The 224,431-nt window shown below is 69.0% G+C and carries 222 protein-coding genes and 2 pseudogenes (1 of these 224 cut by a window edge); 90 read left to right on the forward strand and 134 right to left on the reverse strand.

Going from position 1 to position 224,431, the window contains the following annotated elements; all coding sequences use genetic code 11:
• Positions 1–121: 121 nt before the first annotated feature.
• Positions 122–364, reverse strand: a complete 243-nt coding sequence (locus AVL48_RS16835) for a DUF3039 domain-containing protein (protein WP_005164469.1) — start codon at positions 362–364, stop codon at positions 122–124.
• Positions 365–422: 58 nt separating this feature from the next.
• On the opposite strand from AVL48_RS16835, the gene AVL48_RS16840 reads away from it, so the two are divergent.
• The 4 genes from AVL48_RS16840 to AVL48_RS16855 are packed head-to-tail and all read left to right on the forward strand — an operon-like array spanning position 423 to position 3,669.
• Positions 423–1,229, forward strand: coding sequence for a sporulation protein (locus tag AVL48_RS16840; RefSeq protein ID WP_061987209.1), 807 nt, complete (start codon positions 423–425; stop codon positions 1,227–1,229).
• Complete coding sequence (locus tag AVL48_RS16845; protein WP_061987211.1) at positions 1,229–1,873, forward strand: HD domain-containing protein; 645 nt, start codon at positions 1,229–1,231, stop codon at positions 1,871–1,873. Before AVL48_RS16840 ends, AVL48_RS16845 begins: the two co-directional genes overlap by 1 nt.
• Before the next feature lie 9 nt (positions 1,874–1,882).
• Positions 1,883–2,800: a pseudouridine-5'-phosphate glycosidase gene (locus AVL48_RS16850; RefSeq protein ID WP_061987213.1), complete on the forward strand. Its 918-nt coding sequence runs from the start codon at positions 1,883–1,885 to the stop codon at positions 2,798–2,800.
• Positions 2,797–3,669: a carbohydrate kinase family protein gene (locus AVL48_RS16855; protein ID WP_061987215.1), complete on the forward strand. Its 873-nt coding sequence runs from the start codon at positions 2,797–2,799 to the stop codon at positions 3,667–3,669. Before AVL48_RS16850 ends, AVL48_RS16855 begins: the two co-directional genes overlap by 4 nt.
• 276 nt (positions 3,670–3,945) lie before the next feature.
• On the opposite strand, the gene AVL48_RS16860 is transcribed toward AVL48_RS16855, so the two are convergent.
• Positions 3,946–4,299 (reverse strand): DUF3099 domain-containing protein, encoded by a 354-nt coding sequence (locus tag AVL48_RS16860; RefSeq protein ID WP_061987217.1) that lies wholly within the window; start codon positions 4,297–4,299, stop codon positions 3,946–3,948.
• Positions 4,300–4,316: 17 nt separating this feature from the next.
• The gene (locus AVL48_RS16865) at positions 4,317–5,582 is read right to left on the reverse strand and encodes an amidohydrolase (protein WP_061987219.1); all 1,266 of its coding nucleotides are present in this window, start codon (positions 5,580–5,582) and stop codon (positions 4,317–4,319) included.
• Between the two features lie 27 nt (positions 5,583–5,609).
• Here AVL48_RS16865 and AVL48_RS16870 point away from each other — a divergent pair, with 27 nt between their 5' ends.
• The 4 genes and pseudogenes from AVL48_RS16870 (at position 5,610) to AVL48_RS16885 (ending at position 10,793) form a co-directional block, all read left to right on the forward strand.
• Positions 5,610–7,106 (forward strand): DUF7782 domain-containing protein, encoded by a 1,497-nt coding sequence (locus tag AVL48_RS16870; RefSeq protein ID WP_061987220.1) that lies wholly within the window; start codon positions 5,610–5,612, stop codon positions 7,104–7,106.
• A pseudogene (dtd, locus tag AVL48_RS16875) lies at positions 7,106–7,550 on the forward strand (D-aminoacyl-tRNA deacylase). The gene AVL48_RS16870 and the pseudogene dtd overlap by 1 nt, the downstream one beginning before the upstream one ends.
• Before the next feature lie 244 nt (positions 7,551–7,794).
• Entirely contained in the window at positions 7,795–8,826 is a 1,032-nt protein-coding gene (locus AVL48_RS16880) for a sigma-70 family RNA polymerase sigma factor (protein WP_074038062.1), read from the forward strand.
• A gap of 308 nt (positions 8,827–9,134) precedes the next feature.
• Positions 9,135–10,793, forward strand: coding sequence for a fumarate hydratase (locus tag AVL48_RS16885; protein ID WP_061987224.1), 1,659 nt, complete (start codon positions 9,135–9,137; stop codon positions 10,791–10,793).
• Positions 10,794–10,902: 109 nt separating this feature from the next.
• Here AVL48_RS16885 and AVL48_RS16890 read toward each other — a convergent pair whose 3' ends face one another.
• The 9 genes from AVL48_RS16890 to AVL48_RS16930 all read right to left on the reverse strand — a co-directional run bounded on the left by AVL48_RS16890 (position 10,903) and on the right by AVL48_RS16930 (position 18,439).
• Positions 10,903–11,403 carry a hypothetical protein gene (locus tag AVL48_RS16890; RefSeq protein ID WP_061987377.1) on the reverse strand — a complete coding sequence of 167 codons (501 nt, stop codon included), beginning with the start codon at positions 11,401–11,403 and terminating at the stop codon, positions 10,903–10,905.
• 43 nt (positions 11,404–11,446) lie between these two features.
• On the reverse strand, positions 11,447–11,926 hold the full coding sequence (locus AVL48_RS16895; RefSeq protein WP_061987226.1) for a hypothetical protein: 480 nt from the start codon (positions 11,924–11,926) through the stop codon (positions 11,447–11,449).
• Between the two features lie 51 nt (positions 11,927–11,977).
• Positions 11,978–12,775, reverse strand: coding sequence for an ABC transporter permease (locus AVL48_RS16900; RefSeq protein WP_061987228.1), 798 nt, complete (start codon positions 12,773–12,775; stop codon positions 11,978–11,980).
• The gene (locus tag AVL48_RS16905; RefSeq protein WP_061987230.1) at positions 12,753–13,607 is read right to left on the reverse strand and encodes a 2-aminoethylphosphonate ABC transporter permease subunit; all 855 of its coding nucleotides are present in this window, start codon (positions 13,605–13,607) and stop codon (positions 12,753–12,755) included. The genes AVL48_RS16900 and AVL48_RS16905 overlap by 23 nt, the downstream gene beginning before the upstream one ends.
• Positions 13,604–14,665: an ABC transporter ATP-binding protein gene (locus tag AVL48_RS16910; protein ID WP_061987231.1), complete on the reverse strand. Its 1,062-nt coding sequence runs from the start codon at positions 14,663–14,665 to the stop codon at positions 13,604–13,606. Before AVL48_RS16910 ends, AVL48_RS16905 begins: the two co-directional genes overlap by 4 nt.
• Positions 14,662–15,681, reverse strand: coding sequence for a 2-aminoethylphosphonate ABC transporter substrate-binding protein (locus tag AVL48_RS16915; protein WP_061987233.1), 1,020 nt, complete (start codon positions 15,679–15,681; stop codon positions 14,662–14,664). The genes AVL48_RS16910 and AVL48_RS16915 overlap by 4 nt, the downstream gene beginning before the upstream one ends.
• Positions 15,682–15,697: 16 nt before the next feature.
• Positions 15,698–16,372 carry a phosphonatase-like hydrolase gene (locus AVL48_RS16920; protein WP_061987235.1) on the reverse strand — a complete coding sequence of 225 codons (675 nt, stop codon included), beginning with the start codon at positions 16,370–16,372 and terminating at the stop codon, positions 15,698–15,700.
• Positions 16,366–17,478, reverse strand: coding sequence for a TIGR03364 family FAD-dependent oxidoreductase (locus tag AVL48_RS16925; protein WP_061987237.1), 1,113 nt, complete (start codon positions 17,476–17,478; stop codon positions 16,366–16,368). The genes AVL48_RS16920 and AVL48_RS16925 overlap by 7 nt, the downstream gene beginning before the upstream one ends.
• Positions 17,479–17,662: 184 nt before the next feature.
• Positions 17,663–18,439: a GntR family transcriptional regulator gene (locus AVL48_RS16930; RefSeq protein ID WP_061987238.1), complete on the reverse strand. Its 777-nt coding sequence runs from the start codon at positions 18,437–18,439 to the stop codon at positions 17,663–17,665.
• A 72-nt stretch (positions 18,440–18,511) separates the two neighbouring features.
• Between AVL48_RS16930 and AVL48_RS16935 the strand changes: the two genes are divergently transcribed.
• Both AVL48_RS16935 and AVL48_RS16940 read left to right on the forward strand, forming a co-directional pair.
• Positions 18,512–19,765: an APC family permease gene (locus AVL48_RS16935; RefSeq protein ID WP_061987240.1), complete on the forward strand. Its 1,254-nt coding sequence runs from the start codon at positions 18,512–18,514 to the stop codon at positions 19,763–19,765.
• A 124-nt stretch (positions 19,766–19,889) separates the two neighbouring features.
• A complete protein-coding gene (locus tag AVL48_RS16940; RefSeq protein ID WP_082857669.1) occupies positions 19,890–20,696 on the forward strand; it encodes a S1 family peptidase in 807 nt (268 codons plus the stop codon).
• Between the two features lie 83 nt (positions 20,697–20,779).
• Here AVL48_RS16940 and AVL48_RS16945 read toward each other — a convergent pair whose 3' ends face one another.
• A complete protein-coding gene (locus AVL48_RS16945; RefSeq protein ID WP_061987242.1) occupies positions 20,780–21,886 on the reverse strand; it encodes an NAD(P)H-dependent flavin oxidoreductase in 1,107 nt (368 codons plus the stop codon).
• Between the two features lie 13 nt (positions 21,887–21,899).
• Positions 21,900–23,516 carry an acyl-CoA synthetase gene (locus tag AVL48_RS16950; protein ID WP_177242336.1) on the reverse strand — a complete coding sequence of 539 codons (1,617 nt, stop codon included), beginning with the start codon at positions 23,514–23,516 and terminating at the stop codon, positions 21,900–21,902.
• Positions 23,517–23,577: 61 nt separating this feature from the next.
• Here AVL48_RS16950 and AVL48_RS16955 point away from each other — a divergent pair, with 61 nt between their 5' ends.
• On the forward strand, positions 23,578–24,366 hold the full coding sequence (locus tag AVL48_RS16955; RefSeq protein WP_061987246.1) for a crotonase/enoyl-CoA hydratase family protein: 789 nt from the start codon (positions 23,578–23,580) through the stop codon (positions 24,364–24,366).
• Between the two features lie 71 nt (positions 24,367–24,437).
• Here AVL48_RS16955 and AVL48_RS16960 read toward each other — a convergent pair whose 3' ends face one another.
• Positions 24,438–25,997 carry an acyl-CoA synthetase gene (locus AVL48_RS16960; RefSeq protein WP_061987248.1) on the reverse strand — a complete coding sequence of 520 codons (1,560 nt, stop codon included), beginning with the start codon at positions 25,995–25,997 and terminating at the stop codon, positions 24,438–24,440.
• Positions 25,998–26,095: 98 nt separating this feature from the next.
• On the opposite strand from AVL48_RS16960, the gene AVL48_RS16965 reads away from it, so the two are divergent.
• From AVL48_RS16965 to AVL48_RS16975, 3 genes are read left to right on the forward strand one after another with little or no spacing between them, the layout of a single operon-like run.
• Positions 26,096–27,079, forward strand: a complete 984-nt coding sequence (locus AVL48_RS16965; RefSeq protein WP_061987250.1) for a Zn-ribbon domain-containing OB-fold protein — start codon at positions 26,096–26,098, stop codon at positions 27,077–27,079.
• A gap of 8 nt (positions 27,080–27,087) precedes the next feature.
• Positions 27,088–28,143: a thiolase domain-containing protein gene (locus AVL48_RS16970; protein WP_061987252.1), complete on the forward strand. Its 1,056-nt coding sequence runs from the start codon at positions 27,088–27,090 to the stop codon at positions 28,141–28,143.
• On the forward strand, positions 28,140–29,300 hold the full coding sequence (locus AVL48_RS16975; RefSeq protein WP_061987254.1) for a thiolase domain-containing protein: 1,161 nt from the start codon (positions 28,140–28,142) through the stop codon (positions 29,298–29,300). The genes AVL48_RS16970 and AVL48_RS16975 overlap by 4 nt, the downstream gene beginning before the upstream one ends.
• A 132-nt stretch (positions 29,301–29,432) precedes the next feature.
• Here the strand turns inward: AVL48_RS16975 and AVL48_RS16980 are convergent, their stop codons facing one another.
• The 3 genes and pseudogenes from AVL48_RS16980 to AVL48_RS16990 all read right to left on the reverse strand — a co-directional run bounded on the left by AVL48_RS16980 (position 29,433) and on the right by AVL48_RS16990 (position 32,393).
• Positions 29,433–30,455 (reverse strand): YhjD/YihY/BrkB family envelope integrity protein, encoded by a 1,023-nt coding sequence (locus AVL48_RS16980; RefSeq protein WP_061987256.1) that lies wholly within the window; start codon positions 30,453–30,455, stop codon positions 29,433–29,435.
• A 47-nt stretch (positions 30,456–30,502) separates the two neighbouring features.
• Positions 30,503–31,086, reverse strand: a pseudogene (locus AVL48_RS16985) (transglutaminase-like domain-containing protein); the annotation flags it as partial.
• Between the two features lie 80 nt (positions 31,087–31,166).
• Entirely contained in the window at positions 31,167–32,393 is a 1,227-nt protein-coding gene (locus tag AVL48_RS16990) for a cytochrome P450 (RefSeq protein WP_061987258.1), read from the reverse strand.
• 242 nt (positions 32,394–32,635) lie between these two features.
• On the opposite strand from AVL48_RS16990, the gene AVL48_RS16995 reads away from it, so the two are divergent.
• Positions 32,636–33,799: a steroid 3-ketoacyl-CoA thiolase gene (locus AVL48_RS16995; RefSeq protein WP_061987381.1), complete on the forward strand. Its 1,164-nt coding sequence runs from the start codon at positions 32,636–32,638 to the stop codon at positions 33,797–33,799.
• Here AVL48_RS16995 and AVL48_RS17000 read toward each other — a convergent pair.
• Both AVL48_RS17000 and AVL48_RS17005 read right to left on the reverse strand, forming a co-directional pair.
• Positions 33,796–34,290 carry a pyridoxamine 5'-phosphate oxidase family protein gene (locus AVL48_RS17000; protein WP_061987260.1) on the reverse strand — a complete coding sequence of 165 codons (495 nt, stop codon included), beginning with the start codon at positions 34,288–34,290 and terminating at the stop codon, positions 33,796–33,798. The genes AVL48_RS16995 and AVL48_RS17000 overlap by 4 nt on opposite strands.
• A 40-nt stretch (positions 34,291–34,330) precedes the next feature.
• Complete coding sequence (locus AVL48_RS17005) at positions 34,331–35,176, reverse strand: SCO6745 family protein (RefSeq protein ID WP_061987262.1); 846 nt, start codon at positions 35,174–35,176, stop codon at positions 34,331–34,333.
• A 66-nt stretch (positions 35,177–35,242) separates the two neighbouring features.
• On the opposite strand from AVL48_RS17005, the gene AVL48_RS17010 reads away from it, so the two are divergent.
• On the forward strand, positions 35,243–36,106 hold the full coding sequence (locus AVL48_RS17010; RefSeq protein WP_061987382.1) for a GNAT family N-acetyltransferase: 864 nt from the start codon (positions 35,243–35,245) through the stop codon (positions 36,104–36,106).
• 215 nt (positions 36,107–36,321) lie between these two features.
• Here AVL48_RS17010 and AVL48_RS17015 read toward each other — a convergent pair whose 3' ends face one another.
• Complete coding sequence (locus AVL48_RS17015) at positions 36,322–37,227, reverse strand: SDR family oxidoreductase (RefSeq protein ID WP_061987264.1); 906 nt, start codon at positions 37,225–37,227, stop codon at positions 36,322–36,324.
• Positions 37,224–38,018: an SDR family oxidoreductase gene (locus AVL48_RS17020; RefSeq protein ID WP_061987265.1), complete on the reverse strand. Its 795-nt coding sequence runs from the start codon at positions 38,016–38,018 to the stop codon at positions 37,224–37,226. Before AVL48_RS17020 ends, AVL48_RS17015 begins: the two co-directional genes overlap by 4 nt.
• A gap of 89 nt (positions 38,019–38,107) precedes the next feature.
• Between AVL48_RS17020 and AVL48_RS17025 the strand changes: the two genes are divergently transcribed.
• Genes AVL48_RS17025 through AVL48_RS17045 form a run of 5 tightly spaced genes read left to right on the forward strand, consistent with a single transcriptional unit; the run spans position 38,108 to position 42,305 of the window.
• Positions 38,108–38,857: an enoyl-CoA hydratase family protein gene (locus AVL48_RS17025; protein ID WP_061987267.1), complete on the forward strand. Its 750-nt coding sequence runs from the start codon at positions 38,108–38,110 to the stop codon at positions 38,855–38,857.
• Positions 38,857–39,717: a CoA transferase subunit A gene (locus AVL48_RS17030; protein ID WP_061987269.1), complete on the forward strand. Its 861-nt coding sequence runs from the start codon at positions 38,857–38,859 to the stop codon at positions 39,715–39,717. The genes AVL48_RS17025 and AVL48_RS17030 overlap by 1 nt, the downstream gene beginning before the upstream one ends.
• A complete protein-coding gene (locus AVL48_RS17035) occupies positions 39,714–40,439 on the forward strand; it encodes a CoA-transferase subunit beta (protein ID WP_061987271.1) in 726 nt (241 codons plus the stop codon). The genes AVL48_RS17030 and AVL48_RS17035 overlap by 4 nt, the downstream gene beginning before the upstream one ends.
• A complete protein-coding gene (locus AVL48_RS17040; protein WP_061987273.1) occupies positions 40,436–41,482 on the forward strand; it encodes an NAD(P)H-dependent flavin oxidoreductase in 1,047 nt (348 codons plus the stop codon). Before AVL48_RS17035 ends, AVL48_RS17040 begins: the two co-directional genes overlap by 4 nt.
• Positions 41,483–41,513: 31 nt before the next feature.
• Positions 41,514–42,305, forward strand: coding sequence for an alpha/beta fold hydrolase (locus AVL48_RS17045; protein WP_061987275.1), 792 nt, complete (start codon positions 41,514–41,516; stop codon positions 42,303–42,305).
• A 207-nt stretch (positions 42,306–42,512) separates the two neighbouring features.
• Here AVL48_RS17045 and AVL48_RS17050 read toward each other — a convergent pair whose 3' ends face one another.
• Positions 42,513–42,989 (reverse strand): DUF2000 domain-containing protein, encoded by a 477-nt coding sequence (locus tag AVL48_RS17050; protein WP_061987277.1) that lies wholly within the window; start codon positions 42,987–42,989, stop codon positions 42,513–42,515.
• A gap of 103 nt (positions 42,990–43,092) precedes the next feature.
• On the opposite strand from AVL48_RS17050, the gene AVL48_RS17055 reads away from it, so the two are divergent.
• Positions 43,093–43,560, forward strand: a complete 468-nt coding sequence (locus AVL48_RS17055) for an Lrp/AsnC family transcriptional regulator (protein WP_061987279.1) — start codon at positions 43,093–43,095, stop codon at positions 43,558–43,560.
• 9 nt (positions 43,561–43,569) lie between these two features.
• Here the strand turns inward: AVL48_RS17055 and AVL48_RS17060 are convergent, their stop codons facing one another.
• The 4 genes from AVL48_RS17060 to AVL48_RS17075 all read right to left on the reverse strand — a co-directional run bounded on the left by AVL48_RS17060 (position 43,570) and on the right by AVL48_RS17075 (position 47,126).
• The gene (locus AVL48_RS17060) at positions 43,570–44,127 is read right to left on the reverse strand and encodes a sugar O-acetyltransferase (RefSeq protein ID WP_061987281.1); all 558 of its coding nucleotides are present in this window, start codon (positions 44,125–44,127) and stop codon (positions 43,570–43,572) included.
• A 455-nt stretch (positions 44,128–44,582) separates the two neighbouring features.
• Positions 44,583–45,626, reverse strand: a complete 1,044-nt coding sequence (locus AVL48_RS17065; RefSeq protein WP_061987283.1) for a DUF1996 domain-containing protein — start codon at positions 45,624–45,626, stop codon at positions 44,583–44,585.
• A 205-nt stretch (positions 45,627–45,831) separates the two neighbouring features.
• Positions 45,832–46,578, reverse strand: coding sequence for an anti-sigma factor family protein (locus AVL48_RS17070; protein ID WP_061987284.1), 747 nt, complete (start codon positions 46,576–46,578; stop codon positions 45,832–45,834).
• Positions 46,575–47,126 carry a sigma-70 family RNA polymerase sigma factor gene (locus AVL48_RS17075; RefSeq protein ID WP_034317190.1) on the reverse strand — a complete coding sequence of 184 codons (552 nt, stop codon included), beginning with the start codon at positions 47,124–47,126 and terminating at the stop codon, positions 46,575–46,577. Before AVL48_RS17075 ends, AVL48_RS17070 begins: the two co-directional genes overlap by 4 nt.
• 257 nt (positions 47,127–47,383) lie before the next feature.
• On the opposite strand from AVL48_RS17075, the gene AVL48_RS17080 reads away from it, so the two are divergent.
• Genes AVL48_RS17080 through AVL48_RS17100 form a run of 5 tightly spaced genes read left to right on the forward strand, consistent with a single transcriptional unit; the run spans position 47,384 to position 50,885 of the window.
• Positions 47,384–47,944 carry a hypothetical protein gene (locus AVL48_RS17080; RefSeq protein ID WP_061987286.1) on the forward strand — a complete coding sequence of 187 codons (561 nt, stop codon included), beginning with the start codon at positions 47,384–47,386 and terminating at the stop codon, positions 47,942–47,944.
• Entirely contained in the window at positions 47,928–48,695 is a 768-nt protein-coding gene (locus tag AVL48_RS17085; protein WP_061987288.1) for a DUF4142 domain-containing protein, read from the forward strand. The genes AVL48_RS17080 and AVL48_RS17085 overlap by 17 nt, the downstream gene beginning before the upstream one ends.
• Positions 48,688–49,293: a ferric reductase-like transmembrane domain-containing protein gene (locus AVL48_RS17090; RefSeq protein ID WP_061987290.1), complete on the forward strand. Its 606-nt coding sequence runs from the start codon at positions 48,688–48,690 to the stop codon at positions 49,291–49,293. Before AVL48_RS17085 ends, AVL48_RS17090 begins: the two co-directional genes overlap by 8 nt.
• Positions 49,294–49,324: 31 nt before the next feature.
• Entirely contained in the window at positions 49,325–49,561 is a 237-nt protein-coding gene (locus AVL48_RS17095) for a ferredoxin (protein ID WP_005164337.1), read from the forward strand.
• Entirely contained in the window at positions 49,554–50,885 is a 1,332-nt protein-coding gene (locus AVL48_RS17100; protein WP_061987292.1) for an NAD(P)/FAD-dependent oxidoreductase, read from the forward strand. The genes AVL48_RS17095 and AVL48_RS17100 overlap by 8 nt, the downstream gene beginning before the upstream one ends.
• A 425-nt stretch (positions 50,886–51,310) precedes the next feature.
• Here AVL48_RS17100 and AVL48_RS17105 read toward each other — a convergent pair whose 3' ends face one another.
• On the reverse strand, positions 51,311–51,760 hold the full coding sequence (locus AVL48_RS17105; RefSeq protein ID WP_061987294.1) for a winged helix-turn-helix transcriptional regulator: 450 nt from the start codon (positions 51,758–51,760) through the stop codon (positions 51,311–51,313).
• A gap of 79 nt (positions 51,761–51,839) precedes the next feature.
• On the opposite strand from AVL48_RS17105, the gene AVL48_RS17110 reads away from it, so the two are divergent.
• Positions 51,840–52,985: an MFS transporter gene (locus AVL48_RS17110; RefSeq protein WP_061987296.1), complete on the forward strand. Its 1,146-nt coding sequence runs from the start codon at positions 51,840–51,842 to the stop codon at positions 52,983–52,985.
• Here the strand turns inward: AVL48_RS17110 and AVL48_RS17115 are convergent.
• The 4 genes from AVL48_RS17115 to AVL48_RS17130 are packed head-to-tail and all read right to left on the reverse strand — an operon-like array spanning position 52,969 to position 56,647.
• Positions 52,969–54,147, reverse strand: coding sequence for an acetyl-CoA C-acetyltransferase (locus AVL48_RS17115; protein WP_061987383.1), 1,179 nt, complete (start codon positions 54,145–54,147; stop codon positions 52,969–52,971). The two genes, AVL48_RS17110 and AVL48_RS17115, sit on opposite strands and share 17 nt — an antisense overlap.
• Positions 54,113–54,757, reverse strand: a complete 645-nt coding sequence (locus tag AVL48_RS17120; protein WP_061987298.1) for a TetR/AcrR family transcriptional regulator — start codon at positions 54,755–54,757, stop codon at positions 54,113–54,115. The genes AVL48_RS17115 and AVL48_RS17120 overlap by 35 nt, the downstream gene beginning before the upstream one ends.
• Before the next feature lie 7 nt (positions 54,758–54,764).
• Entirely contained in the window at positions 54,765–55,532 is a 768-nt protein-coding gene (locus AVL48_RS17125) for an SDR family oxidoreductase (protein ID WP_061987300.1), read from the reverse strand.
• On the reverse strand, positions 55,529–56,647 hold the full coding sequence (locus AVL48_RS17130) for an acyl-CoA dehydrogenase family protein (RefSeq protein ID WP_061987301.1): 1,119 nt from the start codon (positions 56,645–56,647) through the stop codon (positions 55,529–55,531). Before AVL48_RS17130 ends, AVL48_RS17125 begins: the two co-directional genes overlap by 4 nt.
• Positions 56,648–56,719: 72 nt before the next feature.
• On the opposite strand from AVL48_RS17130, the gene AVL48_RS17135 reads away from it, so the two are divergent.
• Genes AVL48_RS17135 through AVL48_RS17160 form a run of 6 tightly spaced genes read left to right on the forward strand, consistent with a single transcriptional unit; the run spans position 56,720 to position 62,485 of the window.
• On the forward strand, positions 56,720–58,210 hold the full coding sequence (locus tag AVL48_RS17135) for a FadD3 family acyl-CoA ligase (protein ID WP_061987304.1): 1,491 nt from the start codon (positions 56,720–56,722) through the stop codon (positions 58,208–58,210).
• The gene (locus AVL48_RS17140; protein ID WP_061987306.1) at positions 58,207–59,046 is read left to right on the forward strand and encodes an enoyl-CoA hydratase; all 840 of its coding nucleotides are present in this window, start codon (positions 58,207–58,209) and stop codon (positions 59,044–59,046) included. The genes AVL48_RS17135 and AVL48_RS17140 overlap by 4 nt, the downstream gene beginning before the upstream one ends.
• Complete coding sequence (locus AVL48_RS17145) at positions 59,046–60,179, forward strand: acyl-CoA dehydrogenase family protein (protein WP_061987308.1); 1,134 nt, start codon at positions 59,046–59,048, stop codon at positions 60,177–60,179. Before AVL48_RS17140 ends, AVL48_RS17145 begins: the two co-directional genes overlap by 1 nt.
• Positions 60,176–61,105 carry an acyl-CoA dehydrogenase family protein gene (locus AVL48_RS17150; RefSeq protein WP_061987310.1) on the forward strand — a complete coding sequence of 310 codons (930 nt, stop codon included), beginning with the start codon at positions 60,176–60,178 and terminating at the stop codon, positions 61,103–61,105. The genes AVL48_RS17145 and AVL48_RS17150 overlap by 4 nt, the downstream gene beginning before the upstream one ends.
• Positions 61,102–62,073 (forward strand): acyl-CoA dehydrogenase family protein, encoded by a 972-nt coding sequence (locus AVL48_RS17155; protein ID WP_061987312.1) that lies wholly within the window; start codon positions 61,102–61,104, stop codon positions 62,071–62,073. Before AVL48_RS17150 ends, AVL48_RS17155 begins: the two co-directional genes overlap by 4 nt.
• A gap of 4 nt (positions 62,074–62,077) precedes the next feature.
• Entirely contained in the window at positions 62,078–62,485 is a 408-nt protein-coding gene (locus AVL48_RS17160; RefSeq protein WP_143104859.1) for an HIT family protein, read from the forward strand.
• On the opposite strand, the gene AVL48_RS17165 is transcribed toward AVL48_RS17160, so the two are convergent.
• Complete coding sequence (locus AVL48_RS17165; RefSeq protein ID WP_061987314.1) at positions 62,476–63,384, reverse strand: RNA polymerase subunit sigma-70; 909 nt, start codon at positions 63,382–63,384, stop codon at positions 62,476–62,478. The two genes, AVL48_RS17160 and AVL48_RS17165, sit on opposite strands and share 10 nt — an antisense overlap.
• Before the next feature lie 94 nt (positions 63,385–63,478).
• Between AVL48_RS17165 and AVL48_RS17170 the strand changes: the two genes are divergently transcribed.
• A complete protein-coding gene (locus AVL48_RS17170) occupies positions 63,479–63,847 on the forward strand; it encodes a nuclear transport factor 2 family protein (protein ID WP_061987317.1) in 369 nt (122 codons plus the stop codon).
• Between the two features lie 10 nt (positions 63,848–63,857).
• Here the strand turns inward: AVL48_RS17170 and AVL48_RS17175 are convergent, their stop codons facing one another.
• Positions 63,858–64,814: a hypothetical protein gene (locus tag AVL48_RS17175; RefSeq protein ID WP_244162297.1), complete on the reverse strand. Its 957-nt coding sequence runs from the start codon at positions 64,812–64,814 to the stop codon at positions 63,858–63,860.
• A gap of 223 nt (positions 64,815–65,037) precedes the next feature.
• Here AVL48_RS17175 and AVL48_RS17180 point away from each other — a divergent pair, with 223 nt between their 5' ends.
• Entirely contained in the window at positions 65,038–66,069 is a 1,032-nt protein-coding gene (locus AVL48_RS17180; RefSeq protein WP_061987320.1) for a fatty acid desaturase family protein, read from the forward strand.
• On the opposite strand, the gene hsaB is transcribed toward AVL48_RS17180, so the two are convergent.
• Genes hsaB through AVL48_RS17205 form a run of 5 tightly spaced genes read right to left on the reverse strand, consistent with a single transcriptional unit; the run spans position 66,035 to position 71,168 of the window.
• Positions 66,035–66,589: a 3-hydroxy-9,10-secoandrosta-1,3,5(10)-triene-9,17-dione monooxygenase reductase subunit gene (gene hsaB / locus AVL48_RS17185; protein ID WP_082857671.1), complete on the reverse strand. Its 555-nt coding sequence runs from the start codon at positions 66,587–66,589 to the stop codon at positions 66,035–66,037. The two genes, AVL48_RS17180 and hsaB, sit on opposite strands and share 35 nt — an antisense overlap.
• Entirely contained in the window at positions 66,586–67,503 is a 918-nt protein-coding gene (gene hsaC / locus AVL48_RS17190) for an iron-dependent extradiol dioxygenase HsaC (protein ID WP_061987322.1), read from the reverse strand. Before hsaC ends, hsaB begins: the two co-directional genes overlap by 4 nt.
• Entirely contained in the window at positions 67,503–68,351 is an 849-nt protein-coding gene (gene hsaD, locus AVL48_RS17195) for a 4,5:9,10-diseco-3-hydroxy-5,9,17-trioxoandrosta-1(10),2-diene-4-oate hydrolase (protein WP_061987324.1), read from the reverse strand. Before hsaD ends, hsaC begins: the two co-directional genes overlap by 1 nt.
• Entirely contained in the window at positions 68,351–69,526 is a 1,176-nt protein-coding gene (hsaA, locus tag AVL48_RS17200) for a 3-hydroxy-9,10-secoandrosta-1,3,5(10)-triene-9,17-dione monooxygenase oxygenase subunit (RefSeq protein WP_061987326.1), read from the reverse strand. The genes hsaD and hsaA overlap by 1 nt, the downstream gene beginning before the upstream one ends.
• 43 nt (positions 69,527–69,569) lie before the next feature.
• A complete protein-coding gene (locus tag AVL48_RS17205) occupies positions 69,570–71,168 on the reverse strand; it encodes an FAD-binding protein (RefSeq protein WP_061987328.1) in 1,599 nt (532 codons plus the stop codon).
• A gap of 99 nt (positions 71,169–71,267) precedes the next feature.
• Between AVL48_RS17205 and kstD the strand changes: the two genes are divergently transcribed.
• The 7 genes from kstD (at position 71,268) to AVL48_RS17240 (ending at position 77,689) form a co-directional block, all read left to right on the forward strand.
• Complete coding sequence (kstD, locus tag AVL48_RS17210; protein WP_061987335.1) at positions 71,268–72,938, forward strand: 3-oxosteroid 1-dehydrogenase; 1,671 nt, start codon at positions 71,268–71,270, stop codon at positions 72,936–72,938.
• Positions 72,935–74,074, forward strand: a complete 1,140-nt coding sequence (locus tag AVL48_RS17215; RefSeq protein ID WP_061987337.1) for a 3-ketosteroid-9-alpha-monooxygenase, oxygenase component — start codon at positions 72,935–72,937, stop codon at positions 74,072–74,074. Before kstD ends, AVL48_RS17215 begins: the two co-directional genes overlap by 4 nt.
• Positions 74,071–74,331 (forward strand): hypothetical protein, encoded by a 261-nt coding sequence (locus tag AVL48_RS17220; protein WP_061987339.1) that lies wholly within the window; start codon positions 74,071–74,073, stop codon positions 74,329–74,331. The genes AVL48_RS17215 and AVL48_RS17220 overlap by 4 nt, the downstream gene beginning before the upstream one ends.
• Positions 74,328–75,353 (forward strand): ferredoxin--NADP reductase, encoded by a 1,026-nt coding sequence (locus tag AVL48_RS17225; protein ID WP_061987341.1) that lies wholly within the window; start codon positions 74,328–74,330, stop codon positions 75,351–75,353. Before AVL48_RS17220 ends, AVL48_RS17225 begins: the two co-directional genes overlap by 4 nt.
• Before the next feature lie 114 nt (positions 75,354–75,467).
• Positions 75,468–76,331: a MaoC/PaaZ C-terminal domain-containing protein gene (locus AVL48_RS17230; RefSeq protein WP_061987343.1), complete on the forward strand. Its 864-nt coding sequence runs from the start codon at positions 75,468–75,470 to the stop codon at positions 76,329–76,331.
• 52 nt (positions 76,332–76,383) lie between these two features.
• Positions 76,384–77,133, forward strand: a complete 750-nt coding sequence (locus tag AVL48_RS17235) for a class I SAM-dependent methyltransferase (protein WP_061987345.1) — start codon at positions 76,384–76,386, stop codon at positions 77,131–77,133.
• 100 nt (positions 77,134–77,233) lie between these two features.
• Positions 77,234–77,689 carry a riboflavin kinase gene (locus AVL48_RS17240; protein WP_061987346.1) on the forward strand — a complete coding sequence of 152 codons (456 nt, stop codon included), beginning with the start codon at positions 77,234–77,236 and terminating at the stop codon, positions 77,687–77,689.
• A 25-nt stretch (positions 77,690–77,714) separates the two neighbouring features.
• Here AVL48_RS17240 and AVL48_RS17245 read toward each other — a convergent pair whose 3' ends face one another.
• From AVL48_RS17245 to AVL48_RS17275, 7 genes are all read right to left on the reverse strand, one after another.
• Positions 77,715–78,278: a DUF5134 domain-containing protein gene (locus tag AVL48_RS17245; RefSeq protein WP_061987348.1), complete on the reverse strand. Its 564-nt coding sequence runs from the start codon at positions 78,276–78,278 to the stop codon at positions 77,715–77,717.
• A 73-nt stretch (positions 78,279–78,351) separates the two neighbouring features.
• The gene (locus tag AVL48_RS17250) at positions 78,352–79,521 is read right to left on the reverse strand and encodes a lipid-transfer protein (RefSeq protein ID WP_061987350.1); all 1,170 of its coding nucleotides are present in this window, start codon (positions 79,519–79,521) and stop codon (positions 78,352–78,354) included.
• Complete coding sequence (locus AVL48_RS17255; protein WP_061987352.1) at positions 79,518–79,916, reverse strand: MaoC family dehydratase; 399 nt, start codon at positions 79,914–79,916, stop codon at positions 79,518–79,520. Before AVL48_RS17255 ends, AVL48_RS17250 begins: the two co-directional genes overlap by 4 nt.
• A complete protein-coding gene (locus AVL48_RS17260; RefSeq protein ID WP_061987354.1) occupies positions 79,913–80,827 on the reverse strand; it encodes a bifunctional MaoC family dehydratase N-terminal/OB-fold nucleic acid binding domain-containing protein in 915 nt (304 codons plus the stop codon). Before AVL48_RS17260 ends, AVL48_RS17255 begins: the two co-directional genes overlap by 4 nt.
• Positions 80,824–81,996: an acyl-CoA dehydrogenase family protein gene (locus AVL48_RS17265; protein ID WP_061987356.1), complete on the reverse strand. Its 1,173-nt coding sequence runs from the start codon at positions 81,994–81,996 to the stop codon at positions 80,824–80,826. Before AVL48_RS17265 ends, AVL48_RS17260 begins: the two co-directional genes overlap by 4 nt.
• Positions 81,997–82,000: 4 nt before the next feature.
• Positions 82,001–83,065: an acyl-CoA dehydrogenase family protein gene (locus AVL48_RS17270; RefSeq protein ID WP_061987357.1), complete on the reverse strand. Its 1,065-nt coding sequence runs from the start codon at positions 83,063–83,065 to the stop codon at positions 82,001–82,003.
• 153 nt (positions 83,066–83,218) lie between these two features.
• A complete protein-coding gene (locus AVL48_RS17275; protein ID WP_061987359.1) occupies positions 83,219–84,619 on the reverse strand; it encodes a WS/DGAT/MGAT family O-acyltransferase in 1,401 nt (466 codons plus the stop codon).
• Positions 84,620–84,685: 66 nt separating this feature from the next.
• Between AVL48_RS17275 and AVL48_RS17280 the strand changes: the two genes are divergently transcribed.
• On the forward strand, positions 84,686–85,930 hold the full coding sequence (locus tag AVL48_RS17280) for an alpha/beta hydrolase (RefSeq protein ID WP_061987361.1): 1,245 nt from the start codon (positions 84,686–84,688) through the stop codon (positions 85,928–85,930).
• 155 nt (positions 85,931–86,085) lie between these two features.
• Here AVL48_RS17280 and AVL48_RS17285 read toward each other — a convergent pair whose 3' ends face one another.
• From AVL48_RS17285 to AVL48_RS17295, 3 genes are all read right to left on the reverse strand, one after another.
• Entirely contained in the window at positions 86,086–87,267 is a 1,182-nt protein-coding gene (locus tag AVL48_RS17285; protein WP_061987363.1) for an SWIM zinc finger family protein, read from the reverse strand.
• Positions 87,267–90,032 (reverse strand): DEAD/DEAH box helicase, encoded by a 2,766-nt coding sequence (locus tag AVL48_RS17290; RefSeq protein ID WP_082857672.1) that lies wholly within the window; start codon positions 90,030–90,032, stop codon positions 87,267–87,269. The genes AVL48_RS17285 and AVL48_RS17290 overlap by 1 nt, the downstream gene beginning before the upstream one ends.
• Before the next feature lie 115 nt (positions 90,033–90,147).
• Positions 90,148–92,223: an acyl-CoA dehydrogenase family protein gene (locus AVL48_RS17295; RefSeq protein WP_061987365.1), complete on the reverse strand. Its 2,076-nt coding sequence runs from the start codon at positions 92,221–92,223 to the stop codon at positions 90,148–90,150.
• A gap of 170 nt (positions 92,224–92,393) precedes the next feature.
• On the opposite strand from AVL48_RS17295, the gene kstR reads away from it, so the two are divergent.
• Positions 92,394–93,041, forward strand: coding sequence for a cholesterol catabolism transcriptional regulator KstR (gene kstR, locus AVL48_RS17300; protein WP_061987392.1), 648 nt, complete (start codon positions 92,394–92,396; stop codon positions 93,039–93,041).
• A 349-nt stretch (positions 93,042–93,390) separates the two neighbouring features.
• Here kstR and AVL48_RS17305 read toward each other — a convergent pair whose 3' ends face one another.
• The 3 genes from AVL48_RS17305 to icmF are packed head-to-tail and all read right to left on the reverse strand — an operon-like array spanning position 93,391 to position 98,502.
• On the reverse strand, positions 93,391–94,380 hold the full coding sequence (locus AVL48_RS17305; protein ID WP_061990238.1) for a TIGR03557 family F420-dependent LLM class oxidoreductase: 990 nt from the start codon (positions 94,378–94,380) through the stop codon (positions 93,391–93,393).
• The gene (locus tag AVL48_RS17310) at positions 94,377–95,222 is read right to left on the reverse strand and encodes an LLM class F420-dependent oxidoreductase (protein ID WP_061990240.1); all 846 of its coding nucleotides are present in this window, start codon (positions 95,220–95,222) and stop codon (positions 94,377–94,379) included. Before AVL48_RS17310 ends, AVL48_RS17305 begins: the two co-directional genes overlap by 4 nt.
• A gap of 43 nt (positions 95,223–95,265) precedes the next feature.
• The gene (icmF, locus tag AVL48_RS17315) at positions 95,266–98,502 is read right to left on the reverse strand and encodes a fused isobutyryl-CoA mutase/GTPase IcmF (protein WP_061990242.1); all 3,237 of its coding nucleotides are present in this window, start codon (positions 98,500–98,502) and stop codon (positions 95,266–95,268) included.
• A 135-nt stretch (positions 98,503–98,637) separates the two neighbouring features.
• Between icmF and AVL48_RS17320 the strand changes: the two genes are divergently transcribed.
• From AVL48_RS17320 to AVL48_RS17330, 3 genes are all read left to right on the forward strand, one after another.
• Positions 98,638–98,976 carry an ArsR/SmtB family transcription factor gene (locus AVL48_RS17320; protein ID WP_061990244.1) on the forward strand — a complete coding sequence of 113 codons (339 nt, stop codon included), beginning with the start codon at positions 98,638–98,640 and terminating at the stop codon, positions 98,974–98,976.
• Between the two features lie 13 nt (positions 98,977–98,989).
• On the forward strand, positions 98,990–99,640 hold the full coding sequence (locus tag AVL48_RS17325; protein WP_061990246.1) for a DUF899 domain-containing protein: 651 nt from the start codon (positions 98,990–98,992) through the stop codon (positions 99,638–99,640).
• 116 nt (positions 99,641–99,756) lie between these two features.
• Positions 99,757–100,311, forward strand: a complete 555-nt coding sequence (locus tag AVL48_RS17330; RefSeq protein WP_061990248.1) for a dihydrofolate reductase family protein — start codon at positions 99,757–99,759, stop codon at positions 100,309–100,311.
• Between the two features lie 47 nt (positions 100,312–100,358).
• On the opposite strand, the gene AVL48_RS17335 is transcribed toward AVL48_RS17330, so the two are convergent.
• The 4 genes from AVL48_RS17335 to AVL48_RS17350 are packed head-to-tail and all read right to left on the reverse strand — an operon-like array spanning position 100,359 to position 105,573.
• Positions 100,359–100,922: a GTP-binding protein gene (locus AVL48_RS17335; RefSeq protein ID WP_007033694.1), complete on the reverse strand. Its 564-nt coding sequence runs from the start codon at positions 100,920–100,922 to the stop codon at positions 100,359–100,361.
• Positions 100,923–100,950: 28 nt separating this feature from the next.
• The gene (locus AVL48_RS40090; protein WP_244162298.1) at positions 100,951–101,697 is read right to left on the reverse strand and encodes a DUF742 domain-containing protein; all 747 of its coding nucleotides are present in this window, start codon (positions 101,695–101,697) and stop codon (positions 100,951–100,953) included.
• A gap of 7 nt (positions 101,698–101,704) precedes the next feature.
• Positions 101,705–102,157: a roadblock/LC7 domain-containing protein gene (locus AVL48_RS17345; protein ID WP_005166055.1), complete on the reverse strand. Its 453-nt coding sequence runs from the start codon at positions 102,155–102,157 to the stop codon at positions 101,705–101,707.
• The gene (locus tag AVL48_RS17350) at positions 102,154–105,573 is read right to left on the reverse strand and encodes a sensor histidine kinase (protein WP_061990252.1); all 3,420 of its coding nucleotides are present in this window, start codon (positions 105,571–105,573) and stop codon (positions 102,154–102,156) included. Before AVL48_RS17350 ends, AVL48_RS17345 begins: the two co-directional genes overlap by 4 nt.
• Positions 105,574–106,545: 972 nt before the next feature.
• Between AVL48_RS17350 and AVL48_RS17355 the strand changes: the two genes are divergently transcribed.
• Together AVL48_RS17355 and AVL48_RS17360 are read left to right on the forward strand one after the other, a co-directional pair.
• On the forward strand, positions 106,546–106,968 hold the full coding sequence (locus tag AVL48_RS17355) for a DUF485 domain-containing protein (RefSeq protein WP_061990254.1): 423 nt from the start codon (positions 106,546–106,548) through the stop codon (positions 106,966–106,968).
• Positions 106,965–108,539, forward strand: a complete 1,575-nt coding sequence (locus tag AVL48_RS17360) for a solute symporter family protein (RefSeq protein ID WP_061990256.1) — start codon at positions 106,965–106,967, stop codon at positions 108,537–108,539. Before AVL48_RS17355 ends, AVL48_RS17360 begins: the two co-directional genes overlap by 4 nt.
• Here AVL48_RS17360 and AVL48_RS17365 read toward each other — a convergent pair.
• Positions 108,520–109,107 (reverse strand): TetR/AcrR family transcriptional regulator, encoded by a 588-nt coding sequence (locus AVL48_RS17365; RefSeq protein ID WP_061990262.1) that lies wholly within the window; start codon positions 109,105–109,107, stop codon positions 108,520–108,522. The two genes, AVL48_RS17360 and AVL48_RS17365, sit on opposite strands and share 20 nt — an antisense overlap.
• Before the next feature lie 137 nt (positions 109,108–109,244).
• Here AVL48_RS17365 and AVL48_RS17370 point away from each other — a divergent pair, with 137 nt between their 5' ends.
• Entirely contained in the window at positions 109,245–110,666 is a 1,422-nt protein-coding gene (locus AVL48_RS17370) for an MFS transporter (protein WP_061990263.1), read from the forward strand.
• Here AVL48_RS17370 and AVL48_RS17375 read toward each other — a convergent pair.
• The 5 genes from AVL48_RS17375 to AVL48_RS39560 form a co-directional block, all read right to left on the reverse strand.
• A complete protein-coding gene (locus AVL48_RS17375; RefSeq protein ID WP_061990258.1) occupies positions 110,663–111,016 on the reverse strand; it encodes a DUF3817 domain-containing protein in 354 nt (117 codons plus the stop codon). The genes AVL48_RS17370 and AVL48_RS17375 overlap by 4 nt on opposite strands.
• A gap of 23 nt (positions 111,017–111,039) precedes the next feature.
• Positions 111,040–111,417 (reverse strand): hypothetical protein, encoded by a 378-nt coding sequence (locus AVL48_RS17380; RefSeq protein ID WP_061990260.1) that lies wholly within the window; start codon positions 111,415–111,417, stop codon positions 111,040–111,042.
• 230 nt (positions 111,418–111,647) lie between these two features.
• Complete coding sequence (locus AVL48_RS17385) at positions 111,648–112,532, reverse strand: lytic transglycosylase domain-containing protein (RefSeq protein WP_061984225.1); 885 nt, start codon at positions 112,530–112,532, stop codon at positions 111,648–111,650.
• Between the two features lie 131 nt (positions 112,533–112,663).
• A complete protein-coding gene (locus tag AVL48_RS17390; RefSeq protein WP_061984223.1) occupies positions 112,664–113,146 on the reverse strand; it encodes a hypothetical protein in 483 nt (160 codons plus the stop codon).
• Between the two features lie 352 nt (positions 113,147–113,498).
• The gene (locus AVL48_RS39560) at positions 113,499–113,654 is read right to left on the reverse strand and encodes a hypothetical protein (protein ID WP_162182762.1); all 156 of its coding nucleotides are present in this window, start codon (positions 113,652–113,654) and stop codon (positions 113,499–113,501) included.
• Between the two features lie 133 nt (positions 113,655–113,787).
• Here AVL48_RS39560 and AVL48_RS17395 point away from each other — a divergent pair, with 133 nt between their 5' ends.
• Together AVL48_RS17395 and AVL48_RS17400 are read left to right on the forward strand one after the other, a co-directional pair.
• Complete coding sequence (locus tag AVL48_RS17395; RefSeq protein ID WP_061984221.1) at positions 113,788–114,573, forward strand: crotonase/enoyl-CoA hydratase family protein; 786 nt, start codon at positions 113,788–113,790, stop codon at positions 114,571–114,573.
• 10 nt (positions 114,574–114,583) lie between these two features.
• A complete protein-coding gene (locus AVL48_RS17400) occupies positions 114,584–115,120 on the forward strand; it encodes a GNAT family N-acetyltransferase (RefSeq protein WP_061984219.1) in 537 nt (178 codons plus the stop codon).
• On the opposite strand, the gene AVL48_RS17405 is transcribed toward AVL48_RS17400, so the two are convergent.
• Entirely contained in the window at positions 115,117–116,265 is a 1,149-nt protein-coding gene (locus tag AVL48_RS17405) for a CaiB/BaiF CoA transferase family protein (protein ID WP_061984218.1), read from the reverse strand. The genes AVL48_RS17400 and AVL48_RS17405 overlap by 4 nt on opposite strands.
• A 28-nt stretch (positions 116,266–116,293) precedes the next feature.
• Positions 116,294–117,445 (reverse strand): acyl-CoA dehydrogenase family protein, encoded by a 1,152-nt coding sequence (locus tag AVL48_RS17410; protein ID WP_061984216.1) that lies wholly within the window; start codon positions 117,443–117,445, stop codon positions 116,294–116,296.
• A gap of 106 nt (positions 117,446–117,551) precedes the next feature.
• Here AVL48_RS17410 and AVL48_RS17415 point away from each other — a divergent pair, with 106 nt between their 5' ends.
• The 4 genes from AVL48_RS17415 to AVL48_RS17430 all read left to right on the forward strand — a co-directional run bounded on the left by AVL48_RS17415 (position 117,552) and on the right by AVL48_RS17430 (position 121,784).
• Positions 117,552–118,166 carry a TetR/AcrR family transcriptional regulator gene (locus AVL48_RS17415; protein ID WP_061984214.1) on the forward strand — a complete coding sequence of 205 codons (615 nt, stop codon included), beginning with the start codon at positions 117,552–117,554 and terminating at the stop codon, positions 118,164–118,166.
• 9 nt (positions 118,167–118,175) lie between these two features.
• Positions 118,176–119,126 carry a hypothetical protein gene (locus AVL48_RS17420; protein ID WP_061984212.1) on the forward strand — a complete coding sequence of 317 codons (951 nt, stop codon included), beginning with the start codon at positions 118,176–118,178 and terminating at the stop codon, positions 119,124–119,126.
• 103 nt (positions 119,127–119,229) lie between these two features.
• Positions 119,230–120,054: a hypothetical protein gene (locus AVL48_RS17425; RefSeq protein ID WP_061984210.1), complete on the forward strand. Its 825-nt coding sequence runs from the start codon at positions 119,230–119,232 to the stop codon at positions 120,052–120,054.
• Between the two features lie 116 nt (positions 120,055–120,170).
• Positions 120,171–121,784 (forward strand): succinic semialdehyde dehydrogenase, encoded by a 1,614-nt coding sequence (locus AVL48_RS17430; protein WP_061984208.1) that lies wholly within the window; start codon positions 120,171–120,173, stop codon positions 121,782–121,784.
• A gap of 70 nt (positions 121,785–121,854) precedes the next feature.
• Here AVL48_RS17430 and AVL48_RS17435 read toward each other — a convergent pair whose 3' ends face one another.
• The 7 genes from AVL48_RS17435 to AVL48_RS17465 all read right to left on the reverse strand — a co-directional run bounded on the left by AVL48_RS17435 (position 121,855) and on the right by AVL48_RS17465 (position 130,138).
• Positions 121,855–124,878 carry a helix-turn-helix transcriptional regulator gene (locus tag AVL48_RS17435; protein WP_061984206.1) on the reverse strand — a complete coding sequence of 1,008 codons (3,024 nt, stop codon included), beginning with the start codon at positions 124,876–124,878 and terminating at the stop codon, positions 121,855–121,857.
• A gap of 63 nt (positions 124,879–124,941) precedes the next feature.
• Positions 124,942–125,154, reverse strand: a complete 213-nt coding sequence (locus AVL48_RS17440; RefSeq protein WP_061984204.1) for a hypothetical protein — start codon at positions 125,152–125,154, stop codon at positions 124,942–124,944.
• Positions 125,155–125,317: 163 nt separating this feature from the next.
• Positions 125,318–125,527: a DUF397 domain-containing protein gene (locus AVL48_RS17445; RefSeq protein WP_061984202.1), complete on the reverse strand. Its 210-nt coding sequence runs from the start codon at positions 125,525–125,527 to the stop codon at positions 125,318–125,320.
• Between the two features lie 12 nt (positions 125,528–125,539).
• On the reverse strand, positions 125,540–126,457 hold the full coding sequence (locus AVL48_RS17450; protein ID WP_061984201.1) for a helix-turn-helix domain-containing protein: 918 nt from the start codon (positions 126,455–126,457) through the stop codon (positions 125,540–125,542).
• A 423-nt stretch (positions 126,458–126,880) separates the two neighbouring features.
• The gene (tesB, locus tag AVL48_RS17455) at positions 126,881–127,780 is read right to left on the reverse strand and encodes an acyl-CoA thioesterase II (RefSeq protein ID WP_061984199.1); all 900 of its coding nucleotides are present in this window, start codon (positions 127,778–127,780) and stop codon (positions 126,881–126,883) included.
• Between the two features lie 157 nt (positions 127,781–127,937).
• Positions 127,938–129,362, reverse strand: coding sequence for a pyruvate kinase (gene pyk / locus AVL48_RS17460; protein ID WP_061984197.1), 1,425 nt, complete (start codon positions 129,360–129,362; stop codon positions 127,938–127,940).
• Between the two features lie 110 nt (positions 129,363–129,472).
• On the reverse strand, positions 129,473–130,138 hold the full coding sequence (locus tag AVL48_RS17465; protein WP_061984195.1) for a DUF2461 domain-containing protein: 666 nt from the start codon (positions 130,136–130,138) through the stop codon (positions 129,473–129,475).
• Positions 130,139–130,256: 118 nt separating this feature from the next.
• On the opposite strand from AVL48_RS17465, the gene AVL48_RS17470 reads away from it, so the two are divergent.
• A complete protein-coding gene (locus AVL48_RS17470; RefSeq protein WP_037304077.1) occupies positions 130,257–130,565 on the forward strand; it encodes an ArsR/SmtB family transcription factor in 309 nt (102 codons plus the stop codon).
• Here the strand turns inward: AVL48_RS17470 and AVL48_RS17475 are convergent.
• Positions 130,559–130,900, reverse strand: a complete 342-nt coding sequence (locus AVL48_RS17475; RefSeq protein WP_061984260.1) for a winged helix-turn-helix transcriptional regulator — start codon at positions 130,898–130,900, stop codon at positions 130,559–130,561. The genes AVL48_RS17470 and AVL48_RS17475 overlap by 7 nt on opposite strands.
• Positions 130,901–131,004: 104 nt before the next feature.
• On the opposite strand from AVL48_RS17475, the gene AVL48_RS17480 reads away from it, so the two are divergent.
• A complete protein-coding gene (locus tag AVL48_RS17480) occupies positions 131,005–131,475 on the forward strand; it encodes a group II truncated hemoglobin (RefSeq protein WP_074038064.1) in 471 nt (156 codons plus the stop codon).
• Between the two features lie 151 nt (positions 131,476–131,626).
• On the opposite strand, the gene AVL48_RS17485 is transcribed toward AVL48_RS17480, so the two are convergent.
• Positions 131,627–133,162: an amidohydrolase family protein gene (locus AVL48_RS17485; protein WP_061984193.1), complete on the reverse strand. Its 1,536-nt coding sequence runs from the start codon at positions 133,160–133,162 to the stop codon at positions 131,627–131,629.
• 133 nt (positions 133,163–133,295) lie between these two features.
• The gene (locus AVL48_RS17490; RefSeq protein WP_061984191.1) at positions 133,296–134,321 is read right to left on the reverse strand and encodes a 6-phosphofructokinase; all 1,026 of its coding nucleotides are present in this window, start codon (positions 134,319–134,321) and stop codon (positions 133,296–133,298) included.
• Between the two features lie 283 nt (positions 134,322–134,604).
• On the opposite strand from AVL48_RS17490, the gene AVL48_RS17495 reads away from it, so the two are divergent.
• Entirely contained in the window at positions 134,605–135,681 is a 1,077-nt protein-coding gene (locus AVL48_RS17495) for a 3-deoxy-7-phosphoheptulonate synthase (RefSeq protein ID WP_061984189.1), read from the forward strand.
• Between the two features lie 117 nt (positions 135,682–135,798).
• Here AVL48_RS17495 and AVL48_RS17500 read toward each other — a convergent pair whose 3' ends face one another.
• Together AVL48_RS17500 and AVL48_RS17505 are read right to left on the reverse strand one after the other, a co-directional pair.
• Positions 135,799–136,284: a polyadenylate-specific 3'-exoribonuclease AS gene (locus tag AVL48_RS17500; RefSeq protein WP_061984256.1), complete on the reverse strand. Its 486-nt coding sequence runs from the start codon at positions 136,282–136,284 to the stop codon at positions 135,799–135,801.
• Between the two features lie 20 nt (positions 136,285–136,304).
• Complete coding sequence (locus AVL48_RS17505; protein WP_061984187.1) at positions 136,305–137,066, reverse strand: lysophospholipid acyltransferase family protein; 762 nt, start codon at positions 137,064–137,066, stop codon at positions 136,305–136,307.
• A 214-nt stretch (positions 137,067–137,280) separates the two neighbouring features.
• Here AVL48_RS17505 and AVL48_RS17510 point away from each other — a divergent pair, with 214 nt between their 5' ends.
• From AVL48_RS17510 to AVL48_RS17520, 3 genes are read left to right on the forward strand one after another with little or no spacing between them, the layout of a single operon-like run.
• The gene (locus AVL48_RS17510; RefSeq protein ID WP_061984186.1) at positions 137,281–138,051 is read left to right on the forward strand and encodes an alpha/beta hydrolase; all 771 of its coding nucleotides are present in this window, start codon (positions 137,281–137,283) and stop codon (positions 138,049–138,051) included.
• A complete protein-coding gene (locus AVL48_RS17515) occupies positions 138,048–138,551 on the forward strand; it encodes a hypothetical protein (protein WP_061984184.1) in 504 nt (167 codons plus the stop codon). Before AVL48_RS17510 ends, AVL48_RS17515 begins: the two co-directional genes overlap by 4 nt.
• A gap of 20 nt (positions 138,552–138,571) precedes the next feature.
• On the forward strand, positions 138,572–139,714 hold the full coding sequence (locus AVL48_RS17520; RefSeq protein ID WP_061984182.1) for a glutamate--cysteine ligase: 1,143 nt from the start codon (positions 138,572–138,574) through the stop codon (positions 139,712–139,714).
• Here the strand turns inward: AVL48_RS17520 and AVL48_RS17525 are convergent.
• From AVL48_RS17525 to AVL48_RS17555, 7 genes are read right to left on the reverse strand one after another with little or no spacing between them, the layout of a single operon-like run.
• Positions 139,711–140,574, reverse strand: a complete 864-nt coding sequence (locus AVL48_RS17525) for an NUDIX hydrolase (RefSeq protein ID WP_061984180.1) — start codon at positions 140,572–140,574, stop codon at positions 139,711–139,713. The genes AVL48_RS17520 and AVL48_RS17525 overlap by 4 nt on opposite strands.
• Before the next feature lie 4 nt (positions 140,575–140,578).
• Complete coding sequence (locus AVL48_RS17530; protein WP_061984254.1) at positions 140,579–141,538, reverse strand: ROK family protein; 960 nt, start codon at positions 141,536–141,538, stop codon at positions 140,579–140,581.
• Between the two features lie 15 nt (positions 141,539–141,553).
• A complete protein-coding gene (locus AVL48_RS17535; RefSeq protein WP_061984178.1) occupies positions 141,554–141,970 on the reverse strand; it encodes a hypothetical protein in 417 nt (138 codons plus the stop codon).
• Positions 141,967–143,109, reverse strand: coding sequence for an ArsA family ATPase (locus AVL48_RS17540; RefSeq protein ID WP_061984176.1), 1,143 nt, complete (start codon positions 143,107–143,109; stop codon positions 141,967–141,969). Before AVL48_RS17540 ends, AVL48_RS17535 begins: the two co-directional genes overlap by 4 nt.
• A 14-nt stretch (positions 143,110–143,123) precedes the next feature.
• Positions 143,124–143,564, reverse strand: a complete 441-nt coding sequence (locus AVL48_RS17545) for an SRPBCC family protein (protein ID WP_061984174.1) — start codon at positions 143,562–143,564, stop codon at positions 143,124–143,126.
• A gap of 27 nt (positions 143,565–143,591) precedes the next feature.
• Positions 143,592–144,380: a metallophosphoesterase family protein gene (locus AVL48_RS17550; RefSeq protein ID WP_061984172.1), complete on the reverse strand. Its 789-nt coding sequence runs from the start codon at positions 144,378–144,380 to the stop codon at positions 143,592–143,594.
• 22 nt (positions 144,381–144,402) lie between these two features.
• Positions 144,403–144,813: a hypothetical protein gene (locus AVL48_RS17555; RefSeq protein ID WP_061984170.1), complete on the reverse strand. Its 411-nt coding sequence runs from the start codon at positions 144,811–144,813 to the stop codon at positions 144,403–144,405.
• Positions 144,814–144,938: 125 nt separating this feature from the next.
• Here AVL48_RS17555 and AVL48_RS17560 point away from each other — a divergent pair, with 125 nt between their 5' ends.
• The gene (locus tag AVL48_RS17560) at positions 144,939–146,738 is read left to right on the forward strand and encodes an AMP-dependent synthetase/ligase (protein ID WP_061984168.1); all 1,800 of its coding nucleotides are present in this window, start codon (positions 144,939–144,941) and stop codon (positions 146,736–146,738) included.
• A gap of 206 nt (positions 146,739–146,944) precedes the next feature.
• On the opposite strand, the gene AVL48_RS17565 is transcribed toward AVL48_RS17560, so the two are convergent.
• From AVL48_RS17565 to AVL48_RS17580, 4 genes are all read right to left on the reverse strand, one after another.
• Positions 146,945–147,217, reverse strand: coding sequence for a hypothetical protein (locus AVL48_RS17565; RefSeq protein WP_061984167.1), 273 nt, complete (start codon positions 147,215–147,217; stop codon positions 146,945–146,947).
• Positions 147,218–147,311: 94 nt separating this feature from the next.
• Complete coding sequence (locus tag AVL48_RS17570) at positions 147,312–148,409, reverse strand: FAD-dependent oxidoreductase (protein WP_061984166.1); 1,098 nt, start codon at positions 148,407–148,409, stop codon at positions 147,312–147,314.
• Between the two features lie 64 nt (positions 148,410–148,473).
• A complete protein-coding gene (locus tag AVL48_RS17575) occupies positions 148,474–149,418 on the reverse strand; it encodes a ferritin-like domain-containing protein (protein WP_061984165.1) in 945 nt (314 codons plus the stop codon).
• A gap of 87 nt (positions 149,419–149,505) precedes the next feature.
• Positions 149,506–150,750, reverse strand: coding sequence for an aspartate aminotransferase type Ic (locus AVL48_RS17580; protein WP_061984163.1), 1,245 nt, complete (start codon positions 150,748–150,750; stop codon positions 149,506–149,508).
• Positions 150,751–150,927: 177 nt separating this feature from the next.
• On the opposite strand from AVL48_RS17580, the gene AVL48_RS17585 reads away from it, so the two are divergent.
• A complete protein-coding gene (locus tag AVL48_RS17585) occupies positions 150,928–151,446 on the forward strand; it encodes a hypothetical protein (RefSeq protein ID WP_061984161.1) in 519 nt (172 codons plus the stop codon).
• Here the strand turns inward: AVL48_RS17585 and AVL48_RS17590 are convergent, their stop codons facing one another.
• From AVL48_RS17590 to AVL48_RS17650, 13 genes are all read right to left on the reverse strand, one after another.
• The gene (locus AVL48_RS17590; RefSeq protein WP_061984159.1) at positions 151,447–151,941 is read right to left on the reverse strand and encodes a hypothetical protein; all 495 of its coding nucleotides are present in this window, start codon (positions 151,939–151,941) and stop codon (positions 151,447–151,449) included. It lies immediately after the preceding gene.
• Positions 151,938–152,426, reverse strand: a complete 489-nt coding sequence (locus AVL48_RS17595) for a hypothetical protein (protein WP_061984157.1) — start codon at positions 152,424–152,426, stop codon at positions 151,938–151,940. The genes AVL48_RS17590 and AVL48_RS17595 overlap by 4 nt, the downstream gene beginning before the upstream one ends.
• Positions 152,426–153,661, reverse strand: coding sequence for an MCE family protein (locus tag AVL48_RS17600; protein ID WP_061984155.1), 1,236 nt, complete (start codon positions 153,659–153,661; stop codon positions 152,426–152,428). Before AVL48_RS17600 ends, AVL48_RS17595 begins: the two co-directional genes overlap by 1 nt.
• The gene (locus AVL48_RS17605; RefSeq protein ID WP_061984153.1) at positions 153,658–154,872 is read right to left on the reverse strand and encodes an MCE family protein; all 1,215 of its coding nucleotides are present in this window, start codon (positions 154,870–154,872) and stop codon (positions 153,658–153,660) included. Before AVL48_RS17605 ends, AVL48_RS17600 begins: the two co-directional genes overlap by 4 nt.
• On the reverse strand, positions 154,869–156,059 hold the full coding sequence (locus AVL48_RS17610) for an MCE family protein (RefSeq protein ID WP_061984152.1): 1,191 nt from the start codon (positions 156,057–156,059) through the stop codon (positions 154,869–154,871). Before AVL48_RS17610 ends, AVL48_RS17605 begins: the two co-directional genes overlap by 4 nt.
• A complete protein-coding gene (locus AVL48_RS17615) occupies positions 156,056–157,087 on the reverse strand; it encodes an MCE family protein (protein ID WP_061984252.1) in 1,032 nt (343 codons plus the stop codon). The genes AVL48_RS17610 and AVL48_RS17615 overlap by 4 nt, the downstream gene beginning before the upstream one ends.
• Positions 157,084–158,121, reverse strand: coding sequence for an MCE family protein (locus AVL48_RS17620; RefSeq protein WP_061984150.1), 1,038 nt, complete (start codon positions 158,119–158,121; stop codon positions 157,084–157,086). The genes AVL48_RS17615 and AVL48_RS17620 overlap by 4 nt, the downstream gene beginning before the upstream one ends.
• Before the next feature lie 154 nt (positions 158,122–158,275).
• Complete coding sequence (locus AVL48_RS17625) at positions 158,276–159,592, reverse strand: MCE family protein (RefSeq protein ID WP_061984148.1); 1,317 nt, start codon at positions 159,590–159,592, stop codon at positions 158,276–158,278.
• On the reverse strand, positions 159,589–160,437 hold the full coding sequence (locus AVL48_RS17630) for an MlaE family ABC transporter permease (protein ID WP_061984146.1): 849 nt from the start codon (positions 160,435–160,437) through the stop codon (positions 159,589–159,591). The genes AVL48_RS17625 and AVL48_RS17630 overlap by 4 nt, the downstream gene beginning before the upstream one ends.
• A 1-nt stretch (position 160,438) precedes the next feature.
• Entirely contained in the window at positions 160,439–161,224 is a 786-nt protein-coding gene (locus AVL48_RS17635) for an MlaE family ABC transporter permease (RefSeq protein ID WP_143104862.1), read from the reverse strand.
• 91 nt (positions 161,225–161,315) lie between these two features.
• On the reverse strand, positions 161,316–162,077 hold the full coding sequence (locus AVL48_RS17640) for a glucose 1-dehydrogenase (protein ID WP_061984143.1): 762 nt from the start codon (positions 162,075–162,077) through the stop codon (positions 161,316–161,318).
• An 18-nt stretch (positions 162,078–162,095) separates the two neighbouring features.
• Complete coding sequence (locus tag AVL48_RS17645; RefSeq protein ID WP_061984142.1) at positions 162,096–162,980, reverse strand: 3-oxoacyl-ACP reductase; 885 nt, start codon at positions 162,978–162,980, stop codon at positions 162,096–162,098.
• Positions 162,981–163,054: 74 nt separating this feature from the next.
• Positions 163,055–163,246 (reverse strand): ferredoxin, encoded by a 192-nt coding sequence (locus AVL48_RS17650; protein ID WP_061984140.1) that lies wholly within the window; start codon positions 163,244–163,246, stop codon positions 163,055–163,057.
• Positions 163,247–163,349: 103 nt separating this feature from the next.
• Between AVL48_RS17650 and AVL48_RS17655 the strand changes: the two genes are divergently transcribed.
• From AVL48_RS17655 to AVL48_RS17665, 3 genes are read left to right on the forward strand one after another with little or no spacing between them, the layout of a single operon-like run.
• The gene (locus AVL48_RS17655) at positions 163,350–164,531 is read left to right on the forward strand and encodes an acyl-CoA dehydrogenase family protein (RefSeq protein WP_061984137.1); all 1,182 of its coding nucleotides are present in this window, start codon (positions 163,350–163,352) and stop codon (positions 164,529–164,531) included.
• A gap of 9 nt (positions 164,532–164,540) precedes the next feature.
• Positions 164,541–165,614, forward strand: coding sequence for an acyl-CoA dehydrogenase family protein (locus tag AVL48_RS17660; RefSeq protein ID WP_061984136.1), 1,074 nt, complete (start codon positions 164,541–164,543; stop codon positions 165,612–165,614).
• Positions 165,611–167,122, forward strand: coding sequence for a long-chain-fatty-acid--CoA ligase (locus AVL48_RS17665; protein WP_061984134.1), 1,512 nt, complete (start codon positions 165,611–165,613; stop codon positions 167,120–167,122). Before AVL48_RS17660 ends, AVL48_RS17665 begins: the two co-directional genes overlap by 4 nt.
• Positions 167,123–167,282: 160 nt before the next feature.
• Here the strand turns inward: AVL48_RS17665 and AVL48_RS17670 are convergent, their stop codons facing one another.
• On the reverse strand, positions 167,283–167,888 hold the full coding sequence (locus AVL48_RS17670) for a TetR/AcrR family transcriptional regulator (RefSeq protein WP_061984132.1): 606 nt from the start codon (positions 167,886–167,888) through the stop codon (positions 167,283–167,285).
• A 65-nt stretch (positions 167,889–167,953) separates the two neighbouring features.
• On the opposite strand from AVL48_RS17670, the gene AVL48_RS17675 reads away from it, so the two are divergent.
• Positions 167,954–168,379 (forward strand): SgcJ/EcaC family oxidoreductase, encoded by a 426-nt coding sequence (locus AVL48_RS17675; RefSeq protein WP_061984130.1) that lies wholly within the window; start codon positions 167,954–167,956, stop codon positions 168,377–168,379.
• 280 nt (positions 168,380–168,659) lie between these two features.
• On the opposite strand, the gene AVL48_RS17680 is transcribed toward AVL48_RS17675, so the two are convergent.
• The 3 genes from AVL48_RS17680 to AVL48_RS17690 are packed head-to-tail and all read right to left on the reverse strand — an operon-like array spanning position 168,660 to position 173,433.
• Positions 168,660–171,353: a bifunctional acetate--CoA ligase family protein/GNAT family N-acetyltransferase gene (locus AVL48_RS17680; RefSeq protein WP_061984128.1), complete on the reverse strand. Its 2,694-nt coding sequence runs from the start codon at positions 171,351–171,353 to the stop codon at positions 168,660–168,662.
• 2 nt (positions 171,354–171,355) lie between these two features.
• Positions 171,356–172,528 carry an acetoin utilization protein AcuC gene (locus tag AVL48_RS17685; RefSeq protein WP_061984126.1) on the reverse strand — a complete coding sequence of 391 codons (1,173 nt, stop codon included), beginning with the start codon at positions 172,526–172,528 and terminating at the stop codon, positions 171,356–171,358.
• Between the two features lie 56 nt (positions 172,529–172,584).
• Positions 172,585–173,433: a sulfurtransferase gene (locus AVL48_RS17690; RefSeq protein WP_061984124.1), complete on the reverse strand. Its 849-nt coding sequence runs from the start codon at positions 173,431–173,433 to the stop codon at positions 172,585–172,587.
• 108 nt (positions 173,434–173,541) lie between these two features.
• On the opposite strand from AVL48_RS17690, the gene AVL48_RS17695 reads away from it, so the two are divergent.
• The 3 genes from AVL48_RS17695 to galE all read left to right on the forward strand — a co-directional run bounded on the left by AVL48_RS17695 (position 173,542) and on the right by galE (position 176,513).
• Positions 173,542–174,261 carry an iron-dependent transcriptional repressor DtxR gene (locus AVL48_RS17695; RefSeq protein WP_082857673.1) on the forward strand — a complete coding sequence of 240 codons (720 nt, stop codon included), beginning with the start codon at positions 173,542–173,544 and terminating at the stop codon, positions 174,259–174,261.
• Complete coding sequence (galK, locus tag AVL48_RS17700) at positions 174,258–175,439, forward strand: galactokinase (protein ID WP_061984122.1); 1,182 nt, start codon at positions 174,258–174,260, stop codon at positions 175,437–175,439. The genes AVL48_RS17695 and galK overlap by 4 nt, the downstream gene beginning before the upstream one ends.
• Positions 175,440–175,553: 114 nt before the next feature.
• Entirely contained in the window at positions 175,554–176,513 is a 960-nt protein-coding gene (gene galE, locus AVL48_RS17705) for a UDP-glucose 4-epimerase GalE (RefSeq protein ID WP_143104877.1), read from the forward strand.
• On the opposite strand, the gene AVL48_RS17710 is transcribed toward galE, so the two are convergent.
• The 3 genes from AVL48_RS17710 to AVL48_RS17720 all read right to left on the reverse strand — a co-directional run bounded on the left by AVL48_RS17710 (position 176,482) and on the right by AVL48_RS17720 (position 180,636).
• Complete coding sequence (locus AVL48_RS17710) at positions 176,482–177,549, reverse strand: DUF4192 domain-containing protein (protein WP_061984120.1); 1,068 nt, start codon at positions 177,547–177,549, stop codon at positions 176,482–176,484. The genes galE and AVL48_RS17710 overlap by 32 nt on opposite strands.
• Positions 177,550–177,699: 150 nt before the next feature.
• The gene (locus AVL48_RS17715) at positions 177,700–178,554 is read right to left on the reverse strand and encodes a M23 family metallopeptidase (RefSeq protein ID WP_061984246.1); all 855 of its coding nucleotides are present in this window, start codon (positions 178,552–178,554) and stop codon (positions 177,700–177,702) included.
• Between the two features lie 270 nt (positions 178,555–178,824).
• Positions 178,825–180,636, reverse strand: coding sequence for a Xaa-Pro dipeptidyl-peptidase (locus tag AVL48_RS17720; RefSeq protein ID WP_061984118.1), 1,812 nt, complete (start codon positions 180,634–180,636; stop codon positions 178,825–178,827).
• A gap of 87 nt (positions 180,637–180,723) precedes the next feature.
• Between AVL48_RS17720 and AVL48_RS17725 the strand changes: the two genes are divergently transcribed.
• Entirely contained in the window at positions 180,724–182,289 is a 1,566-nt protein-coding gene (locus tag AVL48_RS17725; protein ID WP_061984116.1) for a DUF4139 domain-containing protein, read from the forward strand.
• A 78-nt stretch (positions 182,290–182,367) separates the two neighbouring features.
• On the opposite strand, the gene AVL48_RS17730 is transcribed toward AVL48_RS17725, so the two are convergent.
• The 3 genes from AVL48_RS17730 to AVL48_RS17740 all read right to left on the reverse strand — a co-directional run bounded on the left by AVL48_RS17730 (position 182,368) and on the right by AVL48_RS17740 (position 184,258).
• The gene (locus tag AVL48_RS17730; protein ID WP_061984114.1) at positions 182,368–182,799 is read right to left on the reverse strand and encodes a CBS domain-containing protein; all 432 of its coding nucleotides are present in this window, start codon (positions 182,797–182,799) and stop codon (positions 182,368–182,370) included.
• 77 nt (positions 182,800–182,876) lie between these two features.
• Entirely contained in the window at positions 182,877–183,329 is a 453-nt protein-coding gene (locus tag AVL48_RS17735) for a hypothetical protein (protein WP_061984112.1), read from the reverse strand.
• Positions 183,326–184,258 carry a neutral zinc metallopeptidase gene (locus tag AVL48_RS17740; RefSeq protein WP_061984110.1) on the reverse strand — a complete coding sequence of 311 codons (933 nt, stop codon included), beginning with the start codon at positions 184,256–184,258 and terminating at the stop codon, positions 183,326–183,328. The genes AVL48_RS17735 and AVL48_RS17740 overlap by 4 nt, the downstream gene beginning before the upstream one ends.
• An 85-nt stretch (positions 184,259–184,343) precedes the next feature.
• Here AVL48_RS17740 and AVL48_RS17745 point away from each other — a divergent pair, with 85 nt between their 5' ends.
• Positions 184,344–186,350 carry a prolyl oligopeptidase family serine peptidase gene (locus AVL48_RS17745; RefSeq protein ID WP_061984108.1) on the forward strand — a complete coding sequence of 669 codons (2,007 nt, stop codon included), beginning with the start codon at positions 184,344–184,346 and terminating at the stop codon, positions 186,348–186,350.
• Positions 186,351–186,397: 47 nt separating this feature from the next.
• Here the strand turns inward: AVL48_RS17745 and AVL48_RS17750 are convergent, their stop codons facing one another.
• The gene (locus AVL48_RS17750) at positions 186,398–186,712 is read right to left on the reverse strand and encodes a DMT family transporter (RefSeq protein ID WP_061984107.1); all 315 of its coding nucleotides are present in this window, start codon (positions 186,710–186,712) and stop codon (positions 186,398–186,400) included.
• The gene (locus tag AVL48_RS17755) at positions 186,712–187,359 is read right to left on the reverse strand and encodes an FMN-dependent NADH-azoreductase (RefSeq protein ID WP_061984106.1); all 648 of its coding nucleotides are present in this window, start codon (positions 187,357–187,359) and stop codon (positions 186,712–186,714) included. The genes AVL48_RS17750 and AVL48_RS17755 overlap by 1 nt, the downstream gene beginning before the upstream one ends.
• A gap of 92 nt (positions 187,360–187,451) precedes the next feature.
• On the opposite strand from AVL48_RS17755, the gene AVL48_RS17760 reads away from it, so the two are divergent.
• Positions 187,452–188,039, forward strand: coding sequence for a TetR/AcrR family transcriptional regulator (locus AVL48_RS17760; RefSeq protein WP_061984105.1), 588 nt, complete (start codon positions 187,452–187,454; stop codon positions 188,037–188,039).
• Here the strand turns inward: AVL48_RS17760 and AVL48_RS17765 are convergent, their stop codons facing one another.
• Positions 188,040–188,438: an SRPBCC domain-containing protein gene (locus tag AVL48_RS17765; RefSeq protein WP_061984104.1), complete on the reverse strand. Its 399-nt coding sequence runs from the start codon at positions 188,436–188,438 to the stop codon at positions 188,040–188,042.
• A 55-nt stretch (positions 188,439–188,493) separates the two neighbouring features.
• On the opposite strand from AVL48_RS17765, the gene AVL48_RS17770 reads away from it, so the two are divergent.
• The 3 genes from AVL48_RS17770 to AVL48_RS17780 are packed head-to-tail and all read left to right on the forward strand — an operon-like array spanning position 188,494 to position 190,551.
• Positions 188,494–189,093 (forward strand): CGNR zinc finger domain-containing protein, encoded by a 600-nt coding sequence (locus tag AVL48_RS17770; protein WP_061984103.1) that lies wholly within the window; start codon positions 188,494–188,496, stop codon positions 189,091–189,093.
• Positions 189,094–189,111: 18 nt separating this feature from the next.
• Positions 189,112–190,161: a DUF2293 domain-containing protein gene (locus tag AVL48_RS17775; RefSeq protein WP_061984102.1), complete on the forward strand. Its 1,050-nt coding sequence runs from the start codon at positions 189,112–189,114 to the stop codon at positions 190,159–190,161.
• 39 nt (positions 190,162–190,200) lie between these two features.
• Positions 190,201–190,551, forward strand: coding sequence for a DoxX family protein (locus tag AVL48_RS17780; RefSeq protein WP_061984101.1), 351 nt, complete (start codon positions 190,201–190,203; stop codon positions 190,549–190,551).
• A 169-nt stretch (positions 190,552–190,720) separates the two neighbouring features.
• Here the strand turns inward: AVL48_RS17780 and AVL48_RS40095 are convergent, their stop codons facing one another.
• The 4 genes from AVL48_RS40095 to AVL48_RS40105 form a co-directional block, all read right to left on the reverse strand.
• The gene (locus AVL48_RS40095; protein ID WP_244162299.1) at positions 190,721–190,876 is read right to left on the reverse strand and encodes a hypothetical protein; all 156 of its coding nucleotides are present in this window, start codon (positions 190,874–190,876) and stop codon (positions 190,721–190,723) included.
• A 303-nt stretch (positions 190,877–191,179) separates the two neighbouring features.
• On the reverse strand, positions 191,180–195,295 hold the full coding sequence (locus AVL48_RS40100) for a vitamin B12-dependent ribonucleotide reductase (RefSeq protein ID WP_061984100.1): 4,116 nt from the start codon (positions 195,293–195,295) through the stop codon (positions 191,180–191,182).
• A gap of 33 nt (positions 195,296–195,328) precedes the next feature.
• On the reverse strand, positions 195,329–195,817 hold the full coding sequence (nrdR, locus tag AVL48_RS17795; protein WP_037304189.1) for a transcriptional regulator NrdR: 489 nt from the start codon (positions 195,815–195,817) through the stop codon (positions 195,329–195,331).
• A 301-nt stretch (positions 195,818–196,118) separates the two neighbouring features.
• Complete coding sequence (locus tag AVL48_RS40105) at positions 196,119–196,613, reverse strand: LysM peptidoglycan-binding domain-containing protein (protein WP_063816558.1); 495 nt, start codon at positions 196,611–196,613, stop codon at positions 196,119–196,121.
• A gap of 330 nt (positions 196,614–196,943) precedes the next feature.
• Here AVL48_RS40105 and lexA point away from each other — a divergent pair, with 330 nt between their 5' ends.
• The gene (gene lexA, locus AVL48_RS17805) at positions 196,944–197,660 is read left to right on the forward strand and encodes a transcriptional repressor LexA (protein WP_061984099.1); all 717 of its coding nucleotides are present in this window, start codon (positions 196,944–196,946) and stop codon (positions 197,658–197,660) included.
• Between the two features lie 85 nt (positions 197,661–197,745).
• Here the strand turns inward: lexA and AVL48_RS17810 are convergent, their stop codons facing one another.
• From AVL48_RS17810 to AVL48_RS17820, 3 genes are all read right to left on the reverse strand, one after another.
• Complete coding sequence (locus tag AVL48_RS17810; RefSeq protein WP_061984097.1) at positions 197,746–198,753, reverse strand: SdiA-regulated/phytase-like domain-containing protein; 1,008 nt, start codon at positions 198,751–198,753, stop codon at positions 197,746–197,748.
• A 208-nt stretch (positions 198,754–198,961) separates the two neighbouring features.
• Positions 198,962–200,395, reverse strand: coding sequence for a GTPase HflX (gene hflX / locus AVL48_RS17815; RefSeq protein WP_061984095.1), 1,434 nt, complete (start codon positions 200,393–200,395; stop codon positions 198,962–198,964).
• A 43-nt stretch (positions 200,396–200,438) separates the two neighbouring features.
• Positions 200,439–200,936, reverse strand: coding sequence for an ArsR/SmtB family transcription factor (locus tag AVL48_RS17820; RefSeq protein WP_061984093.1), 498 nt, complete (start codon positions 200,934–200,936; stop codon positions 200,439–200,441).
• 62 nt (positions 200,937–200,998) lie between these two features.
• Between AVL48_RS17820 and AVL48_RS17825 the strand changes: the two genes are divergently transcribed.
• Complete coding sequence (locus AVL48_RS17825; RefSeq protein ID WP_061984241.1) at positions 200,999–202,249, forward strand: MFS transporter; 1,251 nt, start codon at positions 200,999–201,001, stop codon at positions 202,247–202,249.
• Here the strand turns inward: AVL48_RS17825 and dapF are convergent.
• The 3 genes from dapF to AVL48_RS17840 are packed head-to-tail and all read right to left on the reverse strand — an operon-like array spanning position 202,246 to position 204,672.
• Positions 202,246–203,073, reverse strand: a complete 828-nt coding sequence (dapF, locus tag AVL48_RS17830; RefSeq protein ID WP_074038066.1) for a diaminopimelate epimerase — start codon at positions 203,071–203,073, stop codon at positions 202,246–202,248. The genes AVL48_RS17825 and dapF overlap by 4 nt on opposite strands.
• Positions 203,074–203,083: 10 nt before the next feature.
• On the reverse strand, positions 203,084–203,986 hold the full coding sequence (gene miaA, locus AVL48_RS17835; protein ID WP_177242337.1) for a tRNA (adenosine(37)-N6)-dimethylallyltransferase MiaA: 903 nt from the start codon (positions 203,984–203,986) through the stop codon (positions 203,084–203,086).
• Positions 203,983–204,672, reverse strand: coding sequence for a class III extradiol dioxygenase subunit B-like domain-containing protein (locus AVL48_RS17840; protein ID WP_061984091.1), 690 nt, complete (start codon positions 204,670–204,672; stop codon positions 203,983–203,985). Before AVL48_RS17840 ends, miaA begins: the two co-directional genes overlap by 4 nt.
• 234 nt (positions 204,673–204,906) lie before the next feature.
• On the opposite strand from AVL48_RS17840, the gene AVL48_RS17845 reads away from it, so the two are divergent.
• A complete protein-coding gene (locus AVL48_RS17845) occupies positions 204,907–206,220 on the forward strand; it encodes a DUF349 domain-containing protein (RefSeq protein WP_061984089.1) in 1,314 nt (437 codons plus the stop codon).
• 59 nt (positions 206,221–206,279) lie between these two features.
• Positions 206,280–206,723, forward strand: coding sequence for a hypothetical protein (locus AVL48_RS17850; RefSeq protein ID WP_061984087.1), 444 nt, complete (start codon positions 206,280–206,282; stop codon positions 206,721–206,723).
• Here AVL48_RS17850 and AVL48_RS17855 read toward each other — a convergent pair.
• Both AVL48_RS17855 and miaB read right to left on the reverse strand, forming a co-directional pair.
• Positions 206,720–207,193 (reverse strand): Rv2732c family membrane protein, encoded by a 474-nt coding sequence (locus AVL48_RS17855; RefSeq protein WP_061984085.1) that lies wholly within the window; start codon positions 207,191–207,193, stop codon positions 206,720–206,722. The two genes, AVL48_RS17850 and AVL48_RS17855, sit on opposite strands and share 4 nt — an antisense overlap.
• The gene (miaB, locus tag AVL48_RS17860) at positions 207,190–208,704 is read right to left on the reverse strand and encodes a tRNA (N6-isopentenyl adenosine(37)-C2)-methylthiotransferase MiaB (RefSeq protein ID WP_177242341.1); all 1,515 of its coding nucleotides are present in this window, start codon (positions 208,702–208,704) and stop codon (positions 207,190–207,192) included. The genes AVL48_RS17855 and miaB overlap by 4 nt, the downstream gene beginning before the upstream one ends.
• A 16-nt stretch (positions 208,705–208,720) precedes the next feature.
• Between miaB and AVL48_RS17865 the strand changes: the two genes are divergently transcribed.
• A complete protein-coding gene (locus tag AVL48_RS17865; RefSeq protein ID WP_143104863.1) occupies positions 208,721–209,626 on the forward strand; it encodes a TAXI family TRAP transporter solute-binding subunit in 906 nt (301 codons plus the stop codon).
• Here the strand turns inward: AVL48_RS17865 and AVL48_RS17870 are convergent.
• Together AVL48_RS17870 and AVL48_RS17875 are read right to left on the reverse strand one after the other, a co-directional pair.
• Complete coding sequence (locus AVL48_RS17870) at positions 209,616–211,028, reverse strand: sensor histidine kinase (RefSeq protein ID WP_061984080.1); 1,413 nt, start codon at positions 211,026–211,028, stop codon at positions 209,616–209,618. The two genes, AVL48_RS17865 and AVL48_RS17870, sit on opposite strands and share 11 nt — an antisense overlap.
• A gap of 4 nt (positions 211,029–211,032) precedes the next feature.
• A complete protein-coding gene (locus AVL48_RS17875; RefSeq protein WP_061984078.1) occupies positions 211,033–211,719 on the reverse strand; it encodes a response regulator transcription factor in 687 nt (228 codons plus the stop codon).
• 393 nt (positions 211,720–212,112) lie between these two features.
• Here AVL48_RS17875 and AVL48_RS17880 point away from each other — a divergent pair, with 393 nt between their 5' ends.
• From AVL48_RS17880 to AVL48_RS17900, 5 genes are all read left to right on the forward strand, one after another.
• Positions 212,113–212,841 carry an amino acid ABC transporter ATP-binding protein gene (locus AVL48_RS17880; protein WP_177242342.1) on the forward strand — a complete coding sequence of 243 codons (729 nt, stop codon included), beginning with the start codon at positions 212,113–212,115 and terminating at the stop codon, positions 212,839–212,841.
• Positions 212,842–213,073: 232 nt separating this feature from the next.
• The gene (locus tag AVL48_RS17885; RefSeq protein WP_061984074.1) at positions 213,074–213,931 is read left to right on the forward strand and encodes a glutamate ABC transporter substrate-binding protein; all 858 of its coding nucleotides are present in this window, start codon (positions 213,074–213,076) and stop codon (positions 213,929–213,931) included.
• A gap of 84 nt (positions 213,932–214,015) precedes the next feature.
• Entirely contained in the window at positions 214,016–214,711 is a 696-nt protein-coding gene (locus AVL48_RS17890; RefSeq protein ID WP_208616207.1) for an amino acid ABC transporter permease, read from the forward strand.
• Positions 214,708–215,613: an amino acid ABC transporter permease gene (locus tag AVL48_RS17895; protein WP_061984072.1), complete on the forward strand. Its 906-nt coding sequence runs from the start codon at positions 214,708–214,710 to the stop codon at positions 215,611–215,613. Before AVL48_RS17890 ends, AVL48_RS17895 begins: the two co-directional genes overlap by 4 nt.
• A gap of 124 nt (positions 215,614–215,737) precedes the next feature.
• Positions 215,738–216,181: a class I SAM-dependent methyltransferase gene (locus tag AVL48_RS17900; RefSeq protein WP_061984070.1), complete on the forward strand. Its 444-nt coding sequence runs from the start codon at positions 215,738–215,740 to the stop codon at positions 216,179–216,181.
• A gap of 471 nt (positions 216,182–216,652) precedes the next feature.
• Here the strand turns inward: AVL48_RS17900 and AVL48_RS17905 are convergent, their stop codons facing one another.
• The 4 genes from AVL48_RS17905 to AVL48_RS17920 are packed head-to-tail and all read right to left on the reverse strand — an operon-like array spanning position 216,653 to position 220,484.
• The gene (locus tag AVL48_RS17905; RefSeq protein WP_061984068.1) at positions 216,653–217,405 is read right to left on the reverse strand and encodes a succinate dehydrogenase/fumarate reductase iron-sulfur subunit; all 753 of its coding nucleotides are present in this window, start codon (positions 217,403–217,405) and stop codon (positions 216,653–216,655) included.
• Positions 217,402–219,318, reverse strand: coding sequence for a fumarate reductase/succinate dehydrogenase flavoprotein subunit (locus tag AVL48_RS17910; RefSeq protein WP_061984065.1), 1,917 nt, complete (start codon positions 219,316–219,318; stop codon positions 217,402–217,404). The genes AVL48_RS17905 and AVL48_RS17910 overlap by 4 nt, the downstream gene beginning before the upstream one ends.
• Before the next feature lie 51 nt (positions 219,319–219,369).
• Entirely contained in the window at positions 219,370–220,200 is an 831-nt protein-coding gene (locus AVL48_RS17915) for a hypothetical protein (RefSeq protein WP_061984063.1), read from the reverse strand.
• Entirely contained in the window at positions 220,197–220,484 is a 288-nt protein-coding gene (locus tag AVL48_RS17920; RefSeq protein ID WP_061984061.1) for a hypothetical protein, read from the reverse strand. The genes AVL48_RS17915 and AVL48_RS17920 overlap by 4 nt, the downstream gene beginning before the upstream one ends.
• 263 nt (positions 220,485–220,747) lie before the next feature.
• On the opposite strand from AVL48_RS17920, the gene edd reads away from it, so the two are divergent.
• Entirely contained in the window at positions 220,748–222,637 is a 1,890-nt protein-coding gene (gene edd / locus AVL48_RS17925; protein ID WP_061984059.1) for a phosphogluconate dehydratase, read from the forward strand.
• Positions 222,634–223,254, forward strand: coding sequence for a bifunctional 4-hydroxy-2-oxoglutarate aldolase/2-dehydro-3-deoxy-phosphogluconate aldolase (gene eda / locus AVL48_RS17930; protein WP_061984057.1), 621 nt, complete (start codon positions 222,634–222,636; stop codon positions 223,252–223,254). The genes edd and eda overlap by 4 nt, the downstream gene beginning before the upstream one ends.
• A gap of 54 nt (positions 223,255–223,308) precedes the next feature.
• Here eda and AVL48_RS17935 read toward each other — a convergent pair whose 3' ends face one another.
• From AVL48_RS17935 to AVL48_RS17945, 3 genes are all read right to left on the reverse strand, one after another.
• Positions 223,309–223,746 (reverse strand): GNAT family N-acetyltransferase, encoded by a 438-nt coding sequence (locus AVL48_RS17935; RefSeq protein ID WP_061984055.1) that lies wholly within the window; start codon positions 223,744–223,746, stop codon positions 223,309–223,311.
• A gap of 99 nt (positions 223,747–223,845) precedes the next feature.
• Complete coding sequence (locus tag AVL48_RS17940) at positions 223,846–224,289, reverse strand: iron chaperone (RefSeq protein WP_061984053.1); 444 nt, start codon at positions 224,287–224,289, stop codon at positions 223,846–223,848.
• A 50-nt stretch (positions 224,290–224,339) separates the two neighbouring features.
• Positions 224,340–224,431 carry the end of a VOC family protein gene (locus tag AVL48_RS17945; RefSeq protein ID WP_061984052.1) on the reverse strand. It continues 535 nt past the right edge of the window, so the window shows 92 of its 627 coding nt (coding positions 536–627); its start codon lies off the right edge, out of view; it ends in the stop codon at positions 224,340–224,342.

The raw sequence follows: 224,431 nt of genomic DNA on the forward strand, positions 1-224,431 counted from the left end.
AGGCTCCGTCCCGGCGGGTTTTCGCTGGCGGTACTGAATTACCAGCGAAAACCGGGCCGGGCAGCCACCATGTGAAGGATTTTCAGATTTTGTCCGGTTTCGGACACTGGAAGGTCAGCCGTCAGTCGCCCGGCTTGAGACCGTCGTAGATCTTCTTGCAGTCCGGGCAGACCGGCGAACCGGGCTTCGCCGACTTCGTCACCGGGAAGACCTCACCGCAGAGCGCCACCACGTGCGTTCCCATGACCGCGCTCTCGGCGATCTTGTTCTTGCGCACGTAGTGGAACATCTTCGGCGCGTCGTCGTCGGTGCCGTCGGTGCCCTCGGGACGGGTATCCGGCTTCGGAAGGGTCTGTGTGCTCACCCCTCCATAATGCCCCAAATCCTCCTGCGCACACCGGGGACCTGGCAGGATCTCGCCCATGTTCCAGAAGGTGCTCGCGACATTCGGCTCGGGCGGAGCGAAGATCGACGCCCGGCTGCTCGACCGCACGGTCTCCCCCGGCCGCCACCTGCGCGGCGAGGTCCTGCTGCTCGGCGGGGAAGTCGATCAAGAGATCAACGGTCTCGCGGTGAAGCTGCTCGCCCGCGTCCAGATCCCGGGCGAGCGCGCCCCCGGCGTCGAGGACCTCGAGTTCGGCACCCAGCAGCTGGCCGGTCGCGAGCGCGTCGCGGCCGGGCAGCAGGTCCGCATCCCGTTCGAGGTGGCCCTCCCCTGGGAGACGCCGATCTCCAGCGTCTTCGGCAAGCCGCTGCCCGGGATGGCCGTCGGCCTGCAGACCAGCCTCGACATCGCGAACTCCGTCACCGACCCGGTCGACGTCGACGGCGCCGCGATCGAACCGCTGCCCGCGCAGAAGCGGATCCTGGACGCCTTCAGCCGGATCGGGTTCGTCTTCCGCGAAGCGGTGCTGGAACGCGGCCGGATCGACGGCGCGACCCAGCAGCTGCCCTTCTTCCAGGAGATCCGGTTCACCCCTTCGCCGCGATTCGCGCCCGTCTTCACCTCGGTGGCGGTGACCTTCCTGTCCTCGGCCGCGGAGACGCAGGTCGTACTGGAAGTGACCAAGTGCGTCCGGGTGTCCAAGAGCGGCGGGTTCGGCGGGCGAGGACAGGAGTTCCTCGGCCTGTTCAAGGTCGACCACACCGCGCTGGACCGGGTCAAGTGGGAGCCACAGCTGGAAGGCTGGCTGCACGAGGTGGCCAAAGCGCGCGGGATCTTCGACTGATGGGCTGGACCACCGCGGTCACCCGGCTCGGCGGCGACCACCAGATCGCCGCAGTCGCGTGGAACGACCTCGAGACCCGCTACGCCGAGCCGCACCGCCGCTATCACGATCTCCGGCACGCCACCGCCGTCGCCCACGACAGCGGCGCGCTTGCCGTCGCCTTCGGACTGAGCGCCCGCGAACGCGCTCTGGTCGCCATCGCGGCGTGGACGCACGACGTCGTCTACGACGCCCGTCCCGGCGAGGACGAGCAGGCCAGCGCGGCCTGGACCCGGGCCGAACTCACCAACGCGGGTGTCCCCGAAGCCGACATCGCGCGTGCCGAAGGCCTGATCCTCGCCACCATCGACCACTCCGCCCCCGAGGACGACCTCCTCGCCACAGCGCTGCTCGACGCCGATCTCGCGGTCCTCGGGGCGTCGCCCGAGGTCTACGAGGAGTACGCGAGCGGCGTCCGGGCGGAATACTCGATCTACTCCGACGAGGACTGGCGCGCCGGCCGCACGACCGTGCTGGAGAACCTGCTGGCCAGGCCGCGGCTGTACCGCAGTGACATCGCGCGGGCACGCTGGGAGGGCAAGGCCCGCGAGAACCTCGCCACCGAACTGACCCGCTGGCGTGACACGGACCCACATCACCGATGATGTTCGCTCGTGACTCCGCAACTGTCCCTTCACGAAGAGGTCGCCTCCGCCCTCGCCGACGGTGATCCCGTCGTCGCGCTGGAGAGCACCATCCTCTCCCACGGTCTCCCGCCCGGCCGCAACCTCGACGTCGCCAAGCGGCTGGAGCGGGTCGTGCGGGACGGCGGCGCCGTGCCCGCGACGATCGCCGTGCTCGACGGCGTCCCGCTGATCGGGCTCACCGGCGAACACCTGGAGCGGGTCTGCGCGCCCGGCGCGGACCTGGACAAGCTCTCGTTGCGCGACATCGGCCCGGCCGTCGGCCTCGGCCGCTCCGGGGCGACGACGGTCGCGAGCACCGCGGCGCTGGCGGCCGCCGCCGGGATCGGCATGTTCGCCACCGGCGGGCTGGGCGGCGTGCACATGGGCGCGGCGCAGAGCTGGGACGTCTCGGCCGACCTCGGCGTGCTCGCGAAGGTGCCGACCACGGTCGTGTGCTCCGGGGTGAAGTCGGTACTCGACATCGCCGCGACCCTCGAAGTGCTGGAGACCAACTCGGTACCCGTCCTGGGCTACCGCACCGGCGAGTTCCCCGCGTTCTACCTCCGCTCGTCCGGCTTCGAGGTGCCGTGGCGGGTCGACGACGCCGCGCAGGCCGCGGCCGTCATCGCCGCGCATCGGGCGCACGCGAATTCCGGGGTACTGCTGGCGAACCCGATCCCCGAAGCGTCCGAAATGGACAAAGAACTGCATGACCGGCTGCTCGCCGAAGGATTGGAACTCCTGCGCTCGCGAGGGGTGCACGGCAGCGACGTGACGCCGGTGCTGCTGGAGCACTTCCACACCGCCAGCGGCGGGGTGAGCCTCGACGCGAACGAGGCACTGGTGCTGTCCAACGCGGAACTGGCCACCGCGGTGGCCGTCGCGCTCGCCGGGAACGCGGCATGAGCGGCATCGTGGTCGTCGGCGACGTCGGCCTGGACGTGGTCGCGCGCCACGAGGGCCCCATCCCGCACGGCGGCGACATCCGCGCGAAGGTCCACTTCACCAGCGGCGGCGCGGGCGCGAACACCGCGCTCTGGCTGCGCGCCGAGGACGCGGAGACCACACTGATCGCGCGGATCGGCGACGATTCCGGCGGCCGCATGGTCAAGGGCGAACTGGAGGCGGCGGGCGTCCGCTGCTCCTTCGCGGTGGATCCCGAGGAACCGACGTTCTGCGTCGTGGTGCTCGTCGACGGCGCCGGTGAGCGGAGCATGCTCGCCGACCGCGGCGCGAACGCGCGGTTCAGCCCCGAAGACATCACCGAGGAGGCGCTCACCGGGGCGAGCCACCTGCACCTCTCCGGTTACGTCCTGCTGTACCCGACGTCACGGCCCGCGGCGCTCGCCTCGCTGGCCGCGGCGAAGAAAGCCGGGCTGACGACGTCGGTCGACCCGCAGGCGGCGACGCTGATCACCGATCCGGCGCAGTTCCTCGAAGACGTGCGCGGCGTCGACCTGCTGATGCCGAACACGAGCGAACTGGTCGCGCTGACCGGGTCCAGTGATCCGGCGGCGGCGAAGGACCTGCTGGGCTACGTCGGCGAGGTCGTGGTCACCGCCGGTCTCGACGGCGCCAGCTGGGTCGACGCGGGCGGCAACATCACTTCGGTGCCTTCACAGCCCGCCGACTGCGTCGATTCCACCGGCGCGGGCGACGCCTTCGACGCGGGAGTGCTCGCGGCGTGGCTGCGCGGCGAGTCGACGGTGGAGGTCCTTCGGGCCGGTACGCGGCTGGGTGCGCAGGCGGTGGCGAAGGTCGGTCCGCAGCCGTAGCGGGTCCTGCCGTGTTATGAACGGGACTTTCATCGCCAATTTTGGGAGGAAAGTCCCGTTCATAACACGCAGGGACGCGTTAAAGGTGGCGTGGCCGAGGCGCCTCGCCGGGGACGGTCAGCGTCTCAAGCGTGGCGCTCGTGCCCCGCCCGAAGCTGAGGTGAGAACACCACCCCCTGCGGGACCGAGTGGAGAGAGCGCTATGAAAGGCCCCTTCATGGCAAATTTTGCAATGAAGGGGCCTTTCATCTCACGCGACAGCGCGCGTGAACCGAGTCAGCCGCCGTCGATGACGCGATGCGTCCCGCCCTCGATGCGGGTCGGTTCGGCCTGATACCGGTTCACCGACTCGCTCTTGCGCGGCGGCCGGTCGTTGGCCACCAGGACGGCGATCCACGGCAGCGGGATCGAGATCGCGATCAACGCCAGGGCCAGCCACCAGGTCTGGTAGAAGATCCCGGCGAGGATCAGGCACGGGATGCGGCACGACATCATGATGATGTACTTCCGCTTCCGTTTGGCCAGTTGGTCTTCGTAGGACGGGGCGGCTTCGGTGATCAGCACCGGAGCGGGTTCCCTCGGTTCGGGACCGTGGGCGGGCGCGTTCACAGCACCACCTCCGGCCTCCATGCTCCCACTCGCCGGGCTCATCCGACACCCGGGTGGGTGAGCCGATGCCAGGCCGCGACCACGAGAGCTTCGACGCCCGCCGAAAGCGTCGGGTGCGGAATCGGCGCGAACAGCGGCGAGTGGTTCGACGGGACGTCCTGCTCGAACCGCCCGGCGGCCATCGCGGTCAGCACCTGTTGCTCGTCCATCCCGCCGACCAGCCAGAACACCGACGGTACCCCGGCGGCGCGGCCGAACTCGCTGAAGTCCTCACTGCCGGTGACCAGCGGCGCCGGCATGACCCGGCCCTCGCCGAAGTGGTCGCGGAAGGCGGCGGTGAGTTCGTCGGTGGCCGTCTCGTCGTTCTCGGTGACCGGGAACGCGCCGATGCGTTCGATCTCGGGCGGCTTCGGCGCGCCCGCGGTGGCCGCCTCGCCGTGCACGATCCGTTCGACCGCCGCGATCACCTTCTCCCGCACGGCCTGGTCGAACGACCGGATGTTGACCTCGAGCACGGCGTGGTCGGCGATGATGTTGTGCGCGGTGCCGACGTGCAGCGAACCGACGGTCACCACCGCCGACTCGGTCGCCGAGATCTCCCGCGAAACGATGGTCTGCAACTTGAGCACCACGGACGCGGCGAGCACCGCGGGATCCACCGTCGTCTCGGGGCGGGAGCCGTGCCCGCCCCGGCCGTGCAGGGTGACGCGCAGCGCGTCGGTGGCCGCCATGAGCACACCGGGCCTGGTCAGCACCCAGCCCGCCGGACCGGGGACGACGTGCTGGCCGAGTACGACGTCGGGCTTGCCCGCGGGCCCGAAGACCCCGTCGCGGACCATTCCGGCGGCGCCGTCCCCGGCTTCTTCACCCGGCTGGAAGACGACCATCAGCGTGCCGGACCAGTGCTCACGTCCGGCCGCCAGCAGCGAGGCGGCGCCGGAGAGCCAGGTGGCGTGCATGTCGTGACCGCAGGCGTGCATGACCGGGACATCGCGGCCGTCGGCGTCGACCCCGCGCGCGGTGCTCGCGTACGGCAGGCCGGTCTTCTCCTCGACCGGCAACGCGTCGATGTCGGCACGCAGCATCACCTTCGGACCGGGGCCGTTGCGCAGCACGCCCAGGACGCCGGTGCGGCCGATGCCGGTGTGCACCTCGTAGCCGTCGGCCTCCAGGCGCCGGGCCAGTTCGGCGGCCGTGCGGGTTTCGGCGAACGACAGCTCCGGATACCGGTGGAGGTCGGTGTACAGGTCTTCCCAGCCGGGCAGCGCCGCCTGCAGCGGCGCCAGGACACTCTCAAGGCTCACGACCCAATCCTGGCAGTATTACCCACCGTGAGCACACGAGCGGCCCTCCCCGACCTGTCCGACGACGTCTGCGCGAGACTGCGGGACGCCTTCCACCGGACGGGTTACGACACCGACGGCGTCGTGGAGGCCCTCGGCTCCGCGCACGCCGCCCTCGGCCGCGGCGAGCCCGAACTCGCCTACCGCGCGACCCGCGACGCCGGGGAACTCGGCACGCTGATCCGGCTGTTCCTCCTGGGCTCGACCGAGCCGGAGAAGGACGTCGAGGCCGCGTTCGCGCCACTGGCCCTGGATGACGCGGTCGCCGCGACCCTGCTCGTCCCCGCCGCCGACGGCTACCGGGCCGGACTCGACGTCCGCCCGCACGGTGACGACGAAGGCTCCTGGTGGGTCGTTTCAGACCTCGACGCCGACGTGCTCGGCCAGACCGTGCCCGAGGACCACGTGCTCGGGGTCGGGCACGCCTCGCTCAGCCTGATCCGCGCCACCAGCCGCCGCGAAGTCGGCAGCCTGCTCGACCTCGGCACCGGCAACGGTGTCCAGGCGCTGCACGCCACGCGCCACGCGAAGAAGGTCACCGCCACCGACGTCTCGGCCCGCGCGCTGGCGCTCGCCGCGGCCACCTTCCGGCTCAACGAACTGGACGTCGAACTCGTACCGGGTGAGTGGTTCGCGCCGGTCGCGCGCCGCCGGTTCGACCAGATCGTCTGCAATCCGCCATTCGTGGTCGGCCCGCCGAGGGTCGACTACACCTACCGCGACTCCGGTCTCGCCGGCGACGACGCCAGCGCGCTCGTAGTGCGGCAGCTGCCCGGCTTCCTCAACGACGGCGGCACCGGCCAGCTCCTCGCGTCCTGGCTGCACGTGGCGGGCGAGGATTGGGGCGATCGGGTGACCCGCTGGCTTCCCGCCGAGACCGACGCGTGGTTCGTCCAGCGGGACATCGCGGATCCGGGCCTGTACGTCGGCACGTGGCTGCGTGACGCGGGTATCGACCCCCGCTCCCCCGAGGGCCGCGCGAAATCCGGCGCGTGGCTCGATTGGTTCGCCGAAAACGACGTCCAGGGCATCGGCTTCGGCTTCGTCACCCTTCGCCGCGCCGCGGGCCGGACGCCGACCATCGTGTGCGAAGACCTCCGACAGGCCTACGACGACCCGCTGGGCGCCGAGGCGGGGAACTGGCTGGACCGGGTGGAATGGCTGCGCGCCAACGGGGACTCGCTCCTCGATGTCCGGTTCCGCGTTCCGGAGAGCGTCCTGCTGGAGAGCGTCGCCGAGCCGGGTGAGGAGGGCTGGGCCACGACCGTCCAGCGGCTGCACCGCACCGACGGGCCCGGGTGGTCGCACGAGGTCGACGAACTGGCGACCCGGCTGCTCGCCGGCTGCCAGGGCGCGCTCCCGCTGGAAGACCTGATCGTGCTCCTGGCGGCCGCTCAGGGTCTCGAACCGGAGGAACTGGCCGCCGCCGCGCTGCCCGTCGTCCGCGAACTGGTCCGGCACGGCATGCTCCTCCCGGCCGTCTGATGCGGGCGGTGGTGGCGAGGGTCACGGAAGCGAGCGTGACCGTCGGCGACGACGTGACCGGCGCCATCGCGGAGCCGGGTTTGCTGGTGCTGCTGGGAATCCACGTCGACGACGACGTGACGAAGGCGGTGACGATGGCTCGCAAACTGCACGAAGCTCGCATACTTCGCGACGAGGAGTCCTGTGCCACCACTGGCGCTCCCCTGCTCGTCGTGAGCCAGTTCACTCTTTATGGCGACACCCGGAAAGGCCGCCGTCCGTCGTGGACGGGGATNNCCGTCGTGGACGGCGGCCGCCCGGCCCGAAGCCGCCGAGCCGCTCGTGGAAGCCGTGGTCGCCGCTTTGCGCGAACGCGGGGCACGGGTCGAAACGGGCAGGTTCGGTGCCATGATGGCGGTCCGGAGCGTGAACGACGGTCCGTTCACGGTTCTCTTAGAGGTCTAGACCACGTTTGTTCCTCCCGCGCGGGCATTCTCAGGAAAAGCTCAGGGTTGGTGGAGCAACGCCCCAGGTCAGCCGCCCGTCTCCTCTGTAGCGGCCGGGAACGTTTTCGGACCTCCCGGCGTTGAGCCAAGTGTCCAGCCAAGCTGGGACGGCGAGGAGTAGCGGGTTTCCACAGGGCTTGCTACGCCGAGACGGATCCGGTGGACACATCGCAGCACGTTCAGCCCGTGACCGGGGAGGCAGAATGTCAGTCCAGACTCTCGAACGCGAAGCGCGCGGGATTCGCGAGCGCCGTATCCCGGCGCAATCCACCCAGGAGCCGGTGACAGCGGGGGTGCTCACCGACGCCGACCTCGACGCCCAGAGCCCGGCCGCGGACCTGGTTCGCGTGTACCTCAACGGAATCGGCAAGACGGCACTGCTGTCCGCGGCCGACGAGGTCGAGCTGGCGAAGCGCATCGAAGCCGGGGTGTTCGCCCAGCACGTGATCGACACCGCCGAAAACCTCACGCCGAAGCGGCGCTCCGAGATGGCCGCCCTCGTGCGTGACGGCCACGTCGCGAAGAACCACCTGCTGGAGGCCAACCTCCGCCTCGTGGTCTCGCTCGCGAAGCGCTACACCGGCCGGGGGATGCCGCTGCTCGACCTGATCCAGGAGGGGAACCTGGGTCTGATCCGCGCGGTGGAGAAGTTCGACTACTCCAAGGGGTTCAAGTTCTCGACCTACGCCACCTGGTGGATCCGCCAGGCCATCACCAGGGGGATGGCCGACCAGGGACGCACCATCCGGCTGCCGGTTCACCTGGTGGAACAGGTGAACAAGCTGGCCCGCATCAAGCGTGACCTGCACCAGCAGCTGGGCCGCGACGCCACGCACGAGGAGCTGGCCGCGGAATCGGGCATTCCGGCGCACAAGATCTCCGATCTGCTCGACCACTCGCGTGACCCGGTGAGCCTCGACATGCCGGTCGGCACCGAGGAGGACGCCCCGCTCGGCGACTTCATCGAGGACTCCGAGGCGACCGACGCCGAGAGCGCCGTGATCTCCGGTCTGCTCCAGGACGACCTGCGCCGCGTGCTCGCGACGCTGGACGACCGGGAGTCCCAGGTGATCCGCCTGCGTTACGGCCTCGACGACGGCCAGCCGCGCACCCTCGACCAGATCGGCAAGCACTTCGGGCTCTCCCGTGAGCGCGTTCGCCAGATCGAGCGAGAGGTCATGTCGAAGCTTCGCCAGGGCGAGCGGGCCGACCGCTTGCGCGCATACGCTTCGTAATCCCCACTGCGCCTTTAGACGCTCGAAAAGCGACACCCGTTCGGCAGCGTTGACTTATGACCTGCGTCACGAGACCGTCGAGCAGGTAATAAGTCTTCGCGGTCGGGTGTTCGCGCCCGGATCGCTTTCCCCGGGAGGTCGGGTCCGTCGGGGTGGGCCCGGCCTCCCGAACCACTTTGTGCGGCCCCGCGACAAATTGCGGTCCGCGAATTGCATTCCGGTCGCCTTCGGCTGGACGTGACGCCGGTCACCCGAGGCCCGCCTAGTACCGTGGGCGGGTTCCCGATGCCGGCAAAGGAGCCCGCGCAGTGGCGCCCACCACGTTCCAGCACACTGAAGTCCTTCCGCTCGCGAAGGACACCCACACCGAGTACCGGCTGCTCAGCACCGAAGGTGTCGAGGTCGTCGAGGCGGCGGGCCGGAAGTTCCTCAAGGTCGAGCCCGATGCGCTGACCAAGCTCGCCAAGACCGCGATCACCGACATCCAGCACCTGCTGCGCTCGTCGCACCTGGCGCAGCTGCGCGCGATCGTCGACGATCCCGAAGCCAGTGGCAACGACCGGTTCGTCGCGATGGACCTGCTGCGCAACGCGGCGATCTCCGCCGGCGGCGTCCTCCCGATGTGCCAGGACACCGGCACCGCCATCGTGATCGGCAAGCGCGGCGAAGGCGTGCTCACCGGCGCCGACGACGAACGCGCGTTGTCGCGAGGCATTTTCGACGCCTATCAGGAGTTGAATCTGCGCTATTCGCAGATGGCGCCGGTGAATTTCTGGGACGAGCGCAATACGGGTACCAACTTGCCCGCGCAGATCGAGCTCTATCACAAAGACGGCCAAGGCGACCCGAGCTATGAATTCCTGTTCATGGCCAAGGGCGGCGGCAGCGCGAACAAGACGTTCCTCTATCAGGAAACGAAAGCGGTCCTGAACCCGAAGCGGCTCGCGAAGTTCCTCGACGAGAAACTGCGCAGCCTCGGCACCGCGGCCTGCCCGCCGTACCACCTCGCGATCGTCGTCGGCGGTACGTCGGCGGAGTTCAACCTGAAGGTCGCGAAGCTGGCCTCGGCCCGCTACCTCGACGACCTGCCCACCGAGGGTTCCGAGCTGGGTCACGGTTTCCGCGACGTCGACCTCGAACAGCAGGTGCTGGAGATGACGCGCCAGTTCGGCATCGGCGCGCAGTTCGGCGGCAAGTACTTCTGCCACGACGTCCGCGTGATCCGCCTGCCCCGTCACGGCGCGTCCTGCCCGGTCGGCGTCGCCGTCTCGTGCTCGGCCGACCGCCAGGCCAAGGCGAAGATCACCGCCGACGGCGTGTTCCTGGAGCAGCTCGAACGCGACCCGGCGCGGTTCCTGCCCGACGTCACCGAGGACGATCTGTCCGACGAGGTGGTGACCGTCGACCTCAACCGCCCGATGGCCGAGATCCGCGCCCAGCTCTCGCAACTGCCGGTGAAGACCCGCCTGTCGCTGACCGGCCCGCTCGTCGTCGCCCGCGACATCGCGCACGCGAAGATCGCCGAGCGGCTCGACGCGGGCGAAGAGATGCCGCAGTACCTTCGCGACCACCCCGTGTACTACGCGGGCCCGGCGAAGACGCCGGAGGGCTACGCTTCGGGCTCCTTCGGGCCGACCACCGCGGGCCGCATGGACTCCTACGTCGAGCAGTTCCAGGCGGCGGGCGGTTCCCTGGTGATGCTGGCCAAGGGCAACCGGTCCAAGAAGGTGACCGCCGCGTGCCAGGAGCACGGCGGGTTCTACCTCGGTTCGATCGGCGGCCCGGCCGCGCGGCTCGCGCAGGACTGCATCAAGAAGGTCGAGGTCCTCGAGTACGCCGAGCTGGGGATGGAAGCGGTCTGGAAGATCGAGGTCGAGGACTTCCCCGCGTTCATCGTCATCGACGACAAGGGCAACGACTTCTTCGAGGCCACTTCGGAACCGGTGCTGCAGATCAGCTTCCGGTGACTGGTCCGGTCACCGCTCCGCCGGTGAGATGAAGGGGCCTTTCATTGCAAATTTTGCGATGAAAGGCCCCTTCATTGCACGCCTGCACGCCGGGGACACACGAGGCGCGTTACCGCATCTGCTTCAGCACAACGGTCCGCTCCCCCAGCGGCGCCGCCAGCGTCACCGAGATCACCGGGAACCGGATGTCCATCGTGCACATCTGGCCGGTCTGGCCCTTCAGTTCGGTCAGGTTGATGGTGACCCGGGTCCCGTCCTGCTGCGCGGCCTCCGCGGTCGCGTGCCCGCAGCCGCCTTCCTGGCCGCGGATGTTCAAGATCGTCCCGCCGTTGCTGGTGTGGACCTCACGCGGGTAGTCCGCGGGGAGCGCCGACGCGTCGAGTTGCTTGTCCGGCACGCGGGTGCTGCCTTCCGGCACCTCCTGCCGCGGCGCGTTCGGAACGCCGGACTGGCTCCCGGGCGCGGGCGCCGGGGACGAGGACGGCGGCACGGTACTCAGGTTGCCGCTGCCCTGGCCGCTCCCCGGTTCCACCGCCGGGTTCTGCGCCCCGCAGGCGGATACCGCAACGACGATCAGGCCCAGGCCGATGACATTCGTTAAGTACCTCATGTGCTGAGGACGGAACGAAGCCGTCATGGGGTTGCACACGATCTCAACTCCCTTCCAGGACGACAGTCCGCGAACCGATGGGCTCGGCCGGCCGCACCGGCAGGACGACGTAGCGGATGACCTGCGGGCACATCCGTCCCGGATCGCCGTGGTCGATCTTGATCTTGACCACGACCCGTCGCGCGTTCTGTTCGGCCAGGTTCGCCGTCGCCTCGTCGCAGCCGCTGATTTCGACGTGCACGTTCAAGGTCGTGCCGGTTCCCGCGCTGACTTGAGCGGGCACCTTGGCTTCGACCTGCGACGGCGGCAGCATCGCGTCTGAGGGCGGCGGGCCGGCGGTCGGCCGTGACATCGGTGGTTTCGCGACCGGCGGGCTCGCCGGGAGTGAGGTGGGCAGAGCCGAAGGTGTGGTGACGACCGGCGGAGTACTCGTGTTCGCCGGTGCTCCCGGGCCGCCCGCGCCGCAGGCCGCCGTCGCGGCGAGCACGAGCCCCGCGCCTAGCGTCTTCGCTGCGTTCTTCATGGCTTCAAGACGGAGCGAGCGTCCGATCGGGTTGCATCACCGCTCTGTCCTTCAACGCTGGGCGGCACGTCCGCGAACCAGCCCGAGAAGCACCACCCCGGCGAGGGTGACGGCCAGCAGCAGCACCGTGCTCGCCGAGGCCAGGAACACCTGCCCCCGGTCCGTGAGCGCGAAAATGCTCGCGGGCAGCGTGCGCCAGTCCGGTGGGTACAGCATCATCGTCGCGCCCAGTTCACCCATCGACATCGCCAGCGCGAGACTCGCCGACGCCGAGATCGACGGCAGCAGCACCGGCAGGCGGACCCGGAGCAGCACCCGCACCGGCCCCGCCCCGAGGCTCGCCGCCGCCTGCGCCAGCAGCGGGTCCATCCGTGCGATGGCGGCGGAGACGGTGCTGAAGGAGAACGGCAGCAGGATCATCACGTGCCCGAGCAGCACGATCCAGCGCGTCCCGTTGAAGGCCAGCGGCGGACGGCTGAACGCCACCAGCAACGCCAGTCCCAGCACCACCGAAGGCACCGCGATCGGCAGGTGGAACAGCGCATCGACGGCTTTGCGGACCCGAGGACCGGCCGACCGCGCGGCGAGCGCGGCCCAGGTCCCCAGCAGCACCGAGACCAGCGAGGCGATGACACCGGTCTGGATGCTCACCGAAAGACTCGCGAACGTCTCCCCGGACAACGCCTGCGCGAAGTGCGAACCGGTGAGCGCGCCCGGTAGCAGGCCGGTCCAGTTGCCGGCGACCGACGCGAGCGCGATCATCAGCAGTGGCGCCAGCACGATCGCGGTGAACAGCACCGCGAACACCGTCCACAGCAGTATCCGGCTACGCCTCGTCCACAGCAGCACGACGGCCTCCCTTCGTCAGACGCCGGTAAGTTCCGTACAGGGCAAGGGAGAACACGACGTTGACCACCGCGATGACACAGGCCTGCGGGAAGTCGAACGTGACGATTCCCTTGCCGTAGACCAGCATCGGCAGTGTCGTGACGTCCTTGGCGCCGAGGAACAGCACGATGCCGAACTCGTTCATCGCCAGCAGCATGGTCAGGCAGGCGCCAGAAGCCAGTGACGGGAGGGCTTCCGGCAGGATCACCTGACGCAGCACGCGTCCGGGTTTCGCGCCGAGACTGGCCGCGACCTCCATCTGCGCCGAGGGGACCTGGCCGAACGCGGCGAGCGCCGGCCGCATCACGAACGGCGTGTAGAAGGTGATCTCCGCCAGCAGGATCCCGAACGGCGAGTACAGGAAACCGCCGGCGCCGAGGATTCCCGCACTGCCGTAGATGAAGGTGAAGGCGAGCGCGATGAGGAACGACGGGAACGCGAGCACGGTGTCCACCAGCCGCGAGAGCGCCCGGGCGCCGGGGAACGGGACGAACGCGATCACCAGCGCGAGGAACGTCCCGAGCACCACGCACCCCGCGGTGGCACCGAGAGCGAGCGCGACGGTCTTCCAGGCGGCGTCCCGCAATTCCGCCGAACCCAGGACGTCCAACCACACCGAGAAACCGAACTCGCCGGTCTTCGATTCCAGCGACTGCAGGACGACGAGCACGAGCGGGTAGCCGAAGAACCCGAGCAGGACGAGCACCGGGGGCAGCAGGAGCCAGCCGCGTGCCGCCGGTTTCTCCCGCCGCCGCGCCGGTGCCGACGTGGCGGCCAGTGCGAGGCCGGTCATCCGATGCCCACCAGCGGGCAGCCGTCCGGAATGGACACTCCGACCCGCTCACCCACGCCCGGCAGCCCCTCGACGTCCGGCACTTCGGCCCGTACCTCGCCGCCGTCGTGCGCGAGTTCGAGGTCGAGCCGGAACCCCGTGCCGCGCCACTGGACGCCGCGCAGGATCGCGGGCAACGCGCCAGGGGCGTCGGCCGCGGTGATCCCGACGCGGTGCGGCCGGACGCCGAGCGCGACCGGCTGCCCCGCCCGGAGCGCACCGGACGGATCCGCCACCAGTTCGCGGCCGCCGAGCCGGACGCGGGTGCTGTCGGGTTGGATCGGCTCCACCGGGATGAGGTTGGACGCGCCGAGGAAACTCGCGGTGAACTCCGTCGACGGGCGCTGGTACAGCTCCCGGCTCGGGCCGAGTTCGACCAGCTTCGAGTCGCGCATGACCGCGATCCGGTCGGCCAGCGCCAGCGCCTCGCCCTGGTCGTGGGTGACGTAGATCAGCGTGGTGTCGGGCAGTTCGGCACGCAGCCGCAGCAGTTCCGCGACCATGTCCTCACGCAGTGCCGCGTCCAAAGCGGACAGTGGCTCGTCGAGGAGCAGCACGCGCGGCCGGATGGCCAGGGCCCGCGCGAGCGCGACGCGTTGCTGCTGCCCGCCCGAAAGCTCGCGAGGGTAGCGGCGGGCGTACTTGCCCATCCCGACCAGTTCCAGCGCTTCGGCGACCCGCCTCTCGGTCTCGGCGCGGGGAGTCTTGCGCGCCTTGAGCCCGAAAGCGACGTTCGCCTCGACGCGCATGTGCGGGAACAGCGCGTAGCTCTGGACGACCACGCCGAGACCACGCCGATGCGGTGGCAGGTCCGTGACGTCCTCGCCGTCGAGCAGGACCCGGCCGGTGCTCGGCACGACGAAACCCGCGAGGGCCTTCAAGGCCGTCGACTTGCCGGAGCCGGACGGCCCGAGCATCGCCAGCGTCTCCCCTCTCGCCACCGTGAGGTCCAGTGGTGAGAGAGCCGTCGTCTGGCCGAAGCGGACGGACACCCCGCGGAACTCGACCGCCGCGGTCATCGGCCGACGGCCTTCTTGTAGGCGGCGAGGTCGGCGTCGAGCTTCGCGAGCACGGCGTCCCAATCCGGCTGCCAGATCTCGACGCCGTCGAGCGCCGCCTTCACCTTGTCCGCCCGCGGCCCGGACGGCGTGACGTCGGTCCGCGCCGGGGCGCCGAAAGCGTCCACGGCCTTGCCCTGCACCTCGGGCGAGAGCAGGAAGTCCAGGAACTTCTTGGCGTTCTCGGCGTGCGGCGCGTTGGTCACGAGACCCGCGTAGTACGGGAGCGCGAACGTGGACCGCTTGCCGTGGGAGTCGGCCGGGAAGAAGACCTCGAAATCACCGCTCTTCTCGATCGAGGCGAGGTTCATCTGGACGTCGCCGTTGGCCACCAGGATCTCGGCCTTGGCGACCTTCGGCTGCAGTTTCCCGGTGGAGGACGACGGGCCGACGTTGTTGGCTTCGAGGTTCGTGAGGTACTCGAGCGCGCCCTGTTCGCCGAGGACGTGCTGGAGTTGCAGCAGTACCGCGGTGCCGTCGCCCGCCTCACCGGGAGTCGAGTACTGGAGTTTGCCCTTGAACGCGGGCGCCAGCAGGTCGTCCCAGGTCTTGGGCGAGACCTGCGGGTTGCGGATGAAGCTGAGGTAGTTGTTCATGATGGCGAAGTAGCGGCCCTGACCGTCCTTCTGCCCGGCGGGCACCTGGTCGGCCCCGGACGGCGCCGTGGCGGCGAGCAGCCCCTGCGACGCGGCGCGCTGGATGAACGGCGGGAGGGTGACCAGGATGTCGGCCTGGGTGTTGGCCTTCTCCTTCTCCACCCGCGAGGCGACTTCGCCCGATCCGGCGGTCACCGCCTGCACGGTGATGCCGGTCTTCGCCTTGAACTCCTCGATACGCTGGGCGTACCAGTCTTCAAGACCGTCCACTGTGTACAGTGTGACGGTCTGGTCGCCGGACGCGCCGCCGGCGGTGCCACCACAGGCGGCCAGGGTGAGCGCGAGCAGCCCGGCGAGGGCGGTGGCCGCGAGTTTCTTCATGTCGTCAAAGCTCCTTTTAGGACAGCAGGGCGGTGAGGTCGCGGACGGATTCGAGGACGTGGGTGGCACCGGCGGCTTCCAGTTCCGGCTTCGTCGCCGATCCGGTGAGCACGCCGGCGACGAGCGAAGCGCCCGAGGAGAGGCCGGTCTGGATGTCCGAGGGTGTGTCGCCGGCGACGGCGATCCGGCGGACGTCGCCGATTTCGAGCCCTAACGCGGCGGTGAGGACGAGATCGGGGAACGGACGGCCACGCACGCCGTCTCCCGGCGCCAAGACCGCGTCGGCGAGGCCCTGCCAGCCCAGCGCGTCCAGGATCGCGTTCTGGGTGGCGGGCGCGAAGCCGGTGGTGAGGGCGACCTTCACGCCCCGGGCTTGCAGCTCCTGGATCGTCTCCTCGGCGCCCGGGATCGGCTCGCAGTGGCCGTCGGCGACGAGCTTTCCGTAGGCGGCCTGGAATTCGGTGTTCGCGCGCTGGGCGAGATCCTCGTTCCCGTCGAGCAGGGTACGAAAGACGACGATCTTGGACTGGCCCATGGTTTCGACGACGTAGTCGAGCATCCCCGGATAGCGTGTGTCCTCTTCGGACACTCCGGCGGCGGCGATCGCCTCGGTGAAGGCGCGGATCACCAGGCCGTCGTCGGCGACGGTGGTGCCCGCCATGTCCAGGACGACGAGTTCGGTGGTCACCACGACAGCTCCTCGGCGGTGTCTTCGGCGATGGCGGGGGAACAGGTCATGCCCCGGCCACCGGGGCCGGTGACGAGCCAGGCGTTGTCCGCGACCCGGGCGCGGTGGACGATCCGGGCGGTGTCGACGGTCTGGGCGTAGACCCCGGCCCAGCGGCGGGCGATGCGCGGGAGCGGCCGTCCGAGCAGTGCCCCGGCGACCTCGGCCAGGTGGTCGTACGGGTCTTCGGTGGTGTCGAAGGAGAACGGCTCGTCGTACTCGTGGGTGTCGCCGATGGTCAGCGAGCCGTCGAGGCGCTGCACCATGAGCAGCTGCATGGCGTTCGCCGTGGCGACGGCACCCTGCGGCTGGCGAGCGTTGAGGTCGTCGAGCGCATCACCGCGGTATGCGGGGTAGTAGCGGAAGCTGTCCGCGTCGGCGACGGTGGTGGTGAGCGTTTCACCCAGAGGTTCGGTCTGGGCCATCTGCAACCGCACGCGGCGGATCGGGGTCGGCCCGGCGAGTTCCTTCACCAGGCCGCCTGTCCAGGCGCCGGTGCACAGGACGACGACGTCGCCTTCGTGACTCTCGCCGGTGTCGTCGACGACGCCCCGGGGGGTCAGGTCGCGGACCTCCCGGCCGGGCACCCAGGTGTAGCGGCCGGATTTCGCCAGTTCGGCGCGCAGCGCGGGCTGGGCGACGCGTGGTTCGACGGCGGCGTCGCGGTCGCACCAGAGCGCGCCGAGGAAGTCCCCGCGCAGGGCCGGGTTCAGCGCGCGGGTCTCGGCCGCGTCGAGCAGCTTGAAGCCGCGCTCCTCCGTGCCCGCGGCCGCCGCGCGGGCGACGGCGAGTTCGGCCTCCGTGCGGACGACGGTGAGCGAGCCGTTCGGCCGGAAGCCGATCCCCGGCACGCGTTCGCCGATGCGTTCCCACAGCACCCGCGCCCTGGCCGCGGTCTCCAGCTCGGGGCCGGTGGCGCGGCCGCCGACCCAGACCAGCCCGAAGTTGCGCACGGACGCGCCCCGGGCTTCGGGCTCGCGTTCGATCTGGACGACGTCGTGGCCGCGTTCGACGGCCTGCCAGGCGTGCTGAGTGCCGAGCACTCCGCCGCCGATGATGAGGATTCGCACGCCGCAGACGCTCGTCCGCGCGCACCAACGCCTCGTGACGGTGGTTCTAACCCTAGGTGAAGTACCTCCGAAACTTGGACCAGACCTGTTATCTTTGCGTTACATTATCTCCCGTTTCGTCCTCTACATGCGGTCGTTGAAAGTGCAAGTACCGCGTCCAGAGGACTAAACGCGTGAAGGAGGGTTACTCCACGCGGCCGAGACGGGTCTCGAAGGACAGCCGGTCGCCACGGAACAGCGACCGGACGCGTTCGAACGGGATGCCGTCGGTGCCCCACGAGGTCCGGTGCATCAGCAGCATCGGCAGTGCCGGATTCGTCCCGATCAACAGCGCCTCCCGCGGGGTGGCGAGCACGGTCTCCACTCGCTCCTCGGCGCCTTCGAAGACCACACCGAGCCTTTCCCGTAAACACGCGTAGAGCGACTGTGTGGGATCGAACACATCCATGAGCGTGGGGAATCGCGCGGAGGTGAGGTAGGTCGATTCCAGCCCGACCCGCTCATCATCGGCCAGCAGTACCCGTTCGATGTGGATCACGTCGTCGTCGGGATCGATTTCCAGTTCCGAAGCCAGCGACGGACCGGCTTCCCGGCGTTCCAAAGAGATCAGATTCCGGCCCGGCTCGATGCCCTGCCTCCTGAGTCCTTCGGTGTAACTCACCAAAGCGAGCGGCTGCACGAGCTTGGGGCCCGCGACATAGGTGCCGCTACCCTGCCGCCTGCTGAGACGGCCTTCGAGCACGAGTTCCCCGACGGCCTGGCGGACGGTCGCCCGGGAAACCTCGAAACGCTCGGACAGTTCCCTTTCGGTGGGAAGTACCGCACCCTGCCCCAATTCGGAGATCACGTCGAGCAGATCGACTTTAACCGCGTAATAACGTGGAATGCGGCCGTGTTCGGGAATACCGTCCCGGACCGGGCCGTCGGCAGACGGATGGACTCTTGGTGAACGTGTTCTCACTGTCGAGATCTTAGGCCGTATTCACCTGGGCTGTACTGACCCGAACGAAGTGTTCATGCCACGCTCACACTCGTGGACGAACAGAACTCCCTCGCCCGGCGGCTCGGCACCCGCGACGCCGTGTTCATCGGCCTCGGTTCCATGATCGGGGCGGGGGTTTTCGTCGCTTTCGCCCCCGCCGCGCGGGCCGCGGGGGCCTGGCTCCCCGCCGGGCTGGCCCTCGCCGCCGTGGTCGCCTACTGCAACGCGACGTCCTCGGCACGGTTGGCCGCGCTCTATCCGGCGTCCGGCGGCACCTACGTCTACGGACGCGAACGGCTCGGCGAATTCTGGGGCCAGCTGGCCGGCTGGGGGTTCGTGGTCGGCAAGACCGCCAGTTGCGCGGCGATGGCGCTGACCGTCGTCACCTACGCCGCCCCCGGGCTCGGCCAGCCGTGGCGGGGCCTGTCCGCGGTCGGTGTGGTGGCGGCACTGACCGGGCTCAACTACCGCGGCGTCCAGCGCTCGGCGTTCGCGACCAGGCTGATCGTGTCCATCACGCTGACGATCCTCACGCTGGCGGTGGCGGCGATGCTCTTCGGCGGCACCATGCGGGCGGGGGCTTCCGGCCCGTCGGTCGTGCCCGGCGTCGGCGGCGTACTGGAGGCGGCCGGTCTGCTGTTCTTCGCGTTCGCCGGCTACGCGCGGATCGCGACGCTGGGTGAGGAGGTCCGCGATCCGGCGCGCACCATCCCCCGCGCCGTGCCGATCGCGCTCGGCCTGGCGCTGGTCGTCTACGCCGTGCTCGGCTTCGTCCTGCTGTACCAGCTCGGGCCGGACCTGCTGGGCCGCAGCCCGGACCCGATCGCGGAGGGCGTCGAGCGGTCGTCCTGGTCGTGGCTGACCCCCGCGGTGCGGGTGGGCGCGGTGCTCGCCGCGGTGGGTTCGCTGCTCGCGCTCGTGCTGGGTGTTTCGCGCACCACGCTGGCCATGGCGCGCGACGGGCATCTTCCCCGCTACCTGACCGCGGTCCATCCCCGCTTCGGCGTCCCGCACCGGGCCGAACTCACCGTCGGCGTCGTCGTCGCCCTGCTCGCGAGCACCGTCGACCTCCGCGGCGCCATCGGCTTCTCGTCGTTCGCGGTGCTGGCGTACTACGCCGTCGCGAACGCCAGCGCGCTGACACTGCGGCCGGGATCGCGGGTGATCGCCGTGGTGGGCCTGCTCGGCTGCGTGGTGCTCGCGTTCAGCCTTCCGGCGGTTTCGGTGCTCGCCGGTTCCGGAGTACTGGCGTTAGGCGCTCTGGGCTACGCCATTCGTCGGCGCTTCGCGACGAACGTCCGTTAATCACCATCATCGGTCGAAAGATCCGAAGAAAGTCGGTTGTCCCGCCCTCCGTCCGCCTGCTGTAGTCAGTTGGCCGCAGTCAGTCTCCCTGCCTCCACTGTGGACAGCCGGAAGGAATGAACCCTTGGACATCAAGCGTCGGTTCAGCCTGCTCAAAAAGACCCTGATCGCCGTCGCGGCGGCCGGAACCCTGGCGGGTCTCGCCACGGCTCCGCAAGCCGCGGCCGCGCAGCCGCCGTCCACCGACGTGGTCGGTGGAACCCGAGCCGCCCAGGGTGAATTCCCTTGGATGGTAAGGCTTTCCATGGGCTGCGGTGGTGCGCTCTACACCCAGCAGATCGTGCTGACCGCCGCGCACTGCGTGTCGCGGACCGGCGCCAACACGGGCATCACCGCCACCCTCGGTGTCGTCGACCTGCAGAGCACCGCGGCCAAGAAGGTCAAGTCGACCTACGTGTACCGGTCGCCGACCTACCCCACCTCCACCGGTGGTGACTGGGCGCTGATCAAGCTCGCCAGCCCGGTCACCGGCATCCCGACCCTGCCGATCGCCACTTCGACGGCCTACAACAGCGGCACGTTCACCGTGGCGGGCTGGGGTGCGGCGACCGAGGGCGGGGCGCAGCAGCGCTACCTGCTCAAGGCCACCGTGCCGTTCGTTTCCGACGCGACCTGCAAGGCGCAGGGCGGCAGCTACGCCGGCCTGATCGACAGCGCCGAGATCTGCGCGGGCAACATCAACTCGGGCGGCGTCGACACCTGCCAGGGTGACTCGGGCGGCCCGATGTTCCGCCGCGACAGCGCCGGTGCCTGGATCCAGGTCGGCATCGTCAGCTGGGGCGAAGGCTGCGCGCGGGCGCACGCTCCCGGCGTCTACACCGAGGTGAGCACCTTCGCGACCGCGATCAAGAACGCGGCCGCCGGGCTCTAGCTTCACCGCACGGCATGCCAGGAAAGGTCCTTTCCTTGCGAATTTCGCAAGGAAAGGACCTTTCCTGGCGTTCGGGGGCGACTTCAGCGGGTCTTGTCCAAACGCGACAGTGCTTCTTCGTAACCCGAAACGAGTTCCGCGATCACGTCGGCGACCGGCCGCACCCGGTCCATCCGCCCGACGATCTGCCCCACCGGCATCGAGACCACGGTCGGATCCGCCGCGTGATGAATCCGGTTGTGCGCGTGGGAGACCAGCAGGTTCTGCAGCGGCATCGGCAGCGGTTCTGGCGCGCCGGGCGCGGCCCACGCCTCGGTCCACCGCGTCTTGAGCAGCCGCGCCGGTTTGCCGGTGTAGATCCGCGTCCGGACGGTGTCGGACGAACCCGCCGCGACCAGAGCCCGTTGCATGGCCCCGGATTCTCCCATGGTCTGCAGGTATTCCTCGGTGGCGAGCCAGAACGACCCCATCCACACCCCGGACGCGCCCAGCGCGAGCGCCGCCGCGACCTGCCGTCCCGAGCCGATCCCGCCCGCGGCGAGCACCGGCACCCGGTCACCGACGGCGTCGACGACCTCGGGCAGCAGGACCATCGACGCGATCTCGCCGGTGTGCCCGCCCGCCTCATAACCTTGCGCCACAACGAGATCGACACCGTTCTCGACGTGCCGGACAGCGTGTTCGGCCTTGCCTGCCAATGCCGCGACCGGCACGCCTTTCGCGTGACACTGGTCGATGACGTCGACCGGCGGTGAACCCAGCGCGTTGGCGATCAACCGGATGGGATGTTTCAGCGCGACCTCGACATGCGACCGGGCGACCGAATGCAGCCAGCCCAGCACGCCGGCGCGTTCGTCGGTGTCGTCCGGCAGCGGCGGGACGGCCAGGTCACGCAGAGTCCGCTCCACGAAATCGCGATGCCCTTGGGGGATGTGCTTCGCGAGATCGATCGACGTCCCTTCCGCCGGGATCTTGGCGGGCATGACGATGTCGACACCGTAGGGTTTGCCGCCGGTGTTCTCGTCCATCCAGGACAGGACGGCGTCGAGTTCGGCCGCGTCGTTGAACCGCACACAGCCCAGCACGCCCAGCCCACCCGCCCGGCTGATCGCCGCGGCGACGTGTTCGGACGGGGTGAACCCGACGATCGGCAGGTCGATCTCGAGCCGGTCGCACAGAGACGTCCGCATGTGGCTCCTTTACTCACGCCGGTTGGATGGTCACGGGCTCGTGCTCGCCGGCGTAGCGCTGCGCCCAGGGATAGTCCGGTTTCCCACTGGGAGAGCGCCCGATCTCCTCGGCGAGCCAGAGGGTGCGTGGCACCTTGTACCCGGCGACCTCGGTCCGCACATGCGCTTCGAGCGCGACGACGTCCAGGTCTTTGCCTGGCCTCGGCTGGATCACCGCGGCCACGCGCTGGCCGAGCCGGTCGTCGGGGATGCCGATGACGAGCGCGTCGAACACGTCAGGATGCGACTTCAGGGCACCCTCGACTTCTTCCGGGTAGACCTTCTCGCCGCCGGTGTTCACGCACTGCGATCCCCTGCCGAGCAGGGTCACCGTGCCGTCTTCCTCGTAGCGCGCGTAATCACCGGGTACGACGTACCGCTTGCCGTCGACCTCGATGAAGATCTTCTCGGTCTTCACGGGATCCTTGTAGTAGCCGAGGGGGACGTGCCCGCGGCGCGCGATCAGCCCGATCGCGCCGGGCTTCGGGTCGACAAGACCGCCGTCGTCGTCCACCAGGATCGCGTCCTTGCCGAAGCTGACCCGGGGACCGGCGGAATGGTCGGAGTCCTTGCTGACCATGCCGATGCCGGTGAAGCCGCTTTCGGAGGATCCGATCGCGTCGGTGATCACCACGTTCGGGAGCATCGCCAGGAATTCCTGCTTCACCGACTGGGAGAACAGGGCGGCGTGGCTCGACACCGCGACGATCGACGACGCGTCGTAGTCACCCTCGCGGTAGGCCTCGATCAGCGGTCGCGCCATCGCGTCGCCGACGATGGTGAGTACCTGAACCTTGTTGTCCTGCACGGCTTTCCAGATCTCGTGCGCGTCGAACCGCGGCACGAACACGACCGGGCTGCCGGTGAACAGCGCGCCGAACGCGGCCCACTGCGCGGCGCCGTGGATCAGCGGCGCGGCGGGCAGCCGGACCAGGCTGCCCGACTTTCCCTGTTCGGCGAGCGTCCATTCGTCCGGGACGTACTCGCCGGTGACGAAGTTGATGCCGCCACCGAGCGCGCGCCAGATGTCCTCGTGACGCCACAGGACACCCTTGGGATATCCGGTGGTTCCGCCGGTGTAGAGAATGTAGATGTCGTCGGCGCTGCGCTCGGGGAAGTCACGCTCGGGTGAGCCTTCGGCGAGCGCGGCCTCGTAGTCCACGCCGCCGTAGGACGAGTAGTCCCCGTCGCTTCCGTCGTCGACAACGACAACGTGTTTCAGTTCAGGGGTTTCCGGCAGCACGGCGGCGACCTTGTCCGAGTAACCGCGCTCGTGGACCAGCGCCACGAGGTCGGCGTTGTCGAACAGGTACCGCAGTTCGCCGTGGACGTAGCGGTAGTTGACGTTGATCGCGATCGCGCGCAGCTTGTACGCGGCGATCATCGATTCCAGTGCTTCGATGGAGTTCCGGGAATAGACACCGATGTGGGATCCGGGTCCCACGCCGTGTGCGGCGAGATGGTGCGCCAGCCGGTTGGCGCGCTCTTCCAGTTCGGCGAAGGTGACCCGCCGATCGCCGCAGACGACCGCGATGCGCTCCGGCACGGCGTCGACGGCGTGCTCGAGTAGATCCGCGATATTGAGTGCCACTCCCTCAAAGTAGAACATGTTATCGTTCTGGGCAATGGTGGCGATTTCAGTGGAGGCTCCGGTGGGCGAACCGCACGCGCTGGTGGAAAAGATCGAACACACCCTCGTGGTCACGATGAACCGGCCGGAGGCCCGCAACGCGCTCAGCGGCGAGATGCTCGGGATCATGGTCGAGGCGTGGAACCGCGTCGACACCGACGACGACATCCGGTGCTGCGTGCTCACCGGCGCGGGCGGCGCGTTCTGCGCGGGCGCGGATCTGAAGTCGATGTCGAAGAACTCGCCGTCCGACTCGTTCGAGAAGGGCACGTTCGATCCCAGCCGGATCGAAGGCCTGCTCAAGGGGCGACGGCTGACGAAACCGTTGATCGCGGCCGTCGAGGGCCCGGCGATCGCCGGCGGCACGGAGATCCTGCAGGGCACGGACCTGCGCGTCGCGGGCGAGAGCGCGAAGTTCGGGGTGTCGGAAGCACGGTGGAGCCTGTTCCCCATGGGCGGTTCGGCCGTCCGGCTCCCCCGCCAGATCCCGTACACCGTCGCCGCCGACCTGCTGCTGACTGGACGGCACATCACCGCGGCCGAGGCGCTGAAGATCGGCCTGATCGGCTACGTCGTCCCCGACGGCACGGCGCTGGACAAGGCGATGGAGCTGGCCGGGCTGATCTCCGCGAACGGACCGCTCGCGGTCCGCGCGATCCTCAAGACCCTGCGCGACACCGAGGGCATGCACGAGGAAGAGGCCTTCAAGCTCGACGCCCAGTACGGCATCGAGGTTTTCGCGAGCGAAGACGCGAAGGAAGGCCCCCGCGCCTTCGCCGAGAAGCGCAAGCCCGTCTTCCGGGGCCGCTGACCCCCACGCGTTTCGTCCTCTAAATGCGGTAGTTGCCCACGCAACTACCGCGTTTAGAGGACGAAACGCGGTCAGGGGAGGGCGTGGCCCGCCCAGTAGGGGTCGCGGAGCTTGCGCTTGTAGAGCTTCCCGTTCGGGTCACGCGGGAGTTCGGGCAGGTAGTCGACCGAACGCGGGAGCTTGAACCTCGCCAGCCGGGACGCCGCGTACTCGAGGATCTCGGCGGTCAGCTCGTCGGAGGGCTCGACACCGCCCGCGGGCTGGACGACGGCCTTGATCGCCTCGCCCCACTCCTCGTGCGGGACCCCGAACACCGCGACGTCGGCGATCTTCGGATGCATCACCAGTTCGCCCTCGATCTCCGCCGGGTAGATGTTCACCCCGCCCGAGATGATCAGATCCGCCTTGCGGTCGTGCAGGAAGAGGTAGCCGTCCTCGTCGAGATGCCCGACGTCGCCGAGGGTGAACAGATCGCCGACCCGCGCCTTGGCCGTCTTGGCCCGGTCCTTGTGGTACTCGAACTTCGAGTCCCCCATCTTCATGTAGACGGTGCCGGTCTCACCGGCGGGCAGCTCCTTGCCCTCGTCGTCGAGGATCTTGATCGTCGAACCCGGCCACGGCAGCCCCACCGAACCCGGTTTCTCGAGCCACTCCTCCCCCGAGATCGCCGTGCCGCCGCCCTCGGTGGCCGCGTAGTACTCGGTGACGACCGGCCCCCACCAGTCGAGCATCCGACGTTTGACCTCCAGCGGACAGGGCGCGGCACCGTGGATCATCACGCGCAGCGAACTCAGGTCGTAGGCCGCGCGGACGTCGTCCGGCAACGCGAGCAACCGCCGGAACTGCGTCGGGACCATATGGCTGTGCGTGACCCGGTGCCGCTCGATCAGCCGCAGCATCTCCTCGGCGTCCCAGCGGTCCATCAGCACCGCGGTATGCCCCAGCTGCAGCGAGATGGCGACGAAGTTGAGCACCGCCGTGTGATAGAGCGGCGACCCGCACAGATGCACGTGCCCGTCGTGCGGCACCAGCCCGAAGATCCCGAAGAACCACGTCGAAGCGCCGGGGACTTCGTCGGGATCGGCGCCGCTCAGCGGGCGCCGGACACCCTTGGGCCGCCCCGTGGTCCCCGACGTGTAGAGCATCGGCGAGCCGGCCGTGCGCCGCTCCGGACGCCCGTCCCCCTCACCCGAACCGAGTTCCTCGATCCGCCGGAAACCCGCGACGTCGCCCACCGCGAAACGCGCCCGTTCCGGGATCCCGGCCTCGTCGGCGGCCGCGATCGCGACGTCGGCGAACCGTTCGTGCGCGAGGAACGCCTTGGCGCCGCTGTCGGAGAGGATGTAGGCGACCTCCGGCCCGACCAGATGCCAGTTGACCACCACGATGTACAACCCGGACTGGATGGCGGCGAAATAGGCCGCCACGAGTTCGTCCCCGTTGGGCTGCAGGACGACGACCACGTCCCCGGCCCCGAGCCCGAGGGCCTGCAGGCCCCGGGCGTACGCGTTCGCTTTCGCGGCGAGGTCCCCGTAGCCGATCGAGCGGCCGTCCGGATCGACGAGCGCGACCCGCTCCGGCTCCCGCGCGGCGATGTTCCAGACCCCAAGTGTCCCCGTGGCTGTCGACATAGGGGCAAATCTAGAACGCGTTCCACTCAAGGGCAAGCGTCAAGGGCGCCCAGGTGACGGAGCTTGCCGCAAAATCGAGAACGTGTTTCACTCAGAATGTGAGTGCACCAGAACTCCCGCTGTCGGCCCCGCTCAACGTGGGCTTCGACTACACCCGTTCGGTCGGGCCGGTACTCGGCCGGTTCGTCGACGCCCTGCGCGAGCGCCGGGTCGAAGGCGTCCGCGGCAGTGACGGCCGCGTCCACGTGCCGCCACTGGAATACGACCCCGTGACCGCCGAGGCGCTGTCCGAGTTCGTTCCGGTCGCCGCCGAAGGCGAGATCGTGTCTTGGTCGTGGATCGCCGAACCGCTCGACGGCCAGCCCCTGTCGCGGCCGTTCGCGTGGGCCCTGATCAGGCTCGACGGCGCCGACACCGCGCTCCTGCACGCGGTCGACGCGGGCTCTCCGTCGAACGTCCACACTGGACAGCGTGTGCGGATCCGCTGGGCGGACGAGACGGTCGGCCACATCCGGGACATCGCCTACTTCGTCCCCGCCGACGGTCCCGACACCGATCCCACCGAGGCGCCGCCCCCGGTCGCGAAACGCGAGGAGGGCGCGCCGGTCAGCGTGGTGATCACGCCGATCCACCTGCGCTACCGGCATTCCGCGTCGCCGGAGGAGAGCCGTTACCTGCGCGGACTCGCCGAAGGAAAGCTGATCGGCCAGCGCTGCCCGTCGTGCGGCAAGGTCTACCTCCCGCCGCGCGGCGCCTGCCCGACCGACGGCGTCCCGACCACCGACGAGGTCGAACTCCCGGACACCGGCATCGTCACCACGTTCTGCATTGTGAACGTCCCGTTCCTCGGCCAGCGGATCAAACCGCCGTATGTCGCGGCGTACATCCTGCTCGACGGCGCGGACATCGCGTTCCTGCACCTGGTCCTCGGCTGCGACGCGGCCGACGTCCGGATGGGCATGCGCGTGCGCGCCGTCTGGAAACCGGCCGACGAGTGGTGGACGTCGCTGGAGAACATCGACCACTTCGAGCCGACCGGCGAGCCGGACGCGCCCTACGATTCCTTCGCCCACCATCTGTGAGGACCGCTGTGCCAGATGTAGCAGTAGTGGGCTTCGCGCAGGCCCCCAACGTCCGTAACACCCCGGGCACCACCAACGGCGTGGAAATGCTGGTGCCGATCTTCGCCGAGGTCTTCGAGCGCACCGGTCTGTCCAAAGAGGACATCGGGTTCTGGTGCTCGGGTTCCTCGGACTACCTCGCCGGCCGCGCGTTCTCGTTCATCGCCGCGGTCGACGCGATCGGTGCCTTTCCGCCGATCCACGAGTCCCACGTCGAGATGGACGCCGCCTGGGCGCTCTACGAGGCGTGGCTGAAGATCCGCATGGGCGAGGTCGAAACGGCGCTCGTCTACGGCTTCGGCAAGTCTTCGGCAGGCCAGCTGCGGCGGGTACTGGCGCTGCAGATGGACCCCTACGTCGTCGCGCCGCTGTGGCCGGACTCGGTGAGTGTCGCCGGGATTCAGGCCAGGCTGGGCCTTGAAGCGGGACTGTGGTCGGAAAAGGATCTCGCCGAGGTCGCCGCGCGCAGCCGTGCCGACGCCGTCGCCAACCCGGCCGCGCAGTTCTCCGGCCCGGTCGAGGTCTCCGAACTCCTCGACACCCCGTACTTCGCTGATCCCTTGCGGGCCCACGACATCGCACCGGTCACCGACGGTGCCGCCGTCATCGTGCTCGCCTCGGCGGAGCGGGCGGCGGACCTCGTCGACAGCCCCGCGGTGATCACCGGGATCGAGCACCGGGTCGACTCCCCCTCGCTCGGGGTGCGGGATCTCACCCGGTCACCGTCCACGGTGGCCGCCGGAAGGGCGCTCGACCTCGACGGCGTCGAAGTCGCCGAACTGCACGCGCCGTTCACGCATCAGGAGCTGATCCTGCGCGAGGCGCTGGGCCTGGACGAACAGGTGCGGATCAATCCCTCGGGCGGGGTGCTGACCGGCAATCCGATGTTCTCGGCGGGCTTGGCGCGGATCGGCGAGGCGGCGAACCGCATCCTCGACGGCAGCGCGCGCAAGACACTCGCCCACGCGACCAGCGGCCCCGTCCTGCAGCAAAATCTGGTCGCGACCTTGGAGGTCCTCTCGTGAAGCACCTCGCGGCCGTGCTGGGCACCGGCCAAACCCACCACAAGGCCAAGCGCACCGACGTGTCCATGCCCGGTCTGCTCCGGGAGGCGATCGACCGGGCGATGATCGATGCGCAGACCGGCTGGGACGACATCGACGCCGTCGTCCTCGGCAAGGCGCCGGATCTGTTCGAGGGCGTGATGATGCCCGAACTGTTCCTCGCCGACGCGCTCGGCGCGACCGGGAAACCCTTGCTGCGCGTGCACACCGCCGGTTCGGTCGGCGGGTCGACCGCGCTCGTGGCCGCGTCGCTGGTGCAGGCGGGGGTGCACCAGCGCGTGCTGACGGTGGCCTTCGAGAAGCAGTCCGAGTCGAACGCGATGTGGGGCCTGTCGATCCTCCCGCCGTTCCAGATGCCGGTGGGTGCCGGGGCGGGCGGCTATTTCGCGCCGCACGTGCGCTCGTACATCCGGCGGTCCGGCGCGCCCGACCACGTCGGGGCGATCGTCGCGGCCAAGGACCGGCGCAACGGGGCTTTGAACCCCTACGCGCATCTGCGGCAGCCCGACATCACGGTGGAATCGGTGCAGGCGTCACAGATGCTGTGGGATCCGATCCGCTATGACGAAACGTGCCCGTCCTCGGACGGCGCCTGCGCGATGGTGCTCGGTGACGAGGCCGCCGGTGACGCCGTTCCCGGTGGCGCGGCGTGGATCCACGCGACCGCGATGCGCACCGAACCCACGACGTTCGCCGGCCGCGACCAGGTCAACCCGCAAGCGGGGCGCGACGCCGCCGCCGCGTTGTGGAAGGCCGCCGGGATCACCGATCCACTGTCCGAAGTGGACGCCGCGGAGATCTACGTGCCGTTTTCGTGGTTCGAGCCGATGTGGCTGGAGAACCTGGGCTTCACCGACGAGGGCGAAGGCTGGAAGCTCACCGAGGCGGGCGAGACCGCGCTCGGCGGGCGGCTGCCGGTCAACCCGTCCGGTGGCGTGCTGTCGTCGAACCCGATCGGCGCGTCGGGGATGCTCCGGTTCTCCGAAGCGGCCAAGCAGGTAATGGGACGCGCCGGGGACTACCAGGTCGACGGCGCGCGCGTCGCGCTCGGGCACGCGTACGGCGGCGGATCGCAGTTCTTCTCGATGTGGGTGGTGGGGTCGGCGAAGCCGAGCTGACGGACGGACCCACTGAGATGAAGGACGCTTTCCTCGCAAATTTTGCTATGAAAGCGTCCTTCATAGCGCCGGTCGCAATGAAAGCGTCCTTCATGGCGCTCGTTGCAATGAAGGACGCTTTCATTGCGGGTGTCAGGTGCGGCGGCGGGGCCGGAGGCGTTGCGCGGCCAAGGTCGCGACCACGCCGGTCACCGCGCCCACCAGTGCCGGTTTGAGACCGTGCCGATCGGGCGGCGCGACCACGGGCCGGACCACCACGGGCGGCGGCGGGCGGACCGGCTCCGGCGGCGCGTCGCGCGCGGTCGCGGTCCAGGCCGTGACGAACACCAGCATCCGGGCCACCAGTGAGATGAAGAAGATGAGACCGATGATCGAGCCGAACGCGACGCCGGTCGGCGAGTTGCCGATCAAGCGCAGATAGATCCCACCGGCCAGTTTCAGCAGTTCGAAGCCCAGCGCCAGCGCGACCGCGCCGCGCATCGCGCTGCGGACCCCGACCGGTTTCCTCGGCAGCCGCGTGAGCACCCAGAGGAACACGAGCCAGTTGGCCAGCAACGCCAGCGGGATCGAGATCGCCGAAAGCACGTTGTGCCCCCAGGCGGTGTCGTCCACCCCGGCCAGGCCCAGCAGGTACCGGCCGAGCGCGGACCCCGAGATGGTGATCGCGAAGGAGACCAGCAGCGCCGTCGCGAGGCCGAGCAGCGCGAGGAGGTCCGCGGCGATCGTGCGCAGCAGCGGAAGATCCGAGCGGTTCTGTCCCCACAGCGCGGTGAGCGCGTCCCGCAGGGCGTTCATCCAGTTCCAACCGGAGTACAGGCCGACGATCAGACCGATGACACCGACGCTGGTGCGCTGTTCCACGAACCCGGTGAGCAGGTCCCCCGCCTTGTCACCGAGACCGCCGGGCAGGGTGCCGGTGATGGCGTTCAGCATCGTCTCGATCAGCTGCGGCTGGCTGGCCAGCACGAAACCCGCCACCGACACCGCGACCATGAGAATGGGCACCAGCGAGAACAGGCTGAAGTACGTGATCGAGGCGACGTAGTGGTAACCGCCGTACTCGATGTACCGGTTCACCGCCCGCGCCACGTGGTCCAGCCAGCGGTAGCGGGCACGCAGCCGCTTCCATTTCGTCGGTGCTTGCTTCTCCCTCACACGGACTGTCTACCCCAGCGAGGTCACAGCTCGTGGGCAACACGCGATCAAGCGAGCGCGATCAGCTCCGAGCCGTCGTCTTCCGGCAGGGTAGGACCCGCGGTCGCCAGGACGGTGCTGCCGAGAAAGTCCAGCTCACAGCCGAGGGTGGAGAGGAACGCGGTGTCGGCGGCGTCGCGTCCGGTCGCGATGCGGCTCATGCTCTGCCTCGGTGCGAGACCGGTGGCGTCGAACACGTACCAGCGGCCGTCGATCGCGGCCTCGAACACGGCGTGGAAGTCCATTGGGGACAGTCCGGGCGCGTAGACCGCGACGAACCTGGCCGGGATGTCGATCACCCGGCACAGCGAGATGCAGACGTGCGCGTAGTCGCGGCAAACCCCTTCCCCGGCGAGGTAGGTGTCGACGGCGTCGTCGGTCGGCGAGCCGGAACCGACCACATAGGACAGGTGCTCGCCCACATGCCGGACGATCGCCTCGACCTGGGTTCGCGCGTCGGGCGGACGAGGTCGTCCATGGCGATGGGTTCGCCCTCGACCGGCCCGTAGGCGCGCTCGGCCCGGTATCGCACGCCGTGCTCACCGGGCGGCAGCTCGACGACCTGCGCCCGGGTCCCGTGTTCGAACGCCACCTGGCGCGGCGGCGCCGGATAGGCGAACCTGCACGTGGGGACCCCTGGCGTCCATGGTGCCCTACGAAGTCTCCGCCGGCTCAGCCGTAGCGCACCTGGTAGTGCTTGATCCCGTTGAGCCAGCTCGACCGGAGCCGGTCGGGCGGGGCGGCTTCGCTGATGTTCGGCATGACGTCGGCGATGGCGTTGAAGATCAGGTCGATCTCCAGCCGGGCGAGGTTCGCGCCGATGCAGTAGTGCGAGCCCGTGCCGCCGAAACCGACGTGCGGGTTGTCCTCGCGGAGGATGTCGAACTTCTCCGGCTCGTCGAAGTGATCGGGGTCGAAGTTCGCCGAGCTGTAGAACATCCCGACCCGGTCGCCCTTGCGGATCCGCTGCCCGCCGAGTTCGGTGTCGCGGGTCGCGGTGCGCTGGAAGGCGACCACCGGGGTGGCCCAGCGGACGATCTCGTCCGGCGCGGTCTTCGGCCGCTCCTTCTTGTACAGCTCCCACTGGCCGGGGTGGTCGAGGAACGCCTTCATCCCGTGGGTGATCGCGTTGCGCGTCGTCTCGTTGCCCGCGACGGCGAGCAGGATGACGAAGAAGCCGAATTCGTCCGAGGCCAGCGATTCGCCGTCGACGTCGGCCTGCACCAGCTTCGTGACGATGTCGTCCATCGGGCACTTGCGGCGTTCTTCGGCCATGTTCCAGGCGTAGCCGACGATCTCCGCGGACGCGGCGAGCGGTTCGACCTCGTACTCGGGATCGTCGTAGGCGACCATCTGGTTGGACCAGTCGAAGACCTTGAGGCGGTCTTCCTGCGGGATGCCGATCAGTTCGGCGATGGCCTGCAACGGAAGTTCGCAGGCGACGTCGGTGACGAAGTCCCCGGAGCCCTTTTTCTTGGCCTCGCTGACGATCCGCTCCGCACGGTCGCGCAGGGTGTCCTCGAGTTTCGCGATCGACCTCGGCGTGAAGCCCTTCGAGACGATCCGGCGGAGCTTCGTGTGCTGCGGCGCGTCCATGTTGAGCAGGACGAGCCGGTTGGCTTCGAGACTGTCCTCGGTCATGTTCTCGTCGAAGCGGATGATCGCGGTCTTCTCCCGGGAGGAGAACAGCTCGCTGTCCCTCGACACCGCCTTGACGTCGTCCAGCCTGCTGACCACCCAGTAGCCGTCGTCGCGGAAACCCGCGGTGTTGTGCGGCTGCGGGTTCCACCAGACCGGTGCCGTGCGGCGGAGTTCGGCGAACTCCGCCAGAGGCAGTCTGGTGGCGTACAGATCCGGATCGGTGAAATCGAAACCGGCGGGGATCAGGGGAGCGGCCACGGGCTACCTCCTACGCGGTTCGCCAATGAAACACGTTCTAGCCCGATTGAAGCATAGGGCGTTTACCAAGTGAAGAGTTTTTAGTGAAACCCGTTAACTTGGCCTAATGCGATCATGGATGCCCAGCAAGCGGCGGGACCGACGACCAGTGATCAAAATCCCGCCGACCCTGGGGTGACTTGCTCAAATTGAGAACGTGTTCTACTTTTTCCGTAGTGAACGGTGTTCTCCAGGAGGCGAACGTGGGTAGTCCGGTGATCGTCGAGGCGGTCCGCACCCCTGTCGGCAAGCGCAGGGGCCATCTGTCGGGGCTGCACGCGGCCGAGATCCTGGGCGCGGCTCAGCGCGCCTTGCTCGACCGGGCGGGACTGGATCCCGTGCTCGTCGAACAGGCGATCGGCGGCGCCGTGACCCAGGCCGGTGAACAGGCGGGCAACGTCACGCGGACGGCGTGGCTGCACGCCGGGCTCCCCGAGACGACGGGCGCGACCACCATCGACGCCCAATGCGGCTCGGCGCAGCAGGCGACGCATCTGATCGCCGGGCTCATCGCGGCCGGGGCGATCGACGTCGGCGTCTCGTGCGGCGTCGAAGCGATGAGCCGGGTACCGCTGGGCGCGAACCGTGGCGAGGGCATCGGCACGCCACGGCCGGACTCGTGGTCGATCGACATGCCGAACCAGTACGGCGCCGCCGAGCGGATCGCGCGACGGCGTGGGATCACCCGGCACGACGTCGACCGATTCGGCACCGCCTCCCAGACCAAGGCCGCCGCCGCGTGGGCGGCCGGGCACTTCGACCGCGAGGTCGTCGCGGTGAAGGCACCGGTGCTCGGCGAGGACGGCGCGCCGACCGGCGAGACCCGGCTGGTGAACCGCGACCAGGGCTTGCGCGAGACGACCGTCGAAGGCCTCGCGAAGCTCAAACCGGTCCTCGAAGGCGGCGTGCACACGGCCGGGACGTCGTCGCAGATCTCCGACGGCGCGGCCGCGCTCCTCCTGATGGACTCGGGCCGGGCCAAGGCACTGGGCCTGCAGCCGCGAGCGCGCATCGTCTCCCAGGCGCTGGTCGGCGCGGAGCCGTACTACCACCTCGACGGTCCCGTGCAGGCGACCGAACGGGTACTGGCCAAGGCGGGGATGGTGATCGGCGACCTCGACCTGTTCGAGGTCAACGAGGCCTTCGCTTCAGTTGTGTTGTCGTGGCAACGGGTGCACCGGGCGGGCGAGGACAAGGTCAACGTGAACGGTGGCGCGATCGCGCTCGGGCATCCCGTCGGCAGTACCGGCGCGCGGCTGCTGACCACGGCACTGCACGAACTGGAACGCCGGGACGCGAGCACCGCGCTGGTGACGATGTGTGCCGGTGGCGCGCTTTCCACCGGCACCATCATCGAGCGGATCTAGCCTTTCCCGCCCGGCGCGACCTCGACCACCGGACCGTTGTCCGGCCTCGCGAGCCGTTTGCTCCCCTGGCCCTCCTTCCAGAAATCGAAAAAGATGGTGTTGCCCTCGACCCAGGTCAGCACCGCTTCGGTGAGGTCGAGCCGGAAGACGTGGGCCTCCCCGTCGTCGCCCTGCAGGCGGGCGACCTCCGCCGGATCGGTGATCTCGACGGCCTTTCCCGACACCTTCGCGTCCGCGCCGCCCTCGTCGATCGCCGAGGCGGCGTGGATCGCGAACCTGCCGTCACGCTGCAGATCTTTCGCCTTCACCGCGTTGATCATCGAACCGATCAACAGGTCCTGGTCACGGAAATCGACCTCACTGCCGCTGACGCGGGGCGAACCGTCCCGCCGGACGGTCGCCAGCACGTGTGACTTCGCCGCGGTGAACCGTTCCCGGATCTTCGCCGCCAGCTCGGGTGCCTCTTCACTGAACTGTTGCCACGTAGCCATGCCGGACAGCGTCCCACCGGGGTCCGACAGTTTCGAGCGGTCAGGGCCGCGGTGCCCCCATCGGATTCGGCGACGGGATGGCTCCGGCGTCGAACACCTGGCGGCTCAACGGGACGGCGAGCCGCAGGACCTCGGCGGCACCGTCCTCGCCGAGAGCGTCGATCGGGCCGGTGGCGAGCCGGTCGGTCTCGTCCTCGATTCGTTGGCGCAGCGCGTTTCCGGCGTCGGTGAGGTGCGAATCGCCGTCGAGGAGGCCGCGTTCGGTCAACCGTGCGACGCTCTCGTCCCACTCGTCGTCGGACCAGCCGCGGTTGATCTGGATGACCTCGCGGGTCACCGCCCCGCTGCCGATGTGGGTCAGTGTCGTGTCGAGCCCGCGCAATCCGGCGGCGACCGCGGAAAGGACGTGACCGTCCCCGCGATGCTCGCGCAGCACCGTCGCCGCGAGCCAGACCCTCCCGGCGGGACCGTCCGGGCGGGCGACCGAGGACCACGCGGCGGCGAGCGGCCTGGCCGCGTGATCGCAGCCGGTGACGGCCTGTTCGAGTAGCTCGGCGAGTTCGTCGAGGGCCGCGTCGGCGGGCAGGATGCGGGTCAAGGCCGCCTCGACGGCGTCCATCCGGCTCCGCAGCACGACCGACGGCTCGGCGAATTTCCAGGCGTCGGGCAGGGATCGCGCGACCATCCGCGGCGCGAACCCGAACAGCATCGCCGTCACGGGTGGTTCCGTCAGCGGTCCGAGCGGCGCGACCCGTCCGGCGAAATAGCCCATCCACCAGCTCGGCAGACCGACGGCCTTGGCCGCGGCCGCCGTTTCCGGGGCGAAGTAGACGACGGCGTGCAGCGGCTCGACCGCTTCCCAGAGACGGCGCTGAAGTGAGGTCACTCCCCCATCTTGGCCACAGGGAAAACCGGATGCGAGCGATCGGCGCGATGGTGTGTGATCACCGGCATGGCGATCATGATGGAGGTACCGGGAGCCGACGGGCTGGGCGAGGCCGTGGACGCCCTGCGGCGCTGGCAGCAGGACGGGTCGCCGTGGCAGCTGCATCCCGGGGATCTGGGCTGGTTCTGGCGGTCCGGCGCGGAGGCGACGGCCGCGGCGCTCCGGATCTGGCGCCGCGACGGCCGGATTCTCGCCGTCGGGCTCCTGGACGGAGCCGACCTCCTGCGGCTCACGACCGCGCCGGACGTTCGTCAGGACGAGGAACTGGCGCGACGGCTGACCGAAGACGTGATCACTCCGGAGCGCGGCGTACTGCCTGCCGGCAAAGTGGCCATCGAGGCGCCGAAGGACGCGCTGCTTCAAGACCTTTTGCCGGAGCACGGCTGGCGCCTCGACGAGCCGTGGACGCCACTCCGCCTCGATCTCACGGAACCGGTGCAGGACCCCGGCGTGCGGATCGAGGTGATCGGAGCGGAACAGGGCCACGTGCACGCCGCTGTCCTGCGGGCGTCGTTCGACAAGTCGGCTTTCACCACGGAACGCTGGCACGCGGTTGCCTCCGGATTGCCGTACGCCGACGCCCGGTCTCTGGTCGCGTACGACGACCGAGGCGACGCGGTGGCGGCTGTGACGGTGTGGTCGGCGGGCGAGGGGAAGCCCGGGATACTCGAGCCGATGGGTGTCCACCGGGACCATCGCGGACACGGCTATGGCCGGGCGATCACGATCGCCGCGGCGGCAGCGCTCCGGGAACTCGGTTCGTCGAGCGCGGCCGTCAACACGCCGAGCTCCAATGTCGCCGCCGTCGCCACCTATAGGTCGGCGGGGTTCGAGGCGCTTGCCGAGAACCGGGACCTCGCGCGAGGATGAGGCGAAGGTAGCGGGTCGGGTCGCGCGGTCGTGAGTGGCGATTCGGGTTCTTGGTGGGTAAGCCACAGATGGCGTGCCCTCCCGCGGGCCCGGACTGGCTACCGGAAGCCGGGGGTGCCGTGTCTCAGCGGAGAGAACTTGACGGCAACCAGGTAGCGAAGGCCCCCTTCGCCTCCTCGATGACCCGGCCGCTCACGACCACCTGTACCGAAGACCTACGCGCCGTAGACAGGCTCCGGAACCGGAGCCTCCGCCACCAGCTCCGCCACGACGGGCCCGAGTTCGGCGGGTGACCACCGGGATCCCTTGTCCCGCACCGTGCCATGCCGCCAACCCTGCGCGATCGAGACGCGTCCGCCGTCGACCTCGAACACCCGTCCGGTCACCCCGGACGACTCTTCGCTGCCGAGCCACACCACCAGCGGTGACACGTTTTCCGGTGCCATGGCGTCGAATCCGGCCTCCGGCGCCGCCATGTCAGCGGCGAACGCCTCTTCGGTCATCCTGGTCCGGGCGGCCGGGGCGATCGCGTTCACGGTGACGCCGTAGCGCGCGAATTCCGTGGCCGCGACCAGCGTGAGGCCCAGGATCCCGGATTTCGCGGCCGAGTAGTTGCCCTGTCCGACGCTGCCGAGCAAGCCCGCGCCGGAACTGGTGTTGATCACCCGCGCCGCCCGCGTACGGCCGGCTTTCGCCTCCGCGCGCCAATACTCGGCGGCGTGCCGTGTCGGCGCGAAATGCCCTTTCAGGTGAACACGGATGACCGCGTCCCACTCGTCCTCGCTCAGATTGACCAGCATCCGGTCGCGCAGGAAACCCGCGTTGTTGACCAAGACGTCCAGCCCGCCGAAGGTTTCGACGGCGGTCCGCACCAGGGCGGCGGCACCGTCCCAGGACGCGACGTCGTCGGTGTTCGCGACCGCCTTGCCGCCGAGCGCCTCGATCTCGTCGACGACGTTCTGCGCGGGCCCGGCCGAACCGCCGCTGCCGTCGATGCCGGCCCCGAGATCATTCACCACCACCCGCGCGCCCTCGGCGGCGAACGCGAGCGCGTGTGCCCGGCCGATGCCCCGACCCGCCCCGGTCACCACCACGATCCGGCCGTCGGCGATCCTGCTCACACCGGCTCCTTTCCTTCGGTTCGAGCATGGGAAGCGGCCAAGAAGGCGGGCACCTCTCCCCCGCCGTGCACGGCCAAGCAGGCGCCGCTGACATAAGAGGCCAGCGGGGAAGCCAGAAATACCGCGCAGGACCCGATCTCGTCCGGTTCGGCCAACCGTCCTAACGGGACGGTCTCGCTCACCGCCGCGATCCCGGCTTCGTCGCCGTAATGCAGATGGGTGTGCTCGGTCCGGACCATGCCAACGTCGAGCGCGTTGACCCGCACCTTCGGCGCCCACTCCACGGCCAGCGTCGCGGTCAGGTTGTCCAAACCGGCTTTCGCCGCACCGTAGGAGGCCGTCCCCGGTGACGGTCGCGTCCCGCTGACACTGCTGATGTTCACGATGACGCCGCCGCGCTCCTGACCTTGCATGATCGTGTTCGCCGCGCGGGCGACGGTCAGCGGCGCCAGCAGGTTGAGCCCGATCACCTTCTCGTGGAACCGCGGCGACGCGTCCGCCACCTGGGCGTACGGCGCGCCACCCGCGTTGTTGACCACGACGTCGAGCCTGCCGTGCCGCCGGAGGATCTCCTCGAAGAGCGCGTCGACCTCCTTGGGATCGCGGACGTCGCAGGAGATGAACGTCGACGCCCCGTCCTCGGTGCGGACCGGTCGCTCGGGTTCGGTGCGGGCGCAGGTGACGACTTCGGCTCCGGCACGGAGAAAAGTCCTGGTGACACCGGCGCCGACGCCGCGCACCCCACCGGTCACCAGCACCACGGCGCCGTCGAGCCGGAGTTCGAGTGCCATGCCGGGCCTCCTTCACGTCGCTGTACCCGGGCCGGACGCCCTGCTAACGTACCAAGCAAGTGCTAGGTTTGGTAGCGGAAGGGTGCACGATGAGCGTCTCCACCCATTCACCGGAGCCCGGCATCGCCGTGGTCACGGTCGACGCGCCCCCGGTGAACGCGCTGAGTGTGAAGGGGTGGTTCGCCCTCGCTTCCGCCCTCACCGACGCCGGGCGCGATCCCGCGACGCATGTCGTGGTGCTGCGCGCGGAAGGCCGCGGGTTCAACGCCGGCGTCGACATCAAGGAGATCCAGCGCGATCCGGGTTACGGCGCGCTGATCGGCGCGAACGAAGGCTGCGCGGCGGCGTTCTCCGCCGTCTACGACTGCGCGGTCCCGGTGATCGCGGCGGTGCAGGGTTTCTGTCTCGGCGGCGGGGTCGGTCTGGCCGGCAACGCGGACATCGTGGTCGCGAGCGAGGACGCGACCTTCGGGCTCCCCGAGGTCGATCGCGGCGCGCTGGGCGCGGCGACCCATCTCGCGCGGCTGGTCCCCCAGCACCTGATGCGGGCCTTGTACTACACGGCTTCGACGATCACCGCGGCGCAATTGCACCACCACGGTTCGGTCTACGCGGTGGTGCCGCGCGAAGAACTCGACGAGACCGCGCTCGGGGTGGCGCGGCAGATCGCGGCGAAGGACACTCGCGTGATCCGCGCGGCGAAGCAGGCCATCAACGGCATCGACGTCCAGCCCGTGCACCGCAGTTATCGGTTCGAGCAGGGATTCACCTTCGAACTCAACCTGGCCGGCGTCTCCGACGGCGCGCGCCAGGAGTTCTTGGACAGCAAGGGGAAGTGATGGCCGACAAGCGGATGACGCCGGACGAGATCGTCGCCGAACTCACCGACGGGATGACGATCGGGATCGGCGGCTGGGGGTCCCGGCGCAAGCCCATGGCGCTGGTGCGCGCGATCCTGCGCTCGCCGGTCAAGGATCTCACCGTGGTTTCCTACGGCGGTCCGGACGTCGGGCTGCTGGCCTCGGCGGGTAAGATCGGACACCTGGTCTTCGGGTTCGTCACGCTCGACTCGATCCCGTACGACCCATGGTTCTCCCGCGCCAGGGAATCAGGGACGATCGCCGTCACCGAATACGACGAAGGCGTCCTCGGCACCGGCCTTTCCGCCGCGGCGCAACGGCTTCCCTTCCTGCCGACGCGTGCCGGACTCGGCTCCGGCGTCATGGACCTGAACCCGTCCTTGCGCACGGTGCGCTCCCCTTATGACGACGCCGAAGAACTGCTCGCCGTGCCCGCGCTCAAGCTCGACGCGGCCTTCGTCCACCTCAACCGCGCCGACGCCCGGGGCAACGCACAGTATCTCGGACCGGATCCCTACTTCGACGAACTGTTCGCACTGGCCGCCGACAAGTGTTACGTGTCAACGGAAAAGATCGTGGACACGGCCGAGCTCACCGAAGCGGGACCGGTACAAAGCCTGCTGTTGAGCCGGATGCTCGTCACCGGCGTCGCCGAGACACCGAACGGCGCGCATTTCACCACCGCCGTCCCGGACTACGGACGGGACGAACGTTTCCAGCGCCACTACGCCGAGGCGGCCAAGGATCCCGACGCCTGGCGGGTCTTCGTCGACAGGTTCCTTTCCGGGGACGAAGCGCACTACCAGAAGGCCGTCGCCGGATTCGGGGCGTCCGCATGAGTGACATCACCCGCGCCGAGGTCGCCGTCGTGGCCTGCGCCGAATTGTTCCGCGGTGACGGTGAGATCGTGGTGAGCCCCATGGGTTTCGTCCCGTCACTGGGCGCCCGGCTCGCCAGGCTGACCTTCGAACCGGACATCCTGCTGTCCGACGGCGAGGCGTATCTGATGACGTCCGAAGCCGTCGTCGAAGGCTGGCAACCGTTCCGCAAGGTGCTCGACACCGTGGTACCGCGCGGAAAACGCCATGTGGTGATGGGCGCCAACCAGATCGACCGCGAGGGCAACCAGAACATCTCGGCGATCGGCGATCATTCCCGGCCGAAGAAACAACTTCTCGGCGTACGCGGCGGACCGGGCAACACCGCCAATCACCGCACGAGCTACTGGGTTCCGCGCCACAGCAAGCGTGTCTTCGTCGACCAGGTCGACGTCGTGTCCGGCGTCGGGTACGCCAGGGCCCGCGCGGCCGGGCTGCGGCATCACGACGTCCACCGTGTCGTCACCGACCTCGGAGTCCTGGACTTCGGCGGCGAAGACCACGCGCCGCGGCTGCTCTCCGTGCACCCGGGGGTCTCCGTGGACGAGGTCGTCGCCGCGACGTCGTTCCCGCTGAGCACCGACGACGTCACCGAATCCCGGCTCCCGACCGAGTCCGAGCTGCTGCTGATCCGGCACAGTCTGGATCCGAAGTCGGTGCGGGACAAGGAAGTCCCGTCGTGAAGACCGCGCTGACCGAACTGGCCGGGATCCGGCATCCGATCGTGCAGACCGGCATGGGCTGGGTCGCCGGGCCGCGGCTCGTCTCCGCGACGGCGGAGGCGGGCGGCCTGGGCATCCTCGCGTCCGCGACGATGACCTACGACGAACTGGCCGCCGCGATCAAGGAGGTCAAGAGCCGCACGTCGCGGCCGTTCGGCGTCAATCTCCGCGCGGACGCCGAAGACGCCGCACGCCGGGTCGACCTGCTCATCACCGAGGAAGTTCGCGTCGCCTCCTTCGCGCTGGCGCCGAAGAAGGGCATGATCGCGCGGCTGAAGGACAACGGCGTCCTCGTCGTCCCGTCGGTCGGCGCGGCGCGGCACGCGGAGAAGGTCGCGGGCTGGGGCGCGGACGCCGTCATCGTGCAGGGTGGTGAAGGCGGCGGGCACACCGGCGGCGTGGCGACGACCCTGCTGCTGCCGTCGGTGCTGGACGCCGTGGACATCCCCGTGGTCGCGGCCGGCGGATTCTTCGACGGCCGCGGGCTCGCCGCCGCGCTCGCCTACGGGGCGGCCGGGGTCGCCATGGGCACCCGGTTCCTCCTCACGAAGGAAAGCACCGTCCCCGAGGAGATCAAACAGGCTTATCTCACCCGTGATCTCAACGGCACCGTCGTCACCCGCAAGGTGGACGGGATGCCGCATCGCGTCCTCCGGACGGAGCTGGTCGACGCGCTCGAATCCGCCGGGCCGGTGCGCGGGCTGGCCAGGGCCGTCCGCAACGCCGCGAAGTTCCGGAAGCTGAGCGGGCTGTCGTGGCGCTCGCTGGCCACCGAAGGGCTGCGGATGAAACGCGGTGGCGACCGGACCTGGTCGCAGGTGCTGATGGCCGCCAACACGCCGATGCTGCTGCGCGCCGGACTGGTCGAGGGCGACCGGAGCGCCGGGGTGCTGGCGTCCGGGCAGGTCGTCGGCCTGCTCGACGACCTGCCCGCCGTCGGCGAGCTGATCGAGACCATCGTGGCCGACGCGACGGGCATCCTGCGGCGGCTGGGCTCCGGGTAACGGGGCGAGCGCGCTGTGCTTGACTTCGGCCATGATCTCGGAGAGTCGTTGTCCGGTCGAGGACGGTGAGCTGTACGTCCGCAGTACCGGCGAAGGGCCGCTTCTGCTCCTGATCGCCGGTGGGCTCGGTTCGGCGGACACCTTCCGGGCGATGACGAAGCTGCTCGCCGAGGACTACACGGTCGTCACCTACGACCGGCGCGGTCACTTCCGGAGCACCGACACCAGCACCGGCCCGGTCAGCGTCCCGAAGCAGGCCGATGACGCCTACGCCGTCCTCCAGCATGTCGGTGGCGGGCCCGCGCTGGTGTTCGGGACCAGCGCGGGCGCGCTCATCGGCCTCGACCTCGTCGCCCGCCACCCGGAGGCGGTGAGCGTGCTGGTCGCCCACGAGCCCCCCGCCGTCCAGCTGCTGCCGGACGCGCTCGGCTGGCTCGACGAGGCCAACGCGCAGGTCCGGCTCGCGCAGGCGGGCGACCTGATGGGGGCGTTCAAACGGTTCACCGACGGTATCGCCGGCGCCGCGCTGCCCGAACTGCGCGCGATCCGGCTGCCGAACGAGGAGGACTGGAAGCGGCTGTTCGGCCGCGAGCTGTCCGAGATCCTCGACTACCTGCCGGATCTGCGGACGTTGCGCAGGGTCGAGACCGAGATCTTCCCGGTCACGGGCGTCGGCAGCCGAGGGCACTACCACTACCAGCCCGCGAAGATCCTCGCGCTGGAACTGGGACTGCCGTTCACCGAGATGCCCGGGGCCCATCTCGCACCGCAACGGAACCCCGCCCAGTTCACCGAAGCGCTGCGCGACCTCCTCGAAGGCTGAGCAGGCGTGCCCGTGAGTCTTGCGGGACCCTTCTCCGCCGGCTGTTGAGTACATGAAGGACCCCTTCCTGGCGCTAGGCGCAGTGAAGGGGGGCCTTCATGTACTGAGGGAAGGAGCCTTCACGCGCCGCCGGGCTGGCTGGTGGTGCGGCTGTGACAGCGGTGACCTCCGTCCGGCACGCAAGTAGAGGACTAAACGGGCACCTGGTCACGGCATCAGCGGCAGCTTCCCGACGAGCTTGTCGATCCGGTTCCGCGGCCCGACGATCCCGATCGCGCAGAAGTCCATCTCCTCGGTCGGGATCTCCTTCATCGTCGCGAGGAAATCGGCGTAGACGCGGATCTGCTGCGCGATCGCGGGCATGTCGGAGACGTGGCACCCCGGCGAGGCCGCGGCCTTCGCCCGGATGGCCCGCAGTCGCGCGGCGTCGGCCACCAGGATCGAGCAGCCGGTCCACGGCAGCCCCGAATACCGCGTTCCGTCCGCGTCGAACGCGTCTTCTCCGAGGAGCCCCGTCACGATCTTCGCGGTGGCGACGGCCGTGCAGACGGCCGCGTTCACCGCACGCCCCGGCGGCAACTCGCTGTTGACCACGACCACCCACTTCAACCGGGCCGATCGAGTGGACGTGGTGGGATCGATCTCCTCGGGGGCGAACCCGATGGCCGTACCGTACTCGGACATTCAGCTGATCTCCTGCTCACATCAACGGACGAACAGGGCCAAGCTAGGTGGGTATACGACTAGAGTCCACCGTGTTCGTACTTAATACGGCAGGAGGTGTCCCATGGCGCGGTTGGACGAACTTGATCAGGCGATTCTGGCGGAATTGCAGTCGGACGCACGGAAGACGAACCGCGAAGTGGCCGCGGCGGTGGGGGTCTCGCCGACCACCGCGCTGGACCGGACCCGCGGCCTGCGTGAACGCGGCGTCATCCGCGGCGCGCTGCTGGACGTGGATCTCCCGTCGATCGGCCGCGGGGTGCAGGCGCTCATCGCCGTCCGGGTGCGGCCGCCGTCGCGGCGGAACATCGAAGCGTTCCGGAACTGGGTCAACACCCTCCCCGACATCGTCGGGCTCTACGTGACGACCGGGACCGAGGACTTCATCCTGCACGTCGCCGTCCCCGACAACGAAAGCCTCTACGCCTTCGTCATCGACAAACTGACCGAACGGGCCGAAGTGGCCGACGTGCGCACGTCGATGGTGTTCGAGCACATCAGGCGCACGCGCATCACGCCCGCCATCCGGTGAACCGGCCGCTCAAAGCTCGCGGATGACCCGCGCCGGGTTGCCCGCGGCGAACACCTTCGACGGCAGATCGCGCGTGACGACGCTGCCCGCGCCCACCACGGTGTCGTCTCCGATGGTGACCCCGGCGCACACGATGACGCCACCGCCGAACCAGACGTTGTCACCGATGGTGATCGGGGCGGACGACTCCCAGCGAGCTCGTCGCAGTTCGTGGTCTTCCATGGGATGCAGCGCGGTCAGCAGCTGACAACGCGGGCCGATCGAGCAGTCTGAGCCGATCTTGATCGGGGCGCAGTCGAGCAGAATGGCGTCGTAGTTGAGGAAACTGTTGGCGCCGATCTCGATCAGGTAGCCGTAGTCACATTGGAATCGCGGCATGATCCAGGATCCCTCGCCGAGTTTTCCCAGCAGCTCGCGCAGGATCGTGTCCCGCTCACCGGTCTCCTCGGCACCCGTGCCGTTGAACCGGTCGACGAGCGCCTGCGCGCGCCTGCGGTCCGCGACCAGTTCCGGATCGTTGTCCCGGTACAACTCGCCGCGCAGCATGCGGTCCTTCTGCTCACCCATGGCCGCCAACCTACCGAAAAAAGCCCTGAGGGTGAGCTTCCCTCGGGAAGCCCACCGTCAGGGCCGGTAAACGCTTGCGGAGCGTTCTTCAGTTGTGTCGATCGGTTTCCGAGTAAGGCCGGCCCGGCGGGTGGGTGAGGTGTAAGGGGGGACCCGCCGGGCCGGAGTATCTTCCTCCTGTTCGCCGGTTCTCGCTTCCGTTGAACCGCCCCGGCCGTCGGAGTGAGCCGAGGACGCCTGAGTCCCGATCAATTCGGGAAGTCTCCGCTGGAGTTGTGGACTTCGCGCGCTGTTCTGAATTGAACGATAAACCCGATCAGCCGCCATTGTCGCCTGTTCCAGCGAAAGAATATTACGTGACGCCGGTCACTATGAAGTTTCTGTCATGCGCATTCACGTTGGCACACAAGGACATGAGCGTGCCAATAGGCACACTGTAAACAGTCGTCAGCGATTCATTCGCGACACTTGCGGCCCCCGTTGACGCAATCGACGAGGCGATCCATGATCTGCTCCGACATCACGTTCGCGAAATCGTCGTGATCGGAGAAGGGGTTGTGGTCCTCCTCGGGAAAGGAGTCCACTTTGTACTGTCCGGCTATCTGGATCGCCCGCGGGATCTTGTAGGTCAGCGAGACGGTGAGCTCCGGGACGGCGGTCAGACCGTTCGCGCATTCGCCGTTCTCGTTCGGGTACTTGATGTGGTCCCGGTGGTTCTCACTGTCGATGTCGTTGCCGTCGAGACAGCTCGGGAAGGTGTGCACCCGCTTGACGTCACTGCCCTCGGGGCAGATCGGGTACTGCTTGACAAGCCTGTCCTCGGAGCCGGTGCAGGTCCAGCTCTTCCGCGCGTTGACGGGGCCGTTCGCGGTGGCTTTCGCGTCACCGTAAAGGATTCGGAGGAACTTCGGCATCTCCTTCACCTTTTCCCGGGCGTTGCCCTTGAAGGTGATGTCGACGGTCGCGGGACGCTGGATCTCGCCGTCGTTGCCGGCGAGTTCGTTGTCCGCGTCCGGCTCCTCCAGCGCGGCCTGGTTCTGCTCGCCCTCCTCTTCGGTGTCGATCCGTACCACCGGCCAGAAGTACGCCGACTCGTCACCGTTTTCACAGGTGGTGCCGGCACCCAGGAGACTCTCGTTGTCCGAATCCGCGTTGGTGGAAAGGTTCCCGACGTAGTCGTGCAGATGCTGGGCTCCGTTCCGGATTCCCGGTTGCGCGATGAAGTTGTCGGGATTGAAGTGCCCGTTCTCGTTCTTGCCGCAGTCGACGGTGAACGAGCCCGTGGACGCGTTCCGCCCCGGCTCCGGCTTGTCGACGTTCGGCCGCACCTTGGTGATGTCCACGAAGAGCGACTTGTCCACCTCGTCCGCGGCGGCGCTGTCGGAGTCGCCGGTCGTGGTGGACACCACCAGCCCACCGACCGCGATCGACAGGCCCAGCAACGCGGTCGCGATCTTGGTCCTGCGGGCGATACGATGGCGCCCTTGATTTCGTGTCATTGACTTGCTCACCTCATTCGTTTCCAGGCACCCTAAAAAGCATGGGAGCCCAGTCATGAGCCACGCATTTGTCGAATACGCCGATTACCGAATTCGCGGCGGACCCGCTGTCCGCCCGCCGATCCAGATCCGGCTACTGAGAAATACGGCTCCACCCGGAGGACGGTTCAAAACGCGATCTCGCCGTTATCGTTCCGTTATAAAGCTATCGGCGCACGATGGCCAGGACGGTGCCGTCCTGCTTGTGGACTTCGAAGCGTTCGATGTCGGCCTTCTGCAACGCCGTCGAACCGGTGACGACGAGGGGGTCCGGGGAACCGGGAACGCCGTATCCCTTGGACGGCACGCTCCAGTTGTTGACGACGTAGGCGTCTCCGCCGTGGGAGTAGGCGAAAAGCTGGCACGTCATCGGCCCGGTGAGGCCGCGCAGTTCGAGTTCGACCGCGCTGCCCCATTCCTTCTCCTGGACCGTGACCTCGGCGGCGACCGCGTTGCCCGCCTCGGACCAGCCGAAGGGGGCGGCGCCGCCGTCCGGACCGGTCTCCCGCGGCGGCGTCGAGGTCGGCACCGAAGTGACAACGCTGGGCGCGGCCTGCGTGATGACCGGTTCACGGTCGGTGACCGAAAGGACGGTGAGCGGTCCGCCGACGATCAGCACGAGAGCGGCGGCGGCCGTGGCGAGCCGGATGATCTTGCGACGGCGGCCCGCCTTGGCGGCGTCCGCGAGCAGCATCCGCAACACCCGCGGCCCGGGGCCCTTCACGGGTGGGTCCGGCCAGCTCTTCTTCACCATGTCCAGGATGTCGGGCAGGTGGTACATCTCCACCAGCTCGACCTGGCACTCGGGGCACTCCAGCAGATGCGCCTCGAACCTGGCGTGGTCCTCTTCGCCGAGGACGCCCAGCACGTAGGCGGCGATATCCGTGTGCGGCGCTCCGGACACCTCGCTCACCCCCGCTCCTGCAGCGCCCTGCGCAACGCGCGCACGGCATGGTGGATCCGCGATTTCACCGTACCCGGCGGAACCCCCAGCGTCGCCGCGACCTCGTTCACGGTGCGGTCACGCAGATAGGTCTGCTGGACGGCTTCTCGTTGCTCCGGGGAAAGATTGCGCAGGGCCTCGTAAACGATCATGGCCGCGAGCGTCTTCTCCGACTCGTCCGGTACGCCGATCGAATCCGACTCCAGTTCCTCCACCTCTTGAGGGCGGGCGCTCCGGCTCCGCCAGCCGTCGATGACGATGCGCCTGGCCACGGTGAACAGCCAGGCGCGCAGCATTTCCGGCTGCCGGTCCAGTTTGCCGGCATTGCGCCACGCCTTGATGAGCGTCTCCTGGACCACGTCCTCGGCCCACTGGCGATCGTGGCCGGTCAGCTTCAGCACGAACGCCATCAGGCTCGAGCCGAACTCCTGGTACAACGCCCTGATGAGGTCGTCATGCCCGTTCGAAGCGGGTTCATGATCGACTATTGGCTGCAGTATCCGAGAGTGGCGTCCCACGCGGCACATCTTTGTGTGCCCGAGGGCGATAAGTCCAGCACCAAAACCGGTCCGCCCCGGTTCTGGCACGGTGGAAAGTTTTTTGAACCGTTCTCCACTCGTGACCGTATCCCCTACCGAAGACCCCGACCCGGCGCTGTCCCCCGCACCGCCGATACCACCGTGGATCCCCACTGTCCACAGTGGAGTTCAACGCGCCTCCACACCATCGCCCCGCGGCGATGGCGTTCTCCTCTGGCCCCGACAGGAGGATTTCCGTGAACCCCGTGTCACGCTCGGTCATACCTCTGACCCTCACGTTGGCCGCGATCGCGTCGATCGCGGCCTGCACCACCGGTACCGCGGGACCGAACGGCACTCCGGGCGCGGCCCCCGCCGCCGGCGCGGCGGAAATCCCGGGAATGCCCGACCCCTCGGCCGAACCAGCCCCCGGTCTCACGGCGGCGAAACTGTTCGACCTCGGCCCGATGGTCACCGACACCAATGGCTTCACCCTTTACCGCTACGACAAGGACACGGTGAACCCGCCCCGATCGAATTGCACCGGCACCTGCGCGCGGACCTGGATTCCCGCCAAGGCGGGCGGCGATCTCGTGGTGACCGGGATCGATCGCACCCTGGTCGGCACCGTGGCCAGGGACGACGGGACCGATCAGGTCACGCTGGCGGGCTGGCCGCTCTATCGCTATGCCAAGGACGCGATGCCCGGCAACACCGACGGGCAAGGCGCCGACGACGCGTGGTTCCCCGTCAAGCCCGACGGCACGAAAGTGCTGCTCACCGCGGACAACTGGCAGGCCGATGACCTCGGCATCTGACCTCTCCCGGTTTTCCCGTCTGCTGCTGGTCCTGCTGACGATCACCTCGGTGACCCTGCTCGGCCCCGTCGACGACGCGCACGCCCAAGAGCTCACCGCCGCGGACAAGAACCTGATCGTGAACGTCAAATTGGCCGGGCTGTGGGAAATGCCGGCCGGGATGTGGGCGCAGGAACGCGGAAAGAGCCGGCGGACCCGCGAAGTCGGCCGGGCGCTGATGATCGATCACGGCAGGCTCGACACCGCGACGCACGCGATCGCCGACCGCTTCGGCATCGCCCTGCCGCGCGAGCCTTCGGATCAGCAGTCGGCGTGGCTCGGCGAGATGAAGGCCGCCCGCGACGACAGCGAGTTCGACCGGATCTTCGCCAACCGGCTCCGCTACGCGCACGGTGTGCTTTTCCCCATCATCGCGCAGATCAGGGCCGGTACCCGCAACGACGTCGTCCGCGACTACGCCACCACGGCCAACCAGGCGGTGCTGCGGCACATGACCCTGCTGGAGAGCACCGGCGTGGTCGACCAGTCGCTGATGCCGGAAGCGCCGGTACCGCAGTCGAACACGGCCAACGCCGCCATGGACGTCGGTTTCGGAGAGTTCGCCCTCGGCCTGGTGCTCGCGGTGGCGCTCGGCGGCGGGCTCTTCTTCGCCATCCGGACCCTGCGCAGCAAGAACACCCGGACCCGCGAACGCGCGGCCGCAACCGAACCAGAACCGGTTCCCAGTGCCCCAGGAGAGATCAATGGTTGACCAGTGGTCCGAGGTGGTGATCGTCCTGACCCAGAAAACGGACACCGACCCCGGCATCAAGGGCATGGCACAGACCTCCGCCCGGATCTCGTACGGCTTCATGTGTCTCACCCTGTGCTGGGGCGTGTTCACCGCGACCGGCTGGATCAAGTCGCTGACCGGGCGCAAAGCGCTGCGCAACTCGCATATGGTGCTCGGGATCCTGACCCTGTCGTTCGGTGTCGTGCACGCGATGTCGTTCCTGTTCCTGCCCGACGGTTTCACCCTGGCGCAGATCTCGATTCCGCTCCTGCCGGGCACGCTGGCGCGGCACGAACTCGGCGTCGTCGGGCTCGAGGTCATGATCGCCGTGGCGCTGACCGGCGGGATCAGCCGCTTCAGTTCCTACCGGCGCTTTCTGTGGATCCACCGGCTCGCCTATCCGGCGGTCGCGATCACGGCGCTGCATTCGTTCTTCGGTGCCATGGCCAACGGACATCTCGGCCTGCTGTGGTTCGGCGGGATCACGCTGCTGGTCCCCGCAGTACTGCTGACCGCGCTGCGGTTCACGCCCACCCGGTACCTCGAACGACTGGGCCTGGTCGAGGAACTGGTCTAGCGGCCGCGAAAAGACTTGGAGAAACGAAAAAATGATCTTCGGAAGCGTACGGCGCGGCACTCGCGTCAGCGTCGACAACGAGCGGTGCGAGATCTTCGGCTTCTGCGAGATGGAAGCGCCCGCCACGTTCAAGATCGGACCGGACGGCAAGCTCCGCATCCGCCGGATGGTCGACCGGGACGGTCTGGATCAGGCCATTTCCGCCGCCCGGCTCTGCCCCAAACAGGCCATCAGAGTCAAGGGAGAAGGGGCGTACGACGATGAGTGACGGAGATCGGATCGTCATCGTCGGCGCGGGCGTCGCCGGCTTCCGCTCCGCGGAACGCCTGCGAGAACTCGGTTTCGACGGCGAGATCGTGCTGGTCGGTGATGAGCCGCGGAAGCCGTACCACCGGCCGATGGTTTCGAAGGAACTCATCACCGGCGGGGTGAAACCGGTGGCGGCGAGTCTGGAGCCCTACCTCGACCTGGATGTCCACTGGCGACTCGGCACCCGTGCGACCTGGCTCGACACCAAGGAACGCACGGTGTACCTGCCTGGCGGGGAATCCCTTTGGTACGACGGCCTGATCCTCGCGACCGGGGTCTATCCCCGGCATCTTCCCGGCTCACCGCGCCACGACCCCCGCGTCCGGGTGCTGCGCACGGTGGAGGACTCCCTCGCCGTCCGGCGGGCCTTGGGGAACAGCAACAAATCCGTCGTGGTGATCGGCAGCGGCCTGATCGGGAACGAGTTCGCCGCTTCGATGCGGTACATGGGCCGCGACGTCACCCTCATCGGCCACGCGAAGGCGCCGTTGCACCGCTTCGGGGAGCGGATCGCGAACGCGCTGACGAAGGAGCATCAGCACCATCGCGCCAAACTGGCGATGAACACCGAGGTGCGGAACTGGATCAGTACCAAGGAGACGGTCGGGCTGCACCTGACCAACAACCAGTTCCTGGTCGCCAGTTGCGTGGTGCTGTCGATCGGCAGCGTGCCCGCCGTCGATTGGATGCGCGGCTCGGGACTGACCATCGACGACGGTGTCCTGTGCGAATCCACGCTGTTCGCCGTCGGGGCGGAAGACGTCGTGGTCGCCGGTGACATCGCGAAATGGCCGAACCTGCGGATCGACGAGACCCCGCGCCGGGTCGAGCACTGGATGAACGGCGTCGAATCCGGGCGGGCGGCGGCGGAAAGCCTGATGCTGGGCCGGGGCAACGCGCGGCCGTACACCCCGCTCCCCCGCGCCTGGTCGTCGCTGTACGACGCGCGGCTGCAAACCGTCGGGATGCCATCGCTCGGCAAGGACACGATCGAACTTTCCGACGGGGTCACCGGTTTCGTCCGCGACGGCAGGCTCATCGGCGCGGCGGGCTGGGACCGGCCGAAGGCGATGATCCACTGGACCGCCGAACTCGACCGGCGGCTGCCGGTGCCCGAGCCGGTGTTCCCCACGCCCGCTCCCGCGGAGCCGTCGTTCGCCGGAGCGGCGAGCATCGGCGAGGACATCCTGGCCCCGTTCGAGCGGGACTTCCTGTCGGAGACGCCGACCGCGGCCGTTCCCGCGCAGGAAGAGATGCCCTGGGCTCGCGTTCCCGCCGGGTGACCCGGGTACGCGAGGAGGACCGGGGCCGCGCGCGGCGGCCGCGGTCCCACCAGGTGGCGGTGGGTCGCTGGGCCTCCGCGCCCACCGCCACCCCTTGGGGACGCCGGGAAAACCGGGACCGATGGTGATTCGGGCACCGTCGGGTCTCGCATTCCGGCTCTCCGCAGCAGGCGGGGCCCTTCCAGGCTTTGACTCACCTGTGAGGGCCCCTTCTGTTCTTGTTGGTGGTAATAACGGTTCTTCTGAGAGATAAGGCAAACGTGGCATCCCCCTACAGGGCATGGGCAGAGACGTTGAGTGTCCCTATTTCCACACACCGGTCAGAATCGGTCACCGCTCGGCCGTCATCCGGGACACCATTCGAGTCGCGATAGGGCACGGAACACGCCACATTTGTCTTTCCCCTCGATAAACGTCAACACCATTCACGAGGGCACTTTCAGGACCACCGTGTCTTCCGGCCCGACGACGCGTCCGTCGGAGGCGTGGACCTCGAGCGCCCGCAGCGGACGCCGTCCGTCGCGGTCCACCAATTCCGAACGAGGTTCGTCCGCGGCGAAGAAATGCGCCTCGCCCCACTGTCGCAACGCGACGATCACCGGGAACAGGTCCCGTCCTTTCGCCGTCAGGACGTATTCGCGGTAGGTGCTCCCGTCCGAAGCCGGGACCACGTCGAGCACGCCGTGCGCGACGAGCGCGCGAAGCCGGGCGGACAGGATGTTCTTCGCGACGCCCAAACCGCGCTGGAACTCACCGAACCGGCGGACGCCGTCGAAGGCGTCGCGCACGATCAGCAGTGACCACCAGTCGCCGATCGTGTCGACCGAACGCGCCACCGGGCACGAAGCTTCGTCGAACGTCGTCCTCTTCACCATGGTTGCATCTTACAACCGGAGTGCCCTACCGTCCCAGTGGTATCAAGTTGAAACCACTTTGAACCCGCTTGGAGGGTCTGTGCACCGCGGAGTCGTCCTGCTGTTCGCCGTGGCCGCCGGGACGGCCGTCGCCACGATCTACTTCGCCCAGCCACTGCTGGTCACCATGGGCGCCGAGCTCGGTATCGCCGCGTCGACGGTGGGGGCCATCGTCACGCTCACCCAGCTCGGCTACGGCCTCGGCCTGTTCCTCCTGGTCCCGCTCGGGGACCTGCTCGACCGCCGTCGGCTCGTCGTCGGGCAGCTGACGGCGCTGGCCGTCGCCGAACTGGTCGCCGCGACCGCCTCGAACGGCGCGGTCCTGCTCGCCGGGATGGCGGCGATCGGGGTGCTCGCGGTCGTCACGCAGATCCTCGTCGCGTTCGCCGCGTCACTGGCCGCTCCCGCCGGACGCGGGCGCGTGGTCGGGCTCGTGACGACCGGCGTGGTGCTCGGGATCCTGCTCGCGCGCACGGTGTCGGGCGCGCTGGCCGACGTCGCGGGCTGGCGCGCCGTGTACCTCTCCTCCGCCGGTGTGACAGTGCTGATCGCGATCGTGCTGTACCGCGTGCTGCCTGCCTCGGTCCCCGCCCGAGAGCGGCTGCGTTACGGGCGGCTGCTGCGTTCCACGGTGTCCCTCTTCGTCCGGGAGCCGGTCTTCCGCCTGCGCGGGACACTCGCGCTGCTGATCTTCGCCGCGTTCGGCACCCTGTGGAGTTCCGTCGCCTTACCGCTCACCGAAGACGGCTACTCGCATACCGTCATCGGCGCTTTCGGGCTGGCAGGCGCGGCGGGCGCGCTGGCGGCGGCGCCGGCCGGACGGCTCGCGGACCGCGGCCGGGCCCAGTGGACGACCGGGACGGCGCTGGGCCTCCTTCTGATGTCGTGGGTGCCGCTGGGTTTCACGCGCGGATCGCTCTGGGCACTGGCGGCGGGCGCGATCCTGCTCGATTTCGCCGTCCAGGCCGTGCACGTCACGAGCCAGACGTTGATCTACCCGCTCCGGCCGGACGCCGGCAGCAGGCTGATCGGCGGCTACATGATCTTCTACTCGGTCGGCAGCGGCCTGGGCGCCATCGGCTCCACGATCGTCTACGCCTTCGCGGGCTGGACCGGCGTTTGCCTGCTGGGCGCGGGTTTCAGCGCGTTGGCGCTCGGCGTGTGGGGTATCAGAGCCGCTCGATGATCGTGACGTTCGCCGTCCCGCCGCCTTCGCACATCGTCTGCAGCCCGTATCGCCCGCCGCGCCGTTCGAGTTCGTGCAGCAGGGTCGCGAACAGTTTCGTCCCGGTCGCCCCGATGGGATGACCGAGGGCGATACCGCCGCCGTTGACGTTGACGCGTTCGGGATCGGCGCCCATCTCCTCGATCCACGCCAGAACCACGCTCGCGAACGCCTCGTTGACCTCGAACAGGTCGATGTCGTCGATACTCAGCCCGGTTTTCCGCAGCGCGTGCGCGGTCGCCGGGATCGGCCCGGTCAGCATCCACACCGGATCGGCCGCCCGCACCGAAAGATGGTGGATCCGCGCGCGGGGCGTGAGACCGTGCTCCTCGACGAACTTCTCCGACGCGATGAGGGTCGCGCTGGCACCGTCCGAGATCTGACTGGCCACGGCCGCCGTGATGCGCGAACCCTCGCTCAGCGGTTTCAGCCCGGCCATCCGTTCCAGACTGGTGTCGCGCCTGGGCCCCTCGTCCAGGCCGGCACCGGCGAACGGCGCGATCTCGGCGGCGAAGCGGCCTTCGTCGATGGCCGCGATCGCCCGCTGATGACTGCGGAAGGCGTACTCCTCCATCGCCTCGCGGGTCAGATCCCAGTGCTCGGCGATCATGTCGGCGCTGCGGAACTGCGAGACCTCGACGCTGCCGTACCGTTCCTGCCAGCCCTTCGAACCGGAGAAGGGATCGTCGAAGCCGTACTCCCGTCCGGCCAGCATCGCCGCGCTGATCGGGATCGCGCTCATGTTCTGCACGCCGCCCGCGAGGACGAGGTCCATCGTGCCGGACAGCACCGCCTGCGCCGCGAAGTGCACGGCCTGCTGGCTCGAACCGCATTGGCGGTCGATCGTCACGCCCGGCACATGATGGCCGAAGCCCGCCGCGAGCCACGCGGTCCGCGCGATGTTCCCGGACTGCGGCCCGAGCGTGTCACAGCAGCCGAGGATGACGTCGTCGACCAGATCGGCCTCGACCCCCGCTCGCTCGACGACGGCCTGGATGACGTGGGCGCCGAGATCGGCGGAATGGACGGCACTGAGCGATCCCCCGCGCCTGCCGACCGGGGTCCGGACCGCGTCCAGCACATATGCCTCAGCCCGAGATACGTTTTCCCGCCGAGGGCTCATCGACACGGCCACGGCGCCTCCTTGTCTTCGTCGCGATTCCGTCCAGCAGGATCCCGAGGTATTGCCGCGCGACGTCGTCCGCGCCGAGCGTGCCGCCGGGGTTGTACCAGCGCACCGCCACCCAGACGGTGTCGCGGATGAACCGGTAGGTGAGTTCGACGTCGAGGTCCTCGCGGAAGGCGCCCGCAGCGATGCCGTCGGTGAGGATCCCGTTCCACAGTTCGCGGAATTCGGTGTTGCGATCGGCGAGGTAGCCGAATCGCGGCAACTGCATCAGGTGTTTCGCTTCGGCCTGGTAGATCGCCACCTCGGCGGGCCGGCGGTGAATGGATTCGAACGACGCCACGACAACGGCTTCGAGGGTTTCCCTCGGTCCCTTTCCTTCCGCGACGATCTCGGCGTAGGCGCCGAAGAGTTCGTCGAGGAAGCCGGTGAGGATCTCGTCGGCCATCGACTCCTTCGAGTCGAAATGGTGGTAGAGGCTGCCCGAAAGGATTCCGGCCGCGTCCGCGATGTCCCGCACGGTGGTGGAGACATAACCGCGCTCCGCGAACAGCTTCGCCGCGAGGGCGAGCAGTTCGGCGCGGCGGGACCCTGGACTGGACTTCATCGCTACCTCACGCATGCTGGGAACTGACGGACACGACCTCGCCGGTGAGGTACGACGAGTACTCACTGGCTAGGAACACCATCACATTCGCCACTTCCCAGGGTTCCGCCGCCCTCCCCGAGACCTCGCGCGCGGTGAGTTCGGTGAGCAGCTCCTCGCTGGTCACCTTGGCGAGGAACGGATGCATCGCCAGGCTCGGCGCGACGGCGTTGACCCGGATGCCGTGTTCGGCGACGTCGACGGCCGCGCACCGGGTGAGCGCCATGACGCCCGCCTTCGCCGCCGCGTAATGCGCCTGCCCCGCCTGCGCGCGCCAGCCGATCACCGAAGCGTTGTTGACGATCACCCCGCCGCCGCCTTGGGCGATGAACCGGTTCACCGCGGCTCTCGTCGCGCGGAACGTGCCGTTGAGGGTCACGTCGATGACCCGTGCCCATTCGTCGTCGGCCATGTCCACTATGGAATTGGTGCCGCCGAGACCGGCGTTGTTGATCAGCACGTCGATCCGGCCGTAACGCTCGGCGGCGCCGTCGAGGAGCGCCTGGATCTGCTCCTCCTGTGTCACATCGCAAGCGATCGCGTGGACGTCGCCGAGTTCGGCCGCCTTTTCCGCGAGCCGCCGTTCGTGCCAGTCGCTGAGCACGACGCGGGCGCCTTCCTCCAGCGCGCGTTTCGCCACCGCGGACCCGATCCCGGTCCCGGCCGCCGCGGTCACCACGACCACCTTGTTCCGCAGGAGGTTCGCCCCTTCGGGATACTTCGGAAGCGGAATCAAGGTCGTACCTCCCGGGGAAGCCCGAGCACCCGCTCGGCGATGACGTTGCGCTGGATTTCGTTGGAGCCGCCGTAGATGGTGTCGGCGCGGGTGAAGAGGAAAAGCCGCTGCCACGCGTCGAGGCCGTCTTCGGCCAGCACGCCCCGGGCGCCGCGGACGAGCATCGCCAGCTCACCGAGTTCCCGGTGCCAATTCGCCCAGACCAGTTTGGACACTTCGGCCACCCCCGGTGACGAGTCGCCGAGGGTGCGGATCGCGTGCGCCCGCATGACCTCCAGGCCGACCCAGGCGCGGTCGATCCGCTCGGCGATGGCCGGGTCGTCCGGTGCGATCCTGGTGAGTTCTTCGAGTTCCCGGCGGAATCCGACCTGCTGCCCGAGCGTCGCCACCCCGCGTTCGAAGGCGAGCGTGCCCATCGCCACCCGCCAGCCGTCGCCCGGCTCCCCGACGACGAGATCCTTGGCGGTGCGGGCACCGTCGAAGAAGACCTCGTTGAACTCCGACGTTCCGGTGAGCTGCTTGATCGGGCGGACCTCGACGCCGGGCTGCCGCATCGGAACGAGCAAATAGGACAGTCCTTTATGGCGTTTCGAGCCCGGTTCGGTGCGGGCGAGGACGAAACACCAGTCGGCCACCTGAGCTAGCGACGTCCATACTTTTTGGCCGCGCAGCACCCATTCGTCGCCATCGAGGGTCGCGGTGGTCGACACCGCGGCGAGGTCGGAACCGGCACCGGGCTCGGAATAGCCCTGGCACCACAGTTCCTCCACGGCCACGATCGACGGCAGGAACCGGCTTCGCTGCTCCGGCGTGCCGAACGTGATCAAGGTCGGGCCCAGCAGTTCCTGCGCCAGATGACTCACCCGCGCCGGCGCCCCCGCTTGCGCGTACTCCTCGTGGAAGACGACCTGTTGTTCGAGCGTCGCGCCCTGCCCGCCGTACTCGACCGGCCAGCCGACGCAGGTCCACCCCGCCGCCGCGAGCCGCCGTTCCCACTCCACGCGTTCGTCGAAGGCCTCGTGCTCCCGCCCCGGACCGCCCAAGCCGCGCAAGTCCGGCGGCAGGTTCTCCGCCAGCCAGGTGCGCACACGGTCGCGAAAGCCGTCCTGGGTCACGCACGCCTCCTCTAGCCAAACCAGAGCCTGCTGCGTAGGCTACCCTACCAAGCACTTGCTAGGGAGACTTCAATGGTCGAAGGAACCATCCCGGCGGCGCTCGACCGGGCCGCGGACCGCTTCGCCGGACTGGAAGCCCTCGTCGACGGCGAAGTCCGGCTCACCTATGCCGAACTCGCGCGCCGCGTGCGGCAGGCCGCCCGGTTCTTCGAGGGCCACGAACGGGTCGCGCTGTGCTCCCCGAACACCTGGCACTGGGTCGTCGCCGGACTTGGCGCGCTGTACGCCGGCGCGACGCTCGTCCCGGTCAACACCCGGTTCACCGCGCGCGAGACCCTGGACATCCTTGACCGCGCACGCGTTTCCGCGCTCGCGATCACCGGCGCCTTCCTCGGCACGGACAGACTGGCGGACCTCGGCCCGGCCCGCCCCGGGACCGTGCTGCGCATTCCCGTCGAAGGCGTCGAAGACCCGGTCGACGGCGTCACGGAATGGGACGCGCTGGCCGATCTTGACGGCGATTTCGTCAGTCCGGCGCGACCAGGCGACATCAGCGACATCCTGTTCACCTCGGGGACCACCGGCCGCAGCAAGGGCGCGATGAGCAGCCATCGACAGGCACTGAGCGTCGCCGAGGCCTGGGCGGAATGCGGCGGCCTGACCGAGAACGACCGCTATCTCGTGCTCAACCCGTTCTTCCACACCTTCGGATACAAGGCGGGCATCCTGGCCGCGGTACTGCGCGGCGCGGCCATCCTGCCGCAGCGCACCTTCGACGTCCGGGAGACCCTGCGGCTCATCGAAACCGAGCGCGTCAGCGTGCTTCCCGGCGCGCCGACGATCTACCAGGTGCTGCTGGACGCGCCCGAACGCGCGGACCACGACCTGTCCAGCCTGCGGCTCGCCGTCACCGGCGCCGCCCCGGTGCCGGTCCCGCTCGTCGAGCGGATGCGGTCGGAGCTGGGGTTCGACGCCGTGCTCACCGCCTACGGGCTGACGGAAGCCGTCGTCGCGACCATGTCCCGTCCCGAGGACGACGCGGAACTGGTGTCGAACTTCTCCGGCCGGGCGACGGCCGGGTTCGAGGTCAAACTCGGTGAGAACGACGAAGTCCTGCTGCGCGGGCCGAACGTGATGCTCGGCTATCTCGACGATCCCGGGGCCACCGCGAAAGCCGTCGACGCCGAAGGCTGGCTGCACACCGGTGACGTCGGGGTGCTGAACGAACGCGGCTACCTGAAGATCGTCGACCGGATCAAGGACATGTACGTCTGTGGCGGATTCAACGTCTACCCGGCCGAGGTCGAGCAGGTGCTCGGCCGGCTGGAGGGTGTCGCGGAAGCGGCCGTCATCGGCGTGCCCGACGAGCGGCTCGGCGAGGTCGGCAAGGCGTTCGTCAGGCTGCGACCCGGCGCCGACCTGTCCACAGAGGACATCTTGACGTACTGCGAGCGTGAATTGGCCAACTACAAGCTTCCTCGCTTTGTCGACGTCGTGGCCGAGCTACCGCGCACTCTGTCGGGGAAGGTCCTGAAACGCGTTTTGCGGGAGGAGAACGGATGACCGTCGAGTACGAGCGGCGTGGGCCGGTGGCCGTCGTCACGATGAACCGGCCGGAGTACCGGAACGCGCAGAACTCGGCGATGACCTACGCGCTCGACGCGGCGTTCACCCGCGCCGTGGACGATCCCGAGGTCAAGGTGATCGTGCTGGCCGGGGCCGGTGAGCATTTCTCCGCCGGGCACGACATCGGGACCCCGGAACGCGACGTGGACGTCTCCTTCGAGCGCAAGGCCGTGCTGTGGTGGGACCATGTCGGTGCGGAGGGCGGTGACCAGCGATTCGCTCGTGAGTCGGAGGTCTACCTCGGCATGTGCCGCCGGTGGCGCGAGATCCCGAAACCGACCATCGCGAGTGTGCAGGGCGCGTGCATCGCGGGCGCGCTCATGCTGGCGTGGGTGTGCGACCTGATCGTCGCCTCCGACGACGCGTTCTTCGCCGATCCCGTGGTCCGGATGGGAATTCCCGGCGTGGAGTACTTCGCGCATCCCTGGGTCCTCGGTCCACGTGCGGCCAAGGAGGTGCTGTTCACCGGCGAACGGTTCACGGCACAGCAGGCCAAGGAATGGGGCATGCTGAACCGGGTCGTCGCACGGGCCGAGCTCGAAACCGAGACGATGGCGCTGGCGGAGAAGATCGCCGTGATGCCGCGGATGGGTCTCGCACTCGCCAAGAAGGCCGTCAACCAGGCCGAGGACCTGATGGGACTCCGGTCCGGAATGGACTCCGCCTTCGGCTTGCATCACTTCGCGCACGCGCACAACGCCGAAGTGTCCGGCGGTGATTCCTTGGGCGGGCAGGACGCGCGCTCGATGCGGGACGCGAACAGGACCTCGTGATGGATCTCGATCTCGACGAACGCACGCTCGCCTTCCGGGACGAAGCCCGCGCCTGGCTGGCCTCGAACGTTCCCGTCGAACCGCTGAAGTCGTTCGACACCGCCGAGGGTTTCGCACAGCACCGAGAGTGGGAGGCGAAACTGGCCGACGCCCGATGGTCGGTCGTCTCGTGGCCGCGCGAGTTCGGCGGGCGGGGCGCGAGCCTTCTGGAGTGGGTGCTGTTCGAGGAGGAGTACTACGCGGCGGGAGCACCGCTGCGGGTCAACCAGAACGGCATCTTCATGCTCGCGCCCACCCTGTTCTCCCATGGCACGGAAGAGCAGCAACGCCGCGTCCTGCCGAAAATGGCTCGCTCGGAGCAGGTCTGGGCGCAGGCCTGGTCGGAACCCGAGGCGGGCAGCGACATCGCCGCGCTGCGGAGCACCGCGACCCGCTGCGACGGCGGCTGGCGGGTCAGCGGGCAGAAGACGTGGAGTTCACGGGCGACGTACGCCGACCGGGCCTTCGGCCTCTTCCGCAGTGATCCGGATTCGGTACGGCACAAGGGACTCACCTATCTGATGGTGGATCTGCGGTCCGACGGGGTCACCGTCCGGCCGATCCCCCAGCTGGACGGCGAGCCGGGGTTCGCGGAGATCTTCTTCGACGACGTCTTCGTCCCCGACGAGGATGTGATCGGCGGACCGGGCGAGGGCTGGCGGGTCGCGATGACGACGGCGAACAACGAACGCGGCCTGTCCCTGCGCAGTCCCGGCCGGTTCCTCGCCGCGGCCGACCGCCTGGTCTCGCTCTGGCGCGATACCGGACGCCCGGCGCACACCGCCGACCGGGTCGCCGACGCGTGGATCGGCGCGCGGGCCTACCAGCTGTACACCCTCGGCACGGTCACTCGCCTATCGGACGGCGCCGAACTCGGGCCCGAGTCGAGTGTCAACAAGCTGTTCTGGTCACATCTCGACGTCGCCCTGCACGAGACCGCGCTCGACATCCTGGGCCCCGAGGCCGAACTCCGCGGCCGGTGGAGCGACGGATGGCTGTTCTCGCTGGCGGGCCCGATCTACGGCGGGACCGACCAGATCCAGCGGTCCATCGTCGCCGAACGGCTGCTCGGCCTGCCGAAGGGGACTCGATGAGGTTCGCGCTCTCCGGAGAGCAAGAGCAGTTCTCCCACAGCTTGCACGACCTTCTGTCGAGTTTGGACACCGACATGGCCAACCGGTCTTGGGCGGCGGGCGATCCGGGGCGGGGCCTCAAGATCTGGCGGCGGCTGGCGGAACTCGGCGTGACCGCGTTGGCGGTCCCCGAAAAGTACGACGGGCTCGGCGCCACCCCGGTCGATCTGGCCGTCGCCTTCGAACGGCTGGGTTACCACTGCGTTCCCGGCCCATGGACCGACACCGTGGCCGTGCTGCCGTCCTTGCTGGACGACGAACTGCTGACCTCGGTCGCGTCCGGCGAGACGCTGGCGTCGGTGGCGTTCGCGCCGCAGGTGCCGTACGCCTTGGACTCCGACGTCGCCGACGCGCGTCTCGCGGTCGAGAACGGCAGGCTGCGGGCGTTCACTCCAGGCCCTCTCCTGTCCTCTGTAGATGGTTCACGGCGGCTGTTCGCGCCGAAGGCCGGTGATGATCTCGGCACGGCACTCGACGTGGATCGCGCGTTCGCGCTGGGCTGCCTGGCCACGGCCGCGCACCTCCTGGGCGCGGGACGGTGGCTGCTCGACACGTCCGTGGCGTATGCCGCGCGACGTAGACAATACGGGCGGGAGATCGGCGGATACCAGGCGATCAAGCATCTGCTCGCCGACGTCGCGACCGCGCTCACGCTGGCCGAGCCGCTGCTGTTCGGCGCCGCCGTCACCCTGGACCCGCGTGACGTCTCCGCGGCCAAGGTGGCCTGCGGCGACGCGGCGCACCTCGCCGCCCGGACCGGACTGCAGGTGCACGGCGCGATCGGCTACACCGCCGAACACGCACTCGGGCTGCGGCTGACCCGCGTCCGCGCGCTGGCCGGTGCCTGGGGCACGCCGCGATTCCATCGGGAACGGGTGCTGTCATGACCTTCACCGCCGAGCAGGACGCGCTGCGGGACAGCGTCCGGAAACTGCTGGACCGGGAAGCGGAACCCTGGCCGGAATTGTGCGAACAGATCGGTGTTGCGGCGCTGGCCGTTCCCGAACGGTTCGGCGGCCTCGGTGCCGGGACGACGGAAATGCAGGTGGTCGCCGAAGAACTGGGCCGGGTTCTCGCCGACGTCCCGTTCCTCGGCTCGGCCGTCCTCGCCGTGCACGCGGTCCTGGCCACCGGCGACTCCGAGGCCTGTGAACGGCTGCTCCCCCGGTTCGCCGAAGGTGTCGTCGGCGCGGTCGCCTGGGCCGATGCCGATGGCCGATGGTCCGTCCCTGCCTGCCACGTCACCGAGTCCACTGTGGATGGTGAGGCGCATTACGTCCTCAACGGCGACGAGGCCGAGATCATGCTGGTCATGGCCGACGGTTCACTGTACGAGGTCTCCGATTTCCGCGCCGTGCGGACCCCGGCGATGGACGAGACCCGGCGACTGGCCCGCGTGGCCTTCGACCACTCCCCTGCCCGGCTGCTCGGCCCGGTCGATCTCACCGCACTGCGCGATGTCGCGTGCGCTGTCCTCGCCGCCGAGCAGGCCGGGGCGGCGGCGCGGGCGTTCGAGCTGACGGTGGAGTACAGCAGGCAACGGCACCAGTTCGGCAGGCCGATCGGCGGATTCCAGGCTTTGAAGCATCGCATGGCGGACCTGCACGTCTTGGTGGAGACCGCGCGTTCGGCGGCCTACGCGGCTCCGGAGTCGAGCAGACTGGCCGCGGTGGCGAAGGTGCATTGCTCGGAGGCGCTGGCGACGGTGGCGGGCGAGATGATCCAGCTGCACGGCGGGATCGCGATCACCTGGGAGCATCCGGCGCACCGCTATTTCAAGCGGGCGCACGGGGCGACGTGGCTTTTCGGATCACCCGGTGAGCATCTCGGGCGGGTGCGGCCGCCGTTATCGTGAGCCGGTGGAGTGCGCGATCTGTGCCAAGCACCGTGGCGAAGGCCCGCTGGTGGGGCCCATCGTCTGGGCGGACGACACGGTCATCGTGTCGCATCGCCCTGGCGGGTTCCCCGGGTATCTGTTCGTGGAGACCCGGCGGCACGTGGCCGCGTTCGACGAGCTCACGCCGGACGAGGTCTCGGCGGTTTCGCGAGCGGCTTGGTGCGCGGCGCGCGGGCTGCGGGCGGAGCTGACTCCCGAGCACGTGTTCTCCGCCATCGCGGGACGCAGCGTCGCGCATTTCCATCAGCACGTTTTCGCGCGGCCTCGGGGAACACCCGCGGAGGTCGACTGGTTGGACGGTCCTTCATGGACAGGCGCACCGGTCGTGGACATCGACGCGCTTTGCGGTCGCCTGGCGGCCTACTTCTGATCCAGGAACCGGGTGATGCCCCGAATCCGTTCCCCGTCCAGAGTAAGCACCATCAGCCCCGCCGGTTCCTCATCGTGACGGCACTGGAACGCGGGCTGGTTGTTCGCCCGCGTCGGCGTCATGGTGAAAGCCTCGACGGGAATGGCCATGGTGACGCGCAGGAAACCGGCGATCGCGTCGCGACCGTGGTACTCGTGCGGCGCGGGCGGCATGGCGAGCCAGACGTCGTCGGTCAGCAGGCGGAGGACGCCGTCGAGGTCCCCCTCGGTGAACGCGTCGGCGAACCGCCTGGTCAGCGCGCGCTCCTGCGCCGACGGACGGTGCGCCGCGCGGGCTCGATGCTTGTCGAGTGAGGCGCGGGCCCGTTGAAGCATGCCCTTGATCGCGGTCTCGGTGGTACCCAGCATGCTCGCGACCTCGCCGGCCGGGAAGCAAAGGACGTCCCGCAGCACGAGCGTGGCGGCCTGCCTCGGCGGGAGGAGCTGGAGGCCGGTGATGAACGCGAGCTCGACGGCCTCCCGGGTGCTGTAGCGCGCTTCGGGGCCGGGCTCGCTGTCCTTGAGGAGCTCGTCCGGGTAGGCCTCCAGCCAGGTGACCTCGCCGCGACGGCTCGGCTCCGGCGGGTCGAACGGCGGCACCGGCTCGGGTGGACGACGGCGGCCCGTGTCACGCAGGACGTTCAAGCAACGGTTGGTGGCGATGCGGTACAGCCAGGTACGGAGCGAGGAGCGCCCTTCGAAGGTGTCGAGGCCGCGCCAGGCGGCGAGCAGCGTCTCCTGGACGGCGTCCTCGGCGTCGGTGAGCGAACCGAGGATACGGTAACAGTGCAGGTGCAGCTCGTGACGATAAGTGCTGGTGAGCTCGCGAAACGCGTGCTCGTCCGGTGCCGTGGTGCCCACGGGCCGATCTTGTCACGACCTTTTTCGCGGCGCACCGTTCCGTTTCAGGCGGCGGTGGTGTCCAACCTCGTGAAAGTCGACGAAAGGAACCGTCATGACCAGCCCAGCTTTGGACGTCGCGCTCTCCTACCACCAGGCCTGGACCGGCAAGAACTTCGAAAAGGCGATGACCTACGTGGCCGACGACATCGTCTGCCACGCACCGTCCGGACGCCTTGAAGGCGCGGAGGCGTTTCGCGGGTTCATGGGGCCGTTCACCCAGATCCTGACCGGGTCGAGCCTGCTCGCGGCGTTCGGGGACGAGACGACCGCGTTGCTGATGTACGACACGGCGACCATCCCGGTGGCCAGCGCGCCTGGCGCCGAGATGCTGACCGTGCGGGAGGGAAAGATCGTGGAGCTGCGGATCATTTTCGACCGGACTCCGTTCGATGCGGCCCGTGCGGCGGCCGCCGGAGCCTGAGCCATGCCCCTTAAGCGACCCGCTTGAGCAGGACATTCGGCCGCGGGCGGGCTTGGGCCGTGCGAAACGCGGCCTGTAGCTCGTCTGCCACCTTGCCGGGCTCAGTACGCAGCCGGGAGGGGAGTGTCTGCAGCACGACGATCCCGGCTGCCACATACCGGGCGTTGCGGGCGACGGTGGCGCGGTAGTCGTCGAAGCTCGTGTGGTAGCGGTACGAATCGATCTCCCACGCCAGGGCGAGTTCGTCGCACCAGAAGTCCGGCGTGGCGATGTAGCGGCCGTGGACGTCGTAGATCGGGACATTCCACCGGCCTGCTGGGAGACCGGATCTTCGCCAGAGGCGCCAGGCGTCGGCCTCGGCGACCGATTTGGCTCCGGCGAGGAGCGGGGTGAGCGCTCGTCTCGGCATGGCGGTTCCGGTCGTGCGGCCTCGGTCGAGTTCGTCGGCGAGCATTTCCGGAGTGCAGAATCGGCGTTGGACGGCTTCGGCCATCATCGTCTGGACCTCGTCTTCGCTGGTGAGCCGTCGTGCGGAGTCGATGACGGCGCGGGGTACCGGCGCCACCGGGAGACCACCTCGAAGATGCGGTCGCGGCAGGCGGGTGGTGCGCTCGACGTGCACGAATCCCACGTCGGTGATGTCGCGGCTCGCGGGAATGAGGACATGCACCTCCTCTTCACCGGGGAGTTTTTCGAGGCCATGTCGGCGAAGTGCGTACGTCCCGGTCAGTACCGCGTCCGTCCGGCCGTGGAGCAAGGCCGCGCGGCCGCGCTGCTCGTCGGTGGGGACACCGTTGCCCAACAACACGATTCCGGGCAGCAGCGCTCGCCATGGACCGCCCGGAGCACACCGCCGGGAAATGGTCCTGCGGGGCACACCGATCTCTTCGAGGTCGGCCGCGCGGACCACTTCCAGTCGATCGGGGCAGGTGATCAAGGGGTCAGTCGCCCAAGTTCCTCTTCGCACCCGGCCACCATGCGCCAGACCACCGACAACTATCGGTCCTTCGCCTGCACGAATGTCCCTGTCATGTCGAGAAGTGATCGTCCATGAAGGAATTGGGACGCTGGACGTCCCAATTCCTTCATGGACATCCCTCCGACCGAACCCGAGGGTAGGGCCAGCCCCCGCCCCCACCCACCTGCTTACCGCATTCACCCCGCCGCCGCCCCCGACCAGACTCACCAGGGTGACCGCAAACCTCCGCACGGGCAGCGACTTCGCCCGCCTCTCCCGGCGCATCAGCGCAGCGGGCCTGCTCGACCGCCGCCCCGGCTACTACGTCTTCCGCATCGGCCTGGTCGCCACCCTCTTCGTCTCCGGCTGGGTCGCGTTCTTCGCGATCGGCGACTCCTGGTGGCAACTGGCGATCGCCGCGTTCCAAGCGGTGATGTTCGGCCAGATCGCGCTGCTGTCGCACGATCTCGCGCACCGCCAGGTGTTCCGGACCCGCCGCCCGAGTGAGATCGCCGGCCGGATCGCGGGCAACCTCGGAGTCGGCATGAGTTACGGCTGGTGGATGGACAAGCACACCCGCCACCACGCCAACCCGAATCACGAGGATCTCGATCCCGACGTCGATCCGGACATCCTCGTGTGGTCGAAGGATCAGGCGAGGGCCAGCAAGGGTGTCCCGCGATTCATCGGCCGCTATCAGGCGTTCCTGTTCTTCCCGCTGCTCACGCTCGAAGGTCTCAACCTGCACTTCTCGGGTCTGCGCGCGGTCGCGAAGCCGGGCCTCCGGGCGCGCCGACTGGAAGCGGCGTTGCTGCTGGCGCATTTCGCGCTCTACTTCAGCGCGCTGCTCGTCGTGCTCTCCCCCGGCAAGGCGCTGGTCTTCTTCATCGTCCACAAAGCACTGTGGGGTGTCTACATGGGATCGATTTTCGCGCCGAACCACAAGGGGATGCCGATCCTGTCCGGTGACACCGAGCTCGACTTCCTCCGCAAGCAGGTCCTCACGTCACGCAACGTCCGCGGCGGCCGGGTCGTCGACGTCGCGCTCGGCGGGCTCAACTACCAGATCGAGCACCATCTCTTCCCTAGTATGCCGTCACCGGCCCTGCGCCGCGCCCGGCCCATCGTCCAGCGGTACTGCGAAGAGATCGGGGTTCCGTACCACGAGACGGGGCTCACCGAGTCCTACAAACTCGCGTTGCGCAGCCTGCACGACGCGGGCGAGCCGATCAGAGCCAATCGTCGGGACGCGGCCAGGGCATGAGTGCCGCGAGGTCGTCGGTCACCGGCTCGGTCACCGTGTACCGGCCGCGATGGAACAGCAGCGGCCGGGCATCGGAGGGTTCTCCGAGCGCGGTGACCCGGCCGACGACGACATAGTGGTCACCCGCCTCGTGCACGGCTTCGAGCGCGCAGTCGATCCAGGTCAGCGCCCCGGTCAGCAGAGGGGAGCCGGATGGGGCGGGGGTCCAGTCGATCGAGGCGAACTTGTCCGCGCCCCGCGCGCCGAACACCGCGCTGACGTCCTGCTGATCCTCGGAAAGGACGTTGACCGCGAACCGGCCGGACTCGGCGAGCACCGCCCAGGTCCGGGAAGTCTTGGCGGGACAGAACAGTACCAGCGGCGGGTCGAGCGACAACGCCGCGAACGACTGGCACGCGAACCCCACCGGCGCCTTGCCGTCGTGTCCGGTCACCACGGCGACGCCGGTGCAGAAATGCCCCAGCACCATCCGGAACCGGGCAGCGTCGATCTCCGCTCCGACGTCCGTCACCGGGGTCACGACTGCCCTGACACTCGACGTGCGCCGACGGAAAAGTCGTGTCCCCACAGGGAAACCGCCGTGCTCTCTCGGGCGATCCAGCTCTCGTCGTCCACTTGCCTTCCCTCGCAGCCGTATTCGACGTCGAATCCGCCGGGGGTCTTCATGTAGAACGAGAGCATCAGATCGTTGACGTGCCGCCCCAGGGTGGCCGACATCGGCACCTTGCGGCGGATGGCCCGGTCGAGGCAGAGCCCGACGTCGTCGGTGTTCTCCACTTCGACCATCAGGTGCACGATGCCGCTCGGGGTCGGCATCGGGAGGAACGCGAGACTGTGGTGACGCGGGTTGCAGCCGAAGAACCGCAGCCACGCGGGCGCGCCGTCGGCGGGCCTGCCGACCATCTGCGGTGGCAGCTTCATCGAGTCCCGCAGGCGGAAGCCGAGAACATCACGGTAGAAGCGCAGCGACGCCTCATCGTCGTTCGTGGACAGGACGACGTGCCCGAGCCCTTGCTCACCGGTGACGAACCTGTGGCCATACGGGCTCACCACGCGCCGATGCTGCAGCGCGACCCCGTGGAAGACTTCGAGTGTGTTGCCCGACGGGTCCTCAAAGGACACCAGGCCGTCGACCCGCCGATCGGCGAGCTGATCCGGCGTTCCTTCCTTGTACGGCACCGAGTGCGCGTCGAGCGAGGCCCGGATCTCGTCGAGTTCGCCGGCGTTGGCGACCTCCCAGCCCGCCTGCGCGAGCCGGTCACGTTCCCCGGGGAAGATCACCAGCCGCGCCGGGAAATCGTCCATGCGCAGGTAGAGCGCCTCGGAATTCGTGCCGGAGCCCTCCACCATGCCGAGGACCTTCAGCCCGTATTCGCGCCACGCGGCCATGTCGGTGGCTTCGATGCGAAGGTAGGCGAGCGAACGGATACCCATCAGGAGGCTCCCAGGAAGTCGAGTGCCAGCCGGTTGAATTCGCCGAACTTCTCCAGCTGCGCCCAGTGCCCGCAGCCGCCGAACACGTGCAGCTGGGCGCGCGGGATCGTCTTCAGCGCGAGCAGGGCGCCGTCGAGCGGGTTGACCCGGTCCTCCCGGCCCCAGATGAGCAGCACCCGCTGACGAAGGCGATGCGCCTCACGCCACAGCATGCCCTCCTCGTAGGTGTCGGGCTGGGCGAACGACTTCCCCATCGCCTTCATCGCGGCCAGCGACTCGGGCGCGCTCGCGGCGGCGAACCGCTCGTCGATCAGTTCGTCGGTGATCAGGGACTGGTCGTGCACCATGATCCGCAGGAAGGCTTCGAGCTTCTCGCGGCTCGGGCCCGGCGGGGCACTGAACCGGCCCAGGTTTTTGATGCCCTCGGTGGGGTCGGGGGCGAACAGGTTCACGCTCAGCCCGCCGGGGCCCATCAAGACGAGCCGTCCGGCGCGTTTCGGGTGGTCGAGCGCGAGCCGCACGGAGGTCCCCCCACCGAGTGAGTTGCCGACGAAGTGCGCGCGCTCGACGCCGAGCTCGTCCATGAGCCCGACGACGGCGTCCGCGCTGTGGCGGAAGTACTGCGGATGCTCGGTCGGCTTGTCCGACCGGCCGAACCCCGGCTGGTCGATGGCCAAGGTGCGGTAGTTCTTGGCGAACACCGGCAGGTTCCGTCCGAAGTTGCTCCACGCCGACGCGCCGGGGCCACCACCGTGCAGGAGGATCACCGTCTCCGGATTTTCCCCGCCTGCCTCGTGATAGTGCAGCTTCAGTCCACCTTGGATGGTGACGTACTTGCCTTCGGCCATCAGACCATCGCATTCTCGACGGGCAGCCCGAAGGCGCCGGTTCCGAACATGACGTAGGCGCGCTCGACGTCGTTCGCCGCGTGCACGCGGCCGGCGTGGGCGTCGCGCCAGAATCGCTGGATCGGGGTTCCGGCCCGCAGGGCGCGGCCACCGGAGTTCTCGAAGAGCCGGTCGATCGCGAAGATCGCGCGTTCGGTGCCGCGGACCTGGTCGCGGCGCACCCGCAGCCGCGTGGGGAACGGAAGCTTCTCGCCCCGGCACGCCAACTGGTACAGCTCGTCGATGTTGTGCGTCAGCTGCAGCCAGGCCGCGTCGATCTCGCTCGCCGCCTCGGCGATCCGCACCTTCGCGAACGGGTCCTCTTTGGACTGTTCGCCCGCGTACGCCGCACGGACCCGTTTGCCCTGGTACTCGACGTGCGCGTCGTAGGCGCCCTGCGCCATCCCGATGATGGGCGCGGTGATCGTGCTCGGATGCACCGATCCGTAGGGAAGTTTGTACAACGGCCCGGGGTTGATCTCCTGGCCCGGCGTCTTGCACTTCGATGTCGCGATGAAGCTGAGCGCGCGGTGCTCCGGGACGAAGACGTCGTTCACGATGATGTCGTTGGACCCGGTACCGCGCAGGCCCACGGTGTCCCAGACGTCTTCGATCGTGTAGTCGGCGATCGGCACCAGGTAGGTGCAGAAGTCGACGGGCTTGCCGTCTTCGAAGACCGGCCCGCCGAGCAGCACCCAGGTCGCGTGGTCGCAGCCGGAGGAGAAACTCCAGCGCCCGCTGAGCCGGTAGCCGCCGTCGACGACGTCCGCCTTGCCCATCGGCGCGTACGACGAGGAGATGCGGACGTCCGGGTCGTCGCCCCAGACGTCCTGTTGCGCCTGCGCCTCGAACAGGCCGAGGTGCCACGGATGGACGCCGAGGATGGAGGCGACCCAGCCGGTGGACCCGCACGCGCTCGCGACGAGTTTGACGGCAGTGTAGAAGCTCACCGGGTCGGCTTCGAGGCCACCGAACGTCTTGGGCTGCAAGAGTTTGAAGAACCCGGTCTCCTGCAGGGATTTGACGGACTCCTCGGGAATGCGCCGGGCGTCCTCCGCCTCCTGCGCCCGCTCCCGCAGGACCGGCAGGAGCTCCCGGATCCCCGCGATCACGTCCTGCGCGGCGTGCTCGCTCATATGCGTTCCCTCTCTCGCCATCGACCGTGAACCGAAGCCAAGACTAGAACACGTTCTCGTTTTTGTCGACCGATCCCCGGTCGAGCGCACTGTGCGCTCCGGCACGGCGCCCGGAAAACACGCAATCGGCCAGCGACAGACCGCTCACATAGGACCTGGAACAGATTCCCACCGCGGTCCGCCCCGCCGCGTACAGCCCGCGAATCGGAACACCGGAGCCGGCCCGGACGGCGCCGGTCTCCTCGTCGACGACCAGACCGCCCAGCGTCAGCATCGGACACGGATAACCGATGGTGGGCCGGATCGAGACGTCGATCAGCGAGTACGGCGGCCGGTCCAGCGGCCGCGCGAACTCCGCGGGCTTGCCCGTCGGATCGGCACCGGAACGGGCGGCCTCGACACTGGCGGCCAGCCCATCCGGATCGATGCCGGCCTTGCGCGCGACGCCTTCGAGCGAATCGGCGACGACCCGTTGCCGCAGCAGGTAGCGCACCTGAAGACCTTGGAACCATTGGCTTTGCCCGCGCGCGTCGCGCCGGACCTCCCGCACGATGGCGTCGTCGACCAGCAGCCAGCCGCGCCCCTCGTGCCCGGTGATCATGCGTTCGCCGACGGCGGCGCCGTAGCGCGATTCGTCGATGATCCGCCCGCCCATCTTGTCCACGAGCAGACCGCCGAGGAACGCCGAGGGCGGGGTGATGAACCGCCAGGCGGAGATCCGCCCGAGTTCCGCGGTGGCCGCGCCCGCCTCGACACCGAGCCGGATGCCGGATCCGTCGTCCGCCGACGTCCCGAGCGCCAGCCCGCCGCGATACGCGGGCGCGTGCTCCCGCACCAGCTCGCGGTTCGCGATGAACCCGCCCGCCGCGAGCACCACCCCGCGTGAGGCCGAAATCCGCAGCTCACGGCCGTACTGACGTTCGATCCGCTCCACCCGCCGATGCAGTGACTTCCGCATCGACGGCACGTAGATCCCCGGTTTCGCGGCATATGCGGCCAGTCTCCGGTGCGCGGCCCGCGCCCGGGCGGGAGCGTCCCGCAAGGTGGACACGACGACGCCCGTGACGGTCCCATCGGCGTCCACGACGAGGTTTCGGGCGGCGGTCTGGGGCAGCACCTGGATCCCGCGGCGCCGGACGGCGCCGGCCAGCCGCGCCATCAGCAGTTTTCCCGAAGTGCCGGGGCCTTTGACGCGATGTCCGCGCGGCGCCGGTTTGGCCGCGTCACGGAAACCGCCCGCCGCCTCACTGCCCGAGTAGTACAGATAGTGCGCGTCGCTCGGATACGACGTCTTGTACGGACACAGACTCCCCTCGAAGGGGACACCGTTGCCCTCCAGCCAGGTGATCATCTCCGTACTGCCCACGCAGAACCGCCGCAGGGTCTCCTCGGAGACGACGTCGCCGACCTCGAGCCGCAGGTAGTCGTACATCGCGTCGACGGAATCGTCGACACCCGCGTCCCGCTGCTGTGCCGTCCCGCCTCCGGCGTAGACGACACCGCCGCTCACCGCGCTCGCGCCACCACCGGAAAACCGGTCCAGGACGAGCACCTTGGCTCCGGCGTCGGCGGCTTCGATCGCCGCGCAGGCGCCCGCCGCACCGAAGCCCACGATCACCACGTCCGCCACGAGGGAGTCCATGACCCCACCCTAGAACTAGAACACGTTCTCGTCTATGGTGACTGGAGCAGCGCGGATGCAGCTGCATGCTTCCTACAACGTGTTCCAGGTGAGGGGCGTATGGACTACGACGTGATCGTGGCGGGCAGTGGTGCCGCCGGGATGACCGCCGCACTGTCCGCAGCCCACCGGGGACTCAAGGTCCTGGTCGTGGAGAAGGCCGCTCACTTCGGCGGCTCGACGGCGCGCTCCGGTGGCGGTGTCTGGATCCCCGGCAACCACGCCCTGCGCGCGGCCGGGATCGACGAACCCCCGGAGCGGGCGCACGAGTACCTCCAGTCGATCGTCGGTGACGTCGTCCCGGCCGAACTCCGGTCGGCGTTCCTCGACCGCGGCCCCGAAGTCCTCTCGTTCGTCTGCGACAAGACGCCGTTGCGCTTCCGCTGGGTCCGCGGCTACTCCGACTACCACCCGGAAGCCCCCGGCGGGCGCGCCGGCGGACGTTCGGTCGAGCCGGCGGCGCTCGACGGCAACCTGCTCGGGCCGGAGCTGGCGAATCTGGAGCCGCCGTACAGCGCTCCCCCGCTGGGCGTCCCGATCACCCAGGCGGACTACCGGTGGCTGAGCCTGCTCGCCCGGCATCCGCGCGGGATCGTCCGCGTCCTCGGCCTCGGCGGCCGCTGGCTGATCGGCCGGATCCGCCGTCAGCGGCTGCTTTCCATGGGGCAAGCGCTTGCGGCCGGGTTGCGTGAGGGGCTGCGGCGAGCGGATGTGCCCGTCTGGCTGAACACACCGCTGATGGACCTCGAGGTCGAGGGTGATCGTGTGATCGGCGTCGTGGTCCGCCAGCAGGGTGAAGAGACCCTGATCCGCTCCCGGCTCGGCGTCGTCCTCGGGGCAGGCGGATTCGAGCGCAACGAGGAGATGCGGGTCAAGTACCAGCGCGCGCCCATCGGCACCGAGTGGACCGTCGGCGCCGAAGCCAACACCGGCGACGCCATCGGCGCCGGGCTCAAACTCGGCGCGGCCACCGACCTGATGGACGACGCCTGGTGGGGCCCGTCCATTCCGCTGACCGGCGGCCCGTGGTTCGCGCTCGCCGAACGGTCGCGGCCGGGCTGCCTGATGGTCGACCGGCGGGGCGAGCGGTTCGTCAACGAATCGGCGCCGTACGTCGAGGCCGTGCACGCGATGTACGGCGAAGGCGATGGGCCCGGCGAGCACATCCCGACCTGGCTGGTGTTCGACCAGCGGTACCGCAACCGGTACATGTTCACCGGCCTCGGCCCGCGTCAGCCACTGCCCGGCCGCTGGTTCAAAGCGGGCATCGCGGTCAAAGCGAGCACGATCGCGAAACTCGCCGAACGGATGGAGGTCCCGGCCGACGCGCTGGAGGCCACCGTGCGGCGGTTCAACGGCTTCGCGAAGAGCGGCGTGGACGAGGACTTCCACCGCGGGCGGAGCGCCTACGACCATTACTACGGCGACCCGCGGAACAAGCCCAACCCGAGCCTCGGCCCGCTCGACGTCGCGCCGTACTACGCGGTGAAGATCGTGCCCGGCGACCTGGGCACCAAGGGCGGGTTGAGGATCGACCGGCACGCGCGTGTCCTGCGCGAAGACGGCTCGGTGATCGACGGACTTTACGCGGCGGGCAACACGAGCGCGGCGGTGATGGGCCGCACCTACGCCGGCCCCGGCGCGACGATCGGCCCGGCGATGGTGTTCGGCTACCTTGCGGCCGAGCATCTCGCGCTGCAAGATCAGACCAACTCGGGAGGCAGCCGATGACGACGGAATCCGTACGGCAGATCGACGCGGGCGCGCCCCCTTCGCGGTTCGCGCGCGGCTGGCACTGTCTCGGGCTGGCCGAACCGTTCCGGGACGGGAAACCGCACGCCATCACCGCGTTCGGGACGAAACTGGTGGTCTTCGCCGATTCGTCCGGCAAGCTGAACGTGCTCGACGGGTACTGCCGCCACATGGGCGGCGACCTCACCCAGGGCGAGGTCAAGGGCGACGACATCGCCTGCCCGTTCCACGACTGGCGCTGGAACGGAAACGGAAAGTGTGCCTCGATCCCTTACGCCAAAAGGGTTCCGCTGCGGGCACGGACGAAGTCGTGGCTGGTGCTGGAGGAGAACAAACAGCTGTTCGTCTGGAACGACCCGGAGGGCAACCCGCCGCCCGAGGACGTCGTCATCCCGCGGATCGAGGGCGTGTTCAACGGCGAGTGGAGCAACTGGACCTGGGACTCCGTCCTGATCGAGGGCTCCAACTGCCGCGAGATCATCGACAACATGGTCGACATGGCGCACTTCTTCTACATCCACTACGCCTTCCCGACCTACTTCAAGAACGTGTTCGAGGGCCATGTCGCCACGCAGTACCTCAACACGAAAGGCCGTCCGGACAAGGGAATGGCGTCGAACTACGGCGGCGAGGAGAACCTGCTGCGGTCGGAGGCGTCGTATTTCGGGCCGTCCTACATGATCAACACCCTGCTCAACACCTATCAGGGTTTCGAGATCGAGAACGTGCTGATCAACTGTCACTACCCGGTCACGGAGAATTCGTTCGTGCTGCAGTGGGGCGTGATCGTGAAGAAGCTGCCCGGCATCTCGGACGAGCACGCGGACAAGATCGCCGGGAAGTTCGCCAAGGGCATCGGCGTCGGCTTCCTGCAGGACGTGGAGATCTGGCGCACCAAGACCCGGATCGACAACCCGTTGCTGTGCGAGGAGGACGGGCCGGTCTACCAGCTGCGCCGCTGGTACGACCAGTTCTATGTGGACGCCGCCGACGTCACCGAGGACATGACGCGCCGGTTCGAGTTCGAAGTGGACACCAGCCGCGCCAACGAGGTCTGGGCGGCGGAGGTGGCCGAGAACCTGGCGCGGCAGCAGGCGGAAGAGGCCGGGGTGTGAAGCCCGAGACCGTCGAGTTCCTCACCGCCGGGTTGCGCCCGCTGGCCTGCCGGACCTGCGGGACCACCGTGCTGGTCAAGAAGAACAGCGTGCAGCACACCAGTATCCAGTGGACGACGGACGCCGCGAAGAGCTGTCCGGTGTTCGCCGCGCAGGCGGCCTCCGGGGCGCGGACGGCCTTGCTCGACACCTGCGCCAACCTCAGTGACAGCATCGGCGCCGCGGTGAAGGACGGCCTGCTGGAGGTGCCGGAATGAGCGGCCCCGTGACGGTGACCGTGGCCGAAGTGATCACCGAGACGGCCGACGCGCGCTCGATCGTCTTCGACATCCCGGCCGAGCACGCTCCGGCTTTCGCTTACACGCCAGGACAGTTCCTCACCGTCCGGGTCCCGAGCGAACGGACCGGGTCGGTGGCCCGCTGCTATTCGCTCTCCAGCGCGCCGCACGAGAACCGCGTCCAGGTCACCGTGAAGCGCACCGCCGACGGCTACGGGTCGAACTGGCTCTGCGACCACCTCCGCACGGGTCAGGAGGTCCAGGTCCTGCCGCCCGCCGGGGTGTTCAGTCCCGCGTCACTCGACGAGGATTTCCTGTTGCTCGCGGGCGGCAGCGGGATCACCCCGGTGATGTCCATCCTGAAGTCGGCGCTGGCACACGGCACCGGCAAGGTGGTCCTGCTCTACGCGAACCGCGACGAGCGATCGGTGATCTTCGCGCGGGAACTGGCGGGCCTCGCGGCGAAGCACGAAGACCGGTTGGTCGTGCTGCACTGGCTGGAAAGCCTGCAGGGCCTGCCGACCGAGGCCCACCTGCGCGCTTTGGTGAAGCCGTACACCGCGCACGAAGCGTTCATCTGTGGTCCGGCCCCGTTCATGGACGCCGCGCGCACCGTGCTCAAGGAGCTCGGCCTGCCGCGCGAACGTGTCCACCTGGAACGGTTCCTTTCCCTCGGCGGGAATCCGTTCGAGGTGGCCGAACCCGTCGCCGTCGAGGAGACCGAGACCCCGGCGGGACTCGAAGTCTCCTTGGACGGCGAGACCGGGAAGCTGGCTTGGCCACGCCGGACGAAGCTGCTGGACCTGCTGCTGGAAAACGGTTTCGACGCGCCTTATTCCTGCCGCGAGGGCCAGTGCAGTGCCTGCGCCTGCCGGATCACTTCCGGTGAGGTGAAGATGCTGAACAACGAGGTCCTCGACGGCGACGACATCGCCGAAGGCATCGTGCTGGCCTGCCAGTCCCTGCCGCTGACCGACGAGGTCACCGTCACCTACGAGTAGGAGTGGGATGGCGGAGCCGAAGATGCATCCGAAAACGACCGACCGCGTGAACCCGCCCCGGCCGAAGGCCTCGCTATCGCGGTGGCAGAGCGCCACAGACACTAGGAGTTCTCCATGCCCATCGATCCTTCGGTCGCGATCGGCGCCGATCTCGGCGAGGTGAGTTTCGCCTGGACCGCGTCGGACGTGCAGCTTTATCACCTGGCGCTGGGCGCGGGCTCGGATCCGCTGAGCCCGCGAGAACTACGCTACACCTACGAGGACGGCCTCCAGGTCTTGCCGACGTTCGCCACCGTGGCGGCCAACCTGCGCGTGTTCGAACCGCCGGCGGTCTCGTTCCCCGGCGTCGAGGTCGACCTCGGGAAAGTTCTGCACGGCAAGCAGGAAGTGATCGCGCACCGGCCGATCCCCGCCTCGGGAAAGGCCGTGGCCCGGACCCGGATCGTCGACGTCTTCGACAAGGGCAAGGCCGCGGTGATCGTGAACGAGACGGTCGCCACCGAGTCCGACGGAACTCCACTGTGGACACTGCGGTCGAGTATCTTCGCCCGTGGCGAAGGAGGCTTCGGCGGTGAACGCGGACCGTCCGATCGCGTCGACCTACCCTCGCGGGAGCCGGACGCGGTGATCGGCACCCCGACGTCGCCGCAACAGGCCTTGCTCTACCGGCTCTGCGGGGACCGCAACCCCCTGCACGCCGATCCCGCGTTCGCCGCGGCGGCCGGGTTCGACAAGCCGATCCTGCACGGCCTGTGTACCTACGGCGTCATCGCGAAGGCCGTCACCGACGAGTTCCTCGACGGCGACACCTCCCGCGTCGCGTCGTTCTCGGCCAAGTTCGCCGGCGTCGTCTTCCCCGGCGAATCACTACGGACCCGCGTCTGGCGCGAGCCCGCCGGGCTGATGATCATGACCACCGCCCCCGATCGGGGCGACGCGCCCGTTCTTTCGGACACTTTGTTGACCACGACAGACTGAATCCTTGTCCCCGCTGGTCAGAACTCTGGCTAAACTCGGCCGGGTGCGCCCCTTGATCTCGGACCCGTATGCCGAACTCGGCCGGGACTACGCGCGATCGAGACGTCCGGATCCCCGGATCGCGGCCGCCGTGACCGCCGCTCTCGGCGACGCGCGCACGGTGGTCAACGTCGGCGCGGGAGCCGGTTCCTACGAACCGGAAGACCGCGACGTGGTCGCCGTCGAGCCGTCGCGGCGGATGATCGGGCAGCGTCCGGCCACCGCGGCGCCCGCCGTCCAGGCGTGCGCGGAGGGCCTCCCCTTCGCCGACGGCGCCTTCGACGCCGCTCTCGCGGTGCTCACCGTGCACCACTGGACGGACGTGACCACCGGGCTCGCCGAGCTGCGGCGCGTGTCCCGGCGCCAGGTGATCCTGACCTGGGACCAGGCGGTGTTCGTCCGTTTCTGGCTGGTGCGCGACTATCTGCCGGAGATCGCCGAGCACGAGAGCCGGCTGGCCTGCCTCGACAGGATCGTCGAGGAACTGAGCGCCGCGGGCGGGACACCGTCGGTGACCCCGCTGCCCGTGCCCTCGGACTGCGTCGACGGTTTCCTCGGGGCGTATTGGCGCAGGCCGGAGGCCTACCTGTCGGACCGGGTGCGCGCGGGGATGTCCGGTGTCGCGCTGCTGGACCAGAACGTCGTCGCGGAGGCGGTCGGCCGGTTGCGCGCCGACCTCGCGGACGGGCATTGGCACCGGCGTCACGTCGGCCTGCTGGGGCGGACCGAACTGGACCTCGGGTACCGGCTCGTCACGGCGTGACCGAGTACACAGTGGACACCTCCCGCCGCGTGGACGGCGGTCGACCTCCGGGTCGGGTCGTGGTATTCATGGCTTTCGTGACGGCGGGGACGGGAGCGGCATGACGGCGGAATACTTCGTGGTCCGTGGCCAGGTGGAGAAGGGCGACCAGCGGGGGCGCGAACTGGGCTTCCCCACCGCCAACATCGCGCTGCGCGACCAAGACGGCCAGGTCGGCGACGGAGTGTGGGCGGGCTGGGCCGAACGCGCCGACGGCACCCGGATCGCGGCCGCGGTCTCGGTCGGCAGGCGGCCGACGTACTACGGCGCCGACGGCTACCGGCTCGTCGAGGCACACCTGCTGGACTTCACCGGGGATCTTTACGGCGAGGTGCTGACCGTCTGGCTGGGGAGCCACCTGCGGGAGCAGGAGGCGTATCCGTCGTCGGAGGCGCTGATCGTCGCGCTCGACAAGGACATCGCCGACGCCGCCAAATGGGCCGCCGACAACCCTGCCGACGACCTGCCGGACCCGGGCGACGCCGAGGACGGCGTTGTGCGCCGCGTCGGCGCCTGAACGCGATCAGTCCTCTGAATGTGGGCTAGACGGCCGCGCCGATCAGCATGTAGCCCATCCCGAACCCCATGATCACCCGGCACACCCGCCGCGACAGCTGCCCGGAGCCCCGGTCACTCCGCGCCGCCAGTATCCCGGCCCGCACCGCGTCCACCGCGAAATACGCCGCCACGCCGCCGAAAACCAGGGACAACCACAGCGCAGGGGTGGCGTCGGGACCGGACATCACCAGCCACGGCCCGTGGGAGACCTCGCTGTGGGGCATGAACGTCACCATGATCAACATCGCCGCGGCGGAGACGGCGTGGTGCCCGCAGGCGGCGTGCCCGGACCGTCTGCCCTTCCACCACGAGACCGCGAACCAGCCGGCGGTCAGCGCCAGCACCGCCTGCCAGCCCGCGGCGGGGATCGGGCCGCCCACCGGGCACAGCATCGCGACCATGGCGACGATGAGCAGCAGTTCGGCCAGGTCGCCGTCGCGGACCGTCCCACCCAGCCGTCGGTAGTCCAATCGGACGAGTCTCAGCACGCACGGCAGGACCAGCGCGGCGAACACCGCGGTCAGGATCCAAGCGACGACTCCGGACATGGCACCTCCCGGCCGGTGGTCCCTTCACCGTCGCAGGTACCGCTCTAGTACACCATCGGACATTGAGGTGATCTCACCCCGCGGTCAGGACCAATCCGCTCGTAGGTACGCCCGTGCCGGCGGTCACGAGCACGCGTTCCGCGCCCTCGACCTGATTGACGGCGCTGCCCCGCAGCTGCCGGACCCCTTCGGCGATTCCGTTCATCCCGTGGATGTAGGCCTCGCCGAGTTGCCCGCCGTGCGGGTTGAGCGGCAGCTTCCCGTCGAGTTCCAGGGTGCCGCCGCCGATGAAGTCCTTCGCCTCTCCCTTGCCGCAGAAGCCGAGTTCCTCCAGCTGCATCAGGACATAAGGGGTGAAGTGGTCGTACAGCACGGCGAGATCCATGTCGCCGGGACCCAGCCCGGACTGGGCCCACAGCTGCCGCCCGACGACGCCCATCTCGGGCAGCGCGGGGAGGTCGTCGCGGTAGTAGCTGGTCATCACGTACTGGTCCGGACCACTCCCTTGGGCGGCCGCCGCGATCACGGCGGCCCGATGCGGCAGGTCGCGCGCCCGCTCGACGCTGGTGACCACCAGTGCGACACCGCCGTCGCTCTCCTGGCAGCAGTCGAGCAGATGCAACGGCTCCGCGACCCAGCGGGACGCCTGATGGTCTTCGAGCGTGATCGGCTTGCCGTAGAACCAGGCTTTCGGGTTCGTCGCCGCGCGGGCGCGGTCGACGACGGCGATCCGGCCGAAGTCCTCGCTGGTCGCGCCGTACTCGTGCAGGTAGCGCCGGGCGAGCATGGCGACGGTCGCGGCGGGCGTCGCGATCCCCATCGGGTAATGGAACGCGTTGTCGACGCCGGAGGAGTTCACCTGCCCCGCCGCGGCCGAGGACACCTGGCCGAACCGCATCCCCGATCGTTCGTTGAAGGCCCGGTACGCGACGACGACGTCCGCGACGCCGGTGGCCACGGCCATCGCGGCCTGCTGCACGGTCGCGGCCGCCGCCCCGCCGCCGTAGTGGATCCGGCTGAAGAACTTCAGTCCGGGGATGCCGAGTTCCCGAGCCACGGCGATCTCACTGTTGCCGTCCATGGTGAACGAGACCAGGCCGTCCACATCGGACGGTGCGAGACCCGCGTCCTCGAGCGCGGCCGAAACCGCTTCGGCCGCCAGGCGCAGTTCGCTGCGGCCGGAATCCTTGGAGAACTCCGTCGCGCCGATGCCGGTGATCGCGGCCCGTCCGGACAGGGTCATCGTTCGCCTCCCAGCGTGAGCTCCACGGTCCCGGCCACGTGCTCACCGAGACTGTCCACCCCGGACACGGAGATCACCACGTCGTCGCCGTCCCGGTCGGTGACCCGGCCGGTGAAGGTCAAGGTGTCATAGGCGTAGCACGGGACGCCGAGCCGGATCTTGATCGAACGCACGACCGCCTCCGGCCCCGCCCAGTCGGACACGAACCGCTGCACCAGACCGGTATCGGTGAGGATGTTGAGGAAGATGTCCTTCGAGCCGCGCCGCACGGCGGCGTCCCGGTCGTGGTGGACGTCCTGGAAGTCCCGCGTCGCCAGCGCGGTGCTCACCACGAAGGTCGGGGTGGCCTCGATCGTCAGCGGCGGCAGCTCGGTGCCGACCGGGCAGTCCTTCATCGCGCGACCCTCCAAGCGGGCAAGGTCAATTCCTCGTCGACCTTCACGAAGGCCGATTCCACCGGCAGTCCGATCTGGACGGAATCGGGATTGACGTCGAGCAGTTCGCCCATCACCCGGACCCCCTCCTCGAGTTCCACGAGGGCGACCACGAACGGCAAATCCTTGCCGGGCACCGGCGGATGGTGGTGCACGACGTAGCTGTAGACCGTCCCCCGGCCGCACGCGACGACGTAGTCCGGTTTGGCGTCGAGGTCCCCGTCCGGCGGCATCGGACCGGGCGGATGCCGCAGGGTCTCGCCCCACCGCTGGATCCGCAGCTCCCCCTCGCGCAGCCCGGCCCAGAAGAACTCTGTGTCCTTGCTGATCACCGGCCGCAGCACCGGCGCGGCCGTCTTGGCGGGCCCGGCGCCCGGCGGGCGGAACTTCAGTACCCGGAACATCATGTCCGCGACGGCTTCGTCGCCGACGTACCAGATGGTCTTCGTCGTCACGAACCAGCCTTCGCCCAAGGCGGTGCGTTTCGGCCCTACAACGCTTTCCAGCCTCGAAGTCGCCGAGACGACTTCGCCGTGCCGCAGGTAGCGGTGATAGGTCTGCTCGGAGTTGGTCGCGACGACCGAGGTGAACCCGGCTTCGTCGAGCACCTCCATCATCGCGCCGAGCGGATCGTCCGACGCCCTCGTGCCGTGGAGCCCGCCCATCGTCCACACCTGAGCCATCGCCGGCGGCGCGACCAGTCCCTTGTGGACACTTTCGGCCGCGAACTCCCCGTCGGTGTAGACGGGATTGCGGTCACCGATGGCCTCGACCCAGTTGTTCACCATCGCCTGGTTGACCGCGTCACGGGCGGCCCTCGGCGCGGATTCCCCTCGCGCGGCGATCCGTTCGGCCGCTTCCCGGACGCTCATCGCGGCACCCTCGGCAGCCCGAGCCCGGCGGTCGCGATCAGCTCGCGCTGGATCTCGTTGACCCCGCCGCCGAAGGTCAGCACCAGATTGCGTTTGGCCACCACGTCCAGCCACCGCACCAGCTCCGCGGTTTCGGCGTCGGCCTGATCGCCGTGTCGTGCCACGATGTCCTCCAGTCTCCTCGCCAGCCGCTGGACGCGTTCGGAACCGACGATCTTGGTGGCCGAGGCGTCGGCGACGGCCACCGGTCCGCTCGCCGTCGACGCCGCGACCTGCCAGTTCAGCAGTTCGTTGACCCGCGCGGTCGCCAGGGTTTCCGCGAGCACGCGGCGGACGTCGGGCAGCTGAAGCAACGGGGTGCCGTCCGGCGCCTTCCTGGACGCCGCCCAGTCACGGACGCGGTCGTGGAGACCGCCGATCCGCCCGGCCGGGCCGAGCATGACGCGTTCGTGGTTCAACTGGGTGGTGATCAGCCGCCAGCCCTCGTTCTCCTTGCCCACCAGCATGTTCGCCGGCACCCGGACGTCGGAGTAGTAGGTGGCGTTCACGTGGTGCGCGCCGTCGCAGGTGATGATCGGCGTCCACGAATAACCCGGATCGCGCGTGCTCGCGATGAGGATCGAGATCCCTTTGTGCTTCGGCGCGTCCGGCGCCGTCCGCACGGCGAGCCAGATGTAGTCGGCGTCGTGCCCGCCGGTGGTGAAGACCTTCTGACCGTTGACGACGTACTCGCCGCCCTCGCGCACAGCGGTCGTCCTCAGCGACGCGAGGTCCGTTCCCGCGTCCGGTTCGGTGTACCCGATCGCGAAATGCACCTCACCCGCCAGGATCTTGGGCAGGAACAACGACTTCTGCTCCTCGGTGCCGAACGCCTGCAGCGTGGGACCGACGGTCTGCAAGGTCACCGACGGCAGCTGGACGTCGGCACGCGCGGCCTCGTCGACGAAGATGTGCTGCTCGATCTCGCCGAATCCCCGGCCACCGTACTGTTCCGGCCAGCCGACGCCGAGCCAGCCGTCGCGCCCCATCCGCCGCACGATCTCGCGGTACACCGGGCCGTGCCGCTCGCGCAGCATCGCACGCCGTTCGTCGGCACTCACCAGACCGGCGAAGTACTTCCGCAGCTCGGCGCGCAACTGCTGTTGTGCCGCGGTCAATTCGATCAGCATCGTGTCACCCCGCCACCGGTTCGCTCAGCTCGGCCAGCCGATGCGAGGCACCGCCGAGTGTCCGCCCGAGATCCTTGACCGCCGACGAGAACCGGTGCAGTGGATAGGTTTCGTCCACGCCGATCCCGCCGTGCAGGTGGTGGCAGACGGCCAGCGCTTCGGGCGCCTCTTCCGCCAGCCAGTACGCGGCGATGTCGAGTTCCGCGTCGGCGTCGAGGCCCGCGGCGAGCCGCCAGACCGCCGATCGCGCGGCGAGCTGAACGGTTCTCGAAGCCACGTAGACGTCCGCGATCTGCTGTGCCACCGCCTGGAACGCCGCCAGCGGGCGGCCGAACTGCTCGCGTTCGCCGACGTGCGCGGTGGTCAACGCGAGCGCGCCGGCGAGCAGCCCCTCGCCGAAGGCCACCGTGCCCGCGAGGGCGAAGCGGTGCAGCGTCGCGATCGACTCGCCGGGGCCGGGCCCGTTGAGGAGATCGGCGTCCGTGACGGTCACGGAATCCAGCCTCATCGTGTAATCCGGGGTGCCCGAGGAAGTTCTGGTCGGTGTCAGCGTCACGCCGTCCGCGTTCGGGTCGACCAGGAAGACGCCGGTGCCACCGGGTAGCGAGGCGGGCGTCAGGATCCGGGTGGCCTCCGCCGCGAACGGCACGCCGATCTTGACCCCGCTCAGCCGCCAGTCCCCGGCCGGCTCGGCCACGGTCGCGGGCCGGGTGGTGAACGGCGCGGAAGGTTCGTGCAGCGCGGCCGTGAGCACGGAGTCGCCCGCGGCGACCGGCGGCAGCAGGGCCGCGCGCTGATCCGGTCCACCCAGCGCACCGACCGGCAGGACACCGAAAGCCAGCGACGCCAGCGCGGGCACCGGAGACGCGACGCGGCCGAGTTCGGTCAGCACCAAGGCGACTTCGGCGACGCCGAGACCGTCACCGCCGAGTTCGGGGGGCAGCGCCAGCGCGAGCAGACCGGCGTCGGCGAGCGCGCGCCAGGTCTCGGCGGGTGCGCGCTCCTTGCCGAGCACGCGCGCGGTCAGCGCGGTGACCTCCGTCTGGGTCTCGTCGAACTGGAAGTCCACACTGGCTCCTCACCGGACCGGACGGGCACAATACTGAAACCTGTTCTAGTCTTATCCGGAAGGCGGCCGGACGGCAACCCCCACGAGAAACGGCGGCAGCGCATGCTCTGTTCGACGGCGGGCGACTTTCGGCGCGGGCTTCGGCAGTGGCGGTCACGTTTGCGCACGCGCGGCTTCGACCAGTTCTCCGAGGGCGTCGGGGAAGTGGTCGGCGAGCGGCCACAGGTCGCCGGTGAGCTCACGGGCGCCGAGCAGGCCGACGTCGACCCGGCCCGCGTTGGACAGCACGGTCACGTTGAGCCCGGCGCCGTGGAACACCGGACCGAGCGGGTAGAGCCCGGTGATCCGGCAACCGAGCAGGTACAGCGGCATCGGCGGACCGGGCACATTGGACACCACCAGGTTGTGCACCACCGGATGCCGTTCGGCGAGGCGCAGCGCCGAATACGCGCGCACGGCGAGCCCGAACATGGACGCCGCCGAGAACTGTGCCCAGTCTCCGAGCATGTCGGCGTCGATGTCGTAGTGGTGATCCTTCGACAGCCGGTTGGACTCCGCGAGCGTGAACACCCGCGCGGCGGGATCCTCCAGATGGGTCGGCAGCGACGCGAAGAACGCCGACACCTTGTTGCTGCCGTGGTCGCGTTCCGTCCGTCCGTGCACCGACACCGGCACCGTCGCCACCAGGGGGTCGTCCGGCAGTTCCCCCCGTTCCCGCAGGAACTGCCGCAGGGCACCGGAAACGACGGCGAGGGCGACGTCGTTCACGGTCACCCCGAACGCGTTCTTCACCTGCTTGACCTCGTCGAGGCCGAGTGAGGCGTACGCGACACTGCGATGGGCGGTGATCGTCCCGTTCAGCGAGGTGCGCGGTGCGGTGAACGGCACCGGCATTCCCTTGCCCTGCAACGCCTTCCCGATCCATTTCGGGGCGAGCCCGAGCAGGTCCGGCAGCAGTTTCGCCAGCTCCACGGGACCCTTCACGACCGACGTCAGTCCCGCGCCGAGCAACGCCCGCCTGCCCGGCACACCCGCGTTGCGGCGTTCGTCCCGCGCCACCTCCGGCGGCGGGGCGTCCGGTTCGAGACCGGCGAGAGCGGTGATCAGGCTCGCGCCGCCGACGCCGTCCACGCTGGCGTGATGCATCTTGAGCAGGACGGCGATCTCGCCGCCTGCCAGGCCTTCGATGACGTGCAGCTGCCACAGCGGCCGCGCGCGATCCAGCCGTTGTCCCGCGATGTGGGCACACAGCGCGGCCAGTTCCCGCCGGTCCCCCGGCGCGGGTACGCCGATCCGGTGAACGTGGGCTTCGAGGTCGAAATCCTCGTCCTCGACCCAGACAGGATGGGTCAGATTCCAGAGTGGATTGTGCAGCTTGCGCCGGAATGCCGGAATCAGCGCCACCCGTTCGGCCAGCTTCTCCTTGAAGCGCTCGAAATCGTAGCCACCGGGCATGGTGGAACCGTCCAGGACGAGCAGTCCGCAGACATGCAGGACCTGGGTCGGTGTCTCCAGGTAGAGGAAACTCGCGTCCAGACCACTCAATCTCTGCATAAGAATCACCCTAGGCGAACTCTGCAACCGGTTCTACCGCGTCACCCGGCGGTAGCATCGGTGCCCATGCAGTCTAGTTTCGTCCTCCGCCAGGCACTTCAGCTCGCGCTCACCGCGAACGCGCTCAAGCCGCCACGCGCCGCCAGGACAGCGATCCCGGCCTTCTTCGCGGGCTGGCTCACCGGGGAACTCGCCCCGCATTTGCTCGCGCTCACCGCGGCCGACGCGGCGGCCCACGTCGCGCGCCGCCGGGGCGGCTCCAGCAAGACGGGTCTCGCGCTCGCGGCGGCGTCGGCGGCCGGGCTCGGCGCGCTGATCGCCCAGTCCCAGCGGGCCCGCGACGAGATCGAGACCGCGCTCACCGAAGGCATCGGCACCGCGTACGTCGACGAGCTGGAGCATCCGCCGGACCCGAAGGACCTCGCGACGCCGTGGGGTCAGCTGGCCATGCCGTTCCGCATGCGCGACCCCGAGGTGCGCCGTCAACGGAACATCGCCTACGCCCCGGGCGGGAAGCGGTTCCTGCTCGACGTCTACGCCCCGCGCGAACCGGTCACCGGCGCGCCGATCCTGCTGCAGGTGCACGGCGGCGCGTGGGTGATCGGCAACAAGGACCAGCAGGGCCTCCCGCTGATGCTGCACATGGCCAAACGCGGCTGGGTCTGCGTCGCGATCAACTACCCGCTGTCGCCCGCCGCCCGCTGGCCGGCGCACATCGTCGCGGCCAAACGCGCACTGGCCTGGATCCGGGACAACGCCGAGTCCTACGGCGGCGACCCCTCCTTCGTCGCCGTGACCGGCGGCTCGGCGGGCGGGCATCTCGCGGCGCTGCTGGCGCTGACCGCGAACGACCCGGCACTGCAGCCCGGTTTCACCGACGCCGACACGAGCATCCAAGCGTGCGCCCCGCACTACGGCGTGTACGACTTCGCCGGGACCAGCGGGCGGCGTTCCAGCCAGACGCGGCTGAAGACGCTGATCGCCCGGCACGTCTTCGAGGCGGACAGGGATCCGGTGAACTTCCTCGACGACTACATCGCCGCCTCACCGCTGGACCGGATCACCGAAGACGCGCCGCCGTTCTTCGTCATCCACGGCGTCCATGACTCACTCGTGCCGGTGGGCGAGGCGCGCGAATTCGTGCGGCGGCTGCGCGAGAAGTCCCACCGCGAAGTCGCCTACGCCGAGATCTCCGGGGCGCAGCACGCGTTCGACGTCTTCCCCTCGATCCGCAGCGCGCACGTGGTCCGCGGGGTGGAGCGGTTCCTGGAATGGAGTTACCGCACCTGGCGGCGGCGCGGTGGGTCGTGAGTGGCGATTCGGGCCGCGGTCGCCCACGGTGGCCGGTCCGTGAAGGCCTCCTTTCCTACGCTGAAGGTAGGGAAGGAGGCCTTCACTACCGCGCCCCCTGACCGGATGGCTCACGAGCGGCAGTGCCGGTTGGAACCCACTCACGAGGCTCGATGTCAGGGCGGGTAGATGAGGTCCATCGGCCGCGTGGACGCGGGACCGTCGACCCGCCAGCCCTCGCCGTCGCGAACGAAGCGGTACCAGCGCTCGTCGCGGCCGTAGCGCAGTTGCAGATCACCTTGAGTGATCCGGTTCCGCCAGGTCTTCGGCTCCCCCGGCAGCCCCGATTCGGCTAGGTCCGCCCTCGCCCGCGAGAGCGGCGCCTGCCCCGGCCGCCAGACCTCCCGGATCACCGCCATCCCGCCCCGGCCCGCCTCACGCCAGGCCTGTGTCCAGGCGGCCAGGTCCCGCACCGGGACCCCGGCGGTCTCGGCGAGTTCGGCGATCGTGTCCGGGCGCCTGGCGGCACGGCGGGCGAGGTCCTCCTCGAACGACAGTTCCGCTCCGCTTTCGGGGCCCATGACCAGCAGTTCCCAGGCCCTCTCGGCGGCGTCGGCCGCGAGTTCCGCGAACGTGTCACTGCTCCAGCCCGTGCGATGCGGCGGGTCGACGTCGAGGACCGCGGGCGGCCCGACCGTGCCGGGGACGGCGAGCCGCGGCGGCAGTGCGGCGATCCGCCGGGTGTAGGCGCGTTTCGGGTCGACACCGGGTGCGGCGGGGGCGCGCACCCGCTTGCCCGGCGCGCTCGCGGGGGCTCGGCGGGCGCGCAGTTCCGCGAGCACGGCCTCACGCGGGCGGCCGCGCAGCAGGAACAACACGAACGGATCGGCGTCGACCTCGTCCGCGACCAGGTAGTACACCGCCGCGACGTGTTTGCACGGGTTCGCGCTGTCGGGACAGGAGCACTTCGGGCGCAGGTCACCCGGTCCTGGCAGGAGGTCGGCGCCGGTGGCCCGCGCGTCTTCGGCCAGCTCGCCGGGTAATTCGCCGTCGAGGAGGGCGGCGACGTGCCCGAGCCGCGCACCGACCATGCCGAGCAGGCTCTCCCATTGTTCCTCAGTGAACGCCCGCATGTGGATGGTCACCCGGTACGGCACGGCGCGGCTGCCCCGCACCCAGGCCGTCACCTCGCCCGTGCCGACGGCCAGTTTGCTGACCGTGCCTTTGCGCGCGTACGTGCGCCCGCGCGGCAGCCGGTTCGGGTCGAGTTTGGCGCGCTCCTCCAGCGCCTCGACCCACGCCTTGCCCCACCACGTGTTGCCGAAGGTGCGCCGTTTCCGGCCGGTCGCGCTGGGCATCAGGTCTCCCCGAGCCGGACGAGGTCGGCGAGTTCGTCGTCGGACAGCTCGGTGATCCAGTTTTCGCCCGCCCCGATGACCGCGTCGGCCAGCCCGCGTTTGGTTTCCAGGACCGCGGCGATGCGCTCTTCAAGGGTGCCTTCGGCGATCAGCCGGTGCACCTGGACCGGCCGGTCCTGCCCGATCCGGTACGCGCGGTCGGTCGCCTGGTCCTCGACGGCCGGGTTCCACCAGCGGTCGTAGTGGATCACGTGGGTGGCCTTGGTCAGGTTGAGCCCGACCCCGCCCGCCTTGAGCGACAGCAGGAACACCGGCACCTCGCCCGCCTGGAACCGGGCGACCATCTCTTCGCGGGCCTTGGGCGTACTCGACCCGGACAGCAGCATCGTCGGCAGCCCGCGTTCGGCGAGGCGTTTCTCCAGCAAGCGGCACAGCTGGACGTACTGGCTGAACACGAGCACGCTGTCGCCCTCGTCGAGGATGACGTCGAGCAGCTCCTCGAAGGCGGCGAGTTTCCCGGAGCGGCCGTGCAGCACCCCGGGTTCCTTGAGGTACTGCGCCGGGTGGTTGCAGATCTGCTTGAGTTCGGTGAGCAGTTTGAGCACCTGACCGCGCCGGGCCACCCCGTCCAGCTCGCGGATCATCGCGAGGTTCTCCCGGACCACCGCCTCGTACAGCGTCGTCTGCTCGGCGGTGAGCGGGACGAACCGGTCGGTTTCGGTCTTGCGGGGCAGTTCGGGGGCGATGTCCGGGTCGGTCTTCTTGCGGCGCAACAGGAACGGCCGCACGGTCGCGGCGAGCCGTTCGGTCGCCGCGGTGTCGCGGTCCCGCTCGATCGGCCGGGCCACCTTGCGGCGGAACCCGTCGAGCGAGCCGAGCAGTCCCGGCGTCGTCCAGTCCACAATGGACCACAGTTCGGTCAGCCGGTTCTCCATCGGCGTCCCGGTCAGCGCGACCTTCGCCGCCGCCGGGATCTTCCGCAGTTCCTTGGCCGTGACCGAAAGGGGATTCTTGACGTGCTGAGCCTCGTCGGCGGCGATCATCCCCCAGTCCACTTCGGACAGGGTCTCGCGATCCCGGCGGAGGACACCGTACGTGGCGAGCACGACCTCGTCCGGCGCGACCTCGTCGAGATGCCGTCCACCGCCGTGGAACCGGCGGACCGGGACGTCCGGGGCGAACCGGGCGAATTCGCGTTCCCAGTTGCCCAGCAACGACGTCGGGCACAGGACGAGGGTGGGGCCCTGCCCGAGCGGACGGCGGTGCAGATGCAGGGAGATGAGCTGGATCGTCTTGCCCAGCCCCATGTCGTCGGCCAGACAGGCGCCGAGGCCGAGCCCGGTCATCGTCGCCAGCCACGACAAGCCGGCCTTCTGGTACGGCCGCAGGGTGGCTCGCAGGTCCGCGGGCTGCTCGATCGGTTCCGCGGCCGAGTCACGGATCCGCTGGAGCAGCCCCGTCAGCGCCGACGGCGCGGTGAACTCGACCTTCTCGCCGTCCAGTTCCAGTTCGCCGGTGAGTGCCGCGGCCAGCGCCTCGGCTCCGGACAGCTTCTTCGCGCGATGGGCCCGCACCTTCGCGAGCAAGCGCGCGTCGACCTTGACCCACTTGCCCCGCAACCGCACCAGCGGCCGTTTCGCCTCGGCGAGCGCGGTGACCTCGGCGTCGGTGAGTTCCTCGTCCCCCAGGCTCAGCCGCCAGCGGAACCGCAACAGGCTCTTGAGCGTGAACTCGGGCCCGGTGACGCTGCCGGGTGCCTGCGTCGCGCTCGCCTTGGCCTTGAGTTCGCCCGCGAACAGGTCCTTCGGCCACTGCACCTCGATGCCGGCGCCGCCCAGCGCCACGTCACCGTGGGTCAGCAGGTCGACGACCTCGTCGTAGTCCAGCGCCAGTTCGGTCGGCGCGGCCGACCGCAGCATGCGGCCCAGCGGCGCCCACGCCCTGGCGCCGCGACGCAGACCGAGCAGCAACTGCGTCTCGACCTGCTCACCCATCCGCTCCAGTACCGCCTCGGACGCGTCCCACAGCGTCGCCGCCTCGACGATCAGGCTCGGATCGGCGGCGCTCCGCACGGCTAGGACGGCGGCGAACGCGGGTTCCTCCTCGGGGCTCTCGGCTTCCTGCACCTCCATGCGCAGGACGAGATGCGCGCCCCGCGCCTGCCGGGCGCTCAGTTCCGCGAGCCAGGCGGCACCGTCCGGCCCCACCAGCGTCGGCTCGGGCGCCGCGAACGCCGGCCCGCCCGCCGCGGCGCTGGCCGCCGGCGTGCGCACCAGCACGTCCGCCGTCGCGTCCCAGAACGCGCGGATCAACGACTCCGGCGAGTGCAGCCGGATCCGTTTCAGCCCGGACAGCGGCAACGCGTGCGCCTCGGGCGGCAGCGCGGCGGCGAGCCCGCGCAGCATCTCCTCGTCGGCGACGTCGAGCGGGCCGACCCGCCACGAATCCACCCCGCCGGGTGAGGCCGCGGGCAAAAGCCTTCCCCGGGCGATGAGGTTCACCCCGGCTTCGGCGACCGCCGCCCACGCGGCGATGGCCGGGCTCAGTTCACCGTCCGCGGTCAGCAGCCGGGGAATCGCCCGCGACAACGGGACGAGTGCCGCGTCGACCCTCGTGCGCCGGAACACCTTCCCCACCGGCAGCACGAGTTCGATCGCGGTGTCACCCGCTACGCCGTCTCCCCAGAGCGCCAGCACGCCGTCCCGAGGGGGATCCGAGGGGACGAAGGTGGCCTGGGTTCCTGTGCCGAACTCCACGACCCGCACGTTAGAGCACGGGACCGACAGGCGGCGGGCCCCGGTGCCAGGAAAGGTCCTTTCCTGGCAAATTCTGCGAGGAAAGGACCTTTCATGGCACGCCCCAGCACGGTGACCGGGACTTTCAGGACCGCGGTAGCCCCAGCAGCCGCTCGGCCGTCAGCGACAGCAGCACCTGCGTGGTGCCGCCCGCGATGCTGAGGCACCGGGTCAGGAGGAACTCGTGCTGCGCGGGGTCCCCCGCCACGAGCGCGTCCTCGCCCAGGTCCTCCAGCGCGAATTCCGCCACCGCCTGCCGATGCCGGACGCCCAGCAGTTTGCGCACACTCGATTCGGCACCCGGGCCCTGGCCGTCGAGCCGCCGTAGCGTCGCCCGGAGGTCGAGGACCGAACACGCGCTGCCTTCGGCGATCAGGCCGCCGAGGCGGTCGAGGTCGGCGTCGCCGTCGAAGGTGGCGAGCAGTTTCTCGACCCCCTCCCCCACCGCGGACCCGCTGCCGAGGGCGATCCGTTCGTTCGCCAGCGTCGTGCGCGCGAGCCGCCAGCCGCCGCCGACCTCGCCGACCACCTGCTCGTCCGGGACGAAGACGTCGTCGAGGAACACCTCGTTGAAGACGGCGTCGCCGGTGATCTCGCGCAGCGGGCGGGTGCTGATCCCGTCGGCGGTCATGTCGACGAGGAAGTACGTGATGCCCTGGTGTTTCGGCGCGGCAGGGTCGGTGCGCGCCAGGCAGATCGCCCAGTCCGCCTCGCGCGCGAGCGACGTCCAGACCTTCTGGCCGGTCAGCCGCCAGCCGCCGTCGACACGGCTGGCCGTCGTACGGAGCGACGCGAGATCAGAACCGGCCTCGGGTTCACTGAACAGCTGGCACCAGGTGATCTCGCCACGCAAGGTGGGCGCCGCGAAGCGTTCCCGTTGTTCCGGCGAACCGTGTTCGAGCAGCGTCGGCACGGCCCACGCGCCGATGACCAGATCCGGACGGCGGACGCCCGCGTCGGCGAGGGCGGCGTCGATCCGCAGTTGCTCGGCGGCCGTGGCGCCTCGGCCGTACGGCGAAGGCCAGTGCGGGGCCAAGAGCCCGCTGTCGGCCAGCGCGACGCGGCGCTCGGGTTCCGGCAGGGCGGCGATTTCGCCGACCAGGTCACGGAGTCCGGCATCGTCCCCGACGTCCACGCCCAGCGTCCTGCGGTCTCCGCCCAGCGCGAGTTCGGCGGCGCGGCGGCGCCATCGGGCGGAACCGCCGAGCCATTGACGCAGGGCCACTGCGCGACGGAGGTAGAAGTGCGCGTCATGCTCCCAGGTGAATCCGATGCCGCCGAGGACCTGGATGCAATCCTTCGCGTTGGCCACCGCCGCGTCGAGGGCGTAGGCCGCCGCCGTCGCGGCCGCGAGCGGATGCTGCGCCGGGTTTTCGGCGGCCCTCGCCGCGTCCCACGCGAGCGCGTCGGCGGCTTCGGCCCGGCAGAGCATTTCCGCGCAAAGATGCTTGATCGCCTGGAACGACCCGATGGGGCGACCGAACTGCTCTCGCACCTTCGCGTACTCGACGGCGGTCCGGAGACACCACCGGGCGACCCCGGCGGCTTCGGCGGCACCGAGGGTGGCGGCGTAGTCGTCGACGGGCAGTGACTCGAAGATCGCTTCGGGGCGCACCTCCGCGCACCGGACCCGGCCGACCGGACGGGAGACGTCGAACGGGTCGCACTGCTCGATGTCCACACCGGACGTCCCAGGTGGAATGAGCACGGAGAGATCGCCCGCGACGATCAGCAGCCATGCCGACGGGTGTACGTCGAGCGCCGGTCCCGACTCACCGCCGACGACCGAGTCGGACACGAGAAAACCCGGACCGAGCACCACCGCCAGCTGCGCGGTGCCCTCCGCGAGTCCGGGCAAGATCTCCTTGGCGGCCTCGGGAACCGTCGCGAGCACCGCGGCGCCCAACGCCGTTCCGAGCACAGGGCCGGGCACGAGTGCTTCGGCCGCTTCGGCGAGCCCGGCGGCCAGGTCGGCGAGCGTGCCACCCGCGCCGCCGGCGTCCTCGGGGATCGCGACGCCGAACAGGCCGAGTTCCGCCAGTCCCGGCGGCGGCTCGGCGATCCGTCCGCTTCGGACGGCGTCGACCGGCCGGGCGGAAGCCGCCCATGCCCTGATCGACGCGGCCAGCGCCGCCTGTTCCTCGGTGAGCGCGATCGACACGGGTGGGACCTCCTCGCGGTGACCTACCCGCGAGTGTAGAACGTGTTACAGTTTCTTGCCCAGTGGGTCGCGACTTGAACCGTTGGTCCGCTTAGGTACGCTACGCGGAGAAGTGGAACAAGTTCCGAAGCTCGGTTGGGTAGAGCGGTTCGACGAAGGGGGACGTGGCGATGCCAGGGAAGGCCAAGGCACCCACGAGCGCGAAGGCGCGAAGCGGCAACGGTCTCTCCGCGCTGGGCGGCGAAGAGCTCGGCTCCGCGGCACAACGCGACCGGCGTCGCCGCATCATCGACGCGACCCTGAGCCTCGCCGCGAAAGGCGGGTACGACGCGGTCCAGATGCGGGCCGTCGCCGAGAAGGCGGACGTCGCGCTCGGCACGCTGTACCGCTACTTCCCCTCGAAGATCCACCTGCTCGTCTCCGGGCTGGCCAGGGAATTCGAACGCGCGCAGGAAAAACTCGAGCGCGCCGCCATCCCCGGTGACACCCCGAGCGAGCGGCTGATGTTCGTCCTCGGCCGCAACACCCGGCTGATGCAGCGCGACCCGCACCTGACCGAGGCCATGGTCCGCGCGTTCATGTTCGCCGACACCACCGCGGCCGCCGAGGTGGAGCAGGTCGGGCGGCTGATGGAGAACATGTTCGCCAAGGCCATGGGCATCGAGGACCCGACCGAGGCCGACCGCGACATCTTCCACGTCATCGCCGACGTCTGGATGGCGAACCTGGTCGCCTGGGTGACCCGGCGCGCTTCGGCGGCGGACGTGGCGAACCGGCTGGAACTTTCGGTGCACCTGCTGCTGGACAAGAACGACTGAGCGGGCCCGCACTCCCCGTGAGATGAAGGACGCTTTCCTGGCAAATTTTGCTATGAAAGCGTCCTTCATCTCACGTACCCCTCTAGGCCGGGGCGACCCGAGGCCCCGCAGTAGTCGTGAGTCTCATGGCGCGCCGTGCCCCGGCGCGAACCCTCGAAGTACATGATGGCCCCCTTCCTTGCGCCTAGCGCAAGGAAGGAGGCCATCATGTACTGGGGAAGGTGTGACCGGTGGCGCCGAATCCCCCGGTGAGCCCTCGCGCCACAGGACTCTGTCACGCCACGTTTGCCTTACCCCTCAACAACCCTTATCAGCACGACCGCTTCCGAAGCTCGCGAATCGACACGCTTCAGGCGGTCAGCTTCGGAAGCACGTCCCGCCCGAACGTCTCGATGAACTCGTCCTGGTTCCGGCCCACGTTGTGGAGGTAGATCCGGTTGAAGCCGGCGTCGACGTACTTCTGCAGCGCCGCGCGGTGCACGTCCGGATCGGACGAGACGACCATCCGGCCTTCGAAGTCCTCGCGCCGCACCAGTTTCGCCATCTGCGCGAAGTCGAACGGCGAGCGGATGTCGGCCTTGGGGAACTTCATGCCGCCGTTGGGCCACTGGTCCATCGCGTTGGCCCACGCCGTTTCGTCGTCCTCGGCCCACGACAGGTGCACCTGCAGCAGTTTCGGCATCGAGTCCGGGTCCTTGCCCGCCTTGCGCGCGCCGGTGCCGAAGTTGTCGAGGATTCCGGCGAGTTTCTCGATCGACGCGCCCGGCGTGATCAATCCGTCGGCGAGTTCGCCGGTCTTGCGCGAGGTGTACGGGCCCGCCGACGCGATGTAGATCGGCGGCGGCTCGTCAGGCAGGGTCCACAGCCGGGTGGTGTGCAGCTTGAAGAACTCGCCACTGTGCTTGACGTCCTTGCCGGTGAACAGTTTCCGGATGACCTCGAGCGCCTCGAACATCCGCCGCACCCGCTCGGGCGCTTCCGGCCAGTAGCCGCCGATGATGTGCTCGTTGAGCGCTTCACCGGAGCCGATGCCGAGCCAGGTCCGGCCGGGGTAGGTGGCCTCCAGCGTCGCCGCGGCCTGGGCGACCATCGACGGGTGCAGCCGGAACGACGGACAGGTCACCCCGGGGCCGAGGTCGCCGGTGGTGTTCTCCGCCAGCGAGGCGAGCACACTCCACACGAACGAGGCCTCGCCCTGCTGCGGAACCCAGGGCTGGAAGTGGTCGGCGGCCATTTGGCCGGAGAAGCCGTGCTGTTCGGCCAGCGCCGCCAGCCGGATCGACTCGCGCGGCGAGAACTGCTCGAGTGCCGCGGCCAAGCCGATTTGAACCTCAGTCACGCTTGCTGCCCCTTTCGAAAGCTCTCGGCGACCTTCGTGTACTGGTCGAGTCGTTCCAGTGTCTCCGCTTCGGGCTCGGTCGGCAGGAAGAGCGTCGCCTCGTCGACGCCACCGCTCGCCAGCGTGCCCAGCGCGTCCTCCTTCGGCGAAGCGCCGAAAGCGGAGAACTTGACGTCGCTCCGGCCCTGGTCCGCCAGCCACTGGCGGGCCTTGCGCAGCTCCTCCGGCGGGGTGTGGGCGTGCGGCAGCCAGCCGTCACCGAACTTCGCGATCCGCCGCATCGCCTTCTCCCCCGCGCCGCCGATGTAGATCGGCGGATGCGGCTTCTGCACCGGCTTGGGCCACGCGAAGATGGGGTCGAAGTCGACGAGCTTGCCGTGGAACTCCGCCTCGTCCTTGGTCCAGATCTCCTTCAGCGCGGCCAGCTGCTCGTCGACGAGCGCGCCCCGCGTCTGCGGATCGGTGCCGTGGTTGCGCATTTCCTCCCGGTTCCACCCGACGCCGACGCCGAAGAGGAACCGGCCGCGCGAAACCAGGTCCAGCGAAGCGACCTCTTTCGCGGTGTGGATGACGTCGCGCTGCTGCAGCAGCGCGACGCCCGTGCCCAGTTTCAGGTTCGACGTGGCCCCGGCCGCCGCCGTCAGCGCGACGAACGGGTCCAAGGTCCGGTAGTAGATCCTCGGCAGCTCGCCGCCACCCGGGTATGGCGTTTCCCGGCTCACCGGGATGTGCGAATGCTCCGCGATCTGCAGCGAGCTGAACCCCCGCTCCTCCACCGCGGCGGCGAGGACGTCCGGCCTGATGCCTTCATCGGTGATGAAGGTGGCGATTCCGATCTCCATGTCCAGCAACTACCCGGACACGCGCCGCGATATTCCCGCGGCCCTAGACGTTGCGGCGGTACTGCCCGCCCACCTCGAAGAACGCCTCGGTGATCTGGCCGAGCGAGCACACCCGGGCCGCGTCCATCAGCACGCCGAACAGGTTTCCGCCCCGGGTCGCCGCCTCGCGCAAGGTCTTGAGCGCGACCTGCGCCTCGTCGTGGTGGCGGCGCTGGAAGTCTTCGAGCCGCTCCAGCTGCGACCGCTTCTCCTCCTCGGTCGCCCGCGCGAGTTCGACCTCGACGTCGTCCTCGCCGGCGTTCGGGTTGCGGAAGGTGTTGACGCCGATGATCGGCAGCGTGCCGTCGTGCTTTTGGCGCTCGTAGAGGATCGACTCGTCCTGGATCTTGCCGCGCTGGTAGCCGGTCTCCATCGCGCCCAGCACGCCGCCGCGTTCGGAGATCCGGTCGAACTCCAGCAGGACGGCCTCTTCGACCAGATCGGTCAGCTCGTCGATGATGAACGAGCCCTGCAACGGGTTCTCGTTCTTCGACAGGCCCCATTCCTTGTTGATGATCATCTGGATGGCCATCGCGCGCCGCACCGAGCTCTCCGACGGCGTCGTGATCGCCTCGTCGAAGGCGTTGGTGTGCAAGGAGTTCGCGTTGTCATACAGCGCGCACAGCGCCTGCAGCGTGGTGCGGATGTCGTTGAAGCTCATCTCCTGCGCGTGCAGCGACCGGCCGGAGGTCTGCACGTGGTATTTGAGCTTCTGCGAACGCTCGTTGGCGCCGTAGCGCTCCCGCATCGCGACCGCCCAGATCCGCCGCGCGACCCGGCCCAGCACCGAGTACTCGGCGTCCATGCCGTTGGAGAAGAAGAACGACAGGTTCGGCGCGAAGTCGTCGATGTCCATCCCGCGCGCGAGGTAGCTCTCGACGTAGGTGAAACCGTTCGACAGGGTGAACGCCAGCTGCGAGATCGGGTTCGCCCCGGCCTCGGCGATGTGATAGCCGGAGATCGACACCGAGTAGAAGTTCCGGACGCCGTGCTCGATGAACCATTCCTGGATGTCGGCCATCATGCGCAGGCTGAACTCGGTGGAGAAGATGCAGGTGTTCTGCCCCTGGTCCTCCTTGAGGATGTCCGCCTGCACGGTGCCGCGGACGTTGCGCAGCGCCCATTCACGCAGCTCGGCGCTCTCGGCTTCGGACGGCTCGCGGCCGTGTTCGGCCTTGAACGCCGCGACGCGCTGGTCGATCGCGGTGTTGAGGAAGAAGGCGAGGATCGTCGGCGCCGGGCCGTTGATCGTCATCGACACCGAGGTGCTCGGCGACGTCAGGTCGAAGCCGTCGTAGAGCACCTTCATGTCTTCGAGCGTCGCGATGGAGACGCCGGAGGTGCCGACCTTGCCGTAGATGTCGGGGCGGGTGTGCGGGTCGTGCCCGTACAGCGTCACCGAGTCGAACGCGGTCGAAAGGCGCTTCGCCTCGGAATCGGCCGACAGCAGCTTGAAGCGTTTGTTGGTGCGGAAGGGATCGCCCTCACCGGCGAACATCCGCGCCGGGTCCTCACCCTCGCGTTTGAACGGGAAGACACCTGCGGTGTAGGGGAAGTACCCGGGCAGGTGTTCGCGGCGCAGGAACGACAGCAGCTCACCGGACTCGGTGTAGCGCGGGAGCGCCACGCGCGGGATCCGGTTGCCGGACAGCGTGTCGCGCCAGAGCTGGGTGTGCAGTTCCTTGTCGCGGATCTTCACGACCAGCTCGTCGGCGCGGTAGGACTCGGCGAGTTCACGGAAGCGCGCGAGCAGGTTCGTCGACTCACCGTCCACATCGGACTCGGCCGCGGCGAGCAGGCCGTCGAGCGCGTCGGTGCTCGCGTCGACGGTGGACAGCGCCTCCTTGGCGGCGACGAGGTGCTCGTACTTGCGCAGTGCGGCGACCTGCTGCTCGGTCTTGGCGTGGTAGCCACGGAGGGTTTCGGCGATCTCCGCGAGATAACGCGACCGGTTGGCCGGGATGATCGTGCTCGCGTCGGTGGAGACCTTGCCCTCGACCTTCGGCAGCACGCCGGGCGAGACGGTCAGGCCACGTTCGGCGAGCGTGTCGCGCAAGTGCTGGTACAGCGCGGTGACACCGTCGTCGTTGAACTTGGCGGCACTGGTGCCGTAGACCGGCATGTCCTCGGGCGAGGAGCTGAACGCCTCACGGTTGCGGACGAGCTGGCGCGCGACATCACGGCGGGCGTCCTCGGCGCCGCGGCGCTCGAACTTGTTGATCGCCACCGCGTCGGCGAAGTCGAGCATGTCGATCTTCTCCAGCTGCGACGCCGCGCCGAACTCCGGCGTCATGACGTACAGCGACTGGTCCACGTAGTCGACGATGCCGGCGTCACCCTGGCCGATACCCGGCGTTTCGACGATCACCAGGTCGAACCCCGCGGCCTTGCAGGCGAGGATCGACTCCGAAAGCCCGGTCGGGATCTCCCCGCTGGTGGTCCGGGTGGCGAGCGAACGGAAGTAGACCGGGCTGCCGTCGAGGCAGTTCATCCGGATCCGGTCGCCGAGCAGCGCTCCCCCGCCCTTGCGACGCGACGGGTCGACGGCCAGCACGGCGATGCGGAGCTTGTCCTCCTGGTCCAGCCGGAAGCGGCGGATCAGCTCGTCGGTGAGCGACGACTTGCCGGAACCACCGGTTCCGGTGATCCCCAAGACCGGCACCTGGCGCGCCTTGGCGGCTTCGGTGATTTTGTCGAGCCACTCCCGGGACAACGTCTCGCGCTGAAGCTGGGTGATGACCCGGGACAACGCGGGGATGTCACCCGAAAGCAGTTTGTCCAGCGAGCCCGGCGAGTGCGCGGACAGGTCCGTGTCGCAGGCCTTGATCATCAGGTTGATCATGCCCGGGAGGCCCAGCTCGTAGCCGTCCTCCGGCGAGAAGATCCGCGCGACGCCGCGCGAGTGCAGCAGGTCGATCTCCTCGCGGACGATGACGCCGCCCCCGCCGCCGAACACCTTGATGTGCCCGGCGCCGCGTTCGTTCAGCAGCTCGACCAGATAACTGAAGTATTCGACGTGCCCGCCCTGATAGGCGCTGATGGCCACGCCCTGGACGTCCTCGGCGATGGCCGCGGTGGCGACCTCGTCGACCGACCGGTTGTGCCCGAGGTGAACGACCTCCGCCCCCTGCGACTGCAAGATGCGCCGCATGATGTTGATGGACGCGTCATGCCCGTCGAAGAGGCTCGACGCCGTCACGAAGCGAACGGGGTTCACGGGCCGGTGCAGGTCGCTGGTCATGACTCCAAAATACTTGGACTTCCTACTATTTCAAACCCATCTCCGCGCGTGACGGCGCTCTCACTCGTCCTTGACAGATCGACACACGCCAGTATATTCAACCGAAAGGTTAAACAACCGATTGATTGAGCAGCGATGACCACTGATCAGCTCAGCGCCACGTTCGCCGCACTGGCGGACCCCACCCGGCGCGCCATCCTCGCCCGGCTCGCCACCGGCGAAGCCAGCGTCAACGAGCTGGCGGAGCCCTTTCCGGTCAGCCTCCAGGCCATCTCCAAGCATCTGAAGGTCCTCGAGCGGGCGGGACTGATCAGCCGGAGCAAGACGGCGCAGTGGCGGCCCTGTCGCTTGGAGGCCGCGCCGCTCGGCGATGTCGCCGACTGGGTCGAGCGGTACCGGCGCTTCTGGGAAGGCGGCTTCGACCGCATGGAACAGCACCTCGCGGCACTTCAGAAGGACCACGAAGAAAACTGAGATTGGGGAACCGATGACCACGGCACTGCCGGAGATCGTCTCGCAGGAAGAATGGCAAAGCGCGCGGGACGCATTGCTGATCAAGGAAAAGGAACTCACCCGGGCCGCGGACGCGGTCGCCGCCGAACGGCGACGGCTGCCGATGGTCCGCTTCGACGGCAAGTACGAATTCGAGGGACCTCGGGGGCGGGTCACCCTGCTGGACCTGTTCGAAGGACGCCGTCAGCTGATCGTCTACCACTTCATGCTCAACCCGGGCCAGAAGGCGGGCTGCCCCGGTTGCTCGCTGGTCGTGGACAACATCGGCCACCTCGCGCATCTGCACGCCCGCGACACCACGCTGTACGTGGTCGCGCCGGCGACACTGCCCGAGATCGAGCGGTACAAGGAGCGGATGGGCTGGACCGTTCCGTGGGTCTCCACCGACGGCAACGACTTCAATCCGGACTGCGGGATCGACGGCGGTTTCGGTGTCAGCGTGTTCCTGCGGGAGGGCGACGACGTGTTCCGGACCTACTTCACCACCGCACGCGGCGGGGACCAGCTGGTGTCGACGCTGCGGTACCTGGACCTGACGCCGCTCGGGCGGCAGGAGGCGTGGGAGGAATCCGGCCGCGGGACCGACGGGCCGGGTCACTGGTGGAAACGCCACGACGAGTACTGAGTCTCCGCATTCAGTCCTCTCAATGCGGAGAGGGCATGTCGAGAACCCCGGCTCCGCTCCGACCCCTCGGTGTCCGGCGCCCGGAAGGCGGGCGCCACACCGAAAGGGTTACGGCCATGCGCAAGCTCGTCTACGCCGTTCACACCTCGCTCGACGGCCGCGTCGAAGGCCCGGGCGGCGAGTTCGACTGGGCCGCGATGGGCCCGGAGCTGTCCGCCCACTCCCAGGAACTGGTCGACCGCGCCGACACCTTCGCCTACGGGCGACGGGTCTGGGACATGATGTCGTCGTACTGGCCGCAGGCCGAATCGATCTCCGACCACCCGCACGACCTGCGGTTCGCCCCGATCTGGCGGAAGACGCCGAAGATCGTCTTCTCCAGGACACTGGAGAGCGCGGACTGGAACACCGAAGTCGTGGCGGGCGACCTCGCCGAACGCGTGACCGAACTCAAGGGCAGGCCCGGCAAGGATCTGCTGCTGATGGGCGGGGCCGAACTGGCCGCCACGCTCGCCGACCTCGGCCTGATCGACGAGTTCCACGTCGTCGTGCACCCGGTGGTACTCGGCGGCGGCAAGCAGGTGCTCGCCGGCGGAGCGCGCACGGACCTGCGGCTGACCGGCACCCGGACGATGGACGGGCGCGCGGTCTTGCAGACCTACGAAAAGTGAGGTGAGGTGTCCCCCGGGCGGCAGCCCCTACGCTGCCGCCGTCAGGTTCACCTCGCGTTGCTCGCCCGCAAGGCGATCCACTGCCGCATGGCGTATTCGACCAGCGTGATCAACGTCTGCTTCGTCGACTCCCGTTCCCGGGCGTCACAGCGGACGATCGGGATGTTGGGGTCGATCGACAGCGCTTCACGCACGTCGTTGATGTCGTGTTCGAGGATGCCGTCGAAGGTGTTGACCCCGACGATGTAGGGCAGGCCCCGGTCTTCGAAGAAGTCGATCGGGGCGAACGAGTCGGCCAGCCGCCGCGTGTCGGCCAGCACCACGGCGCCGATCGCGCCGCGGACGAGGTCGTCCCACATGAACCAGAACCGCTGCTGCCCAGGCGTGCCGAACAGGTAGAGGATCAGGTCCGCGTCGAGGGACACGCGGCCGAAGTCCATCGCGACCGTGGTGGTCGATTTGTTGGGCGTCTGGTCGAGGTTGTCGATCCCCCGACTGGCGTCCGTCATCATCGCCTCGGTGGTGAGCGGGACGATCTCCGACACCGAACCGACGAAGGTCGTCTTACCCGCACCGAAGCCACCCGCCACGACGATCTTCGCGGATGTCATGGTCGGGGGCGCGGTTTCCCGCGGTGCCTTAAAGCCGACGGAGTCCACTCAAAACCCTTTCCATCAACACCAGATGTGCCTCGGCGCCGTCATTGCCCGAAATCGTCTTGTGCACGCTGACCAGTCCCGCGTCCGCCGCGTCGCTGATCAGCACGCGTGCCACACCCAGCGGTACCCGCAGGGTCGCCGCGATCTCGGCGACCGAGCGCGGGGTCCGGCACTCCTCGATGATCGAAACGCACTCGATCTGCTCCGTGGCCCCCGCGGGGAGGCTACCCGCGGCGACGTGGTCCTTGGTGGAGATGAGCGTCTCCAGCTCAAGAGCGTAGTTCGCCTTGGTCCGGCCGCCGGTGAGGGCATAGGGACGGACGATCGCCGTCTCTTCGAGCGGTGACGGCCCCTGCTCGAAGACGGCGGGCATGATGAACTCGCCACTGGGCGGGCCCGGGTCGAAAAGGCCACCTGGTCTCGGCCCGACGGCACCTGCGCCGCTGTCGGGTGGAGAAGCAAGTGAGGTCACGCGGTCTCCTTGATCGGTCGGCTGCGGGACTGCCGATTCCCCGGCGGCGTGTGCTCCGCCGGCCGGGAAATCCTCGGACTGCTTGCTCTTCTTGCGCTTCCGACGACCACGGCCCGAATCCAGGGTGAAGCCGTTCAGGACGTCGGCGAACGTGCCGTCGTCCCGTGAACCGGCAGCATTGGCAACCCCCGCGCGCGGAGGCTGGCTATCCCCCGTCCCCGGCTGTTCACCGAAGGATCCGGACCCGGTGCTCATCGAGACATCATCCCACCGGTTCGCCGATCAGCGACCCACCGGCGCCCTGCAATTGCGCGCGAAGTTCCGGAGTGAGGATCTGACCGACGCGGTCGACGAGCATCGTCATCTCGTAGGCGACCTGTCCGATGTCGCAGTTCGGGGCGGCGAGGATGGCCAGGCAGGAGCCGTCGCTGATCGACATCAGCACCATGATGCCGAGTTCCATCTCGACGACGGTCTCGTTGACCGCGCCTGCCTCGAAACACCGTGCGGCACCCTGGGTCAGGCTCACCAGCCCGGACGCGACCGCGGCCAGCTGGTCCGCCCGGTCGAGCGGGAGCCTGCTGGACGCGGTGAGCAGGAGGCCGTCCGCCGACACGACCACGGCGTGCGCCACTCCGGGCACCCGCTCGGCGAAGTCATTCACCAGCCACCCGAACTGGTTCTGCTGGGGCTGGGCCGGGTTCGGCGAGGTCATTCACCCTCCAGGGTTTCGTGGTTGGCTTCGGTCGCCTGGGCCGTGCGGTGCCGTCCGCGCTGGATGCCCTGCTGGAAACTGCTCAGGCGGCCTCGCACGTCGTGCGCGTCTCGCTGTGGTCGGGGGGTGACCGCCCCGGCGGGGGGTCCCGCGCTGCCCGGAAGCAGTTGCTCCCCGCGACGGCGCCTGGGTAATCCTGCCGAAGTCATCTTCGAGGGCACTGACTGGGACACCGCTTGGGCGGCCTTCCAGCCCTCGTCGGAGCCGAAGTTCCACGCGTCGGTCCGTTCGACGGCGGTGGCGGGCTCCGCTTCCGGCGTCGCTGCCTGCGTGTTCTTCTCCGGACGCCGGGTGGGCAGCGTGGCGGGCGGCGTGGCCGGCCGGGCGGCCGTCTCCGCCGCCTTGGCGGTCTCGGATGCCTCAGGAGCCTTGGCGGGTTCCGGGGTCACGGCCGTCTCGGGGGCGGGAAGCTGCGTGGTGGCGGGCGCGGCCTTGCCCGCGGCCTCCTTGCGGCCCCGTTTGACGCCCTGCTGGAAGCTGCTCAGCCTGCCGCGCACGTTCGCGGGGTCGCGGACCGGCAGCTCCGACTTGGCGGTGGGTTCGGCGGCCGGGACCGACGACATCGCGCTGCCCGGCAGGAGCTGCTCGCCCTTGCGGCGTCGCGGCAACCCGGCCTGGGTGAACGTCGACGGGGCGGTCTGGGAGACCTCCTGGACCGTACGGAAGGCCTTGTCGCTGGCGAAGTCCCAGTTGCGGGCTTCCTGCTCGGCGGCGGAACCCGCCTCGGCGGCCGGCTCGGCGACCTTCTTCTCGGCAGGCTCCTTCTTCTCCTGCTTCTCCTTCTTGTCGGCGGGTTCGGCCGCGGACTTCTCCGGAGCGGGGGCGGGCGAACGGAACCACGCCGAAAGCATCTCGTCGAAGATCGGCGTCGTCTCCGACGCGGTGGGCGGCGGGACCACCGGAGCGGCGGGCGGCGCCGCCTGGCTCCACCACTCGCTCAGCGTGGTGCCGTTCTTGGCCTCGAACAGTTCCTTGCCGCTGGGCAGCTCGCCTTCAGGCGCGGCCTTCTGCGGCTCGGCGGGCTTTTCCGCTTCCTTCGCGACCGGCTCGGGTTCGGCGGCGGGCTCCGGCTCCGGCAGGCGGGACTCCGGCGCCGACGGCGGCTGGGCGGGCGGAGGGGTCGTCTCGTCCTTGGGGATCGGGCTGAACAGCGCCGTTCCCGAGATCTCGACGTCCGACGGCGGCCGCGGTTCCTGGGTGTGCCCGTTCAGCCCGGATTTGGTGTGCCCGGCCAGATCGCTCGCCGACGGCCACCTGTCGCCGCCCTGCGACGGCACGCTCGGCATCGCCGGCCGCGAGCCGTTGGCGGGACGCTGGCGGCGGGGCAGGCCGCCCGGCTGCAGCGGCGCGAGGCGCTGGGTGATCGGGCCGGTGGCGGGACCGGGATCCCCGGCGGGCACCATCACCAGATCCGCCGGGACCGAGACGGTGGCGCGCACGCCGACGATGTCCTTGCCACCGTGCAGCGAGACACCGATGCGGTGCCTGCTGGCGAGCCGTCCGACCACGAACAGGCCCATCCGGCGCGAGGTGGTGAGGTCGACGTTGGGGGCCTCGGTGAGCCGGGCGTTGGCCTCGGCGACCTCGGCCTCGTTCATCCCGATGCCCTTGTCGAGGATGTCGATGCCGAACGAGCCGTCTTCGAGGAGCCGGGTCGCGACGGTCACCTGGGTCTCCGGGGCGGAGAAGGCGGTGGCGTTGTCCAGCAGTTCGGCGATCAGGCGCATCAGATCGTTGGCCGCGTACCCGACCAGCCGGACCGGTGGCGGGTTCTGCACGGTGACCCGTTGGTACTGCTCGATCTCGGACACCGCCGCGCGCACCACGTCGCTGGCGGAGACCGGCTGCCCGGACCGCCTGCCGGGCTCGGCGCCGGAGAGGACCATCAGGTTCTCGTTGTTGCGGCGCATGCGGGTGGCGAGGTGGTCCAGCTGGAACAGCGTGGCGAGCTGGTCGGCGTCCTCCTCGTCGCGCTCCAGCCGTTCGATCAGCTGCAGTTGCCGCTGCACGAGACTCTGGCTGCGGCGGGAGAGGTTGACGAAGACGTTGCTGTAGCCGGCCCGCATCGAGGCTTGTTCGGTGGCCAGCCGCAGGGCCTGGTGGTGCACCTTGTCGAAGGCCCTGGCGACCTCGCCGATCTCGTCGTCGCTGCCGACGGGGACCGGCTGGACGTCGGTGCCCTGCGAGCGGCCCTCCTGGATGTTGCGGACCGCGTCGGGCAGCTGCTTCTCGGCGACGTCGAGCGCGCTGGCGCGCAGCACCTTCAGCGAGCGCAGCAGCTGGCGGGTGATGAGGAAGACGACGGCGACGGCGAGCACCATCGCGCCGAACAGCAGGACCGCGAGCAGACCCGCGCCGCTGCTGGCGTCGTCGACCAGTTCGGCCGACACCGCGTTCGCCCGCGCGCCGAACTTGTTCGCGACCTCGCCGACCTTGGTGAGCATCGAGTTCGACGCGTCGGTCCAGGCCTGCGCGGACAGCTTGCGGAACGCTTGTCCGGCGGGGGTGCCCTGGTCGCCGAGCGCGGTCTTCGCGAGCCTGTCGCGCGTCTCCATCGCGTCGTCGCTGACGACGGCGGCGAACTCCTGGCGCTGCTGTTCCGAAGCGGCGGCGCGGAAGTCGGTGAACCGGTCGGCCAGCCGCAGCTCGGCGGTGCGGACCTGGTTGAGCTCGCTCGGCGCGAGGCCGGAGCGGGCGATGCCGAAGGAGACCAGCGCCTGGCTCAGCGACAGCTGTTCCTTCATCACGGCGAGGTCGTGCAACGCGGCGGGGGTGCCGCCGAGGGCGTCTTCACTGGCGCCCGCGGCGAGCGCGGTGTCGACGGCGAGCAGCGCGGTGGTGACGTCGGTGTACTCGCCGATGGCCTGGACCGGGTCGAGCTGACCGGCGGAGGCGCGCTGCCGGATGTCGGCCAGCTTGTCCAGCTGCTCGGCCGCGGCGTCCTTCGCCCGGGCGAGCGACGGCTCGGTCTCCACGGCCCTGGTCGCGGCGGCGCGGTACAACGGAATGGCCGTGTCGACGTCGCCGCGGGCGGAGGCGAGTTCGAGGGTGCCGCCGACCGTGCCGGCGGTGAGCCCGGCGGCGGACTGGGTGCGTTCGCGCCCGAGCCCGTCGGCGAGCGTGCGGATCTGCCCGCTCAGCGCGACGAGGCGGTCGAGCCGCTGATAACCGTCGGAACGGCCGACCTGGCTCGCGATGGTGGCGATGCCCAGCGCGAGCGCGATGAGGATCGGCACCAATGTCACGGCCGACAGCTTCACCGGCAGGCTCCAGTCCCGCCAGCGCACGAGCGCGCGCCAGCCGGTGGCCCACCGCGATGGCCGGGGAGTGCGTCCCAGCAGCTCCCCGACAGGCACTTGGCCTTCTCCTGCAACGGTCACGTAGGTGACTCCCTGTCCGGCGTCCTGGCACGGTTTGAGGCGTCCGTTCCCGCGAGGAAGCTACCCGCGGAGAACTCGGCCCCGGCCTGGCCCCGTGATCGACCGCGACCGGGGAGACCCTGTCCGGCGATCCGGGTGTCCCCAGGGCCACCGGTCCGCTCCGGAAGGGCTTGCACCTGCACGTGCAGGTCGCAACCTGCGAAGTGCATGGTCGTCGAGATCAACTTTTCTGTGCCAATCGATCACTGCTGGTCAGCCGGGCCAAAGAATCGTACACCAATCCGGGTACCGTCAATTCCGTTCAGCACACGAGGGCTGACCTGCGAAAAGTGCATCTCCGAACGATGTACAAGGCGCGAAAACCGGCTCCGCGTCACAAACGAGGGAATTCCGGTCACAGGTTGCGCTGGCGCAGCGGGTGTCCGGGTCACCCGATCAGCCTACGCTCGGTAGCCGCCTCGCCCGGTCGAACTACTGTCCGTACCCCCAACGGGTGGGTCAAGCGCAAATGTGTGCCCGATGTTGTGGCCTTGCCGTTCCGGTCGGCTCGATCTCCCCGACGTAGGTGATTTCTTTCGGGATATCGCGTGAGCCAGGGGATCTTCCCCGCCTCGTGATGGCGGGCAGAGTATCGAAGCCGGGGGCGACCCGGAACCAAGGCTACGATCTGTCACCAGATTGAGGGACGCAGCGTGGTCAGCCTCAACCATTTGCCGCAGTGCTCCGTTCGGGCGACGACCGCGCGTGACAAAAGGTCTCACTATTACGAGTGATAAAGGCGCGATCATTTCGTCCGAAACGAATTCCCGGAACCCAATTGCGACCGGAAAAGGAATACCCGCGCTTGCGTTCACGGAAGCGGGGTCGCCTTTTCAGCACACCCGAAGGCGTAGTTAGTATGTGCGCTCCGTACCGCGCCCGGATGCCAGCAAGCCCCGGAGGACCCCCATGCCCGACGTCGCGCGTCCCTTCGCGGCGAGCAACGCGCTCGAGGACACCGGGCAGATGCCCGCGCTGTTCGTCCGCGGGCGACGGCCCGCGCCCGCGCCGCCCCGCAGCACCGGCCCGGACTTCGACCGGATCCAGCACGGCAAGGAGTTCGTCGCGCTGCGCAAGTCCTTCCGGCGGTTCGTGTTCCCGATGAGCCTGCTGTTCTTCACCTGGTACATGACGTACGTGCTGCTGGCGGCCTACGCGCACGAGTTCATGAGCCGGAAGGTGTTCGGCGAGGTCAACGTCGGCATCCTGCTCGGGCTCGGCCAGTTCGCCAGCACGGTGCTGATCACGATCGCCTACCTGAGGTTCGCCAACAAGCGGCTCGACCCCAAGGTCGAGCGGCTGCGGGCGTCGGTCGAGGCGGGTGAGCGATGAGCATCCCCGACAACGACCCGGTCCTGAACATCGTGGTCTTCGCGCTGTTCGTCGCGATCACCCTGTACGTGGTGTACCGCGCCAGCACGCGCAATTCCTCCACTTCGGACTACTACGCGGCGGGTAGCGCCTTCACCGGGCGGCAGAACGGCATCGCGCTCTCGGGTGACTTCCTCTCGGCGGCCTCGTTCCTCGGCATCGCCGGTGCGATCGCGATCCACGGCTACGACGGCTTCCTGTACTCGATCGGGTTCCTCGTCGCCTGGCTGGTCGATCTGCTCCTGATCGCGGAGCTGCTCCGCAACACCGGCCGCTTCACCATGGGCGACGTGCTGAGCTTCCGGATGAAGCAGCGCCCGGTCCGCGCCGCGGCCGCGACGTCGACGCTGGTGATCTCCTTCTTCTACATGCTCGCGCAGATGGCGGGCGCCGGTGGGCTGGTGGCGTTGCTGCTCGACATCCACGGCGGGATCGGCCAGGCACTGGTGATCGGCGTCGTCGGCATCGTCATGGTGCTGTACGTGCTGGTCGGCGGGATGAAGGGCACCACATGGGTGCAGATCATCAAGGCCACCATCCTGTTGCTGACCGGTGCGCTGATCACCGTGTTCCTGTTCGGCAAGTTCGGCTTCAGCTTCTCGAACCTGCTCTCGGCCGCCGCCGACAAGAGCCCGCTCGGCGACGAGCTGCTGCAACCCGGCGGCTCCTACGGCAAGAGCGAGGTCACGAAACTCGACTTCGTCTCGCTGGCACTGGCGCTGGTCCTCGGCGCCGCCGCGCTGCCGCACGTGCTGATGCGCTTCTACACGGTGCCGAACTCACGCGAGGCGCGGCGCTCGGTGGTGTGGGCGACCGCGTGCATGACCGTCTTCTACCTCTGCACACTGGTCATCGGCTTCGGCGCGGCCGCGCTGGTCGGCCCGGAGGCGATCAAGAACGCGCCGGGCGGGGAGAACTCCGCCGCACCGCTGCTGGCACTGAACATCGGCGGCACCGTGTTGCTCGGCGTCGTCTCGGCGGTGGCCTTCGCGACCATCCTCGCCGTCGTCGCCGGGCTGACGATCACCGCGTCGGCCTCCTTCGCCCACGACGTCTACGCCAACATCTTCAAACACGGCAAGGCGGAACCGGTCGCGGAGGTCCGGGTCGCCCGGCTGACCGCGGTCGCCGTCGGGGCACTCGCGATCGTGGGCGGCATCCTGGCGAACGGGCAGAACATCGCCTTCCTGGTGGCGCTGGCGTTCGCGGTCGCGGCGTCGGCGAACCTCTCGACGCTGCTGTACTCGCTGTTCTGGAAGCGGTTCAACACCACCGGCACCCTGTGGGGCATCTACGGCGGGCTGATCGCGAGCCTGGTGCTCGTGTTCTTCTCGCCGGTCATGTCCGGGGCCGCGGATTCGATCGTCAAGAGCGTCGACTTCCACTGGTTCCCGCTGAAGAACCCGGGCCTGGTGTCGATCCCGTTCTCGTTCCTGTGCGGCTTCGTCGGCACGTTCGCCGGGCGCTCGAAGGCCGATCCGGTCAAGCACGCCGAGATGGAGGTGCGGTCCCTCACCGGGATCGGCTCCTGATCGGCGTCCGGAGGCCGTCCAGCACGACCAAGAGCAGCCGTTTCGCGTCCTCCGGCGACGCCTTGCTCGCGGCCGAACCCACCCCGTGGCCCAGCCGCAGGATGTCGATGCCGGTGACGTCCTCCCGGAGGACGCCCGCGTCCTGAGCCGCCTTCACGATCGCGTCGGACGCCGACCGCAGCCGCGACTGGCACCACGCGAAGACCTCGGACCCGGCATCGACGGACGCCTTCAAGGTCATCGCGAGACCGTGCTTCTCGACCACGTAGGCGACGTGCGTGGCCAGCCACGCTTCGAGCGCCTCGCCCGGCGGCAGCTGGTCGAGCAGGTCGAACGCGTGCTGCGCCATCCCGTCGATCTCGTCGCGATAGACGGCCTCGATCAGCTTTTCGCGGGTCGGGAAGTGCCGGTACAACGTGCCCGCGCCGACCCCGGCGCGTTTGGCGATGTCGTCGGCGGGCACGTCCACGCCGTCGTCGGTGAACGCCTTCTTGGCCACGGCCACGATGCGCTCGTAGTTGCGCCGCGCGTCCGCGCGCATGGGCCGGGCCGGATCGGCCGTGACCATCTGCACCTCCTCGGGCGACGAAAACGGAGACATTCTCCGAATCCACTTGCGTAAGCGGAGACAGTCTCCATATCATCGCTCACGACCTCAAGTGGAGAGTCTCTCCGCTTCATCTCGTTACGTCTTTGGAGTATTCCTTGACCGAGCGAACCCTGCGTACCGAGCCTAGGCCGGAGACGGCACCGGCCCCGCCGCGTCCGCACCGGCTGGTCCTCCCGATCGTGCTGACCTGCCAGCTCATGCTCATCCTCGACGCGACGGTGATGAACGTCGCGCTCCCCCGCGTCCAGTCCGACCTCGGCTTCACCGACACCGGCCTGTCCTGGGTGATGACCGCGTACAGCCTCGTCTTCGGCGGTCTGCTGCTCCTCGGCGGCCGGGCGGGCGATCTGTTCGGCCGCCGCCGGATGTTCGTCGTCGGCGCGGGCGTGTTCACCGCCGCCTCCCTGCTCGGCGGCCTCGCCGGCTCGGCGGAAATACTGATCGCCGCCCGGATCGCGCAAGGTGTCGGCGCGGCGCTCGCCGGTCCGAGCACCCTGGCGCTGATCACCAGCACGTTCACCGAAGCCAAGGAACGGGTGCGCGCGCTGGCGTTGTTCTCGGCGATGTCCAGCAGCGGTTTCGCGATCGGCCTGCTGCTCGGCGGACTGTTGACCGAATGGATTTCGTGGCGCGCGGCGCTGTACATCAACGTCCCGTTCGGCCTCGCGATCGTCTTGCTCACCTCGCGGTATGTCGCCGATCCTCCCCGGCGGCGCGCCCGGCTGGACCTGCCCGGCGCGCTCACCGGCACCCTCGGCGTCGGCTCGCTCGTGTTCGCCTTCACCCACGCCGCGTCACACGGCTGGGGCGACACGATCACCCTCGGCGCTCTCGCCGCCGGATTGGCCTTGCTCGCCGCGTTCGTCACCATCGAGACGCGGGTGAGCCAGCCGCTGATCCCCTTGCGCCTGTTCGCCGACCGCGACCGCGCCGCGGCCTACGTCAACTTCTTCCTCGGGCCGATGGCGATGATGTCGATGTTCTTCTTCCTGACCCAGTTCCTGCAGGACATCGCGGGCTTCGCCGCGCTGGAGACCGGCTTCGCGTTCCTGCCGATGGCGGTCTGCATGTTCCTGCTCAGCAGGCTGATCCCGAAACTGCTCCCCCGGTTCGGGCCGAAACCGCTCGCGCTGACCGGCACGGCGTTGATGACCTCCGGCGTCGTCTGGCTGACCACGCTCGCCACGGACAGCGGCTACTTCTCGCATCTGCTCGGGCCGATGCTGCTGATGGGCGTCGGCGCGGGACTGGCGTTCTCCCCGCTCAGCGTGATCATCATGGCGACGGTGCCGACCGAGGACGCGGGTGCGGCCGGTGGCGCTTTGCAGACGTTGCAGCAGGTCGGGGCGACGCTGGGGCTCGCGATCCTGATCACCGTGTTCGGCGCCGTGACGCGGACGCCGTCCGGAAGCCCGGCGGAGACCACGGTCGGCGGGATGACCGCCGCCTTCACCGCCGCGGCCGTGGTGACGGCGGTGTCGTTCCTGGTGGCGCTGACCTTCCGGCGCCGGGCTTAGAGCTTCAGACCCGCGTCGACCTTGTGCGTGACCTTGCGCTCCATCACGAACGAGAAGAACGGGATGCAGCCGGCGATCAGCACGAGGAGGGTGCCCTTCATCGACCAGCGGGCCTTGATCGCGAGGTCGACCGCGAGCAGCAGATAGATCAGGTAAAGCCCGCCGTGGACCATGGGGATCATCTTCACGAACTGGGGAAGTTCCACGCGGAAGACGTACTGCAGCAGCATCTCGACGACCAGCCCGAGCAGAGCGACACCGGTGGCGTACGCGGCGACGCGGAACCGGATCAGCGGCCCGCCCAGCGAGACCGAGCGGGCCGGGGCGGCGTCGTCAGTTCGGGTGGTCATAGGGTCTCGAACCTCTCTGGGAACTACTCGTCGCGGGCGTTGAGTTCGCGCAAGTACCTGTTGTAAGCGGCGAGCTCGTCGTCTTCGGGAACGGGCGGGCGGGGCGCCGGAGCGCGCCTCTGCCGGGGTGCGGGCACTTCGGCGACGGCGGTCTCGGCCGACTGCTGCGGGGTGTCGGCCTCCGCGGCCTGGCGGCGAAGCTTGCGGATCCGCCAGAACATGAATGCGGGGAACAGCCCGAACAGCGGCCATTGCAGGACGTAACCGAGATTTTGGAAGGTCCCGCTCGCCGAGGAGAACCGCTCCCACTGCCACCAGGCGAGCCCGCAGCACAGCGCCAGGCTCACCAGGCAGACGCCGGCGATGCCGAGACGGCGCAGGGTGGCGGACGGAGCGGGCACGCATCGACGCTAGCACTGCCGGTGGTCCGAAACTCCGCCGACCAGGGCACTCGGGACCTTGGTCCCGGCTCCGGCCTCGTGAGTAACGACTCGGGTCAGAACCCTCTCTCAGGTACCTACTCGTCACCCGCGGTCTTGCTCGCGTGAAGTACATGAAGGCCCCCTTCCTTGCGCTAGGCGCAAGGAAGGGGGCCTTCATGTACTGGGACTCCGGACGAGGGTCAGGCCAGTCAGGAGCGGGACTGCACGGCCTTCGCGTAGTCGTCCGCCAGCCCGAAGACCTTCTGCGCGTACTCCGTCGAGTTGTTGTACGACAGGATGCCCTGCCACCACCCCGAGGCGGCCGACATGTCGCGGTTGTTCACGCACAGGTAGCGGGCCGCCGCGAGCGACGCGTCGTCGATCTGCTGCGGGTCGCCGACGCCGTCGCGGTTGCCGTCTGCGGCGTAGCGGCGCCAGGTTCCGGGGATGAACTGCATGGGGCCGACGGCGCGGTCGACGGCCGCGTCCCCGTCGAACTGACCGCCGTCGGTGTCCCCGATCGCCTTGACGCCGGGTGAGCCGTCGAGCGGGACGCCGATGATCGGTTTCGACGGGCGGCCGTCCTGGCCGAGGATCGCGCCGCCGTACTGACCGTGGTTCGACTCGATCCGGCCGATGCCGGCGAGCGTGGCCCACGAGATCTTGCAGTTCGGCTGCAGCTGGCGCATCGCCAGCTCGGCGGTGCCGTAGGCGAGCAGCGCCCTGGCCGGGATTCCGGTGGCCTGCGCCGCCCGTTCGGTCCAGGCGGCCAGCGGGTCCTTACCCGGTTTCGGCTGCGCTTGCTGCGGCGAGGTCTGCTGGGCGGCGCCACCGGCGGGCGTGGCGTTGACCGGGACGACCGTTCCCGGTTTCACGTCCGCCGCCTTGACCTGGAGAGCGGGGATCTCCATCGTCGTCGGGCTCGCGACCGGGGCGGACGCCTTGGTCACCAGCCAGATGCCGCCCCCGGCGAGGCCGAGTACGGCCAGTACGACCACGAGCCGGACGAGAACGGCGGTGCCCGCCCCGCGACGTGGCGGAACGGGCTTGGCCGGGTCGTCGACGAGCTCGTCGTTTTCCGGGGTGGTGCGCACGAAGCGAGTCCTCCAGCCTGGGCGGCGATCACGACCGATGCTCGAACAACGAGCCCGCGCAGGTTAGCGTTACGCGGTTGCCGGGATCGCCTCTGCCACGCCGGTTCACCCGCGCGTGCGAGAAGTTCTCATCAGGCGGACTTCTGCTGCCTCGCCAGCCGTGCCACGCACCAGGCCGGGGCGCTGCCGCGGCGAAGGTGCTGCAAAACGGTCATCGGGCCGAGTCGACGGCTCAGGTCGGCCGGGGCGAGCCCGGCCGCGCGGTAGTCGAGCGCGCGCTGGTCGAGCGGGCTGATGCCGGCGTCCCACCAGGCTTCGGCCTCGGCGACACCGCCGACCATCTGCCACCAGCCCGCGGCGGCGACGAGCAGGTCCTGCGGGACATCGGGAAGACGGCTGCGCATGGCGTCGAGGTAGCCGGGGTCGGCGGCCTCGACCGGCGCCCAGCGCGCCTGACCGGACTGCTGACGCTGGCCGGGGATCCCGGGCGCCTGACGGGGCGCGTCGGCGAGCCACGCGGACGCGATGCGGTCGACCTCCCGCTCCTCGGGGGTCTGCTCGCGCTCGGCGGCCCACTGCCGGATCAACGCGTCGACTCCGGGATCTCCGGTCATCCCTGCCTCCTCATGATTCCCCGACTGACAAGTCCTGACTTACTTGCCCGGCTGAATGTCCCGCTTCGCCCTGAGGCTCGCACCTGCGGAAACTCTTCGCCCAGGAGGCCGGCTCCGGCGCCTGGAGGACCAACCGATCACGCAATGTGAGCACCGTAGGGGCGCGGAGGTCTCTTCCGCCAGAGCTTCCCGGCCACGAATTCGTCGACCTGCGGGTTTCGGGGGTCAATCCACCCGGATGGTCGAGTCGCCCGACCGAAATCCGAGGCCGGTGACAGTGAGTGATATCCGCAGGTGGCTGCGCACGGTGAGCACCGGCGTCACCACGGACACCGGTGATCGGCACGACAGGTCAGGAGAAGAGGCTCCGTACGAACGTCACGATGGCTTCAGCACCGGAGCGGAGCCAGCCGAGCGCGGTGTGGACGGCGTCGGCGGATTGGGTCGGCCTGCTGATCAGAAAGAAGAGCACGAGCGCGACGACAGCGATCACAACGAATTTCTTCAAGCCGGGCGACATGGCTCCATCCCATCACACCGTAGTGTCCAGACGATGACTCCGCGCGCACTGCGGACTTTGTCACCACTTTAAGGAGAACGGGGTCCGGTTGCCCACCCTGACCCGCCCGAGGGAGCGATAGATGAGCGAAAACGTTCTCATCCACCGGGACGGTCCGGTGACGACGATCACCTTGAACCGGCCGGAGGCCCGCAACGCGGTGGACGGCCCGACCGCCGCCGCGCTGGCGGACGCGTTCCGCGCCTTCGACGGCGACGAGGAGGCCGCGGTCGCCGTCCTCACCGGTTCGGGTGACGCCTTCTGCGCCGGAGCGGATCTGAAGGCCGTCGGCACCGACCGCACCAACTCGCTCAGCCCGGCGGGTGACGGCCCGATGGGGCCGACGCGGCTGGCCCTGTCGAAGCCGGTGATCGCCGCGGTGCGCGGGCACGCCGTCGCGGGCGGCCTCGAACTGGCGCTGTGGTGCGATCTGCGGGTCGCGGACTGCACGGCCGTCTTCGGCGTGTTCTGCCGCCGCTGGGGTGTCCCGCTGATCGACGGCGGCACGGTGCGCCTCCCCCGGCTCGTCGGGCACTCGCGGGCGATGGACCTGATCCTCACCGGCCGTCCGGTCGACGCCGACGAGGCACTCGCGATCGGGCTGGCGAACCGCGTCGTACCCGACGGAGAGGCGCTGAGCGCCGCGCAGGCCCTCGCCCGCGAGCTGGCGGCGTTCCCGCAGGCGTGCCTGCGGGCGGACCGCAAGTCCGCGTACGGCCAGTACGGGCTTACCGAAGAAGAGGCGCTGCGGGCCGAATTCTCGAACGCGCTGATCGGCGGCGGGCTCGCCGAAGAAGCCGTCGAAGGCGCGAGCCGATTCAGCGAGGGCGCGGGGCGTCACGGCAGTTTCGACGGCCCGAGGTCCTAATGTCTGTCAGATGACAGAAACCGGAGTCGCGCTGAGACCGGTATCCGAAGAAGACCTGCCGATGCTCGAAGCCCTCACGAACGATCCGCGGGCCGCGGGCGAGTTCGAATGGCACGGCTGGCACGACCCGCATTTCCTGCGCCGCCGCTGGACCGAGACCGGCATGCTCGCCGCGGACAACGGAATGCTGATGATCGACCTCGACGGCCAGCGGCTCGGTTTCGTCTCCTGGCACAAGACCAGGTCCGGCTCGACGTCGTACTGCTGGAACGCCGGCCTGGTACTGATCCCCGAGGCACGCGGCCACGGGTACGGGACCGAGGCGCAGCGGTTGCTGGTCCGCTACCTCTTCGCGCACACGCAGATGAACCGCGTCGAGGCGTCGACGGAAGCGGGCAACGCCGCCGAGCAGCGCTCCCTGACAAAGGCGGGCTTCACCCGCGAAGGGGTGCTTCGCGGCTACGCGTTCCGGGACGGGGCCTGGCGCGACCACGTCCTCTATTCGATGCTGCGGTCCGACCCGGACCCCGCCCCGGAACCTCGCTAGACGATCGTGTCCGCGGCCTTGAGCCGCTCGACACCCTCGGCGTCCACCCCGAGTTCGGCGAGGACGTCGGCGGTGTCCGCGCCCTTGGGTCGCGGCGGTTCCGGCGTCTCCGCCGGGGTCCGGTCGAACCTCGGCGCGGGCGCGGGCTGCACCACCCCGCCGATGTCGACGAACGTCCCGCGCGCCACGTTGTGCGGATGCGACGGCGCCTCGCCCGGCGCGAGCACCGGCGTCAGGCACGCGTCGGTGCCTTCGGCCTTCGCGACCAGTTCGTCGCGGGTGTGCTTCGCGACGGCTTCGGCGACGATCTTGCGCAGCTTCGGCCACTCGTTCTTGTCGACGTGGACCGGGGTTTCCTCGGGATCGAGCCCGAGGACCTTCACCAGGTCACCCCAGAACCGCATCTCGATCGCGCCGATGGCGACGTACTTGCCGTCGGCGGTCTCGTAGGTGTCGTAGAACGGCGCGCCGCCGTCGAGCATGTTCTCGCCGCGTCCGCCCGGCCAGAGCCCGGAGTTCAGCAGGCCGTGCAGGCTGGTGGTCAGCAGGGCGGCCCCGTCCACCATGGACGCGTCGACCACCTGCCCCTTGCCGGAGGACTGGCGTTCGAACAGCGCCGCCAGCACGCCCATCGCCAGCAGGAGACCACCGCCGCCGAAGTCGCCGACGAGGTTGAGCGGCACCACCGGCCGCTGTCCCGCGTGCCCGATGGGTTCGAGCGCGCCGGAGATGCCGATGTAGTTGATGTCGTGCCCGGCGACGGTGGCCAGCGGCCCGTCCTGGCCGTAACCGGTCATCCGCCCGTAGACCAGCCGCGGGTTGCGGGCGTGGACCTGCTCCGGCCCGATGCCCATCCGCTCGGCCACCCCGGGGCGGAAGCCCTCGATGAGCACGTCGGCCTCGTCGGCGAGTTTCAGCACCAGCTCGACCCCCTCGGGGGTCTTGGTGTTGATCCCGATCGACCGCCTGCCCCGGGCGAGCGGATCGTTCGGGAAGCCGATCACGTCGTTGCCCGGGGTCGCCCGGTCGACCCGGATGACGTCCGCGCCGAGATCGGCGAGGATCGTGCAGGCGAACGGCGCCGGGGCCAGCCCGGCCAGTTCGACGACCTTGAGCCCGCTCAGCGGGCCGGCCTTCTTCGCCACGTCTTTCCTTCCTACGCCAGCGGAGTGCTCAGAGCGTGCGGGAGATGATTTCCTTCATGATCTCGCTGGTGCCACCGAAGATCCGGGAAATCCGGATGTCGGCCCACGCGCGCGCGATGGGGTACTCGGTCATGTAGCCGTAGCCGCCGAAGAGCTGCAGGCAGTCGTCGACGACCTTGTTGACCCGCTCGGTGGTCCACAGCTTCGCCATCGCCGCGCCCTGTACGTCGAGTTCCTTGCGCAGGTGCCGTTCGATGCACTGGTCGAGGAACGCGCGGGACACCGCGGCCTCGGTCGCGGCCTCGGCGAGGGTGAACTTCGTGTTCTGGAAGTTGTAGATCGGACGGCCGAAGGCCTGCCGGTCCTTGGTGTAGGCGATGGTCTGGTCGATCGCCGCCTCCATCCCGGCGACCGCGGTGACGGCGATGATCAGCCGTTCCTGCGGAAGCTGCTGCATCAGCTGGATGAAACCGAGGCCTTCCTGCTCGCCGAGGAGGTTCGCGGCGGGCACCCGGACGTCGTCGAAGTTCAGCTCGGCGGTGTCCTGCCCCTTGAGGCCGATCTTGTCGAGGACGCGGCCGCGGCTGAAGCCCGGCGTGTCGGTCTCGACGGCGATCAGCGAGACACCCTGCGCGCCCGCGTCCGGATCGGTCTTCACCGCGACGACGACGAGGTCGGCGTGGAAACCGTTGGTGATGAACGTCTTCGCGCCGTTGATCACGTAGTGGTCGCCGTCGCGCACCGCGCGGGTCTTGATGTTCTGCAGATCCGAACCGGTGCCCGGTTCGGTCATCGCGACCGCGCCGACCATCTCGCCGGAGGCGAACTTCGGCAGCCACGCCTTCTTCTGCTCTTCGCCCGCGTACTCGAGGATGTAGTGCGCGACGATTCCATTGTGGACGGTGACACCCCACGCGCTGTCGCCGGAGCGGGCCTGCTCTTCGTAGAGCACCGCCTCGTGGGCGAACGTGCCGCCGCCACCGCCGTACTCCTCCGGGATGGACAGGGCCAGCAGGCCGACATCGCCCGCCTTGGTCCACAGCTCTCGGTCGACCTTCTTCTCGGCCGCCCAGCGCTCCTGGTTCGGTACGAGTTCCTTCTGGCAGAAGGTCCGGGCGAGGTCCCGGAGGTCTTCGAGCTCCGTCGTGCTCCACGAACTCTTCTGGATCTGCAAGGGCACGGCCAACGCCTCCTGATCAGGACCTGGAAAACATGACGCTTAGGATGTAAGTTCCAAGCGGAATGTACATCCGTACCGAGCTGCACGTAAAGAGGGGGCGGAGTCCGTGGCCGTACTGGGCAGAACCCACCGGACACAGGCCGAGCGGCGCGAGCAGACCCGCACCGCCCTGCTCGACGCGACCATCGACTGCCTGGTCGACCTCGGGTACGCGCGGACCTCGGTCCAGGAGATCTGTGCCCGCGCCGGCGTCTCGAAGGGCGCCGTGCAGCACCACTTCTCCGCGAAGGCCGAGCTGATGGCGGCCGCCGTCGAGCATCTGACCGGGAAGCTGCGCGGACGCCTCGCCGAGTCGATCTCCGCCCTTCCCGGTGGTGCCTCCGGCGTCGCGGCGGCGATCGACCTGCTGTGGGAGGGCTACTCGGGCACACTGTCCACGGCCGCCACGGAACTGTGGGTCGCGGCGCGGACCGATCCCGAACTCCGCGAAGCGATCCGCCCGGTCGACCGGGCACTGGGCCGCTCGACCCTGGAGCACGTCACCGCGATCGCCGGGGACCTGCCGAAGGAACGCGCCGAGATCTTGTTCTGGCTGACCGTGAACCTCACCCGAGGGTTGGCGCTGGACGCCGAACTCGGCGGTGATCCGAAGCGGCGGCGGCAGTTGCTCGACGAATGGAAGCGCGTCGCGGTGATGTTGTACGAGGACGCGTCCCCGTAGGCTGCCGTCATGGGGAGATCGACGGCGTTCGCCGCACTGACCACGGCCGTTCTCATGGTCACCGGCTGCGCGAGCGCCACTCCACCGGCTCCGGTGTCTTCGGCGCCACCGCCCACCGGACCCTTGACGTTGCGCGAAGCACTCGGGGACCCGACGACCGTCGACTTCTGCGGCCTGCTGGATTTCGCCGAGATCGAGAAGACGGCTCAGCCGCTGGCCGAACCGACGCTCAGCATGGGCGCGTGCTCGTTCCGGACCACGATCGCGGGATCCGAGGCACTGATCAGTTTCGGCTTCCCGGACGACCGGGCGAAGGAGCGCCTCGCGGCCGCCACACCGGTCACCGAGCCATCGCTCCCTCGCGGCCTGCGCATGGTCCGCTCGGACCTTCAGGGCCAGCCTCTTCTCCATCTGATCTTCACCGACGACTCCTCCTTGCGCGTCGGCACGTTCTCCCAAGGCCGCGAAGCCGCCGGACCGGAACTGCTCGCCGTGGCGACGAAGACCATGGAAGGCGTCGTCACCGCACTGGCGGCGGGCAAGCGGGCGACGCACCTCGAATACCGCGACCGCTCATTGGCGCGGCTGGATGCCTGCTCCGCTCTGGTGTCCGACGACGAGGTCTCCGCGCGGCTGGGCGTCACGGTCGCGGGGCGGGGCGATCTCTCCCGGCACCAATGCCTTTGGGGCGAACAAAACGCGGAGCGGATCGTCCGGCTGGAATTCGGTCTCGGCCCGCATCCGAAGGCCACGGCGGGGGTCGCCGGGGAGACGGTGGGCGGACGCGGGTCCTTCGTCCAGGAGGTGTCCGGCGGCTGCACGGTGCTCACCGGCCACATCGGCGGACCGGACCCGAACCGGAACCAGGTCGAGCACGCCATCCTCGCCGTGCAGGCACCGGACGCGTGCGTTGTCGCCAGGAGGCTGGCGGCCATCGCCTGGCCGAAACTTCCGGCGTAGCACGCGCCGGTGCGCTTGACCAGCGCACAGGTGACCCTTATCTCGTCGGCCGATTCATGGTGGAATTCCTTGCTGGACAACAGAACCGGCGGAGGAGCCGACCATGAGCGCGCCGCAGCAGCAGCCGTATCAACCGACTGGTCCGTTCGGCGCAATGCAGCCGGTCCAAACTCCGGTGACGGCACCTCGACCGCCGTCCGACGCCCGGCTGCCCCGGTTGTTCGCCGCGATGATGGGCGTTTTCGCCGGGCTGCTCATCCTCGTCGCCACCTTTCTGCCGCAGTCGACCTACGAACAGATCTCCGAAGGCAAAACGGTGTCGAAGTTCGCCGAGACCGGGTGGGCGCGCTCCTTCGACATCGAACCCTCGGCGGAGGAGAAGGAGTTCTACGACAAGACCCATGTCGCCCGGTACGGCATCCCGCTGTCCGCCGCGGCGCTGACGCTGTTCGCCGGGGCCGCGGTGGGGTTCGCCTCGTACCGGCGGAACTCGGGTTCACCCGCGGCGACGACGTCGAGGACCCTGCTGATCGCCGGCGGCGCCGGGACCGCGTTCGGGGTCTGGATGCTCGGCATGGACATCTCGGCGAGCCTGAGCTTCGGCCAGGACACCGGCCGGTTCGTCACGCGCTACGGAACCGGAGGCGGATTCTGGATCCTGCTCGCGGGCGGTCTCGTGGCGTTGCTCACCCTCGCACTGGCGATCGTGGCCCACCGCCGGGAACCGGTGAGGGCCCCTCAGAGCCCTTACCCGGTCACCTACTCCCCTTACCCGCAGAGCGCCCCTCAGCAGCAGTATCAGCAGCAACCGCCGCGTCCGGCCTATGAGCCGCCATCGCCCCCGACCCCGCCGGCGGGCTCGGCGTTGCAGCAGCAGGACATCTTGCGCCCGCCCACCGACACTCCGCCATCACCAGACAATATGTGAAACTTATTCATATCAGCGCTGGACAGTCTCCATACCGGCAGTATGCTGTACTCGTCGGTAACACCTGGGCTCTGCGTGGCGCCTCCGGGCTCCACGCCGCATGGAACGGAGACGGCATGACGAGCACGACACCGGCGAGCGCGAGCCAGCACACCGAAGGCCCGGCCACCATCGGCGGCGTCCCCGGCGCCCCGGCGTCGGCGAGGGCGGAGCGGCTCGTGGGGCGGGTCGTGGGCGGCAAGGACTCCGCGCCGGTCCAGATGCGCGCCCCGTTCACCGGAGAGCCGATCGCCACGCTCCCCCAGGCCACCGACGCCGACGTCCGCGCCGTCTTCGATCAGGCGCGCGAGGCGCAGCGCTCGTGGGCCGAACGCTCGGTCGAGGACCGCCAGCGCATCCTTGTCCGCCTGCACGACCTGGTCTTGAAGCGCCAGGAAGAGGCGCTCGACCTCGTGCAGATCGAGGCGGGCAAGGCGCGGATGGACGCTTTCGACGAAGTCAGCGCCACCGCCCTCGTGGCCGCCTACTACGGCAAGCACAGCGCGAAGTTCCTGTCGCCGCGCCGCCCCGCCGGGCTGATCCCGGTACTGACGAAGGTCGGCGAGATCCGGCACCCGAAGGGCGTCGTCGGGATCATCTCGCCGTGGAACTACCCGCTCGCGCTCACCGCGATGGACGTCCTGCCCGCGCTCGCGGCGGGCAACGCCGTCGTGCAGAAGCCGGACAACCAGACCGCGCTTTCGGCCCTGTGGCTGCAGGAGCTCGCCGAGGAGGCGGGGCTGCCAGCCGGGGTCTGGCAAATCGTGCTCGGCCGCGGTTCCCGGATCGGCGACGCGCTGGTCGAGGAATCGGACTATCTGTGCTTCACCGGATCCACGCCGACGGGCAAGGGGCTCGCCGCGAAGGTGGCGGAGCGGCTGACGAGCTACTCGCTGGAACTCGGCGGCAAGAACCCGATGATCGTGCTGCCCGACGCGGACATCGCCAAAACCGCCGCGGGCGCGGTGACCGCGTGCTTCTCCTCCGCGGGCCAGCTGTGCGTTTCCGTCGAACGGATCTACGTCCACGAATCCATCCGCGAGGAGTTCACGCGCGCCTTCGTCGCCAAGACCGCCGCGCTGCGTCTCGGAGGCGCCCTCGACTACCAGGCGCAGATGGGTTCGCTGACCTCGGAAGACCAGCTGGCGACCGTGTCGGCGCATGTCGAAGACGCTCGCTCCAAGGGCGCGAAGGTGCTCACCGGTGGCAAGGCCCGCCCTGATCTCGGCCCGCTGTTCTACGAGCCCACCGTCCTCACCGACGTCACCGAGGACGTCAAGCTGTTCGCCGAAGAGACCTTCGGGCCGGTCGTGTCGATCTACGGCTACACCGACGTCACCGAGGCGATCGAGCGCGCCAACGACACGCGGTTCGGGCTGAACGCGAGTGTGTGGTCGCGCAACGGCCGCGCGGGCTGGGAGGTCGCGGCGCGGCTGAAGGCCGGGACCGTCAACGTCAACGAAGGCTTCGCGGCGACCTTCGGGACCGTGGGGCTGCCGATGGGCGGGATGAAGGAGTCCGGCGTCGGACGGCGTAACGGTGCCGAAGGGCTGCTTAAGTACACCGAGGCCCAGGCGATCGCGCTGCAGCGCGGGATGCCGCTGCGCCCCGGCCGCGGCATCCCGCCGAAGCTGTGGGCGAAGACCCTGAGCGTGAGCCTGAAGGTCCTCCGCCGCCTTCCGCGCCGCTGATTCACGCATTTAGTCCTCTGAATGCGGTACTTGCACCACGCAAAGACCGCATTCAGAGGACTAAACGCGTTCAGGACGAGGTGGGGGCGGCCAGCAGGCCCCGGTCGTAGGCGATCGCGACGGCCTCCGCCCGGCGGCTCGCGCCGAGCTTCGCCATCACGCGGGAAAGGTGGACGCTCACCGTCTTCTCGCTGATGTACAGCTCCTCGCCGACCTGCCGGTTGGTCCGGCCGAGCGCGACGCGCTCCAGCACGTCCCGTTCGCGGTCGGTGAGCGGGTCGACGACGTCGCGGCGCGGCGCCACGGGCTCCCCGGGCAGCTCGACGCGCGCCCGGTGACTCAGCTCCCGGACGGCTTCGCGCAGCGGACAGGCATTCAGCTTGTCGGCCACCGCGTGCACGGCCACCAGCTCCGACGCGGCCAGCGAGGCGTCGCCGTCGGAAGCCAGCAGCGCCTTCGCGTGCTGAAGGCGGCACATGGCCTGCTCGTACACCGCGCCGTATCCGAACGCGTCGACCGCCTTCGCCCACAACGCCGGGTCCCCGGCGCCGTGCAGACAGCTGCCGAGCGCTTCCAGCCGGGCGAGCCACGCCAGTGCCTCCGGGCCCAGCGACACCGAACGCGGGACGCCGTGTTCGGCGCAGTGGCGGCCGTGGGCGAGCATCTCCTCGCCCGATTTCACCGCGGCCTCGACTGTCGCCGAGTCCCCGCGTACCCGGGCCTCGGCGGCCTGCGCGACGGCGGCCGCGAGGCCGTGCACGCTGATCCGGATCCCGCCGAGCAAGGCGGGCTCGACCTCTTCGATCCAGTCGATCAACTCGTGCGCCTGCCGCACCGCGCCCGCGTGGTCCCTTCGCCACGTCGCGAGCTGGATGCCCGCGTCACCCGCGGCCAGCGCGATCGAAACGTCCGTGCTCCAGTGCTGTCGCAAACCGGCGAGGATCTTGTCCGCGTCTCCGAACCGTCCCCTGGCGACGACGAACTGCGCCCAGATACTCAAAAACCGTGCCGCGACGGCACTCGAAACCCCGCGGCCCGCTCGGCCGGCGTCGTCGTCGTTCGGCCAGTCCCCGCTGACGTACCGCAGCGTGAGGTGTTTGGTCCGCAGTTCGATCCCGAACGAGCTCCAGGTCAGCCCGGTCTCCTCGGCTCGCTTGATCCCCTTGGCGTAGTACTTCAGCGCAGGCTGGATCTCGGCCCGATCGTCGTAGCTCAGCCCGAGGAAGTGCAGCGCCCGGAGTTCACCGTTGAGCGCGCCCGCTTCCTTGGCCTTCCGCTCCGCCTGCCGCAGCCGCTCCCGTGCCTCCTCGACGTCGCCCGCGGAGTCGGCCAGCGTGCCGAGCGAGACCAGCGCGGCCGCCTCCGCCCCGTCCGCGCCGACGGCCCTCGCGTCGGCGACCGCGGCCAACGCGCACTTCAGCGCCTCTTCGTACCTGTCGATCAGGCGCAGGATGCCCGCCCTGGTGGCGAGCACCCAGGCCCGCGCGGAACTCGCCTCGGTGTGTTCGACCAGCTCCCAGGCCTTGTCGATCGCCTCGACGACCTCGTCCAGTGTGCCGTCGACCGAAAGCAGCGCCTCCGCGTGCCGCCGCCAGACCTTGGCGGCCCGTTCGCCGCCGGTGTCCGGCCCGAGGGCCTCGGTCGCGGACCGCGAGTAGGCGACCGCCCGCTCCGGTTCCCCCGACGTGCTCGCGAAATACGAAGCCTCGTGCAGGAGGCGGAGTTCGTCGACGCCCGGCGGCCGGTCCGCCGGGGGTACGGCGTCCCAGATGGACAGTGCCTGCTCGACGTGCCGCAGCGCGGAACCGGGCGCGCCCAGCTTCTCCGCTTCGTCCATCGCGCGCAGCAACGCGGCCAGCGCGGTGACGAAGTCCTTGCTCTCCAGGCTGTGGTGCGCGAGCCGCGCGTCCTGGCCCCGGCTCTGTGCCCGGCCGCGGATACGCGCCGCGTAGGCCGCGTGCATGCGCACCCGCTCCCCCGGCAACAGATCGCCGTAGACCGCTTCCTGCAGCAGCGCGTGCCGGAAGGTGTAGAAACCGTTCTCGATCACCAGCACGTGATGCTGCACCGCCTCGCGCAGTGCCTCGTCGAGTTCGAGCTCGTCCAGGCCGGAGATCTCGGTGAGCGCCGCGTGCGCCACCGCGTCCTTGGCGACCGAGACCACTCGCAGCACCCGGCGGGTGACCGGCGAAAGCTGCTCCACCCTGGCGAGGAGCACTTCGGCCAGCCCGGCGGGGAGCTCACGGCAGTCCTTCGCGGACGCGAGCAGCTCCTCGACGAAGAAGGGATTGCCCTCGGACCGGGCGACGATGTCGGCGATCATGTCCTGGCTGATCGGCTCGTCGGCCAGCGCCTCGACGAAGGCACGCGCGTCCTCGGCGCCGAACGGCTTGACCTCGACACGTTCGACCGCGCCCAGCCGGACCACCTCGGACAGCAGAGCACGCAACGGATGCCGCCGGTGCACGTCCTCCTCGCGGTAGCTCGCCACCAGCAGCAACCGCTGGGTGCGCAGCCTCGTCAGCAGGAAGGACAGCAGGTTGCGGGTGGAGCCGTCGGCCCAGTGCAGATCCTCCAGCAGGATCACCACCGGCCGGCGCTGCGCGATGGCGGTCAGCACCCCCAGTACCGCGTCGAACAGCTGGAGCTGGCCGAGGTCCTGTTCGGGCCGGAGCCGTTGCGTCGACACCCGTTCGCTCGCGGTGAGCTGACCGTCTTCGATGGCGGGGAAGTCCTCCGCCTGCTGCAGCTGCGGGAGCAGCCTGCCCAGCGCCGGCCGGGCCCGGACCGCGGCGGTGACCGCGGGATCGGAAGTCGTCGCCAGCGGCGCGAGCGCCTCGGCGAACGGAAGATAAGGGAGACCGCCCTCGTGGACGTCGATACAGCGCCCGGTGAGCACCAGGGCGCCCGTGGACGCGGCGAATTCGCCGAGCGCGGTCAGCAGCCGGGTCTTGCCGACACCGGCGTCACCGGAGAGCAGCACCGCGCCGGCCTCGGCCCGTTCTGCACGGGCGAAGGCGGCGCGGAGCTGCCGCATCTCCTGAGTGCGGGCGACGATCGGGATTCCGGAGCCAAGACGGGGCACAAGGTGCATTCTTGCCTACCGGGCCGACAACTTCGCCTGTGTTTTCGCCGAGAGCTTCATCGCACTCGACCTCTACCTGGTGATCTCGCCGCTGCGAGCGGGCACCTGCCCGGCTTCGCGGCGCTGCTGGACGGGCACCCGGACTTCGGCACGGTGCGCCCGAGCCCGCTTGGTCACCCGGCGAGCCCGGTCGACCCAGACACTGCGGCCGGCCTTCTGCAGCTCTTCCCGCCGGTAAGCCACCTCGGCCAGTACTCCGACGAGCATCGCGTCATTGCTGTGCATCACGTTTCCCCTTAGGAACTCACTACCTGGTTTGGTAGTGACCAGATTCGTCCTGAGGGGTGCCTCGCAGCATCGGGTGATCACCTACACCCGGACGTGATTCGACCCCTTACTCCCGCCCATCCCCTGCTCGGGGGGCGTAAGGGGTCGAAGTCCAGCGTCTCTAGTCGTGAGCCGGGCCACTCTGGCGTACCGCGCTGAGCAGCCCCCGCCAAGCGTGCGGCGAAAGGCGGAAGGCTCCTCCTTCGGGATCTTTCGAGTCCCTCAGCGCGGCACCCGAACCGGTGAAGGCGACCTCGACGCAGTCGTTGCCGCCACCGCTGTGGCTGCTCTTCCGCCAGTGGGCCTGGCAAAGATCATCGTTGGGCGTCATGCTCCCCGCTCCTTACTTGTTTCCAGGGACCTCGAGCGCACCGAGGTCTCGATACTGCGGTGTATTCGGGAGGGCCGCCTGTTCGGCGAACCTTCCGGCGGCCTCGGCGATCACCTCGACCGAGTCGTCCGGTTTCAACGCGGCGGCACGGAGATGGTCGAACATCAACGCGTATCGCCGGACGTCCGGGGGTTCCTCCAGGTAGAGCCCGCTGGAGGTGCTGTCGACGTAGACCACGTCGGTGTCGGCCAGTTCGGGGAAGCCCATGATGAGGAACGGACCCTCCATCCCGGGATGGGCACCCGCGCCGAACGGCACGATCTGGATGGTCACGTTCGCCCTCCCCGCCATCGCGACCATCCGGTACAGCTGTTCCGCCATCACCTCGGCCCCGTCGACCGTGCGATGCAGGACCGCTTCGTCCATGACGGCCCAGTACTCCGGCGGCGAAGGGTCGGTCAGCAGTTCCTGCCGCGCCATCCGCGCCGCTACCCGGCGCCTGACCTCGGCTTCCTCGGCGTCGGGCCGCATCGCCCTGATCACGGCCCTGGCGTAACGCTCGGTCTGCAGCAGTCCCGGCACGAGCAGCGCCTGGAACGCGCGAAGGGAACTCGCGTCCGCCTCCAAGCCGACGAAGGTGCCGGTGAACACCTCGTTATACGCGTGCCACCAGCCGCGTTTGCGCGCTTCCCTGGCCAGCTGGACGAGCGCCTCCTGCTCGTCGCCGGCGATGCCGTACAGCTCGAGCATGTCGCGCGCGTCGCGCGGGGTGACGCCGACGTGTCCCGTCTCGATGCGGCTGACCTTCGAAGCCGAGCATTCGAGCTTCTCGCTCACCTCGTCGATGGTGAGGTCGGCCGCCTCGCGCAAGCGCCTCAGCTCGCTCGCCAGTCTCCGGCGGCGCACGGTGGGCCCTTGTCCCCTCGTCATCACGGCACCTCCACAAGACTGTCCGGGCTACACCGATCGCGACACGGCGGGCAGAACGGTGTTCGCCTCACCTCGCACAACCACATCTAACCAGCCCGAGACACATTCGGTGAGATGGTCACAGGACCATTTTCCGGAACCGCCGGATTTTCATCCTGCAATTTGCAGATTGCCGTTGTAGGTTGAGCATCGTGCGACGCTCGCGGCCCGGGCGCGGGCTCGCGAGCTGCACCGATGGGACTCCGAAAGGGTACCTGTCTAAGCCAGATTCACCCGGCGCAGGGCCGGAGCCGTCCCCCGATCGGTTCCGGCCCTCCCTTATGCCCGCAGCCCTTACTTAATGCTCTGGCTCCAGATGTTAATGCGTTTCGCCATTCCCTCTAGAGGGTGGACAAAACGCGTTCCGATGCGGAACGTCACCGTTCACACCACCCGGAGAAGGCCCTCCTGCACGACGGTGGCGATGTGTGTTCCGTCCGCGGCGAAGAACCGGCCCGTGGCCAGACCCCGGGCACCCGAGGCGGTCGGCGACGCGGAGTCGTAGAGGAACCACTCGTCGGCGCGGAACGGGCGGTGGAACCACAGCGCGTGGTCGAGGCTGGCGCCGAGCACCTTGTCGAGATCCCAGTAGACGCCGTGCCGCGCGAGGACCGAGTCCAGCAACGTCATGTCGGAGGCGTAGGTCAGGACGCAGACGTGCAGCAGCTGCTGGTCCGGGAGTTTGCCGTCGGCCCGCATCCAGACCTGGTTCCTGGCGGGGCGCTCACCGGACTTCCGGGTCACCCACGGCGGGTCGTTGACGTAGCGCAGGTCGATCGGGCGCGGCCGGTCGAGGTGGCCCATGAAGTAGCCCTCGGCGCGCTCCTGCAGCGTCGGGAGCGCCTCGGGATCGGGCACGTCGGGCATCGTCTCGGAGTGCTCGATGCCGCCCTCGTCCTTCTGGAACGACGCCGACAGCGAGAAGATCGCCTTGCCGTGCTGGATGCCCACGACCCGGCGGGTGGTGAACGAGCGGCCGTCACGGATGCGGTCGACCTCGTAGACGATCGGGACACTCGGGTCGCCGCCGCGGATGAAGTACGCGTGCAGCGAGTGGACCTTCCGCTCCTCGGGCACCGTCCGGCCGGCGGCGACCAGCGCCTGCCCCGCGACCTGCCCGCCGAACACGCGCACCGGCGAATGGGCCGGTGAGACGCCGCGGAAGATGTTCTCTTCGATCTTCTCCAAGTCCAGCAGCGCGACCAACCGGTCGAGCACGGGCTGGCCGCCCACTCCGCCGGTGGTGTCGAATCCGGCCGCGGCCTCCCTGGCCATCTCAGTCATAAGCGGAACCCTATGCGGTCGGACCGTCCAGGGCCTCCGTGAGGCGGGACGTTTGTCGCGAAGACCACCTTCGGGACACCTCGGACGCAATGAAGGGGCCTTTCATCGCAAATTTTGCGATGAAAGGCCCCTTCATTGCACTCGCGGGCGGGCGGCGTCAGGCGTGGTCGTCCTCGCCGAGCCGGTGCACCCGGATGAGGTTGGTCGAGCCGATCGTTCCCGGCGGGGAGCCGGCGACGATGACCACGAGGTCACCCTTGGCGTACTTGCCCATTTCGAGCATCGCGTGGTCGACCTGCTGGATCATCTGGTCGGTGGAGCCGACCTTCGGCACGATCCGGGTGGTGGTGCCCCAGGTCATTGCGAGCTGGCTGCGGACGCTCTCCTCCGGTGTGAACGCCAGCAGCGGCAGCCGCGTGTGCAGCCGCGCCAGCCGCCGGACCGTGTCGCCGGACTGGGTGAAGGCGACCAGCGCCTTGGCGTTCAGCCGCTCGCCGATGTCGCGGGCGGCGTAGGAGATGACGCCGCGCTTGGTGCGGGGGACGTGCGACAGCGGCGGCACGACCGGGGAGTCGGTCTCGACGGCCTCGATGATCCGGCCCATGGTCTGGACGACCTCGATGGCGTAGCGGCCGACGCTGGTCTCACCCGAGAGCATGAGGGCGTCCGCGCCGTCGAGCACCGCGTTGGCGACGTCCGAGGCCTCCGCGCGGGTCGGGCGGGAGCTGTTGATCATCGATTCGAGCATCTGCGTCGCGACGATGACCGGCTTCGCGTTCTCGCGGGCGATCTGGATGGTGCGCTTCTGCACCAGCGGGACCTGCTCCAGCGGGAGTTCGACACCGAGGTCACCACGGGCGATCATCACCGCGTCGAAGGCCAGCACGATGGCTTCGAGGTTGTAGACCGCTTCGGGCTTCTCGATCTTCGCGACGACGGGGAGACGACCCTTGCCGACGCGGTCCATCACCTGGTGGACCAGGTCGATGTCGGCGGGCGAACGGACGAACGACAGCGCGATGAAGTCCACGCCGAGTTCGAGCGCGAATTCGAGGTCCTCGATGTCCTTTTCGGACAGCGCCGGCACGGAAACGTCCATACCGGGCAGGGAAACGCCCTTGTTGTTGCTGACAGGGCCACCTTCGGTGACCTCGCAGACGACGTCCGGGCCGTCGACCTCCTTGACCACGAGGCCGACCTTGCCGTCGTCCACCAGGAGACGGTCACCGGGCTTCGCGTCGTCGGCGAGTCCCTTGTAGGTGGTCGAGACACGGTCGTGGGTGCCCGCGACGTCCTCGACGGTGATCCGCACGATGTCGCCGTTGTGCCACTCGACCGGGCCGCCCGCGAAGGTGCCGAGACGGATCTTCGGCCCCTGAAGGTCGGCGAGGATGCCCACCGCACGGCCGGATTCGGCGGCCGCGGACCGGATGAGGTCATAGACCTGCTTGTGGTCGCTGTGCGTCCCGTGACTGAAGTTCATCCTCGCGACGTCCATCCCGGCGTCGACGAGTTGCCGCATCTTCTCCGGCGTAGCGGTCGCGGGGCCCAGGGTACAAACGATCTTCGCGCGTCGGCTCACGTTCGTACAGCGTAGTCCCTCATCGGTTATCCGTCTTTACCGATACCGAAAGTTCAAGAAAAGTGTCAGTTCACCAGGCGGATCGACAACCACCGAACGAGGTTCGACGGTTATCGGCGCGGCTTCTCGCTCGGCCCGACCCGGTCGCGCGCCCATTCGTTGAACGCCCGCACCTGCCGCCACGCCTTCCGCACCCGGTCGAGCGCGCCCCGCTCGTGCAGGACGTCGTCCGGCTCCCAGACCTTGACGGCGTACACCGATCGATACTTCAGCAGGTCGATGCGCGGGTGATCCTCGGCGAAGCCGCGCGGCTTGGACTTGAGGCGATCGCCCTTGATCTCCCAGCCCGCCTTCGCCAGCTTCGCGAGCAGCTTGGCCAGTTCGGCGCCGTGGACTTCGGTGTCGACGGCCCTGCGGAAGCGCGCGAGCTGGTCGGACTCGAAGTGGAAGCAGCCGCCGCCGACGCGCAGCCCGGCCGGGCCGACCTCGACGTAGTAGGCGCCACCCCCGCGCCCCTGCTCGATCACCGCGCCGCAGTGGGTCTTGTACGGCGTCTTGTCCTTGGCGAACCGGACGTCGCGGTACGGGCGGAAGACCTTCCCCTCGCCGAAGCCGTCCCCGAACTCCGGGACCAGCTCCGCGAGCAGCGCCTCCATCGGCGCGCGGACATCGGCCTGGTATGTGGCCAGGTTCTCGTCCCAGTAGGACTTGGAGTTGTCGGCCTCGAGACCGTCGTAGAAGTCGATGGCGTACTCACCGAAACCCTCGAAACCCATGGGGTGACGGTAATCCTCGCCACCGGCGGCCTCGCGTGAAGGCCCCCTTTCCCGGTACATGATGGAGCTTTCCGAACATTTCTTGACGGAAATATGCCGCCCGGGGCACATTTCCCGGATGATGCAGACCTTCGAGATCCTCGCCGAACCGCGCCGCCGGACCATCCTCGACCTCCTGCGCGACGGCGAACGGTCGGTCAACGAGCTGGTCGAGGTCCTCGAACTGAGCCAGCCGGCCGTATCGAAGCACCTGCGTGTGCTCCGCGAGGCGGGTCTGGTCACCGTCCGCGTCGCCGCGCAGCGGCGGTGCTACCGGCTCCGCCCGGAGCCGCTCGCGGAAGTCGACGCCTGGCTCGCGCCCTACCGCCGGTTCTGGGAGGGACGGATCGACGCGCTCGAGCGGCACCTCGACGAAGACAGTCAGTGAATCGGTGACGGCTCGAACGTGATGCCGGTACCGGCGGCCCGCTGGACGCCCCAGTCGTAGAGCGCCTGGAGCGCGGGGCGTAACCGCTCCCCGTCCTCGGTCAGCCGGTACTCGACGTGCGGCACCCGCCCCTGCAGGCTGTCGCGGCGCACGAGGCCGTCCGCTTCCAGCTCACGCAGGTGCTGGGTCAGCATCTTCTCGCTGACGCCCGGCATCCGCCGCCGCAGTTCGCCGTAGCGGTGCACCCCCTCCTTCAGATGCGAGAGGATCACCGGCTTCCACTTGCCGCCGATGACGTCGACGGCGAGTTCGACCGCGCAGTGGTACCGCTTCATCGCCACTCCCGTTGGTACGCACCGAAAAGTAAGCGGTTGTCCGGAGCGGACCGTGCTGGTTGCCTTGCCGGACCGGAAGCTCACCGCCGCTGGGAGGACAGTACGTGACCGAGACGCCGACGTTGCACGAATGGGCGGGCGGGATGGCCGCCCTGCGACGGCTGACCACCGTCTTCTACGGCCACGTCCTGAAAGACCCCTTGCTGGAACCGGTCTTCCGCGACATGGACCCCGGCCATCCCGAACACGTCGCGATCTGGCTCGCCGAGGTGTTCGGCGGACCGGAGACCTACAGCCACGACCACGGCGGCCACCGGCACATGGTCGGACGGCACCTCGGCAGGGCCATCACCGAAGAGCAGCGCCGCCGCTGGGTGAACCTGCTCTTCGACGCCGCCGACGAGGCCGGGCTCCCGGCCGATCCCGAGTTCCGCTCCGCGTTCGCCGCCTACGTCGAATGGGGCAGCAGGCTCGCGGTGATGTTCTCCCAGCCCGGCCGCGAGGTGACCGTTCCCGAGCCGATGCCGAAGTGGGACTGGGGCAACCGGCCGCCCTGGCGACCCCCCGCCGCTTGAGCCGGTCATAGTGGGGCGGTCGTGAAGGAGGCCGCCGTGATCCGAGTGGACGGCAGGCCCCCGCGAGACGCCTACGAAGCGCTCCGCATTTCGTCCTCTGAATGCGATCCATGCGCGTGCCACTACCGCATTCAGAGGACGAAACGCGGGGTCAGCAACAGCAGCCCCGGCGGGCCAGTGACCGGATCCGCGCGTTCGCGGCCGTGGCGGCCGGCCGGTTCGCGGCGGCCTCGACGGCGTCGAGCATCCGCTGCCGCGTCGTCTTGTCGAGGACGCGGCCACGGGTGATCACCAGGTCGATCTTCGCGACATTGCGGATGTCGGCGGCCGGGTTCGCCTCCAGCAGCACGAGATCCGCCTCCTTCCCCGCCGTGACCGTGCCCGATGTGTGCTCCCTGCCGAGGAACTTCGCCGCGTCACCGGTGACGGTCTTCAACGCCTGCACCGGCGAAAGCCCGGCCTCGACCAGGAACGCGAGTTCCTCGTGCAGCCCACTGCCGGGGAAGGTGTAGGGGTTGAGGCAGTCGGTTCCGCCGATGATCCCGACACCGGCCTCGTGCGCGACACCGACCAGCCGGAGCGTGTCCTGGTAATACCGCTCCTGCAGGGCGATTTCCGACAACGTCTTCGGCGCGAATCGTTCGATGCCCACGGCCCAGCTCTCGCGGATGTCGGCGGGCACGTATTTCAGCCGCGGGTCCCGCTGGTGGGTTCCGGCGGGCTGCGTGACGATCCGGTTGATCGTCAGCGTCGGGGAATGCCAGGTGCCGTTGCGCCGAAGCCTGCCGAAATAGGACCACGCCACGGTGGGGCTGTAGGTGGAGACCGACTCGAACTCCAGTCGGCGCGCCAGGTTGAAGAAGTCGCGCGGCGCCGCCGGGTCGAAGGGCGTCGCCGCCAACCTGGCGAGGATCTCGTCGCGCCGGGACGAACAGTGGATGGACACCCCGAAGAAGTGCTCGAAACTGTGCTGGCCGAGATCGCTCGCGTCGAAGTGGGAGACCTTGTACGGCCAGTGTCCCGAGAACCTCAGGCCCTGGTGGCGGACCTCGTCCGCGACCGCGCGCAAGGCCTCGGCGCCCAGGTAGGAGTAGATCTTGACGAACTCCGCGCCCGCCGTCTTCTCCGCGCGGACGGCCGCGCGCGCCTCGGCATCGGTCGACACCTGGATCACCGGCGGGCCCAGCAGCGTGACCGGCCCGTCGACTATCCCGCTCCCGACCACGAGGCGCGGGCCGAGCAGCTCACCGCGTTCGATCCGGTCCCTGGTCGCGCGGTTCTCCGCGTAGCCCCACATCTCGCGGCCACCCGTGACGCCGTGCACCAGGTGCAGCGGCGGAACGATCTCTTCCAGATCCGCGCCGTGGGTGTGCATGTCCCACAGGCCGGGGATGAGGTACTTGCCGCGGCCGTCGATCACTCTCGCGACACCGGTGTCCGGCACCTGGCCGGAAGTACCGACCCAGGCGATCCGGTCGCCGACGAGCACGACGGAGACATCGCGGCGAGGAGCCGAACCCGTGCCGTCGATCAGCGTGACCCGCGTGATGACGACGATCTCGTCCGCGGCCGGCTCGCTCGCGGCCGCGGTGGTCGTGCCGGACAACAGTCCGGAGAGCGCCACGCCGGTGCCGCTCGCGGCCAGCCATCTCAGGAACTCGCGCCTGTTGGATCCCGCTTCGGCCATGAAAACCCCGCCCTTCCACCCAGATCCCCCGGAGTGGCCGATTCAACTCGCCGCGAGGTCGAAGCCGCAAGGTCGGCGAAGGCCCCCTACCCAAGATCAGCACGGAGTAAGGGGCCTTCTTCCGAAACACCGCTCAGCCGAAGAAGACTTCGGCCTCTTCGTACCGCTCGACCGGGACGGTCTTCAGTTCGGCGGTCGCCTCGGCGAGCTTGACGCGGACGATGTCCGTGCCACGCAACGCGACCATCACCCCGAAGTCGCCGTCGGCGACGGCGTCGACCGCGTTGAGCCCGAATCGGGTGGCGAGCACGCGGTCGTAGGCCGTCGGGGTGCCGCCGCGCTGGACGTGCCCGAGCACGACCGCGCGGGACTCCTTGCCGGTGCGCGCCGCGATCTCGTCGGCGAGCCAGGTGCCGATGCCACCGAGCCGGACGTGCCCGAAGGCGTCCTTCTCACCGGTCAGCAGCTTCTCCTCGCCGCCTTCAGGCAGCGCGCCCTCGGCGACGACGATGATCGGCGCGTACTCCTTCTCGAACCGGCGCTCGACCCACGAGACGACCTGGTCGACGTTGAAGTGCCGCTCCGGCACCAGGATCACGCTCGCGCCGCCGGCCAGGCCGGAGTGCAGCGCGATCCAGCCCGCGTGCCGTCCCATGACCTCGACGACCAGCGCGCGGTGGTGCGATTCGGCCGTGGTGTGCAGCCGGTCGATGGCTTCGGTGGCGATCGAGACGGCCGTGTCGAAGCCGAAGGTGTAGTCGGTGGCGCCGAGGTCGTTGTCGATCGTCTTGGGCACGCCGACGACACCGACGCCGTCATCGGTGAGCCGCTTCGCGACGCCGAGCGTGTCCTCGCCGCCGATCGCGATCAGCGCGTCGACCTGCTGCTCGGCGAGCACGGCCTTGATCTTGTCGACGCCGCCGTCGACCTTGTACGGGTTGGTCCGCGAGGAGCGCAGGATGGTGCCGCCGCGGGTGAGGATGTCCTCGACGTCGTTCAGGCCGAGCGGACGGCTGTCCCCGGTGAGGGGACCGTTCCAGCCGTTGCGGAACCCGACGACGTCCCAGCCGTGCACCTCGATGCCCTTGCGCACCACAGCGCGGATCACCGCGTTGAGCCCCGGGCAGTCGCCACCGCCGGTCAGCACACCGACACGCATCAGAAGCCTCCGTCTTGTGTTCCATAGAGATGACAGTCACATGTCCCGACGCCAGGGTAGCGGCAGTTCTCTGGATCGGTGCAGGGCGGACCACCTCGGAAATCGGTCCACGGCGGCGGATGTGCTAGCTTGGCGTCGTGCAGCGCTATTTCTGGTTTACGAAGCCGGCCCCGGGTGGGCACGGCGGCGTGAACCTGCGCTGACCACCACCCCGAGCCGGAATCGCACCGGCTCGGCGAGTTCCCGCGGGTCGGTATCCCTTTCGAAAGGACCCAGACCCGCGATGTCTCCCTCCGCCGCCACCCTCATCGCCCTCGACGGCCACCGCACTTCGGCCGTCAATCCGCTGCTGTCGCCCGCCATGCTGCGGCACGAGCATCCGATGACGGAAGAAATCGCCGAGACCGTCCTAGCCGGGCGGGCCTCGGCCGTCGACATCCTCGACGGCCGGGACGACCGGCTCCTCGTCGTCGTCGGACCCTGCTCGGTGCACGACGCGGACGCCGCGCTCGACTACGCCCGCCGCTTGGCCGCGAAGGCCGAAGAACACCGTCGTGACCTGCACATCGTCATGCGCGTGTACTTCGAAAAGCCGCGGACGACGCTCGGCTGGAAGGGCCTGATCAACGACCCCGGCCTCGATGGCACCTACGAGGTCAACCACGGCCTGCGGATGGCGCGCAAGCTGCTGCTCGACGTCTCCGCGCTCGGCCTGCCGGTCGGCTGCGAATTCCTCGACCCGATCACCCCGCAGTTCATCGCCGACACCGTGACCTGGGGTTCCATCGGCGCGCGGACCGCCGCGAGCCAGGTGCACCGGCAGCTGTGCAGCGCGCTGTCGATGCCGGTGGGGATCAAGAACTCGACCGAGGGCGACGTCCAGGTCGCCGTCGACGCCACCCGCGCGGCCGGCGCGAGCCACGTGTTCGCCGGCATCAACCCCGACGGGCTCGCCGCGCTGATCACCACCGCCGGGAACGAGGACTGCCACGTGATCCTGCGCGGCAGTGCCGCCGGGCCGAACTACGACCCCGAGACGGTGGCCGACACCCTGGCGCGGCTGGCGAAGGCGGGCCTGCCGGAGCGGGTGATCATCGACGCGAGCCATGGCAACAGCGCGAAGGACCACGTGCGGCAGGCTTCGGTCGTCCGCGAACTCGCGGGGCGGATCGGTGCCGGTGAGCGGGGCATCGCGGGGCTGATGCTGGAGAGTTTCCTGGTGGAGGGGCGCCAGGACCTGACGCTGGGCGAAGCCGCTTCGCTGACCTACGGGCAGTCGATCACCGACGCCTGCCTCGGGTGGGAGACGACGGCTGAACTGCTGGACACGCTGGCGGCGGCTGTCGACTCACGCCGCTGAAGGCCCCGGCGGCTGCAATGAAGGGGCCTTTCATCGCAAATTCTGCGATGAAAGGCCCCTTCATTGCAGAGTAGACGGGGACGGCGGGGCTTCGCGTAGGTCACGCAGGCCGATCGTCTAACGATGCCAGTAGGACTCGATGATCTGCCACCGCTGGTAGTTGTGGCGCGCGTCCGCGAGCGCGTCGTGCTGGTCGTCCGGGGCCGCCGGGAGCTTCGGCTTGCCCGCGTCCTCCCACCGTTGCCGCAGGTCACGGGTGAACCGCGGCAGCTGACGCGGCAGGGCGGGCATCGGACCCCACAGCTGCGCCAGCGCGACGTGGTCGTAGGCGGCGAACCAGGCCCACAGTTCGATCCCGCCGGGCGGCTTGCCGAAGAACTCGAGCAGATCCGTGCGGATCTTCTCGCGGCTGCGCCACGCCGGGTCGGCGGGCGACGGGAGTTTCGGGAGCACGTTGTCGCGGACCCAGGGGCCGGCCTTGCCGGGGTCGAAATCGGTCGAGACCGCGTAGAACTCGCGGCCTCTTTCGTCCACGACACCGATCGACACCAGATCGATGGTCACGCCGTCCTCAATGAATTCGGTGTCGTAGAAAAAGCGCACCAAAGAACCCTAGTGGGCTCTCAGCCGACCTTGGTGTCCGGGATACGGGCGACGTCGTGGGCGGACAGCTGCGAGGGCACCTTCGGGCGGATCCCGGCCTCTTCGGCGGCGAGCAGTTCCTTCGCCTTGGCGGCGTAGATGTCGACGTACTCCTGGCCGGAGAGCTCCATGAGCGCGTACATGATCTCGTCGGTGATGGACCGCTCGATGAAGCGGTCCCCGGCGAGGCCCTCGTAGCGGGAGAAGTCGAGCGGCTTGCCGAAGCGGATCTCGAGGCGGCGCGGCCACCACATCTTCGAGCCGATCGGGTTCACCTTGTCGGTGCCGATCATGACCACCGGGATGACGACGCCGCCGGAGTCGAGCGCGATCCGCGCGACGCCGGTCTTGCCCTTGTAGAGGCGGCCGTCCGGGGAGCGGGTGCCTTCGGGGTAGATGCCGAGGAGGTGGCCTTCACGGACCAGGCGGGTCGCGGTGTCCAGCGCGGCCTGCGCGGCGTTGCCGCCGGAGCGGTCGATCGGGAACTGGCCGACGCCGGTGAAGAACCACTTCTTCAGCAGGCCCTTGAAGCCCTTTTCGGTGAAATACTCCGATTTGGCCGGGAAGGTCACCTTGCGCTTGACCCGCAGCGGCATGAAGAAGGAGTCGGCCACCGCGAGATGGTTGCCCGCGAGGATCGCACCGCCGGTCTCGGGGATGTTCTCCGCACCGACCACCTTGGTGGGCCACAGCGCCTTGAGCAGTGGCCCGATAAACACGTGTTTCATGAGCCAGTACAGCACTGCGAAAACTCCTCCTAGCAGCTCAACCCCCGCGCCCGATGGTCAAGACTACGAATCGCGCACCCCCGGCACAACGAAGTCCACCCGGTTACCCGCACCCAGCGACAGATCTCACACCCCGTCCGGCCCGATTTGCGATGTGAGCGGGGGCCCACAAGCCGCTCCGCTCGTGCGAACATAGGAGACCTACCCAGCTCTCACGGAAGGCGATCGCATGGCCGTCCTCGCCGGCGCGGAACCGTTCGCTCACACCGGTTCGACCGAAGCAGGGTTCCTGCTGTGCCACGGCTTCACCGGCACCCCCGCGAGCATGCGGCCGTGGGGCGACCATCTGGCCGAGGCCGGTTACACCGTGCGCTGCCCGCTCCTTCCCGGGCACGGGACCCGGTGGCAGGACATGAACCGGACAGGCTGGCAGGACTGGTACGGCACGGTCCGTGAAGAACTCCTGGCCCTCTTCGCGACCTGCGACTCGGTGTTCGTCGCCGGGTTGTCGATGGGCGGGACGCTGACCCTGCGGCTGGCCGAGGAGTTCGGCGACCGGATCGCCGGGATCGTGCTCGTGAACCCCTCGATCATGACGCTGCGGTGGGACGCCAAACTGCTGCCCGTGCTGTCGCGGGTCCTGCCCTCGGTGCCCGGCGTGGCCAACGACATCGCGAAGCCGGGCGAAACCGAACTCGCCTACTCCCGGACGCCCGTGCGCGCCGCGGCGAGTCTCGCCCGATTGTGGCGCGTGACGCGGGCGGACCTGGCGAAGATCACCCAGCCCGTACTGCTGCTCCGCTCGGCCGTCGATCACATCGTGGAGCCGGTCAACTCCCAGGTGATCCTCGACGGGATCCGCAGCGAGGACGTCACCGAGGTGGTGCTGGAGAACAGCTTCCACGTCGCCACCCAAGACCACGACGCCGGCCTGATCTTCACGCGTACGGTGGACTTCGCCCGGTCCGTGCGCCGGGCGGGACAGGTGGACGCCGGATGAGCAGAGGCAAGGACGGGCCGGAGGACGTCGACGCGACGTTCGCCGAGATCGTGGCCGACCTCCGTGCGGAGGGCGTCGGCCTGTTCCCCGAAGACGACCTGGAGAAACCCGCCGGGAAGACCGCGGAGAAGCCGGCGGAGAAGACCCCGCGGCCCGAGTCTTCGGAGGCCGAATCCGAACCGGGCTGGCGAGGTGGCGGCACCAGCTGGGACAAGACCCTCTTCGAGGACGATCCGGCCGGGTCGAGTGACGACGAGGGCCATTTCGTGCCGCCCGAGCCGCCTCCCCTGCCGCGTCCGCGCAAGGGCGCGTTCGTCGTCCTGCTGTTCTTCGTGCTCGGCCTGCTGCTCCTGATCGCGCCCAACTTGATCGGCATGGGCACCCGGCTCGGCACCCCGCTCGGCATCCTCGCCCTCGCGACCGCGATCGCGCTCCTCCTGCTGCGGGTTCGCCAGGGGCCGCCGCCCGGCGCCGATCCGCACAACGGCGCGCAGGTCTGAGCTGCCGGACGATTCCGATCATGAAGATCGACTTCAGTCCCTCGCGCCGGTCGACGGTAGGCGCGGAATGGGAACTCGCCCTCGTCGACCGGCGGACCGGTGAGCTCTCGTCGGTCGCGGAGCAGGTGCTCGACGCGGTCCGTCCCGACGGCGCGGAAGAGCATCCCAAGATCAAGCAGGAACTGCTGCTCAACACCATCGAGGTGATCAGCGGGATCTGCGACACCATCGCCGAGGTCAAGGCCGATCTGAACGCCTCGCTCGACGTCGTGCATTCGGTGCTCGACCCGCTGGGCGTGGAGCTGTTCTCGGCCGGGTCGCATCCGTTCTCGACGTGGTACCAGCAGAAGGTCACCGACAAGGAGCGGTACGCCAAGCTCATCGACCGGACCCAGTGGTGGGGACGGCAGATGCTGATCTACGGCGTCCACGTGCACGTCGGCGTCGAACACCGCGACAAGGTCCTGCCGATCCTGGACGCGCTGCTCAACTACGCGCCGCACTTGCAGGCGCTTTCGGCGTCGTCGCCGTACTGGGGCGCGGAGGACACCGGGTACGCGTCGAACCGCGCGCTGATGTTCCAGCAGCTCCCGACGGCCGGGCTGCCGTTCCAGTTCCGGAAGTGGACCGAGCTGGAAAGCTACGTCGACGACATGTTCACCACGGGCGTGATCGACCACTTCTCCGAGATCCGCTGGGACATCCGGCCCGCGCCGCATTTCGGGACGATCGAGATGCGCGTGTGCGACGGGCTGCCGACGCTGGAAGAGGTCGGCGCGATCGCGGCACTGACGCAATGTCTCGTCGAGGATTTCAACACCCGCCTCGACGACGGCGAGATCCTGCCGACGCTGCCGCCGTGGCATGTCCAGGAGAACAAGTGGCGCGCGGCGCGCTACGGCGTCGACGCGATCGTCATCCTCGACGCCGCGGGCAACGAGCGGCCCGTCACCGAAGACACCCTCGACCTGCTGGACCGGCTCGAACCGGTGGCCCGGCGCCTGGACTGCGTCGACGAACTGCGCTCGGTGGAGACGATCCTGCGTCATGGGCCCAGTTACGTGCGTCAGCGCGCGGTGGCGAAGCGGTCCAACGGCAGTCTTCGCGCCGTCGTCGCGTCACTCATCGCCGAAATGCGCGACGGGCTGATCGCGCGCCCCTAGCCGAGGTGTCCCAGCAGGGTGCCCGGCCCGAAGGCCGACGCTCCCACGGCCTCGACGCGGGAGCGGAGTCCGCGATCGGCGGTCACCGCGACGACGTGATCGTCCGGCCCCGCGAGCCGGGCCTCACGCGCCACGGCCACGATCTTGTCGTCGCCTCCACCCTCGGCGTCGACGACTTCGACACCGGGCGCCGCCCCGACACCGCGGGCGTTGCCCTCCACAACCAGCACGACCTTCGGCCACCATGACCATTCCCCGCCGCCGGGCAGCGCCGGGTCGGTGAAGCCGGTCTCGGCCAGCGTCGCGAGCTTGTCCCGCAGCCGTTCCGCCGCGCCGCGCCGGTCGCGCCACCAGCCGTCCGGCCGTGACCCGACGACGTTCGCGCCGTCGACCACCAGTATCAGCCTGCGATCCAAGTGTTCCCTCAAACCCGGCCAGGCCACGGCGAAGTCGCGATGCAGCTGGAAATCCGCGACCTCCGCCGCGCGGACCCAGCGCAGTTCCGCGCTCTCCGCGTTCTTCACCCTGGCCGAAAGCCTCCCGATCGGCGCGGCCAGGATCGTGGTGTAGCGCCAGTTCCCGTGATCGACGTGCGACGCCGCCAGCGGGCGGACCCTGGCGGGCGGGATGTCGGCCTCTTCGTGCGCCTCACGGGTGGCGGCCTCACGCGCGCTCTCCCCCGCCTCGATCGCGCCCCCTGGCAACGCCCACGTGCGGCCGTGATGCACCCACCAGGCCCGCCGCTGCAGCAGGACACCGCGTTCGGGATCGGACAACAGCAGCCCGGCGGCACCGTTGAGTCCCCAGTGAAGATGCCCGAAATCGCACTTCACGAAGCCATTGCCATCTTGCCGGGTCACGGTTTCAGCCTGTCACACCGACCCCGGCGCCGAGAGCCTTCGCCGCGTCGACGGCCAGCGCCGCCGCGCCGACGATGGCGGTGTCGTCCCCGTGGTGCGCGGTGCGGATGCGGGCCAGCGGCCGGTGTCCGGCGCCGGTGATCTTGCCCGCGTAGTGCTCCCGCGCCTCGTCGAGGAACAGCGGCGCCGATTCGGACACGCCGCCGCCGATCACGATGATCTCGGGATCGAAGACGTCGGCGACCAGCGCCAGCCCCTCGGCCAGCCACTTCGCCAGTTCGGTCATCGCGCGCTGGGCGATCGGGTCGCCGTCGCGGGCGGCGCCGGCGACGCGGCGCCCGGTCACCGAACCGGGGTCTCCCCTGGTCTCGCGGGCCAGCACGGTCGAGCGGCCGGGATGCCGCGCGAGCAGTTCCACCGCCGTCGCGGCCAGTGCCGTCCCGCTGCAGTACCGCTCCCAGCAGCCGTACTTCCCGCACGGGCAGGCGCGCCCGCCGGGGACGACCGTCAGATGCCCGAGTTCCGGGGCGACACCGTGCGCGCCCCGGAAGATCTTGCCGTCGAGCAGCAGCCCCGCCCCGATCCCGGTGCCGAGCGCGACCAGCGCGGCCACGTGGGCGCCGCGAGCGGCGCCGAAGCGGTACTCGCCGACCGCGGCGGCGTTCGCGTCATGCTCCAAGGTGACCGGGAGGCCGACCCGCTTTTCGATCCGCTCGGCGACCGGCGCGGCACGCCACGACAGATGCGGCGCGAACATCACCGTCCGCCGGTCCTTGGCGACGAACCCGGCGACCGCGAGCCCGACGCCGGAGACGTCGTGCCGGTTGCGGAGGTCTTCCACGACCCCCGCGATCGCGTCTTCGAGCGCGTTCTCCTCGCCGGGTGTGCCGACCCTTGCGGTGTCCATCAGCGAGCCGTGCTCGTCCACCACGCCGGCGCGCACACTCGTGCCCCCGACGTCCACCCCTACCGTCAGCACTCAGTTCTCCTGGTCCGGCTGCCAGGCGTCGCGCCTGGTCACGGCGATGTGCTGGACCCGCGAAGCTTCCACCGGCGCATCTTCTCGCGCGGGCTCCTTCCGCGCAGGCTGGAACCCCGGCATGTGCACGCCGCCCTCGGGCTCCCAGCGGTCCGCGAGCACCGCGCGCAGCAACGCGACGAGCTGCGCGGCCTGCTCCAGCAACCGCGCCACGACCTCGGGCCGTCCGCCGCGCAAGACCTCGACGATCGCGCAGAGCGGGCACCAGTCGCCCTCGTGTTCCGCGCAGCCGTGCCCGGCGGAGATGACGTCCTCCAGCCACGGCGCCGCGTGCTCGACGACCAGTTCGACCAGCAGCCGGATCTCTTCGATCAGGCTGAGATGCGCCGTTCCGGTGTTCTCACTGCTCTCGCTCACCCGGGTCCCCGGTTTCCGGCCAGGCTCACGACCAGGCCGTGCGCGTCGGATTCCGCACCGGTGATCCGGCACGGGCGCAACATCTCCGGCAGCGCGATCAGCCGCCGGAAACCGTCCACGGTGACGGCGAGATCATCGTCCACTCTGGCCAGGTCCACTTCGGAATCGCGGTGCAACGGCACCGTGATCCGCAGCCGGTATCCACTGTCCGATTCGGACACCTGCAGCAACGGGGTGACACCCTTTCCCTTACCGGCCAAGGGATCCAGTCCCCGATAAAGCTCGTAGGCGATTTCCTGCAACGCCGCCGGCCCGACCGGTTCGACAGCGCGGTGTTCGACCGGCTTCACCTCGTCCGGACCGAATCCGGCGTCGGCGAGTTCGGCGAGGACGGCGTTCTGCTGGGTACGGCGGGTCCGCATCCACGTGGCCGCGGCGCCGCGCCAGAAGCCGGGGGCGGGCATCAGCCGGTTGACGATCAGGCCGTCGACCAGGATCCCGCGGAGGGCCAGGGAACTGAGCGTGCGGCGAGCCTCGGCGACGACCACTCGTTCGGGGGTCAGTACCAGCCGCACGGTCGTGGTGGCCGGATCGGTGAGCAGGGCCCGCAGCGAGTCCAGATGCGCGCCGAGCCGCCGCACCGCGGCCGCCGTCCGTCGCGCCCCGGGTTTGAACATTTTCGTCAGGTACCCCGAAACCGCTTCCGGCAACGCGAGCAGCCGCAGTGTTTCCGCGGTCGGGCCGCAGTCGACCACGACTGTCTCCCATGGACCGTGCTCGGCGAGGCGCTGGACTTCGGTGAGGGCGAGGAGTTCGTCGACGCCGGGCACCACGGTCAGCTCTTCGGCGTCGAGCGAATCGAGGCCGGCACCCGCGAGCGCGATCTGCAGTTCCTGCCGGAGTTCGCGCCAGGTGCTGTCGACGAGACCGCGGGAATCGATCTGGGCGGCATGGAGGAGGTCGTCCACTTCGGACGGTTCGGCGCCGAGGGGGCGGCCGAAGGCGTCACCGAGGGAGTGCGCGGGATCGGTCGAGACCACGAGCGTCTTCCTGCCCCGCCCGGCCAGCGCGGCGGCCGTCGCCGCGGCCAGCGTGGTCTTGCCGACACCCCCCTTGCCGGTGAACAGCAGGATCCGCATGCCTACCCTTCGACTCAGGACGCTTCAGCGCGCTTCTTGAGCTCCTTGAGCGCGGTGTCCATGACCATCTTCTCGGCCTTGCGGCGCAGCAGCCCGATCATCGGCAGTGCCAGCTCGACGGACAGCGTATACGTCACCTTGGTGCGCCCGGCGCCCAGCGCTTCGAGGGCGTAGCGGCCGTTCTGGGCCTTCTGCATCTGGCCCTTGACCAGGTGCCAGCTGACCCCGTGGCCGTCGGCGTCCCAGTCGTATTCGAGGGTGTAGACGTCCTTGATCGGCCCGGCGTCGAGGGTGAGTTTCACCTGCTTGGCGCGACCCTTTTCGTCCTCGCCGAGCACCTCGGTCTCCCGGACGGCCTTGGCCCATTCCGGGTACGCGGGAAAGTCGGCGATGACGGCCATGACCCGCTCGGGCTCGGCGTCGACCTCGATGGATTGCGTGGACTGCTCGGCCATGTCCCAAACTCTAGCCGGGACCGCCGGTCACCAGCGCAGCACGTACGGCTGTGCCGTCTCTTTGAAGTGACCGACGTTACGGCATTCGGTCCTGCCGAGCCTCGTCCGCGCGGTCAGCGGCTGGTGGACGTGCCCGAACAGCGACCACCGCGGCCGCTGCTCGCGGATGAGGTCCACCAGCGCCGCCGAGCCGATCTCGGGCCGCCGCGCGATCACGTCGTAGGTCAGTTCCGGGACGGCGGGCGGGATGTGCGTGCACAGGATGTCGACGTCCTCCAGCGCGCCGACCGCGACGTCGTACTCCTCACGCGTGCGCAGGTACGGCCGCCAGAAGCCGTTGCGGCGCGGGACCACGTTCGGCGGGAGCAGCGCGCCACCGACGAACCCGAAGCGCAGGCCGCCGACCTCGGCGACCTCGCCGTCGAGCACCTGGATGCCGTCGCCGGCGAACTCCGGCCACAGCGACGGGTCGTCGACGTTGCCGGGGGTGGCGTAGGTCGGCGCGGTGAGGGCGCCGAACAGGATGGCGTACTGGTCCACGATGGCCTCGCCGACGGCGGCGGCGGGATCGGCCAAAGTGGCCCACAGCGATCGCGAAAAGGCGACGGTCTCGTCACGGGTGCCCTCGCGCCGCAGCCGCGCGAACTCGCCGACCTTCTCGGCGCCGAACAGCGCGCCCATGATGCCCTTGTCGTGCTCGCGGTAGTCGACGAAGTCCAGCAGGTCGCCCAGCACGATCAGCGCGTCGGCGCCGTCGCCCGCGCGTTTGAGCGCGTCGGCGTTGCCGTGCACGTCCGACACCACGTGAACCCGCATGCTCTCCCCTGTACTTCCCCGCTCAGCCGGCCCGCGGGCCGACACCGGGCTCGCGTCCGTCCTCCAGCACCTCTTTGAGCCCGAGCGCGATCGCCTTGGCGGCACGGGCCCGGCGGTCGAACTCGCGGCGCAGCTCCCGCGGGGCCAGCCCGATCGGCTCCCCGCCGGGACCGGCGGGGGTGGCGCGCAGGAAGTAGTGCAGCAAGGTGCCGTCGAGCACCGGCTCGAGCCAGACCTCCATCGTACCGATCAAGGCACCGCGCACGGTCCAGCGCAATCCCTCGTCCCCGCGGTCGGTGTAGACCTCGAGAACGAGGTCCGGCCAATAACGTGACCAAGATCGCGGATCGGCGAAAGCAGCGGCCACAGTGGAGGGCGGGACCACGAGGAAGGTCTCGTCGACGATGTCGAGAGCTGGCGGCGCCTGGTTCACAGCGGCAGAATGTCATGCCCTGGGTATGGCCGATTCGTCAGCATGGTCTTAAGGTGCACGGCACGCTAAGTTGACTGGCGGGTAACACCGGTCACACCACTTGCACGCGAACACGGAGGTTCCTCGTGCGCGAATACAGCGCCCCCGCCGCCCATCCGGTGACCGACGACGAGAACCTCGCGGACGTCGTCTGGGCGAACGCCGAGAGGTTCTCCGATGTCGTGAGTTTCCGCCGCCAGGTCGACGGTACCTGGTTGGACATCACCGCGAAGGACTTCGCCGCCCAGGTTCTCGCCGTGGCCAAGGGCATGGCCCAGGCAGGCATCGCACCGGGTGACCGGATCGGGCTCATGTCCAAGACCCGGTACGAATGGACGCTGATCGACTTCGCGATCTGGGCCGCCGGCGCGGTCACCGTCCCGATCTACGACACCTCCTCGGCCGAGCAGGTCCACTGGATCCTGTCGGACTCGCAGGCTAAGGGTGTGTTCGTCGAGACCGACGAGCACCTCGCGACGCTGGAATCGGTCAAAGGCCGTCTCGACTCGCTCGAACACACCTGGCAGATCGAGTCCGCCGACGCGCCCGCCGTCGACCACCTCACCGCGCGGGGTGCCGAACTGAGCGACGACGACCTGCACGAGCGCCGCCGGTCGGTGAAGGCGGGCGACCTGGCCACGATCGTGTACACGTCGGGCACGACCGGCCGCCCCAAGGGCGTCGAGCTGACCCACCGGAACCTCCTGGCCGAGATCCGCGCCGACATCGCCGCCTTCCCGCAGCTGATGGAACAGGGCAACTCGCTGCTGGTGTTCCTGCCATTGGCGCACGTCCTCGCCCGCGCCATCGCGGTGACCGCGCTGAGCGCGCGCGTGACCCTCGGGCACACCTCGGACGTCAAGAACCTCGTCGCCGACCTCGGCACCTTCCGGCCGACGTTCGTCGTCGCCGTGCCGCGCGTGTTCGAGAAGGTTTACAACGGCGCGAAGCAGAAGGCGCACGGCGACGGCAAGGGCAAGATCTTCGACGCCGCCGAAGCCACCGCCGTCGCCTACAGCCAGGCACAGGACACCGGCGGGGCCGGGCTGGGCCTCAAGATCAAGCACGCGCTGTTCGACAAGCTCGTCTTCAGCAAGCTGCGCGCGGCGCTGGGCGGCCGGTGTGTCGCGGCGGTGTCCGGCGGTGCCCCGCTCGGCGTGCGGCTGGCACACTTCTTCCGCGGCATCGGCGTCCCGGTGTTCGAGGGCTACGGCCTGACCGAGACGTCCGCGGCGGCCTGCGTCGGCACCCAGGACGGCTTCCGGGTCGGCACCGTCGGACGGCCGGTCGCCGGCACCTCGGTGCGGATCGCCGACGACGGCGAGATCCTGCTGAAGGGCGACGTCGTGTTCGGCGGCTACTTCAACAACCCCCAGGCGACCGCCGAAGCGCTGGAAGACGGCTGGTTCCACACCGGCGACCTCGGCGAACTGGACCGCGACGGATTCTTGAAGATCACCGGGCGCAAGAAGGAGATCATCGTGACCGCGGGCGGCAAGAACGTCGCCCCGTCCGGACTCGAAGACACCATCAAGGCCAGCCCGCTGGTCAGCCAGGCGATGGTGGTCGGCGACCAGCGGCCGTTCATCGGCGCGCTGATCACCATCGACGAGGAGTACTTCCCGTCGTGGAAGTCGCAGCACGGCAAGCCTTCCGACGCCTCCGTGTCCGACCTGGCCGACGACGCCGAACTGCGCGCCGAGATCCAGCAGGCCGTCGATCAGGCCAACGGCGCGGTGTCGCAGGCCGAGGCGATCAAGAAGTTCACGATCCTTCCGAAGGACTTCACCGAGGCAGGCGGCGAGATCACGCCTAGCCTGAAGCTGAAGCGCAACATCGTGAACAAGAACTACGCGAACGACATCGAAGCGCTCTACAAGAAGTAGCTCGCCGGTAGGTGAATGGTCGCGGGCCGTTGATGAAGGAATTGGGACGTTGAGTGTCCCAATTCCTTCATCAACGCGGGGTTCGCACCCGGTCGCACAGGTTGATCAACACAGGATCAGGGACACCCCCGAGCCCAGAAGTACATGATGGCCCCCTTCCTTGCGCCTGGCGCAAGGAAGGGGGCCATCATGTACTTCTACCGGTTTTACCAGTTCTGGTAGGTGCCGGTCTCCGGGCCGTTCGCGTTGGCGTCCTTCACGAGACCCCGGAACCCGGCGCCGCCCTTGTTGCAGAGCGACTGCGTGTTGACCGAGACGCCGGTGGCGTTGGCGCGCTGCACATCGTCGTCGATGAGCATGCCGCCGCTGACCACCTGCAGGATCATCTCGTCACCGTTGCGCATGCTCTTGCCCTGCGCGTGGATGCACCCGTTGTCGTTGTTGCGCCACAGGTACACCTGCCTGCCGATCTTGTACATCAATCAACCCCCAGACAGATTTCTTCGTTGACGGCGCGGAAAGTACTGAAGATCATCAAGCGTCACCCGGGAACCCGCCACATGTGACAGGCCGTCACGCGGCAATCGTCTCGTCCCACTCGATGTGGTGCTGGTACAGCCAATTCCGCCCCTCGTCGGACGTCGTCCCCGAAGAGAGCGCGGCGCTGCTCGCCACCAGCTTCTCCACCCGCGCTCGCCGCAGTCGCTCGTAAGCCGCGAAAGCCGTTGGCGCGTCAGGAAGATCCCGCAGGCACTTCGCCAGCACGACACTGTCCTCCAGTGCCATCGACGCCCCTTGACCCGCGGCCGGTGAAGCCGCGTGCGCCGCGTCGCCGACGAGCACCATCGACGCGGTGGACCACACCGGGGTCAACGGGACGTCGTAGGAGTGGCCGCCGAAGACGTCGTCCCCCGTCGAACGGATGATTTCCGCGGCAGGCAACGGTTCCCCGTCGAAGGCGGCGAAGGCCGCCGCACGCCATTCGGCCGCCGACAGTCCTACTCGGACTCCTTCGGCCGCGGGGAGCCGCGCGAACCAGTACGTCGAGCCGTCGGGAGCGCTCGTGTAGCCGAAGAAGGCGTGCAGGCTCTGGACCATCCGGTAGACGGACGGCGCCTGCGGGACGCTCGTGTCGGTCGTGTAGCCGTAGACGACGTCGAGGCCCGTCGAGCGCGGCGGCGGGCAGTCCGGATCGATGATGGTCCGGACGACCGAGCGCAGGCCGTCGGCGCCGATCAGGATGTCGCCCTCGGCGGTGGACCCGTCCTCGAACCGGGCGATGCCCGGGGAGGCGGCAACGAGCCGCTTCCCGCGCTCGACGGCGATCCCGCGTGAGATCGCCTCCTCCTGCAGCGTGCGATAGAGCGACGCCCGCGTCATCGTGCGCGGCCCGGCGAGGCCGTCGATGTCGAAAGAACGCCGGTCCACGGTGCGCCCGTCCGGCGTCACGAGTTCCAGTCCCACCGCGCCGAAGGAGTTCTCGACCACCGGCCCCTCGGCGCCGATCGCGCGCAACGCGTCCATGCCGTTGTGCATGATGGTCAGGAACGCGCCCGCGTCCTCACCACCGGACGGGTACGCCTCGTGAACGCTCGCGTCGATTCCGGCTCGCCGCAACGCCATCGCCGTCACCGTGCCCGCGATACCACCGCCGATGATCACTGCCCTCACCGCGAACCCCCTGTCGTGCCGCCGTCCTGAAAAGGTACCCGGAACGGCGGCACGACAGCGGGGTTCACGCGCCGCCGCTGGCGACGATGTCGCCGTTGACCCCCTTGGGGAAGAACCCGCCCTCCTTCACCGGGCCCGGGTTCAGGTACACCACGTTCAGCACCCGGTCGGCGCCGCGGCCGAAGCAGATGCCGTTGTTGTCGGCGGGCACGATGTTGGCCTGGTTGCCGAGCAGGATGCCCTGATCGTCGTCGCCCGGACCGTCGAGGGCGTCCCGCGCGTTGGAGATCTTGGCCGCCGCGTCGCCGAGGTCCCGGTCGAACAGCGACGTCCTGATGGTGGCAGCGTGATACGCCTCGGCTGCCAGGATCCCGGCGGCCGCGTCCAGGAAGGTCTTGTTGGTGATCAGCGGGGCGGCGCCCTTGTAGGCCGTCACGCCGACGTCCTCGAACAGGAACGCCGCGAGCAGGAAGTTCTTCTCGTTGGCGAACGGGTCGAACTGCTGGTATTCGCTGATCAGCCCGGCCGCCCGCGCCGCGGCGGTGAAGCTGTCCTTGAGATCGATCGCCGGCCGGGAGACCGCGGCCTCGCCCAGCGCGCCGCGCAGGAACTCGACGTGGGCGATCTCGTCGCTCGCGATCTCCTTCGCGAACTGGTGCAAGGCCTTGTCGTGGAACATCACCTTCTTGCCGCCGGCCACGCCGCCCTGGGTGCCGACGCCGCCGGTGATGTCGTCCGGCAGCCCGCGCCCGTGGACGGCGAAGGAGTAGAACTCGGCTTCGAGATACTCCAGGTTGAGCGCGAAATTCAGCACGGCCGCGTCGCTGGGCCCGCCCTCGGCGGCCGCTTCACCCGTCGCCGAAGCGGTCGAGGTGGCCTGTACGCCGAGGTAGGTCGCGCCGACGACACCGAGCCCCGCCGCGCCGGCCGCCTTCAGGAACCGGCGGCGATCCGTGCGGTTCCCGGCACTGCGCGAAATCAGGGTACGAACGAACGGCTTTCCGAACACGAGTGGTTCCTCTCGTCTTTGCGGTGCACACCCACCCACTCGGACGTTCGGAACCACCCGTGACCCGGATGGGAAAAGATCTCGACTTTATTTCTTCGTCGCCGCGGCAAGACGAACGCAGACGGCGAGGCCGCGGATCGCCTCTTCGACTTCGGCCAGCTCAGGGTAGGTCGGCGCGATGCGGATGACGGCGTCCTCGGGGTCGTCGCCGTAGGGGTGCGTCGCACCGGCCGGGGTCAGCGCGATACCCGCCTCCTTGGCCAGCCGCACGACCTCCTTGGCGGTCCCGGCGGGCACGGTCAGCGAGATGAAGTACCCGCCGGTCGGCTTCGTCCAGGACGCGAGGCCGCTCTCGCCCAGCTCCTTGGTGAGGATCTCGTCGACGGCCGCGAACTTCGGCCCGATGAGTTCGGCGTGCTTGCGCATGTGCTCGCGGACGCCGTCCTCGTCACGCAGGAACAGGGCGTGCCGGAGCTGGTTGACCTTGTCGGGGCCGATGGTCCGCTTGCCGATGAGGGCGATCCACCAGGCGAGGTTGGCCTCGGAAGCGCCGAGGAAGCCGACGCCGCCACCGGCGTAGGTCACCTTCGAGGTGGAGCCGAAGACGAACACGCGGTCGGCGTTCCCCGCCTCGGCGCACAGCGCGAAGAGATCGGCCAGCGGCACCTCGACGTCGGTGAGGTGGTGCACGGCGTAGGCGTTGTCCCAGAAGATCCGGAAGTCCGGCGCGGCCGTGGTCATCGCGGCCAGCCGGCGCACCGTGTCGTCACTGTAAGTGATGCCGGTCGGGTTGCTGTACTTCGGCACGCACCAGATGCCCTTGACCGCGGCGTCCTCGGCGACGAGACGCTCGACGACGTCCATGTCCGGGCCTGTCTCGGTGAGCGGCACCTGGATCAGCTCGATACCGAAGCGCTCGGCCAGCGCGAAGTGGCGGTCGTAACCGGGGACCGGGCACAGGAACTTGACGGTCGGCTCGTCGGCCCAGCGGCGTTCGGCGCCGGGAAGCTTGCTCAGGAAGGCCTGCACGATGACGTCGTGCATGAGCTCCAGGCTGGAGTTGCCCGCGGCCAGCAGCTGCTCGGCCGGGACCTGCAGCGGTCCGGCGAAGATGCGGCGGAGTTCGGGCAGGCCCTTCAGGCCACCGTAGTTGCGGACGTCCGTGCCGTCCTCGGCCTTGCGCACGTCACCGGGCAACGCGAGCAGCCCGTCGGCGAGGTCCAGCTGGCGGGGGGACGGCTTGCCGCGGGTGATGTCCAGGGAGAGGCCACGGTCGACGAGGGCCGCGTAGTCGCGGCGGGCGCTCTCGACATCGACAGGTGCAGTGGTCATGCCTAACGCTAAACCCGGCGGGGATCCGGCGTGAGACGAGGGTGGCCTACGCCTTCCTCGCACAAGATCCCATAACGGTTCCGGCGCGTTTTTCACCATTCGTAACGAGGCCAAATCCCCTAGTGACGGCTCCGTTGTTTCCCGCATTCTCGAGAGCACGAAGAAAAGGGGAGAAGAATGGAAACGAAGAAGTGGGCCGCGGGGACGCTGATGGCGGCGGGCGCGCTGGCGGCGGGCGCGCTGGCGGCATGCGCGGTACCCCATCAGGGAACGGCGACTCCGGCCGTCGCGGTGGCCGCTCCGCCGAATACGATCGTGCTCCAGCCGCCCGCGGTCGCGGCGCCACCCCAAACGGTTTACGTCGCGCCACCGACGACACGGACGATCCATCCCGCGCCCGCGGTTCCCGTGGCCCCAACGGTGATCGCCTACTACGACGCGCTCAACCGGCGTGATTTCCTCACCGCGTGGAATCTCGGCGGGCGACGGCTGGCCAAAGGCGGGACTTACGACTCCTACGTCAGGGGATTCGCGACGACCTCATGGGCGGCGCTCACGGTCACGAGCGTGAGCGGGAACACGGTGTACGTCGATCTTTCCGCTCGGCAGACCGACGGTTCGCTGCGGACCTTTTCCGGTTCCTACACTGTTTCCGGCGGCGCTATCAGCGGGGCGAGCATGAAACGTCTCTCGTGATCAGAGCGGGGTCAGCCGCGAGATCTTCCATCGGCCGTCGATTCGCTGGGCGGTGACCGAAAGCTGTGAGACCGACGACTGCGGGGCGCCGCCGCCCGCGGTGAGCGTCTGCTGATCGAGGAACAACAGCACTTCCGCGCGGTCGCCGCGCAACGACCGGACCCCGAGCGAACGGACCGTCGTCGTGCGCACCAGTTTCCGCTCCTCGGCCCGTTCGCGCGCCGACGCGAACTGGTCCCGGTACTGCCCGGTCGCTTCGCCGGTCAGCACGTCGGCCGCGGCCCGCTCGGTCCGCGCGAGATTGCTGTAGTCGTAGGAGAACACGGCTTTCACGCCGGCACCGACCTGGTCGGCGACCTCGGCGGTGGCGGCCTGGTCCACGAGCGCCGCGTTGCCGTCCGACCCCAGCGCCGACGCCTGGATCCCGAACCACACCGCGCAGCCGGTGGCCAGCGCGATGATCGCGAGCAGGAGCCGCGGTGCCCGCCCGGTCACGAGCCCGCCGCCTGCACCGCGCTGACCTTCCAGCCGTCCTCGACCCGCTGGTAGTCCACGGTCAGCCTGCTGACCTTGGGTACGGCGGAGCCACCGCCGGTGCTGACCTCCACGTCCAGCACGGCCATCAGCCGCGCCGTTCCGGCGACGGCGTCGAGTTCGGTCACCGCCGCCTGTTTCAGCTTGGCCGTCGCCACCGTCTTGCCGGTGTTCGCCCGGTCGATCTGAAGCTTCCGGTCGCCGGCGAGGTCCTTGCCGAGCCGTCCGGTGGTGACGCCGAGCCAGCGATCGACGTCCTGGGCGCCGGTGCGGTAGTCGATCGTGTTGAGCACTTCGAGCTGGCCGGAGGCGGCGGTGAGCACGGCCTCGCGTTCCCGTCCGCGCGCGAGGCCGTCGTCCCGCGCGGCGCTCCACCACGCCCAGCCGAACCAGGCGGCCGCGACGACCGCCAGTGCGGCGATGACGGTCAGGGCGCGGGTGAGCACTACTTACCGCCCAGCAACGCGCCCAGCCCGCCGGGTCCGGACCCGGTGAGCAGGCTCAGCACCCCGGGCAGCTGCGCGGATTCCGCCGCCTGCGGGGTCTGCTTCGGCCGTTCCGGGACCGCGGGCGGCTTCCCGGCGTACGGGGCGTTCTGCGAGCCTCGCACCCCTGTGGGGCTTCCCGGCGGCTCCGCGCAGTAGGCCTGGGTGTTCACCGGTGCCTCGGTGAGGTCGTTGGCGGGCCGCTGTTTCGTGCCCTCGTAACCCTTGGTGCACGAGACCGGGTCGAAGAAGTTGAACACGACCCCGAGATGACCGGTGCCGTCCGGCGACGTCGAGCGCGAGAACGCCGAAATGATCGGGTACGCCACGAGGAGTTCCTCGATCGCGTCGGTCCGGGCGGAGGTGATCTGGGCGGTGGTGAGCGCGTTCGCGAACAGCACCCCGAGGTCGGTCCCCGAAACCGCGAGCACGTCGCTGATCTGACGGCTCAGCTTCGGTGCTTCGTCGATCACCCGCCGCAGATCGGGGTCGGACGTCTTCAGCTGCGCGGCGATCGTTTTGAGCCCGCTGGAGAACTTCGTGATGTTGTCCGCCTGCCGCTGCTGGGTGTCCAGCACCGTCCGCGAACTGGCGAGCAGGCCTTGGGTGTCGGGCAGGTACTGCGTCGCCGTCGCGGTGAGCGAACCGGTGCTGTCGAGCAGTTGCCGCAGCTCCGGCCCGGCGCCGGCGAACGCCTCGTAGGTCTCGTCGACCACGGTCTTCAGCGATTCCGGCTGCACACTCGACACCAGTTTGTCCAGATTGGACAGGACGGTGTCCGGGGCGAGCGGGATCGACGTCCGGTCCCGTTCGATGACCGAACCATCGGCGAGGTACGGCCCGTTTTCGTGCATGGGCAACAGATCGACGTACTGCTCCCCCACCGCCGACCGGTTCGCGACCGCGGCTTTCGTGTCCGCCGGGATCTTCGGCGCGTCCGAATCGATGTCGAGGCCGAGGTCGATGCCGTGTTCGGTGAGCGTCATCGACGCGACCTTGCCGACCGCGACACCGCGATAGGAGACCTCGGCGTTGACGAAGATCCCGCCGGAGTCCACCAGTTGCGCGGTGACGAGGTATCCGCGGGTGCCGAAGAGCCGGTCCAGCCCGGCGTACTTGCCCCCCGCGTAGACGACCGACACGACCGCGATGACGAAGAACGCCGCCAGCTGGATCCTGGTCTTGCGCGTGATCACCGGCCACCTCCCAGCAGCGGCCCGAGGATCCCGCCGAGCACGCCGCCCAGGACGTCCCCGCCCTGTCCCTGCGGAACCTGCGGCGCTTGCGGGAGATCACCGGTGGGCAGCGGCAATATCGGTGGCGCCGCACCGGTGTTGAACGGGATCGCGCCGGGTGTACCGGTGCCCTTGCTCCCCGGCAGCTGGATGATCGGCTGCGACGAGTTGTTCATGTTCTCCAGGAAGGTGTCCAGGTTCAGGTCGATCTTGGCGTCCACGTTGGCGTAGTCGCCCTTGATCACGTTGCCCGCGTAGTCGGGGAACGGGTAGGTGAGCAGGATCCGCAGTGCCGTCGGCAGGTCCTGGCCCGCCTCGGTCAGCTTGTGGAGCGCCGGCTGCAGCGCGCGGAGGTTCGCCACCAGCTGGTCACGGCTGGCCTTGATCGTATCGGTCGCGACCCCGGACAGCGTGTTCAGCGACTGCAGCATGCCGACGAGCTGATCGCGTTGCTCAGTCACGATCTTGAGCCCCGGCGAGAGGTTGTCGAGCGCGTTGGTGAGGTTTCGCGTCTGCCCGGCCAGCGTTTTGGACAGCTTGTCGAGACCGTCGATGGCCCGCAGGATCTCGCCTTTGTGCCCGTCGAGTTCGGTGGCCAGCTTGTCCACCTGGGACAGCAGGGAGCGGATCTCGGCCTCGTTGCCGGTGAGCGCGTCGTTGAGTTCGTGGCTGATCTTCTGGATCTGCTCGACGCCACCGCCGTTGAGCAGCAGGGAAAGCGCGCCGAGGACCTCCTCGACCTCGGGGTTGCGGCGGGTGCGGTCCAGCGGGATCTTCGCGCCCTCGGCAAGGGATCCTTCAGGTTTGCCGGGGGCGTGCAGATCGACGAACTTCTCCCCCAGCAGGCTCGACTGGCGCAGTTCGGCGCGCGCGTTCGCGGGCAGCGCGATGTCGCCGTTGACGACCATGTTCACCCACGCCGACCGCGTATCCGGGGCGAGCTGGATGTTCTCGACCCGGCCGACCGGGACGTCGTTGACCTTCACACTCGCCTGGGGGACGAGGTCGAGGACGTCGGAAAACTGCGCGGAGAGCCGGTACGGGTGATCGCCGAGATCGGCTCCGCCGGGCAGCGGGGTGTTGTACAACCCCGAAAAGCCGCCGTCACCGCATCCGGCCAGCACCAGGACACCCGCCATCACCACCGCGATCTTCTGCCGTTGGCGCCTCATTTCGGGACCCCCTTGGTGAGGACGTCGACCAGGGGCAGCGGCAGCGGCGGCAGTTCGCCGCTCTGCAGCGACGCCAGCACCTGCGGGACCGACGGGAGCTTCAACGTGCCGTCGAGAATCGGCGCGAGCTGCTTGCAGATGTTCCCCAGCGCGTCCGGGATCGGTTTGGGCGTGCTCGCGCTGATCAGACGGCAGACGGTGAGGATCGGCGGATGCGTCAGCTCGTTCAGGTTGTCCCGTACGGCGATCGTGCCGGACGCCGCGTCGTAGGAGTTGATGAAGTTGGTCGCCCCGGTCGGCGCGATGTCGATCACCTCGGCGAGCGAGGCCCGCTGGTCCACGAGCACCTTCGTCAGCCCCGCGAGTTTGTCCACATTGGACGAGAGGAGATCCTTGTTCTCCGCCACGAACTTCTCGACGTCGCCCATCGCCGTCGCCAGGGAGTTCAGCGCGGCACCCACGTCGGCGGAGTCCGCGGCCAGGAACCCGCTGACGTCGGCGGCGCGGCGGTAGAACTCGTTGAGCTGCTGGTCGCTTTCGGCCAGCGCGGTGGTGAACGAGTTCAGATTCTGTACCGTGCCGAACAGGTCGCCTTTGGCACCGTCGAGGGTCTTGGCCAGTTCGGACAGCCGCGTCACCGTGGTGTTGAGGTTCTTCCCGTTGCCGCCGAGGTTCGCCGCGGCGGTGTCGAGCACATCGGACAGCGCGCCGTTCTTGTTGGCGCCGTTGGGTCCCAGGCTCGTCGAGAGTTTGTCGAGGCTCGTGTAGAGGTCGTCGAGTTCGGCCGGGGTCGCCGTCTTCTCCTTGGTGATCACCGTGCCCGCGGCCATTTCGGGGCCGCTCTCGTACGCCGGGGTCAGCTGGACGTACCGGTCGCTCACCAGGCTCGGCGCGACGACGACGGCACCGGCGTCCGCCGGGATCGGGGTGCCGCCGTCGATCCGCATGTCGACCCGGACCGCCCCGCCCTGCGGCGTGACCCCGGTGATCTCGCCGACCTTCACCCCCAGCACCCGGACCGACGACCCCGCGTAGAGGCCCACGGTCTTCCCGAAGTACGCGCTGATCTTCGTCCCGCCCGGGTCCCTGAACACCAGCCAGAGTCCGGCGGTCAGAATCAGTACGACGACGCAGGCGAAGGCGACCCATGTGTAGAGCGTGCGCCCGGTGCGCGTGTGGAGGGTCATCGGCCGCCCACCCCCTGGTTCGGCGCCGCGATCGGCGGGGTGCAGCCCTCCGGATTGACCTGGAACGCGCCGGCGATGATCGTCGGCGGCAACAGTCCGCACAGGTAGCCCTCGAACCAGCGCCCGTTGCCGGTCGCGTTGGCGCCGACGCGGGCGAACGGGGCCATCAGCGCGAGACTGCGGCTGAGGTTGTCCTGGTTGCGTTGCAGGATGTCGGTGACCTTGCCGAGTTTCTCCAGCGTCGGCTTCAGCTGTTGCCGGTTGTCGGCGACGAGCCCGGACAGCTGTGCCGAAACCTGGTGCGTGCCCTTGAGCAACGTACTGATCGCGTCCTTCCGGTTCTGCAGTTCGGCGAGCAGGAGATTGCCGTCGTCGAGGATCCGCTTCAGCTGGGCGTTGCGGTCGGAGAGCGTCTTGGCCACCTTGCTGGTGTTGGCCAGCAACGTCTTCAGGTCACCATCACGCGAAGAAACCGTCTTGGACAACGAAGACAGTCCGCTCAGCGTGTCCTTGAGGTATTGCGGGCTGTCCTTGAGCGCGTCGGAGAGCACGGTGAAACTCGTCGCCAGCTGTGCGGTGTCGATCTCGCCGACCGTGCCGGACAGCTGCTGGAACGCGTCCTGCAGTTCGAACGGCGTCCGTGTGCGATCGAGCCCGATGGTGGCGTTCGGATCCTGGTCGCCGGTGCCTTTCGGCGTCAGCGCCAGGAACTTCTCCCCCAGCAGCGTCTTGATCTCGATCGACGCGGCGGTGGCGTCGCCGACGCGGACGTCCTTCACCCGGAACTTCACCAGCACCTTCTTGCCCGCCAGCTCGACCGAGGTGACCTGGCCGACCTTGACCCCGGCGACCTGCACCTCGTTGTCCGGCGCCAATCCGGCCGATTCGCCGAAGTGCGCCGAGTACGTCGTCCCGCTGCCGAACAGCGGGATCCGGTCGGAGAAGTACGTCGTCATCGTGATCAAGACGATCAGGACCAAGGCGACTCCACCGACCATGGCCTGGTTGCGTTCCTTGAGCGGCTTCACGGCCCGCACCTCTCCGGTCGCTGCGTGCCGGGCAGCGGCGTGATCGGCAATTCGATGTTGAGCGACTTGATGCCGATGCTGCCGGAGATCCCGCACAGGTAGTAGTTGAACCAGCTGCCGTAGCTCAGCGTCCTGGTGAACTTCTGCAGGTTGCCCGGCAGCACCTGCAGGAGATGGTCAATCAGCTGTTCCGAATCGCCGAGGTTCTGTGACAGCGCGCCGAGCTGCGCGACGTCGTCCTTGAGCGCGGGACGCGCGTCGGCGAGCAGGCCCGTGGTGGCGACGGTGAGATCGCCCAGTGCCTTTACCGCCTCCCCGATCGGCTGCCGCTGTTCGGCGAGCCCGGTGACCAGGCGCTGCGTCTGGTCGATCAGTTCGCCCAGTTGCGGGGAGCGCCGTTCGACGGTGCCGAGCACGGTGTTGAGGTTCGCGATGACGTCACCGATGATCTTGTCCTTGCCCGCGATGGCCGACGTGACCGACGCGGTGTGCGCGAGCAGGCTGGTGATCGTCCCGCCCTCGCCCTGGAACACCTGGATGATCTCGTAGGAGAGTTTGTTGACGTCCTCGGGGTGCAGCGCGCGGAAGAGCGGTTTGAATCCGTTGAAGAGCACGGTCAGGTTCAGCGCCGGTTTGGTGCGCTCGGGCGGGATGATCCCGCCGCGCGGCAACGATTCCTGGTCGCCGATGTCCGTGCCGAGCGAGAGGTACCGCTGCCCGACCAGGTTGCGGTACTTGATGGTCGCGGTCACCGACGCCGGCAGCCGGTGCGCGGACTGGACGTCGAAGTGGACCCGGGCGAGGTTCCGTTCCCCCGCTTCGATCTCGATCCTGTCGACCTGCCCCACCTTCACCCCGACGATGCGGACGTCGTCGCCTTCCTTGAGCCCGGACGCGTCGGTGAACTTGGCGACGTAGCCCGACGTCTCGCCGAAGTCGGTGTTCGCGATGGTGGCGCCGAGGATCGCGGTGAGCAGCACGGTCACCACCGCGAAGATCAGGATCTTGACCAGATCCGGGACGAAGGACCTCATCGGGCGCCCCTCCCGCCTCGTGAGTGGCCGCCCCCGGTTGCCGCGGCCGGACAACTCCCGCGCCCGAAGCGGCCGTCCGTGAAGGCCTCCTTCCCTACGCTCAGGGTAGGGAAGGAGGCCTTCACGGCCCCGGAACCCGAGTTCGGCTCGCAGCTCATCGCAGCTCCACCTCCGCCCCGCGGTACAGCGGTCCGACCAGCAGGCTGCCCCAGTTCGGCACCTGGTCCGGCGTCGTGCCCATCGCCGGTGACACGAGCAGGTCGATCAGCCGTCGCTCGTCCGGCGTGTTCACCACCGAACCACCCGCGCTCCCGCCCGCGGGCAGCCTGCCGTCCGGGTCACGCGGCGGCGCCGGTTTGGACGAACCGTCGGCGATCGCGCCGTCCGGCGGGTACTGCGGCCAGCGTCCCGGCGGCGGCACCTGCGGATAGCACCGCGGGCCGCGCTTGTCGTCGTACTTCGGTTCGTCGACCCCGGGCAGGTACTTGCCGCGGCTCGGCGTGAACTCGATGGTCACCCGGCTGACCTCGGGATGCGCGGTTCCCTTGCCGAACGCGAGTTCCGCGCGCGGCACCGATTCGGCCAGCTGCTTGAGCAGGCACGGGTACTCCGGCGCGTACTTCGCGAGGACGTCCAAGGTGGGCTGGAGGTTGGTGGTGAGGCGGATCAGGTTGTCCTGGTTCACTTTCAGGAAGCTCGTCAGGTCGATCGAAGCCGCGGTCACCGTCGAATAGACGTCGGCGAGCCCGCGCTGGCTCTCGACCAAAGTCTTGCTCGTGGTGGTCAGATCCGACAGCGCGGCCAGCAGATCCGGCGCGGCGTGGGCGTAGATCGCGGCGGCGTTGGCCAGCCCGGTGATGTCGGCCTTGAGGTCGGGCAGCGACGGGTTCACTTTTCCGAGATAGTCCGACAGTCCCGCCAGTGTCGTGCCGAGCTGCTTGCCCTGACCGTCCAAAGCGGACGCGACGGCGTTGAGTGTGCTCGCCATCTTCTCCGGCTGCACGGCCTGCAGCAGCGGCATCACGTTACCGAGCACGGTCTCCAGCTCGATCGCGCTGCTGCTGCGGTCCTGCGGGATGACGTCGCCCTCGGCGATGTGCCGATCCGGCTTGTCGGGGATCTGCAGGGCGACATACCGCTCACCGAACAACGTCTTCGGCAGCAGCCGCGCGGACACGTTGGCCGGGATGACCGGCGTCTTGTCCGGTCGCAGCGCCAATTCCATCGTGGCACGGTCACCGTGCGCCTGGATCGTCCGTACCTCGCCCACCACCATCCCGCGCACCTTGACGTCGGCGCCTTCGCGCATCTGGTTGCCGATGCGGTCGGTCTCGAGTTTCACCAGGGTCACCGTGGTGAAGGCCTTCTGGTAGAAGGCGATGGTGGTGACGAAGAACAGCACGACCACCACGAGGAAGATCAGGCCCAGCACCTGGTGCCGGAGCCGTCGCAGCACTGTCCCCCTGTTCACCCGGAAATCCTCACCGTCGTCGTGGCGCCCCAGATCGCGAGGCTCAGGAAGAAGTCGAGCACCGAGATCAGCACGATCGACGTCCGCACCGCGCGGCCGACCGCGATACCGACCCCGGCGGGCCCACCACCGGCGGTATAGCCGTAGTAGCAATGGGAAAGGATGATGAGCACGCTGAAGACGATCACCTTGAGGAACGACCACAGCACGTCTTCGGGCGGCAGGAACAGCGTGAAGTAGTGGTCGTAGGTGCCCGCAGATTGGCCGTAGAGCCAGATGGTGATCTGCCGCGAGGCCAGATAGGACGAGAGCAGGCCGACGGCGTAGAGCGGGATGACCGCGGTGACGCCGGCGATCACCCGCGTCGTCACCAGGTACGGCAGGCTCGGCACGCCCATCACTTCGAGCGCGTCGATCTCCTCGGAGATCTTCATCGCGCCCAGTTGCGCGGTGAACCCGCAGCCGACGGTGGCCGAAAGCGCGAGCCCCGCGGAAAGCGGCGCGACCTCGCGGGTGTTGAAGTAGGCCGAGATGAACCCGGTCAGGGCGGCGGTCCCGAGCTGGTTCAGCGCCGAGTAACCCTGCATGCCGACGATGAGCCCGGTGAACAGCGTCATCCCGATCATCACGCCGAGCGTCCCGCCGATCACCGCGAGCGCGCCGGTGCCGAAGCTGACTTCGGTCAGCAGGCGGAAGACCTCACGGCGGTAACGCCGGATCGTGCGCGGCGTCCAGGCCAGCGCGCGGAAGTAGAACGACAGCTGGCCGCCGAAGCCCTCCAGCATCGCACCCGGGCGCGCGATGATCTCGAGCGTCCGATCCGAAACAACGGGTTCGCCTGCCATGTCACATCGCCTTCGGCGGCACGATCCGCAGGTAGATCGCCGTCAGCACGACGTTGATGAGGAACAGCAGCAGGAAGGTGATCACCACGGCCTGGTTCACCGCGTCGCCGACGCCCTTCGGCCCGCCCGCCGGGTTCAGCCCGCGGAAGGCCGCGACCACCCCGGCGACGAAACCGTAGAGGAGCGCCTTGATCTCGCTGACCCACAGGTCCGGCACCTGGGCCAGCGCGTTGAAGCTGGCGAGATACGCGCCAGGGGTCCCGCCCTGCATGACGACGTTGAAGAAGTAGCCGCCGAGTACGCCCACGACACTGACCAAACCGTTCAGCAGCACCGAAACCACGATCGCGGCGAGGACGCGGGGCACGATCAGGCGCTGGATCGGGTTGACCCCGAGCACCTCCATCGCGTCGATCTCCTCGCGGATCTTGCGGGCGCCGATGTCGGCGCAGACCGCGCTCCCGCCGGCGCCCGCCACCAGCAGCGCGGTGATCAGCGGGCTGGCCTGCTGGACGATGGCGAGCGCGCTGGCGGCGCCGGTGAACGACTGCGCGCCGATCTGCTGGGTCAGCGAGCCCAGTTGCAGCGCGATGACCGCGCCGAACGGGATCGCCACCAGCGCCGTCGGCAGGATGGTGACACTGGCGAAGAACCAGCACTGCTGGATCCACTCGCGGAACTGGAACGGGCGCTTGAAGATCGCGCGCAGGACCTCCCACGACAGGGTCGCGAGTCTGCCGACCTGGGTGAGCGCACCCGTACCCGGGACGGACACCGACGCGTTCACAGAACCTCCCAGTAGCCTGCCCCGAGTCTTACTCCACCTGTCAACGCCCCAGTGCGTTAGCGGTGTTCACTTTGCTCTCGGCACCTCCGCGCTAAAACTTGAGTGCGTGCGTCGCCGTCGCGCCGCCGTCGGCGACGAACTCGGCACCCGTGCTGTACGAACTTTCGTCACTGGCCAGGAACAACACCAGTTTCGCGATGTCCTCCGGCTGCCCGACCCGGCCCAGAGCGACCTTTTCGCCCACCCAGGACATGTCGACTTTCTGCCCGCCCGCCGCCGCGGCGACCATCGGCGTGTCGATCGCGCCGGGGTGCACGGAGTTGACCCGGATGTTCTTCGCACCGAGTTCGAGCGCCGCGACCTTGGTCATCCCGCGGATCGCGAACTTGCTCGCGGTGTAGGCGACGAGGAACGGCATCCCGGCGAGGCCTTCCACGGAGGACACGTTGACGATGGAGCCGCCACCGGCCCCGGTCATCGGTTCAACGACCGAACGCATCCCGAGAAACGCCCCGATCTGATTGACCCGGATGACGCGTTCGTAATCGGCCAGCGTGGTCTTGCCCAGCTCGGAGAAATGCAGGATGCCCGCGTTGTTGACCAGCACCGTCGGCGGGCCGAACTCGGTCAGGGCGCGCTGGATCGCGGTCTCCCACTCGGCCTCGTCACCGACGTCGAGATGCTGGTAGACGGCGGCTTCCCCGAGATCGGCGGCGAGTTTCTTGCCGTCGAGGTCGTTGATGTCCGCGATCACCACCCGCGCGCCCTCGGCGACGAAGAGCCGTGCGGCCGCCTCGCCCTGTCCCCTGGCCCCGCCGGTGATCAGCGCTACCTTGCCATCGAGCCTGCCCACTACATCATCTCCTACGGTCTACGGCAGCGACATGATCTCGGAAGCGGCGAACATGCGTTCCGGGTCGCGGTCGGCGAAGTAGCCGCCCACGGTGGTCACGAGTTCTTCGGTGGTCCAGGTGCCGTTGGCGGTGTCGAAGCGCTGTTCCACCGACGGCGGCCGCATCAGCGCGACCATCCCGCCGTAGACGAGGAACACCTGACCGTTGACCCGGTCGGCTTCGGGCGAGCAGAGGAAAGTCACGAACGGCGCGACGTGGTCGACCGAGAGCGGGTCGACACCGTCGGGTGCTTCGGCCCCGAAGACGGCCTCGGTCATCGCCGTGCGGGCGCGCGGGCAGATCGCGTTGGCGCGGACGCCGTAACGCGAAAGACCGCGCGCGGTGGAGACGGTGAGCGCGGCGATGCCCGCCTTGGCCGCGCCGTAGTTCGGCTGGCCGGGAGCGCCGAGCAGGAACGATTCCGACGCCGTGTTGACCACCCGGCCGTACACCGGCGCGCCGTCCACTTTGGACTTGTCGCGCCAGTACGCCCCGGCGTTGCGGGAAAGCAGGAAATGCCCGCGCAGATGGACGCCGAGCACGGTGTCCCAGTCGTCGTCGGACATCGAGAACAGCATCCGGTCGCGCAGCACGCCCGCGTTGTTGACCAGGAGGTGGAGACCGCCGAAATGGTCGACGGCGGCGGTGAGCAGCGCGTCCGCGGTCGAGGACTCCGACACGTCACCGGTGACCGCGATCGCCTTGCCGCCCCCGGCCTCGATCTCGTCGGCCACCTCCCGCGCCGCGGCCGACACGTCGTTGACCACCACCGACGCGCCCGACGCGGCCAGCGCCAGTGCCTCGGCCCGGCCGAGTCCCGCGCCGGCTCCGGTCACGATGGCCGTCTTGCCGTCCAAGCTCACTCCGGGCCTCCTTGCCTCTCACGGACACACACTAGAATCTGTTCTTGTCTCATGCAAGGGATGAACCAACGGCGCTAACCCCGGATGAGCAGGGCGTTTTTCGGACAGCTCGCCACCGCTTGAGTAACACGTTCTACTTGGTTCTGCGGAACGTCGGTCGTCGCGAGGACCAGCTCCTCGTCCTCGTCGAGATCGAAGACCTCGGGCGCGAAGCCGACACAGATCGCGTTCGCCTCGCAGAGCGAGCGGTCGACGTCGATCTCCATATTCCCTCCTCGCCGCCATACCTGGTACAACTAGAACAGGTTCTACCTTACCGCCGCAAGCGGCCATGGCACCAGTAACGAGCACCGACGGCAGAGGTGACGGATGCGGATCGACTACACGCCGGAGCAGCGCGCACTGGCCGGGGAACTCCGGGAGTACTTCGCCGGGCTGATGACCCCCGAGCGCCGTGAAGCGCTGGCCGGGGACGGCGGCGAGTACGGCGAAGGTCTGGTGTACAAGGAAATCGTGCGCGACCTCGGCCGCTCGGGCTGGCTCGCGATCGGCTGGCCGCGCGAGTACGGCGGACAGGACCGGCCGATGCTCGACCAGCTCGTCTTCACCGACGAGGCGGCCGCGGCCGGGGTGCCCGTCCCGTTCCTCACGGTGAACACCGTCGGGCCGACCATCATGCGCTACGGCACCGAAGAACAGAAGGCGTTCTACCTGCCGAAGATCGCCGCCGGCGAGCTGCACTTCGCGATCGGCTACTCCGAACCCGGCGCGGGAACCGACCTCGCGTCGCTGCGCACCCGCGCGGTCCGCGACGGCGACGACTACGTGATCAACGGCCAGAAGATGTGGACGAGCCTGATCGAATACGCCGACTACATCTGGCTGGCCGTCCGCACCGACCCCGAAGCCCGCAAGCACAAGGGCCTCAGCATGCTGATCGTGCCGACCTCGGCACCGGGGTTCTCGTGGACGAAGGTGCGCACGGTCGCCGGGCCCGGCACCAGCGCCACCTACTACGACGACGTCCGCGTACCCGTGACCTCGCGGGTCGCCGGGGAGAACGAGGGCTGGCCGCTCATCACGAACCAGCTCAACCACGAACGGGTCGCGCTGACCTCGGCCGCGCCGATCCAGACGTCGTTGCGGGACGTGCGGTCCTGGGCACGGACCACCAAGCTGCCCGACGGCTCCCGCGTGATCGACGTGCCCTGGGTGCGGCTGCATCTCGCGCGGATCCACGCGCACGCGGAGTACCTGAAACTGCGGAACTGGCGCATCGCCTGGGCGGCGGCGAGCAGCGAACTGGGTCCCGCGGAGGCGTCGGCGACCAAGGTGTTCGGCACGGAGTTCGCGACCGAGGCGTACCGGCTGCTGATGGAGGTCCTCGGCGCGGGCGCCGTGGTCCGTGAGGGCTCCCCCGGCGCGCTGCTGCGTGGCCGGATCGAACGGCTGCACCGGTCGTCGCTGATCCTCACCTTCGGCGGCGGCACCAACGAGATCCAGCGGGACATGATCGCCGCGACCGCCCTCGGCCTGCCCGTCACGCGCTAGGAGGCATTGATGGACTTCACACTCACCGAAGCGCAGCAGGACCTCGCGTCGCTCACGCGCCGGATCCTGACGGACAAGGTGACACCGGACATGCTGGGCACACATGGTTCCGGTGGATTCTCCGCTCCACTGTGGACAGCTCTGGCGCAGACGGGGGTGGTCGACGCCGCGCTGCCGCGGTCGGTCGGCGGTGGTGGGTTCGGGTTGCTCGAACAGTGTTCCGTGCTCGCCGAGATCGGGCGCGCGGTCGCGCCGGTCCCCTATCTGACGTCGGTCGTGCTGGCCGCGGCCGCGCTGGCCCGCTTCGGTGACGGGCGGCTGGCCGAACGCTGGGTCGTCCCGGTGCTGCGTGGCGAGCATGTCCTCGCCGTGGCACTGCCGGACTACGGCGTGCCATGCGGCTTCACCGCCGAGGCCGACGGCGACGGCTGGCGGCTGACCGGCGCGCAGACCGCGGTCCCGTCCGGCGCCTTCGCGCACGGGTTCCTCGTCGAGGCGGCCGTCGATGGCGGGCATCAGGTGTTCCTGCTCGACCGGGACGCGGTGACCGTGTCACCGCAACGAACCGTCGACCACGCCGACGCGGCGCTCGTCGAACTGTCCGGTGCGAAGGCGTCCGTGTCACTGGGCGACATCGGCGAATGGCTGCGGCTGCGCGGCACGATCGGCGTCTGCGCGCAGCAACTCGGCGTCGTCGAACGGGCACTGGAGCTGACCGCGGCGTACGCGCGGGAACGAAAGCAGTTCGACCATCCGATCGGGAGTTTCCAAGCGGTGCGGCAGCGGCTCGCCGACGCCTACATCGACGTCGAAGCCGTCCGGCTGACGTTGTGGCAGGCGGCCTGGCGGCTGAGCGAAGGCCATCCTGCGGCCGAGGAGGTCGCGACGGCGAAGTTCTGGGCGGCCGAGGCCGGGCACCGTGTCGCGCATACCGCCGTGCACGTCCACGGTGGGGTCGGCATCGACGTCGACCACACCCTGCACCGTTATTTCGTCGCGGCGAAACGGCTCGAATTCACGCTGGGCGGGGCGACCGCGCAACTGCGGGGGCTCGGCGATCTCCTGGCCGCGGACCCGGCATGACCCCCACGGTCACGGAACTCCTGCTCGCGCGGGCGGGGGACCGCTCGACCGGGCTGCTGTTCGAGGACCGTCGCTGGTCCTGGGCCGAGCACGTGACGGCCTGCGCCGCCCACGCCGCCGCGCTCGCCGCGATGCTGCGTCCGGGCGGGCATTTCGGGCTGCTGGCCGACAACGTCCCCGAGTTCTCGTTCCTGCTCGGCGGGGCAGCGCTCTCGGGGCACGTCCTGGTCGGCCTGAACCCGACGCGCCGGGGCACGGCGCTGGCCCGCGACGTCGCGCTGACCGACTGCGAACTGGTGTTCGCCGAGGAGAAGTACCTTCCGTTCCTGTCCGAGGCCAGTGTCCCGGTATTGCCGCTGAGCAGTCTCCAGCTCGCGCGGGAGGCCGTCGTCCCCGTGGCCGCGACGCCCGAAGATCTCCTCATGCTGATCTTCACCTCCGGTACCAGCGGCGATCCGAAGGCCGTCCGGTGCACGCACGGCAAGATCGCCTGTCCCGGTGAGATGCTGGCCTCCCGGTTCGGTCTGTCCGCACAGGACACCGTGTACGTGTCGATGCCGATGTTCCACTCCAACGCCATCATGGCCGGTTGGTCGGTCGGGCTCGCCGCGGGCGCGGGGATCGCGCTGCGACGGCGGTTCTCCGCCTCCGGTTTCCTGCCGGACGTCCGGAAGTTCGGCGCGACGTACGCCAACTACGTCGGCAAGCCACTGTCTTATGTGCTCACCACTCCCGAGCGGGACGATGACGCCGACAACCCGCTGAAACTGGTCTACGGCAACGAAGGCGCGGAGACCGACCTCGCCGCGTTCGGCGCGCGCTTCGGCTGTCACGTCGTCGACGCGTTCGGTTCGACCGAGGGCGGGGTCAACTTCGGCCGGGACGCCACCACGCCGCCGGGATCGCTCGGCCGCCTGCTCGACGGTGTCGCCGTCCTCGATCCGGAGACCGGGAAGCCTTGTCCTCCGGCGGAATTCGACGCGAACGGGAAGCTGCTCAACGCCGCCGAGGCGGTCGGAGAGCTGGTCAACACCGGCGGCGCGGGCTTCTTCGCCGGATACTACGGCGATCCGGCCGCGGAGGCCGAGCGGATGCGCGGCGGGATGTACCACACCGGCGACCTGGCTTACCTCGACGCGGACGGCTATTGCTACTTCGCCGGGCGGCTCGGCGACTGGCTCCGCGTCGACGGCGAGAACCTCGGCACCGCCCCGATCGAACGCGCGCTCGTCCGGCATCCCGCCGTCCGCGAGGCCGCGGTGTACGGGGTGCCGGACCCGCGGGTGGGCGACCAGGTGATGGCCGCGCTGGTCTGCCGGGCACCGGTCGACCCGGACGAGTTCGCGGTTTTCGTGGCGGCGCAAGGCGATCTCAGCCCGAAGCAGCGTCCCCGATTCGTGCGGGTAATCGACGAACTGCCGCGGACGGCGACGCACAAGGTGCTCAAACGAGACCTGGCGGCCGACGGGACGCGCGACGCTTGGACGCCGCGATACCCCGAATCCTGACACCCTGCGTTTAGTCCTCTGAACGCGGTAGTTCGCGTTACCAACCATCGCGTCGAGAGGACTGAACGCGGTGGCCTCCAGGGGCGATTCCAGGTGACCCGGCGCGGAGTGCCGCCACGCGGCGCGCTCGGCTCTCGGCGTTCCTCGGCAAGACACTGCGTCACCGAAGCAGCGAAACGACCAGTGTGTCCTTGAGCCAGGCTTCGTAGTCGTCGTGACTCCACCCGGCCTCGGTGACGAGGCTGGTGTGGACGTCGGCGCTCATCAGGGCCACGGCGATGTCCGCGGCCCTGGGCACGACGGCACGCCCGCTGTTCCGGACACGGCCGATGACCATCTCGACACCGAGCCGGTTGCGCCGGGCGCCCTCGGCCTGGGTCGCGGCGATGTCCGGATCGACGGCCGCACCGGAGCTCAGCATCGTGACGATGTCACCGCAGCGTTCCCGGACCTGGCGCGCGACGCGGGCCAGGAGACCGAGTAGTTCGGCCGCGTCCTCGGTTCGCTGTGCCTCGGCAACGAGGTCGGGGATCCCGGCCTCGTCGTCGAGGAGGTCGACGAGCCCACCGAGGACACCGGCCTTCGAGCCGTAGTGGGCGTAGATGGTCTGCGGGGACACCCCCGCTTGCCGCGCGATGAGACGGATCGGCGTCCGCGCGTACCCGCGCTCGGCGAAGAGACCGCGGGCCGCTGTCAGGATCGTGCGCAGCGTCAGCGCCTCACGGCGGTCGCGCAACCGGACGATGCCGGGAAGGTCCGCTGCCATGTATGCTCCTCGAAAGTTGGAACACTGTTCTAAGTAGTGGATCGCTGTTACAGGGAAGGATAGCGATGACGACCGAGGAGATCATCACCGCGCTGGAGCGCGCCTGGAACGCCGGCGACGGCGCGGCGTGGGCCGCGTGCTTCGCCGAGGACGCGGACTTCGTCGACGTCGTCGGCCGGATCCAGCGCGGCCGCGCGACGATCGCGCGAGAGAGCCAGAACATCTTCGACACCATCTACCGGGGCAGCACGCTGGAGATCCGCCAGGTGTCGAGCCGTCCGCTCGGCGGCGGGATCGACCTCGTGCACACCACGACCGTGCTGTCGGTCCCCGGTGGTCCCCGTGCCGGGGACACGCGCGGCGTGCAGTCGAAGCTCATCCGCGACGGAGAGATCGTCGCCTTCCACAACACGATCCGGGCCGATATCGCGGCGTTCGCCGGGCACGACGCCGACCTCGCCACCCGGTCGCCCCAAGAGTGGGATTCCTGACCGGCGCCGTTCCCTGCAGGCGGACGGCGTGACGCGCCTGCGGAAACATTGGCTCTGGCCGCTCGTGATCAGCGTGCTCGCGCTCGGCGCCTTCGCCGGGCTCGGTCCACGAGGTAACCGGCCTGGCGGACTCCGGCGAGTTCGGGGCGTCGGCGGTGCTGTTCGCCCTCCACCGGAAGGGGGGCTGCTCTACGGCGCGCGGTGGGCAAGATCGTCACGGCGGCGTTCGGGATCCTCGCGCCGCTGGTGACGAATGTGCTCAGCGTGGCTCTCCCCGGACTCAAGTAGGCGCGTTGATCGGCCGTAGCCGCCGCGGGCCGGTGTCGGGGCGGGTCGGCGGCGGACCGAGCACGATCCGGGCGTTGGCGACGAACGCGCCGTCCGGCGAGGCGAGGATCGGGTCGAGCGTCATCGAGCGGACCTCGGGGTTGTCCTCGGCGAGCGCGGCGACGCGCAGCACGATGTCCTGCAACGCGGCCAGATCCGCCGGTTCGTCACCCCGGTAGCCGGTGAGCAGTGGTGACGTCCGCGGTTCGCGCAGCAGCGTGGCGGCGTCGACGTCGGTGAGCGGGACGGCGCGATAGGCCCGGTCCCCCAACAGAGTGCTGACCAGCCCGGAGAGGCCGAACGACACGAGCGTGCCGAACGACGGATCGTCCTGGAGGCCGATCACACAGGACAGGCCCTTGGGCGCCATCCGCTGGACGTAGACGTCGTCGTCGCCGGAGGTCTCCCGCAGGTCGAGGTACGCCCGGCGTACACTGTCCACAGAGGACAGATCGAGCCGCACGCCGGCGAGGTCCGGCCTGCCGCGGAACCGTTCGTCGACCGCCTTGAGGGTGACCGGGAAACCCAGCTCTTCGGCCGCTTTCACCGCTTCGTCCACCGACGTCACGACACGGAACGGGACGACGTCGATGCCGTAACAGCCCAGAAGCCGGACCACGTCTTCGTCGGACAGCAGCGTCGTCTTGCCGTCCTCACCCGCCAGCAGTTCGTTGACGATCACCTGTGCCTGCTCGGCGTGCAGCCCCGCCGGCCGGACCAGGTTGCCCTGCGGCCGCTGACGCCAGGCGGCGTACCGCACGACGCGGGCGAGCGCGTTCACCGCGCGTTCGGGGCTGGGATAGGACGGGACCGAACCCCGCGTCGGCACACCGTCCTCGGACAGCACGGCCAGCTCGTCCGGCACGCCCTCGACGGCGAGGAAGGTCGACACGATCGGCTTGTTCTTGTCCATCTCGACGACGGCCTCCCGCAGAGCGCGGGCGTACGCGGCGCCGGGGATGGCCAGAGGAGGCACGAAGACCACGACGAGCGCGTCTGTCTCCGGGGAGTTGAGTGCTTCGCGCACGGCCGAGGCGAACTCCTCCGGGCTCGCCTGCGGCCCGACGTCGACCGGGTCCGAGGCCAGCCGCAGGCCCTGCGCCCGCGCGGTGTCGGCGGCCAGGAGCCCGATCGCGCTGGAGTTGCCCACGATGCCGACCCGCGGCCCGGCGGGCAACGGCTGGTGGGCGAAGACCAGGGCGGTGTCGAAGAGTTGCGCGAGCGTGTCGACGCGGACGACACCGGCCTGCTCGAACAGGGCCTGCACGCTGGATTCGTCGACCTCGGCCGAGGTCGCGGCCAGTTGCGGACGGACCGCGTGCCTGCCGGATTTCACCGCCACCACCGGCTTCGTCCGCGCCAGCCGCCGCGCGAGACGCGCGAACTTGCGCGGGTTGCCGAACGATTCCAGGTACAGCAGGACGAGGTCGGTCGCCGGATCGGTCTCCCAGTACTGCAGCAGGTCGTTGCCGGAGACGTCGGCCCGGTTGCCCGCCGAGACGAACGTCGAAAGCCCGAGTCCACGCGCTTCGGCGTCGGCGAGGATCGCGGTGCCGAGCGCGCCGGACTGGCAGAAGAACCCGGTGCGGCCGCGGGCGGGCAGCCGCGGCGCGAGGGTGGCGTTGAGCCGGACCGAGACGTCGGTGTTGAGCACGCCCAGCGCGTTCGGGCCGACCACGCGCATGCCGTGCGCCCTGGCCTCCCCGACCAGCCGCAGCTCGGCGTGCAGCCCGTGCGGGCCCGCCTCGGCGAAGCCACCCGAGACGATCAGGAGGGTCTTGACCCCTTTGGCCAGCGCACCGTCCAAAACGGACTCGACGGCTTCGGCGGGCACGGCGACCAGTGCGAGGTCGACGTCCTCGGGAATGTCCACAACGGACGGATAGGCGCGCACGCCGCGCACGGACTTGTGCTCCGGGTTGACCGGGTAGACGGTGCCGGCGAAGTCGGCGCTCAGCAGGTTGGTGAAGGCGACATACCCGATCTTCGTCGGATCGGTGGACGCGCCGATCACCGCGACCGACTTCGGGTGCAGCAGGTTGTGCACGCTGCGCGCCTCGGCAGCCTGTTCCCTGGCGCGGGCGACCGCGAGCGACTCCTCCGTCGGGTCGATGTCGAACTCGAGGTGCAGCACGCCTTCCTCGATCTCGCGGCTGACCTGGTACCCGGCGTCGCGGAACACCCGCACCATGCCCGCGTTCTCGGCGAGCACCTCGGCGACGAAGCGGCGCAAACCGCATTCCGAAGCGGCGGCGGCCAGATGCTCCAGCAGGATCGAGCCGAGGCCACGACCCTGGTGGGCGTCGTCGACGACGAAGGCGACCTCGGCCGACGGCCCGTGGTCGAGCCGTTCGTAGCGGCCGACAGCCACGATGTCGTCGCCCAGCAGCGCGACGAAGGCGACCCTGTCATGGTGGTCGACGACGGAGAACCGTTCGAGGTCCCGCTGCGGGATCCGCGGATAGGCGCCGAAGTACCGGAAGTAGCGGGTGCGCTCGGACAACCGGCCGTGGAAGGCCACGAGCCCGTCGGCGTCGCTGGGGATCACCGGTCGCAGGTGGACCGTGCCCCCGTCGGAGAGCAGGACGTCGGCCTCCCACTCGCGCGGGTAGTCGAAGGCGGCGAGCCTGGCGTCCTCAGTGGTCATGGTCAATCCCTCGGATCGTCCGGGTCGAGGCCGTGCAGCGGGAAGATCGCGCGGCGGGTGTCACGGATGGCGATGTCGACCGGCTCGTCCGCCCCGTCTCCCCACGGGACGAACCCGGTTTCCCGATCGTCGGACATCCGGGGCGGGATCTCGGCGGCCGGCGCGGCCCGCGAGATCGACGCGACCCAGTTCGGCGGCAACGCCGTCGCCGGGTCGACGTCGCGGTCGAGCACGGTGGCGAGCAGATGGGTCCATGACCGCGGCACCACCCGGATCAGCTGATAGCCACCACCGCCCACGGCGAGCCAGCGGCCACCGGCGTGCGCCTCGGACAGCTCGCGAAGCCGCCGGTAGATGGCGCGATGGCCGTCCACCGAAAGCGAGAGGTCCGCCAGCGGGTCTTCTTCGTGGGAATCGACGCCGCATTGGGTGACGAGGATCTGCGGGCGGAAGTGCTCCAGCAGCGACGGCACCACCGCGTCGAACGCCCGCAGCCAGCCACCGTCGCGGGTGCCGGGCGGCAGCGGCAGGTTGACCGCGGTGCCCTCTGCGCCGTCCTTGCCGGTCTCCGCCGAGTAGCCCGTGCCCGGCCACAGCGTGAACGGGTGCTGGTGCAGGGAAACGGTCAGGACCCGAGGGTCGTCGTAGAACGCCGCCTGCACCCCGTCGCCGTGGTGGACGTCGGTGTCGACGTAGGCGATGCGGTCGAAACCGTGGTCCAGCAGCCACGAGATCGCCACCGAACAGTCGTTGTAGACGCAGAAGCCCGACGCCTTGTCCGGCATCGCGTGGTGCAGCCCGCCCGCGATGTTCACCGCCCTGGTCGCCTCGCCGTCGGCGATCTTGCGCGCGGCCAGCAGCGTCGAGCCGACGACCAGCGCCGAAGCCTCGTGCATGCCGGTGAACACCGGGTTGTCCTCGGTGCCGAGCCCGTGCGCGAAATCCGCGCCGGTCATCGGCGCCTGCCGGACCGCCTCGATGTACTCGCCGATGTGGACGCGGCGGAGTTCGTCGTCGCCTGCCGGACCGGGGACGAGCAGTTCGACGCCGTCGAGCACGCCGAGTTCGGTGGCGAGCCGGATGGTCAGCTCGAGCCGCACCGGATTGAACGGATGCTCGCCGCCGAGGTCGTAACCCAGCAGCGAGGAGTCCCATACGACGGCCGGTGCTCGCATGGTCCGAACTCTAGTGCCCGGAAGCGGCTCATGCCCCGTGCCGGACCGCCCGCGGGTCAGCCCGGCAGCTCTCCGGTGGCGACCGGGCGCTCCGGATCACGGGACCAGTGCGACCACGAACCCGCGTACAGCGCCGCGGGCTCCGGATGGCCGGCGACCTCGAGCGCGAGGACGACGGACGAGGCGGTGACGCCCGATCCACAGTAGACACCGACCGGGGTCTCCGGTGTCACGCCGAGCCCTTCGAACCGCTCGGCCAGTTCCGAGGCGTCGAGCCAGCGGCCGTCCTCCCCGAGATGCCCGGAGAAAGGCGCGTTGACCGCGCCCGGGATATGCCCGGCGCGCGGGTCGACCGGCTCGGTCTCCCCTGTGTACCTCTGCTTGGCCCTGGCGTCGAAGAGCAGCCCTTCCCTGGCGAGCCCGGCGGCCTCGACGGCGCCCAGCACCGGCATGCCGCCGGGGTTCACGACGATGTCGCCCTCCTCCGGCACCGGGACCTCGTCCGTGACCGGCCGGTCTTCCCCGGTCCAGGCGGCGAACCCGCCGTCGAGCACGGCGACCTCGGTGTGCCCGGCCCAGCGCAGCAGCCACCACGCCCGGGCGGCGACCGACCCGTCGGAGTCGTCGTAGACCACGACCGGGTGACCGGCGCGGACCCCGGCCGCCCGCAGATGCCGCTGCAGCGTTTCCGGCTCCGGCAGCGGATGACGGCCGCCGTCACCCGGTTCCCCGGCGAGCGCGGTGTCGAGATCCACATACACCGCGCCCGGGAGATGGGCCTCACGGTAGGAATCGGCGCCGGGCGGGCCGGCGAGCCGCCAGCGGACGTCGAGGACTACGGAGCGTGCCGATTCCGGCCCGGAGAGCTGCGCGGCGAGTTCGCTGGTGGTGATCATGGGGCGCATGGGCCCATCTTTCCGCGCCTCCTGCCTTCACTACCAGCTTGGGGGACTTTTCCCGCCTCGGGCCTTGTTGTCCCCACGCCTGCGTCGCTGTCGGTGCCAGCGACTACGATGAGCAACGCGGACGAAGGGGACAGCGTGAACGATCTCATCGACACCACAGAGATGTACTTGCGTACGATCTACGAGCTCGAAGAAGAGGGTGTCGTCCCGCTGCGGGCCCGAATCGCGGAGCGGCTGCAGCAGAGCGGCCCCACCGTGAGCCAGACCGTCGCCAGGATGGAACGTGACGGGCTGGTCGTCGTCGCGGATGACAGGCATCTGCAGCTGACCGAACACGGTCGCGAGCTCGCCATCGCGGTCATGCGCAAGCACCGGCTGGCCGAGCGCCTCCTGGTCGATGTGATCGGCCTCGAGTGGGAGCACGTCCACAACGAGGCCTGCCGCTGGGAACACGTGATGAGCGAGGCCGTCGAGCGCAAGCTGGTCAAGCTGCTCGACCACCCCACCACGTCCCCTTACGGCAACCCGATCCCGGGACTGGACAAGCTCGGCGACGGTGATCCCGCCCCGCCCGCCGAGGCCGATCTGGTCCGGCTCGACGAATTCGCCCGCACGGGTGGCGGCGAGGTCGAGATCCGGCGCATCGCCGAACACGTGCAGCTCGACGAACTGCTGATGACCGAACTCAAGTCGGTCGGCATCGTGCCCGGCGGCCGGGTCTTGGTCGGCAAGGCCGCGCCCGGCGGGACCATCGAGGTCACCGGTGGCGACAACACCGCCCAGGTACCCGTTTCGGCGTTGCACGCCGTGCTGGCGCAGGCGAGGTGAGCGCCGCGTCCGACGCCGCGGCGACGTTCCGGACCCTCCACGGCCGGGCTCCGGCCGGGGTCTGGTCCGCGCCCGGCCGGGTGAACCTGATCGGGGAGCACACCGACTACAACGACGGTTTCGTGCTGCCGTTCGCCCTCCCGCACCGGCTCGCCGCCGCGGCGAGCCCGCGCGAGGACGGCGTGCTGACCGTCGCGACCCTCGGTTCGGACGGCCGCGCCCAGGAATCAGGGCCGCTCACCATCGCCGATCTGCGGCCCGGCTCGATCGAGGGGTGGGCCGCGTACCCGGCCGGAGTCACCTGGGTCCTGCGGGACCAGGGGCTCGGCAGCGGCGCGGACCTCGTGATCGCGGGGGACGTACCCTCCGGCGCCGGGCTGTCCTCGTCCCACGCGCTCGAATGCGCCGTCGCGCTCGCCCTCTTGGGGCTGGCGGGCATCACCCCGGCCACCGGCCCCGGTTCGCCGACCCTGCACGAGGTGGCCCGCTGGGTGCAGCGTTCGGAGAACGACTTCGTCGGGGCGCCGACCGGTCTGCTCGACCAGACGGCTTCCTTGTGCTGCACGGAATCGAACGTCCTGTTCCTCGACGTCCGCTCCGGCGAGCTGGAGCAGGTGCCGTTCCCGCTGGAGGAATCCGGCGTCCGGATCCTGATCATGGACACCCGCACGAAGCACTCGCACGCCGAGGGCGGTTACGGCGAACGCCGCCGGGGCTGTGAGCGCGCCGCGGAACTGCTCGAAGTGAAGGCGCTGCGGGACATCGATCTCGACGGGCTGGACGCCGCGCTCGCCAAGCTGCCGGACGAACTGGTGCCGCTGGTGCGGCACGTGGTGACGGAGAACCAGCGGGTCCTCGACACCGTGGACCTGCTGCGTGCCGGCCGGATCACCGAGATCGGCCCGCAGCTGGACGCCTCGCACGTCAGCATGCGCGACGACTACCGGATCTCCACCCCTGAACTCGACCTCGCCGTCGCTTCGGCCCGTGAAGCCGGGGCGCTCGGTGCGCGGATGACCGGCGGCGGCTTCGGCGGTTCGGCGATCGCACTGGTCCGAGAGTCCGATGTGGACACTGTAGGACGAGCGGTGAAAGCCGCGTACGAGGCGGCGGATCTGCGCCACCCCAGGCTGTTCACCGCGGTGCCGTCGCGCGGCGCCGGTCGCGACGAGCTTTAGCCGTGACACCCCCGGGCGCGTCGGGTGCCCGGGGGCGTGGAGACTGTGGAGCGACCGCATCCGCAGCAGAAAGGCGCGAACGTGACCGACGAACCGACCAAGACCCTGAAGCTGATGGTGACGGGCGGAGCCGGTTATGTGGGCAGCGTCTGCGCGGCCCGCCTCATCGAGGCCGGGCACGATGTCACCGTGGTCGACGACCTCTCCACCGGGCACGCCGACGCGGTGCACCCGGACGCCACCTTCGTCGAGGGCGACGCCGCCGAGGTCGCGCGGCGCGTCCTCGGTGACGGCTTCGACGGTGTCCTCCACTTCGCCGCCAAATCGCTGGTCGGCGAGTCGATGACGGATCCGGCGAAGTACTGGGAGGGCAACGTCCTGACCTCGCTTCGCCTGCTCGAGGCCATGCGCGATCACGGCACGAAGCGGCTGGTGTTCTCCTCCACCGCGGCCACCTATGGCGAGCCCGAGTCCTCCCCCATTCCCGAGTCGGCGCCGACCCAGCCGACGAACACCTACGGCGCCACGAAGCTGGCCATCGACCACGCGATCACGTCGTTCTCGCGCGCCCACGGCATCGCCGCGGCGAGCCTGCGCTACTTCAACGTCGCCGGCGCCTACGGCTCCTTCGGCGAGCGTCACGCCACTGAAACCCATCTGATCCCCCTCGTACTCCAGGTCGCCACCGGGGACCGCGAGCGGATCCAGATCTTCGGTGACGACTACCCCACCGCGGACGGCACCGCCATCCGCGACTACATCCACGTGGTCGACCTCGCCGACGCGCATCTGCTGGCCCTGCGCCACGTGGTCGACGGCGAGCACCGCATCTACAACCTCGGCAGCGGTACCGGTTTCTCCGTGCTCGAGGTGATCGAGGCATGCCGCCGCGTCACCGGCCACGAGATCCCCGCCGCGGTCGCGCCGCGCCGCGCGGGCGACCCGTCGGTGCTGGTGGCCTCCAGCGCGCGGGCGGGCGACGAACTCGGCTGGAAGCCCGAGCGCACCGACCTCGACGGCATCGTGGCCGACGCCTGGGAGTTCACGCGCTCCCGCCGGACGACTCGAGGCTGAGCACGTACCGCGGCCCTTCCTCCTGCTGCCGCAGAACGATCCCGGCCACTTCGGACGGAGCCAGCATCGAGTCCAAAGCGACTGTCAGCAGCCTGGCGAGCCCGTGTTCCGGATCGACTGCACAGGCCCTGGCCAGCGCCATCCCGGCGACGGTCAGGTCACCGCGGGCGTAGGCGGCGTGCGCCTTCAAACACAGTGCCTCGGCGGACTCCGGTTCGGGTAGTTCCCTGGCCAGGCGGAGCCAGAGATCTTCCGCGGCCCTCGCCAGTGGTGAATCCGCCGGAGCGGCGGTGAGCAGGCAGGCGCTCCGGACCTCGACGAGGGAAAGCGCCCAAGCCAGCCGGACGGCCTGATCGTCGGTGATCGTCCTGTCGCCACGCGCGACGCGGGCGAGCGCGGCGTTCACCTCGGCGAGCCCCGCCTCGACGACGGGCTCGTCCGGCCACGGCGGGTCGGCCAGCCTGTTCAGGAGGTCGGCACGCCGGGCGAGGGTTTCCGGCGGACCGGCGTCGAAAAGGTGCTCCAGCTCCTCCCGGCTCTCGCGGGTGATGTGGCCGTCGCTGGTGACGATCGCGGCGATCACCGACTCGCGCGGGTCGGGCAGGACGCCGCCGCAGCTCGTATCGCGGTAGCAGCCCCACGGCACGCCCGCGGCGATCCGCGGCGCCCACAGCGGATGCAGCACGGGGATGCCGAACTCGGCGAGCGAGGATTCCAGGCGCCGGACGAAGCGGCGGCGCGGTGGCCGCCCGGCCGGATTCAGGGTGCCACCGCCGATGACGGCCACGGTGGCGCCGGTATGCGCGGTCGCGGACAGCCGGGCCGCGAGATCGAACGCCTGGTCTTTCTCCAGGCCGGGTGGTGGGAGGTCCACACGCAGGGTGAGTCCCTGCCGCTTGCGGTCCGGCCCTCGCTGGCCGAAGACGACGACGGAGTCCTCGGGATGGAATCCGAGGATGTACGGGATCGCGGCGAGCAGGTCCGCCGGATCCTTCAGATCGACCTTGGGCCTGCCGGTCGGGGTGGTTGTGGTCATGCCCCCACCTTGCGGCGGGAATGGGGCCGCCGGGTGGGGGCATGGCAGATCTGTGGACAACCGGGACCGTTGTGGACAACTGCCCCCGGGACCGGGCGCGGGACGCCGATCCTGTCGGTGGGGTGGACTATGTTGCCCGGCCCCGCAGGGTCAGCCGCAGTGCTCGAACGGGCTCTCGTAAGCGTTCGACCCGACCGAGCCGCCCCACTTCACGCAGGTCGAGGCGGCCGTCTTCTTCACCGGTCCGGCGTAGTAGGTGAAGCTGCCGGAGTCGGTCACGCGGGCCGAACCCTGGACTTCGAGGAACGCCGACACCGGCGAAGCGGTGCCGAGCGAAACCGCCTTCAGCGTCGTCACGCAGTTGGCCTTGGTCGAGGCGTTGTAGAGCAGGTACGCCGTGCCCGAGTTGTTCGCGAGCCCCTGCGAGTCGACCACCGAGAAGCCGCTGCCGCACACCTCCGTGGCCTCGTACGGGTTGCCACCGCACGAGTTCTTGCTGGTGAAGTCGGTGTGGCCGTAGTACGGCACCGCGACGCCGTTCAGCGTCGCCTTCTGCGCCACGCCGTTCAGCCGCTCTTCGAAGTGCAGGTGAGGACCGGTAACCCCGCCGGTCGCCCCCGCCGTGCCGAGCTGCTTGCCGAGGCTGACGGCCTGGCCGACCGAGACCGACTGAGTCGACAGGTGGGCATAGCGGGTGGTCCAGCCACCACCGTGATCGACCTCGACCCAGCGCCCGTAGCTCGTGCTGCCTTCGTTGGCGACCCGGCTGACGGTGCCGCCCGCCGAGGCCAGCACCGGCATCCCGGTGATCCCCGACTTCTGGAAGTCGACCGAGTTCGCCGGGCTGTGCCCGCTGAACGTCGCGGCCGTGACCGTCACGCCGCATTTGAACGGGACCTGGAAGTTCGGGGCGGCCGACGCCTGCGACGTCCCGGCCAAGGTCAGGCCGAGCGCGGGGAGAACGGTGGCCGCGGCGAGCACTGCGAGGCGGCGCAACCTGGACATGGAGACCTCCATCAGCTGGGAAAGCCGGACGCTTCGAAGCAAAGCCGGAGGAAATACATTTTCCATACAAGCGCACTGCCGGGTGGGGGTTTTCGGCCTCCCGGTCCGATCGGCCCCTTGGCGGCGGTCGACCGTGGCGGCGTCCGGGCTTGTGGCTTCCGGAGTCCCAGTACATGAAGGCCCCCTTCCTTGCGCCTGACGCAAGGAAGGGGGCCTTCATGTACTGCACCGCGGGCAAGGGCACCGGAACGCCGGACGGACCGACCCGGCTCAGCCGAAGGCGGCTCGCAGCGCGGGCTTCCCGCCCGCCACCGGCAGCACCACGGTGGTCCGGTTCAGTTCGAGCGCGATCCCCGCCCCGGGCTTCGGCCGGAGCGTGTAGTCGTGGTCACTGGAGGCCAGCAGGAACTCGATCTTGTGCCCGGCCGCGAGCAGGTAGTCCTTCGCGACCAGTTCGACCTCGACGCGGTAGCTCTCGCCGGGGGTGATCGGCTCGGTACGGGCGGGGTCGCGGCGGTTCTGCGGATCGGTCCAGCCACGGCTGATCACCTTGGCCGTACCGTCCGGCGCACGGTCGACGAGCACCGCCGTCACGTTCGCGGCGGGCTTGTCGAAGGACACCGACAGACCGGCCTTCGCGGTACCGGAGAGACGTACCGGCTGCTTCGCCGCGGAGGTCGAGTACAGCAGCCGGTTGCCCGACGACGTCGCGGCGGCGAGCTGTTCGATGGTCTTGCTCGCGTCGTCGGCCAGTTTCTCGACGGCGGGCTTGCCCGGAACGGGGTTGCGCGTGTCGAGCGTGCCCTTCGAGGAACCACCGGGCCACGGGTAGAGCTTCACGTCCTGGGTGCCCGGCAGCGGCCACTCCGGCTCGTCCACCCACGACTTGTCCTCGCGCTGGATGGTGGCCTTCGGCTCGCGCTCGATGCCGTTGTCCACGTCGTAGAGGTAGTGCGACATCCACTTGTTCAGCGTGGCGAGCCAGACGTCACGGCGGAGGCTGTACGGGTCGGCGTGCCCGGACTGGTGCAGCCAGATCTTGTGCTCGACGCCACGTGCCTTGAGCATTTCGTACCACCGCGTGCCCTGGTCGGTCTTGACGTTCCAGTCGCCGAGGCCGTGCACCACGAGCACCGAAGCGCGCACCTTGTTGACGTCGTTGCGGTAGTTCCGCACGTCCCAGAAGCGGCTGTAGTCGCCGGTCACCCGGTCCTGGTCGACGGCGATGCGGTCGATCAGCGGGCGGCAGACGGTGCGATCCTGTCGCGTGTGGACGTACTCGGCGAGCACGTCCGCGTCCTCGCCCTGGAATCCGCCCGCCGCGACGACGGCGCCGTCGTTGCGGTAGTAGTCGTACCAGCTGGAGATCGCCGCGATCGGGACGATCGTCTCCAGTCCTTCGACGCCGGTGCTGGCCACCGCGTTCGGCAGCGTCCCGTTGTAGGAGACGCCCATCATCCCGGTCTTGCCGGTGCTCCAGTCCGCGACCGCGGCCTTGCCCGCCGCGTCACGCGCCGTCGCGCGGCCGTTCAGCCAGTCCACAATGGACTTCGCGCCGATGGTCTCGTTGACGTCGCCGGTGCTCGGGCAGCCGGTGGACTGGCCGCTGCCGAGCGATTCGCCGTACACCACCGCGAACCCGCGGGCGGTGAAGTAGTCCTGGTAGCGCCAGCTGATCGGCACCGCGTTCGGGCCGACGGTCTTGGTCGCGATCCGCGGGCCCGCGGGGGCACGCTGGGCGCCGGGCACGTACAGCTCGACGTCGACGTTGTGGTTCGCGACGTCGTTGCCGCCCGCGTAGTACGGGCTGGCCTGGTAGACGACCGGGACCTTCATCCCCTGCTGCGTCGCGCGGGGCCGCACCACCTCCGCGTGCACGAGGTCGTCCTTGCCGTCGCCGTCACTGTCGACCGGCGCGGTGACCCAGACGTTCTCGCGGATGACGTCGGCCGGGTCGAACACCGGTTGCGCCTGGCCGCCGGAGAAGACCGGGGCCGGTGGCGTATCGGCCTGAGCCGGCAAGGCCGTCGCCGGCAGGACCAGGACGGCGGTGAACAAGGCGGCGAGCCGGGCGACTCTCACGTGACCCCCAAAACCGGGCATGGCGGGCAGGACGAAGCTGAGGTTTCCGGCCACCCGGACAGGTGTCAAGAGACTAACGTCGGGGGCATGCCGAGCACCGTGGAAGCCCCGATCGTCGCCGTCACCGTCTACCCGCACCACGCCCGGATCACGAGACGGGCGTCGGCGCGCCTCGACGGGGAAACACGCTTCGCGTTCGCGGGCCTGCCGTGGAACCTCGACGCCGATTCGGTCCGGGTCACCGGTTCCGGTCCGGCGGTCATCGCCGGGGTCGACGTCGCCGTCGAGCGCCATCCCGTACCCGCGGACGCCGCGCTGCGGGCGCTGACCGAACGGCGCCGGGCCGATCAAGCGATCGTCGACGAGGTCGCGGACGCCGTCGCCGCGGAGACCGCGAAGGTCGATCTGCTGACCGGGCTGGCGGCACGCAGCGGCAAAAGTTTCGCGAAGGCGCTCGCGGCGGGCACGGCGGAACCGCCCCGGGTCGCCGAAGTCACCGACGCGCTCGGCACGCAACTGGCCGGCGCGCTGGGAAAACGCCGCGAACTCGGCATCCGCCTCGCCCGGCTCCGCGACGACCTCAAGGCGCTGGACCGCGATATCGAGGCGAAGCAGGGCGTGTCCGAAGTGGACAGCGCGACGGTCACGGTCGAATTGGACAGCGGGGAGGACGGCGCGGAGATCGGGCTGGAACTGTCCTATGTGGTCACGAACGCGAGCTGGGAACCGGGCTACGACGTCCGTGTCCGCGGCGAGGACGTCACGGTGACCTGGTACGGGCGGATCACCCAGCACACCGGCGAGGACTGGCCCGAATGCGAGCTGGCCCTCTCGACCGCGCGCCCGGCGAACACGGTGGAGGTGCCGGAACTCGAACCGTGGTTCCTCGACCGCGTACGCCCGGTCCCACCGGTCATGGCGCGTGCCGCGTACGGCAGCGCCTCGCCCGCGGGCGGCGGGATCCCGGAGTCGGTGGGCATGGCCGCGCCCGCCGGGCCTCCGATGGCGATGCGGACCGCCACCGTCGAAGAAGGCACCACCGCGGTGACCTACCGGCCAAGTCGTCCGGTGGCGGTGCCCTCGGGCGCGCAGGGTCACCGCACGACGCTTGCGCAGCTGGATCTGACCGCGAAACTGGGCTACGTCACCGCTCCGGCGCTGTCGTCCGAGGCCTACCTGCGGGCGACCGTGGTCAACACGTCGGAGCACACCCTCCGGCCGGGGAAGGCGTCGGTATTCCACGAGACGGAGTTCGTCGGCACCACGCGGCTCGACGTCTGGGCGCCGGGCGAAGAACTCGAACTCGCCCTCGGCGTGGACGACCGGATCCGGGTCGAACGCGAACTCACCCATCGTTCGGCGAGCAAGGCGACGCTGTCCGGCGTGCGTAAGCGCGAAGCCTCTTACACCACGACGGTCACCAATCACAGCCCTCGCGAAGCCGTCGTGACCGTGCTGGACCAGGCGCCGGTCTCCCGCGACGAGGCGATCACGGTCCGGGAGGTCCGCGCGGTTCCGGAGCCTGTGGAGCGGACAGAGCTGGGCGAGTTCACCTGGCGGCTGACGCTCGCCCCGGGCTCGAAGACGGTCGTGACGCTCGGGTACCGGGTGGACGTCGCGAAGGGGGTCGAGCTGTCGGGGTGGCGGGAGTAGATCCCGGCATGCCATGAAAGGTCCTTTCCTTGCGAAATTTGCAAGGAAAGGACCTTTCATGGCATTTGGCAGAGCGGATCAGCCCTGGGAGATGTAGGCCTCCAGCTGCTCCTGGCTCTTCTCCAGTTGTTCCATCCGCGTCTTCACGACGTCGCCGATGCTCACGATCCCCGCGAGCCTGCCGTCGACCAGGACCGGGACGTGCCGGATGCGGCGTTCGGTCATCAGCACCGACAGCTGGTCCACCGAGTCCTCGGGGGTGCAACTGGCGACCATCTTGGTCATGATCGCGGCCACCGATCCGTCGAGCAGCTGGGGCCCGCGTTCGTTGAGCCGTCGCACCACGTCCCGTTCGGAGACGATCCCGACGATCCCGCCCTCGTCGTCGACGACCACCAGGGCCCCGACATTGTGCTCCGCGAGTCTCTCGAGCAGTTCGGTGACGTTCGTCTCCGGCGAGACGGTCGCGACGGCCGCCCCCTTGTTCCGCAACAGATCGGAAATCCGCATACGCGCTCCTCCCGGATGGGTGACCTGAGTCACTCCAGGTTATGGCCTGACCGCCATGGGCGAAAGTCCGGAGAGTCCTATTCGATACCCAGCCTGGTCGCGAGCGCGTCGTACGCCGCGATGATCCCGGTGCCATAGGGGTCGTCGCCGAGCGCGCCGAGGGTGCCGCGGCCCAGCTCCCACTGGGCCTTCGCGGCCTCGTGATCACCGAGTTTGCGGTAATCCTCGGCCAGGTTCAGGTGCAAGGACGGATAGAACCCGCGCACGGCCAAGGTCGCGTGGTACTCCTGGGCGCGTTCGTCGGTCAGCGAATCCGCCGCCGCGAGCGCGCGGAGATCCCAGGCGAGTTCGTCGGCCGGGTCGTCGCAGACGTCGGCCATGTAGTGCGCGAGCGCGCATCGGTGCAGCGGGTCGCCGTCTTCGCCGATCCGCTCCCACAGCGCGGCGAACCTCTCGCGCGCACCGGCCCGGTCCCCGGAGATGTGCAGCTGGAGGCCGGTGTGGATCTCGGCCATCACGTCATCGGTCATTTGACGTCGGCGGCCGGTGCCGCCCAGGTGTTGCACGCCGAAGTCGCCTTCGCGGAAAACCCGGCCTTCGCCCACTTCAGCTGATTGCGACGGCTGCCGTGGGTGTCACTGTCATCGGTGCGGCCGTAGTCGGCGAGCGCCGCGTTGGCCAGTGAGGAGCTGATCGACCCGCGTCCGGAGGCGGCCGCGAGGGCGAGCGCGCCGAAGCAGTTCGCCTGCAGTTCGATGCGGCGGACTAGTTCCTTGTCCGCCGGGGTGTCCTCGTCCGGGGAGGACATCTTCTCCGCGGCCGCCGACAGGATCCCGCTGGACCGCTGGACGTGGTGCCCGTACTCGTGGGCCATCGTCGCGAGATGACGCGACCGTTCGAGGCCCGCGTCGCCGAGCATCCATTCGGTCGGCGCGTAGATCGTGGTGTCACCGCCGCAGTAGTAGGCGACGGCCTCGGTCTCGCTCGGTGCCTTCCCGCAGGCGCTGGTCTCGGGCAGCGTCACCTGGACGGTCGCCGTCAGCGTCGGCTCGTTCGCCTGGTCCAAAGCCGGTTTCCAGGCTTCGGCGAGACAGGAGGCGAAGGTCTTGTAGTACGTCTCCAGCTTCGCGGCGTCACGGCTGATCGCCGGGAGGCGGCAGGTGACCGCGCCGAGCGCGACGCCTTCGGCGAGCAGCGGGTTCGTGTCCAGTTCCCGCACCTCCTTGGGCGGAGGTTTCGCCTTCCCCGCGGGTGCCTTGGCCACTTCCGAGGTGAGCGCGTCGGGGGCTGGGAGGGCCTGGCCGTCGATCTTGCGCGGTCCGCCCGCCATCGCCATGCCTGCCGCGGTGAGGACGGCGACGATGAGCAGCCCGACCACGGCGGAACCCGTTTTGCGGGGGCTTCCGGGGCGAGGTGGAGACGGCGCCAACGATCTGGGTACCTCGTCGGTGCCGGTCATGGTCTCCCCCAAGCGTGCGAGCCCTCAGCATACGGAATGCCACACCTGGTGGCGCCAGGACGGAGTGCCCGGCGAGACTGTCAGCATGAGTGACGAGGACCCGTACCTGTGGCTGGAAGACGTGACCGGCGAAGAAGCGCTGGACTGGGTGCGAGCCCGCAACGCCGAAGCTCTGGCGGAACTGGCGGGCGGTGAGCGGTTCGCCGGGATCCGTGACGAGGTCCGCGAGGTTCTCGACGCCGATGACCGGATCCCGTACGTCCGGCGCCGCGGCGGGTATCTCTACAACTTCTGGCAGGACTCGGCCAATCCCCGTGGCCTGTGGCGCCGCACCACCCTCGAGCAGTACCGGCTCGACGCGCCGGAGTGGGAGCTCCTGCTCGACGTCGACGCGCTGGCCGAGGCCGACGGCGAGAACTGGGTGTGGCAGGGCGCGGCCGTCCTCCGGCCGGGTTATCAGCGCGCGCTGGTCGAACTCTCGCGCGGTGGCGCCGACGCGACCGTGGTCCGCGAGTTCGATCTCGACGAACGCCGGTTCGTCGAAGACGGGTTCTTCGTACCCGAAGCCAAGACCCGGATCGGCTGGATCGACCGTGACCGCGTCTACATCGGCACCGATTTCGGCGCGGGGACGCTGACCAACTCGGGCTATCCGAGGCTGGCGAAGGAATGGCGGCGCGGCACCCCGCTCGAGGAGGCGGCAGTGGTCTTCGAGGGCAAGCCGGACGACGTCTCGGTGTCCGCCCACCACGACCCGACCGAGGGATACGAGCGCGACTTCGTCTACCGGTCGATCGACTTCTACCGCACCGAACGGTATCTCCGGACGCCCGGCGGCCTCGAACGGATCGGGGTCCCCGAAGACGCGCAGACGTCCTCACACCGGGAATGGCTGCTGATCCGGCTTCGCTCGGACTGGACCGTCGACGGCATCACCTATCCGTCCGGGGCTTTGCTCGCCTCCGGGTTCGACGCCTTCATGGCGGGTGAGCGCGACTTCACGACGCTGTTCACGCCTGACGCGCACACGTCGCTGGAGTACTGGGTGTGGACGCACAACCACTTGTTGCTCTCGACGCTGTCCGACGTCCGGACGGAATTGCACGTCCTCACGCCGTCGGACGGCTGGAACTCCCAGCCGCTCGCCGGTGCCCCGGAACTGGGCACGGCGCAGATCACCGGCACCGACCCCGACGTCAGCGACGAGTACCTGCTCGACTCCAGCGGCTACACCCAGCCGTCGACACTGAGCTACGGGCACGTCGGTGGCGACGTCGAAGTCCTCAAGCGCGCTCCCGCCTTCTTCGACAGTGAGGGCATGACGGTTTCGCAGTACTTCGCGGCTTCGGAAGACGGTACGAAGATCCCGTACTTCGTCGTACGTCCTTCCGGGGCCGAAGGCGGGCCGACGCTGCTGACCGGCTACGGCGGCTTCGAGGTCTCACTGACCCCCGGCTACAGCGGCGTGATCGGCCGCGGCTGGCTCTCGCGCGGCGGGACCTACGTCGTCGCGAACATCCGGGGTGGCGGCGAATACGGCCCCTCCTGGCACACCTCGGTCATCAAGGCCAAGCGGTACAAGGTCTACGAGGACTTCTCGGCCGTCGCCGCCGACCTCGTCGAGCGCGGCATCAGCGAACCGGGCCGCCTCGGCATCCAGGGCGGCAGCAACGGCGGGCTGCTGATGGGGGTCATGCTGACGCGGTACCCGCACCTGTTCGGCGCGATCGTGAGCCAGGTTCCGCTGCTGGACATGAAGCGGTACCACAAGCTTCTCGCGGGCGCGTCGTGGATGGCCGAGTACGGTGACCCCGACGAGCCCGCCGAATGGGACTATCTCGGGAAGTATTCGCCGTACCAGAACGTCCACAGTGGACGCGAGTATCCGCCGGTCCTGTTCGTCACCTCCACCAGGGACGACCGGGTGCACCCCGCGCACGCGCGCAAGATGGTCGCGCGGATGCTGGAGCAGGGGCACGACGTGCGCTACCACGAGAACATCGAAGGCGGGCACGGCGCGGCGGCCGACAACGAGCAGCTGGCGTTCAAATGGGCGCTGGTGCTCGAATTCCTGTGGGAGAAGCTCGCCTGACCTATCCGGGGAGGGGACTTTCCAGCGCGAAAGTCCCCTCCCTCAGGTCACTCCGCCACCCTCGCCAGCACGACACCTCCCACGATCAGCCCCATCGCGGCGAACCGCCCGAAGCTGAGCGGGTCCTTGTGGACGACGACGCCGAACACGATCGCGCCCACCGCCCCGATCCCGGTGAACACGGCATACGCGGTCCCCACCGGCAGCGAGTCCATCGCCTTCGACAACAGGTAGACCGCGGCGACACCGAGCACGAAACACAGCACGGTCGGCCAGAACCGGGTGAAGTTCTCCGTCGGCTTGATGCTCTGCGACCAGGCGACCTCGACGACTCCGGCCAAAAGCAGGATTCCCCAGCCCATCAGGCTTCCCTTCCGGCCTTTTCGGCGCCGAGAAGCGCCTGTTCCCGCGACGCGATCCGGTCGGGATCACGCGGGTTCAGCCGCGGGTCGACGAGCGCGTTCGTGAGTTCGGCGTGCAGGAACGTGACGTCGTGAACGTCGTAGTGCCCGGCGAAGAAGTCACGCAGGTAGCGCTCGTGGTGGTCGACCGGCTCGCGCGGCGTGCCCGGCAGGTAGGTGCCGCCCCGTGCCCCGGTGACGACGAAAGCCTTGCCCGCCAAGGACATCTTCGGGAACGTCACCTGGTCGATCCACAGTTTGAGCGTCGCGGGGATGGAGAAGTTGTACATCGGCGCCCCGATCAGCACGACGTCGGCGGCGAGCAGTTCGGCCAGCAGCGGCTCGATGACCGCCCAGGCCTCACGCTGCTCGGCCGTCTTCACCACCGAGGCGTAGTCAGCCGGATCGGTGATCTCGGCGGCGAGGACGGCGTCGCAGATCTCGGTCCACGCCTGCCCGATCGGGGGCACCGGTTCGGCTGCCACGTCGCGGTAGGTGTAGTCCGCGCCGGGGTGCGCGGCGCGCCAGACCTCGGCGAAGCGAGCACTCAGCTCGCGAGAGAACGACGCACGGCGGGCGCTGGAGTCGAGGTGGAGAAGATGGCTCATGGGGCCTCCCGGACCAGGAAGTGGACACGTCGTCCACTTGCTTTGCCGGGTACAAGTGGACGACGCGTCCGGATATTCCCTAGGCTGCGGACATGCCGACAGAAGATCTGCTCGCGAACGGCCCGGGGCGGGAACGAGCCGATGCCGCCCGCAACCGCGCGAAGATCCTGAAGGCCGCTGAAGAACTCTTCGCCGCCCGTCCGGCCGCGGACGTCACCATGGAGGACATCGCCAAGGCGGCCGGCGTCGGCCGCGCCACGCTGTACCGCCGCTACCCCGACCGGTCGGCGATCGCCGTCGCCCTGCTGGACGAGCACGAGCGGGAACTGCAGGAGCGGCTGCTCACCGGTCCTCCCCCACTGGGCCCCGGCGCGCCGCCCGCGGAACGGCTGGCCGCGTTCTACGCGGCGATGACCGATTTGCTCGACCGGCACGCGCATCTCGTACTCGGCACCGAGGTCGGGCATTCGCGGTTCACCACCGGCCCGTACCGGCTGTGGCGCACCCACGTCCGCATTCTCGCCGAGCAGGCGGGCGCGAAGGATCCGGACGCGCTCGCCGACATCCTGCTGGCACCGCTCGCACCCGAGGTCTTCCTCCATCAGACCGGTGAACTCGGCCTGAGCCCCGAACGGATCACCGAGGCACTGAAGGAGCAGGCGCGACGGGCGTTGTCCTGATCAGCCGGCGAGACCGTCGACGACGACCTTCAGCACGGCCTGCCAGTGCTCACGTTGCGCGGCGCGCTCCTCCGGCCCGGCGAGCCGCTCCTGATGGAAGACCACGACCGTCTTGCCGGGACCGGCCGGACGGAGCCCGACCTGGACCGTGCTCTCGTGGTCCCAGTCCTTCGGCCGCCAGGTGAGACGGATCTTCTCGCGTTCGCGGTAGCCGCGGACCTCGCCGACGGTGCCCTCGGCCGTCTCGTACGGCGCGCCCTTCTCCGGCTCCAGCCGCACGTCACCCAGCCAGTCCGCGAGCCCCGGACCCGAAAGGTAGTCCCAGACGTGCTCCAGCGGATACGCCACCGTCTTGGACACGCCGATCTCCCAGCCCGCGTCCTTCGTCTTCCCGACCACGCCGCCTCCACTGTAACCGTCTTGACCGGTTTCCGAAACCGACTATAGTGGTTACATGACGCCGGGAACAAGACTGCTCGTGAGCGCACAGGGTGAGCGGTACCGGTTCGATCCGGGCAGCCTCAGCCTGGAACTCATGCTGACCGGCGGCCCCGGCCCGTATCAGCGGTACGAGATCGCGCACGCGCCCGCCGACCTCGCCGAGTGGTTCACCGGCTCCCGGCTCGCGCTGACCGCGCCTCTGACCGACGTCCGGATCCGGCCCGCCGAACTCACCGCGCTCAAGGAGCTTCGAAACGCGCTCTACCAGGTCGTCCCCGCTCTCGCACACGGCGAGCCGCCGTCGGCCGAGGCGCTGGCTTCGCTGAATGACGCGACGGAGGCGAGCCCGCGGCCGGTGATCGATCCGGAAACCCGCCGGCTCGCCTGGGCCCCGCCCATCACCGGCAGGCAACTCCTCGGAGCCGTCGCCCGCGACGCCATCGAACTCGTCTCGGGCCGGCGGTCCGGCCGCGTCCGCGAGTGTTCCGCGGACGACTGCCAGCTGCTCTTCTTCGACACCTCACGCTCGGGCAACCGCCGCTGGTGCTCGATGGAGCGGTGCGGCAACCGCGCCAAGATCCGGGCCTACCGGGCGCGGGCCGAAACGTCGTGATCGCTAGGATTTCCGGCGATGCAAGGTGCGGCGAAGCTGGAACAGCGTGTCGTGGAGACGGCGGAGAAGCTGTTGTCCACGCGGAAATCGGTGACCGCGCTCGACGTCCTGGCCGGGATCGGCTGGCTGTCGGACAACGTCCTCACCGACTGGCAGCAGAGCAGGATCCCCGACCTGTCGACGGCGCTGCCGGTGGACAAGGAAAAGCTGAGCTTCGCCCTCGGAGCCCTTCAGCGCTGGGCCGAAGCGAAGGGCCTCGAAGGCGCCGAGATCGAGCGCGTCGCGGCAACGCGTGACCGGGCCGCCCTGAGAGCGACTTCGGATGACCTGGCCGACCTCGAACCGCTGTTCCGGACGCACTGGATCATGCCGGGACTGTCCGACGCCAAACGGGCGCAAGTCGTCGCGCGGCAACAGAAAGCCCCCGACCTGTTCGTCTGGGTCGCGCTCAAGGAATGGACCTGTGCCGAGTGCGGCGGTACCGGCGATCTGCTGTACCTGGAGAAAGAGGTGCCACATTGCCTCGACTGCGCCGACCTCGGCCACCTGGTCTTCCTGCCTTCGGGTGACGCGACCCTGACCCGTCGGGCCAAGAAGGCGAGCCGCCTCTCCGCCGTGGTCACGCGCTTCAACCGATCACGGAAACGCCAGGAGCGCCAAGGAATCCTGGTCGAGGAAGAGGCGCTCCGCAGCGCCGAAGAACAGTGCTTCGCCGACGAGGATGTCCGGGAACGACGTCGCGTACGTGATCGCGAGCGGCGCGCCCAGGAAGACGTCGAGTTCACCGCCCGGTTCTTCACCGCGATCACCGAGATGTTCCCCGGCTGCCCGCCGGAGCGGGCGCGCGCCATCGCCGAACACGCCGGTCAGCGTGGCAGTGGCCGGGTCGGCCGGTCCGCCGCCGGGCGCGAACTGGCCGAGCGGGCGGTGTTCCTCGCCGTCGTCGCCTCGATCCGGCACCTGGACACCGACTACGACGACCTCCTCATGGCGGGTGTGGAGCGGCAGGCCGCCCGTGACCGCATCCGCTCGACCATCGACACGGTGCTCGAACGCTGGCGAGCCTGACCGCTGTCACGATCCGGGCGCGGTCCCCGTCCAGAAGGCATGTTCACCGCCTACCTCACCGTGGCCATCGTGACGATCGTGATCAACGCCGGAATCGCCGCAGCCGACTTCGCGCGTGTCCCCTTCGTCCTGAAGAACTCCGCCGAAGTCGACGTGCCCCCGTCCTGGATCCCGCCACTGGCGTCACTGAAAGCGGCGGGCGCGGCGGGCCTGCTGCTCGGTCTGCTCGGCGTGCCCTACCTCGGTACCGCGGCGGCTGTCGGGCTCGTGTTGTTCTACGTCGGCGCCGTCATCACTCACGTGCGCGCCCGCGTTTTCTCCAACATCGCCTTCCCCGGCGGATTTCTCGTGCTCGCCGTAGCCACCCTCGTCCTCGATCTCGCGCGGTGAGCGTCAATTCCTCAGGAAATAAGGACTGAAGTGCCCGGCGGCCCGGCGGTCGCGCCCGAGCCTGTTCCGCTGTGCCGCTCGGGATCGCCGACCCGGTGCGTGACCGCAGCCGCCCTCGGTAACACGCGGAGTTTTCACTCACGGAAGTCGTCGGTGGGGACCATGACGATCACTCAAGGAGCGGAGCGACGAGTTCCGGCCGCAGTCCCCACCCCTCGGCGAGAATCGGCCGTCCGGAGACCAGCGCGCGCAGATCGTCCAGTGCCCCTTCGAACCGTGCCGGGAAACCGGCGATCGTGTCGGCGGCCATCTGCCCGCGGCGCATCCCGACTCCGAGACCGGGTGGGTCGCGTTGCGGACGCGCTGAGCCACGCGGCGATCCTGATGGGCTCGGGCGTCGTGGAAGTCGTACTGATAGCCGGTGATGCCGTGGCGACGCGCCGGCAACCGGGAGACGGTGGACTTTCCGGCCCACTGGCCACCGCAGATCCACAGCGCCTGCTTGAGCGTGCCGAACGGGTCGACGATTCCACTGTCCGTGGTCACCGGGGTCTCCTGTCGCCGGCCATTTCACCGACCCGTGCTCCGGCGAACGACGTCGGTCGTCCGCCGGAGCAGGCATCGAAGATCAGCTGCAACCAGAGGTCGCGCCACACCCTTCACAGGCGTAGCAAGAACCGGCGGGCCGCATCTTCGTGCCGCAGGTCATGCAGAGCGGCGCGTCGGAAGCCGTACCGAGGTTCAGCTCCACCAGCTCCGCCGTCGAATGCGCCACCTTGGCGGGTTCCGCGGACGACGAGTCCACAGTGGACCGAAGGGCGTCGATGTCGACGTTCTCCGATTCCGCGGCGGGAGCGGCACCGTAGTTCGCCTCGACCTGCGCCGAACGCTCGTCGGCGGTGAAGATGCCTAGCTGGGCACGCTTCTCGTACGGCAGGTAATCCAGCGCCAGCCGCCGGAACAGGTAGTCCATGACGCTGGTGGCGATCCGGATGTCCGGGTCGTCGGTCATCCCGGCCGGCTCGAAACGCAGATTGGAGAACTTCGAAACGTAGAACTCCAGCGGAATCCCGTGCTGCAGGCCGACCGAGATCGACATGGAGAACGCGTCCATCACGCCCGCGAGGGTCGACCCCTGCTTGCCCAGCTTCACGAAGATCTCGCCGAGCCCGTCGTCCGGGTAGGAGCCGGCGTGCAGGTAGCCCTCGGCGCCGCCGACGGTGAACGACACTGTCTGGCTCGGACGTTTCTTCGGCAGGCGCTTGCGAACCGGCCGGTACTCGACGACCTTCGCCGCCTCGGGCTCTTCCTTCTTCGCCGAACCCTTCTTGCCGGTGGACAGGGGCTGCCCGACCTTGCAGTTGTCGCGGTAGATCGCGAGCGCCTTGAGACCGGATTTCCAGCCCTGGAAGTAGATCTCCTCGACCTCTTCGACGGTCGCCGACTCCGGCATGTTGACCGTCTTGGAGATCGCGCCGGACAGGAACGGCTGCACCGCGGCCATCATCCGCACGTGGCCCATCGGCGCGATGGACCGCTCCCCCACCGCGCAGTCGAACACCTCGTAGTGCTCGGGGCGCAGTCCGGGGGCGTCGACGACGTGACCGTGCTGGGCGATGTACTCGACGATCGCTTCGACCTGTTCGCCCTGATAGCCGAGTGCGGTCAGCGCGCGCGGGACGGTCTGGTTGACGATCTGCATCGAGCCGCCGCCGACCAGCTTCTTGAACTTGACCAGCGAGAAGTCCGGTTCGATGCCGGTCGTGTCGCAATCCATCATGAAGCCGATGGTGTTGTGGCTGACGAAGCCATTGGCGACGTAGGTGACGTTGTCCGGCACCGACAGGTCAAAGGTGGGCTGTACGCCACCATCCTCATTGGACTCGACAGGCTCGAAAAGGTACTTGAGTGCCCGGCCGAGGCGGGGATCGAGAGTTTCGGAGTAGATCCGGCGGGCCAGCATCCGCGCCACTCCACCGGTCTTCCGGAGCGATTGCAAGACCGCGTCACGGTACTCATGTCCCAGCGGTACCAGTACGTCCCACACCGGTCGTGGAAGGTGCACTCGATCACCCTTGGTCGACCCGTCCGGCTCCAGGCACACCATCGACCGCGCCTTGCGCTCACCGATGAAACCGACGACCTCGTCGAAGATCATGGCGTGGTCGACATTCCGTAGCCGGATCTGCAGTACCGGCCCGCCGAATCCGCTGGTCGTCCGCCGGGTCGTGGTAGCCATGCCCAGGGTCAGCAGCAGACTCCGAAGGTCTTCGCCGAAGAGTTCCGAGGAGGTGGAGACGCTCGGAACTCCCTCCTGCACGGTCCCGTCCGCCTCGAAGACTCCGCGCAGGAACGCGGCGTAGACCTCGGGGTCGTTGGTCTCCCGGACACTTGCGGGGACCCGGGGGGGCCAGCCTCTTCCGGCGTGGTCGAGACCGGGGAGTTCCTTCGCGAATCCTGCCGCCTGCCACCACCGAGCCAGCCGGACGGACTGAAGGGTCACCTCCTGATAGCCCTGACACTGCCGGACCACCGGCTCCAGGTCGAAGAGACCCTTGCTCAGGATGCGCAAGCGTTCGACGACATCGAGATCGGCGTCGGCCACACAGAGCCGAATGCCCTTGGCGTGCAGCCTTCCGTCGCCCTCGAAGTACCCGACCAGTTCCGCGAGATCGGCGGTGACCTCGTCCGGTACCCGGATAGCGCGGTCGCCGGCGTAGTACGCCTGGTCGAGTTCGGGCAGCGGCACCCGGCGAGGATCGCCGACCAGACCGCCCAGCTGCATGGGCACCAGGTCGCCGGACTGGATGTCGGCGAGTCGTTTCCACACCCAGGACCCGGTCTCCGGTTCCAGCACCTTGACCCGGTGGGCGAGAGTGCCCTGGATCCGGTATCCGCCCTTGGTCTCGATCCGGCGGGTGGGCTCCTCGCCGTTGACGTAGAACTTCGTGGCTCGGCGCGGGCCTTCGTCGGTCGCGACCGTGAACTCGACATCCTGCCAGCGGTCTCCGTACAGATCGCCGAGTTCGGAGAGCCGGGCCAGTCCACGATCGGTGGTGACCAGGGTGTCCGCGGTCAGGCATCCGGTGGGCGCGAGTACTGAGGCTTGCGCGTTGCGCCAGCCGCTGGTCTCGCCCAGCTCGATTCCGCGCTTCCATTCCTGGGCCGCGAGCGCGCGGACCGCGGCGTCTCCTGTGTGGTAGGTCCGCACCAGTTCGTTGGCCGCGGCGTGCTTGCGCATGACCCGCTGGTGCGCCTCGGCGTTGCGCGCGTAGCCCTCGTACGGACCGACGGCCTCGGCGAGTTCGGCCGAACGCCGGTACGAGACACCGGTCATCAGCGAAGTGATCGCGGCGGCGAGCGCACGGCCACCGTCGGAGTCGTAGGCGTGCCCGAGCGCCATCAGCAGTGCGCCCAGGTTCGCGTATCCGATACCGAGCTGGCGGAACTTGCGCGTCGTGTCGCCGATCGCCTCGGTCGGGAAATCGGCGAAGCAGATCGAGATGTCCATCGCGGTGATGACCAGCTCGACGGCCTTCGCGAACAACGGTGCGTCGAAACCGCCATCGGCGGTGGCGAACTTGAGCAGGTTCAGCGAGGCCAGGTTGCAGCTGGAGTTGTCCAGGTGCAGGTACTCCGAGCACGGGTTGGACGCGGTGATCCGGCCCGATTCCGGGCAGGTGTGCCAGTCGTTGATCGTGTCGTCGTACTGCAGGCCCGGGTCCGCGCACTCCCAGGCGGCCTGCGCGATGGTGCGGAACAGCTTCTTGGCGTCGACCCGGTCGATGACCTCGCCGGTCATCCTCGCCCGCAGGCCGAACTCGCCCCCGGACTCGACGGCCTGCATGAACTCGTCGGAGACGCGGACCGAGTTGTTCGCGTTCTGGTACTGGACGGAGGTGATGTCGGAACCGGAGAGGTCCATGTCGAACCCGGCGTCGCGGAGGACCTTGATCTTCTCCTCTTCCCGGGCCTTGGTCCGGACGAACTCTTCGATGTCCGGGTGGTCGACGTCGAGCACGACCATCTTCGCCGCGCGCCGGGTGGCGCCGCCGGACTTGATGGTGCCCGCGGAAGCGTCGGCACCCCGCATGAACGAGACCGGGCCGGACGCGGTGCCGCCGGAGGACAGCAGCTCACGCGAGGAACGGATGCGGGAGAGGTTCAGGCCGGCGCCGGAGCCGCCCTTGAAGATCAGGCCCTCCTCGCGGTACCAGTTGAGGATCGACTCCATGGTGTCGTCGACCGCGAGGATGAAACACGCCGAGACCTGCTGCTTCGAGGCGGTTCCGACGTTGAACCACACCGGCGAGTTGAAGCTGAACACCTGGTGCAGCAGCATCCAGGTCAGCTCGTGTTCGAAGACCTCGGCGTCGGCGGGGCTCGCGAAGTAGCCGTGTTCGCGGCCCGCGTTGACATAGGCGTGGACGACGCGGTCGATCAGCTGTTTGAGGCTCTGCTCGCGCTGGGCGGAGCCGACGGCGCCGCGGAAGTACTTGCTGGTGACGATGTTCGTCGCGTTGACCGACCAGAAGTCGGGGAACTCGACCCCGCGCTGCTCGAAGTTGACCGTGCCGTCGCGCCAGTTCGTCATCACGACGTCCCGGTTCTCCCAGGTGACCTGGTCGTACGGATGGACGCCCTCGGTGGTGAAGACCCGGCGCACGGTGAGCCCGCCTGCCTGTTTCTTCTTCCCGCTCGTCCGCGCTGTGGCCGGGTCGCCTGTTCCCACGGTCTCGGTCATGGGTCTTCCCTCACTCCCACGCGGGAGGCGGCATCAGCCGTCTTTCGCGTCTTGATCGCTCTCGTCCGGTGCGGCAGCCATGGCCTCGCGAAGGTCCGAGATCTCCTTTTCGAAGTCCTCGACCGAGGAAAAGGAGCGGTAGACACTCGCGAACCGGAGATACGCGACGCCGTCGAGTTCACGCAAGGGACCCAGGATCGCCAGGCCGACCTCGTGACTCGGGATCTCCGCCAGCCCCGCCGACCGGATCGACTCCTCGACCCGCTGCGCGAGCTGCTGCAGCGCGTCGTCGTCGACCGGCCTGCCCTGGCAGGCGCGTCGCACCCCCCGGACCACCTTGTCCCGGCTGAACTGCTCGGTGACCCCGGACCGCTTGACGACGGCGAGCACCATCGTCTCCGAAGTGGTGAAGCGCCGGCCGCAAGCGGCGCACGAGCGCCTCCGCCGGATCGCTTGACCCTCATCCACCTCTCGGGAGTCGACGACCCGAGAGTCCGCATGCCGGCAGAACGGGCACCTCATCCGCCGATCACCTTCCCCTCCGCGCCGGCCGGTCCCCGAGTGGACGCCCGCCCCGTCGCCACGCAACGACGGAAAAGATCGACATGTGGATCGATCTGTGGACATCCGGTGGGTGAACACCGGCCAGCTGTGGACAACTGGTACCGAGTCTACCCCAAGCTATGGACCAACTACAGCCATGTAACTACTACATATAGCGGTGGAGACTAGAACGCAGGTGGGACGCACGCAAGCGCGACCGCGGGGTCGATCAGACACGAAAGTGGACATCACCCGCGGTGGGTGAAAACGGTCTCCAGGCTCACCTCCGACCCTCGGCGACGTCGGCCGCGACCGGAACGGTGAGCGGCAGTCCGGGCACCAGAACGGTGTCTTCCAGGGAGTTGAGCTCCTTGATCTTGGCGACGACCGCGCCGGTGTCACTCCCCGGCGCGAAGCGCGCGGCGAGATCCGCCAGCGACTCCCCCGCCGAAACGGACACCGTGGTGGTCCGCTCGGGCACCGCGGCACCGGGCACACCGGTCAAAAACAGACCCAATCCGGTGACGACGCCGGCGACGAGCAAGGCCATCGTGACGAGCGACGGCCAGCGGAGCGGGAGCCGCCGGGGCGCCGGGCAACCCGGGGAGACGGTGGCGACGCCGGGGCGATGGCCCGCCACGACCCGCGCTCGCGACGGGGGCCGCAGCGGCTCGGCGCGCCTGCCCCGGACCACCCGCGCCGGCCGGGTCAGCCCTGCCGGAACGGGCCCGGGGGCACTGTGTCGCATCAGTCCTCGATCAGCCAGAATCGACATCGGAACCTCCTCGCATCCTGCTTCACTCAGGTCCAGCGCCGGGCGGCCCCGGCGATCAAGATCGAACACGCGTTCTATCGAACGCCCGTGCGAATGTGTACCACCTCCCACCGACAAAAATCGAGCGACACGGCGTGTCCATCGAACAGATGTTTGAAATCGTCGTCCCGGCGGGCTAACGTCGTTGACCAGGGCGTCTGCTGTGCGGACGCCGTCGGTGCCGTGGGCGGGAAGATCGTCCGCCACCGGCGAAGACAGCGAGGACACGCGAAGTCGGTCCGGGGGACCGGACGTACTGGGAGGCGACGCAGGAGATGAAGGAGCGAGACGGTGGCTAAGGAGAGCAAGGCGGGGAACGCGCCTAGGCGCTCGGGCAAGGTGCGCGCCTTGCCCGAGGTCTACGAGGTGGACGAGACCCTGACCGTGCGGCAGCAGCAGGTGCTCGACGTGATCAAGCTGTGGGTGAGCCGGTTCGGCTACCCGCCGAGCGTGCGGGAGATCGGCGAGGCGGTCGGGCTGACCTCCACCTCGTCGGTGTCGCACCAGTTGCAGGCCCTGCAGCGCAAGGGTTATCTGCGACGCGACCCGAACCGCCCGCGTGCGGTGGGCGTACTCGCCGTGACGGACGACAACCCGATGGGCATCGACGTCGAGCAGCCGCAGTCGGCCGCGAAGGCCGCGTACGTGCCGCTCGTCGGCCGGATCGCCGCCGGTGGGCCGGTTCTGGCCGAGCAGGCGATCGAAGACGTCTTCCCCTTGCCGCGGGAAATCGTCGGTGAGGGTGAGCTCTTCCTGCTCAGCGTCACCGGTGACTCGATGATCGACGCCGCCATCACCGACGGCGACTGGGTGGTCGTGCGCCAGCAGCCCACGGCCGACCCCGGGGAGATCGTGGCGGCGATGATCGACGGTGAGGCCACGGTCAAGACGTTCAAGCGCAAGGACGGCCACATCTGGCTGATGCCGCACAACGAGGCGTACGAGCCCATCCCGGGTGACAACGCCACGATCCTCGGCAAGGTCGTGGCCGTTCTCCGCAGGCTTTAGTCCCGAACCGGAGCGCGCCGGGATCCCAGGTCGCGAGACCACGGGTCAGACCCGGCAAGCTTCGGTGGCCTCGACCTCCTCCAGGTCAGGTGCGCCGTTTGCGCAGCCTGCCGACCAGGAGGAGACCGCCGATCACGACGACCGCGGCGATGCCGACCTGCACGTACGGGAAGTCGGTTCCCTGGCCCTTGCCACCGGCCGCGGAAGTCCCGCCCGACGTGCTGCCCTCGGCCTTGGCCGTGGCGAGCGCGGCCGCGCCCTTCACCGCACGGATCTGCTCCCCGACGCCCTCACCGCCGGACAGCAGCGTCCCGTCCGGATCGAAGGCGAGCGCCTCCCCCTGTTTTTCGTTCGGCAGCGGCACGCGCACGGGTTCGCGCTGCAACGCGCCCGCCAGATCGCCGTCGGTGACGGCGTAGAGATAGGCATCGGTGTAGGTGCGCAGCGCGACCACCGATCCGTCGGCCATCGACGCCGCCCCGGTGACCGTCATCGAACCGATCGAGCCGACCGGCCCGCCCGGGGTCGAAGTCTCCTTGATCTGCAGCGAGCCCACGCTCTCCAGCGGGGTCGGACCGGGACTGGCGAGCGGCCCGGTGGGCCGGTACACCTTCGCGTCGCCGAAGACATCCTTGGTGATCAGGTACGGCGTACCCGAGCGATCCATGATCAGCGCTTCGACGTCGTGCTGGCCGTCGGGGTAAGTGAGCCGGTGCAGTGTCGCCTTGCCCTGCGGGGTCAGCGAGATCAGGGCGACCGTGTCTCGCTTCTTGCGGTTGTCGCCGGTGTCGGACAGCCAGAAGGTGCCGTCCGCGGTGCGGGCGAGGTCTTCGGGGTCGTACGGATCCGTCGCGGCCGAGATGACCTTCTGGACCTTGCAGTCGCGGCCGAGGACGAAGACCTGCGTCTTGGTTCCACCGTCGTTGAGGGCGTACAGATGCTCTCCGTCGGAGACCAGTCCGGAAAGCTCGCTGAGCCGGGAGTCGCTGTTCTTGCACACCGGCTGCGGCGCCGGGACCTCCTGCGCCAGGGCGGGGGCCGTCCCGCCGATGAACGCCGCCAGCACGACCGTCGCCGCGACAATCCCCCGCACATCCACCTCCGTACCGCGGAACCCCTGAAGCCCCACACTACGGAGACGTCCGGGACGGCGCGCAGTTCGGTGCGAACGCCGAGATGGGGCGGAATGTCGCGAAGGCCACTTCGAGCCGACCATGCATTTAGTCCTCTGAATGCGGAGGGCTCCGGGCACACGAAGGCCCCCTTCATGTGCAAGAAGGGGGCCTTCGGGTATCTGCTGCTTACAGGGCCGAGCCGTTCGTCTGGAAGTCGCTCAGCGCCGCGGCCAGCTCAGGCCTGCCCCGGACGACCAGGCGGGTGCCGGTCTCGACGTGCTCCTCTTCCAGCACCTCGCCGTCGGCGTGGGCGCGGGAGACGAGTTCGCCCCGCGAGTACGGGATGAGCACTTCGACCACGATCTCCGGCCTCGGCAGCCGCTCCGCGATCGCCTCGGCCAGCTCCGTGATCCCGGTGCCGGTCCGCGCCGACACCTGCACCGACCCGGCCATCTGGTGCCGCAGCCGGGCCAGCGACACCTCGTCGGCGGCGTCGGCCTTGTTGATCACCAGCAGCTCCGGCGGGAGGGGCTCGGAACGGCGCTTCGTGATCTCGGTGAGCACCTCACGCACCGCGTTGACCTGCTCTTCCGGCGTCGGGTCGGCACCGTCGACGACGTGCACGAGCAGGTCGGCGCTCGCCGCCTCCTCCAGCGTCGAACGGAACGCGTCCACCAGCTGGTGCGGCAGGTGCCGCACGAAACCGACGGTGTCGGTCAGCGTGTAGGTGCGGCCGTCGGGTGTCTGTGCGCGCCGGGTCGTCGGATCCAGCGTGGCGAACAGTGCGTCCTCGACCAGCACCCCGGCGCCTGTCAGCGCGTTGAGCAGACTCGACTTGCCGGCGTTGGTGTAGCCGACGATCGCGACGCTCGGCACCTCGTTGGCCACCCGGCGACCGCGTTTGGTCTCGCGGATGGTGTCCATCGCGGCGATCTCCCGGCGCAGCTTCGAAACGCGCTTGCTGATCCGCCGCCGGTCGGTTTCGAGCTTGGTCTCACCGGGGCCACGCAGACCCACACCACCGTTGGCGCCACCGGCGCGGCCACCGGCCTGCCGGGACAGCGCCGCACCCCACCCGCGAAGCCGCGGGATCAGGTACTGCAGCTGGGCCAGTTCGACCTGCGCCTTGCCTTCCTTGGAGCTGGCGTGCTGCGCGAAGATGTCGAGGATCAGGGCGGTGCGGTCGATGACCTTCACCTTGACCTTCTCCTCCAGCTGGCGCAGCTGGCCCGGCGAAAGTTCACCGTCGCAGATCACCGTGTCGGCACCGGTGGCCGCCACGATCTCGCGCAGTTCCTTGACCTTGCCCGAGCCGATATAGGTGGCGGGATCCGGCCGGAGCCGGCGCTGTACCAGGCCTTCCAGCACCTCGGAGCCCGCCGTTTCGGCCAGCCGGGCGAGTTCGGCGAGCGAGGCCTCGGACTGGAGAGCGGTGCCCTCGGTCCACACCCCGACCAGAACGACGCGCTCCAGGCGCAGCTGCCGGTATTCGACCTCGGTGACGTCCGCGAGTTCGGTGGACAGGCCCGCTACCCGGCGGAGCGAGGCGCGATCCTCGAGCTCCAGCTCACCGGTCGATGGGTCCATGTCGTTCAGATCGTTGTGTGTCAGTTCCGTCATCGTGCCTCCATGGTCCCACGTTTCCGCGTCGGGACCGAATTCATTAGTCGCTGGGATACCTCGACAGGTATATCGCCGTGCGCTTCGCGTTCGTGTCCACCGGCCGGGCGAGAAACTCGTCGAGCAGCTCGTTGAGCCGGCCTTCGAACTCGGCGATCTGCTCCTCCGGTAGCTGCAGGACCAGCCTCGTCTGGCGTAGGTCGTCGAACCCGGTCTCGGCGATCTCGGCCAGATACGCCTCGAAGATCGCCTGATCGATCCCCCTGTCGAGAGAATCAAGATGCCAGGACAACCCGGTGGAGCGATACGGAATTTCTTTCGCACCGCGTTTGCCGCGCCGTGCCGGGAGAGCTTCGAGGAAACCCGTGTCGACGAGTCTGCGCACGTGGTGCAGCGTCGTCGCCGGGTCGCGGCCGAGCCGTTCGGCGAGTTCCTTGTTGGTCAACGCCTCCGAGTAGGTCAACCGGATGATGCGCAGCCTTATTCCGGAGGCCATGGCCGCCGCTTCGGCCTCGGTGGCGGCACGTCGTGAGGTAGGCACGGCGACAGCCTAAGGACGAAAAGTGATTGACACTTTCCAATCACTCGCGCGAGGGTGGCCCGGTGCGCAGAGACTCCCTCTTCTTCCATGCTGACTTCCGGCGACTGTGGGCGGGGGACACGGCCAGCCAGGTCGGCGCGTTCGCCGGGCATACCGTGATCCCGCTGCTCGCGGCCACCGTGCTGGCCGCGACGCCGTTCCAGATGGGGCTGCTCACCGCGGCGGAGACGGTGGCGTTCCTGGTCATCGGCCTGCCCGCGGGAGTGTGGGTGGACCGGATGCGGCGCCGCACGCTGATGCTGCGGGCCGACTTCGTCCGCGCCGCGTTGCTGCTCAGCATCCCGGTCGCCTGGTGGGCCGGAGCGCTGACGCTGACCCAGCTCGTCGTGGTCGCCACGCTCGTCGGCACCGCGACGGTGTTCTTCGACATCGCCTACCAGTCGTATCTGCCGACGCTGGTCGGCCGCGAACATCTTCTCGAGGGCAACGCGAAGCTGCAGGCCAGCCAATCCGTGGCGTTCCTGGCCGGTCCGGGTATCGGGGGCGGACTGGTGCAACTGGCCGGCGCGGCCAACGCCGTGCTCACGACCGGGCTCGGTTTCCTCACCTCGGCGCTGTGCCTGCTGCGGATCCGCACCGTCGAACCGGAGCCCGAGCGGCACGAAGACGCGAAGCTGCTCCCCCAGATCGTCGAGGGCCTGCGGTTCGTGTTCACCGACACCGCGCTGCGCTCGATCGTCGCCTGCACCGCGACCGCGAACCTGTTCAACGGCGTCTTCGTCGCGGTGGAAATCCTGTTCCTGAACCGTGATCTGGGCCTGTCCCCCGCGGCCGTCGGTCTCGTGCTCGCGACCGGCGGGGTGGGCGGGATCACGGGCGCGATCTTCGCCAACGCCATCACCCGGCGGATCGGGCAGGCCAGGTCGATCTGGCTCGTTCCGCTGCTGACCTGGCCGTTCTACCTGCTGCTCCCCCTGGCCGCGCCGGGCTGGCGGATCGGCCTGTTCCCGGTGGCGACGATGATCGCCGGGTTCGGGATCATCGTCTACAACGTCGCGCAGGTCTCCTACCGCCAGGCCGTCTGCCCGGACCGGCTGCTCGGCCGGATGAACGCGAGTGTGCGGTTCGTGGTGTGGGGGATGCTGCCGCTGGGCGGGCTGCTCGGCGGTGTCCTCGGCGAGGCGATCGGGATCAGGGGCACGCTGTGGGTCGCCGTGGGCGGCGAGACCGCGGCGCTGCTGTGGGTGGTCTTCTCCCCGCTCCGGAAACTCCGTGACCTGCCGAGCGAACCGATCGCCCAGCCGGTGGGCTAAGCGCCGAGGCCTGCCCACCAGTGTTCGTCGAGTTCGCCGCGCGCGACGATCTCGGCGGGGCCGGTGAGGGTGGACGCGCCGCGGCGGACCTCGACCACCACCCGGCCGCCGGGGACGTCGACGGTCGCTTCGCCGGTGTCGGTGCCCGCGAGGTGCAGGGCGGCCGCGACGGCGGCGACCGTGCCGGTGCCACAGGAGCGTGTCTCGCCGACGCCGCGTTCGTGGACGCGCATCTTCAGCGCGTCGCCACCGAGCAGGTTGATGAACTCGAGGTTCACCCCGTCCGGGAACACGTCGGAGTCGAAATCGGGCTGGTCACGAAGGTCCAGCTCGTCGACGTCGTCCTCGACGACCGAAACCAGGTGGGGGTTGCCGACGTTGACCGCGACGCCGGAGAACGGCTTCCCGGCGACCACGGTGACCGAGGTGCCGGTGATCGTCGCCGGTCCCATCTCCACGGTCACCGAGTCATCGGCGTGCATCCGCACCGGCCGGTCCCCGGCGCGGGTGCCGATGACGAAGTCGCGCTCCGCCACGAGTCCGGAGTCGACCAGGTGGCGCACGAAGACCCGGACGCCGTTGCCGCACATCTCGGCGAGGGAACCGTCGGCGTTGCGGTAGTCCATGAACCATTCGCCGCCGGACTCGATCCCCAGCGCGGACGACCGCACGATCCGCAGCACGCCGTCGGCGCCGAGCCCCCGCCGGCGGTCGCACAGTGCCGCCACCCGAGCCTCGGTCAGCTCAAGGCGGCCGTCGGGGTCGGGAAGCAGCACGAAATCGTTCTGTGTGCCGTGTCCCTTAAGGAATTCGATGCCGCCCATGGCCTTGAGATTACTGGGCCGTCACCTCGAGGACGCGCTCGGCCAGCCGATCCGAACCGCCGTCGAACCACTCGATGCGCTTGTCCCGCCGGAACCAGGAACGTTGCCTCCGTACGAACCTCCGGGTCGCCTGCGCGGTGGCCTGGGCGGCGGCCGCGAAATCGCCATCGCCGTCCAGTGCGGCGATCACCTGTCGGTAGCCCAGCGCCCTCGACGCGGTGAGCCCGTCGCGAAGCCCTTGTCCCAGCAGCGTCCGGACTTCGTCGACGAGACCGGCTTCGAACATGATCTCCACCCGCCGGTCGACGCGGGCGTCGAGCTCGCCGGGTTCGCGGTCCACGCCGATCATGACCGTGCCGTAGCGCGCGGGCCCCGGTTTCGGCAGATTCGCCGAGAACGGTTCTCCGGTGATCTCGATGACTTCCAGCGCGCGCACGATGCGGCGGGTGTTGGTCGGCAGGATCGCCGTGGCGGCGACCGGGTCCAGTCCGGTGAGCCGGGCGTGCATCGCGGCGGCGCCGATCTCGTCGGCCTCGGCGGTCAACCGCGCGCGGACGGCGGGATCGGTGCCCGGGAACTTGAGCTCGTCGAGCACGGCCTGGATGTAGAGCCCGGATCCGCCGGTGAGGATCGGCACGCGGCCCGCGTCGAGGAGTTCTTCGACGCACTGGCGCGCGTCGCGCTGGTACGCGGCCACGGAGGCCGTCTCGGTGACGTCGAGGACGTCCAGCAGGTGATGCGGCACGCCTCGCCGCTCTTCGACGGTCGCCTTGGCCGTCCCGATGTCCATCCCGCGGTACAGCTGCAGCGCGTCGGCGTTGATCACCTCGCCGCCGAGGGTGAGCGCGAGTTCGACCGCCAGCGCGGTTTTCCCGGTCGCCGTGGGCCCGACGACCGCGACCGGCCGGATCACGCGTGCTCCCAGACGGCGACGTGGTAGCCGACACCGAACGGCGCGGCCGAGTAGAGCACTTCGGCGGCCCAGTCTCCGTCGGCCGCCAGCCCGGCGAGGACCTGCCAGGGGGCGCGGCCGCCTGCCCCCAGTTCGGCGGCGAGGGCGGGGTCGAGCGCGGCGAGCGCGCCGGTGTCGGCTTTGGCCAGCGCGTCGCGGATCCCGGCGTCGAAACCTTCCGCGCGCTCGTCCTCGCCACCGGGAGACCGGGGGCCGTGCCTGCTCGAACCGTCGCCGAGGACGAGTACCGCGGCGGGCTCCCCCAGCTCACGGCCGGCCAGCGCGCAGTGCTCGGCCGGGGCGGCGGGATCGACGAGGTGGACGCGGACGGATGACGCGTTCGCCCGCGCACGCAGCCAGCCGGCCACGAGTGCGGGCAACGGCAGCTCGGTCTCCGCCCCTGTCACCCGGCTGAGTGAGACGCGGATGTCGACGCCGAAACCGCGGAAGGAGCCACTCGCGTGTTCCGGCACTTCAGGTGCGCCCGCGGCCGCGCCGACGACGACCCAGTCCCGCGAAACGCCGGCCAGGCGCGCCACGGCTTGAAGGCATGCTTCGCGCAGCTCGGCGCATTCATCCGCCGCTCCGGCGGCGAGTTCGGGAATGAGGAGTGGGGGTTGCGGAAGCACGGCGACACGGCGGATCACGGCCGCCGACGTTACCTTCCCCGCGCGAAGCGGCCCGCAACCGACCGCCACGGAACGTCCTCCGGAAGTAGGATCACTGGCCTCTGGTGGTTCATCCGGTTCCACGGTGGACGCTGAGCTGCTTGAATGCCGCAAGGGGTTGATACCCCGAAGCAAGACGGCAACGCATTACCCGGCCCCGCCGCTAGGCGGGGCGCCCGCGCCAGCGGGCGTACAGGCGATAAGGAGCCTGCGATGGCCCAGGAGAACACGTCCACCGGTACCCCGGCTCCGCACCCGGTACCGCACGCGCTCGGTGGCGGGCAGCCCGCGCCCCCCGTGCCGCCCGCCGAGCCCAGCCCGTCCGCTTGGGGCAGGGTCGACGACGAAGGCACGGTGTACGTCAACACGCCCGACGGCGAACGCGCGGTCGGGGTCTGGCAGGCCGGGAGCCCGGACGAGGGTCTGCTCCACTACGCGCGCCGGTTCGACGACCTGCGTACCGAGGTCGAACTGCTGGAGACGCGGCTGGAATCCGGCGCGGGCGACCCGAAGCACGCCCTGGCGACCGCCACGCAGCTGCGCGACGGCCTCGCCGAAGCCGCCGTCGTCGGCGACATCGCCGCGCTGAGCGGCCGTATCGAGCAGGTCATCTCCCACGCCGGGAAGGCGCTGGCCGCGGCCAAGCAGGAGCGTGAAGCGGCCCGCGCCGCCGCTGTCGTCCGCAAGCAGGCCCTGGCCGACGAAGCCGAGAAACTCGCCGCCGAGTCGACTCAGTGGAAGGCCGCCGGTGACCGGCTCCGCGCGATCCTGGACGAGTGGAAGACCGTCAAGGGCGTCGACCGCAAGACCGACGACGAGCTGTGGAAGCGCTTCTCCAAGGCCCGCGAGGCGTTCAACCGGCGCCGTGGGTCGCACTTCGCCGAGCTGGACAAGCAGCGGGCCGGGGCGAAGCAGCGCAAGGAAGAGCTGATCGCCGAAGCCGAGGCGCTGTCGGAGTCGTCGGACTGGGGCGAGACGGCGGGCCGCTACAAGGACCTGATGACCGAGTGGAAGGCCGCCGGCCGCGCGCCCAAGGACAGCGACGAGGCGCTCTGGCAGCGGTTCCGCGCCGCGCAGGACAAGTTCTTCGCCCGGCGGTCCGCGGTGTTCTCCGAGCGGGACGCCGAATTCGCGACCAACGCGCAGCAGAAGGAAGAGCTGCTCGTCGAGGCCGAAAAGATCGACCCCGCGGCGAACCTCGAAGCGGCGAAGCAGCACATGCGGCGCATCCAGGATCAGTGGGATGAGATCGGCAAGGTCCCGCGCGAGCGCATCCGCGAGCTGGACGGGCGCCTGAAGGCCGTGCAGGACGCGATCAAGTCGGCCGAGGACAGCAAGTGGCGGCGGACCGATCCGGAGGCGCAGGCCAGGGCGGCGCAGTTCCGCGAGCGGGTCGAGCAGTTCGAGTCGCAGGCGGCGAAGGCCCGCGCGGCGGGCGACGAGCGGCGCGCGAAGAAGGCCGACGAGCAGGCCGCGCAGTGGCGTGAATGGCTCGAGGCGGCGGAAGCGGCCATCGCGGACCGCTGAGCGGTCACCGACACCGCCTCACGCGCGCAATGAAGGGGCCTTTCATCGCAAATTTTGCGATGAAAGGCCCCTTCATTGCAACGGATGTCCCGAGCCTGGCGGTAGCTCCACTGTGGAGGGACGTATCGCTCCTTGGTGCCCATTCGGGCGCTTCCGCGCTTAACCGTGCTCCTGAAATCAGCAAGAAGAAGGTCAAACTCGACGCCTCGCTCAGCAAGAAGGAGGCCAAGGTCAACGAAAAGGTCACCCTCAAGGGGAGCCTGCGGGTCGACGACGGTACCCGGTCCGAAGGGACGGACAGTCTCGAGGCGATCATCGTGCAGCAGCTTCAGGGCAATGTCTGGGTGAACATCGCCGACACCACCTGCCGGCCCAACTCGACGTTCTCCCTGAAGCTCAGCTTCTCCTTCAGCGCGGTGATCACGTTGCGGGCCTATCACCCCGAAACGTCGCTGTACGCGAGTGCCTACACGTCCAGCAACCTCACCTTGCGCGTCGGCTAGCTCCGCGAGAAGGCGGCACGCATCCAGTAGCAGGCCAGCGCGACGGTGGCGATCCAAGCGACGATCAGCCCGGCGCCCGGACCGCCACCGGCCGCGCCGGTCGCGTGTGAGGACTGTTGCGACCAGATCGCGAGCAGCCCGTCGACCGAGGCGAACCAGCCGCCCGCGGCACAGACCCAGGCCAGCCACCAGCGGCGGGTCACCAGCGCGACGGCGGAGGCGAACACCCCGATCCCGGTGGAGGTCGCGGCGAACAGCTGCGGGATCCCGCCGCCGCGGCCGAGCAGCACTTCCCAGCCGGCGTGGTCGCCGACCCAGGGCAGCAGCTGGGCCACCAGCAGCACGAACACCAGCACGGCGATGGAGAACCCGCGCCTGCCCAGCTCGATCGTCTTGGCCGCGCGTTCACCCACCTCGTTGATCTCGGCGGCGAGTTCGTCGATCTCGGGATGGTTCTTCGGTTCGGTCACAGCGCACATCCGCTCACCGGTTCCGGCGTGACGGCCGGGGCGCCGAAGCCCGGCAGGCCCAGCGTCACGCCGTTGGTCTTCGGCCGGAGTCCGGCCTCGGAGTTGTCGCCCGCCTTCGTCCGGCGGTGCGACAGCAGGTCGCCGTCGGCGACGAGGTGGTGCGGGGCGCCGTAGGTCACGACGGTCTCGACGACGTCGCCCGGCCGCACGGCGCGGTCCACCAGCGGTCCCGTCGGCGCGAAGTGGACGAGCCTGCCGTCGCGGGCGCGGCCGCTCATCCGGTGCGTCTCGGTGTCCTTGCGGCCCTCGCCGGAGGCGACCAGCAGCTCGACGCGACGGCCGACGACCTTCTTGTTCTCTTCCCAGGAGATGTCGTTCTGCAGCTTCACGAGCCGTTCGTAGCGCTCCTGCACGACCTCCTTGGGCAGCTGCCCGTCCATCTCGGCGGCCGGGGTGCCGGGCCGGATCGAGTACTGGAAGGTGAACGCGCTGGAGAACCGGGCCTGCGCGACGACGTCGAGCGTGGCCTGGAAGTCTTCCTCGGTCTCGCCGGGGAAGCCGACGATGATGTCGGTGGTGATCGCGGCGTCGGGCATCGCTTCGCGCACGCGGTCGAGGATCTTGAGGTAGCGAGCCGAGCGGTAGGACCGCTTCATCTCGCGCAGTACCCGGTCCGAGCCGGACTGCAGCGGCATGTGCAGCTGGTGGCACACGTTCGGCGTCTCGGCCATCGCGTCGATGACGTCCTCGGTGAACGCCGCCGGATGCGGCGAAGTGAACCGGACGCGCTCCAGGCCTGCCACCCCACCGCAGGCGCGCAGCAGCTTCCCGAACGCGAGCCGGTCGCCGAATTCCACGCCGTAGGAGTTCACGTTCTGGCCGAGCAGGGTCACTTCGAGCACGCCCTCGGCGACGAGCGCCTCGACCTCGGCCAGGATCTCGCCGGGACGGCGATCTCGTTCCTTGCCGCGCAACGCGGGCACGATACAGAAGGTGCAGGTGTTGTTGCAGCCCACCGAAATCGACACCCAGCCCGCGTACGCGGACTCACGGCGGGCAGGCAGGGTCGAGGGGAAGGTTTCGAGCGCTTCGAGGATCTCGACCTCGGCCTCGGCGTTGTGCCGCGCGCGTTCCAGCAGCGTCGGCAGCGCGCCGATGTTGTGCGTGCCGAACACGACGTCGACCCAGGGCGCGCGTTTGACGATCTCGCCGCGGTCCTTCTGCGCGAGGCAGCCGCCGACGGCGATCTGCATGTCCGGCTTCGCGGTCTTCTGCGGCCGCAGGTGGCCGAGGGTGCCGTAGAGCTTGTTGTCCGCGTTCTCCCGCACGGCGCAGGTGTTGAACACGATCAGGTCGGGTGTGGTCTCGCCGTCACCCGGAACGTAGCCGGCGTCTTCGAGCTGCCCGGCAAGACGTTCGGAGTCATGCACGTTCATCTGGCAGCCGAAGGTGCGGATCTGGTATGTGCGCGCGCTCATCTCGCCTTCGAGGGTACGCGGGCGGGGTTCCATGGCACGATCGACCCTCATGAGGAGACCAGGGGTGCTGGCGGTGGTGATCGCCGTGGCCTGCGCCCTGGTCGCCGGGTGCGGGCCGGACCTGTCCGGGACACACGTGCGGATCGCGGCGGGGCTCAACGGCGGCGTCTACGACAAGCTGGCCGAGGCGCTGGCCGACGCGTGGGCCGCGCAGCTCGGCGCCGAGCGGCCCGAGATCCAGGAGACCCAGGGCTCACCGGACAACATCGGCCGCGTCCGCGCGGGCAAGGCCGACGTCGCTTTCGTGGCCGCCGACGTCGCCACCGAGAAGACCGCCGGGCTCGCCGCGCTGGCCCGGGTGCACGACGACTACCTGCACGTCGTCGTCCGGGCCGACTCCACGATCACCTCGTTCGCGCAGCTGCGGGGCCTCAAGGTCGCGATCGGCTCCCCCGACTCCGGCGTCGAGTTCCTGTCGAAACAGCTGCTCGAGGTGTCCGGGCTGACCGGCGCGGTGGACCGGCGCAACCTCGGGCTCACCGAAGCGCTCCCCGCGCTGGAGAACCGCCAGATCGACGCCGTCATCTGGTCCGGTGGCCTGCCGACGCCGTCGATCACGGAGCGCGCGAGCAAGGTCCGGCTGCTCGACATCACCGATCTCGCGGACGACCTGCGGGCGAGGAATCCGGTGTACCGCACGGCGACCATCCCGGTGACGGCCTATCACCTGCAGGCGCCGGTGACCACGCTCGTGCTGCCGAACTTCCTGGTCGTGCCGGCCTCGATGCCGGACGACCTCGCGGAAGCGCTGGTCCGCGGGCTGTTCGACGCACGCGGTGAGCTGGTCAAGGCCGCCGGGGCCGCGTTGTCGATCGACGTCCACCCGGCCATCGAGACCTCGCCGCTGCCGCTGCATCCCGGCGCGCTGCGCTACTTCCGCTCGCTCAAGAACTGACGACAGGCAGCGTCACGGTCACTTCGAGCCCGCCGCCCTCGGGTGAGCCGAGCCGCAGCGAACCGCTCGAGCGGGCCATGATCTCCGTGACGATCGCCAGGCCCAGCCCGGATCCGGGGATATTCTGATGCGAGGTGCTGCGCCAGAACCGGTCCGCCGCGCGCTCGAGTTCGTCTTCGCGCAGGCCGGGCCCGTGGTCGCGGACGGCGATGTCGACCTTCCCGTCCGCCTCGGTGACGGTGACCCGCACCTCGGTCCCCGGCTCGGTGAACTTCAGCGCGTTGTCCAGCAGCGCGTCGAGCACCACTTCGAGTCCGCGCGCCGGGGTGAGCACCCGCAGCCCGCCGCCGAGTCCGGACGCGGTCAGCGAGATGTCCCGGGACCGGCCGACCACGGTCCAATCGGCGACCCGGGCGCCCACCACCTCGTCGAGGGCGACCGGGACCAGTTCGCCGCCCGAGGCCTCGGCGCGAGCCAAGGAGAGGAGTTCGTCGAGGATCTGGTTCAGCCGCCGCGCGTCCACGACGGCGGCTTCGAGGTCCGCGGCGGCAAGGTCGTCGTCGACGTGCCCGTCGAGGTTGCCGAGCCGGATCTTCAGCGCGGTCAACGGGTTCCGCAGCTGGTGGGAGGCATCGGCGACGAAGGCGCGCTGCGCCGAAAGAGCCTCGTCGACACTCGCGGCCATCCGGTCGAAGGACCGTTCGAGCTGCCGCAGTTCCGGCGGCCCGCCCGTCTCCCCCACCCGCTGTACCTCCTGGCCGCTGACCACGGCGGCGACCAGTTCCCCGGTCGCCTCGTCCAGGCGGCGGACCGGGCGAAGGATCCAGCGCACCACCGGCACGGCGATGAGCAGCGCGAACCCGAACGCCAGCACGGCACCCGCCGCGATGAGCAGCCACCACCACAGCAGTTCGGTCCGGGCGCGTTCGGTCGAGGACAGGGTGATCACCGCGCCCCGTACCTCGCCGTCGATGAGGATCGGTTCCGCGAGCACCAGTGGCTCGGTGTTCCACGGCATCAGCAGCGGGCCGGGTTCCGACCGCCGTCCGGCCAAGGCCGCCTGGATATGCGAGGCGATGGCGGCGTCCTTCAGATTGATGCGGGCGGCCGCGCCGGGTCCGCCGCCGAGCGCGCTCACCACGGCTTCGCCGTCCTGGTCGACGATCACCACCGGGACGTTGTAGACCTCGGTGTAGCGGCGGAGTTCGTCCTCGATCAGGTCCGGCCGGTTCTCCACCAGCGGGCGCTGCGCCAGCGAGGCGAATCGGGAGGTGTCGGTGAGCCGGTCGAGGAAGAGGTCGAGCTGCACACTGGCCGCCACGCTGAGCGCGAGCGGGATGCCGAGGCCGAACACGAGTGCCGCGACCAGCGTCAGCACGATCGCCTGGAGCCGGACGCGCACCGGCTCAGCCCTCTTCCGGGCCGTAGGCGCCGCCGAGGCGGTACCCCACGCCGCGGACGGTCTCGATCAGCGCGGGCCTGCCCAGTTTGGTCCGCAGGGTGGCGACGTGGACGTCGAGCGAGCGGCTCTCCGCGGGGCCGCGGTGACCCCAGACCTCGCTCAGCACGTGGTCGCGGGCGCAGACCGCGCCGCGGGCGGTGACCACCAGCGCGAGTACCTGGAACTCCTTGCGCGACAACGAAACCGGCTGCCCGTCGACCTGGACCTCATGCCGTCCGATATCGACCGAGACGTCACCCGCCCGGATGACCCCCGCCGGTTCGGGCCCGGCCGGGCGTTCGCCCCGGCGGCGGCGCACGGCCTCGACGCGGGCGACGAGTTCGTCGACGTCGTAGGGCTTCACGAGATAGTCGTCGGCGCCGGACCGCAGGCCCTGGATCCGGTCGTCGACCTCGCCTCGCGCCGATACGACGATCACCGCGACGTCGCTGACCGCGCGGATCCGGCGGCACAGCACGATCCCGTCGACGTCGGGAAGGCCGAGGTCGAGCAGCACGACGTCGACCTCGTGCACCAGGTCGAGCACCCCGGCGCCGGAGGCGAGGCGTTTGATCGTCAGACCGCGCCGGGTCAGCGCGGGCGTCAGCGCGCCAGCGACCCGGTCGTCGTCCTCCACCAGCAGTACCCGCACCCGTGTTTCCCTTCCCCGCCATCCCCGCACCGCGACGACTGAAGAACGACTCTATGGGGTGAGTCACCCCGAGCGCTCCCCGTACCGATCGGCCGTCCGGCCCAGTGACGACCCCACCGCAGGCGGTAATGGTCACGATGCGTCACAGATCTTGTGTGACCCCGGTTACGGGATATCCCCGCCTTGTCTAGGCTGATCAGCGCCGGACGGGCGTGGATCGGGGCCGTCCGGCGGCTTGGAACGATACGGACTTGAAACCCTAAGTATTGGTCAAGCCGCCTTTACAAGCGGTCCGACGGGAGTAGGTTTCCGCCATCGCGTGGTGCCTGACCCCGCAGTCCCCTGCAAACGAACGCTCCTGGAGGCCAGATGACCGCGGAGGTGGCGGCGCCGATGATCAAGGCGGCCGCCGTGAACAAGTACTTCGGCGACCTGCACGTGCTCAAGGAGATCAACCTCGAGGTGCCGCGCGGGCAGGTCGTGGTCGTGCTCGGGCCGTCCGGGTCTGGCAAGTCGACGCTGTGCCGGGCGATCAACCGGCTGGAGCCCATCAACTCCGGCGAGATCGCGGTGGACGGCGTTCCGCTGCCCGCCGAAGGAAAGGCGCTGGCCGCGCTGCGCGCCGACGTCGGCATGGTGTTCCAGTCGTTCAACCTGTTCGCGCACAAGACGATCGTCGAGAACGTCATGCTCGCGCCGATGAAGGTCCGCAAGGTCAACTCGGCCGAAGCCCGCAAGACCGCGATGGACCTGCTCGAACGCGTCGGCATCGCCAACCAGGCCGACAAGTACCCGGCCCAGCTCTCCGGCGGGCAGCAGCAGCGGGTGGCGATCGCCCGCGCGCTGGCGATGCGCCCCAAGGTGATGCTGTTCGACGAGCCGACCTCGGCGCTGGACCCGGAGATGGTCCAGGAGGTCCTCGACGTCATGACCACGCTCGCGAAGGACGGGATGACGATGCTCGTCGTCACCCACGAGATGGGCTTCGCGCGGCGAGCGGCGAACCGGGTGGTGTTCATGTCCGAGGGCGAGATCGTCGAAGACTCCACCCCGGACGAGTTCTTCACCAAGCCCAAGACCGACCGGGCGAAGGACTTCCTCGGCAAGATCCTTACCCACTAGGCGCCTGTTGGCGGAGCTGAAGACTTACCTCGAAAAGGGACCACATGCGTGAACCCGCCCCGGCCGAAGGCCCCGCTATCGCGGTGGCAGGACGCCCTGATCGACCACGTGACGTGGAAGATCACGCAGCGTCCTGCCGACGTCGATCGTGGACGCGGGTTCACCGACAGACACCAAGGACTTCCCCGCCGGCCGGTATGGCTGGACAAGATTCGGAAGGAAACTGAGAAGAATGCGGTTGAACCGAGTTCTGCGAATGAGCGCGGCCGTCGTGGCGGCCGGTCTCGCCCTCTCCGCCTGTGGTGGCGGCGGGTCGGACGCCGGCAGCGGCTCCAGCGGCGCCAAGAACGTGGTGGCGAAGGCCAAGAACGACAAGAAGCTGACCATCGGCATCAAGTTCGACCAGCCCGGCCTCGGCCAGAAGCAGGCCGACGGCACCTACGCCGGGTTCGACGTCGACGTGGCGAAGTACATCGCCAAGGAGCTCGGTGTCGAAGAGTCGGGGATCACGTGGAAGGAAGCGCAGTCCGCGCAGCGTGAGGACCTGATCAAGAAGGGTGAGGTCGACTTCATCGTCGCCACCTACTCGATCACCGACAAGCGCAAGAACGAGGTCTCCTTCGCGGGCCCGTACTTCATCGCCCACCAGGACCTGCTGGTGCGTGCCGACAGCACCGACATCACCGGCCCCGAGTCGCTGACCGGCAACAAGAAGCTCTGCTCGGTCAAGGGTTCGACCCCGGCGCAGAACGTCAAGGAGAAGTACGCCAAGGACGTGCAGCTCCAGGAAGTCGGCAAGTACACCGACTGCGTCACCTCGCTGCTCAACAAGACCGTCGACGCGATGACCACCGACGACGTCATCCTCGGTGGCTACGCCGCGCAGCAGCCGGGCAAGCTGAAGCTGGTCGGCAAGGGCTTCACCGACGAGAAGTACGGTGTCGGCCTGAAGAAGGACGACGCCGAGAGCGTCACCGCGATCAACAACGCCATCAAGAAGATGCAGCAGGACGGCGCGTGGAAGGCCGCTCTGGAGAAGAACGTCGGTCCGTCGGGCTACAAGATCCCCGAGCCCCCGGCCATCTCCTGACACCCGGCTCCCTGAGCCGCTGAATCAAAGGAATCGAACGGTGCGCCGTGTACCGCGGCGCACCGTTCCCATACCGAGGCTGGGTTGAGCACCTTGTTCGATTTCCTCGACAATCCCAATTACGACTTGCTCGGCGCCTTCTGGATGACGATCAAGCTCACCTTCTTCTCCGCCATCGGCTCCCTGATCTGGGGAACGATCCTGGTGGGGATGCGGGTGAGCCCGGTTCCGATCATGCGGGCGTTCGGCACCGCCTACGTCAACATCTTCCGGAACACCCCGCTGACGGTGATCATCGTCTTCACGTCGCTGGGATTGTCCTCCACCCTTGGCCTCAACCTGGCCTCGTCGGACTCGACGACGTCGTTGGAGGACAACGCCTTCCGGCTCGCGATCCTCGGCTTCGTCGCCTACACCGCCACGTTCGTCTGTGAATCGCTGCGGTCGGGCATCAACACCGTTCCCGTCGGGCAGGCGGAAGCGGCCCGCGCACTGGGGCTCGGTTTCACCCAGGTGCTGACGCTGATCGTGCTGCCGCAGGCGTTCCGGTCGGTGATCGCACCGCTGGCGAACGTCATGATCGCCCTGCTGAAGAACACCACGGTCGCGTCGATCATCGGTGTCGCCGAGGCGTCGCTGCTGATGTCGGAAATGATCGAGAACGAGTCCGACTCACTGCTCCTGGTGTTCCTGCTCTTCGCCGTCGGGTTCGTCATCCTGGTCCTCCCCCTCGGCCTGCTGCTGGGCTGGGTCGCCAAGAAGGTCGAGGTCAAGCGATGAGCGCGCAGACCGTCCTCTATGACATTCCCGGGCCGAAGGCGCGGGCACGGAACTGGCTCTACTCGGTTCTTTTCGTGCTCGTCCTGGCGCTGGTCGTGTACTTCATCTACGCGGGCTTCGATGAGAAGAACCAGTGGGCCGGCGCCCTGTGGGAGCCCTTCCTCAAGGGCTCCACCTGGACCGAATTCATCCTGCCCGGTCTGCTCAACACCCTGAAGGCCGCGGCGCTGTCGATCGTGATCGCGTTGCCGATCGGCGCGCTGCTCGGGATCGGCAGGCTGTCCGACCACAAATGGGTGCGGATCCCGGTCGGCGCCGTCGTCGAGTTCTTCCGGGCCATCCCGGTGCTGCTGCTGATGGTCTTCGCCGCCGCGTTCTACGCGTTCTACACCGACATCGACGCCGAGATCCGCCCGCTGTTCGCCGCGGTGACGGGTCTGGTGCTCTACAACGGCTCAGTCATGGCCGAGGTGTTCCGGGCGGGCATCCTTTCGCTGCCCAAGGGTCAAGGCGAGGCCGCGTCCGCGCTGGGCATGCGCAAGACCCAGATCATGATGACCGTCCTGCTGCCGCAGGCGGTCACCCTGATGCTGCCCGCGCTGGTCAGCCAGCTGGTGGTCATCCTCAAGGACACCGCGCTGGCCGGTCAGCTGACCATCGGCTTCAACGAGCTGATCCGGAGTACCGGGCCGCTCACCGGTCTCTACGGCAACACGATCCCGACGCTGATCGTCGTCGCGATCATCTTCATCGTGCTGAACCTGCTTCTGTCCTGGTTCGCGTCGTGGCTGGAGAACAAGCTGGCGCGGCGGAAGAAGGCCCCCAAGGGCGCCAAGCCGGTGCACGACGCTCCGGCGTCCGTCGTCGACGCCACCGACTTCAACACCGGCCGGTCGGTGTAGCTCCGTAAGTACATGAAGGCCCCCTTCCTTGCGCCTAGGTACAGGAAGGGGGCCTTCATGTACCTGGAGGGATAGGCCTCTTGGTCCTGTCGGGACGGTGATCCCGTCGGCTAGCGTCGGCGCTATGTCGGACCAGGCCACGACGCTGCTCGAAGTGCTACCGGATCTGGCGGGCAGGTCGGTACTGGTCGTCGGATGCGGCGATGGCCGCTATCCCCGGCTGTTCCGCCGAGAAGGCGCTCGCCGCGTGATCGGTGTGGACGCCGACCAGGTGCTGATCGCGGCCGCGCAGCGCGAAGAGGAACGCGATCCGAGCGGGATCTCCTACGAGGTCCATCAGCTGGACCGGCTGCCGGTGATGGGGACCTTCGACATCGTCCTGGCCTTCCTGGACTCCCCCGACCACCTCGGCCGCATCGCCGCGAGCCTGGTGACGGGCGGACATCTCGTCGTCGTCGCCACGAACGGGCTCACGCTGGAAAAGGGCCTGCGCGACAACGGTTTCCAGGACATCATGTTGCATCGCCACGAACGCGGCGACGTGCACAGCGCCCGCAAAGGCGCCTGAGTCGCGCACCCTGGTGTCGAACCAGGCTGGCCGGGGCTATGAATCCCGGCCGGTCGCCGGACCGTGCGCGTCTGGCGGTGTGGAGCACACGGACCCCACACCGCCGCACCGGTACGACGGAACAGGATTCCCCGCCGTGCCGGGGATTTTGGCCTGGAACACGGTCCGGCACGCACGCGCGCCGGACCGCTTCGTTCCAGAAAACAGGGTTCACCGGGAGAAGCGCACCACGAAAAAGCCGCCCGTTCCGGTTTCCCGAAGGGCGGCTCCGCGGCTGCGACGTCCTGTCAGGACGACGGCGGGTAGCCGGTTTTCTCTTTCATACCAAGGGCCATGGCATACCAGCGTCGCGTCATGTGTCCTCCCTCGGTGGTGTGCGGTAAGTGTGCAACGAGCCGGTGAGCACGGGCAAACGATTAAAACCCGAGTGGTGATGACGGTTGGAACCGTCATCACCACTCACGGGTTTTTCTACTTGTCCCGCCGGAAAAGCTTGTTCCCCAGCCACACGATGGGGTCGTACTTCCGGTCCGCGACGCGTTCCTTCATCGGGATGAGCGCGTTGTCGGTGATGTGGATGCCCTCCGGGCACACGTCCGAGCAGCACTTGGTGATGTTGCAGTACCCGAGCCCGTGTTCCTCCTGCGCCGCGTCCCGCCGGTCGGCGACGTCGAGGGGGTGCATTTCGAGTTCGGCGATGCGCATGAGGTACCGGGGCCCGGCGAAGGCCTCCTTGTTCTCCTCATGGTCGCGCACCACGTGACAGGTGTTCTGGCACAGGAAGCATTCGATGCACTTGCGGAACTCCTGCGAGCGCTCGACGTCGACCTGCTGCATCCGGTAGTCCCCCGGCTTCAGCTCCGGGGGCGGGGTGAACGACGGGATCTCACGGGCCTTGGTGTAGTTGAACGACACGTCGGTCACCAGGTCGCGGATCACCGGGAACGTCCGCATCGGGGTCACGGTGATGACCTCGTCCTCGGTGAAGGTCGACATCCGGGTCATGCACAGCAGCCGCGGTTTGCCGTTGATCTCCGCCGAGCACGAACCGCATTTGCCCGCCTTGCAGTTCCACCGCACCGCCAGATCCGAGGCTTGGGTGGCCTGCAACCGGTGGATGATGTCGAGCACGACCTCGCCTTCGTTGACCTCGACGCTGTAGTCCTGCAGCTCACCCGAGTCGGCGTCGCCACGCCAGACCCGGAAACTCGCCTTGTAGCTCATGCCGGACTCCCGGGGTGCGAGGCCAGTTCTTCGTCGGTGTAGTACTTCCCCAGCTCGGACAGTTCGAACAGCTCCAGCAGGTCCTGTCGCAGCGGGGTCTGTTCCTTGACCTCGATACCGATCTCCGGCACCACCGGGTTGTCGCCCGGCGTGGCCGAGCAGACGAGGAGTTTGTTGCGCCACTGGGGGTCCATGCCCGGGTGGTCGTCGCGGGTGTGGCCGCCCCGGCTCTCCGTGCGCATCAACGCGGCCCGCGCCACGCATTCACTGACCATCAGCATGTTCCGCAGGTCGACGGCGAGATGCCAGCCGGGATTGAACTGCCGGTGCCCCTCGACGGTGACCCGCTTGACCCGCTCGCGCAGTTCCCCGAGCTTCTCCAGCGCCCGCTCGATCTCCTCCGCCTTGCGGATGATGCCGACCAGATCGTTCATCGACTGCTGCAGTTCGGTGTGCAGGCTGTACGGATTCTCCTCGACGCCGTCACCCGGCGGATCGAACGGCGCGAGCGCCATCGCCGCGGCGGCGTCCACATCGGACTGGCTGACCTTCGGACGGTCCTTCAGTTCCGACACGTAGGACGCGGCGCCGAGTCCGGCGCGACGGCCGAAGACGAGCAGGTCCGACAGCGAGTTCCCGCCGAGCCGGTTCGAGCCGTGCATCCCGCCCGAACACTCGCCCGCGGCGAACAGGCCCGGCACGCTCGACGACGCGGTGTCCGGATCGACCTCGATCCCGCCCATCACGTAGTGACAGGTCGGGCCGACCTCCATCGGCTCCTTGGTGATGTCGACGTCGGCGAGTTCCTTGAACTGGTGGTACATCGACGGCAGCCGCTTGCGGATCTCCTCCGCGGGCAGCCTGCTGGCGATGTCGAGGAAGACCCCGCCGTGCGGCGATCCCCGGCCGGCCTTGACCTCGGAGTTGATCGCGCGCGCCACCTCGTCCCGGGGCAGCAGGTCCGGGGTGCGGCGGTTCTTCTCCTGGTCGGTGTACCAGCGGTCGGCCTCTTCCTCGCTGTCCGCGTACTGCCCCTTGAACACGTCAGGGACGTAGGAGAACATGAACCGCTTGTCCTCGGTGTTCTTGAGGACCCCGCCGTCACCGCGCACGCCTTCGGTGACCAGGATCCCCTTCACACTCGGCGGCCAGACCATGCCGGTCGGGTGGAACTGGACGAACTCCATGTTGATGAGCGCCGCCCCGGCCCGGAGTGCCAGCGCGTGCCCGTCGCCGGTGTACTCCCACGAGTTCGAGGTGACCTTGAACGACTTCCCGATGCCGCCGGTGGCCAGCACCACCGCCGGCGACTCGAACAGGATGAACCGGCCGCTTTCCCGCCAGTACCCGAAAGCGCCGGAGATCCGGCCGTCATCGGTCAGCAGTTCGGTGATCGTGCATTCGGCGAAGACCTTGATCCTCGCCTCGTAGTCGCCGGTCTCCTTGAAGTCCTCTTGTTGCAGCGAAACGATTTTCTGCTGCATGGTGCGGATCAGTTCGAGTCCGGTGCGGTCGCCGACGTGCGCCAGCCGCGGATAGGTGTGCCCGCCGAAGTTGCGCTGGCTGATCCGCCCGTCCTTCGTGCGGTCGAACAGCGCCCCGTAGGTCTCCAGTTCCCAGACCCGGTCCGGCGCCTCCTTGGCGTGCAGCTCGGCCATCCGCCAATTGTTGAGGAACTTCCCGCCGCGCATGGTGTCGCGGAAGTGGACCTGCCAGTTGTCGTTGGAGTTCGCGTTGCCCATCGACGCCGCGCAGCCGCCTTCGGCCATCACCGTATGCGCCTTGCCGAACAGCGATTTGCACACCACCGCGACGCTGAAGCCGCGCTCGCGGGCCTCGATGACCGCGCGGAGACCGGCGCCACCTGCCCCGATCACCACCACGTCGTAGTTGAACGTTTCGACCTCGGTCATAGAGAGAGCCACCTCAAAGCTTGTCGCCGGGGACGGGAGATTCCCGTGCCACTAGTTGATGAACCGCAGGTCCGAAATCGCCCCGCCGGCCACGAGCATCACGTAGAAGTCGGTCAGCACGAGCGTGCCGAGCGTCGTCCACGCCAGCGCCATGTGCCGGGTGTTGAGCTTCGTGATCTGCGTCCAGATCCAGTAGCGGACCGGATGTTTCGAGAAGTGCTTCAGCCTGCCGCCGGTCACGTGACGGCACGAGTGGCACGACAACGTGTAGGCCCACAACAGGATCACGTTGCCGAGCAGCACGACGTTGCCGAGCCCGAAACCGAACCCGCCGGTCTTGCCGTGGAAGGCGGTGATCGCGTCGTAGGTGTTGATCAGCGAGACGACCACGGCGACGTAGAAGAAGTAGCGGTGGGCGTTCTGGATGATCAACGGCAGCCGCGTCTCGCCGGTGTACTTCGCGTGCGGTTCGGCGACCGCGCACGCTGGCGGCGAGAACCAGACCGCGCGGTAGTAGGCCTTGCGGTAGTAGTAACAGGTCAGCCGGAACCCCAGCAGGAACGGCAGGACGAGAAAGCCGAGCGGGATGAAGCCCGGCAGCTCGCCGATCCAGGCCCCGAAATGCCGGGAGCCTTCGACGCAGGATTCCGAGACACAGGGCGAATAGAACGGCGTCAGGTAGTGGTACTCGGGCACCCAGTAGGCGGTGCGGACGAAGGACCTGATCGTCGCGTAGACGATGAAGGCGGAGAGGCCGAGGACGGTCAGCAGCGGGGAGAGCCACCACCGGTCGGTGCGCAGCGTGCGTTCGGCGATCCGGGCCCGCGACGGCGCGCGGACCCCCGTACCCCGTCCGGCCTCATCGCCGGCGGGGGCGCTCACCGCTGGTCGCGCTTGTAGCCGCCGACGCCTTCGTCATCGGCGCCATGCCAGAGCGCCGGGTCGTAGGGCGTGTCGGGCACCTGGACCCGATCGACGGCCTTCGCCTGCGCGGGCACCGCGTTCGGGGTCGTGTCGAGATCTGCGGCGTCGATGTCGAGCCGCTCCACGTCGTTCGCCAGGCGTCGCACCGCCGACGCGTCGCCGTATCGGGATCGCAGCGTGCCGACGCACTGCCTCAACTGACCGATGGCTCGCCGAAGTTCGGCGATCTCTGTGGTGGACATCGGTACCTCCCGATGGTCGGTTCGGTTGGCCGCTCGAGCCTTCGAAGGCAAGCGATCCTCGCCGTCTCGACTCTGCCGCGCATTGTGCAATGTGACAAGTAGCACAGTAGAACTCGACGACGTGACGGAGGTCACGCGAGTCGATCTTCTGTATCGATTTTGATTCGCGGTTTCCCCCGAGGTACTGTGGCCACTGTCACGACCCAGCGACGTCAGCGTTGCCGTCCCGCGGACCACCACGACCAGTGATCCGGAGCCGGACAATGAGCACCGCCCCGAACGTCCACCCCATCATCGCCGAAGTCACCGAACGCATCGCCGCCCGCAGTGCCGAGACCCGCGCCGCGCATCTCGAGCGGGTCGCCGCCGCCTACGAAGAAGGTCCGGTGCGGCGCGGACTCGACTGCAGCAACCTCGCACACGGCTTCGCCGCGATGGAGGGAGTCGACAAAGCGGCATTGCGCGCCGTGCGGGCGCCGGGTGTCGCGATCGTGTCCTCCTACAACGACATGCTTTCGGCGCACCAGCCGATGCAGGAGTACCCCGCGTTGGTGAAAGGTTCGGTCCGCCAAGTGGGCGGCGTGGCCCAGTTCGCCGGCGGCGTCCCCGCGATGTGCGACGGCGTCACCCAAGGCCGTCCGGGCATGGAGCTGTCGCTGTTCAGCCGCGAGGTGATCGCGATGTCGACCGCGATCGCCTTGTCCCACGACATGTTCGACGCGGCGCTGCTGCTCGGCGTCTGCGACAAGATCGTGCCGGGTCTGCTGATCGGCGCGCTGTCCTTCGGGCACCTCCCGGCGATCCTGGTGCCGGCCGGGCCGATGAACTCGGGCCTGCCGAACCAGGAGAAGGCGCGCGTGCGCCAGCTGTACGCCGAGGGCAAGGCGACCCGCGAAGACCTTCTGGACGCCGAAGCGGCTTCGTATCACTCGGCGGGAACCTGCACCTTCTACGGCACGGCCAACTCGAACCAGATGGTCGTCGAGGTGATGGGCCTGCACCTGCCGGGCGCCAGCTTCGTGCAGCCGAACTCGTCGTTGCGCCGCGCGCTCACCGAGGAGGCCGGGCGCCGCGTCGTGCGGATCTCCCGCGGCGAGGAGTACACCCCGGTCTCGCGGGTGATCGACGAGAAGGCCGTCGTCAACGGCGTCATCGCGCTGCTCGCGACGGGCGGTTCGACCAACCACACGATGCACCTCGTCGCGATCGCCGCAGCCGCGGGCATCCAGCTCACCTGGGACGACTTCTCGGACCTGTCGTCGGTGATCCCGCTGCTGGCGCGGGTGTACCCGAACGGCAGCGCCGACATCAACCACTTCCACGCCGCCGGTGGCATCCAGTTCCTGGTCGGCACGCTGCTCGACGCGGGCCTGCTGCACGAGGACGTCCAGACCGTCGCCGGGCCGGGGCTGAGCCGCTATCGGCAGGAGCCGATCCTGTCCGAGGACGGACTGGTCTGGCGCGAGGTGCCGACGCGCAGCCTCGACGAAGACGTCCTGCGCCCGGCGTCGCGGCCGTTCGCCGCCGACGGCGGGCTGCGGATGGTGGCGGGCAACCTCGGCCGTGCGGTGATCAAGGTGTCGGCGGTGGCGCCCGGACATCGCGTCGTCCAGGCCCCGGCGCGGGTGTTCACCGACCAGAAGTCCTTCAAGGACGCTTTCGAGGCGGGCGAGCTGGACCGGGACGTCGTCGTGGTCATCCGGCAGCAGGGCCCGCAGGCCAACGGGATGCCCGAACTGCACGGCCTCACCCCGGCGCTGGGCGTGCTGATGGACCGCGGGCACCAGGTGGCGCTGCTCACCGACGGCCGCATGTCCGGCGCGTCCGGCAAGATCCCCGCCGCGATCCAGGTGACCCCGGAAGCCGCCGTGGGCGGCCCGATCGCGCGGATCGCCGACGGCGACGTCGTCCGGCTCGACGCGCAGGCCGGGACGCTCGACGTCTTCGTGGGTGACGAAGAACTCGCCCGTCGTGAACTGGTGGACTCCCCTCCTTCGGAGGCATCCTGGACCGGCACCGGCCGGGAGCTGTTCGCGGCGCTGCGCCGCGCGGTCGGTCCCGCCGATCAGGGCGCGAGCGTGTTCGGACCGCTCACGCCGGAACACTTCGGCGCTCCGGCGCACACGTTGAACCCTGTGGAGGTAAGTCAGTGACCACCGGCGCCGACCTGCTCGGCCTGTCCCCTGTGATGCCCGTCGTCGTCCTCGACGACGCCGCCGACGCGGTGCCCACCGCGCGCGCCCTGCTCGCGGGCGGCATCGGCGTGATCGAGCTGACCCTGCGCACCCCGGCGGCCCTCGCCTCCATCGAGCGCATCGCCGCGGAGGTCCCGGAGATCGTCATCGGCGCCGGGACGGTCACCGCACCGGAACACGCCAAGCAGGCCGCCGACGCCGGCGCGAAGTTCCTGGTGACCCCGGGCTGCACAGACTCGGTCCTGGACGCCGCGTTCGACACCGGACTGCCGTTCCTGCCGGGCGCGAGCACGGTTTCGGAGGCGATGCGGCTCGCCGAACGCGGGCTGACGGCGCTGAAGTTCTTCCCCGCCGAGGCCAGCGGCGGCGTCGCGTACCTGAAGTCGATCAGCGGCCCGTTGCCGGGGCTGCGCTTCTGCCCGACCGGCGGCATCACCGTGAAGACCGCGCCGGACTACCTCGCCCTGTCCACTGTGGGCTGTATCGGCGGTTCATGGCTGACCCCGAAGGATGCCTTGGCGGACAAGGACTTCGGGAAAATCGAGGCTCTCGCCGCGGAGGCGTCGAGGCTCTGATCGATCGCGTGAAGGCCGCCCTCACGAGGGCGGCCTTCACTGTTTTAAGAGTGCTCAGAGTGGTAACTGGTACTGAATGAAGCCTCGGTTGACCGCGACCTGGTCGTACAGGCGGCGCGCGGTGGCGTTGGTTTCCTTGGTGTGCCAGTAGACCCGGTCACAGCCGCGGCTACGCGCCCAGTCCGCCACCGCCGCGATCAGCTCCCGCGCCACACCCTTGCCCCGGGCTCGCGGAGCGGTGAAGAGGTCCTGGAGATAACAGACGTCGGTGAGCGCGGAAGTGCTGGGGTGGATCAGAAAGTGCGTGATTCCGACGAGTTCGCCGTCGAGGCGGGCGACGAGCGCGTGCATCCGTTCCCCCGAGCGGAATTCCCGCCAAGCGCGGTCGTAGACCTCTTGGGGCGAAACACGTTCGTAGAAGGCGACGTAGGCACGGAACAGGTTCTCCCAGGCTTCACGGTCTTCGGGTTCCAGTGGCGCGATGGTGATCATGGTGTCCTCCCAGTGATCACCCGAGCCTAGGGATTCCCCCCACCGCGAGGAGTGGCCAATCGTGCGGTAAAGCGCATTGCCACTCGTGCTGTTCGCGACTCAGCTCACGGCCTGCTTCACGAGCGCGGCGATGCGCTTCTCCACGGCGGCCGTCATCTCGGTCAGCGCGAACGCGGTCGCCCACATCGCGCCATCGTCCAACTTGGCCTCCTCGTTGAAGCCGAGCGTCGCGTAGCGCGTCTTGAACTTGGCCGCGGCTTGGAAGAAGCAGACGATCTTGCCGTCGAGGGCGTAGGCGGGCTGGCCGTACCAGAGCTTCGGCGCGAGCATCGGGGCGTTGGCTTTGACGATGGCGTGGACCCGCTCGGCCAGCACACGGTCGTCGTCGGACATCTCGGCGATCTTGTCGACCACGTCTTGCTCCGCGGCCGCGGCCTTGTCGGCGGCCGAACCGCGGCGGGCCGCCTTCTTCATGTCCTGGGCGTGTTCCTTCATCGCGGCCTTCTCTTCGGCCGAGAATCCTTCGTAAGTGGTGCTGCTCATGGCGTTTCCTCCTCGGTAGGCGGCGAGTGGGGGCATCCGGTAGTGGCACATCAGGACTGGGCGGCGAGCGTGGAGGTCTCCCAGCGGAAGCCGTCCGGGTCGGTGAACGGCGCGGCGGGACCGCTGACCGCGATCCGGTGTG

Source organism: Amycolatopsis regifaucium (genome assembly GCF_001613935.1).
In the GTDB taxonomy this organism is placed as follows: domain Bacteria; phylum Actinomycetota; class Actinomycetes; order Mycobacteriales; family Pseudonocardiaceae; genus Amycolatopsis; species Amycolatopsis regifaucium.

What these genes read in the sequence shown, in the direction of transcription:
- AVL48_RS16840 (WP_061987209.1), top strand. Translation starts at nt 423, where the DNA reads ATGTTCCAGAAGGTGCTCGCGACATTCGGCTCGGGCGGAGCGAAGATC.
- AVL48_RS16845 (WP_061987211.1), top strand. Translation starts at nt 1,229, where the DNA reads ATGGGCTGGACCACCGCGGTCACCCGGCTCGGCGGCGACCACCAGATC.
- AVL48_RS16855 (WP_061987215.1), top strand. Translation starts at nt 2,797, where the DNA reads ATGAGCGGCATCGTGGTCGTCGGCGACGTCGGCCTGGACGTGGTCGCG.
- AVL48_RS16860 (WP_061987217.1), bottom strand. Translation starts at nt 4,299, where the DNA reads ATGGAGGCCGGAGGTGGTGCTGTGAACGCGCCCGCCCACGGTCCCGAA.
- AVL48_RS16880 (WP_074038062.1), top strand. Translation starts at nt 7,795, where the DNA reads ATGTCAGTCCAGACTCTCGAACGCGAAGCGCGCGGGATTCGCGAGCGC.
- AVL48_RS16890 (WP_061987377.1), bottom strand. Translation starts at nt 11,403, where the DNA reads ATGAGGTACTTAACGAATGTCATCGGCCTGGGCCTGATCGTCGTTGCG.
- AVL48_RS16895 (WP_061987226.1), bottom strand. Translation starts at nt 11,926, where the DNA reads ATGAAGAACGCAGCGAAGACGCTAGGCGCGGGGCTCGTGCTCGCCGCG.
- AVL48_RS16905 (WP_061987230.1), bottom strand. Translation starts at nt 13,607, where the DNA reads ATGACCGGCCTCGCACTGGCCGCCACGTCGGCACCGGCGCGGCGGCGG.
- AVL48_RS16910 (WP_061987231.1), bottom strand. Translation starts at nt 14,665, where the DNA reads ATGACCGCGGCGGTCGAGTTCCGCGGGGTGTCCGTCCGCTTCGGCCAG.
- AVL48_RS16915 (WP_061987233.1), bottom strand. Translation starts at nt 15,681, where the DNA reads ATGAAGAAACTCGCGGCCACCGCCCTCGCCGGGCTGCTCGCGCTCACC.
- AVL48_RS16945 (WP_061987242.1), bottom strand. Translation starts at nt 21,886, where the DNA reads ATGCGGACGTCTCTGTGCGACCGGCTCGAGATCGACCTGCCGATCGTC.
- AVL48_RS16960 (WP_061987248.1), bottom strand. Translation starts at nt 25,997, where the DNA reads ATGTCGACAGCCACGGGGACACTTGGGGTCTGGAACATCGCCGCGCGG.
- AVL48_RS17000 (WP_061987260.1), bottom strand. Translation starts at nt 34,290, where the DNA reads ATGGCTACGTGGCAACAGTTCAGTGAAGAGGCACCCGAGCTGGCGGCG.
- AVL48_RS17010 (WP_061987382.1), top strand. Translation starts at nt 35,243, where the DNA reads ATGGCGATCATGATGGAGGTACCGGGAGCCGACGGGCTGGGCGAGGCC.
- AVL48_RS17020 (WP_061987265.1), bottom strand. Translation starts at nt 38,018, where the DNA reads ATGGCACTCGAACTCCGGCTCGACGGCGCCGTGGTGCTGGTGACCGGT.
- AVL48_RS17025 (WP_061987267.1), top strand. Translation starts at nt 38,108, where the DNA reads ATGAGCGTCTCCACCCATTCACCGGAGCCCGGCATCGCCGTGGTCACG.
- AVL48_RS17030 (WP_061987269.1), top strand. Translation starts at nt 38,857, where the DNA reads ATGGCCGACAAGCGGATGACGCCGGACGAGATCGTCGCCGAACTCACC.
- AVL48_RS17035 (WP_061987271.1), top strand. Translation starts at nt 39,714, where the DNA reads ATGAGTGACATCACCCGCGCCGAGGTCGCCGTCGTGGCCTGCGCCGAA.
- AVL48_RS17045 (WP_061987275.1), top strand. Translation starts at nt 41,514, where the DNA reads ATGATCTCGGAGAGTCGTTGTCCGGTCGAGGACGGTGAGCTGTACGTC.
- AVL48_RS17050 (WP_061987277.1), bottom strand. Translation starts at nt 42,989, where the DNA reads ATGTCCGAGTACGGTACGGCCATCGGGTTCGCCCCCGAGGAGATCGAT.
- AVL48_RS17055 (WP_061987279.1), top strand. Translation starts at nt 43,093, where the DNA reads ATGGCGCGGTTGGACGAACTTGATCAGGCGATTCTGGCGGAATTGCAG.
- AVL48_RS17060 (WP_061987281.1), bottom strand. Translation starts at nt 44,127, where the DNA reads ATGGGTGAGCAGAAGGACCGCATGCTGCGCGGCGAGTTGTACCGGGAC.
- AVL48_RS17065 (WP_061987283.1), bottom strand. Translation starts at nt 45,626, where the DNA reads ATGACACGAAATCAAGGGCGCCATCGTATCGCCCGCAGGACCAAGATC.
- AVL48_RS17085 (WP_061987288.1), top strand. Translation starts at nt 47,928, where the DNA reads ATGACCTCGGCATCTGACCTCTCCCGGTTTTCCCGTCTGCTGCTGGTC.
- AVL48_RS17090 (WP_061987290.1), top strand. Translation starts at nt 48,688, where the DNA reads ATGGTTGACCAGTGGTCCGAGGTGGTGATCGTCCTGACCCAGAAAACG.
- AVL48_RS17095 (WP_005164337.1), top strand. Translation starts at nt 49,325, where the DNA reads ATGATCTTCGGAAGCGTACGGCGCGGCACTCGCGTCAGCGTCGACAAC.
- AVL48_RS17100 (WP_061987292.1), top strand. Translation starts at nt 49,554, where the DNA reads ATGAGTGACGGAGATCGGATCGTCATCGTCGGCGCGGGCGTCGCCGGC.
- AVL48_RS17105 (WP_061987294.1), bottom strand. Translation starts at nt 51,760, where the DNA reads ATGGTGAAGAGGACGACGTTCGACGAAGCTTCGTGCCCGGTGGCGCGT.
- AVL48_RS17115 (WP_061987383.1), bottom strand. Translation starts at nt 54,147, where the DNA reads ATGAGCCCTCGGCGGGAAAACGTATCTCGGGCTGAGGCATATGTGCTG.
- AVL48_RS17120 (WP_061987298.1), bottom strand. Translation starts at nt 54,757, where the DNA reads ATGAAGTCCAGTCCAGGGTCCCGCCGCGCCGAACTGCTCGCCCTCGCG.
- AVL48_RS17135 (WP_061987304.1), top strand. Translation starts at nt 56,720, where the DNA reads ATGGTCGAAGGAACCATCCCGGCGGCGCTCGACCGGGCCGCGGACCGC.
- AVL48_RS17140 (WP_061987306.1), top strand. Translation starts at nt 58,207, where the DNA reads ATGACCGTCGAGTACGAGCGGCGTGGGCCGGTGGCCGTCGTCACGATG.
- AVL48_RS17145 (WP_061987308.1), top strand. Translation starts at nt 59,046, where the DNA reads ATGGATCTCGATCTCGACGAACGCACGCTCGCCTTCCGGGACGAAGCC.
- AVL48_RS17150 (WP_061987310.1), top strand. Translation starts at nt 60,176, where the DNA reads ATGAGGTTCGCGCTCTCCGGAGAGCAAGAGCAGTTCTCCCACAGCTTG.
- AVL48_RS17155 (WP_061987312.1), top strand. Translation starts at nt 61,102, where the DNA reads ATGACCTTCACCGCCGAGCAGGACGCGCTGCGGGACAGCGTCCGGAAA.
- AVL48_RS17170 (WP_061987317.1), top strand. Translation starts at nt 63,479, where the DNA reads ATGACCAGCCCAGCTTTGGACGTCGCGCTCTCCTACCACCAGGCCTGG.
- hsaC (WP_061987322.1), bottom strand. Translation starts at nt 67,503, where the DNA reads ATGGGTATCCGTTCGCTCGCCTACCTTCGCATCGAAGCCACCGACATG.
- hsaD (WP_061987324.1), bottom strand. Translation starts at nt 68,351, where the DNA reads ATGGCCGAAGGCAAGTACGTCACCATCCAAGGTGGACTGAAGCTGCAC.
- hsaA (WP_061987326.1), bottom strand. Translation starts at nt 69,526, where the DNA reads ATGAGCGAGCACGCCGCGCAGGACGTGATCGCGGGGATCCGGGAGCTC.
- AVL48_RS17205 (WP_061987328.1), bottom strand. Translation starts at nt 71,168, where the DNA reads ATGGACTCCCTCGTGGCGGACGTGGTGATCGTGGGCTTCGGTGCGGCG.
- kstD (WP_061987335.1), top strand. Translation starts at nt 71,268, where the DNA reads ATGGACTACGACGTGATCGTGGCGGGCAGTGGTGCCGCCGGGATGACC.
- AVL48_RS17215 (WP_061987337.1), top strand. Translation starts at nt 72,935, where the DNA reads ATGACGACGGAATCCGTACGGCAGATCGACGCGGGCGCGCCCCCTTCG.
- AVL48_RS17225 (WP_061987341.1), top strand. Translation starts at nt 74,328, where the DNA reads ATGAGCGGCCCCGTGACGGTGACCGTGGCCGAAGTGATCACCGAGACG.
- AVL48_RS17230 (WP_061987343.1), top strand. Translation starts at nt 75,468, where the DNA reads ATGCCCATCGATCCTTCGGTCGCGATCGGCGCCGATCTCGGCGAGGTG.
- AVL48_RS17240 (WP_061987346.1), top strand. Translation starts at nt 77,234, where the DNA reads ATGACGGCGGAATACTTCGTGGTCCGTGGCCAGGTGGAGAAGGGCGAC.
- AVL48_RS17245 (WP_061987348.1), bottom strand. Translation starts at nt 78,278, where the DNA reads ATGTCCGGAGTCGTCGCTTGGATCCTGACCGCGGTGTTCGCCGCGCTG.
- AVL48_RS17250 (WP_061987350.1), bottom strand. Translation starts at nt 79,521, where the DNA reads ATGACCCTGTCCGGACGGGCCGCGATCACCGGCATCGGCGCGACGGAG.
- AVL48_RS17255 (WP_061987352.1), bottom strand. Translation starts at nt 79,916, where the DNA reads ATGAAGGACTGCCCGGTCGGCACCGAGCTGCCGCCGCTGACGATCGAG.
- AVL48_RS17260 (WP_061987354.1), bottom strand. Translation starts at nt 80,827, where the DNA reads ATGAGCGTCCGGGAAGCGGCCGAACGGATCGCCGCGCGAGGGGAATCC.
- AVL48_RS17265 (WP_061987356.1), bottom strand. Translation starts at nt 81,996, where the DNA reads ATGCTGATCGAATTGACCGCGGCACAACAGCAGTTGCGCGCCGAGCTG.
- AVL48_RS17275 (WP_061987359.1), bottom strand. Translation starts at nt 84,619, where the DNA reads ATGCAGAGATTGAGTGGTCTGGACGCGAGTTTCCTCTACCTGGAGACA.
- AVL48_RS17280 (WP_061987361.1), top strand. Translation starts at nt 84,686, where the DNA reads ATGCAGTCTAGTTTCGTCCTCCGCCAGGCACTTCAGCTCGCGCTCACC.
- AVL48_RS17285 (WP_061987363.1), bottom strand. Translation starts at nt 87,267, where the DNA reads ATGCCCAGCGCGACCGGCCGGAAACGGCGCACCTTCGGCAACACGTGG.
- kstR (WP_061987392.1), top strand. Translation starts at nt 92,394, where the DNA reads ATGCCAGGGAAGGCCAAGGCACCCACGAGCGCGAAGGCGCGAAGCGGC.
- AVL48_RS17310 (WP_061990240.1), bottom strand. Translation starts at nt 95,222, where the DNA reads ATGGAGATCGGAATCGCCACCTTCATCACCGATGAAGGCATCAGGCCG.
- icmF (WP_061990242.1), bottom strand. Translation starts at nt 98,502, where the DNA reads ATGACCAGCGACCTGCACCGGCCCGTGAACCCCGTTCGCTTCGTGACG.
- AVL48_RS17320 (WP_061990244.1), top strand. Translation starts at nt 98,638, where the DNA reads ATGACCACTGATCAGCTCAGCGCCACGTTCGCCGCACTGGCGGACCCC.
- AVL48_RS17325 (WP_061990246.1), top strand. Translation starts at nt 98,990, where the DNA reads ATGACCACGGCACTGCCGGAGATCGTCTCGCAGGAAGAATGGCAAAGC.
- AVL48_RS17330 (WP_061990248.1), top strand. Translation starts at nt 99,757, where the DNA reads ATGCGCAAGCTCGTCTACGCCGTTCACACCTCGCTCGACGGCCGCGTC.
- AVL48_RS17335 (WP_007033694.1), bottom strand. Translation starts at nt 100,922, where the DNA reads ATGACATCCGCGAAGATCGTCGTGGCGGGTGGCTTCGGTGCGGGTAAG.
- AVL48_RS40090 (WP_244162298.1), bottom strand. Translation starts at nt 101,697, where the DNA reads ATGAGCACCGGGTCCGGATCCTTCGGTGAACAGCCGGGGACGGGGGAT.
- AVL48_RS17345 (WP_005166055.1), bottom strand. Translation starts at nt 102,157, where the DNA reads ATGACCTCGCCGAACCCGGCCCAGCCCCAGCAGAACCAGTTCGGGTGG.
- AVL48_RS17355 (WP_061990254.1), top strand. Translation starts at nt 106,546, where the DNA reads ATGCCCGACGTCGCGCGTCCCTTCGCGGCGAGCAACGCGCTCGAGGAC.
- AVL48_RS17360 (WP_061990256.1), top strand. Translation starts at nt 106,965, where the DNA reads ATGAGCATCCCCGACAACGACCCGGTCCTGAACATCGTGGTCTTCGCG.
- AVL48_RS17365 (WP_061990262.1), bottom strand. Translation starts at nt 109,107, where the DNA reads ATGGTCACGGCCGATCCGGCCCGGCCCATGCGCGCGGACGCGCGGCGC.
- AVL48_RS17375 (WP_061990258.1), bottom strand. Translation starts at nt 111,016, where the DNA reads ATGACCACCCGAACTGACGACGCCGCCCCGGCCCGCTCGGTCTCGCTG.
- AVL48_RS17390 (WP_061984223.1), bottom strand. Translation starts at nt 113,146, where the DNA reads ATGACCGGAGATCCCGGAGTCGACGCGTTGATCCGGCAGTGGGCCGCC.
- AVL48_RS17395 (WP_061984221.1), top strand. Translation starts at nt 113,788, where the DNA reads ATGAGCGAAAACGTTCTCATCCACCGGGACGGTCCGGTGACGACGATC.
- AVL48_RS17400 (WP_061984219.1), top strand. Translation starts at nt 114,584, where the DNA reads ATGACAGAAACCGGAGTCGCGCTGAGACCGGTATCCGAAGAAGACCTG.
- AVL48_RS17420 (WP_061984212.1), top strand. Translation starts at nt 118,176, where the DNA reads ATGGGGAGATCGACGGCGTTCGCCGCACTGACCACGGCCGTTCTCATG.
- AVL48_RS17425 (WP_061984210.1), top strand. Translation starts at nt 119,230, where the DNA reads ATGAGCGCGCCGCAGCAGCAGCCGTATCAACCGACTGGTCCGTTCGGC.
- AVL48_RS17430 (WP_061984208.1), top strand. Translation starts at nt 120,171, where the DNA reads ATGACGAGCACGACACCGGCGAGCGCGAGCCAGCACACCGAAGGCCCG.
- AVL48_RS17435 (WP_061984206.1), bottom strand. Translation starts at nt 124,878, where the DNA reads ATGCACCTTGTGCCCCGTCTTGGCTCCGGAATCCCGATCGTCGCCCGC.
- AVL48_RS17440 (WP_061984204.1), bottom strand. Translation starts at nt 125,154, where the DNA reads ATGCACAGCAATGACGCGATGCTCGTCGGAGTACTGGCCGAGGTGGCT.
- AVL48_RS17445 (WP_061984202.1), bottom strand. Translation starts at nt 125,527, where the DNA reads ATGACGCCCAACGATGATCTTTGCCAGGCCCACTGGCGGAAGAGCAGC.
- AVL48_RS17450 (WP_061984201.1), bottom strand. Translation starts at nt 126,457, where the DNA reads ATGACGAGGGGACAAGGGCCCACCGTGCGCCGCCGGAGACTGGCGAGC.
- tesB (WP_061984199.1), bottom strand. Translation starts at nt 127,780, where the DNA reads ATGACTGAGATGGCCAGGGAGGCCGCGGCCGGATTCGACACCACCGGC.
- AVL48_RS17465 (WP_061984195.1), bottom strand. Translation starts at nt 130,138, where the DNA reads ATGGGTTTCGAGGGTTTCGGTGAGTACGCCATCGACTTCTACGACGGT.
- AVL48_RS17470 (WP_037304077.1), top strand. Translation starts at nt 130,257, where the DNA reads ATGATGCAGACCTTCGAGATCCTCGCCGAACCGCGCCGCCGGACCATC.
- AVL48_RS17475 (WP_061984260.1), bottom strand. Translation starts at nt 130,900, where the DNA reads ATGAAGCGGTACCACTGCGCGGTCGAACTCGCCGTCGACGTCATCGGC.
- AVL48_RS17485 (WP_061984193.1), bottom strand. Translation starts at nt 133,162, where the DNA reads ATGGCCGAAGCGGGATCCAACAGGCGCGAGTTCCTGAGATGGCTGGCC.
- AVL48_RS17490 (WP_061984191.1), bottom strand. Translation starts at nt 134,321, where the DNA reads ATGCGTGTCGGTGTGCTGACCGGCGGTGGCGACTGCCCGGGGCTCAAC.
- AVL48_RS17495 (WP_061984189.1), top strand. Translation starts at nt 134,605, where the DNA reads ATGTCTCCCTCCGCCGCCACCCTCATCGCCCTCGACGGCCACCGCACT.
- AVL48_RS17510 (WP_061984186.1), top strand. Translation starts at nt 137,281, where the DNA reads ATGGCCGTCCTCGCCGGCGCGGAACCGTTCGCTCACACCGGTTCGACC.
- AVL48_RS17515 (WP_061984184.1), top strand. Translation starts at nt 138,048, where the DNA reads ATGAGCAGAGGCAAGGACGGGCCGGAGGACGTCGACGCGACGTTCGCC.
- AVL48_RS17520 (WP_061984182.1), top strand. Translation starts at nt 138,572, where the DNA reads ATGAAGATCGACTTCAGTCCCTCGCGCCGGTCGACGGTAGGCGCGGAA.
- AVL48_RS17540 (WP_061984176.1), bottom strand. Translation starts at nt 143,109, where the DNA reads ATGCGGATCCTGCTGTTCACCGGCAAGGGGGGTGTCGGCAAGACCACG.
- AVL48_RS17545 (WP_061984174.1), bottom strand. Translation starts at nt 143,564, where the DNA reads ATGGCCGAGCAGTCCACGCAATCCATCGAGGTCGACGCCGAGCCCGAG.
- AVL48_RS17550 (WP_061984172.1), bottom strand. Translation starts at nt 144,380, where the DNA reads ATGCGGGTTCACGTGGTGTCGGACGTGCACGGCAACGCCGACGCGCTC.
- AVL48_RS17565 (WP_061984167.1), bottom strand. Translation starts at nt 147,217, where the DNA reads ATGTACAAGATCGGCAGGCAGGTGTACCTGTGGCGCAACAACGACAAC.
- AVL48_RS17580 (WP_061984163.1), bottom strand. Translation starts at nt 150,750, where the DNA reads ATGACCACTGCACCTGTCGATGTCGAGAGCGCCCGCCGCGACTACGCG.
- AVL48_RS17585 (WP_061984161.1), top strand. Translation starts at nt 150,928, where the DNA reads ATGGAAACGAAGAAGTGGGCCGCGGGGACGCTGATGGCGGCGGGCGCG.
- AVL48_RS17605 (WP_061984153.1), bottom strand. Translation starts at nt 154,872, where the DNA reads ATGAGGCGCCAACGGCAGAAGATCGCGGTGGTGATGGCGGGTGTCCTG.
- AVL48_RS17610 (WP_061984152.1), bottom strand. Translation starts at nt 156,059, where the DNA reads ATGACCCTCCACACGCGCACCGGGCGCACGCTCTACACATGGGTCGCC.
- AVL48_RS17620 (WP_061984150.1), bottom strand. Translation starts at nt 158,121, where the DNA reads ATGAGGTCCTTCGTCCCGGATCTGGTCAAGATCCTGATCTTCGCGGTG.
- AVL48_RS17630 (WP_061984146.1), bottom strand. Translation starts at nt 160,437, where the DNA reads ATGGCAGGCGAACCCGTTGTTTCGGATCGGACGCTCGAGATCATCGCG.
- AVL48_RS17650 (WP_061984140.1), bottom strand. Translation starts at nt 163,246, where the DNA reads ATGGAGATCGACGTCGACCGCTCGCTCTGCGAGGCGAACGCGATCTGT.
- AVL48_RS17655 (WP_061984137.1), top strand. Translation starts at nt 163,350, where the DNA reads ATGCGGATCGACTACACGCCGGAGCAGCGCGCACTGGCCGGGGAACTC.
- AVL48_RS17660 (WP_061984136.1), top strand. Translation starts at nt 164,541, where the DNA reads ATGGACTTCACACTCACCGAAGCGCAGCAGGACCTCGCGTCGCTCACG.
- AVL48_RS17665 (WP_061984134.1), top strand. Translation starts at nt 165,611, where the DNA reads ATGACCCCCACGGTCACGGAACTCCTGCTCGCGCGGGCGGGGGACCGC.
- AVL48_RS17670 (WP_061984132.1), bottom strand. Translation starts at nt 167,888, where the DNA reads ATGGCAGCGGACCTTCCCGGCATCGTCCGGTTGCGCGACCGCCGTGAG.
- AVL48_RS17675 (WP_061984130.1), top strand. Translation starts at nt 167,954, where the DNA reads ATGACGACCGAGGAGATCATCACCGCGCTGGAGCGCGCCTGGAACGCC.
- AVL48_RS17680 (WP_061984128.1), bottom strand. Translation starts at nt 171,353, where the DNA reads ATGACCACTGAGGACGCCAGGCTCGCCGCCTTCGACTACCCGCGCGAG.
- AVL48_RS17685 (WP_061984126.1), bottom strand. Translation starts at nt 172,528, where the DNA reads ATGCGAGCACCGGCCGTCGTATGGGACTCCTCGCTGCTGGGTTACGAC.
- AVL48_RS17690 (WP_061984124.1), bottom strand. Translation starts at nt 173,433, where the DNA reads ATGCGCCCCATGATCACCACCAGCGAACTCGCCGCGCAGCTCTCCGGG.
- AVL48_RS17695 (WP_082857673.1), top strand. Translation starts at nt 173,542, where the DNA reads ATGAGCAACGCGGACGAAGGGGACAGCGTGAACGATCTCATCGACACC.
- galE (WP_143104877.1), top strand. Translation starts at nt 175,554, where the DNA reads ATGGTGACGGGCGGAGCCGGTTATGTGGGCAGCGTCTGCGCGGCCCGC.
- AVL48_RS17710 (WP_061984120.1), bottom strand. Translation starts at nt 177,549, where the DNA reads ATGACCACAACCACCCCGACCGGCAGGCCCAAGGTCGATCTGAAGGAT.
- AVL48_RS17715 (WP_061984246.1), bottom strand. Translation starts at nt 178,554, where the DNA reads ATGTCCAGGTTGCGCCGCCTCGCAGTGCTCGCCGCGGCCACCGTTCTC.
- AVL48_RS17725 (WP_061984116.1), top strand. Translation starts at nt 180,724, where the DNA reads ATGCCGAGCACCGTGGAAGCCCCGATCGTCGCCGTCACCGTCTACCCG.
- AVL48_RS17730 (WP_061984114.1), bottom strand. Translation starts at nt 182,799, where the DNA reads ATGCGGATTTCCGATCTGTTGCGGAACAAGGGGGCGGCCGTCGCGACC.
- AVL48_RS17735 (WP_061984112.1), bottom strand. Translation starts at nt 183,329, where the DNA reads ATGACCGATGACGTGATGGCCGAGATCCACACCGGCCTCCAGCTGCAC.
- AVL48_RS17740 (WP_061984110.1), bottom strand. Translation starts at nt 184,258, where the DNA reads ATGACCGGCACCGACGAGGTACCCAGATCGTTGGCGCCGTCTCCACCT.
- AVL48_RS17745 (WP_061984108.1), top strand. Translation starts at nt 184,344, where the DNA reads ATGAGTGACGAGGACCCGTACCTGTGGCTGGAAGACGTGACCGGCGAA.
- AVL48_RS17750 (WP_061984107.1), bottom strand. Translation starts at nt 186,712, where the DNA reads ATGGGCTGGGGAATCCTGCTTTTGGCCGGAGTCGTCGAGGTCGCCTGG.
- AVL48_RS17755 (WP_061984106.1), bottom strand. Translation starts at nt 187,359, where the DNA reads ATGAGCCATCTTCTCCACCTCGACTCCAGCGCCCGCCGTGCGTCGTTC.
- AVL48_RS17760 (WP_061984105.1), top strand. Translation starts at nt 187,452, where the DNA reads ATGCCGACAGAAGATCTGCTCGCGAACGGCCCGGGGCGGGAACGAGCC.
- AVL48_RS17770 (WP_061984103.1), top strand. Translation starts at nt 188,494, where the DNA reads ATGACGCCGGGAACAAGACTGCTCGTGAGCGCACAGGGTGAGCGGTAC.
- AVL48_RS17775 (WP_061984102.1), top strand. Translation starts at nt 189,112, where the DNA reads ATGCAAGGTGCGGCGAAGCTGGAACAGCGTGTCGTGGAGACGGCGGAG.
- AVL48_RS17780 (WP_061984101.1), top strand. Translation starts at nt 190,201, where the DNA reads ATGTTCACCGCCTACCTCACCGTGGCCATCGTGACGATCGTGATCAAC.
- AVL48_RS40095 (WP_244162299.1), bottom strand. Translation starts at nt 190,876, where the DNA reads ATGCGCCGCGGGCAGATGGCCGCCGACACGATCGCCGGTTTCCCGGCA.
- AVL48_RS40100 (WP_061984100.1), bottom strand. Translation starts at nt 195,295, where the DNA reads ATGACCGAGACCGTGGGAACAGGCGACCCGGCCACAGCGCGGACGAGC.
- nrdR (WP_037304189.1), bottom strand. Translation starts at nt 195,817, where the DNA reads ATGAGGTGCCCGTTCTGCCGGCATGCGGACTCTCGGGTCGTCGACTCC.
- AVL48_RS40105 (WP_063816558.1), bottom strand. Translation starts at nt 196,613, where the DNA reads ATGTCGATTCTGGCTGATCGAGGACTGATGCGACACAGTGCCCCCGGG.
- hflX (WP_061984095.1), bottom strand. Translation starts at nt 200,395, where the DNA reads ATGACGGAACTGACACACAACGATCTGAACGACATGGACCCATCGACC.
- dapF (WP_074038066.1), bottom strand. Translation starts at nt 203,073, where the DNA reads ATGGGCGGCATCGAATTCCTTAAGGGACACGGCACACAGAACGATTTC.
- AVL48_RS17845 (WP_061984089.1), top strand. Translation starts at nt 204,907, where the DNA reads ATGGCCCAGGAGAACACGTCCACCGGTACCCCGGCTCCGCACCCGGTA.
- AVL48_RS17850 (WP_061984087.1), top strand. Translation starts at nt 206,280, where the DNA reads ATGAAAGGCCCCTTCATTGCAACGGATGTCCCGAGCCTGGCGGTAGCT.
- miaB (WP_177242341.1), bottom strand. Translation starts at nt 208,704, where the DNA reads ATGGAACCCCGCCCGCGTACCCTCGAAGGCGAGATGAGCGCGCGCACA.
- AVL48_RS17865 (WP_143104863.1), top strand. Translation starts at nt 208,721, where the DNA reads ATGAGGAGACCAGGGGTGCTGGCGGTGGTGATCGCCGTGGCCTGCGCC.
- AVL48_RS17880 (WP_177242342.1), top strand. Translation starts at nt 212,113, where the DNA reads ATGATCAAGGCGGCCGCCGTGAACAAGTACTTCGGCGACCTGCACGTG.
- AVL48_RS17885 (WP_061984074.1), top strand. Translation starts at nt 213,074, where the DNA reads ATGCGGTTGAACCGAGTTCTGCGAATGAGCGCGGCCGTCGTGGCGGCC.
- AVL48_RS17895 (WP_061984072.1), top strand. Translation starts at nt 214,708, where the DNA reads ATGAGCGCGCAGACCGTCCTCTATGACATTCCCGGGCCGAAGGCGCGG.
- AVL48_RS17900 (WP_061984070.1), top strand. Translation starts at nt 215,738, where the DNA reads ATGTCGGACCAGGCCACGACGCTGCTCGAAGTGCTACCGGATCTGGCG.
- AVL48_RS17905 (WP_061984068.1), bottom strand. Translation starts at nt 217,405, where the DNA reads ATGAGCTACAAGGCGAGTTTCCGGGTCTGGCGTGGCGACGCCGACTCG.
- AVL48_RS17910 (WP_061984065.1), bottom strand. Translation starts at nt 219,318, where the DNA reads ATGACCGAGGTCGAAACGTTCAACTACGACGTGGTGGTGATCGGGGCA.
- AVL48_RS17920 (WP_061984061.1), bottom strand. Translation starts at nt 220,484, where the DNA reads ATGTCCACCACAGAGATCGCCGAACTTCGGCGAGCCATCGGTCAGTTG.
- edd (WP_061984059.1), top strand. Translation starts at nt 220,748, where the DNA reads ATGAGCACCGCCCCGAACGTCCACCCCATCATCGCCGAAGTCACCGAA.
- AVL48_RS17935 (WP_061984055.1), bottom strand. Translation starts at nt 223,746, where the DNA reads ATGATCACCATCGCGCCACTGGAACCCGAAGACCGTGAAGCCTGGGAG.
- AVL48_RS17940 (WP_061984053.1), bottom strand. Translation starts at nt 224,289, where the DNA reads ATGAGCAGCACCACTTACGAAGGATTCTCGGCCGAAGAGAAGGCCGCG.